The sequence below is a fragment of the Photobacterium sp. J15 genome (assembly GCF_963870815.1).
Classification (GTDB): Bacteria; Pseudomonadota; Gammaproteobacteria; order Enterobacterales; family Vibrionaceae; genus Photobacterium; species Photobacterium marinum.
The window spans coordinates 1,843,606-2,074,291 of sequence record NZ_CAWMUI010000001.1 but is presented as its reverse complement, the minus strand read 5'-3'; the positions used below and the strand labels follow the sequence as shown (position 1 = coordinate 2,074,291).

Below are 230,686 nucleotides of genomic sequence, written 5' to 3'. Positions count from 1 at the left end.
GATGCGTACGAGTCAAGCTGAACCATGCGAAGGGCTTCCATAACGCGTGGTTCAATTTCGCTGTCTGCGACTTTTTGCATCCGTAAACCGAACGCTACGTTGTCGAACACCGTCATATGAGGGAAAAGCGCGTAACTTTGGAATACTGTATTCACGTTACGTTGTTCGGCAGGAATGTCAGTTACGTTGTCACTGGCAATGATTACCTGACCTGAGTCAGCATTTTCAAAACCTGCAATCAAGCGTAGTACTGTGGTTTTTCCGCAACCAGATGGGCCCAGGATGGTAAGGAATTCACCATCATTTACATCCAAGTCCAGACCAGTGATGATTTGTTTGCCGTCAAAGCTTTTGTTCAGCCCTTTAAGCTGAATCACTGGTGTTTTAGTTGTTTCTGTAGCGTTCAATTCTACGTTATCTCCACCTTGGGGGGCATGATTTCATCCCCACTTCTTGGGTAAATTCAGGAGGCGCATAATAGACTCCAAGCCATGTAAATTAAAGCGGTTTTCGTGGTTTTTTTCGTTCTCGTGTTCCCTTTGGTTATTTTGCACCTAGCAAACTGCAATCGTAACCTTTGAACTACTATTTTTTGCGCAGAGTTACAGAGAAAAATTCATTTCTGTTATCTATGTAAAAGTCAGCTCTATGGCAACCCAAAATCATAGGTTTGATGACATTTTAAACACTTTATTCTGACAAGATTTTTATCTGGCCTTCAGCTGACGTACAATCACGCTACTGTGACTATGAATAATTGATGAAATCAGAATGAACAATAAAACATTCCATGTCGGTGGCTCGATAGATAAGGCTATAAAAGGTGCTTGTGAACTACAGGCAGTGGCTGTGCTTCAGGAAGCCTGGAAAATAACAGCGAAGAACTTTCTATCTTTCTTTCCTGCGATTCTCGGTTTATTTCTGGCTCAGGTTGCTTTGTTGCTGGTTGGGTTGCAGGTTCAGCTCGGTGACGCTTCTGTTTTTTTTGATGCCATTATTAACGGTGGGGAAATCTCTGCAGAAATTGTTGAAGCCGGGTATATGGCAAACTTTTGGTCAGATGTATTGAGTGCACCGTTGTATGTTGGTGTAAGTCTCATGGCACTGAACCATGCTGTCGGTCTTCCAACCAGACCAAGCCATCTGGTTAAAGGATTCCCGTTCACTTTGGTATCGATAATTACTATGCTTTTGACATCGTCAATTCAGGGGGTTGGTAACGCGATTTTCCCACTGATTGGCTTGTTCCTTTCTATGGCATTCAGTTTTGCCATTATTCTGGTTTGTGAAAAGCGAACCACACCACTAAAAGCTATTCAGTATTCATTGATCGCCACTGTTAAGAAATTGATGCCGATGACGGCTATTTATCTTGTTGTGATGATCATGTTCTTTTTCTCTTTTGCAACAGCCGGGATCGGTCTGATTTGGACAATTCCATTCTTTTTCAATGTTAAAGGGATTATTTACCGAAACCTGTTCGGTATCACTCTTCAGGTAACAACTATGAAGAAGGGTAGCGACGACCATCAAAATAAGAAAGACGACAAGGTTTTTGACGCGTGATAAAAACAACAAAAAAATTTGCTTTTCTATTATTGCTTAGTGGACTAACGGCGTGTGGTGAAACGCCAGTAGAAGACAAAACACACAATGGTGACGAAGGAGTAACACAACAGGCAGAAAAACGACCGGACTTTAGGGCGATCAAGGATGTGGCTCAGAAGAAAGCGGCTTTTTTTGATTTTCTGCGGCCGGCAGTTGAACATGAAAACCAGCGAGTTGAGCGTGAGCGTCAGTTCCTGCTTGAACTGGAGGATAAGTTCAAATCCGGTGCAAATATCGACAGCGAGTCTTTGGCTTACGCGTCAAAACTGGGAAAAGTGTATCAGGTGGCCCTGAATGGTGACGCTGTCACACCAGGGTGGTTTGATGAAATGTTAAAGCGTGTGGATGTGCTGCCGGAAGAACTGGTTCTAAGTCAGGCCGCTAATGAATCTGGCTGGGGTACGTCACGCTTTGCCGTTGAAGGTAATAACTATTTTGGTCAGTGGTGTTATCGTAAGGGATGCGGTTTGGTTCCTTCTGCCAGAACATCGGGCGCAACACATGAAGTTGCTGTTTTTGATTCTGCTTATTTGTCGGTTCAAGCATATTTTATGAATGTAAACCGAAACCGTGCTTATGCAGATCTTCGTGATATTCGCGCTGCGCAACGAGCGGCCGGTGAGCTGATTGATGGTGCGAAGTTAGCAGAAGGACTGAGTCGTTATTCGGAGCGTGGTCATGCTTATGTTGATGAGATTCAGGCGATGATCATGCATAACAATAAGTATTGGCGCCAAGGATAAAGGATGAAGTTAGCCCATTGGCTGTTAGCAGGCTTTTTCGCAGCGGCTTCTGTTTGTGCTCAGAATGTAAACGCACAAAATATTCAGATGCGATACAGCACTCTTTATGGAAAGCTGAAACAAAATGTGAAACAAGGCCATGACGATGTACGTATTGCTTTCTATCTTTTGAATCAAAAAGATGGCGAAGTATGTACAGTTCACAAAGGATGGATGCAGAAAGAAGAGCATTACGAAGAGCTGGTTATTCCTGCTGATTACGAGTTGGCAGTACCGATCGATAGTAATCTTCGTCAGGCGAATCCGGACGTTACCTTTGTGATTGATGACGGTATTACTTGTGACGTCTCGATGCAGGTGATTGCCAATAAGCAATATGGTCAGTCTGTCAGCCAATCGGATGTCGCTTCTCTCGTTCCGCAAATGGACAACTTACTGTCTGATTTGGGCGGAATGTTTTCAAGTTGGTTTATGCCTGAAGTCGGTGGTGTGGTTGTCCATTTTGCCGATGGGGTGACAAAACCGCTTCAAATTTCAAGCGGTAAGAAAATCAATGTTGAAAACAGAAAAGCAATAATCAAGCTGGCGGAACTTAGTCAGGGGGATGTGGTGACATTTCCTGCTGAGGCTTTGAAAGTTACGCCATGGATTCCGCATTAATTGCGCTAAGGCTTTTCTTGGTCAATGAAGAAAAAATAAAACCCGAGCGCTTGCTCGGGTTTTTTCTTATCGCCAGATACATCAAAGTAACTGGTCTGTGGGGGAACTGAGCTTACTTCATGGTACAGAAGTCAGAAGAACACAGTTGGTGTGTTTTTAAATCGGCGTAAGTAGATATGTCCCACTTGTATATATTCTCAAAATCAGCGCTTTCCAGTGGTGGGATATAGCCGACATCATATTGGCTTAGGTAATACTTTTTAAACATCTCAAGCTTATATTGTTTGTCAAACCAGTAGGAGATCTTGGTGATTGCATTGTTAGGCAATCTGGCTTTGATACTATCTAGCTCATTCATTGCTTTATCCGGATTCGCACCTGTATAAGGTTGATCCTCTCCGAAGTAGATTTGACATTTGGCCTGACTACCTAAGTCGTGTGCAGCCTTCATGATTGCTTCACGTACGGTGAAGTGATCGATGTGCGAGCCGTTTGCCAGAAGAACAAACGCGGCGCAGTTGTCTTGCTTAAGTACTGGAGTAACATCAGCAGCAATGCGCTCATAAACGTCAATCTCAGCTTGTCTGAAGTCAGGGAAGGAGCCTGCTGGGCCTCCACCTACAGTCGCTGACCCTTTATATAGACGTAGCGGAGCATCATAAAAACCAGCGGTTTTATATCGGAAGTTATCCCAACTTCCAAACATTTCAGTATGTGCACTGAAATCTTCGTTGTAGCGCATCTTCGTGACATCAATAACTCGTTTGTTCGTTAAAACATCCAAATGGTTCGTTGTGTAGTTCGACAAGCTAAAGAACACTTCCGTCACGTTGGTTTTTTGTTTGATACTTCCCTCATTAGCTAATTTGCTGATTAAGCCGCCAAATGTCAGCAAAATATCATCGGGATGAGGACTCAAAAAGTACAAGTTTTGCTCAGGAATCGTTGAGTAATTCTGAGCGGTGGCCAAACTTGGCGCCATGGCCAGTGAGAGCACAACTAACGATGTTTGTAATTTATTCATTATTCACACCCATTTATTAATTGGTTGCCACCAGCACTTCATTAATTTCTGTTTTTATGTTGTCTGACTTAGTACCAAAGATTGCCTGTAAGTTATCGCCGATAACCAGAACTTCACGGGCACCTAATTTCTTGATGGTATTAATGTCAGCCTGTTTGATATCGTGAAGGCTCACACGAAGGCGTGTGATACAAGCATCAACATTTTTGATATTTGTTTTACCGCCAAGTGCAGTGATCAGCTTCTCAGCAAGTTCAGAACCAATTTTTGCTACCTGAGTGATGTCGCTTTCGTCGGCTTCGCGTCCCGGAGTCATCAGATTCATCTTGGAGATCATTAGACGGAATACGGTGTAGTACATCAGCGCCCAGATTGGACCGATAACAATAAACAGCCATGCATTGCTGGATAGTGGGTAGTAGATCAGGAAGTCAATGGCACCGTGAGCAAAGGTGACGCTGTGGTGAATATCAAGTGCACTGACAAGAGCAAAGCCAAGACCGGTAAAAATACAGTGGATGACATATAGCACAGGTGCTACGAACAGGAATGAGAACTCCATAGGTTCTGTAATACCGGTTAGCCATGAAGTTAGTGCGGCAGAAGCCATAATACCACCGACAAGCGCACGCTTTTCAGGGCGGGCAGAGCGGTAGATAGCCAGACCAATCGCAGGTAGGGCCCACATAGAATACATATAACCACCAGCAAGGTTACCGGCAGTCGGGTCACCAGCCAGATAACGTTGAATTTCACCTCGGATCACATCACCGGTTTCAGGGTTAATGTATTCACCGACTTCAAAGAAGAAAGGAACGTTCCATATATGGTGAAGACCGAATGGAATGAGCGAACGTTCAACAAAACCATAGATACCAAAAGCAAGTGTTGGACTCTGGTAGGCAGCCCAGTGGGAGAAGCTGTCGATCATTCCACCGATTGGTGGCCATACGTAGCTCATCACAATACCCAGAGCAATGGCGCTCAGGCCGGTAACAATAGGCACAAAGCGTTTACCGGCAAAGAACCCGAGGTATTCAGGAAGCTTGATATTATAGAAACGGCCATAAAGGACTGCGGCTATTGCGCCAATGATGATACCACCAAAAACACCGGTATTGATGGTAGGAATACCAATGACAGTGGCAGTTTCTATGCCGTGCAATTTGGCCATAACCCCCATAGTGGCGGTGAGAATTGCAAAACCGACGGTTGCAGCCAGCCCGGCAACACCATCATTATCACTCAGGCCTAACGCTACACCAATTGCAAAAATAAGCGCCAGGTTACTGAAAACCGCATCACCGGACATTGCCATAATGTTGGAAACCAAATCTGGTAGCCATGAGAAGTTGGCAGAACCAATACCTAGTAACAGACCGGCTATTGGTAATACAGCGACAGGTAGCATCAGCGACCGTCCGATTCTTTGTAGAATACCAAAGGTAGAACTGAACATAGAGATAATCCTTATATTGTTAACGATTGTTCAGTTTCAACATTAAAGGAATAAATACTCGGTAAGGTAAATTATGGTCATTCGTTTGTAATAGAATGCTTACAAAGTAAATAAAAATAGTAACTACATCTAAATACCAATAAAAAATGTTGCGATATACAAGTGAAGACCTTATAAGTTAAATCGCTCATGTTAAGAAAGGATTCGGCATGGAACAGAAAACAATATTGGTTGTGGATGACAGCGAAGAAATCAGGGATGCTTTAAGTGAGTATTTAAGTCGTTCCGGATTTAATGTTATTACTGCATCTGATGGTGATGAGATGTGGCAACATTTCAATCATCAGGAACCACATTTAATTGTGTTGGATATCATGCTTCCTGGTGATGATGGCTTAACGCTTTGCAGCAAAATAAGGTTAAAGTCACACGTACCAATTATTATGTTAACTGCTGTTTGTGATGAGGTTGATCGCGTCGCAGGATTGGAAATTGGTGCAGATGACTATATAACGAAAACATTTAGTCCAAGGGAATTATTGGCGAGAATAAAAGCTTTGTTGCGTCGGAGTCAGTTTAGCAACAACACACCGTTTAATCGCAGGATAGGCTTTCTGAACTGGACTTTTGATACCGTCAAAAGGCAGTTAATTCATGATAGTGGCGACGTTGCTCAGTTATCTGGTGCAGATTTCTCATTGTTAAGCCTGCTATTACAGCATCCGAACAAGGTGTTCAGCCGGGATGAGATTGCTCAGTGTGTATGGGGGCGAGATGTTGAACCGATGGAGCGGGGCATCGATGTTCAGATGAGCCGTTTACGTAAACATCTTCATGATGATTCACGTTCAATAATTATTACAGTCAGAAATAAAGGCTATATGCTGGCAGTTGATTCTATTTATGAAGCATAAGTGATATAGGCGTTATGAGAAAACTTAAACATTTTTATTTTAAGTCAATTTCATTTCGTGTCGGTGTGACATTGTTGATTGTTATTGTTATCGCTGAATTAATTGCCGGAGCAATATGGTTTCAGGCAAATGAAGAATCAAAAAGAGAAAGTATAACCAGTACAATGCTGAATATATCAAGCGCAGCATCAGAAACGTATAATTATTTTCAGTCATTACCCGTTAATTATCGACATCTTATTCTTAATCAGTTGAGAGAGGCCGGTGGTACACGCTTTTTTATTTCAATTAATAATACATACGTGCTTAATGAAAACATTACTGGTTATAATTTCACTCATTGGTTATCTGAACTGACAGAAAAAGAACTAAAGAATAAAATGGATTCAGCAAAAAATATCAGAGTTTCCATCACCAGAAGAGAAGACATCCGTGTATTTAACTCAGGAATTAAACTGGATGAATTGCCTGAAATATGGACAAAATACAGCTTGGTTCTGGGTGAACTGAATTTACCGATATTGGTGATGCAAATTGAAATGTCAGACCAGGAATGGTTTTACATTGCTTCGGTTCTTCCTGTGCCTTTTTCATCTCTGTCGACACAGTTTTTGGATCAACGGCAGCTAATCTTTCTCGGTATTACATCTATTTTGCTTATGCTCGGTACCGCCTGGATCTTACAAAGAGAAATCCGGCCGGTTAAATCATTGGCTAAAGCAGCAACTTTGATGGGGTCTCAGTTGGTTGTGACTGAAATAAAGGAAGAAGGCAGCAAGGAAACTCGGGCCGCAGTGCATGCTTTTAATAAAATGAATCGTCGAGTAAGGGCGTATATCCGTGATCGTGAAATGTTGTTCAGTGCGATATCTCATGATTTGAAAACACCGCTGGCTTGCCTCAAGCTGCGAACGGAGATGCTGGATGATGACAATACAAAGAAGCGGTTTGAGAAACTGCTTAATGAAGTCGATCTTATGCTCAAAGGCGCTTTGCAGTGTATTCGCGAGACGGATATACATGAAGAATCTGAGTGGATAGATATCAGTCAGTTAATCGGAACATGCGTTGAATATTACAACCGGGAATCTCTGCACATCACACTTAATTCTCCGCCTGAAGTTCGTTATGTAGGAAAGCCCGTCGCGATTAAGCGGTGTGTTTATAACTTGGTTGATAACGCAGTTTTATATGGTGGCAAGGTAGATATCTCAGTATCCGACTCTGACGATTGTCTGGAAATTACAATCCGTGACTATGGACCCGGTATCGAGAATAAATTACTTGAAAAGGTATTTGAACCTTATTTTAGAGCCGAACAGCTGGATGTTCACGGTTCCGGACTTGGTTTAACGATATCCCGAAGCATCGCTCGTTCTCATGGAGGCGATCTGAAACTGAATAATCATCCCTGTCAGGGGCTTGAAGCTCATTTAATTTTATCGAGAGAAGTATGAGATATGCTTTAATTGCTTTGCTTGTCGGCTGTTCATTGACAACCTATGCCGATACAACGCAAGCCAGTCAGGATGTTCATTTCCTTCATTGGTGGACATCTCAGGGGGAAGTTAAATCAGCTGAGGTGGTGAATGATGTGCTCAGTGAAGCAGATCTAAATGTTATCAATGTGCCTGTTCAGGGCGGCGGAGGTAAAACAGCCAAATCTATTTTGCAGGCAAGAGCCATTGCGGGAAATCCACCGGATATGGCTCAATTGGAAGGTCCCGCGATCAAATCATGGGCGGCTTTGGGCTTTTTGCATAACCTCGATGATGCAGCTAAACAGCAAAACTGGGATGAAAAACTACTTTCACTGGCTCGTGGAATTCATCAGCATAATGGTAACTATGTCGCAGTGCCGGTGACGCTTCACCGACTTAACTGGATGTGGGTGAATATGGACATCCTGAACCGACATAAGTTAAAAATGCCTGAAAGCTGGGAGCAGTTGATTGATGTTTTCTCTCAGTTAAAGCAAAAGGGCGTTTCGCCGTTGGCGATTGGCAATGAACCCTGGCAGATTGTTCAGTTGTTTGAAAATATCGCTTTCGGGATAGGTGGGCCGCATTATTACAGAAAGGCTTTCATTGAACTGGACCCTGATATTTTGGCCAGCTCAACAACCCATGAAGCATTAAGTAAATTCCGTCAGATCAGTACTATTGTTCTACCTGACTTATCAAAGCAAAGGTGGGAGGAAGCAACAAAGGATTTGTTAGAGGGAAGACGGGCATTTCAGATCACCGGAGACTGGGTTGCCGGTGAGTTAATGGCAATGAACGGGGAGTTTCCTGACAATATTCTGTGTTCTCCGACACCATTCCAACAGTCAGGCTTTATCTACAACATGGATAGTTTTGCCTTATTCAAAAAGCCGTTGCTGACAAATGAACAGGCAAACCGGATAGCAAAGATTGTCTCTGAGCCAGATTTTCTTTATGAATTCAACCGAAGGAAAGGCTCAATTCCTGCCTATGAGAATGTTTCCTTGAAAGGTTTTAATCCTTGTGCGCTAAAAGCAAAGCTAGACTTTAAACAAGCAGAAGAATTGGGAACCCTGGTTCCAAGTATTATTGATTCGATGGCGGTCAGCCCGGTTATAGAGAAAGCGGCATCCAGCGAGCTGTACCGTTTCTTCAACGACCCGACCATGCAGCCAGATGATGTTATCGTTCATATGCAGAATATGGGGTCAAGTAATCTGAATCTTTAAGAAATCTTAGAATTGTTGTGCAAGATCTAACTCAAAAGCAGCAAATGCTGCTACATGGCTAGCAAAATGGGAATTTAAATCGTTCAATTTACGAAAACCTGATTCATCGCAAGTCATTTTAGTTTTGTGTCCCTGATACTTGGTACGCATTATCTGAGGCGCGCCTTGTACGTTATAAAGCCTCTAATTCAAAAGGGTCATCTTGATTCTCCAGACAACTGATTCACCAGATAATTAAGAGTGGGACATGGATAAATTAATTGAGAGATTTTTGCGTTACGTTAGCTTTGAAACTCAATCTAACTCATCAGTTGACCACTGCCCGAGTACTGAAGGGCAGCGCGTGCTTGCAGAACAGATCAAAAAAGAGCTTGTCGAGCTTGGGCTTAGCAGTGTAGAGCTGGATGAAAACGGCTATTTGACTGCTCGTCTGCCATCTAATATTGACTATGAAGTTCCGACAATCGGCTTCATCGCTCACATGGATACAGCGCCGGATGCATCCGGTAAAGATGTAAAACCTCAAATCGTTGAAAACTACCAGGGCGGCGATATTGCTCTTGGTGTTGGCGATGAGGTGCTATCTCCGATTCAGTATCCAGATCTGAACAAACTGCATGGTCATAACCTGATCACAACTGATGGTACAACGCTGCTGGGTGCAGATAACAAAGCTGGTATCGCTGAAATCATCACAGCCATTGCTTACCTGAAAGATCACCCGGAAATTAAACACGGTGAGATTTGCATCGGCTTTACACCGGACGAAGAAATCGGTCGTGGTGCTGATCTGTTTAATGTTGAGAAGTTTGGCGCTAAATGGGCATACACCATTGATGGCGGCCCGGTTGGTGAACTGGAATATGAAAACTTCAACGCATCTTCTGCTGATGTTATCTGCCACGGTGTGAACGTACACCCGGGCACAGCAAAAGATAAGATGATCAACGCCATGAACATCGCAGCACAATTCCAGCTGATGATGCCTGCGGAAGAAACACCTGAATGCACAGAAGGCTATGAAGGCTTCTACCACCTTGTTGCAATGGAAGGCGGTGTTGCTAAGACTGTTCTGAACTACATCTTGCGTGATTTTGATGGCGATAGCCTAGAGCGTCGTAAAGTCTTCATGCAGGAAAAAGTAGATGAGCTGAACAGCCAGCTTGTAAAAGGTCGTGTTGAGCTGAAGATCACTGACAGCTACCGCAATATGCGTGAAATGGTTGAGCCTCATCCGCACATTATTGAACTGGCTAAAGAAGCAATGATTGAGTGTGATGTACAGCCACTCATCAAGCCAATTCGTGGTGGTACTGACGGTGCACGTTTGTCATTCATGAACTTGCCTTGTCCAAACATCTTCACAGGTGGTTACAACTTCCATGGTATCCATGAGTTCATCACTGTCGAAGGTATGCAGCAGGCTGTGAAAGTGATTGTAAAAGTTGCTGAAAACACAGCGAAAAAATATCAGTAATTTCTGATTAACTGCGTAATATTTCTCATAAAGAGCCGCATTTATGCGGCTCTTTTTTTATCTGTGTTGTTTACAGAAGAACAGGTAGAAGAGGTAGCAATGGTATGGAATATAATAAGGATGGTTATTTATAATCATCAATGCTAATCTTGTTCATAAATAGACAGGAAAAATGGTTGAGAGGTGCTTATGAATGCATCCCAGGCTAAACAGAATCAGCCCCAGGCCGACGCAGGTAATGTTGTGCTGCCAGTGGTGTTTAACATTCTCGATAAATGGTCATGTACACAGGCCCAACAAATGGCGGTATTGGGCTTAACCAGTCGATCGACTTTAAACAAATATCGAAGCCATCCGGAATCTGCCAAGGTGTCTAAAGATCTGCTGGAACGAATGAGTTATATCCTGAATATCCACAAGTGCTTGCGGATATTGTTTACTTCCGACGAAAGTGTTTACAACTGGGTTCAGAAGCCGAATTCACATCCGTTTTTTGCCGGACGTTCAGCGATGGATGTGATGATGCAGGGTAAAGTTGTTGATTTATATCAGGTTGCTTCACGCCTTAACGCATGGCGGGGTGGGCAGTCCTGATGTCATATCCGACTCATAAATTTGATGATCAACATTGCTATCGCCTGATCCCGTCAAAGTATCCGCCAATCAGTTTATATGAAGATGTGGCGGATGCTTCCCAGTTAGATGCCGTTTTTGCGATTGAAGCCCTGACCAATCCGCGACTGACTGAAGAGGTCGGTAACTTTGCCAGTGTACCGGTGGAAGAGCGCTTGGTTGGTATTCCTCATTGTAGCTATGTGATGGCCGCTTTTACCCATGTTAATCCAGATGGCGCGAGGTTTAATACTGCCGATTTTGGTGCTTATTATGCGGCGCCGGATGTACATACTGCGATTAAAGAAACGGTACATCATATGGAGCGAGTGATGGGATATACGCAAGAGCCTGCTCAGGACATCCAGATGCGGTGTATTGATGCGTGGTTCAATGCAGAGCTAACTGATATCACTGATCAAACTTATCTTGATTCAGAACTTTACCACCCAACAAATTACAGCCATTCGCAGGTATTTGCCTGTTCGCTCAAATCAGAGAAGCAGGATGGGGTGGTTTATCAATCGGTTCGCCATCAGGGCTACAATTGTTACGCATTATTCAAGCCAAATTTGGTAACCAAGGTTTGCCAGTCAAAACACTATAGTTATAAATGGAACGGCAAGTCTGTGAATGCAGTATTTGAAATGCAGTTGGTATAAGTCGAAGCGAGCAAATAAAAAAACACCCTATGCCAGCTTGGTAGCATAGGGTGACTGCTAAAATAGAGGGGCTATTTTAGTTCTTTTTCAGCTTCTTTAGCTGCTTCTTCAAATTCTGGGGTGTTATCGATACGTTTGACAATGGCATTGTTCAGATGCTTCAAAATCGCTGTCACAGCATGTTCTTTAGTAACATTATCTCCTTTATCTATGGATAACTCATGCTTACCACGTAGGCCGGTTTCATCTTCTGCAATATGAAGCCAGTCTGGGTGCCAGTAAAATGATTTACCTTGTTCTGTCATCCAGTTATGGACACCACAGTTGTTACCTTTGTAGTTCAAGTCTTGAGCTTTGTACTTCATTTAGTTCCCTTTTCAAAGTCATGTATCGAATGAACATGATCAGTATAAAAAATAGAGAAGGTTAAACTGTGACCAGTGATACATAATTGCAGAAATATGCGATATGAAATTCATAATAACGTGAAGCACGTCGGTGAAAGTTGGTTAACCATATGATTATAAATGGTATTTGTTGGTGATTTCCCCCTTGATTAAGGGATTGGTAGTGACTTGCAAAATCTCACAAAACTATCAAGATGACCTAAGTCTATCAAATGCTTCTTTTCTAAACTCTATCCACTTCGCTTATTGTATTCATCCAACCAGGGGGGACCGGATGAAAAAATCAGCAAGGATCCTCGTTTGCCGTACACGGCGACGAGTTACTGAGTCAGGGCTTCCCCCTAAGACTCGGAAGGTAAAGCTTGGCCAGCCCAGCAGGCTAAGGGGCAAAATATGGCTCGTATAAAAACACCTGATTGGTTTTCTGAAGATGCTCGAGACTATTTAGAAGATAAAGCTAATTTTGATTTAGTCTGTGAAAAGCTTAGTGGATTACGCAGTAGAAACCATGGATTATTAGACTCTCGATTGCAGCTTATAATTCAAGATGACATATTACGAAAAGGTGTAATCGAATGGTTAGTAAAAGGGGATGCAAAAATTCTAAGATATGAAGCTCGCCTTTCTCCGTGGCAAAAATACCTATTTAAATAAATAACATCTAATAAGCTGCAAAATGCCATATCAATAATGACTGCAAATGGCTCTGAAAATGTTAACACAGAATCCTTAATAATTAACAAAGAAATAAAAAGTGAACTTCTGAAAGTACGTCTTGAACTTAATGCAATTGGAAGAAACTTAAACCAACTTGTGCGGTGGTGTAACACATATCAGAATACTACTGATAAAAAAGAAATACTTATTCAGATTTCTGAAGTTGAGTTTAGACTGGTATTGATAAGTGTTCTTCTGAATGAAGTGGTGGAGTTATGTTAATCAAAATTATGAAGGATACTGGCTCAACTAAAACTGGCTATGATACGGCATTTCCTGTACTAAGCTATTTGATATCACCATTTCAGGCTTATACACCTGAACAGAACGCTGAGCGTAAAGAGTGGCTTGAGTGTATAAGAAGCTATAAGAACAGTGATAATATTGAAGAACGTGAATTATATCGTTTAGCTCAACATGAGTTGAAAGCTATAACCAGAGAGCTGAGAAACACTGAACCGAAAGAGCTAACACCTAAGGCTTACGATCTCGTTTATGAGCTGATCAATTTAAGCCCTCATGTTCACAAATATACTAGCCTGGTTTTATCCCACCCCGCGGATGATAACGAAAAGCTACTCCAAAACCCGGAGGCTATGTTTGAGGCCAGACAGTTGATGGAAGAATATGCATTTGCAGGCATCGGTGAGCAAGACAAGGCTAGTTACTGGGTTGAACATACCGACAAGTTTCGTTTTGAAGATCATGGTGTATTTCCGAGAATTCACCCAACGACAATGAAATATTTTAATCCTTTCCCTCCTGGATGTGAAAGAGTTCTTAACCTGATCCGTGATTATATAAATCTTAAGTATGATCTTGCAGACCCAATGTATTCTGCAAGGGTCAAATATTTTTCTGCGATAGGAAGGTATGATTCTAATCGAAATTTCAAGCAACAGCTCTACGATGATCTAAATAAGAAACTTGAGCTAGGCGCTTTTCAGACTAGATGGGATGTCGTGAATTACCTCAAAAGCTCCGAGTTCGAAGAAAAGCACGGGTGAGAATATGTGAAAGCCTCCTCAAGATACTTGGTCGTGAAAAAATTAGGTGGAGCTACGCTTCGTTTAAAAGGGCGTTTGTTTGATGATCGGTTTGATTATAACGTGAAGGTACTCAGTCGGGTTGAAAAAGCTCGAGAATCCGAAGAGACGAGATTAGAGCTTTTAGCTGAACTAGAAAAAGAAATGGATGAGGCATTTCAAAAAAGAGCTGCTTACAATCGGATTAAATACAAAACCAATGATGCAGTTGGAAAGCGAGGAAGAACGTCCTTGCGTGAGAAAAATACTAATGAACTTATTGATAGAGTAATTTCAATTCTCGATATAAAAGGCATGATAGAAATTCCTAAACTTTCAGATCACATGGCTCATTGGGAACGAGAGCAGGCCTATAAAGCAATTCAGCATACTATTGCTCTTATCAAATCAAAGGAATTAGCCAATCCACTCACATTACAACAAAACATAGAAGCATTTCAGAAAGTTATGGCGATGATAGAGGAGTTTTTGTATGGAAGCGATTATAAGCCTCTTAGAGATTGCTCTAGAGCCTTTGAAGACAGAACTGAGAAAATCAATGGACGAATCTCAGGAGCAAATCAAGAACTGGCAGGAAAAATCCGAACAACTCGAACAGGTCCAGATGAGGTTAGAACAACTGGAAGAGAATCACATGCAACTACAGAGCAAGTTGTCCGAGTACTTGGACGACTTAGGGCAAGTTTTGGACAAGTATTCGAAATACCAACAGAAGAAGGAGGAGTGGATGGTAGAACAGTTGAAGCAACAGAACGAAAAACTAGAAATTTCGAACTACGAAATCAAGACTTAAAGATGTTATTAGGTTCGTTGCTCGAGCTGTTGGGCGAGAAGTAGCTGAAATGAAGCAAGACAAAACTTATAAAGAAAACATGTCTAAAGGCTCTGGCTGTAAGCCCTAAATTAAGTTCGTTCTGGGGTTCTTAGAGTGAAGCTCTAAGCTTAATCCGCGTCCGATGAAAGGACAAGCGGTAACCTTGGCTAGCCAGCTAATTTGACGGTTTTCAGAATATTGCAAGATAGCCTGTGGATCGCTACGAAAAGAACCGCTGACAGAGGCCAAAGGTGACCAGCAGGCCTACATTCAGGAATTGATGAAGCTCGGTATTGCCTTCATTCCTATAAAGAGAAGAGCAGGAAATGTTTGTAATTGACACTCCGCCTAGTGTTACAACGATCTTTATGGAATCGGTCGCATTAACTCACGTTTTTTCGATAGCATACTTATTATAAGTAGCTGTTTTTAAGCTTGTGAACAGATCGAAGAGGGAGGAATAAGATAGTTTATACAACGTAAAATTTGATAATGAATATGTTTAAAGGGATGGAAATGAAACTAAAAAAATTTGCAGCTAAAACAGCACGACCTCTTCCGGTAGTTGTTCTTGCAGATACCAGTGGTAGCATGAGCGTAGATGGTAAAATCGAAGCCATGAACCAAGCGCTTCGCGATATGGTGGATATTTTTTCTGCTGAAAGCCGTCTTAATGCAGAGATACACCTCAGCGTTATTACTTTTGGTGGAACGGCTAATGAACACACTCCATTAACACCTGCTCATAATCTAAGTACATTTTCAGGTTTAACTGCTACGGGCAGTACGCCAATGGGAGCAGCTCTTGAATTAGCTAGGGATCTTGTCGAAGATAAGGAAAAGATACCATCAAGATCATATCGACCAGTAATTATTTTGGTCTCGGATGGTCATCCTACAGATAATTGGTCTCAGAGCTTTTTAGCATTCTGTAATTCTGAGCGAGCACAGAAAGCGACTCGTATGGCGATGGCTATAGGAAGTGATGCGGATGAATCATTATTGAATGATTTCATTAATGACCTTGAGACTCCATTATTTAAAGCCAATAGTGCACATGACATCATTAAATTTTTCCGTGCTGTGAGTATGAGTGTAACCAGTCGAACTCGAAGTGCTACGCCTAACCAACCCATTGCTATTTCCTTTGATGATATACCGGATGACGACATTTTAGATTTGGATTTTTAAGATGGGTGCGTATTTATGTGCGGCTTCAGTTCGAGGTCTAGGTCATATAGAAAGTGGTACACCCAATCAAGATGCTGTACTTACCCGAAAGTGGAATAGTAGTTGGTTAGCAGTTGTTAGTGATGGCATGGGCTCAAAGCCTCACTCAGAAATAGGATCTCGTTGCGCTTGTAGAGCTGTACTAATGGCAGTGAAATCATTGCCATTTGCTGTCACAGATAATGATTTAATCCACTGTATTTATAAAAACTGGTTAGGTTTGTTAGGTGATATCAAACCGAATGATGCTGTTGCTACGTGTCTGGTGGCGTGGGGACAAGCTAACGGGAAAACTCGTTTGTTACAGTTGGGTGATGGGACAATTCTTTACCATGCTAACGAAAAAGGTTCGCTTTCAGAACGTCCTGAATATGGATTTGGTAACGAAACAACGGGATTGGGGATTTCACGTAAATATAGTGATTGGGCATGTAAGCAAATATTGTTAACAAAGCTTGGACAGGGGGTTGCATTGATGACTGATGGTATCAGTGATGACTTGGAACATATCGATGATTTTTTGCCTTTTATGGTTCAGCAAATGAAAGGAATGGGGATGCGCTACGGTAAGCAGTGGATCACCAATGAATTGAAAGCATGGCCAACCCCATCTAATACCGACGATAAGTCCATAGCACTTATTTACAGGAAGTAATATGACTGAAAATACATTTGAGCGTGCTGAGAAAAAAAATAGCACGAACAAAAAAAAGACTGGTAACCGCAAAGTAATAGATAGGAAAGGGACTGTTTATACTCTTGTAGATAAAGTCGGGCAGGGTGGTCAGGGCATTGTGTGTAAAACTGATTTACCTGGTGTACTGGTCAAAATTAATCAAGAGGCAAAATTAGAAAAGCGTAAAGCTTGGTCTCGACATATCAGTTGGCTGATGAGGCAAGATTTAGATGGACTTCATATCGCGCGCCCTTTAGAAGTGCTTATGAAGCCAGCAAGTGTTAGCGGCTATGTTATGGAGCTAATGGATGGTCTTGAAAGCCTGGAAAATTCTCTAGAGAAATCACAGTTGTCATTGGCTGAAAATGAAGACGATCCGTTGAATGGTTACAACCAAACTGGTGGTTTAAAGAGAAGACTATGTTTGTTACAGGAGTTGGCCAAGACCTTAGCTGGCTTACACGCTAAAGGTTTGGCCTATGGAGATCTATCACCGGCTAATATTTTTATCTCTAACTCGGTTGAATTTCATCAGTTATGGCTAATTGATTGTGACAATATTTGTGTAAGTGAGCGTAGTGGTTATGGTCACTACTATACGCCTGGATATGCTGCTCCTGAAATCATTCGAGGTGAGTCCGGAGTTAACATGTCTACGGATTGCTGGAGTTTTGCAGTTATTGCTTTACAGCTACTTGCTCATTGTCACCCCTTTAAATCTGGTTTGATAATGGAGGAAGCAGAGCAGGATGATGATGATGTGGAAAAAGTATCTGAGATGGCCGATCGGGGAGATCTCCCATGGATATACGATCAAGAGGATGATAGTAACGAGTGGATACCCGGTAATGGTCTGCCATTAGACGTTGTTACTACAGAAAAGCTTAGAATGCTATTTAATCGGTGTTTTAGTTTTGGTCGTAATGAAATATCCGAACGTCCCAGTATGAGTACATGGTCTGATGCGTTGGATGAAGCAATAGCTTTGTTGCAAAACTGCTGTAATAACGAATTATGTGAGGCTTCATTTATCTATAACGCAAAGCTAGAGTGTCAATTTTGCGATGCAGTTCAACCTGAGCATAGTCACTTAGTAATGCAACATTACCTGTATAATGAAGAACCTCATTTATCAGAATCACCATGGATCGCAACCCCGTCACTTCAGTTACTGAATTGTAATCAGAAAGTCGAATTGCATTTAGCTTCCAAAGGTACTGAGTTATATAACGAGTCTCCACAAATTTGTGCTATTGAACTTCGTGATGATGGATTATTAATCGCACCTTATCAGGATAGTTATGTTGAATTACAACGGAAGAGTGATGGTAAAACCCATGTTCTGAACAGGCCGCAGCGGTTGAAAAATGAGAGTCGAAAAGGAGATGTTTATGCTCTTCACCTTCGTCATAAAGGTACTGAAGCCTATTCTTCCCATCCTGTTTGGAAGTTTGTTTGGTAGGGGGTGATATGAAATTAGGCAAATTTTCAGGCTTAGCTCCACAAACCATACAGCTAATAAGTCATGACAATGTGGCTATTGAGTCTAAATTCTGGTCAGTTGGTGATGAAGTTTCTGTTATTGAAGACAGTGGGTATTACTACGTAATTCAAGGTGAGCAAAACTTAAAGGTTAAACCTATTCATGCTAAAGAAGAGCTGCGTTTAAAAGTTACTCGAGGTCAAGTTCTCTGGGCTTTAACATCCATCAAAAAAGGGCGTTTTTATCTTCGCAATGTCGAAGTTGCTGATGCCCCTACGGTTATTGATTTAGATCTTGGCATAAGTAGCAAGATTGTACAGCAGCTATATGAACGAGGTGAAATTCAAACTGATACTGTTGAAGCGGCTTCACAGTGGCTGACGGATGAATTTATCTTAGGCGGTGATGTTCAGCAAAGAGTTTTTGTTTCTGTATATGCAGGAAGTCAAAACGGAACACTTGAGATCCGTGGTTGTGACTGGGTTGCTACCTTGGATGAACTAGATGGCTATTGGAGTATCTCAAAGCTTAGTCGCACCAGACGTAGTGGTGTAGCGTTAAGAGTATTGATGGGTGACATCAGATTTGTCGATGTATCTGTTGCGGGCCAACTGAATAACCCTATTCACCGTCATGCTTTGGAAGATGCCGTTCGTAGCCATGGGGGTTATATGCAGCTCTGGCAGCAGTATAGCGATATGGAGTGGGCGATTAGCCTTGAAGCTGCAAGAGAGCTTGGAGGTTTAACTTTCAAAGATCGTGATAAGGGTGATCACCTAAGAGAGTGGGTTTTTAGTGTTACCAATGAAAATGGTAGGTCATTCCATGAAAAGTGGAAGCAGCTAAAAGATAAGGAAAAGCAAGAGCCAACACTTGAGGTGATGGGGACTTTACCGGATTGGTTGGATAACGAGCAGGACGTAGAAGGAACGGGCTTAACACGTGTTGCTGGGAAGCCGTGGCTTTGTAATCTTGTTAGGGTTGATGATGGCCTGGTGACATTACGGATAACTGATGAAAGAGATAGGAAGCCCCCTAAAGAAGGTGTTATCTGTCTTTCTATGCATGGTCATCGTAAAGTTCGAGAAAGACGCCTTCAGGCTGTGAACTGTATTCAGCAACGTAATAATCAAATGCCACAGTTGCATTACTTGCTGGAAGGTATCGATATCCCTTATGAAAAACCAAAAACACTTAGGCCGCTTAGCCGAGCTGCCCGAGAGCGATTTAAGGGGGAGCCGACCTCAAAACAAAAAGAAGCACTTAAGGTTGCACTAAATACTCCTGATGTAGCGATAATTATTGGCCCTCCTGGAACAGGGAAAACTCAAGTAATTACCGCCTTACAGGTTCGCTTGGCAGAAGAGCAAAAAGATTTGCCCATACAACACCAGATGCTAGTTTCCAGCTTTCAACATGATGCCGTCGATAATGTAATGGAAAGATCGAATGTATTTGGGCTACCTGGTATTAAGACTGGAGGAAAAAAGCAAAAGAATGATGATCAAAATGAAAACCCAATTGTTAGCTGGTGCTTAGAAAAAGCAAGTAAGCTTGATAAAACACTAAGCAGTTTGTGTGCTAAGGAACCGGTTTTTGCTGAAGTGAGGTCGTTACAAAAGTATTTGATAGTCTTAAGACTATCAAAACCAGGATACCAGCAGAAACAAGAGTTGGTAGAGAGTATTAATCGTTCATTGGATACATTGGCCGAAGCTTATCAGATTAGGCTTTCTCCATCGATTCAGCGGCAATGGAATGAATGGTCGACGAACATACTTGATACTTGTTCATCGGTTGGAATATCAGAGAACCGGTTTCTTATTCGGCGGGCAAGAGCACTTCGGACAACACTCAGTTCCTTTAAAGACGATGGCATGAATCAGTGTATTCGTTTTTTGGATGCTTGTGGCAGTGAGAACTATCAGCTTACTGATAAGGATAGGCGCCTATTAGAATTACTAGGTTCAAAAAGTCAGCCAGATGATAATGAACTGTCTCAATTGAAGACACTTAAGGTTCATTTGCTTGATCAGTTGATACCAGACTATCGTCCACGTCATGTTCAGAGGGTGATGAGTGAGAATGAGTGTTTATTGTTAGATAGTATTCACGATGAAGTTGAGCAGCTGATTAAGGAATCTGACTCACTGGCTTATCTTAAAGTTCTGGAAGAGTATCACTCAGCACTAACAAATACACCTGAAACAATTAAAAAGGCCGTATCAGAATACACTGCAGTTTTAGGGGCTACCTGTCAGCAAGCGGCAAGTGATCCAATGATTGACCTGAAGCAAGTACGTTTTCAAGACGCTCTAAGTTTCAATACAGTTATTGTTGATGAAGCGGCGAGAGCCAATCCACTCGATTTGATGGTACCTATGGCTATGGGCAAGCGGCGTATTGTTTTGGTCGGAGATCACCGTCAATTACCACATCTTCTTGAGCCTAAAGTTGAAGATGAATTAGCAGAAAAATTTGAACTTAGTCAAGTACATAAGGAAATGCTAAATACTAGCCTGTTTCAGAGAATGATGCAGGGATTACTGGCGTTAGAAAAAGAGAAAGGACAACCCAAACGGGTAGTTATGCTTGATACTCAATTCCGAATGCATCCGGTTTTAGGTAAGTATATCAGCGAACAGTTCTATGAGAGGTATGGCTTACCTGAAATATATTCAGGGCTTAATGAGGAAGATTTTGAGCATCAGGTGCCTGGTTATGAAGGAAAAGTCTGCGGTTGGATAGATGTGCCAAGGACAGATGGAGCTAGTTATCGTTTTAACGGAAGTTTAAGAAGGGACGAAGAAGCGAGAGTTATTGCAACTAAGGCAAAGGAAATATTGGTAAGTTGTCCGAATTTAAGCGTTGGAGTGATTACTTTCTATAGCGCCCAAGTAAGTTGCATTCTGGAAGCAATGATTGCTGAAGAATTGACCGACAGAAGTGAAAATAGAGAGCCAGTAATAAAACCAGAATGGCAGTTTTTGGTTAACGATAAAGGTGAACAGGAAGAGCGTTTAAGAGTGGGTTCAGTTGATGCTTTTCAGGGAAAAGAATTCGATGTAGTGCTGCTTTCGGTCGTTCGAACATTTTCTGGGAGCATAGATATCAATGATGATGACGCACTAACGAGAGCCTATGGATTTTTGCGATTAGATAACCGGTTAAACGTGGCAATGAGTCGTCAGAAGCGGTTGCTTATTGCTGTGGGTGATAAAGAGCTTTGTAACCATCCGGCAGCAGAAGTTGCTGTGCCAGCGTTACCAGCATATTTTCAATTGTGTGGTGAGTATGGAAAAATTCAGTGATCGATACCTCAATTATTTTGCCGATGGACGCATACCTCGTGGAAAGTCGTTTTTATGGCCTGTGTGGGTTTGGGAGGTATTAGCCCCTGATAGTACCCGCACTAAATTAAATCTCTTTCAACGAACCATCTTAGGTTTGATAAATGCAGGAAGGCCTAATCCAGAGGAAATAGCAGAGTGGCTCGGTATCGAAAAAGAGATGGTTCTTTATATTATTGCGTGCCAATTGCAACCAAATGGTTGGCTAGATAAGAATGGAAAGCTTACTGAAACAGGACTTGGTTTACTTGAAAATGATCTGGATGTCCGACGTAGTTTAACAACTGCTTATGTTTTTCAAGACGCTATCAGCGGCAAGCTTTGGCCTCGGGTCGCTCATTCTTTGTCTGATGTTGAGCCTGAATCAACTACGAGCAAAGGAACGCTCGTATTTATGGCGAATAGAGAAACTGGCTGGCAGGAAGAGCCCTATGTAGTGCAATGTCAGTCAAGCCAACCGGAGAGGCCGCCAATTCGAACTTTGTGTAAGGCTATTCAGCAGGGTAATAATGCTATTCATAATCAGAAAGTTCGAGGGGAGGTGTTTGATACCACAGCACAGGAATTCCGGCCGGATGAAATAGACTATATAGATGAGAAACCATTTAAGGCATATGTATTCGGTTGGGTAATTGATGATAAAACGCAGTATTGGACAGTAACTGATCCCATTGCGATTTCTTCATCCGCTGATTATCTCCGTAAAGATGTTTTTTTACAGGCTCAAAACAATAGAGTCTTTGCTGGTCGGTTAAGCAAATTTATCGGGCAAGCACCGGAAAAAGAAACCTGGGAGGAGATGAATAGGCGATTAGCTGCTGAGGTGGATTTTAAAACATTCGCGAATTTTAAAAATATTGAACGCATACCCAATCTGTCGGATTATCTTGGTGCATTACTCCGTCGTGAACAATTGTTGATTGAAACTGGTGATGATGATTATATCCGCTTTGAGGACTGTGATGACATTATCACCCAAGCTCAGAAGGTATATGAATGCTGTTTTAAGTGGATGCTTGATGAATGGCCTTCACCAAGTAAAAGCTTTATTAAGAATAATTGGAAAAGGGATGATGTTAGAAATGCGCTTGAAGTGCTAGGTGAACATTGGTTAAGTGCTAATGACATTGAAAATTTGGCTAACATAAAACCTGGAAGTATACATTATGCTGCTATGAGTGAAGATCATAGTACTTCATTACGGCCTCTTATAGCGGCTTGTATATTCATTCAACAGTATCATGAAGAACACCCACTTATTAAATTTACTGCAGATGAATTAGCTATATCTAGCATACTAAGGATTGCCAATATTCGTAATGAATCTGCGGCACATGCGTCAGGTAAGAAAACCGATAAAGAAATTGCTCTTGAGTGTGCAAAAATCACCACTCAGTGGGTTGAGATATTGTTAGGGAAAATAGAGTAATAGGTTATGGCTAAGAAAAATAGAAATAAGAATTCAAATCACAACCATACAAATGAAAAAGAAAAAAGTACAACTAAAAGTTTTGGGGCAATTAAAAGCTTTATTAACAAAGCCGTACCAGTAGCTGAGGGGATCTCACCTCTACAATCGGATGTTTCTGTTCTTGAGCAAGATCCTACGATGAAGAAGCAAGCAGAGACAGCGTTGCAAGAAATCCAGTCATTACTGGTTGCTCTGCAAGGGAAGATTAAAGAGCACAGTGAAGCAAAAGGAAACTACGATAAACTATCAGAGCAAGCTGCGAATCTACAGGCAGAATTAAAATGTAATGAGTCTGAGTTGAATCAACTTAAAAACGCCCTAGATAATGATACTCAGAAGCTAAAAGAAAAAGAAAGAGTATTAAACATAAAAGAAACAGAACAGCTTGCATTACAAGAGGAAATTGATGAGCAGCGTTCTGAGGCAGAAGCTGGTTTTGTTCGTTTGCTTAAAGAAGCAATAGAGAAAAAAAGTGCTAAATTGCTTGAATTAGAGAATGAGCACAATAAAAAGTTAGCAGATGATTGGAATAAGCTTAAGCAATTGCAAAGTACTTTGCTTGAAAAGCAGCGTGAACTTGATCAGCGTGAAGCAGATGCGAGAGCTGGATTTATTGTAGAAAGAGAAGATTTACAGAAAAAGTTGCAACAAGAGAGACAGCGCTTGTTGGATGAAATAAATGTTAAACATAAATTACAGCAAGACAATTTAGACACTGAGGTGCTGAATATAGAGAAAAGGAAGTTAGAATTAGAAAGTGACAACAAGGAATTAAAAAGAGAACAGCAAATCCTTGAAATGCGAAAGCGTTCCCAGCAGGAGTGGGAGTTGAGCAAAGAAGATGAGATAAGGCATCATTTCAGCTCAGAGATTAGTAGCTTACAAAGTCAGTTAGAACAAGAGCGTCAATGCAGAACTCAAGATCAAGAGCAAATTGCCAATTTGCAAAAAGAGCTTATCAAGTTTAAAGACCTGGAGCGATCACTCAATAATGCAAATATTGAGGATGTTCAAGCAGAGCTTGCCGGATTGCGTCAGCAAAATAAAGAGTTAAAGGAAAGAGCCTATATATCAGATGCAGAAGACTTGGAAGAAAAGTGCGAAATATTAGAAGAGCGAGTTCATGATCAACAAGATACCATTTCTGATCTACGACGTGAGTATGAAGAAACTCAAGCAGAGTTACATAAAATAAGACTAAGCACCGCAGAAAAACACAATCTTGCGAAGGAAAAACGCGTATTAGAGTTACATAATCGAGCTTTAGATTCTGCAGTCGAAGGACTACAACATCAACTCGATGATCTGATTGAAAAGCATCAAGGAAGTAAGGTCTTCCCAGCTTTGTCTTCAATGGATCAGAAACATAGAAGAGATGCTGTGAACATCCAACCCATTCCTGGGCTAAAAGGCTTTGCCGAACAGTTGCGTTTAGGTATGGCAAGTGTTTATCCAGGTTCGCCGCTTTACTATCAGGAAAAAGATATTCGCTTGTTCCTTGGTGGCCTTGCGATGAGTAACTTGCATATTCTCCAAGGGATGTCGGGGACAGGTAAAACCAGTTTGGCAAAAGCGTTTGCGAAGGTTGTCGGTGGTAATTGTACCGATATTGCGGTACAGGCGGGTTGGCGCGATAAAGATGATTTAATCGGCCACTATAACGCGTTTGAGAAGAAGTTTTATGAACGTGAAGCACTTCAGGCATTGTACCGTGCACAGCTGCCAGAGTATAAGGATCGGGTTAATATTATCCTTCTAGATGAGATGAACCTGTCTCGGCCAGAGCAATATTTTGCTGAGTTCCTTTCTGCAATGGAAAAGCAGCCAGGGGACCGCGAAATTGTTCTTGTCGAGAATGAGCAGAAAAACGCGCCTAATTTACTAAAAGAGGGGAGAATTCTTAAAGTTCCAGAAAATGTCTGGTTCATTGGCACTGCTAACCATGATGAGACAACGAATGAGTTTGCCGATAAAACGTATGATCGTTCACATGTCATGGAGCTTGTTCGTAACGCAGATAAATTCAACGCTGATGCTTATGAACCTAATGTAATTTACAGCTATAAATCAATGCAAAGCGAGTTCGATGAGGCATGTAACAATGGTGAGCGTAAAGTCACTCAGCTGATGAATGGCTTGATTGATAGTGAATTAAGAACGATTCTGGAAAATAGCTTTGATGTTAGCTGGGGAAATCGTTTAGAACGTCATGCATTGCGTTTCATTCCGGTTGTTAAAGCTTCGGGAGGAACGATTGAAGAAGGCTTAGATCATCTCCTTGCAACGAAAATTTTCCGCCAAGGTAAAGTGACAGGTCGATTTGATATTTCTGGTACTGATCTTGATGCTGTAAGTAATGCCTTGAAGGCTACATGGAAGGATAAGTTAAAGCTTGAGGGAGAGCCAATCTACTCTTTATCCGTTATTGAAAAGGATCGTAAGCGCCTGGAGCGTGGAGCATGAGGTTTCAGGATCGGTTAATAAATAAACCCATATCATCCTCGGACATGCCTAAAGCTATACTGCCAGGCAGGTATGTTGTGCTTGAAGACGCGTTGTTTAACGGACATACCTTGCTTGAAAAAGGGCGGGTTTTAGTTGGAGATGGAACCGGAAGAATTAACATTGGAGAAGAATCTTTTTCATGTCAGGACGCAATTAACACAGAAGATCAGGCTAACTATGATTTAGTTTGCCTAGCATTGCTACAGATAGATCAGCATGTAGATTTATTTGAATCAGAGGTAAAACCATCTCCACTCATCCCTAGTCAGCTTTTCAGTGATGAAGGTAAGCTGAATGCACTTGAAGAACGATTAGAAGAGGTACTTGAGAAAGGGCACCTTCACGAAATCAGTCGCCGTCCACGTTATGATATGCGATATGATGAGTTGGTTCAGCCTGTAAGCCGAGCGAAACGCTTGGCTTCTTCTTCCCATAGGCATTTGGCAGCACACTCAGAATGTTGGCAAAGACGAACGCTCACGGGGATTCAACCCAAAAAAATAATGGGTCTGATCAGTGAGGATGAATATCATATTTATGAGAATAGGGTTTTTGCTCGACTACTTGATAAGTTAGATCGCTTTTTAGATAAGCGAATAAGTGAGGTCATTGAGCTTCAGACAAACCTTAATGAAGCGCTTGATCTGGAAAATTCTACTGAGTTGAATTACCGAATCAGCCAAAAACTGTTTGCATTATGGGGTGAAACATTTACATCTGAGAGCGCGTTGTCGGCTCTAGAGTTACTTGAAAGTACCAGGCACAAACTAGAGCAGCAATCGAAGAAGATTAAGCAGTTGATAAATGGTTCACTCTATAAGTGTGTCCCTCGTAATGCTCAGGTACCTGGTCAGCTTAAGCCTACAAATATCCTTAGTCACGATCAGCATTACAGATACTTACTATTATTATGGAATTCCTTACGAAAAGAACGTCACAATGGTAGTCAAACACCTGCTATTTACTTTGAAGGCCAGGAGGCGTTACAACAAGCTTATATCCATTATTGTGGCATGATAATTTATCGTTCGCTCTGCCAGCTTGGATACACTGTTGAGAGTGCTGCGAGCAGTTATAAGTGTTTATCGAAATCAGGGCGGCAACTCACGGTTAAGCTCGAAAATACAAGATGGATAATTGAAGATGCCCATTATGGCAACCAATTGGAATTAGTAGCCATCTCTTCGTGGCGCTCTGATCAATTGAAGGCGTTTCAAGAAAAAAACAGGCTAATAATACCTTGTTGTCTGAACCATGATGAAAGTCCATCCCAGGTTGCGGATTGGTTAACCGGTGACTATACCGGCCCTCTGGTACTGACACCGATGGACTTTTATGTGGAGGAACGCTTGACTTCACTATTGCAAACTTGGTTGATGATAAAGCCTCTGAATGAATACGGTATCGTGATAGATAAAATACCGACATCTATTCTGCCCACCATCAAGAATACCTCCTCGATTGAGGCGCTAAGTAATCACTCTGCTCGCCTGCTCGAACCTATCTCTGATGCAGATATGAACCGCCTAGGGAATGAGCTGAAAAAACATCAGGCAAAAAAGAGTCTTGAAGATTTTATTCAGAATAAATTTTCTTTAGACCAGCTTGCTATTTGCCCGGTTTGCCAACAAAAAGCACAGTTTTATCATCGTGACCAACAAACGTTCAAAGCAGTATGTGTGAATAATGATTGCAAGCTCGAATGGCAAATCATCAATACAGAACAGGGCAGGCTATTTGAGATGTATCCGGCGAACACTGATGGGAATAGCTTCAAAAGACTGGGGAGATGGTATAGTCGAATAAGGCTTTAGTGACGCTGTTGGTTTGAAGTTGTTGTGTAGCTGTTAATTTTCAAGCTTGTTATTGCTGAGTGGCAATCTCTCTTGGCTATTCTGATGTTATATCAATCAAGGAGAGAAGACGATGAATGCAATAGCCCATGATTTCTTAACCAATGAGCAAAACACGGAACGTAAAGCCAATTACGGATTTATTGAAACGCACTTTCCTGAGTTATATCAGGTTTGTGAGCAAATTGACTACTACTATACGAAGGATCATTCTTGCTGCCTGGTTAAAGTTCGGTTGTTCCTGGAGCTGTGGTGCCATGAAGTAGGAGAGAAAATCAAACTACGGCCTCCTGTCCGTGGTGAGTTGATTAACAAGATCAAACAAATTGAAGCGTCAGGTAAAGTGCCCCCGTATGTGATCGATATGCTGGATACGCTACGCGCAGAATCTAACAAGGGGGTACATATTCAGCGTCATATTGATGGACAGTTTCGTGCCGATATCCTTATCTCAAAATACAAGCTGAAAGGGATGATGGAGGATGTTTTTGAATTGACCAAATATTTGGTGTTGAATGTGGCGGGAATCAGCGAACAACCACTTGATACTTGGACAGAGCCAGAGGTTTCTGAACAGGCTGAACTTGTGCACCAAGCCCTGCAAGGCAATGCGGACGCAAGTATCGCAATAGCTATGCATTTTTCTGGCTTATTGAAGAAGCTAGATCAGCAAACCACGGCCAGTAAACCGCACTATTTTCAATATCAACGTGATCTTGAATATTGGCTGGATAAAGCAGAGCGACAGGGCAGCAATGACTGCTGGCTTTTATATGCGACATCCTGTGTTAACAAGCATCTGCTTAACCTTAGTTCAGAGGACGCTGATGATTATTTTAAAAAGGCGATAGAGACCGACGAATCAGGGGAAGCGGAGTGGGAGTTTTATCTATATTTATGTCGAATTGGCCAACATAGTCGAGGTCAGGCATACCTCAACTCAGCTGGTGAAAAAGGCCACCAGGAAGCATTACATTGCTTGCTGGCGCAATATTATAAACAGGATGAGCTGGCCTTTAACAAATGGCTGAATCGTAGCCTGGAAGTTGCAGATAAGAAAGCACTTACCACAGATGCCTTTAACAAGTTGGATCTGTGGGAAGAAGATACAGCTAACGAACTAAATTTAAGAAAATTACGTACCGCCTTGATTAAAGCAGAAGCTTATCAAGCGCCTGGAGTTCAATTTATCCGTGGTTATTGCGAATATCATGGTTTACTAAACTGTGAGCAAAATCAAGACAGTGGTACTCGTAAGATGTTAGAAGGGAGTGCTCAACTACCTGAATACCTTTGGTATGAAAAGCGGTTGTATGATGCACTGAAGCTGGACCAGAGCAATTATCATAAGGCGCTTGATCTCTACCCGGCCGCACTGCAACAAACTGAGAATGTCATTGAGAAAGCACAAATGAAATTTGATGCAGCCATGATAATCGTTGAGTTACTTAAAAACGCCAACAAAGTTAAAACACCCCAGAACTTAAAAGTACTTATTCGTGAATCAGCAAAGGAAGGTTGTGAGCAAGCAAAGCAGTTTTTAGCCTCTCCGTCTGGTAAAGCATTGATGCGCGACAGTAGCTATGTTTGCCAGAAGGTAAAACGTAAAGCTGTTGATCGTACCAAGCAGAAAAAAGCACGCAAGCAAGCTAAGAGTGCAAGAAGAAAGTGAAGTCGTGCGGTATTAAGTAAAGTGGCTCTGAACAACACCCGTTACTCGGATTCAGGGTGACGGGCGTATCCTGAATGTATCGCATTTCTGTCTTGTATGATTCGTTCGGGTAATGAACGATTAAAATTCCTGATAAATCAGGTGTCTAATATGTCTAACAAACTTGCCTGAAAAGATGTAGCTGTCATAATGATATGCATGTTAATGCTTTAATCATGGCTGTTGTGACATCATGAAAAATATTCTCCTTTCTACAACGGGCACAAGTCCGCAGGTGCTAACCGAGACGCTATATGCTATCCACACCAGTGGTAAGCCTTTTCCCGACGAAATCTATGTCATCACCACCCGCAGTACAAGGCAGATGTTAATGAACGGGCTGTTTCGCGATGGCCACCTGAATGCATTGAAAGAAGAATATCAGCTCCCCGATTTCAAGTTCACGGAAGATCATATCTGGTTGATCGAAGATGATAACGGCCAACCGATAGATGATGCGAAATCAATTATTGATCAAACGTATATGGCTGATTTTATCACCCGAAAAGTCTACCAGCTCACTCAAAAAGACGATGTTGCCATTCATGCGTCCCTGGCTGGTGGTCGTAAAACCATGGCGTTCTATTTTGGTTATGCCATGTCTTTGTTGGGGAGGGAGCAAGATACCTTAAGCCATGTTTTCGTTAATGACGATTTTGAGTTCGTTCGTGACTTTTGGTACCCTACGCGCCAGCCCAAATGGATAGCAGGAAAGCACGGGCAGGGTGAGGTAGATACCAGCCAGGCGGTGGTAACTTTAGCTGAAATTCCTTTTGTGCGAATGCGTCAGTCAGTTAATCCACAATTGATTGAATCAATGGGCAATATGTCGTTTAGTCAAACCGTTGCAACACTCAATGCAACACATCGAGACGATATCTCAATTTCCATTCATAAAAAATCAAAAACACTAACACTGCTTGGTCTTGATATCTCCCTGACCGCGAAAGAGTTGGCATTTTACATCTGGCTTTTACAAATGGGAGACAAGGGGCTGGTCGTAGACCGGTACTTTGAAGAAAACAAAGAGTATGCGATTGGCTTTTTAAACACTTACAGTGAGATTGCCAGTGACGTTAGAGTTTATCGCACCTTTGGCATTGAGCCGGAAGACTTGAAAGAAAACACCCTTGACTCACTTAAGGGGATGGATAGAACCTTCGTTCAGCAGCTCCGTTCATCTATTAATAATAAGCTTAAAAAGATCTTGCCGCCTGATGCTTCGAATAAGATTGAGATACAGTCAAAGGCATCAGGATATAGCCAACAATATACAGTTAGTGCCCACCAACACCAGATTGAGTTCATGGTTGTTTGATTTGCCCCTGACAACATGAATGTGGCAATAGCCAGCTTTAGCATGATTAACATAAAAGCAATAAAAATGAGTATTACTTTCAGAAACAAGTTAAAAACACATCAGTTACCAGAATTATTTAAAAAAAAATGGTTCGAAAAAGAATTACATAATTGGAAAAATAATGCTCCCCAGCCATCATTATTTGATGAAGTGACCATTGAAGGTGTCTTAGAAGAAAATCTTGCAGCATTAATTAGGAAAGGTGAACACTTCACTGCGGCAAAACTATTGCAATCATATGACATGTATAACGACGTTGATGAGAAAATCATGCCGTTACACTGGGCTGTGATGAACGACAGTATCGAGCTTGTGATGGCGTTGTTGGCGCTGGGTGAAGACATAAATCAGCAAGACTATGAAGATGAGCTGCATGTATTGCCTCTCGCCATGATGTATTGTGGCGAAGAGATGTTTAATTTCTTGCTATTACATCCAGGTATCAATGTCCATCATGAAGGTAAGTTTATCAAGGAAGATGCTGAGATTATGCAATTTTTTGGTGATTATGATGTGCATAATTATATTTACCCTGCCTTACGACTGTTAAAGCCAGAGTATCATGCCTGCCATCAATACCTTAATATTAACTGGGATGTTGATTACAAACCCAAATATTCACCATTAATGGTGTATGCATTCGAAAACTACGATTTCGAAACTATGAATATGTTAGTAGCTAAAGGGGCTGATATTAATCCATGTATAGATGAAGATTATTATTTTGGCCCTAATCTGATTAACTTTGCGCTTTCTAAGTATCGGGATAAGCCTAACAATAAAAACATGCAGGGTATTCAATGGTTCGCTAAGTTTACCAAGCTATTAGCATCAGAATCTTCTGAATTTACATCACTGGCGGAGGAGGTCGTTGATTGGGATGACGACAAAGTAAAAAATGAACTTGGTGTCAAATATTTTGAAGAATTACGTAAAGAATACGAAGAACTAGAAAAAGAATTTGAAAGATTCGAAAGGCAATTAAAGGCGGAATATTCACTTGTTCAGCTTAATAGTTACTCGTCTGATTATCCTGAAAGAGTTGAAGTATCAATATTGAATGATTTGTTCAGGGAAAAAAGAGTTATTCCTGTTAGCAACATTTGGGATGTTAAATTCAGCAGGGTAAGGGATAAGCTATGGGTTGCTGTCTTTAAGCATACCTTTACCTGAGGAGTTGATTCAGCACTACTCAGGCAAGCTTTCTGGTCTTGATCTGTTTTCAGCGACGGAGTTTCACTCTATCTTCTGGTTTATAAAAGCGGATGCAATTATTTTTTATTGCATTGAGGCTTTGGCGAATAAGTACAATAGAGAGGTGTTCTTAAAGGTAGATGGTAAATCTGTTGTATCGTCTATGTATAATTACTATATAAACTCTTTGATAAAGAGTGGAGATCTTTTTATTGACAGCAAGGTATCACATGATTTTTTGTCAATTTCAGATAAGATCCTCTACGCAGAACATCAATTATTAGAATTTGGTGTTTTGGATGAACATGATGTTTCTGGTGAAATAGCTTTGCCACCAGATTGTTTTTATTCAATATCAGATAAAGCATCAATACAAATTTGTATTTGTGACAACGCATCAGAGGAACAGAATAATGATTGTTGTCTATATATTAAAAAAGATGTGATCTGGGAGCCGCTATTCAGAGGTTCGATTGAAGAAGTAATAGAATTCCTCGTTCATTACCTTCCTGGAAGTCATTTGCTCAATCGTTGCCCTGAATGTGGTGAGTTAGATTTAGTTCGTGAAATGGCTTATGGTGAGGTTCACAACGAGTGTATGTGAATAATTTGGTAATACAGCCATTACTATTTATTTGTAATTGAGGTCATGAATTTTCCTGACTATATTAAATAATGATTGAGAAGTCAAAGTATTTTTAACGTTATCAAATAAGACAAAAAATCTGAGAAGGCAGCCGTAAATTTAGCTGCCTTCTCTTGATTATTATTCTACTATACTATCCCATATGCGCCAGATATGGTAACCAGTCAGGTTTTCTATATTTACTCTTAATGATAGAGGTCCAGATCTATAAAGTCGTTCAATATGTTCAATTTTATCGTGGAAATTAATGTTTTTCGCTAAAATTTCTTTAATTTCATTTGTTATTTCATCAGGCAACGCGTAATTGATCTTAAAAAACAATTCATGTGTATTCCTCATGTTGTCAACAGATTTGCTATGATCTCGATAGTTATCAAAGAAAGTTCTCTTCATTAAGGAGAATTTTTTAAGCATTTTATATAGTTCAGGGCTTGTATGGAAATCATAGTCACGCCCATATATACTGGTCATAATTTCTTTTTTCTCAAAGCCAAAGATTAAATCAGGGTATGAAAAATGGTTGTTTATAGGGTCATAATTACCCGCTGTGCTTCTGATTGTTTGATTAAACTCAATCCAACGAAAAACCTCATGCTTATAATTTTTTATGTTTTTAATTTCATTGAGTGTATTTGTAAACTCTTCTACTTTATAACATAAATCTTCAGATTCGTAACCATATGGGCTGATGGTTTCAAATAGATTTATAATGACTATTTCTTTGTTTCTTTTTGCTCGTTTGTATAAGTTGCTAGTGGTTCTTATTTCTTTGTCGTCAAAATTTTCACATATAACATTTGCATAGCGATAGTCTAAGTTTCTGACTCTTAATTCACCATATTTATCAATAATGATCTGATGTATACCTGGTTTATTAATATTGTCATTGATGATTTTTATCACGTTGGAAATAAAATCGTCGATATTGTACTTACAGAAGCATTGAAAGTCGTTTAATGCTAAATAATCCATAACGATTTCGAAATCATCCCAATCATCTAGCTCTAAATCTTCTAAATCAAATCGTAATTGGAGATCCATGTTTACCTCATAATAAGACAGAAACGTATATATCATAACAGCAGGCTGATTGTAATCCATTGTTTTAAAAGAGTTTGTAGCATATTTCTTTCGTTTTGGTATTTAATTGGTATTCATTTTTAATGTTAACCAGGGTGTTTTAAGGTATTTCAAGATTGAAAAATCCTGATTTCAGGGCTGAGCAGGTTAAGCCAGTATACTCGTTGCTGATAGTTAAAAGGCGTAACGTATTGATTTTGAAGTTTATATCACATAGTTATATGTTATTATGTGATGCATAATTAGTAATATTTCAGTTGATTAGGGGCTGGTATGAAAAAAACCAACTTTGAGTTTCTAAAAGGGGTAAACGACATTCTCTACCGTATTGCTTATGCGGCAGAGAAAAACTACCCGGACGATCCCAATACTACTTTGGTGAAATTGCGGATGTTTGGCGAGGCTTCTGCCAAGCATATTGCCAAATTGCTGGATATGGAGATCCCAGAAAACCAAGTGGATTTGCTTCGCGATTTCTCTCGTTTGCCTTGGGTCGACGATAACATCATAAAGTTTTTCCACCAGCTACGAAAAGTCGGTAATAAAGCGGTACACGAATACCATAACGACTTGAATGATGCCGAGATGATGTTGCGTATCGCGTTTAAAGTCAGTGTCTGGTATTACCGCCTGGTGACTAAGAATCTCGATTTCGCCGTCCCTGCTTTTGAACTGCCACAAGGTGGCAGTGACGAAGCGTATAATCATGAAATTTCATCGCTCAAGCAAGCACTGGCAGAGGCGCTGAATGAGAAAATTCAATCCGCTTCTGAGCTTGAAGCGCAAAAAAATAAGTTAACTGCGCTAAATGGTTATATTTCTATCCTGGAAGGCAAGCAGGAAGAAACCGAAGAACAAACTAAAGCCCGTATTGCAGCGTTAGAAGCTCAGCTAAAAGCTAAAGATAAAGAACTGAGCAAGAAGACAGAACGCGAGCGTAAAGAATACCGCGAGCAAATCAACCAGCGTGCTGCTGCGCGTAAGCTTGACCTCTCAGAGCAAGAAACGCGTTATCTTATCGACCGTCAACTGCGTGAAGCCGGGTGGGATGCAGACAGTGTTAACTTGCGTTATGCGAACGGCACACGTCCGCAAGTGGGGCGTAACCTGGCGATTGCAGAATGGCCAACCGGCATTGATGAAACCGGCCATACTGGCTTTGCTGATTATGTGTTGTTTGTCGGTTTAATACCTGTCGCGGTGATTGAAGCAAAAAGTAAGAATACCGATGTACAAGGCAAACTGCCTGAGGCTTACCGTTACAGCAAAACCTTTGATCATGACTTGCTCAGGGCTGAGCTAACAGAGTGTGTAGCGAATGACGATGCGCAGCTTGATAAGATTGCAGAAGAGCTTCCAAGTTACACGGTAACTTGGCCTGATTCTAATGGCGTCGATGTTTATAAAATCCCGTTTTGCTATTCAGCAAACGGCCGTGAATACAGTGCAACTTTAAAAAGTAAAAGTGGTATCTGGTATCGAGATGTACGTCATACCTCAAACATGCCAAAAGCGCTACCGGCTTGGCATCGTCCCGAAGAGCTTATTGCCAAGCTAGAAAGTGATCTTCACGTTCATAATCGCTGGTTTGCAGATAATGCGGACATGAGCGAATTGGGCCTGCGTTACTACCAGGAAGAAGCGGTCGCGGCAGTTGAACAAGCCGTTATCAAAGGCCAACAGGAAATCTTGCTCGCCATGGCAACGGGTACTGGTAAAACACGAACCGCTATTGCTTTGATGTACCGTTTGATCCAGTCTCAGCGCTTCAAGCGGGTACTGTTCTTGGTCGACCGTCGTTCTCTGGGTGAGCAGGCGTTAAACTCGTTTGAAGATACCCGTATCAGTGGCGATACCTTTAATTCTATTTTCAATATTCAGGGATTAACTGACAAATTCCCTGAAGATAGCACCAAGATCCACGTCGCTACCGTCCAATCATTGGTGAAGCGCACACTGCAAAGCGATGAACCAATGCCTGTAGGTCGCTATGATTGCATCATTGTCGATGAAGCGCACCGTGGTTATATCCTCGATAAAGAACAGACCGAAGGCGAAATGGTTTTCCGTAGCCAGCTCGACTTTATCTCAGCCTATCGCCGCATTATCGATCACTTTGATGCAGTAAAGGTTGGACTCACGGCGACACCAGCCCTGCACACGGTAGAAATCTTCAACACGCCAGTTTATCGCTATAGTTACCGCAAGGCGGTGATTGATGGCTACCTGACCGATCAGGAACCACCGATTAAAATTACCACCAAGCGCAGTAGCGATGGTTTGTACTTTGCTCAAGGTGAACAGGTAGAGCGGATCAGCTATCAGGGTGAGCTGATCACCGATACCTTGGAGGATGAGCAGAACTTTGATGTTGCCGATTTCAACAGCAGTGTTGTTGCTCCAAACTTCAACAAGGCGGTGTGTAAAGAGCTGGTCAACCATCTCGATCCGACAGGTAAGCAAAAAACCTTGGTTTTCTGCGTCAATAACCCCCATGCCGATATGGTGGTTGAACAATTGCAAACCGCTTTTAAGGTGAAATATCCTGACTTAGAGCACGATGCCATTATTAAGATCACCGGTGATTCAGACAAAGATCCGACTAAAGTGCAGTCGATGATCACCCGTTATAACAAAGAGCGGTTGCCCAACATCGTGGTAACGGTGGATCTGCTCACCACCGGTATCGACATTCCGAGCATCTGTAACCTGGTGTTCTTGCGTAAAGTGAAAAGCCGTATTTTGTACGAGCAGATGAAAGGCCGTGCGACTCGCTTGTGCCCAGATGTGGGTAAAGTAGCGTTCCGTATTTTCGATGCGGTGGATCTGTACGATACCTTGGAGTCAGTGGATACGATGAAGCCGGTCGTGGTGCGCCCGCAGGTAGAGCTGAAAACCTTGGTCAATGAAATCACCGACTCGGAAACCTACAAGGTGATAGAAGCCGATGGCCGTAGCTTTGCTGAGCACAGCCACGAGCAGCTGATTGCAAAATTGCAGCGGGTGATAAACCACGCTAACAACAACCGTGGCCGCTCACAGGAAATCGACACTGCCATCAAGCGCTTTGATGATATCTGCCAGGATGCCATGGGCTGCCAGTTCAGTGGCTTTGCCCGTACACTGAAAGAAAAAGGCCCGAAGTGGACGGCAGAAATCTTCAACAAAGTTGATGGGTTAATTGAGCGGATTGAAAAGCTCAAGTCTGATATAAATGACTTGCGCAAGGCGCCGATTTTCACCGATATCGACGACGAGGTCATTGGCGTTGAGCGTCTGTATGGTGAATATGCGAACGCTGAAGACTTCCTAGAAGCGTTTGATAACTTGGTGACAGGTAACCCGAATGCCCATGCCGCGCTGCAAACCGTGATTAACAAGCCACGCGATTTAACCCGTAAGGCCCTGCTAGAGCTTCAGGAGTGGTTTGATCGCCAACACTTCGATGAATCGACCCTGCGTGTAGCTTGGAAGGAAACCAAGAACCAAGACATCGTTGCTCGCCTGATTGGCCATATTCGCCGTGCTGCCATTGGTGACGCATTACTGCCATTTGACCAGCGGGTAGATAATGCGCTGGTGCGCATTAAGGCAGAAAACGGCTGGAGTGACGAGCAACTCACTTGGTTGGATCGTCTGGGCGACAGCCTGAAAGAGAAAGTGGTGATTGATGACGACACCTTTAAATCAGGCAACTTCAAGCGCCGGGGCGGTAAACGTAAGCTTACGAACGTCTTCGATGGTGAATTAGACACCATACTCGCCAAGCTCAATGATTATGTATGGGATCAGCCTGCCTAATCCACTATCATTACCCGCATTATTGTGCCGTGCGTGATGTGTCATCAAGATGAAAATTACACTCGGCACGTATTCACTATGAATGTAAGAATATCGAGAAAAGCATGAACAATAATGATTTGGTCGCCAAACTGTGGAAATTGTGTGACAACTTGCGTGATGGTGGGGTGTCTTACCAAAACTACGTGAATGAGTTGGCGTCGTTGCTGTTCCTCAAAATGTGTGAAGAAACTAGTCAAGAAAAAGACTTTTTACCTGAAGGATTTCGTTGGAATGATTTACGCGAGAAGTTAGGACAGGATCAACATCGTTTTTATCGAAAGATGCTTGTTCAGCTTGGCGAGCATAATCATGCTATTGTTCAAGCAATATTCCATCAAGCTAATACAACTATTCGAGAGCCAAAACAATTATCTGAGTTGGTAACGAGTATGGATAAACTTGAATGGTTTGAAGGGAGCAAAGGCAAATCTCGTGATGACTTTGGTGATATGTACGAAGGCTTGCTACAAAAGAACGCTAACGAAACCAAATCAGGTGCTGGCCAGTATTTCACCCCGCGCTCATTGATCAGCACTATTGTTAAGCTGATGCAGCCACAGCCGCGTGAAGTGATCCAAGATCCGGCAGCGGGTACTGCAGGCTTCTTGATTGAAGCAGATAAATACATTAAAGCCAATACCGGTGACCTTGAATGGCAAATGGTTGGCGGTGACAAAAAACGCATGACGCAAGAAGATCAAGACTTCCAAATGCAGCGTGCGTTTGTTGGCCTTGAATTAGTACCTGAAACCCGCCGCTTGGCACTGATGAACTGCCTGCTGCACGATATCGAAGGCGACCAAGACAAAGGCGGCGCTATTCGTTTGGGTAATACTTTGGGAAGCGACGGTGAAGCGTTGCCAAAAGCCGATGTGGTGCTAACTAACCCGCCGTTTGGCAGTGCTGCTGGTACTAACATTACCCGTACCTTTGTTCACCCAACCTCAAACAAACAGCTGTGTTTCATGCAGCATATTGTCGAAAGCCTAGAGCCAGGCGGCCGTGCGGCAGTCGTTATTCCTGATAACGTTTTGTTTGAAGGTGGTAAGGGCACCGATATCCGTCGAGACCTGATGGACAAATGTAACTTGCACACCATTTTGCGCTTGCCGACCGGTATCTTCTACGCTCAGGGCGTGAAAACCAACGTGCTGTTCTTCCAAAAAGGTACGCCGGAAAACCCGAATCAAGATAAAGGCTGTACCAAGGAAACTTGGGTCTTCGATATGCGTACCAATATGAATACCTTTGGTAAGCGCCGCCCGTTAACCGATAAACACTTCGATGCCTTTGTTGCAGCCTACGGTGAAGACAAGAACGGCCTGTCACCACGTACTCAAGGTGTGTGGGATGTACTAGGTGCGATCTACGCCGAAGGGGAAGACTCTGTTGAGCAATCGCCTGAAAACGCTCGTTTCCGTAAGTTCTCCCGTGACTATATCCGCGACCAGAAAGGCGACAGCCTAGATATCTCTTGGCTGAAAGATCTAGAGGCGACGTCGGTTGAAAACCTACCAGAGCCAGAAATACTAGCTGGTGAGGCCATGGCTGAGCTGACAGAAGCCATGTCAGAGATTTACCAGCTAATGCAGGCGCTGGGTGCTAATGATGAAGCCGAGGCGCAGAAGCAGTTGCTGGAAGAGGCGTTTGGGTTGAAAGAGCAGGACCTAGATCCTAGTGGCGAGTTCCTAGAAGAAGCAGCTCAGGAGGTTGAGGCATGAGTCAATTGCCGAAAGAGTGGGTTCAGGTAAAGCTTAAAGATGTTGTTGACAAGATTGTAGGTGGTGGGACTCCAAGTAAATCTGTACCTTCTTACTATGAGGGGGAGATTCCGTGGATGACAGTCAAAGATATGAATAAAACATATCTGACTGATACCATTGATCATATTACTCAAGAAGCTGTAGAAAATAGTAGCACTAATGTTATTCCCGCCGGTATTCCAATTATTGCTACACGTATGAGCTTGGGAAAGATTGTAAGAGCCAGCTTTGATTCTGCAATTAATCAAGACCTAAAAGCATTATTTGTAAACAAAGAAATTGATCAGTATTTCTTTGAATACTGGTATCGCTCTCAAGGAATTAAAATTGAGTCTCTAGGGACCGGAACAACTGTAAAGGGCGTTCGCTTAGAGGTAATTAATGGCCTTGATTTCCCACTTGCTCCCCTTGCCGAACAACAGCGCATCGTTGAAAAACTCGACGAGGTGTTGGCGCAGGTGGATACCATCAAAGCTCGTCTTGATGGCATTCCCGCGATCATCAAACGCTTCCGTCAATCCGTCCTCGCCGCCGCTGTATCGGGGAAATTGACTGAGGAGTGGCGTAGCTCTTCAGAATACCGTGAAGTGTTTGGTAAGTTATTGCCAAGCTCTTGGAAAGTGAAGGCCGCGAAAGATATTTGTGTCAAAGTGCAAAGTGGTTCTACTCCAAGAAATGATCCATTCAATCAGGGCGGTACGATACCTTTTTTGAAAGTTTATAACATAGTCAATCAACAGATTAATTTTGACTATAAGCCGCAATTTGTGACTACCGATACGCACCATGACAAGCTTAAACGTTCAGTTGCTTATCCTGGTGATGTTTTAATGAATATTGTTGGGCCACCTTTAGGTAAAGTTGCAATTCTTACTAGTCAGTACCCAGAGTGGAACTTGAATCAAGCAATCACTTTATTCCGAGCCGACTCTGAGTTATTGGATAACAAATACCTCTATTATGTATTGTGTGAGGGGGACTTGGTTCGAGCGGTTATGCCTGAGACTAAGGGCTCAGTTGGCCAAGTGAACATTTCCCTAACACAATGCAGAGAGTCGTCAATACCTTTGCCTGCAATTGAAGAACAAAAAGAGATCGTTCGCCTAGTTGACCAATACTTCGCGTTTGCCGACACCATCGAAGCGCAGGTGAAAAAGGTGCAGGCGAGGGTGGATAACCTAACCCAGAGCATTCTAGCCAAAGCCTTCCGTGGTGAGCTGGTGCCGCAAGACCCAGATGATGAGCCTGCGGACAAACTGCTGGAGCGCATCGCCGAAGCCCGTAAAGAGGCGGAAGCCCTAGCCAAAGCCGCCAAGAAGGCCGAGGCAGCCAAGAAAAGAGCCGCGAAGAAAGCTACAGCGTAAATTATAGAGGAGCCAACATGATTTCGGTTATGTTGGTTTTTTTGTTGATGAATTTAAACCGTATATAATGTGGTAACTGTGTGCCGTAATATTCGCATGGTTAGTTGGGTTGATCTCTCGTCATCAGAGCGGGAACGGGTATTACAAGTGTTAGCCAAGTATCTTGAACAACTCGATTAGTGATCAAGAGACCAGCTTCGGTTGCCTTTTTTTATACTACAGAAATTACAAGCTTGTGATTGCTAATAAATCCTCCAGTTTTGTCATGATGAATGCATTGGCAATTACCGCCTTTCATTCGGAGGAGAAACCATGAGCTATCCAATCAATCTAGACGATGCATTGATCCATAACCCAGCTCCACGCTGTCCTTGTATGTTACTGCTGGATACATCTTCCAGTATGACTGGATCACCAATTACTGAGTTAAATCGTGGTGTTCGTCAATTCATTGAAGAAGTGCAAAGTGATGAAGTTGCTGCCAGTTCTGTAGAACTGGGTGTCATTACTTTTGGCGCTAAAGTCGAGCTACAAAGCAAGCTGACAACCGTTGAAGATATTGAAGGAGTTTCCGAGCTCCAAGCTTACGGCATGACCCCAATGGGAGAGGCGGTGAATCTGGCAATTAGCGAGCTCGAGAGTCGTAAAGCGGAATATCAACGAAATGGCGTGAGTTATTATCAACCTTGGGTGGTAATGATGACAGATGGCGGGCCAAATGATGAATGGTCTGGCGCGGCACAACGCTTACGTAATCTAGCTGAACAGAAAAAAATGGTCGTGCTTTGCGTTGGTATTGGCGATGACGCTGAAATGCAGATCCTGCAGCAATTTAGCGTGCTACCACCTAAAAAATTAAATGGCCTGAAATTTAGAGAGTTCTTTGCTTGGCTTTCACAGAGTATGCAGCGGGTTAGCGCATCTACGCCAGGCGACAAAATTAGCCTGCCAAGTACTGGGACTTGGGACAGTATCGATATTTAATTTTTGCAAAGGAAAGCAACCATGCAGGTGAGTCATTATTTGCCACTATCGGCACAGCAATTTTTGTTTAACGCACTAGAAAAGCCTGTAAAAAAGGCTCAACCCATCGAACTTGATAACTGGCGCCATGCGGGTGAGGCGGTCGTAGGTTATCGCCATAGGGTGAATCAACAGGTATGCCAGGATGCCTGTCTATCTCAGAACCTAACCCGCCCTTTACTTGTGCTGTGTGACGGTGCTGGCAGCGCTGCTGTGTCCGATTTGGGCGCGCAAGCACTGAGTCTTGGTTTGAGCCGCTTGCTGGTTAGTATTGAGCCTTTGCTGGCCCAGTGGCTTGATGATCCCGAGTTTGATATTGCTTTGGTTGATGAAATGCTCAGCAAGATGATTTCCCGTCATGCCAAGGGGATTCTTAAAGATCTAGCCATGCAACATAAGCGAGCAATGAATGATTTCCGTGCAACGTTATTACTCTGTGTCGTTGGCCGCTATAACACCTATTGGTGTCAGGTTGGTGATGGCTATTTGCTGAAGCGGGTTGGCGAGGGTTCAGACAGTGCATGGCAACTTATTAGTCCGCCAGAAAAAGGGGAGTATGCCAATCACACATGTTTTGTCGATGACAAGTTAACGTTGTCACTGTTTCAGCATGGTCTGATGCCTTCACATGAGATGACGGCTGTGGCAGCAATGAGTGATGGTGCTGGTGAGCGTTTGGTCTGTCAACGTACAGGTAAAGTTGGGGAGATGGTGGAGTGGGTTTACAACGAGGTAACCATAAATCCCACAGTAGCTAAATCACTGTTAGGTTTCTTGAGCGACCCGAATGTGTGGAACAGCACAACTGGGGACGATAAGAGTTTGGCAATGTTAGCGCAATGATATAGGGGTAAGTAAATGAAAGTTTATGATCTAAAGCACAACCCACAACAAGTAGAGCCTGCACTAAAAAGTGGTGGAGAAGGTACTGTTTACCCGCTATCACACCGTCCCGATTTAGTGGTGAAGGTTTACCATGATCATTTGCGTACCGAGCAGCAACGTCAGGATAAGATTTTCGCACAGATGCAGTTGTTCGCTGACCTTCAACCTTGGTTGAAAGAGCTTCCAATGGCTTGGCCGTTAATTCCGGTGTTTGATGAACAGAAACAATGGATGGGGTACGCAATGAAAAAGGTCAGTGGTAAAACCATGAGCGTATTTCGTAATCCGAAGCTGGTTAGGAAACACTTTCCCGGTTTAACCCGAACTCGCTTGATTGATTACCTGATCAATATGTTAACTACTGCAGAGAAACTCCACCAGCAGGGGATCTATATGGGTGATATCAATTTAGATAATTTCCTTATTGATCCTGACAGTACTACGGTGAGCTTTATTGATTGTGATAGCTATCAAATTGTATCGAAAGGGCAGTGTTATCCGTGCCCTGTTGGGCAAGATGCAATGATCCCCCCAGAGCATCAAGGGAAGAAGTTAAGTTCAGTTGTTCGCAATGAAGACAGTGATATTTTTTCGCTAACCGTTATTTGCTTCATGCTGTTAATGAGTGGTCGCCACCCTTATGAACATATTGGTGGGGCAAGCACCACTCAGAATATAGCCAATGGCCATTTCCCGTATGGGCAATCTATCCGTCCTGGTGTAGATGGTGCCATTCCCCCAGGCTACTGGTACGTATGGTGGAGCCATTTAAGCTATAACCTTAAATCAGCGTTTATGACCACATTTACGGAAGGGGCACATCAACCTTGCAAACGTGTACGGTTAGCTGAGTTGAAAAAACTGCTATCGCAATATAAGTGGTCAATTGAGCAGGGACACCTAGTGGATGAACTCTGGCCTACAGAGGCAAAGCAAAATATGAAAATCGCTTAGTTTTTGTTTCGCATTACTGCTGTTATAAACACATAGATAGTATGGGTTTTGTATTCGTTCGCCAGCGTATTTTATCATTTATTTTCAATGTAATAGCCGTATGATATGGTCCAGGTCACTATATGAGCATGGCATGAGTGGTATTGTTTTTCCTGGTGAGATGATGAATTAACGAGCTTATAAAAACCAAGGAAGCGGTTTGGTTTTGTAGGCTGGAAGCCAGGCATAAAAGATTAGGTATATTTCATGATTAAAGACACGCTTATTAACCGCTTACACGAAGAATTCGGCGAACCAACCCGAACAACCAAAAAGGTAGAGGCTTGGCACATCACCAACCATTTTGGCTTTGTGGTTGAAGTTGATAAACCTGATCATGGTGAGTTTGCCAATGTATGGCTGCCGCACCCGTTTGACAGTATTGAGATGCCGGCAATTACACTGCAAGTGTACCCGCAAGACAAGGGCCGTCACAGCAACACCTATTCCACACCAGGCCTACAACGAGGTGAAGTGGTGTTGAAACTCAAAATCACTTCTCAACATGATATTGAAAATTTGGTCGATTACTTAAAGCCATAAGGCTGAGTCAATAAATGGACATGCATCATGAATTTTCAAGAAGTCTGCCAGCAGAGAAATGCTTTTAAATTGACGATAAAGAATGCAGATGTGAATTTTTGGCTAAGCCTGTAGAGGGACAATATTAATTATGAGTACATTGGATAATACCACGCACCTCTCTTGTACACGTTGGTTGGGTTCATTTTTGGTGTCCAGGCAGGCTCAGTACAAGAATTCGACAGAGCTGTATAAATACCATATGACTAAAAATGAGTATCTGTCACTACGAAAGGCGCTGAGTGATAGTCGTCAGTACTCGAATGGTATGCTGTTAACCAAAGAGTGGTGTGGCGCATTCACTATTTATTGTGCGGAGTGGTTCCGGCGTGAATATACTCATGATTGGAGCTGGCAGCCTATTTTTGACAGTTTGTCATTTGAATTATCACCGGCTGAAATCAGTGATGTCGTAATTAAAGGCTTGCAAGTGTATTGGAAGCGACCTCTTTCCCGCCACCTTTCTGAAAGGAACGATTATTTAGGTTCGGTGTTCCGTGAAGGTGGCTTGCCGTCCAACTTACTCTCCAGCGATAGTAATAACTATCAGAGTGCCTTCTTCTCGATATTTGAGCGCTATCAGCTCCTTAGAGATTTAGGTGCTTCGGCGGTTGAGCAATTTATCCAACACCGTATTAGTCGCTTGCCAAACACTTTGCAAGGCCCAGAGTCTGTTGATCTGATTACGAATATGGTCGAGCAGTTGGATTCACTGGTTTACCGTTTTGGTCTTGATAAGCAAGATAATCCTGCCGAGTACCTGGATTCTCAATACCCGAGGTGGCGGGAAGATTTCCCATTACCATTGGAAGATGAGACGGGATCAGCTTTTCTGGGGCGTTTGTTGACAAGGGCTTCTGATGAAGTTCGTAAAGTGGCAAAGGTAAAAAGGATGCTGGCTTGTAAGCACTATGTCTCTTTCGCCAAGCAAGCCGTATTGTCTAAGGTGACTTTACCCAATACATGTTCTTTTGAGCTCACCAAGTTAGAGTTGAGCAGCAGTCGAATCGAGCTAGCGATTTTCGAGGGTGAAAAGCAACTTGCTTCATTGGGAACTGGATATTCACAGTTTGAGGGTGACAATACATTAGTTCGCATGAGGCATAGCCAAGTTGAGGTTCGTCGAGAGAATCCTGCGAGCGAACTGTATTTGGTTGCAATGCAATCGGGGCGAAAGCTATCTGAAATTCGACTTTATGCAAGCTCGGTTGACGTTGGTGAGACAGCGATAACTCTGATAGAAAAAAGCGACAAATGGCTAGTTGCGGGGCAAGCATCGACTAAGGTCAAGTCTGCAAAAGCGGGGGTATTGCTTCCTGAAAACTCAACACTTAATGTGCTGGAAGGGAAAGTAACCCCGTCAGATCTCAAATTTGGCGATTATCAATTCCAGCTTATTGAGGGTAAATGTGAAGTGATTACCGAGCATGACGAGCGTTATGTCATTAGCTCTGGTGCTGATAGTTTTACCATCGATAGCCTGATTGTTAAAGGGGAGCAGCTGTTCTGGAAGTCTACGCCAGCTCTCGTATTCAAAGGTATGCCAAAAGTTACAGTTGAGTATGGTGCTGATGATCACTTGTTATTTGGCCTATCAACGTTCCTGAATGGGAAGCCTGTCGAAAGTTTGAGTCGCTCTGAGGTTAATGGTAGACAGCTTCTTACTGCTAAGAGAGCTGACGGGAATGTTTTGCTCAGAAAACGTATAGGTATTTTACCGCCGGACTTCGAGATTCAGCCTATTGGTGGTGATACGCCTGATCGAGGGGTAATTCGTGTATTTACGTCTTCACCTTGTGTATGCAACGTTATGTCTGACAATGTTATTGTCGAAGATATGCAAAAAACAGACACCTATACCGACCTTATCCTTTCTGCAAAGGATAAGGGAAAACCGCCGGCGAATGTGTCTGTTCAGGTGCTAGCTTCTTTATTGAGTGCTCCTATCCTTTTTGAGGTTCCATTCCCTGCCAAGGGGGCCTTTGCATATGGTGCCAATGGGAAACCATTACCTGAGAATGTGGCGCTAGAAGATCTGTTGGGTAGTCGGCTTCACCTCTTTGCACCAAAGGGGGCTCCAGCGAAATACGAGATTGAAGCAATAGAGAAGATGTCGCGTAATAACCGTACTAAGAATTCAGCTTATCGTTGGCACTACCGCGTGACTGATAAACCTCTGGAAGTAAGTTTGTATGGCTTGAAAGAAGCTATTCTTGAGTTGTTGTCACTGCGGGAAGACCTAGATAGCCAGGTTGAGTTGTTGGTCAAAGGACCGGGCAGGCCGCTTCGTTTCAATATCAGCCACTATTCCACAGTGATGGATTATGACCGGGTGAATAATGTAGTTGCAATTCGCTCTAAGGTTTTATCTTCCGCTGAAAATGTCAAACCGGTACTTATTTCTCTTTCTGCTCCCGAGCAGAAGCCTATACCGCTGATTAGCCGTGAATCAGAAGGTGTCGCAACTGGTGAATACGAATTACCAGCCTACCTAAGCGCTGGTGGCCCTTGGTTAGTTGTGCCGGATGCAACTTCAAGTGTTGCTTTCCGCGCTAAATTCATTCCTGGTGCAACAACTGATGATACAAAGGATGTGAGAACACTTCAAAAAGCAGCAATGGCGTTTGAACCAAGGGCAGAGCGAAGTGTGATTGCTGATGTGCTTACCCAGATGTCTTCTGATTGGGAGCACAGTGGCTGGCAATATATGCGTGATACCTTCAAGAACTTTGGCTATCTACCCCTTTCAACCTTCGAGGTATGGCGGCATCTGGTGAGGGATAAGCGAGCTCTGGCTGTTGCTCTCTTTAAATTTGAATGTGATGCAAAACTCATTGCCGAGATAGAAAGTCAATTGCCGGTATTTTGGGAGTTGATCAGCGTTGAAGATTGGCACCATGCTGCCACACTAATGAAAGATGCTCTGCAAAGTAGTGGATTGCCGCAATCGTTTGTCGATACAGTTGTGGAAAAAAATATCGATAAGCTAACAACTGCAATTCCTGCGCTGTCGGATACAGTTGCTGAATACCTGAAAAATGGTCAATGGCCAGCAAAAATCCCCCTCCCGCTAGTAGAAAGCATGATCCAGCAACAGTGGTACCAGGATCTACTTCGCCAACATAGTGAAGATAACCATTGGCCTGAAGAGTTTGGGCAAGAACTAGAGCAAATTTGTGAAACGCAAAAATTAGTGCCATTTGGTATTCAAATTAATGCCCCATATCAAGCAGGGGTGGTTTACGCCCCGATTTTTGCGGCGGCTATGGCGAGTGACATGATTCCTGAAATGATAGTGAACCAACTAACTCCATTTACGCTATTTAAGTTACGGAAATTTAAAGATTTCGACCGGGAGTGGTTTGACCCTATGTATCGCTGTTTCCTGTCTCACTATGCTAAAAAAACACAATAATAGGTAATTCAATGACACGTTATTTTTCTGATTTAGTTGAGCAGTCAGTATCAAGGTCACGAGAAGCCACCTTGAGTATCTTGGGTATTAGTGACAGTGCACTGAGAACTCACTTGGGCCAAGTACTTTCAAAGGATTGTGGTGAGAGTGAATCTTTTTTGGCCCCACCCTTGTTCGAGCATACCTTTGGCTGGGAGTTCGCTGAGCCCAAGATTTCAGATCTTAAGGGAAACTTGCTTTCACAGGCTGTAATTTCAGCTCTTGATGATGAATCTAATGGGCGTTATCGCTTTGAAGCTAGGTTTAACCCATTCAAACACCAGCTGACGGCGTGGCAAACATTACTCTCGAAAAAACCGCAGTCGGTAGTTGTGACATCTGGTACGGGCTCAGGTAAGACCGAGTGTTTCATGGTACCCGTTATAGAAGATATACACCGTGAGTACCAAAAGCAGGGTGCTCCGCTAGTTGGTGTGCGAGCCCTGTTTCTCTATCCATTGAATGCACTGATCAACTCCCAGCAAGAGCGATTGGATGCATGGACTAAACATTTTGGTAGTGGTATTCGCTACTGCCTGTATAACGGTAATACCGAAAATAGCGAAAACAAAATGAGGAAGGCTCAGAACGAGCGTCCAAATGAAGTGCTATCACGCGAATTAATGCGTAAAGAGCCGGCACCTATCCTAGTCACCAATGGAACAATGCTTGAGTATATGTTGGTGCGTCAGGTGGACTCTCCGATTATTGAGCGTTCGCGCAAGGAAAAATCATTGCGCTGGATTGTCCTTGATGAAGCCCACACATATGTTGGCTCACAGGCCGCTGAGCTTTCGTTACAGTTGAGAAGGGTGCTTCAGGCTTTTGGGGTTGAAGCGAAAGATGTACGTTTTGTTGCGACGTCAGCAACAATTGCTGGTGAAGATGCCAGTAACCAGCTTAAGCAATATCTGGCCGATTTGGCGGGTATATCTAGCGAGCAAGTCAAAGTGATTGGCGGGCGTCGTGTGATCCCTGAAATCGATTTTGTCGAGGCTCAGCCTAAATCACTAGAGGAGTTAGAAGCAATTGAGCCTAGTGGTGAAGAAGTCAAGAAAGGATCTGCTGACCCAGAAGTGTCACAATTACGTTTCGATGCAATCTCTGCAGTGCCTTTTGCACGTACATTGCGAGATGTAGTTGTAAAAAGTGATAAGCCGTTGACATTGAATGAAATAAACCAAAGGGTTTCAATACAGCTGAATCAGTCGCTTCTTAGTCAAGAGGAACTTTTACGTTGGCTCGATTTGCTTACCGGTACGAAACCATCGAGCTATCAAGAAGCGTTTCTTAAAGTCAGGGCACATTTCTTCCAAAGGATGACAAATGGCTTGTTCAGCTGTATTGATAGTAACTGTCCTGCGAAGAAAGCGACACCACTGGCGAAGTCATGGCCTTTCGGCAACGTATATGCTGTTCATCGACAAAAGTGTGATTGCGGTGCACCAGTCTTGGAGTTGAGCTTCTGTACGGAATGTAATGAACCACACCTAATGGGGCGAGATAAGCAAGGTACCTTGGTTCAATGGAATACAAATGCAGGGGATGAATTTTCACTGCAGCATGAATCTTCCGATAGTGAAGAGGAGACGGAGGTACAAAACCTCGATGATTCATCACATTTACCTGAAATATTCGCGTCAAAAGTCGATAAAGATGAAAATTATGTACCCATCAAGATCGGCCTGGATGGCTGGATCGGTTCGCTTGTGGCTGACGGATACCAATTGACCCACGATATCAGTAAAAAACAAGTGTGTTGCGGCTGTGGGTTTGGTGGTTATCAACAATCATCTCCTTTCAGGAGGGCTATGCTAGGTGCGCCATTTTATATCGCTAATGTTGTGCCAACCTTGCTTGAATTTTGCCCTGACTTTGATGGCTCAGACAGTAAAGAGGGGCCACAGTCGTTGCCTGCTCGCGGTCGTCGTTTGATTACCTTTACCGATAGCCGCCAAGGAACTGCGCGTCTGTCAGTGCGAATGCAGCAGGAAGCAGAGCGTTCAAAATTACGTGGGTCAGTTGTTGAAGTTTTGAGGGAAAAGCAACTTGATCAACCTGAAAGTGAGGACAAGCCAGTAGAAGGAACTTCGCCAGCTGAGCTCATTGCGCAGGCTCAAACCTTACGGGGGATGGGTATGTCGGATATGGCTGACGAGCTGGAAGCGAAAGCCCGCGCATTAGAATCAGGCGTTCCAACCTTGAAGCTTGCTTCTGTAAGTTGGGAGGACATGGTTAGGGAGCTGTCGAAGAAGAGTGATTTCAAGGGCTCGATGTTCCTTTATAACCAGTATTTGTCACCTGAGGTGTTCCAGAAGTTCGATGGCAGTGACAAGCTAGCTGATATGTTGCTATTCAGAGAGTTTGCTCGAAGGCCCAAAAGGCAGAATAACTCTGAAACGCAGGGACTGGTGAAAATCAGTTACTCAGGGCTTGAGAGAATTAAGCATTGTCCCGAGCTTTGGGAGCAATACGGCTTCTCGCTTCAAGACTGGCAAGACTTCGTAAAAGTTTGCCTCGATTTCTTTGTTCGAGAGAATAACTTCTTGCGCCTGGAAAGTGGTGGTTGGTTGAAGTGGATTGGCAGTAAGTTTGCTTCTAAAACGTTGAGAAACCCTAATTCAGAAGAGCAAGATGAAGGACGAATCAAAAAATGGCCACAGATTCGAGGTAGTGGCCGTCATCGCTTGGTTAAGCTTCTGATTGCTGCATCGGGGATCGATGCGGAATCAACCCAAGGCAAGGATGTCATTAACACCTGGTTGGTGGCGGTGTGGCGAGATTTAACTGAAACTGCCAGAGTATTATCCGTCGATGATAACCAGTTTGCGCTTGATCGTAAGAAACTGATGTTTTCATTTGTCGATAAAGTATTCATTTGCCCTGTAACCAATAAACTGTTTGATACGACGTTCAGAGGGATATCTCCATATTTACCACGTAAAGTGGAAAATTTAGAAATGTACAAATGTACCGAGATTGATTTTCCGTGTATTTGGCTAGTGGATGCTAAGCAGCTGGATTACCAAAAAGGCCTAAAACAAATTCGGGAACAAGTGAATTCTGATTCTCAGGTAGGCCAGTTACGTGAAAGAAACCTTTGGACAGATATCAATGATAGGGCCGTTGAGGGCGGACTTTATTATCGAACGGCAGAGCACTCAGCACAACAAAGCTCAGAGCGCTTAAATTATTATGAGGATATGTTCAAAGAGGGCAAAATCAACGTTCTCAACTGTTCGACCACGATGGAAATGGGGGTGGATATCGGAGGTATAACTGCTGTTGTGATGAATAATGTCCCTCCTCACCCCGCAAACTATCTACAGAGGGCGGGGCGTGCTGGTCGTAGTAAAGAGTCGAGAGCGATTTCTTATACTTTGTGTAAAGGTAACCCTCATGATCAGCAGGTATTCGCAGATCCGAAATGGCCTTTTGTGACTCAAATTCCGGCCCCTTATGTTGCGTTTAATTCTGAGCGTTTGGTGCAACGACATGTAAATTCTTTGCTGTTCTCATTGTTCTTGAAGCAGTGTGTTGGTACGACAAATACCGAGAAAACATCCCTGAACCTAGAGTGGTTCTATTTACCTTCAGGAAATGCAATTTGTGATGACTTTTTAGCATGGCTGGAGTCAGATGCGGTTGCTTGGGATGATGAGGTAAAAGAGCTAGTTAGAGGGACGGTACTCGCTCACGTTCAACCTGGAGTGCTAAGAAATCAATCAGCACAGACATTGCAAAAACAGCAAAAGAAATGGTTTAACGAGTATGAATACCTGGAAGAGGAACTAAAAGGTGCTGAAGAAAGCTCACCGTACGCTTACCGATTGAAGCTAGAGAAGACTCGATTAGGTAAAGAGTACTTACTTCGAGAGTTAGCGTCTAAATCCTTCTTACCAGGGTATGGATTCCCAACGGATGTAGTGAATTTCGATAACAACAATATCGAAGACTTTATACGCGAGCAGGAACACAAGAAACGGTCAGAAAAAGAGGAGCGTGATGATAATGTGTCACGCTATCGTGGACTACCAAGCCGAAACCTTGCAGTGGCAATCCGAGAGTATGCTCCAGGTGCAGAAATTGTACTGGATGGTCGGGTTTTTCGTTCGGGCGGTGTAGCTTTGCATTGGCACAATGTTAATAGCAGCAGTGGCAATGAGGCGCAGAAATTTGACCTTGCATGGCGCTGTGACAGTTGTGGCCACACAGGATATGAAACAGAAGTATCAGTAGTGAACAGTGATATTTTGTGCTCAAATCCTTCATGTGGTGCACCGATCAAGAAAAGGCACACCCGTCAAGTTCTGCAACCAACGGGGTTTGTTACAGACTTCTATAGTTCACCGACGAATGATATTTCAATGCAGAAGTTCATACCTACTGAACCTGCTTGGGTATCAGCAGGTGAGGCGGCTCCTATTAGCTTACCTAATAAGAACATGGGTTATATGTTATCGACGGCTGAAGGTACTGTATTTAACCATACCTCAGGCGAGTATGGGCATGGTTATGCGCTCTGTATGACATGTGGTAGAGCTGAGTCGATGGACAAAAATGGTGACTATCCAGTTGCTTTGAACCCAACTAAAGCACATCAGCCCCTAAAAGCGCCGAAGAAAGACAAAAGGGGGGATGTTAGTACCGAGTGTGAAGGCTCCGCAACATTAATGGCTGGTATTCATTTGGGGTGCCATACAAAAACGGATGTTTTTGAGTTAGTACTTAAACACCCACATAGACACGAATATATTCGTGATGACACGGATGGAAAAAGCATTGCGACAACCTTGTCTATAGCCTTGAGGGCAGCCCTTGCTGAAGAGCTTGGGATTTCGATTTCAGAATTAGGCTACAGTGTTCGGCCTGCAATTGTTGAAGAAGGTGTTCCCGCCATGGTAATCCAGATCTTTGATTCAATATCTGGAGGTGCTGGATTTGCTAGTTCTGCAAATTTCTTTATTAACTCATTAATTGAAAAAATGGTTGGTAACCTAAGTTGCAGTAAATGTAGCAATGGTTGTAGTGATTGTTTACTTGAATCAGATACGCGCAAAGACGTTGACCTTGTTGATAGTCAGCTTGCAAGAGAGTGGCTGGGTGAAGACTTCTTGTTGTTTAATACCCTTCCGGCAGAACTGAAGATTTTCAAAGGCGCAAAGTATCAACCGACATCTGTAGCGCAGAAGATTCGTTCATTAATTAATAATGGTGCCACTGAGGTGACTCTATGGCTTGGTGAGAATGTGAGTGAGTGGGATCTTACTCATCCTAATTTTAAGAAAACGTTAGTTACATATCTCAATGTTGATGAGCTTGATGTCACTATTGTTGTACCGCATAGCAATTACGATGTAGACATCAAAGAAGAGCTAAGATTACTCCAACAAATAGGTATTTCGGTTGCGAAGAGTGAAATTAAAGTATCGCAATTAGCGGCTCAGGTACAGCTGCAAGATAAAGTAGTGACGCTAGCTTGTAGTGATCTTAATAACTTATGCCCAGGTGCTCAATGGAACATTGCTGGTGGTATTGTTGTACAGTCAGAGGATGAGCCTAAATATGAATGTTCAACACATGTTATTGAAGAAAATCGAAGTGTTGTTAAAGGGTTAGCTAATACTATTGAACTGAGTAGTGAAATAAACGGCCCTCTCAATCGTTTTGGTGAGCGTTTTTGGATGCATTTGCTGAAGCAAGAGGCTGGCTTGATGGAACTTGTAGCAAAAGATCCTGTTATCGAGATTGAATATAGCGATCGTTATATACAAAGCCCGACAGTGATGTTGTTGATAACACAAGTGCTAGGAGCGATGTGCAACGCTCAGAAGTCGATTCGTGCTGTAACGGTCACAACGCTTTATCATGAAAAAGATAGGCAAGGACATCTCCTTCATCATGACTGGCAGGATAATGGTGAGTTTGTTGAAGCATATAAAACATGGTTGGAATATAGAACCAATTTTGAGCCTAAGCTTGTTTGCCATCATTCTCGTAGTGAAATACCACATAGACGTAAGTTAACGTTGAAGTTAGTATCTGGTGCGATTGTCGCGTTGAAGTTGGATCAAGGGGTTGGTTATTGGCAACTGCGTGATCCTAGCTCTCATTATTCAACGATAAAATTCGACTTTGGGTCTGACCTTCGCCTTCAGTTAACTGAACTAAAGAGGCTGGAGAGTAAGCTGTCAGTTATAAATAGTGAAGAATGGACAACAGATGTTAGTTATTCAGTGCTAAAAGACTAAAATTAGCTTAGATGCTTTAGGGGCGGCTTTGGCCTGTCTCTTATACACAAGTCCCCCGCCTCATGGCGGGGGACTTTTTTTGAACTCTTTTTCTTTATTGCGATCCGATCTTACACAATATGAGTAAAGGTCATCATCATGATAGGGAATTCTACTTTAGAATGGGCTCAACAAACCTTTTCGTATGCCAAGCTTGGCGATTCTAGACGTACACAACGACTAGTCCAATTAGTCAGTGATGTGGCATCTCATGTTGGAGCGTCTATTGTGCAAGCCTGCCCTAATCCTGCTTCTGTTGAAGGGGCTTATCGCCTCATTCGTAACCCTGATGTTGAAGCCAGTGCGATAGCTGAAGCCGGTTTTGCGGCAACAACTAACGAGGCTGAAGCGTATGACTTATTACTTGCCCTTGAAGACTCCACCGCTCTAACCTACACGCATAAAAGCCTCTCTAATGAACTGGGTCACGTGAACTCGGGAAATCGAACTCGGGGGATGCTAGCTCACTCGGTTCTGCTGTTTGCACCACGCGAGCAAAAGGTTGTGGGACTAATCGAACAACAGCGGTGGACGAGGGATATTTCGACGCGAGGCCGGGGGAATAAGTGCGTCAAGCGACCGTATGAAGAGAAAGAGACCTTCAAGTGGCAACAGGCATCAACCGCAATGTCTGAACGTTTAGGTAAGCTCCAAGCCCGGGTCATCTCTGTGTGCGATAGGGAGTCAGACGTCTACGAATATTTGCAGTACAAGCTTACCAGCCAGCAGCGTTTTGTTGTGCGCTCGACCTATAGTCGCTGTATTGAAGAGAGTGGCTATAAGCTCCATGACTATGCCAAGGAGCTATCCTCAGCAGGGCAGCGAACTATCCAAATAGCTCAACGAGGTGGCCGTAAAGCGCGTAAAGCAACATTAGATGTACGCTTTGCCCCAATTACGATTAAGGTTCCGGCTAATAAATGTGGTAAGTCACTTTCTCTGTATTACGTTGGTTGTAAAGAGCAAAGTGATAGCAACGAGAAACTGGAGTGGCACTTACTGACCTCAGAGCCTGTGACAACGACAGCGCAAGCCCAAGAGATAATCAGTTACTACGAACAGCGCAGGTTGGTTGAAGAGTTCCACAAGGCGTGGAAAAGCGATGGAACCGACGTTGAAGCACTACAACTTCAGTCAAAGGATAATCTGGAAAGGGTCGCAGTCATTCAAGCGTTTAAAGCTATCCGCTTATTACAACTTAGAGCTGATAGTCGAAAGCAAGAAAACAGTAGCTGTGAGTCTGTCTTGCCCGGAATATGCTGGAAATTATTGTGGGTCAAACAAGAAAATAAGCCCTTGCCATCGACAGCCCCAGACCTAAAGTGGGCTCGAATAACACTAGCTAAGCTCGGCGGGTGGTATGACAGCAAACGAACAGGACGGCCTGGTTGGGCCGCCCTGTGGCGAGGCTGGTATAAATTAGCAGCCATTCAAGAAGGATACCTTATGGCCCAATCTTTTATCTCTGGTGAGATGTGATCAAGAGACAGGATATGGCGGGTATTGCCGCGGGTAGCTTTTTGACAAAGACTCGTGAACAAATCCATGGAACCGGCTTTGTGGTCGATTCGCTGGAAGCAGCATTATGGTGTTTTGCCAATAGCGAGAACTTTGAGCAAGGTGCTTTGCTTGCGGCAAACCTTGGGGACGACGCCGACACAACCGCAGCCATATACGGTCAGTTAGCCGGCGCATTTTATGGGGTTGAACAGCTACCGCCTCATTGGCTGGAGAAACTGGCTTGGCGCGACAAAATAGAACAGACAGCAGAAATGCTGGCATTAATACCGCCAATCTCGCAGCTAAGCGGCTTTTTTGCAAAAGTGGAACAGCGGGTCAAACACCATTCCTTGGATATTTCGCCAGTATCAAGTTTGGGGCTTTCGTCAGAGCTTTATGAAGACTTTTATCGCGCTAATCTGATCCTCAGGTATGACTATTCTAAAGATAAACATATGTTGTTTGATACCGAACTTTGTGAGTCAAACCTATCAATATCTCAGTTCGATTACACGACGTGCTTGCGTTATATCACCGTCGTAATAAGAAGTGACCGGCTTTGCGAAGGGCTGTTGGATGAGCTTGAGCAAAAGGGGATATCCTTGCATGGTGCCAGCGTGTCTTACAAATCCGCCAACAATACTGTTTAGAGGTAGATGAATATTGAAAGATATTAATAAATTGAATGGCCAGATAGATACATTATTTTTTATTGGTGATGTTCATGGATAGAGTAACAAACTTGAGCAGTTATTAGCTGATGCTGGCTTCGACATTAGCGATATTGAGAACAGTAGCTATCGATCAAGCCGATTGGTGTTTTTGGGAGACTTGATTGATAACAAGGACGCTCAAGGCGCAGATCATATTTCTACGTTAGACCATGTTAAGTCACTCGTTGAACAGGGGGTGGCTTATTGTGTAATGGGTAACCATGAATTCAATGCAATTGGTTGGAGTATACAAAAGCAAGACGGCAGTTACTGCCGTTACCACAATAAACCCGGGAACATAAAACAACACCAACTGTTCTTGGAGCATGTTGGTGAGAACAGCGATGAACATATCAAGTGGGTGCAATGGATTAAGACGCTGCATCGCTATTGGTCCGATTGGTCGGTGTGGATGTCCATGTTGTAATGAGCAGTACTGACACAGTAGGATTAGGTTATACAGGGGCTGTTGTAATTTATTCTCAAACGTCTGGACTTTACCTTACGTTTCCTAATCCGAAGCTCACGCTTTAGAGCATATGATCTAAAGTACTTATGTCCAAAAGTGTGTCAGGGAAGGGTAATGTAAAGCTTCGAGAAATTCAGTGCTAGTCCCGGCCGACATGATAGATAAGTCAGCATGTTAATGCTAAATAAGTGGTTGAAATTATTCAAGACAGGCTGAAAAACGGAGGAGGAAGCAAGGCCGAAACTAATCGGCCTTGCGTTGTGTTTACTTCAGATATCGATTGATAAGGTGCTGTTTGAAGTACTCTGGGTTCAACTTTTCACCAGTCGCATCAATAAGCAGTTGATCTGCTGAAACTGTTGATGCTTTTTTCCAGATGTGTCGGTCTAACCAATTGAAAATCGGTGACAGGTTGCGGGCGTGGATCAGGTTTTCGACATTCATTTCCCGGCGCATTGCTGCCATAAACTGCGCTGCGTACATGGCTCCTAATGTATAAGACGGAAAATACCCGAAACTTCCATCGGTCTAGTATAAAATGTCTACTACAGGTAAAGTATTTAAAAATCTGACTTTTGGAGGTAGACATTGGCAGCGCAAGTTTATTCCTATCGTCGTTTTTCCAGCCATCAACAGAAGCACGGCGGTTCTATTGAGCGGCAAAGTGACTACGCCAAACAGGTCGCAGAAGAGCATGCTCTGAGACTCAATGAAGACCTCGTGATGACCGATGAGGGACTTTCTGCCTTCCATGCTGAGCATGTATCTCGAGGTGCTCTGGGTATATTCATTCGTGCTGTCGATGAAGGGTTGGTTGATGAAGGTTCCATTCTAATCGTAGAGTCCCTCGACAGGCTAAGCAGGGAGATGCCACTCGAAGCACTTAACCAGTTCAACGTACTGATTAACAAGGGTATCACCGTCATAACTGCCAATGATGGCCAAGTCTACAACACGTCAACCATTGCTAAAGATCCAACAAAACTCTTCTTATCTATCGCTGTAATGATTCGGGCGCATGACGAATCTCTGACCAAACAAAAACGATCTGTTGCTTATGTAAAGCAGCAAATTCGTAAGTTTGAGCAGGAAGGGAAAGGTGACGTTGCCGGTACCACACCGTTTTGGATAAGCCGGACGAAAAAGGGCTTTGAGCTAAACGAAAGGGCAGAAATAGCGAAGCGTATTGTAGAACTGTACCTTGACTATAAAGGGCTGAATACCATCTCGCGTGAGCTTGCAGATATGGACATTCCTTCACCGCAAAAAGGCAACAATCGATGGGGCATTTCGACGATTCGGACTGTACTCGACAACAAGGCTTTGTACGGTGTTAAACACTTCAAACTTAGATATCTCAAAGACGGACGCAATCTTGATGAAGAGTACGACCTCGAAAACTACTATCCCGCATTGATATCTAAAGATGACTATATCCTTATCCAGGAAAGGAAGAAAAAGAAAGCTACGAGCCGTGAAAGCTATGGTGAAGTGACATACTTGCTTTCCGCCTATGGAAAAGGGCGCTCTATATGTAGCCGTTGTGGTCATGCCGTGGGTTCTCAGCTACAAAAACAGGTCAACAGAAAAGGGGAGTACACGCAAAGTGTTCTTCGTCTTCATTGCATGAAGCACAAAGAGAGCATGGATTGCTGCAAAAGCTTCAAAGCAGGACATATGGAAGAAGCTTTTATCAAGAGTATCTGTAACCAGCTGGACGGACGGTTTCTTACCTCATCTGCAGACAAACAAAGAGAGGCTGAGATACTGAGAGCAAAAATCAGTGAAGCGGATGAGAGAATTGCCAACATCATCGATACATTAATCACTGTGAAACAAGTGGATACTAAAAAGCGTTTGCAAGGCGCGTTAATGGAAGCTGAAGAAGAAAAGCACAAATTAGAAAAGCAAGCTAGTGCAATCAAAACGAACACGATGTCCATGGAAGAGTTTAACAAGCTTGAGTTGCTAGGAAAAAAAGCGGTTGATATCAGGAATAACGAAGAGCGAAAGCTCCTGAAGCAAATGCTATTGCAAACCGTAGAGCGGTTGATAATCAACTTCGAAACGAATTCCTTGTCAGCTTACTTCTATAGCGGAAGTCACTTATCTCTCAATTATGATCAGAAGTCGGAGAGCTATAAGACGGTTATTTTTCATAAAACAAAGCAAAGAGCTAGGGAACTGTAGCCATTAGCAAAGCTTAAAGAAGAGCTGTAAGTAGAATAGCAGTAGCTTAAGTATGTTAGAAAAACATATTTAAAGTAGTGGATTAGATTAGTGCCGAATAAGCCTTTTAAGTCCACATTATAATTCACTTTTAAAGTCAAATGTGGCCAAGCTATCTAAAAGTCCTTTTTTCTGCACTTATAAACAAAGTACCTCAAATACTATCTCTGTAAACACGCCTTTTACAGGGATGGACCATGGACACTTTCACTCTCAAACGTTGGTCTACTACACCCGCGGGCGGCAGCAGCAATCGCCAATGGGCATAGTGTGGCAGCCACTAAGCCCTGAATACCGTAAAAGCAAACCCGTTAACAGTAATCTGATTCAGGTACTCAACGATCACCTGCGCCAAAGCCTAACCTATAGTCAGGATGAAAATGGCCTCACCTTCGGCACTCCACTCGAATAAGGCGCCATCCACCACTACGGCGGGCAAGACGACATGCCCCCACACCTCGCCACCATCCCCGCAAGTCCATGGCTAGGCGTGTCAGAATACGACACCCTCCAAATCCACAAAATAATAACGGACACCTAAAGGCTGATTAAACAGAGGAATTCACTCTTACTAGCTGAGATTTGTATGATAAATAATGTGAATCTTGATCAATATCACTATCGTGCTGTTGGCTTTCCGCTATCTTTCGGCGTCATTTGGTTCAGCGCATCGCTTTTAGTTCGTTAACTCCTGCAGTGAACCTGTGACAATTTTTATGTTTTAGTCATTTTAATTTAGGGATGGATGATGAGTATTGAAATTTGGCTGGCATATTTCAGTGCGACAGTGATTTACAGTTTTATTCCTGGTTCAGGCACAGTGAATTCAATTAATAACGGGATGGTTTATGGTCTTCGCAAGTCGGTGATCTCAATCCTTGGCCTGCAAATTGGCCTGGCTTTCTATATCGTACTAATCGGGATGGGAGTAGGAGCGATTGTTTCGCAGTCGGCGGTTGCATTCACAACTATAAAATGGCTTGGAGTGGTTTATCTGATTTGGCTGGGAATTCAGAAGTGTAAGGAACAGACATTCTCAGAGACAGAGATTAAACCGATAGAAACATCAGAGTGGAAGTTGTTCAGAAACGCAATCGTGGTGAATTTGACCAACCCTAAAACTGTTATTTTCTTCGCAGCTTTATTACCGCAATTTCTTGACCCGGCAGGATCTCATAAAGTACAGATAACCCTGATGGGGGTAACAACGATTATGGTTGATACCACTGTAATGCTGCTCTACGCGGTATTAGCATCTCGATTGTCAAAGTTCATTCGATCTCCACGGATTGTAAGAAAACTTAATCGTATTTTTGGTTCTATGTTCATTACCTGCGGTGCATTGCTAGCCACAGCAAAAGCATAAATCAGAACCAAATCTATCCCCCTTAAACTCCACAGCCAAAAGGTCGCCAATAGCCAACCAAGGGGGAGCCGGAGGGGGTTGGTTCCTGCTGAACTCAAGCAATAAGCATAAAGCGCCTGAAATCCATTGAAATGCTTAATTCTATCTTTTTCAAGCATTTGCACTACAAATTACTCGGAGTAGAATGCATGATAAATGCACTGCTGCGCATATCTATAACGTGCTATAAGCTTAAAAAAGAATACAGAGATTAAATGGATATTTGTAAGAAATTGAACGTAGTATTTTGGGTCAGCCTTTCATGTATTGGAATGGATCAAGTCACAAAGGTATTAGCCTCTCAACATCTTTCAAAAAATGTAATGATTAGCCATTTTTCAGATTTACTTCGTGTGGGGTATACAGAAAATATCGGTGCTTTCTTGGGGCTGGGTAATTCGCTTTCTGATGAGTATCGGTTTGGCTTTTTTGTTATAGCGGTAGGTGCTTTTCTTATCGGTCTGCTGGTCTACATCTTTACCAGTTCAAAACAGAATCTATCTTCATTAATCGCATTATCAATGGTTTTCTCCGGTGGTTTTAGCAACTTGGTTGATGTGGATACAGATACCGTCATCCATCATGAAATAATCACAGGCACCGAGCTGACATTTGATAACCAGATTATTAAAGGAAGGAATCAGAGCTGTTCGACTTATACTTACTGTCACCCGCTCAGGTAACGATGCAATGCAGAGTTACATCCACGAGTTCTCCATTGAACAGCCAATGTAACCTGTTTAATGGTTGTTGAAGATTCTACGCAGTTAAGTTGTCATCAATCCCGAACCGCATAAAATGATAAAAAATGTTTTTCAGTCTATGCGGTTCCGTTTTTCAAATTTTTCGGCGTGATACATTGATGAGGTTTGTAATTGATACATACTAGGTATTCAAATAGATCTCATTACTCACCAGGCCCTGTAGGCTTGGTGAGTTTAACTCTTTTTGCTAGGAATCGTTCAAATGCACCAACATATCTCCTAAGGGCTGAATGATTTTGTTCAATTGCTCGACTTGCTGCTGATAGCTTTCCAGTTTCAGCTCCGATGTTTTCAACTCGTTCATTACGCTGTTGCAGAAGTTGCTGGATGGCTGATTCATCAGGGACATCTCTAGTGAGTTGTGTTTCTGTTTTAATGTTTCGAGCGAGTTCTCGAGGTTTTTCTGGTGCTGGATAACCTTGTGTAATTGCTTCTCTATCTGTTTCAGTTTTAGATCCATCGTAGCTAAGCGTACTTCCGTGTCGTGTGCTGTCTGTTGTATCTCTTCGTGGATAGTGACCATAGCGATGTGCTCCTTGCAACTGTTCAAGAAAAAATCGGTAAATTTGAAGATACTCATCTAGCGTCAATTTTTCCCTGACTTTTTTTGATTCGATTTCAGATAAAGCCGCGCGTCTAGCGGCAAGTGCCTGCTCAATTTGAAAGTCGGCCATATGATCCGATATTTCAGGCACATCTACTGGAATGTGGATGTTGTATCTCAGATGTAATTCTCTGATTTGCTTTCTAATTGGTGGTACAGCAGGCATATGGGATACGGTTTTGTCACGCGGTGATTTATATTGTTTTAACGCTTTCACCGTCGTTTTTTCACCGTAGGCGGCTTGGCGGTTCGATAGATATCTTTGTCGAAGAATAGAGCGCATTTCAGTTTCAAATTGTTTTAGCATTTGTTGCTTAATAGTGTCGTTAATTCGACCGTCATCGACACGCGTAGTCTGCAGCCGCTCTTTTGTGAAAAGGTCGCTAAAAGCAAATCCACGTAACCTAATGTGATTGTTTTGGTCATCTCGGAGTGTGATGTAGCCAGCTCCTGTTCTTTGCCCTGATGGCAAAAGGCCTGCAGATATTCGGTCACCTTTGATATATCTCAATCCAGTCACTTGATGGAAAGTCGGTGAAAAGATATGTAAGAGTAACTCGCGACGTGAAGTGATTTCGCGATCCTTGATTTTTTTATAGAGATAGTCGTAGGCTTGTTTTTTTGTTCCTACATTCTTGGTGCCGGAGGTAAGTAAGTGGAAAAACTTAGTAATTAACGGAGTGAAAGCTTCAGCTCGATCCTTGTCTTTTGGCTGAGATGGGTCGTCTAAATCGTATTTTAAATTTAGATAATCACGAAACACATTGAATTGTATCTCTGCTCCGGGCGGGAAAGCATTGAATGCTCTCCCGGTGGTTAAGCAGATTCGAGGAATAACAAAGTGATTCTCAATGCGGTCTTTGTCTGTATGTCTTACCCAATAGATCAGCCGATCTTTTTCATCTATTCCGACAAATGCGAATGATTCTGTGAGCTCTCTAAATTCATCTTCAATTGCACGGTTTGCTTCCAATAGAGCAGTTTCTCGAAAACTGTAAGAGAGGACGCCAGAGGTATACTTATGTTTGTGAGGACTCGTGTCGATGGCGTACTTAATTGCTGAACGACATTCTGGGTTTAGAACTAATGGTTTAAACTTTCTTCTTGGCGCTTTTACCTCTTCCTGAAATTCGCGTTCACATTGATTATCGAAGTAGGGGGTGCCTCGGTCATCAAATAATGGAAGTTTCTTGATTTGCTTGTTTGTGTCTTCAATTAGCAACTTATCTCTAGAGATGGCTCTGTCGGATTCCAAATAGTCCAGCAAAGGTTCTGATGCCGTTTCACCCGTATGTGAGTCACCAGAGTGTTTAAATAAACGTAACACTGCCATTAGAAATCCACTTCCACATCATCTTCATATGACTTAAATTTTGTCTGGTAGGCGGGATTTAAAGACTCGAGCAGCATACCGATGTGTAGAAGTTGAGCGTATGTAGCTTGGATATGAGCCGACAAAGCTAACGTATTTGCCGTTTGCTTGATGCTTTGCATCGTGGAGCAGTGTTTTGCTACCTGGTTTAGGTTTCTTCCGATCGCATTCAACTCTGTAAAAATGCGCTTGATCTCTTGTCGGTTAAGCGCTGCTTCACGGTGAAGTCGGACATCAAATTCACCTTTGTTTTCCAGTGTTGCTTGGCGAAATAATTCACTGCAGTTGCCTTCAAATGCTAATGCTAGATAATTAATGGCAAGCTGGTCATATACGGTACAGCGAAACTCTTCACGACCAGTCTTTTTGTTAGAGAAAATCATATCAATCAACTCTGAAGAAGGGCGAGGCAGTCGATGCTCATTTTTTCGTAAGCGTCTTGTTATCTCGTCATCACTTAGTTTGGTAATGTCTTCTATAACGTCCACCATTTGTTTGATTTCACTTTTCAATAACCGATTTTTCATCAGCTTTAATTCCTAGCTTTGGTCAACTTAACTTATACAGTAAGACAATTGGTGAAAGTTACTAAAGTGATAAAGCGCACAGATCCGTAGCTAAAGGATAAAAAGAAAAGAAGTGAGATGTGCGTCAAACATTGGTCTGGGGGGCGAAAATTGTGGCGGAGGAGCGAGGTTCCCTCTTGTCCGTACAGACCGGACAAGAGGATAATCAGGGCGCTGCCCTGAGACCCGGTTTTACTTTAGAGCAGAGCAAAACTGATAACTATTTATGTTTTAGAGGACGACTGTATAAATGGAGATTTGAAATGAGCCCTAACAAAGAACAGGCTCATCTCACGGATAAGATACAACTGATGGCTGGGGTCTTAGAGGTGCAGTGTTAGTTAATAAGCACCGCTCTTAACTTGTCATCGCCAATTCACATCGGAACCAACCAACGCAAGCTCTTGAAGTATCCAGTTGCAGTTACGCAAGCCTCTATCTTTATTGCAGAGCACCAAAATGCGGATGATGGCTTTAGCCAACCAATCGGCATAGTCACGAGAACTATGACACCCCACATCGCTTTGTCTGTTGCGGATTAGCTCATATACCTCTGGGAGGTACTCAACGATGTCCTCTTCAGTGAGGTCGTCAAATTGTGCTGTTGCAGTCATATCCAGGCAAAAGCTGGCACAGTGTATAGTTAATGCATTGTAGTTCATCATGGTCATCTCCCTTTTTGAATTAACCTGGTAAATTGATTATCGCCCTGACAATTTCAAAAGCTCGATTAAACGCTCAATACCAACCAGAGACTGTATTCGCTTTGAGATCTCTATCGTTGTCAGGCAATCAAATCTCATCGTAAAATTCTCTATAAGGCTTTTTGATCTCCAAAAGCACCAAATGCTCTCCTGTAGATTAAACTTAGTCAGGGAAATGTGTTTCTGCAAGAAAAAATAATCTACAGGAGATTAAAACAACGTGAGGGAAGACAAGTGATGAAGTGCCACCTATCCAGAATAATGGGAGAAAAGCGTTTAAAAATTGCGGACGTAGCGCGGGATACCGCCATCAATAGGGGAACGATTACAAGGCTTTACAACGAAACTGCGACTCGTGTTGAGCTGGATGTGATAGAAGCTTTGTGTCTGTATCTGAACGTCGAAATAGGCGAGCTATTTGAGGTCAGTCAGAACAAAAGCCAAGATAATTTATGATTATTTTTTAGGGTATCCATTCTGAATTCAACAAAGAGGCAATACGTATACTCTCTTTCATCCTTGGTAGATATGGCAGCGGTATTACCACGTATTACTGCTCGAGTTGAAAGTGAAACAAATTATGGATCGCGAACGTGTTCTCAACCAGAGCTAACAAGATGTGAATATTCTTATAAATTAGATCGTTAGACCTAATGAAATTAGTTAATCTGGATATACTTCTAAAAAATAGAGATTTGATTCTATATGTAGCAATAGTAGTTATATAGCATTCCTGACTTTGCTACTTTGAATCGAGCCGCCGGGATGGCGGCTTTTTTATAAATGTCATCTTTTTGACAACCCTATTGAATCTCGCCAGCTCGATAGAGATTCCAACGTGTAATAAATGGTCCGAATAACTCGAAGAGTACTGTTGTAGAGACGGCTAGGGTCAATACTGAATCGCTAAATTCGGGTAGCTTTTCGCCAACTAATAGAGCCATACCTATAGCGACACCAGCCTGAGGTAATAGGCATCCACCTAAATACTGACTAACTTGTGATGATGAATTAGCTAATCGTGCAAATACTTTAGCTCCAATAATCTTACCTATGCTTCGGGCTGCAACATACACACAACCGATGACGCTTAAGGAATCTGATGCAGATAGCTCAAGGCTCATCCCTGATAAGATAAAAAAAATAATAAGAAACGGATCGCTTGCTGTTTCAATTTCATGGAACGGTCTTTCTACATGCTTTGCTTTTAGGGCGACAGTTGCCCCAAGCATCATACAGGCCAGTAAATATGAAACATCAAAATAAAGTGCACAACCTCCACAGATAAAAACAAATCCCATGGCTTCGACGATGCTTGGCTCTCCTGATTGGTGTCGTCCAATAACAACCGACATTGGAATTCCAATTAGCCCCCCAAGTAGTAAGGCCCCAAATACATCCCAGAAGCCATGTACGATTTCTGAAATACTTGTATCGTTGCCGGAGAGAGCTGTTGCTGCGACTAATAGCAGGCTGAATATAATTATTCCCCATGCATCATCAACAGCAACCACACCTTTAAGTACCCTTGAGACTGGCCCTTGAGCTTTAAATTCGCGTATTACGTCAACAGTCGCTGCTGGGTCTGTTGCTGTTGCGATGCCTGCTAGAACTAGAGCTAATATGAGGTTTGAAGAAACCAACAACACAACAAAAAAAACGAAAAGAGCTGGAATGAAGGCTGCTCCAAAAGAAATGAAAAGTATCTGCCGTCTTTCCGCCATAATATCACGACCAACAAAGCTTTCACCAAGTAGGAAACCTATCATAGCCAGTGCTAAGTGGGTTACGGTGGAGAAGTGTTGAATGAATTCTTCTGGAACCAAATCAAGCCCAGCAGGCCCGGATATAACACCAATAGTGAGCAAAATTGTTACACGTGGAATATGAGCTCTTGAACTTATGACATGGGCGATCCATCCAGTAAGGAAGACTAATCCTAAAATCAATAGATCAGGCATGGTTTCGACTGACATTTTCGTATTCCCTTATCACGGTGTCAGACTGTTTGTCTCATTAAGGATAGTAATGGTTCGTCAGTGAGGGTGTTTAATGATTACACTGAATTTATACGGTTATGTTCTTTGTTTCTTATAGTTATTATAACTATCCTTTTAACAAGGACTTAGGTTTTCTTGTTTTTTGAGTAATTAGGATTACATTTAATGAGTAAGATTCATTATGTTGTATCGCTTAGGCTAAAGGAGAGATGTAATGTTTCGTTCACTGTTTGATTCTAATGAGAACTTCTTTGATCAATTCCGTCGAATGCAGGAAGATTTTGAAAATAACTTTTTTGACTGGCCATTTACAAGTATACGAGCGTCAGCTGGGCGAGGCTATCCATGGATTAATTTAGGTAGCACAAAAGATAAGGTCGTTGTTTATATTCTTGCCCCGGGTATGGATCCCAAGGATATCGAGTTGACTATTCGACATGGATTGTTATCTGTATCAGGACAACGAGAGCTTCAGGAAGAAGTTGGTAAAAAATATCACACAAAAGAAAGATTTTCAGGGAAATTTCATCGAGCTATAAGTCTTCCTGATTATGCAGACCCTGAAAAAGTTGAAGCAAGATATACTGACGGTATCTTAACTGTGACTATAAATCGTAGCGAAGTTGCTCCTTCAATAAAGAGTATTGAAATTAAGTGATTAAGGTGGTTGGTATGAGCAAAGAAATATCAAAAGATGTCAATCAACACCGTTATGTTAGACCTTTGGTGGACGTGAATGAGGATGATAACGGTATTTACTTACATGCTGATATGCCAGGCGTTAAAAGAGAGAACTTTAAAGTTGAAGCGACAGATAACAAATTGACTATTTCAGGTACTATATCCACTGAAGTGAGTGATGATTTTTCTGATATTAAAAGTGAATTTCGTTATACAGAGTACCGACGTGAATTCACATTAAGTCGAGAACTAGATACAAGTAAAATTACTGCCAATCTTAATAATGGTGTTTTGTATCTGAATATTCCAAAAAGGGAAGAGGTAAAACCGAGGAAAATTGAAATAATTTCAGATTAAAATGCGTTATTTACCACTTCGCTTATTTTTATTAAGGCTGCATTATGTGGCCTTAATAAAAATACGTGCAATGCCACCTGTTGATCATGGTTATCATCGTAATCTGTGACTCTGACAAATATCCTTTCTTATTGATGTTCATTATTAATGATTACTAATCAAAAATGATAGAGCTTAACTTGTTTTGATAAGTGGATTATAGCGAATTCTTGTTTATACCATTAAATTTGCTCTGGTGGCGAACAAACGTATTTATCCTGCTTGCTGTTTGTTTGCTATGAATAAGGAAACATTGTCATAAGAGAAGGAATAAAAAATTTTTATTCCCCCCCTTGAAGCCGGAAAAATTGCCCATACATTCGATTTTGAGAGACATTGATAGTCCTCATTATTGTCTTTTATGTTAATTGGTTATTTTAGTAGGAGGCATTCCGAATGAACATTCGTCCTTTACACGACAAGTTGATTATTGAGCGGCAAGAAGTCGAGAACAAGTCTGAGGGTGGCATCGTGCTAACCAGCAAGTCGGCAAAGCAATCTAATCGCGGAAAGGTAGTTGCGGTTGGTAAGGGCCGATATTCGGCAAACGGTGAGTTAATCCCTCTTGATGTCAAGACCGGAGACATCGTGATTTTTAATGATGGTTATGGTGTGAAAACAGAGAAAATTGATGGCAGGGAGTACCTGATCCTTTCGGAGTCAGATGTATTGGCTATCACTGAGTAACTTGTTTTGATTTTTGTTTAAAGAGGATTAAATCATGGCAGCTAAAGACGTTTTATTTGGAAATGATGCTCGCAGCAAGATGCTGGAGGGGGTCAATGTACTGGCTAATGCAGTGAAGGTAACCCTAGGACCAAAAGGGCGTAACGTGGTCCTGGATAAATCCTTTGGATCGCCATCAATTACAAAAGATGGTGTTTCTGTAGCCAAAGAGATTGAGCTGGATGACAAATTCCAGAATATGGGCGCACAAATGCTTAAGCAAGTAGCCTCGAAAGCGAATGATGCCGCGGGGGATGGAACAACAACTGCGACAGTTATAGCTCAATCTTTGGTAAATGAGGGCTTGAAAGCGGTTGCCTCGGGAATGAATCCGATGGATCTGAAACGAGGTATTGATAAAGCTGTTGCAGCAGCAGTGATGGAGCTAAAAGCCGTCTCTTCAACCTGTGAAGATCCAAAATCGATTGCTCAGGTTGCAGCTATTTCCGCCAATAATGATGTCGCAATAGGTGAGATTATTGCGGAGGCAATGGAAAGAGTCGGTCGAGATGGAGTGATTACTGTTGAGGAAGGGCAAGGCTTAGCCAACGAACTTGCCGTTGTAGAAGGTATGCAATTCGATCGCGGTTATCTTTCTCCATACTTTATTAATAATCAGGAATCCGGCTTAGTTGAGCTAGAAAATCCTTACCTTCTGTTGGTTGATAAGAAACTCAGTAATATTCGTGAATTACTACCAGTTCTCGAGGCGGTAGCAAAAGTTTCTCGCCCATTACTGATTATCGCTGAAGACGTGGACGGAGAAGCATTGGCAACACTGGTAATTAATAATATGCGCGGTATTGTCAAAGCAGCAGCGGTTAAGGCACCAGGCTTTGGCGATACTCGTAAGGCTATGCTAGAAGATATTGCAGTACTGACTGCTGGTACTGTGGTTTCTGAAGAGATTGGCATGGATTTGGAAAAAGTGTCGCTTGAAGATTTGGGTCAGGCGAAGCGTGTAAAAATCAGTAAAGATGCGACGACCATTATTGATGGTAGCAACGATGAAGCTGCAATTGCTGAGCGTGTTTCTTTCCTTAAACAACAAGCGGATGAAGAATCTTCAGATTACACACGTAGCAAAATCCAGGAACGAATTGCCAAGTTGTCTGGTGGTGTTGCGGTAATCAAGGTTGGTGCTGCGACTGAAGTTGAGATGAAAGAGAAGAAAGATCGTGTTGATGATGCCTTCCATGCAACCCGTGCTGCAGTAGAAGAAGGGATTGTTGCCGGTGGTGGTGTTGCTTTGCTGCGCGCAGCCGATCGAATTAGTGATTTGAAAGGTGATAATGATGACCAGAATATGGGTATCCGTGTTGCGTTACGTGCAATGGAAGAACCAATTCGGCAAATTGCTGGTAATGCTGGTGCAGAAGCTTCTGTGGTGGCAAATGCAGTCAAAGATGGTGATGTCAATTTCGGTTATAATGCAGCGACGGGTGAATATGGCGATATGCTAAAAATGGGAATTTTGGATCCGACTAAAGTAACTCGTTCAGCACTTCAGTTTGCGGCATCGGTAGCGGGGTTGATGATCACCACAGAAGCAATGGTGACAGAAGCTCGCCAAGAAAAAAGTGCAGCACCAGATATGCCTCCAATGATGTAATCAATTCTAATATACAAAGATAAAGGTGGCGGTTAATCTGCCACCTTTTTTGTTTCAGTGAGAACAAAATATTTAAACTTTCTTGGTATTGAGTAATGATAGAAAAATGGATCATTGTCACGTCTTTTGTAAAGAACAATGACCATACATTTTGTGTTTTAGGCGGCAATAAACATATACCTAAGCTTTCAATTTAACCTGTTACGCTTCAAAGCACTAACAATGCTGGTCGCTACAGTTTGGCCGAGAACAAATGGATTACCTATTGTTTTATTATTTAATCCTTAGATATATTCATAGCTTCAAGATCGGCTTAACCGCCTCTTTCTTTTTTAAAGTTAAATGGATATTTTCCTGTTCACTTCATGGGCGGTTCCATAATAGGGGATTATTATATGTAAGGTATAATAAGCTCAAAAGGCAGTGAATAAGGCTGCAGTTGTCTGCAGCCCTCTCCAGGTCAGTTATTTTAAACGTTGTTCTCAACCGCATTTTCATCACCGTTGTGTTCCAATACGCGATTGGTTCGATTCATGGTAATGGTTTTTGGTTTCATTACATCAGGGACCTCTTTAACCAAGCTTATGGTTAGTAATCCGTTAACCAATTCAGCGTCAGTCACCTCGATATAATCAGCTAAATTAAACTTACGCTCAAATGCGCGGTCAGCAATACCGTGATAGAGATACTTACGCTCTGTACCGGGGGGGTTACTACCGCGGACTGTCAGTAAGTTTTTCTCCACTTTTATATCCAATTCATTCTGTTTAAAACCTGCTACAGCCAAAGTGATAGCATAACGATTATCATCTAGCACTTCGATATTGTAAGGTGGATAACCGGTTGCAGAAGTATCACTAGACAATGCACTGTCTAGCAAGGATGCAAAACGGTCAAAGCCAATACTGTTTCGATATAGAGGGCTTAGGTCAATTGAGTTCATAATATCCTCCTAATGAGCAATATTAATAGTCAATATAGTCAGGAATAAATCTGGGTAAGACTTTATTCCATGTTATATATATAACAACCAGAGTGGCTTTCAAGGTCTTGTTTAAAAAAAGTGATTTAATATGCTGTCATATATAATAAAAGGAGATAATTGATTTTGATAGTTGATTTTTACCCAGAGTTGTGATTTTAATTAAGTCAATAGGTGTGGGCTACTATCATAATTAAATTCTGTCTTGTGAGAATATCGAATTGATATAATGGCGGTGATTATAAGAAAATATTTAGCGTGTTGAGGTTGTCTGAATTTTAAAAAATATAAAGTAAGCAACTTGGGATTTAAAAGGCAACTTTGCGATATGAAGTCCATAATATTTGGAGGGATTTTTGATGAGTTTGAAAAAATGCAAAAAAGAACATTTAAGTAATGTTCTGGTATTTTGTGAAACGAGTACAAGCCCCGAAGGCTTTACTCGTTTGTTTGATAATAATGATTTTTCTGTAGAGGTTAAGCACGAGTATGTGTAAGACGCTGACTATGGTCAGTATGGCGCGATTGTACATATTACAAATTCAGCTGATTCATTGGGGGGTTACTAGGTAATAGAATGGATAAAATTAAAGATGAAGAGTGGGTTCTCATTGCGGGTGATAATGAACAATTATATTGTACAGCTGAGTTAACTGATCTGGCCTCTGAAGATTTAAAGTTGTTTATCAGAATTTTGTGGGCGAGATTTAACATTCCTTAATAAGCATCTTCATTTTAAAGTTCTATGTTTTTTGTAATTAATTGTTGGAGGATGATGTTGATTTTTATGGCTTTTTATAGATTAGAGGATTTTATGAAATTGTCATCCAAGCTTAAGCGGTATATTAAAACAGCAGTAACTCATGGGAATAACTGGGACTATATGGTTGAAGGGTTGTGTGCTGAAGGTCTTCCTCCGGAAGTATCAACTTATTTCGTGTTTATGGTAAGACGTGCTGGTCTAGGAAAGGAATATGCCAACACTGCTTTGCGTTTGGTCGATTTATTTGAGAGCGCGAATGATTTCTCTAAGCGTGATGATGATTTGACTCTTATATCGGACCATTATCAATGGGAAAATAAGCTATATGGTGAGCCAAGAGGTGTCTTATAAATGTTCATTAGTCTAACCTCTAACTATAAAGAATAGTGAGATTAGTATCTGATGTGAACATCAATTAATAGCTAAGACACTTGTTAGGTGACAATATTGCTACTTCTAACACATCTAAATGGTTAGATAGTAAACGTTGCACTATACTAACTAATGTTTTGAGTTGATTTATATTTAGGTGTTAATGAAGTTTCGTTTCATTTTTTCTCATAATGAATGATAAGTTTAAGGTTCCCATGGAGAGTGTATTTTCAAAACTACTGACGGTAATTCACTTTATTGCAGCGGTAATACTTATTTTGATTGCTCTGATCACAATGGTATGGTCAGTGTACGAAATAATGATTAACCTTTTCGCGGAAAATAAAGAGGAGTTTATCCCTTTGATACTTCAATCTATTGGTGCAACTATCATTGCGGCTGCGATCGTCGATGTTGCTCGATATATGATTGAAGAGGATGTGTTTCATGACAAAGAGCTTCGTGACCCCAAAGAGGCCCGAAGAACAATTACTAAAATTATGGTAATTATTTCAATAGCTGTAAGCATTGAGGGACTGGTATACATATTTAAAGCTGGAACAGAAGATTTGCGACTTTTAATATACCCAGCTGTTCTTATTTTTGTTTCTTCAATTTCAGTTGTTGCATTAGGGTTTTACCAGAAGTTAAGTATCGACATCGAAAAAAAAGAAGAGGTGGGTATAATTATGCGGGGTGATCCTAGTTCTTCTGATATGAAAAATCATACTCCAGAATAAAACTACGTTAGTAGTATTAATAGGTTTGATAAAGTAAATAATTTCATATTTATTTTTCAATGTTCAAAGCTAATCTCAAACACATTGCCGGTATCGGATTCAATCGGAAGTAGTCTAATTTTTCCTTGGTGCATGCTGGCTATATCAGCGGCTATAGACATTCCAAGACCCGCGCCATCTCCTCGTTCCGTGTGGGCGCGAAAGAACTTTTCGAAAATTTTGCTTCGAACTTCATGAGGGATTGGAGGTCCATTATCACTAATAAGAACAATGATCTTGTTAGTTTTAACGCTATAATTTCGCTTAACTGTTACTTCAATCGTGGACCTTTTACCTGAGTAGCGGATGGCGTTATCTATAATATTGCTGAAAAGAATATTAAGCAGTAATGCATTGCCGGAAATGACAGCATTATTAGGGCCGTGAAGTGAGAGTTCTTGTTGTTGCTTTAGGGAAAGTGGGGCAAGAGATGCAATGACCTCTCGGAGACACTGCATTAAGTCCACTGGTACTGGCTGAAAATCTTGTTTCGCTTCGACTTTAGAAATCATTAAAAGTTGTTGAATCAAACGGTCAGTGCGCTCAATGCTAAGTAGGATATTCTGCAGATCAGATTCAAGCTCCTTTTTATTTTGACTCTTTAGTGCATTTTCTGCATTTAATCGTAGTACAGCCAGTGGCGTTTTTAGCTCATGTGCCGCGGTTCGTGTCAGGCGTTTTTCTCGCTGCCAAGCTTTATCGAGTTCGGCCAGCAGGTAGTTGAGTTGTTGTACTAATGGTGCCAGTTCAGTGGTTGGATGCGGTACCAGAATTGTATCCAGTTTATTAATGTTTCTTTGTGCAATAGCTTGTCTAAGTTCACCGATTGGTTGAAGGAATTTATTGACTAGCAGAACGATAGTCAGTGCAAGGCAGGGGATCAGTATTAATTGTGGAAGTCCGGTTGATACCGCAATTTCATTGATCAGTTCTTGCCGTATGGACTGTTTTTCAGCCACGACAAGGTAAGTCTCTTGTCTGATTTCTGGCTGCGGCAGAAGCTTTATTTGGAAACGACGCCAGGATTCATCATTGATAATTGCAACCCCAAAACCAGGTTGTTTGGTATTACTAATTGGGTGATTTGGGGCTTCGGGTGAACTCAGTATGACATTGTCATCAGTGATCAACTGAAACATCAGGTTCTGTTCGTAAGGGTGACCAAAGGGGGTTTCTGAATCGTCATCGCGAGCATAAAGTTGGATGCCTTGATACCAGTTGCTGTATGCTCTGGATCGAATTTCTGGTGGTTCCTGAAGCATGTGCGGCATGCTGAGTGCCAAAATTTTTGCTGATTGGCCTAACCTGGCATCATAAACTTCATCAATTTCATGACGTGTCTCATAGAAGATTAATACCCATGATATCAATACTAAAAGGGTCGAAATCCCGATTGATGTCAGAATTAGGCGCTTTTTAATTGAAAAGGGGAGCGTGGTTTCAGTTTTCAATGATATAGCCCACTCCGCGGATATTTTTAATCAACTTGCCGTCAATCTTTTTTCTCAAGTTATGGATATGCACTTCTATCGCATTGTCACTGGTTAGGTCATCCCAACCATGGAGTGCCTGCTGCAGTTTTTCTTTGCTAAGGACCTTGCCTGCTTGGGTGACTAGGGTCGCTAATAGTTTGAATTCATTCTTTGTCAGTTTTACCGGATGTCCTTGGTATTGAACCTCATTATTTTTAAGTGACAACGATAATTCGCCGATTGCCAGTATGGTCTCGGTTTGACCGGAAAGGCGGCGGATTAACACTCTTAGCCTTGCTAACAGCTCTTCAAGGGCAAAGGGCTTGGTGAGGTAGTCATCTGCACCACAATCAAGCCCCTTAACACGGTCGTCAATTTCGTCACGGGCGGTGAGGATAAGAACGGGGAGTGAATGTCCTGTATGACGGATTTTCCGCAGAACGTCCAGACCATCGGTATCGGGGAGTGTTAAATCAAGAATGACGGCCATAAAATTTTCTGTATTTAAAGAAAGTTCGACCCCGTTACCTTGTTGAAGCCAGTCGACGGTATAACCATGGCGGCTCAAGGATGCCACCATGGATTCGCCCAGCATTACATCGTCTTCAACCAACAAAATTCGCATGGTTACTGTAGTTCCTTAAGTTTTCGCTCGATCTCTTGCTGACGTCCTCGATCAGCCAGCGGTCGTCCAGGACGAGGCGCTGCTTTTTGAGCTTTTTTCAGATAAGTAATAGCTTCAGTTTTTCGGCCGTCCTGAGCCAGAAATTCACCATAGAAAAAGTTGGGGTCAATACCATTTGGATTGATAGTGAGCGCCTTTTTGAGCATGGCTTCTGCCTTATCATCATCCCCAAACCCAATTGGCCAGCCAGGTACCTGATAGTATAGCGATCCCAGGCTGGTATACGCTGATCCGTCAAGCACTTCCGGATCATTTTTGATGACGTCTTCAAGCAAGGCTTTTGATTCCTTGACCAAAGACAGAGCACTAAGTCCACCATCAACCCCGGCAAGCGTGCTTTTGTTAATAGCAAGCCAAATTTTTAAGGCATTGTTATCAGGAGACTTTACCAATGCGATTTGATTTTTTTCAATTAGCTGTTCCAGGCAGCGGACTTTGTTGTCTTTATTGAATACATCATACTTACACTTTGCCCACTTATGTTGAATTGAACTCAGTTCCTGTGATGATGATGCGGCATTAGCTGTTGATACGAATGCCAGAATAACACCCGCAATAACACTATGTAAGCCGGTCGCCATTGAAGTCATCTTTTTGATTGTCATGAGCATTTCCCTCTGAAGGTTATCTTGTCTTTTGTTATGGTAATTTGCTTGCAAATTCGGTGATTTTTTCGTGTTGCTGCCGCAGCGATGAGGATACCAATCGGGGAAAAATCTGGTTTATCCGGACAAACAGTTTTTCCGGCCAGCCCAGCCAACGACAAGTTTTTTCCTGCTTTAATGCTGTAACAATGGCTTTGGCTACGGTTACTGGTTTGTCTGTTTGGTTGCCCAGAACTTTATTCATTTCCAATACCCGCTGATCGTTAAGCTTGGTATCTGTTGCTCTTGGTGCCAGATATAGCACTTGGATACCAGCCCCGCTAAGCTCTCGCTGCATGGCTTCACTGAATCGGTGAAGTCCGGCCTTTCCGGCACAATAAGTGCTGTATCCCGGATAGCCGATAGCGGCAAAGGTCGAGCCAATATTAAGAATGAGGCCTGGTCTTTCTAGCCAGCCCAGTGCTTTTTGGCTAAGAAGAACAGGGGAAATTAGGTTCAGCTGCAGTTCTTTTTCTATTGATTCCGGTGTTCTTTGCGCTAGATAGGCAAAGCGATTTGAACCTGCATTGTTTATGAGAGCATTAACATGAATGCCTTGCTTACGCCAGGTAAGGCAAGTGTTATTGATAAAATCAATACTTTCTGGTTTGGTCAAGTCCGCCTCGATAAGTAGGTGTTGTTCTGGATTGTGCAATGTACTTTTTAATTGCTCCAGTCGCTCTTTATTTCGGCCAACTAATACAAGGTTAGCTCCTTGTTCTGCAAGAAGCTTTGCTGTTTCGGTGCCGATGCCACCTGTGGCGCCGGTCAGTATTATGCGCTTCTGTTTTATATTCATTGTATGCTTTCCGTATAGACTTGATATTCGTATCAGATTCAGCAACTTTGTGGCATGGGCAGATTCTTCAGCATCTGGCCATAGAGGCGATATACCATGTTGGCACTCTCGATAATGGCTTGCTGATCATTGGGATCTGTGACTTTATTCATAAGTGTTTCAAACAGTTGGATGTGCTCTTGATCTAAAGTGCTGTGCGAAGTCAGGTAGCTCATCGCATTATCCGGTAATCTCAGCGATTGTTGGATGAGTTTGGCAACCTGGCCACCGACACTGACACTGGTTCCTTCAAGTACCCAGACCATACCGAAAAAAGCCATTGGGTTGCGGCGGTCAATCTGGTGGTAAAGGTAGGCAACCATCAGCTCGATATCACTGCCAACCTTGCCTGAATCTTGGTTTTCACGAACTTTGCTGATATCACTCCCACACGCTTTTAAGTCATTCAGGATCCATTCGTGATGTCCTTTTTCTTCTTCGATATATTCTCCAATGGCTTGGCGTAGCCATTCATAATGCTCGGGTAAACGAGAGCCACACGCCATCAGTAATGGAACGGTATGTTTAACGTGATGATATGCCTGGGTTAAGAATGCGGTATAGGTATTGAGATTGATTTTCCCTTCATTGCAGGCAACGAAAATTGGTGCATCCAGCATTGATTGCCTGGCATCTGCGGTTTGTTGCTCAAGTTCATTAAAGAAAAGAGGATTGGCTGACATAGTGTTCTCCCGGTGAGTAGTGTTATCGATCATGATGAGGTGGCCTGGTTTTGAGCCTTGCTGTGCTAACTTAACGGCAGCTTCAGAGAGCTGGTAGTGGTAGTGGCTCAAGAATTGTTTGCGACAAGGACGTCCGTTACTTGTCATTAGGTTCGGGACTTGATTGAACGGTGTGGCAGTCAAAATGACACAGTGTATTCGAGCGTAATCAGGCAGCCGGGAATTAAGTTGCTGAATTGATTTCGTGACTTGCTGCTTTTCACTGGAAGCGATGATCGCTGTCAACGCTGGTTGGCCATCGCCGGTGATGAGCATTTGGTGTAGAGCGGGTAAGCATTGTGCTTCTGACTCAATCCACTCAGGGCTGATATTTCGCCCATAACTTGTGATCAGGACATTTTTTTTGCGTCCTGTGATATGGAGGAAACCATCGTTGTCAATATATCCCAAATCACCCGTGTGGATAGGTTGCAGTGGTGCCGGTTGTCCGATGTACCCTAACATGGAAGATCCTGATACTAAAACTTCGCCATCTTCTGCAAAGGTTACCTTGCAATGTGGTAAGACTTTTCCGCAACTGCCATGCTTATATTTCGACGTGTTGTTCAGACTGACAACAGATCCGCATTCCGACAACCCGTAGCCTTCATAAGCCGGAATATCTAGTGAATGGGCGCGGTTAAGCAATGATGGAGAGACTCTGGCACCTCCAACCGCGACAAATTTAAGGCTGGCAACAGCTTCTGGTGAAGATTGGGCAATTTGACATAATCCCATTAACAGAGCTGGAGTCAGAATCAGGCTTTCAGGCTTAAATTCAAGCAGTGCACGGGCAAAAGTATGCGCGTTAAATTGACTCGAACCGGTTAGTCCGGTTTTTTCTCCGCCCGGAATGATTGCGGTGCTGCCCAGCATCAAGGGGACATATAAACCCGCAATGTTCTCAAGTAGGGTCGAAAGTGGTAACAAGACGAGATGTTTTTTTGGGATCCCTGCCTTGACCATCTCACTTGTCAATACGTTGCAGACTTTTTCAATATGAGCCTGGCTCAGGCAAACGCCCTTAGGCTGACCAGATGAGCCGGATGTAAAGGTAATTTTTGCTGTGCTGTCATGATGACGTTGTGCCGATACAGATGGAGGTTGGTGATAGACTGGCATATTAGCCATATATGCAAATGGTATGTTTTTTTGCTCTGGCCATTCCCCCCAGAGTGCGTCAATGGCAGCAGTGGACAACAGGTGGTCGGTTTGTTCTTGTGAGAAAAATAGAGGAACCGGAATGAGTGTCGTCTTGGCTGCAATAGCCGAAAGATCAGCAATTGCCCAATCTATACAGTTACTTGCCCTGAGTGCTATTTGTGTCACACCTGATTCAGACAAGGCTATTCTGTTGGTTTCAATGGCCTGCCAAAGTTCCAAATAGCTAACTTTTTCGATTTCCTGTGAGGATGCCGATATCCCGCAAAGCGCGGTGGCATTAGGCGTAAGTTCGGCATAGTGACGAACGGAAGCTAATACGTTATCCATCGTTATTGCTCCATCATTCTTTTTTGAGCACTCACACGTGCAAATCGTTCTGTGAGCTGTTTGTGCGCAGCCAGTATATTGCCGCAGCAGATACGAGGGCGGTGTTGGTAGTAGCTACCCCATACAGAGTCTGCATTTGGAATGTCATTCGGGTTGGCATCGGCAAGAACGCTTGGATTTAGCTTTAGCTTGCACATCATGGCATAGAGCGTATCGGTAGCGGTAAAAATGCACCATTCAAAACCACGTTCAACAAGATAATTTGTCATCAACATAAAATGGATGGGTGACATTCCCGGAGAAAAGGACGCTAGTTGGCCAAATTCGATTAATTTGTCCCTTGAGATAATTTCCGCGTAACGTTTGCTGATAAGCGTGTTTGCTGGTTGGTTAAGGTATTGCTCCAAAAAAAGCTTTTCTTTACTGGCAACTCGGTAACCACAGGCTGAAAGTAATTTATTTTGCGGATCATAGATCGCAAGAAAGATTGGCATAAATTCATTCAGGTGAGCATGAAATGCATGCTCATAACGATTGGCTACATATTGCTCAACTTCATGGCGCAGAGGGTGTAGCTTGTCGATCACTTTTAGCGTGATGTTATTGTTGTTATGAGCTGGAGTCATCGCAGTTTCCCTTATATTGGCTGATGTTGTAACCATAAAGGGGAAAACTTAAGAAATGCTTAAGACAAGGTATAAGAGACGGAACTACGTAATACTTTTTTAAGCTAGAGAATCAGCTCTTATTAGTGAGAATGTCTGTTGCAGGCGAAATTCTCTGTATCAATTATGATTGATACATGTTCAATCGTTGTCAGAAAAGACACTGTGTGATGTGAATATTAATAGGCAGACATCCTTCGGGCATGGTTCTACCATGTCAATCACATTTGACGACACTACCGATAATGCCGTCCAAGTAGCTATCTCTGGAGACTGGTTACTAAGGGAGGGGATTCCTTCTGTCGAAGCGTTCTCTGAGCGAATATCCGGTGATCCTAAGCCGCACAAAATTCTCTTTGATACTACGGCACTGGGGGAGTGGGACACCTGCTTGATAACGGTGCTAATTGCGATTCTACATCTGGCTAAAGCTAACAATGTTGACGTTGATAAATCGGGTTTACCGTCTGGAGTGCAACGGTTAATTACCCTGGCTTTTGAAGTAACAGAAAGAGAGGGAGCAAGACGTGCATTAAAGAAACGTAACTTCTTGAGTAATGTCGGAGAGGCCTCTTTGGCTATCTGGAGTGAGTTCAGGCGATTACTGAATTTCATTGGTGAGTTGGAACGTTCAATCAGTCGTTTTATCTCGGGTAAGGCGACTTACCAGCGTTCTGATATTGCATTATATAGTCAGGAGGCCGGTGCAGAGGCGTTGCCAATAGTGTCTCTGATTAGCTTTTTGATAGGTATGATTTTCGCCTTTGTCGGTGTAATGCAGCTCAATTTGTTTGGTGCCGGAATTTATACTGCCAATCTGGTCGCTGTCGGCATGGTTAGAGAAATGGCGGCAATCATGACAGCAATAATTATGGCAGGCAGAACAGGGGCTTCATATGCAGCCCAGATTGGCACCATGAAAGTTAATGAGGAAATCGATGCACTGACTACACTTGGTATTAACCCTGTTGATTTCCTTGTCACGCCTCGCATGATTGCGCTGGTGATCATGATGCCGTTGCTGACCATGTATTCAAGCCTGATGGGGATAGTCGGCGGCATGGCTGTGTCACTTGCAATGCTAGATGTCTCACTTGTTCAGTATGTTCAGCAAACCATTAATGCGGTTCATTTGAATTCGTTAATTGGCGGGCTGTTTAAAAGTATTGTTTACGGAAGTCTTGTTGCTCTAGCAGGATGCCTGCAAGGTATCTCCTGTGGGAACAGCGCGATGGCCGTCGGGCAAAGTACGACGAAAGCTGTTGTGATGGGTATCGTTCTTATTGTGGTCAGTGCTGCGATATTGACTGTCATTTATATCAATCTGGGAATTTGATATGGATGATAATGACGCCCATATTGTCGTGAAAAACCTGTCAATCGCTTATGACGACTTTCTTATTCAGAAGGATCTGAACTTTTGTGTTAAACACGGCGATATTTTTATCATTATGGGAGGCTCAGGCTGCGGAAAAAGTACCTTGCTAAAATGTATGATTGGCCTGAAAAGCCCAGCCCAAGGGGATGTGTTATACGATGGCCTGGCATTTTGGGCATCAGATGAAAACGCACAGAAACAGGTCAAGCAGCAGTTTGGCACCTTGTTCCAGTCAGGTGCCTTATGGAGCTCCATGACACTGGTAGAGAATATCGGCTTGGCATTAAAGCAATATACAAATTTGAATGAGTCACAAGTGCGTGATGTGGCTGCATATAAATTGATGTTGGTTGGCCTTGCCGGGTTTGAAGATTATTACCCGGGAGAGTTGTCCGGCGGAATGAAAAAGCGAGCGGGTCTTGCCCGGGCCATGGCTCTGGATCCGCAAATATTATTCTTTGATGAACCCTCTGCCGGGTTAGATCCCATCAGTGCAAGATTACTTGATGAACTAATCCTTGAACTAAGAGATTCACTGGGAACAACGGTGGTTGTGGTGACGCACGAACTGGCAAGCATTTTTGCGATAGGCAATAATTCCGTATTTCTTGACTCGGTTACCAGGACTCAACTTGCTACAGGTCATCCTGTTGAGTTACGTGATCATTGCCCAGATCGGATTGTGCGCAATTTTCTGACGCGTGGAAAGGCTTATGAGTAAGCAAGCCAACTCAACAGTGATTGGTGCATTTGTTGTTATCGGCATGGTATTAACCGTGGTATCCGTTGTGCTTTTTGGTGGTTCAGAATACTTTGCGAAAAGAGAGAAATATTCGGTCTATTTTGATGATGATACCAAAGGGTTACGGGTTGGTTCTAATGTGTTGTTAAATGGAGTGAGGATTGGCTATGTTTCTGAAATATCACTATTAATGGATAAAACCACGTTTACCACGATTAGCCTCGTGACACTGGAAATTTTGCCTGATACTTTTCTCATCACAGACGAAGGACAGGTTGTCGGAACGGGGGCTGGAGAGGTTGGGGAGTATGAAGGCCTGATATATCAGGCAGGATTACGCGCCCAATTAGAAATAGAAAGTTTTCTGACTGGCCAATTGGTGGTAAATCTGAGTCTGCAACCTTATACCCCTTCAATCATGAGAGGGATTGATAGTCCCTATCCTGAAATCCCCACAATTTCCTCCGATGTTCAGCTAATCATGGCTCAGCTTAAAAATTGGATTTTTGAAGTCGCAGAGAATGTTGATGCTGTTGAAGTATCGAGACGGTTTAACCGAATTATAAGAGGTTTGGATGAATTAAGTAATTCGCAAGACTTAAGGGCAGCACTTGCAGGAATTAATCAGCTAATTAACGACAAGCAGACCCAACAACTTGCCGGTACAGCGATAAAAGCGTTCAAACAAGTGGATGCAATGGCTTTGGATGCCAGTCAGTTAATTCAACATGTTGATGGAAGGGTGGTTGGCTTGGGCTCCGATCTCACTCTGGCATTGTCGAAGCTGACTTCATTACTGACAGAAGCGGAGCAAACGTTGGTTATGGCCAAAAAGCAATTGCGTGGAGAAACTGTTCAGATGTATCAGTTAGAAGCGACCTTAAAAGAGATAGAAAGTGCGTCCAGGGCTGTGAGAGCGTTTTTTGATTATCTTGAGCGAAATCCAGAAGCTCTGCTGACGGGCAAAAAAGATTTCCGGGAGGTACGCCGTGAGTAAATCAGCTCGATATATCTTGAGCTTATTACTCATGATATTTCTAGTTTCTTGTGGGTCGGTATCTCCACCTGTGCATTATTATCGTTTGCAACCGTTAGAACAAACGCCACAACCAGATATTGTTAATGTAAGCATTATCGGGCTTGGTCCTTTTCGTGTTGCGGATTATCTCAAACGATCGCAAATCGTCACCCGGGTGTCAGATGCGGAAGTGAAAGTGGATGATTTTTCTCGATGGTCGGAGCCATTGGATTTGGCAATTCACAAAGTGTTGGCGACAAACATCGATCACCAGTTGGCAAATACTATTGTGGTGGCTTTTCCTTTCCTCTCTGGTGTTGATATTGATTATTTTGTTGTTGGTCAAATAGATCGATTTGAGGCAGACCACGAAGGAACTGTCGTGCTGGATATACAGTGGGGGCTAGTAGATGCTGAGCGTCAATTGTTGGTTGAACCAAGACGGGTACGTTATCAAAGAAGGATCGAGAAAGGCGGAGAAATGGAAGCCATCGTTGTTACGATGAACCAAATATTGCAGCAGTTGAGTCTGGATATTGCTAACAGTTTTATAGCTCAAACTCTCTAATACAGCCAGGTTAGGTGTTGCGATTGAGGTCTATCGGGAGGGAACTATCACATTAAGTCGCAGAAAAGGTATAAATTTTTAGTTAAAGACTAAACTTCATATTGTGTTTAACGATGAATATGCAGGCGGCCTTGATAACTAAATAAGTGCGCGTTTTGCTTGTGAAAGGAGGCGAAATGAAAACCCTGTGCTTGTTTGGTTATTTACAAAGTCCTCCAAAGCATTCCACCTTAAGGAATGCGCTTCATTTAGCTGCCGGATACAAGAGTGGACTTCATATCTTGATTGATGGGTATGTGAGGAGTATTGAGCGCAGTTACCTCGATGTTTTTGGCTACAAACGAAAACTGCAGCAGAATATTCAACAAGATTTGTCATCCGTTGTTACTGGGCTGAATGACCATATTAACTCAATCCTTGAAGAAGAAGAACTTGCGGTTAATGTCAGTATCGAAGTTCATCAGGGAACTCGCTGGGACTCAAGATTAACTGAGGTCATTGGCGAATTTGGTTCTGATTTATTGCTGATTGATTATGGTGCCGGGAGTGACATTCACCCTGTATTTAAGCGGTTGGCGTCATTGCCTGTTTCTGTTTTATTAATGAAAAATCGGCGATGGAAACAGAAGCCGATGATTTTGTCTGCACTTGATCCTTTGCATAGCCATGATCGTCCTGCAACGTTAGACAAGCAAATCGTTTCTGAATCACTCTCGATATCAGAGCGACTAAATACAAGTTTCAAAATTGTTCATTGTTGCTATGTTACGTCTTACTTAGTTAAGTATTCTAAGCAAATTTACTCGATTCACTCTGATGATCTAAAAGCATTTTGTATTGAAAATAATATCAATTATATTCAGAAATTCATATTAGAAGGTAACCCTGAGCTGGTGTTACCTGAGTTCTCTATGAAATATGGCTGCGATATCTTGATTATGGGGGGTTACTGCCGAAGTGCTTTCTCTAATTACTGGTTAGGAAGTACAACAGAAGCGGTGGTAAAGGCAAGGCCATCTGATGTTTTGCTAATCCGGCCAAGTTAGTTGTTCATAAGCTTATGCTATTAATAAGCATTTTTAATGAGGAACGATGAAATGAAATATTTTGTACTGCTTACTGCACTTTTCAGCTTTTTTGTGATAGCTGAAGATGATGCCCTAAATAAGGGAACGAACACTGTTAGTGAATCAATTGTTGATAATGATGAGAGTGAGTTAATTACAGAAGAGCAAGCTGAAGAAATGTCTTTACAGAGAACCGACGAATATGACGTTATCACTAAAGAAAGTTATGAAACTTTAGATAAGCTAATTGAAAATAAAGTGAAATCAAAACGGGCACAGTTTTATTCTGTAGAATATGATGAAGATAATTCAATAGGTGAATATCGGGCCACTGTGACGGAATATATGCATTTGGATGAGTGATTTTGTCTGGTAAATGTCAGTGATTAGAGCGAAAAGCATTTCTGTGAAGTGAGATGATATTCATTTTTAAAATCAACTTTATGATTTTTTGTGTATTTGTTTGACTAAGTATTGAAGAGGTTCATCAGTTTTTCATTAAGCTATACTAAACCTATCTTTGTGAGGGTTTAGTCATGAAGTCAAAGGACTCGATAAATAAAAAGAACAATGCATGGGTGATAAACCGTGGTACTGGTCCTATTGTGGCAACAGCGATTCATAGTGGGCATCAGTTAAGACCCGAAATTGCTCAGCTTCAATGCTTGGAAGCAAATACGCGCCTGAGAGAAGAAGACCCTTTTACTGATTTGTGGACAAGAATTGTTAGTCAGCGCGTTGTCGTAAATCAATCCAGATTTGAATTTGACTTGAATCGAACACCAGAGACTTGTGTTTACGAATCTCCCGATGATGCCTGGGGATTAGTCATTTATAACAAAGCATTACCGGATGATGTTCGAAAGAGAAGTCAGGAAAACTATAGTGCTTTCTATGATGAGCTCTATCACTATTATGATGAATTGAAAAGGCAATATCATCACTTTGTGATATTGGATCTGCACAGTTATAACCACAAAAGAAACGGCCCAGAACATCTTGCAGCAGAACCAAATAAAAATCCTGAAATAAACATTGGTACGGGAACATTAACTTGTGCCCATCAGTGGCGCGAGCTTATCAATAATTTTATTAATGATTTACGTCAGTTTGACTATTTAGGTCGGCATTTGGATGTTCGAGAAAATATCAAGTTTGTCGGGCGTAATTTTGGTCAATGGACACATCATAACTTTGCCGGGCATGCATGCTGTTTATCAATTGAAGTGAAAAAAATATTTATGGATGAATGGACAGGGGAACTGGATCCTGACCAACATCAATTGATTCAAAATGCCTTGGCATCGACGATTCCCGGAATTCATGAAAGCTTGAATGAGTTAGAGCAACATCATGAATAAGAACGATAATCCTCTGTTAGATCAGGTTGTTGTTGAAGATATTTGTCGTCGGCTTAGAGGGAATAAACGCATTCAACGTCGGCTGCCCGGAGATGGGTTTATAAAAATTGATCGACAGCTCCCTTTTTTGTGTGTCTATCGGCGCTTTACGGGAAATAATGATTCGTTAACAAGTCGATTAATAAAGAGTGAAGCATCATATCTTATCATGCCAGCAAATCGTTTTAGGGCTAAATATAGGACGCTTATTGAACAAGTAGTAGAGGAAATGAATCGTGCGTTTGGGGCATTTCTTCTTTTTGAAATATGGGCCGGTAATGAAGTTGTGGCTGATGAGTCAGTTGATCCTGAAGCGGTTCGCCCTTTTTTTTCTGTTTTTTCCGATACTCATGGTGAATTGATTTCAACCAGTGAAAGTTTGGAACAAGCACTGCGGAAAATCAGGATTTTGAAAAAGCAGTCAGTCGTTACTCTTGAATATCGAAGGATAACACGCCCGGCAGGAATGCGCCCTTTGTTGTCAAAGACTAGGTTGTTAGAACTGAAGTGTTATTCACTAGGTCTTGAAGTGACACCGATTTATCGAAAAGCTGAAACCGGAGAACAATACCCTCTTGTTTTCAGAAGTATGCATCATGGTGTTTCTAAGGCAATAAAACAGGCCCTATTTGAATTCATCAGAAGTAATACTACGCATACGCCTCCTCATTTTCATGCGTTGGGACCGCGTGCGGTAACGAAAGCTGTAACGGAAATAGACAGTCAGCTTGCAGCAATTAGTGCAAAGTACGACTTCTTACTTTTAGTGACCCCAATTAATACCCGGGCTGGATGGGCTGAATTTCGCAAGCGTGGTTGCGAACGAATGCCAGTCTTGCATTATCGCCCGCTGCCAATTGATCCGGCCTGGCTAAAAAGAGAACTTTATAATATCAATTTGGATCGCGTCATGGATCCAACACTTGCCTTTCTATTTCAACAGAAAAGAAATGAAATGGATCGCGAGCTGACAATGTTGTCAGAGAGGAATACCACTAAATTTCTGTTAGGTAGCATACAACTTTATGGACGTGTTGATGAGCCTCTAATGTTTACAGCGCTTGAGATCCTTGAAGCTCTACCGGGACGAAGCAATGACGATACGTTTAGTGGCCGCCATTCTTCGACGGAGTTTGCTGAGCTGGCACAACGAGAAATAAGCCGTTTTCAACATGAACTGGGATGTGAAGTTCAGTCGCGTGTCTTGATTACAGATGAAGTGTCAGGACTGATGTGTAGCAAGGGGAATGTTCTTGTTGGTAGTACAGTTCGAATCCCTGGAAACCGAGTGCAAGCCTTACTACAGCATGAAGTCGGAACACATATCCTTACTTACTTGAATGGTACCGTTCAGCCACTGAAGTTATTGGCAGCAGGACTGAATGGTTATGATGAACTACAGGAAGGGATTGCCGTTTTGGCTGAGTATTTAGTGGGGCAACTCAGTCGTGCTCGTATTCGAATGTTAGCCGGGCGAGTCGTTGCGGCCCGCTATGTAGAAGAAGGTGCAAATTTTGTTGAAACTTATCGTCGTTTAGAAGAACAGCATAACTTTGAACCTTTGACGGCTTATCGAATAACAGTACGTGTACATCGAGGTGGAGGATTAACAAAAGACGCCATTTACTTAAGGGGGTTAATACGTTTACTCAGCTACCTTGAAAATGGTGGGGATTATAATTTGTTATTTGCCGGGAAATTGGCCTATGAACATATCCCAACGATAACCGAATTACAGCATCGTGGGTTTTTGTCATCAGCTAAGCTATTACCATCTTATTTTGAAAGCGGTAAGGCATTGGTTAGGTTAAAAAACGTTAGTGCAGGTATGCATCCTATCCAGCTTGTCGACCAGAAAAAATACTGAGGTGTAAAATGGTAGATAAAAATGAAAAGTTAAATGGTGAGGATTCGGCTCAGCAAAATATGGCTAATGAAGATGTACAATCTTTACCTTCAGCCGATCAAATTGACACATCAACGACGATAACGCTGACAGAGAAAAAGGAAGGTAAGCAACGAAACTCCATACGTATTGGTTTCTTTGTCAATGACATTAAGACAGAGGAATCCGGGTATACGACGACACGGTTATCAATGTATGCCCATAACCGTGGTCATGAAGTCTTTTATATCACCCCTGAAGACTTTGCTTATGATCCGGACGAACAAATTCGTATACATACAATCACACCGCCAAAGCGAAAATTTAAGTCTCTAGAAGGCTATATACGAGATGTGCAGAGCTATAAATCAGGAAAGGAGCGTATCGCATTAGGAGATTTGGATATTTTGATGCTCCGCAACGATCCTTCAAGTGAACCGGGCTCAAGAGCGTGGGCTCAGCAGGCAGGGGTGTTGTTTTCACGTATGGCCCTGCAATCAGGCGTTGTTGTTGTGAATGATCCCAATGGATTGAGTGCTGCAATGAATAAGATGTATTTTCAGCAGTTTCCAGAAGAGGTTCGGCCTCAAACGCTCATCTCTCGCAACCGTGATGATATTCGTCATTTTGCAAATGAGTTTGGCAATATTGTTATTAAGCCTCTCCAAGGATCTGGTGGTAAAAATGTCTTTATGGTTAGAAAGCAGGATTTACCCAACCTTAACCAAATGATTGATGCCGTTATCAGAGATGGTTACGTCATTGCACAAGAATACCTGAGTGAGGCGGAAAAAGGAGATATACGCTTGTTTTTGATGAACGGGCAACCGCTGCGTTACCGGGGAAAGTATGCGGCCTTCAGGCGAGTTCGCACTGGTGATGATATGAGAAGTAATATTCATGCAGGCGGAAAAAAAGCTCGAGCAGTGATTGGGGAAGCAGAACTGAGGATCGCGGAGATTGTCAGGCCGAAATTAGTTCAGGACGGTATGTTTTTAGTCGGGTTAGATATCGTGGGGAATAAACTGATGGAAATCAATGTATTTAGTCCTGGTGGGCTGGGAAGTGCACAGTCATTTGAAAAAGTGAATTTCTGTACACCAGTGCTCGACGCACTAGAGCGAAAAGTTCGATATATGGAATTTTACCAGCGAAAGTTTAATAATGCAGAAATGGCTGTTCTATGATTCTGTATCATATATAAAATTACGGAAAAAGAAACGTTATGTGGTGCTCTTTTGGTAAATAATACTGTTTATTCAAATTGACCTACTGTCTTTTGGATATTAATGATGATTTTATAGATAAATAAACCACTTAGTATTCGTATTCAAGGTGGTTTGTACTTTATTTTATTAACTGTTATAAATCATATGCTTACACATTATTAAATATGGGGCATTTTCTTTTTTTTAATCGAATGGCGTCTAAACTTTACTTGATTAATAACCATAAGAAGGAAAACGTCATGAAAAATAAAGTAGTGGCCGCAGTTGTAGGTTTGGCGATTTGGGCTCCAGCCTTATATGCTGTTGATCTAAAGGAAGGGACACAAGAGTTTGGACTACAAGGGAGCCTTGACCTGGATTATGTAGATGAGTATCTATTTGTAATTAACACATCATATGGATACTTCATTTATGATGACTGGCAGCTTGGTGGTGTTTTAGATGGAAGTATGAGTGAGCACAATAAAAGTTTTAATATTGGTGCTTTTACAGAGTATAATTTCACTAATGAGTCTGACTGGGTACCATATGTAGGAGCGGCGGCACAGCTTGCAACACTGAGCTTTGACGGTGGAGAGTTTAAAGATATTGATTTAGATTCAGAAGATATAACAGCACTTAATATCAAGTTCTCTGCAGGTGTTAAGTATTTCATTAACCCTAATGTGGCTATCAGTGCTGAGGTTAATTACAATATTGCAACCGATGATATCAGTGTAACAAGCGATGGACTAGAAGATAGCTTCTCGCGATTTGTATTTGGTACGAGATTTTATTACTAAATACATTCTATTATTTACCTCTTATGTCTCAGCGAAAGCTGAGACTTTTTTATTTTTCCTATAGTTCATTTGTTTTGCGCCATGTCTCATCAATATTATTGATTTTATATGGATTGTATTCAAAGCTTTAGTGATATGTTTTTGTTATTTAATTAGGTAATTACCGTGAAAATAGCAATATTATCAAGAGATAAGACGATGTACTCCACAAAACGTCTTGTTGAGGTGGGAATTGAGCGTGGACATGAAATGCATGTGATTGATGTCCTTAAGTGCTATATGAACATTAATTCACGAGCATCCTCAATTCACTTTGATGGTGAGCCGCTTATTGGTTTTGACGCAGTTATTCCCAGAATAGGTGCATCTGTTACCTTTTATGGGACAGCTGTGCTGAGGCAGTTTGAGACGATGGGGGTTTATTCAATTAATGAATCGGTTGCAATATCACGATCTCGAGATAAATTAAGAGCATTACAGCTCCTGGCAAGGAAAAACATTGGGCTTCCTATTACAGGTTTTGCGAATAAGCCCAGTGATATTCCCGATCTCATTGATATGGTCGGTGGAGCCCCCTTAGTGATTAAGTTACTAGAAGGAACGCAGGGGATTGGTGTTGTTCTGGCTGAAACCAGAACGGCCGCGGAAAGTGTTATTGAGGCATTTCTTGGTTTACACGTCAACATCATGGTTCAGGAATACATAAAAGAAGCTGGTGGAGCTGATATACGTTGTTTCGTTATCGGTGACAAAGTCATAGCAGCGATGAAAAGGCAAGGAAAGGAAGGAGAGTTTCGCTCAAACCTTCATCGTGGTGGTACAGCAAGCTTAACACGTATTACCCCTGAGGAGCGCTCGACAGCAATAAGAGCGGCTAAAACGATGGGGTTAAAACTGGCTGGCGTGTATTTACTAAGGTCGATGCACGGTCCGGTTGTGATGGAAGTGAATTCATCACCAGGATTGGAAGGGATAGAAGCTGCATCAAATAAAGATATAGCATCAGCCATTATTGAGTTTATAGAGAAAAATGCAGCCATAAAACCCATACGCACTCAAAGTAATGGTTAGTGACCTCTTATCAAAATGAGAATATAATCATGTATATTGTGAATATCAAGGATGAGATATATACACCATATGTAAATCTTAAAGACATAGATCTTGATGATCTAAAAGGTGTTTTATGGATTCATTTTCAAGGTGATTTTAATGAAACAAAAGATGAAATACAGTCGTTAATCAATGTAGATGATTTTACCCTTCAGGCTCTATGTAATGAGCAAACTCGACCCAGAGCATTCGTTAATGATCATGATGAGCTTGTTGTTACATTAAGAGCGGTCAACTATTTTAGTGAAAATGATGCGAGACTTGTATCATTAAGACTGTGGATGGGAGATAAGATATTAATCTCTATTTCAGAGTTTGAAATCCCAGCGCTTGAGTTTTTTTACAAAAAACTGTGTAAGCGAAGTAATACTTTTAAGACTGCGTATCATTTACTTTGGCAATTAATCGATTGTGTAAATGACGGTGTAAATAATTATACTTCTGATATAGAAGAATCATTAACATTATTAGAGGATAAATGGGATAATAATCAAAAAATAGTACAGAGTGAATTGAGTGAGATACGTTATGCAATATCTAATTCACGTCGTTTTTTATTTCCTCAATTAGAAGGGTTGCAAAAAACATCGAAGGTTTTAGAGGTAGAGTTTATTTCAGAAGATGATTATTCTATAAATCAAATGCGTTGGCGTGAAATTATTAACATAGCAAAACGTGATTTGGAAGTTCTCTCTGAAATGACAGAACGGGTTAATATCCTCCGCGATTCATATCTGCAGTTAACGAATGAAAGCCTTACTAAGACTATGTTTCTTCTCTCTGTTGTTGCCACTTTCTTTCTTCCTCTCACTTTTATTGCCAGCTTGCTTGGTATGAATGTTAATGGGATTCCTGGTAGTTCCAGTTCGTGGGCATTTGGGGTTGTATGTGCTGTGATGGGAATATTTGCTGTAATTCAATGGAACCTGTTTAAGCGATGGAAATGGCTACATTAATAATGTTAAGGACCTAATCAAATAACTCATATAAGGACTGTCATATGCACATGGATCCCCTAATGCCCCATTTAGTAGCTGCAATGCTATTAATGTTAGTTACAGGTTTTTTGATTAAATTGCTTCAACAACCTCATGTGATTGCCTATTTGATTGCAGGTATTGTTATTGGGCCGTGGGGGTTGTCACTTATCTCAGATATACATGTTATAAGTCGCATTGGGGCGATGGGGGTTATTTTACTTTTATTCTTTGTCGGTATGGAAACTGATGCAAGGCAGTTGGTTTCAAATTGGAAGTTATCTCTGTTTGGTACTGTAGTGCAGATCGGATTAAGTGTGTTATCTGTTTGGATATTAGGGGCTTTGTATGATTGGTCTTTTGAACGTATTTTGCTAATTGGTTTTGTAATCAGTTTGAGCAGCACTGCAGTTGTAATAAAGTTGCTACAGGATAGCTCTATATTGAAGACAAAAGTCGGGCAGGCTGTACTTGGTGTATTGTTAGCTCAAGATTTAGCCATAATACCGATGTTAATTGCTCTAGGCATATTGGGAAGTGATGAGGTTAATTCTTCACATTTGATGTTACAAGGTGCCGGTGGTTTGTTAGCTGGGGGCTTTTTTGCTTTTTTAGTGCTGAAAAAGCAAGTGCACTTACCATTATCTCGGTGGCTGATGCAAGATCATGAGTTGCAATTGTTCGCTGCAATGAATATTTGTTTTGGTCTTGCTTTAATTACAGCATGGTTTGACCTTTCTACTGCATTAGGAGCCTTTTTAGCGGGAATGCTGATTAATGCTGCAAAGGAAACTCAATGGGTTCACCATACGTTAGACTCGTTTCGGGTTATGTTTGTATCTGTCTTTTTTGTTTCGGTCGGAATGTTGTTAGATATAGGTTTCCTTATTGATAATTTACTAGAAGTGTTGGCTCTCGTCTTATTGGCTCTGCTCACAAATACATTCATTAATGCATTTATACTGAAAATTTCTGATTACAGTTGGACAGATAGTCTATATGCCGGAGTATTATTGTCGCAGATCGGTGAATTTAGCTTTGTTCTTTCCGCTGTAGGATTACAGATAGGTTTGATAAGTGATTATGGATACCAGCTCGCTATATGTGTTATTGCCGTCTCACTACTTGTGAGTCCGTTCTGGATTAATGCGGGTAAAAAACTGTTAAATTGGAACGACAAAGACGAACATAACCTCTCTGAGGAAAAATAAATGGAGCAGTATTTAACAGATAACAAACTGATTGCATCTCTTGCACTCATTATTATTATTTTTCCAACTCATGAAAATGTAAATATCGAGCAGAGGTTAACAGATGATTTCATGGCTTTTTGGTATGAAGAGTTAAAAAGTAAAAAATAGTCCAAAGGTTCAATAATTAATGACACTGGTATTGTATTAATTTACTGAATTTAATAGTTATTCTTTATCAAAACTATCTACAACGATAGCACCCATTGATGCGGGCATTGTGATAACAATTATTCTTTTTATTGCAATTAGTGTGTCTGTGAGTAATGGGAGCTTACCGATAGAAAGTAAAATAAGTGCGACAACCAGAGCCGCAATACAATAGGCTATGACGATGCGTGTTATAAAGACGGATATTCTGTATTTAATATTACCTTGAAAAACGCTTTGATAAGCAAAAAAGCCAAGAAAGAATACAGAGATGGATAGTAGTAAAAGAAGGTTACTAAGAGGCAGGGTTTCAGCAATTCGCCAGGCTTCTTCTGAAAAAGAGATAGGCACAGCAAGTGCAAAAGCACCGATTATTACCTGGCTGACATCTTCTAAATTGAAATTTTTCACGACATTCATCCTTGGTAACGATAGAGTATTTCTTTCCAGGAAGGCTGCTCTTTTAATGACAATATGCTTCTGTTGAGTTGCTCTCTTAGCGGGCTGTTTGTTTGAATTGCGATACCGTAAGCCTGTGGTTCGAATTCTCCTGGAATTAGCGTGATTTTTTGTTTGAAGTGGCGGTTTATCTCAAACTTTAGTATTGGTGAATCGTAAAGCACAGCATCAATTTCTCCTGTCAGTAACCGGGCAAGTGCTTGTTGCAATGTTGGGTAATGTTTGAAATTTGCATCAATGGAAACAAGATATGCCTCGCTGGACGAGTTTTTCAATGTACCAACTCTAACGCGATTTAAGTCTTGGGGGCCTTGTACCGTAGAAGTGAGCTCTGAAAGTGTTAGGCTTGTTGTAATGGCCGCGGTAATACTTGAGATAAGAATAATGGCTGCGAACATCCATATCAGAGCTATAAACCTTCCAGTTATTGTTTTTGGCGCTTTGTCGCCATAACCGACAGTCGTCATGGTTACTGCTGCCCACCAAAATCCAGAACCAATGCCTTCAAGCGGGGTTCCTCCGAATTGTTCTTGGTTTTTTTTACGTTCGATTAACCATATCACAGTACCAAGAATGGCTAGAAGGCTGCAAAGCAGAAAAACAACTTTAATAAAATCGCGTGAAAAAAAGCCAGCGATCACTTTTCTCCAAGCACTGTTTTGCTCAGCGGGAACAGCGATGGCTAGGCCTGTAGTGAAATAGGCATGACTGAAGTCTACTTGTTGTTCCCTTGTGTGAGTTATAGTAATTGCAGCAATGCTGGCATCTAGCTGATTGTTGCTTACTAGGTTGATTAGCCCTTTTAAATCTGTTTCAACAAACTCATAAGAAAGATTATTCTGCAAAGCTAATTCACGCCATAAGTCAATGCTAATACCAATCCATTGTTCTTTATCATTTTTCATCGCAAAAGGAGGGGAAACCTTTGTTCCGATCTTTAACTTATGAGCCGTTTCTGCATTGCAATGATTAGTGATAACAAGGCAGAACATTGTAAATAACAGAATCCTAATCACTGAGTCTTCCTCGGTATTCATTCCAATGACTTTGTTTGTCTATTCATGTACCTATTTCTATATGGGGTTATCTATTATGCCTATTTATCACATTTTCAATGGTCATTATTCCGAACATAATCTTTCTTACAAATGACTCTGAATTGCCGACAAAATAAAAGTGTGGATGCCTTGACCATACTTTTTGTAGTTTTTTATCTAGCTTTGCCGCTTGTTCAGAAGATTCGTTTCTTGCTGGGTTGTTACTAGTAATATCATGACCCGTAGTAGCCGCAGATTCAAAAAAGATAACTGCGTCATATCTTGCAACCTCATGTTCAAAGTTTGAATCTACTTCTCGGAAAAAATCGCTTTCTGAGCCGGGCCAGTATGCGAGTCCATCAAGTGTTCCACGATCACAGACTAACAGTTTGTCCGGATATTGTTTTTCTTGAATATCCTCTAAATTTTTTTGAAGAGAGAAAATTGCTTTTTGTACGACTTTAACAACATGCTCACTGTGTGACCTAGTTATGCCTCCGGCAAAGAGTACGGTCGCTGCTTCTGGTACAACTGCTATTTGTTGACATAACTCCCTACGGAAAAGATCGAGTGCTGTAGTTTTTCCACCTCCAGGCCCTCCAGTAACAACAACCTTAAGTTGTTTCTTCATTTTCACCTCTACTTTAACCTGCATTCGAAAAGATTATAGATTTAAAAAACTTTAAATTTACGCTTTCTATTATAGTGCAATATGAAAGGAGTTCACTTTGGTTGTTTATTAATTAAAGGTGGTTGAGCTTTTATATAACGTTTTCTGTTATAAAACTAATGGCTATGGATGTTAAAGGTCGATTTGACTTTTATTTGTCGAAAAAAAGCTTGGTTCTTTTAGTTGTTATATGGTTTTCTGAATCGTTTTATTAATTGCAATGACTATTATCAGTAAGTATAAATGATAATATTAAATCATTTGTTATCACCACTATGGTGGCGTTATGGCACATGCTACTTTATAGTTACAAGGATAGAGTTCCTATCGGTTGATTAAGTAGCCAAACTATTTCAGCCACTTTGACATTTTGTTTTTGGCTGCTTCGTGAGATAATCCTTTACCTCCGGCTAATGCATGTTCAGCACGAACAATATCTTCAAGGATTTCCAGCCGATTTTGCATCAGCTCGTAGTCATCAGCATCCACAAGGTACGCCAAGGGCTAAAACAGGCTCTTTTGATTCATGCAGCTTTGCAAGGGTTGCAGTTGCACCGTGCTCGGTGAATGTTACAAGTTCTACTTTCATTTTGATTTGATTACGATGTTAATGGGATGGTTGTAGAATCGGCTCTTTTGCAGGTGCATTATATCAGTCAGGAATAATTAGTGTGGTGGCTCATACTGTAATCACAATATCCCTTCAGGGTGCTTTCACTTTCAATCTCTTGAATTTGCATCCACAGCATAGGGGCGAAGCTTTTTATTGTATCAACTTCGTGCCGGAATTCGGACTTATCACCCATTTTGTCCTCAGCGAGCCAAGCCCGTGGGGACATGCTTATTATACCTATTCGAAAGAACTCATGGATTTCGTCTTCGATTTTTTTATCGTTCCCAGTAACGATAAACACTGTCCGACCTTCTCCAGTTGCGAAGTAGTCGACAACTGCTACTTTATAAAAATCAGTTACCTGCATACCAATCCCTCTCTCTTTTCGGAAAAGCTATGTATTAGTATATGCAACTTAGAGTAAACCAATGTGGAGCCGCTGAGACTACGAGCTAAACGAACGCTTCAGTCCCCCCCTTACTCAACTCTGAGGGTGATGCGGGGCAGAGTAGTAGCCATAATTTAGCTCCTGTTATATCAAAGTGTCACATGATTATTGTGGCCTAGAAGTGTGCAATAAGCCTAACTTGTTTCTGTTCTGCGACGTGTCAGTGCCATTCGTGCTAGCTCACCTTTGCCCCATTATCTGTTAGTGCTAAAGCTTATTCACAGCCTGTTAATGTTGATTAACTATACATTTTCTAATCTCTGTTCGTTGAGTGAGACACAACAAAAGGTATGTGACTGGCAGACCTTTTATCATGGTGCACAGAACGGGTGTTATGTTTAATCAGTTCAAAACTGCCGAGTGTAATAAGTCACCTTGATTGCTTTGTATTGCAACTTTTTCTTCATGTCGAATTGCATATCCGAGAAAGGGTAATTATTAGATTTATCACACAAATTCTTCACCTTTATTATCGAGTGTTTTCTTACCGCAAACCTGACAAACAATATAACGGTCTAAGTCACAAATTGTCTTAAGAGTATAATCCGTACATTCAGGGATGAGAAAACGCTCAATTATGAATTCTTTGATGCCACCCCAAACTGTCTTTTCATACCGAGATTTTTTGTGTTGTACAACTTCTTTATGTTTTGTTGTTTTGCCACATTGAGAACAATATTGTTCCATAACTTCATCCTTATGTTAGTAACTGGCTACATAAAGCCCTAACATCAAAAAGAATTATTCGTCTTCCATAACTCAAATATAATATGCCATCTGTTGCGCTATGGTTTGAGATTTATCAACATTTATGATAAATCTCAGAGAGCTATCTCTTTGATAGAAGTGTTTGATGGAATATCGGAAGTGATACCAATATCCATGGATAAGCAGGATGATTCATAGTAGTCAAAACGACATCAAAATCATCAAGAGCACTGAGCTAAAACAGTAGCAATAACGGCGTTTTGGGTCATCTGAGCAAGGAAATATTACTCCCGATAGCGGTTGAAAATTTGTGACGCTTTTTGAGCTATTTATGAATCACTAAGAGTGGACTTAACTTTTGTTTGAAAATGTGATCAAGCAATGATTTACCGCAGCTTCAGTGACTTTGAAAGTATAGTGGGAAGATGAATTTGGTCAGAAAACTAAAAGATTGCGATACTTGAGCTAATTCATGGGTTGCGAATTTAGCAAAACCACTGCACACTTATGTCCAAATTCGTGCCAGCTTCTTCATCTGCCACGATTTTGCCCCTTTGCGAGGTAGCTTGGCTTTCAATCGATATAATTCGTTACAGCCTTTCGGGGATTTCTGTGGTGGATAAGGCTAGAAGGCCGTGCTCATTTACTTCTAGTTTCTTTCAAAATCGAAATTTAAACTAAAAGCTATTATCTACATTATTGTACAAGCCAGTACTGAATCGTGGTTTGATGCTAGATCTTTGATACGAAAAACAGATTGACATAATGAAAAAAAAAGGTAGCTTTTAACTCATGAATAAAAAGCCTAACTTTCACCGAATTATTATCATCATTTCTTTTGAAGTGGTGGGATAGTTAGCGCAGCTATTTTTTACAAACCCGCCTAAGAGGCGGGTTTTTTTGTTACTTCACCTCTTAGGCTAAAAGTGAGAACAAGAGGTAAGTATGACAATTTTTCAAGATCAACACTCGGTATTGGTAAACATTTCTTTTGCCATACATATCCCCCAATGCAGCCATCTTAATTGCGTTAACAGTTAAAGGGATGTTTTGCCGCTATCAAATTATGCTCGAGAAAAAATAGAGAGTAGATTTCACTCCTACTGCTATTAATAGCGTTGAGTACGCCCCGTAATCTACCTAACACCATAGCCCAAAAAATAAATGTATAAACATGATTTTTATTAGGATATTAAGATGATAAATCTGGCATTACTTAGTGTTTTTGTACCTACTTTCTTTTTTGTCTCGGTTACTCCTGGTATGTGTATGACCTTAGCGCTCAGTTTAGGTATGAGTATCGGTTATAGACGTACATTATGGATGATGTTGGGTGAAGTTATAGGTGTCGCGATAGTAGCTATTGCGGCCGTACTGGGCATCTCGGCGCTGATGTTAAATTCCCCTTGGTTGTTTATCGCTTTAAAAATCCTTGGAGCTGGTTATTTGTTTTATCTTGGGGTGCAGTTGTGGCTATCACGAGGTAAGTTAGCTTTGAGTCAAGATCAGACAGAAACCAAAGTCGGCGGCAACTGGGAACTGACAATGCAGGGATTTGTTACAGCAATAGCGAATCCCAAAGGCTGGGCTTTCATGGTCTCATTGCTACCTCCATTTATAGAAGGTGACAAGCCAGTGTTTTCTCAACTATTTGTTTTGGTTGGGATCATAATGATATCAGAGTTTGTTAGCATGACTATGTATGCTACTGGTGGAAAAGGGGTGAAACGTCTGCTAAAGCAAACCAAAAATGTACGTTTGATCAATAGGGTCTCGGGTACTCTAATGATGGGGGTTAGCGTTTGGCTGCTCTTTAGCTGATCAAGTTTTGAATAGTTTTATAGTGGGGAAAACTACTCACCTCCTATAAGACTATCTGTTAAAACTAGCGGGTGCGTCTCAAACTTTCCAGCAGTCTATTGGCCTAATCAAATAGGCTTTTATGCATGATAACGTGCTTTATACCTGTGTTTGCTTCAATGAGCTTATCGAATAGTTACGAAGCGCTTAGTTAGCTCACCGCTGGCAACGGTGGTCTTAATTTGGGATACGAAAACGTATCAACAGGCCTGTAGTTGTAAATTGGAATTGTCCAAAAGTGTGTCAGGGAAGGGGCGGGTAATGTAAAGCTTCGAGAAATTCAGTGCTAGTCCCGGCGACATGATAGATAAGTCAGCATGTTAATGCTAAATAAGTGGTTGAAATTATTCAAGACAGGCTGAAAAACGGAGGAGGAAGCAAGGCCGAAACTAATCGGCCTTGCTTTGTGTTTACTTCAGATATCGATTGATAAGGTGCTGCTTGAAGTACTCTGGGTTCAACTTTTCACCAGTCGCATCAATAAGTAGTTGATCTGTTGAAACTGTCGAACCTTTTCTCCAGATATGCTTATGTAGCCAATTGAAGATTGGTTGCAAATTGCGCTGGCGGATCAAGTTTTCTACATTCATTTCTTTGCGCATGGCAGCCATAAATTGCGCTGCATACATTGCACCTAAAGTGTAGCTAGGAAAGTATCCAAAATCGCCAGCACACCAATGGATATCTTGCATACAGCCATTTCTGTAATTATGTGTAGTAGACATTTGACGTTTGCCATCGGTCCAGTGGATGTCCTGCATACAACCATCGGTATGGTTGCATCGTGTTGTCAGGCCAAGGTATTCAGTCATTTTTTTGTCCCAGAGTTCCGGGATGTCTTCAACCTCGATATGACCTTCAACTAAATCACGCTCGATTTCGTACCGTAGAATGATATGGGCAGGGTATGTTACCTCGTCGGCATCAACGCGAATATAATCAGGTGTTACGCGGGTATTAAACAATGCCAGGTTTTCACTGGTTAGTGCTGCATCGTCACGACGGCTGAATGCATCACTCGCCAGTGGAGCTAGGATATCGAGAAAAGCTTTGCTGCGGGAAAGCTGCATTTCAAAGAATAGGCTTTGTGATTCATGAATACCCATGGATCGTGCTTCACCTGCTGGCAGGCCACGCCACTTAGCTGGCAGACCTTGTTCATAACGAGCATGGCCGGTTTCGTGGATTACGCCTAATAATGCTGATGTGAAATCTGCTTCGTCATATCTGGTTGTTATCCGAACGTCAGTCGATACGCCACCGCAAAACGGATGCACACTCACATCCAGTCGACCGTGGTTAAAATCAAAGCCGAGTTTACTCATCACTTCAAGGCTTAGTGATTTTTGCTGTTCAATCGGGAACGGGCCAACCGGGGTGATTACGTCTTCAGTAGCTTGCTTTTCCTGAACCTGTCGGATCAGACTTGGTAGCCAGGACTTTACATCATTAAAAATACTGTCGAGTTGCTTGGTGGTCATGCCCGGTTCATAGATGTCCAGTAGGGCATCATATCGACTCAAGCCAGTTGCTTCTGCTCGAATTTGCGCCTCTTGACGAGACAGTTCAACCACTTCTTTTAAATTCTTGCTGAATGAGTGCCAGTCATTTTCATGGCGTTGGCTGCGCCACGCATGTTCACATTTAGAGCCAGCCAGCGATTGTAATTCAACCAGTTCGGCAGGTAGCAGGGTGTTCATCTGCCATTCCCGCTTCATTTCTTTCAGGCTGACGCGCTGTTCGTTATCGAGTTGCTCTGTTTCTGCTCTTTCGAACCATTCTTTGAGGTGGGGAGCTGTTGCCAGTTCATGTTGCATCACTGCCAGTTCAGCTAATGCTTCAGAACGAGCCTCGTTACCGCCTTCTGGCATCATTGATGCTTGGTCCCAACTGCAAATCGCGTTGAGGTGTGAAAGTTTAGAAAGCTTTCTATGATGTTGTGCTAGTTTTTTGTAGAAATTCATTACCTATCCTTATGCTAACGGATCCCTGGTAGTTATATTCACTGTTTAATTCCTTCGGATAGCATAAAAGGTTTCATCCCATTAACAAATACATGTGACGTAAAAAGACAATTTTACTAGAAAATTCCAGTGTTTAAGTTTTTCACAGCCAAATATATTCGAGAGATAACAATACGCAAATAATTACAAGTGTGCTCAATATGCAAAAGCGTGATAACAAACCTTGAGACGAGTAGCAAAACAGCTGAAAAGTCGAGAGATTTCTGGAAAAAGGCTATATCCATGATAGTGTCTTTAAATATGGCGAAGTGGCTGTTAAATGTTTGGATTCAGCAGGTAACTACGGCGATTTTTGTAACGAAATTTGCATTATCGTAAGACTTCATTAAGGCCACAAGCATAAGAAAAACTCTTCGTTATACTGCTGGTTCCATCAAAGAGGGCTGGTTACTTCATTATGCAAAAGAGTTCTGCTTTACGTGCTTTATTGGCAGGAGCTGCCTTGTTTTCTTTCTCAGCTTTTGCCGCTCCAACTATTATTCCAGATCCGCCTGTTCTCGGTGCCAAAGGCTATGTCCTTATGGATTATCATACCGGTCAGATTCTGGTTGAGAAAAATGCCCATCAAAGACTTAATCCCGCAAGCCTGACAAAGTTGATGACCAGTTATGTTGCCGGTCAAGAGATGAAGAGCGGCAATATTAGCGAAGATGATGTTGTGGTGATTAGCCGTAATGCCTGGGCTAGGAATTTTCCTGATTCGTCCAAAATGTTTATTGAGGTTAATACCGAAGTAAACATGATGGACTTGTATCGAGGCTTGATTGTTCAGTCGGGAAATGATGCCAGCGTGGCAATTGCTGAACACGTAGCTGGCTCAGAGTCAGCTTTTGTCAGTCTGATGAACTCGTGGGCGAAAAAACTCGACATGAAAGACAGTTCGTTTGCTAACGCACATGGTTTGGATAATAACTCTCTCTATTCAACACCTTATGATATTGCTCTACTAGGTAAAGCACTGATAAGGGATTTACCGGATATTTATTCTTTATATAAAGAACGCTCCTTTACGTATAACAATATCACCCAACGAAATCGAAACGGTTTGCTGGCAGACAGGAGCTTAAACGTTGACGGCATGAAAACCGGTTATACCAGCGGTGCCGGATATAGCTTAGCCAGTTCAGCAACACAAGGAGACATGCGATTAATTTCGGTTGTAATGGGAGCCTCCAGTACAAAAAGTAGGGAATCTGAAAGTAAACAACTGCTAAATTATGGTTTCCGTTTTTATCAGACAGTGTCTCCACATCAAAAAGGTGAAGAAGTACTGGAAGAGCGTATATGGATGGGTAATACAGACAGTATCGCGCTAGGTACACAAGATGCCTCTTATGTGACATTGTCACGCAACGATATAAAGAAAATGACGGCCAGCGTTGAACTTGAGAGTGAGCTGATGGCGCCTGTAAGTCAGGGGGATGTCGTCGGTAAGATAATTTATCAGGTTGATGGCAATGAGATTGCCAGCGTTCCTTTGGTTGCATTGGAAAACGTGCAGGAAGGGGGAGTCTTCAGCAGATTGATAGATTACATCAAGTTGTTCTTCATCGGTTTATTTAAGTAAATGTCTAGTCCTAAAATAGGTTGACGCTTTTTTATGAAGCCAGTAGGAAATCCCTGCTGGCTTTTTCATGCACTTCACTCGGGGTTTTCATTCCCAAGCTCATATGCGGCCTTAAGTCGTTATATATTGATATCGACTCTTTCACTAACTCCATGAGCTCCTTCATCGTATTGCATTGATAGAGCAGGAACTCATTCTTTAGTATCCCGTTAACCCGTTCTGCAAGGGCGTTTTGATAACAGTCATAACCATCCGTCATTGAAGGGGTCATGCCGTTGGCATTTAACTTTTCCTTGTTCTTTGGCAAGCCAGAGCGTTCGGCTAAGTACTTTTTTTCTAAATCTATGCCATGTTCTTTCTTAAGAATTTCCACCATATCGCCATAAATCATGTTCTTCATTTCGGCGTTGGCGAGGGCTTTTTCAAGTCGCTTAATTTTTTGCGCTGGCGTTTCTTTGGATTTCGACATAGAAGGAAAGTGCTCAATGGGTTTCGACCAATCCAACTTACCATGCTTTCTCAGCCAGACAAGAACTGTACTTCGCCCTTGGATGCCATAGCACGTTTGAGCTTGTTTGTATGTCATCTCGCCTTTTTCAACTTGGGCTACGACAGCCAATTTAAAGCCCATTGTGTAATCTCGCTGGGTGCGCTTTTTTGTTGAGTTACTTGAAGAATTCATAGATAAGTCTCCAAAGTGTCAACTTATCTCAGGACGGGACAAAATCATAACCAAAAAAAGAGCCGCATTATGCGGCTCTTTTTTTGGTACACATCTGCATCTATGGTAAGTCGACCTATATCTTTGAACTACAATTCGTATTGTTTCGAGTGATTTATCATTAATAAAAAATATGGAGCTCAGACGGTATATGACTGATTCAGTAGATGTTTATGATGCTATTGTGGCCGCAGATAATGTATTTATGACAAAGTTCAGTCAGGGTGACGCTCGGGGAGTTGCTGAGCTCTACACGGAAAAAGGCCAATTCCTGCCACCTAACGGGGATTTTGTTGTTGGCAGAGAAGCTATTAAGGAAACGTTTCAAGCATTTATGGATATGGGTATAAAAGTAATTAAGCTTGAGACGCTAGAAGTTGAGGGATATGGTGATACAGCGACAGAAGTTGGTAAGTACATTCTTGAAGATGAAGGCGGTCAAGTGTTAGACGAGGGTAAGTTCATGGTTATTTGGAAACAAGAAGCCGGCCAATGGAAACTTCATCGCGACATGATTAATAGCAGTGTACCAGCTAAAGAGTAATGAGTTTCAAATAATCTAAATGAGCTGAATACAGCTATGAGTGCCACTAAAAGTAGTGGCACAACACATCGCACTATTTAATGGTTACTTTTTCTATCATGATGGCTTCACAAGGTACGTCATCATGACCGAATTTAGACGTTGTTTTCACTTTAGCAATGGCATTCACAACATCCATTCCAGCAATGACTTTACCAAAAACGGCATAGCCCCAGCCCATGTTGGTAGTTGCGGTATGATCAAGGAAGTCATTATCATCTAAGTTGATGAAAAATTGCGCCGTCGCTGAATGAGGGGCATCAGTCCGCGCCATTGCGATTGTGCCGACTACGTTTTTCAGCCCACGATTGGCTTCATTGACAATAGGTGCTCGTGTCGGCTTTTCTTCCATGTCTGCGGTATGACCACCGCCTTGAATCATAAAGCCGTTGATAACGCGGTGGAAAATAGTTCCTTCATAGAAACCATCCTGACAATACGTCAAGAAATTTTTAGAGCTGACAGGTGCTTTATCCTTGTTCAGTTCGATCTCGATATCGCCCAAGTTAGTGGTGAAAATAATCATCTGTTTTGTCACTTTATTGGCATGTGAAGCAGGAAATAAATCAGTTGTATACAACGACCATCATTTACATTCAAATTAAAAAGAGCCGCATTGTGCGGCTCTTTTACGTTTCAAATGAGATGCTTAGTTTACTTGCACAACGTTAAGTTGTTCACCTGGATCAAACTCTGCAACATCTTCAGAAGAAACTGGTGCAGTAGGGATCTCTTGCTTATCAAATGCGATGTCACCGCCATCGATAGCGCCTGAATCTTTGTTGATGCTCTTAAAGTCGAATAGATCGAAGTCAGCAAGGTGAGACGGAACGACGTTTTGCATTGCAGTAAACATTGTTTCGATACGACCCGGGTAACGCTTATCCCATTCACGCAGCATTTCTTTGATAACCTGACGCTGAAGGTTAGGCTGAGAGCCACACAGGTTACATGGGATGATAGGGAAGTTTTTCATCTCGCTGAAGCGTTCAATATCTTTCTCTCGGCAGTAAGCCAGAGGACGGATAACAACGTGCTCGCCGTTATCAGAAACCAGCTTAGGTGGCATGCCTTTCATTTTGCCGCCGTAGAACATATTCAGGAACAGTGTTTCCAGCATGTCGTCACGGTGGTGGCCAAGCGCGATTTTAGTTGCGCCGATTTCTTTCGCAGTACGATACAGAATACCGCGACGAAGGCGAGAACACAGCGAGCAGGTTGTTTTACCTTCAGGGATTTTCTCTTTAACGATAGAGTAAGTATCTTCGTTAACGATTTTGTACTCGATACCCAGAGACTCAAGGTACTCAGGAAGCACGTGCTCAGGGAAACCTGGCTGCTTCTGGTCAAGGTTTACAGCAATCAGCTCAAAGTTAACAGGCGCACTGCGCTGCAAGCTGCACAGAATCTCCAGCATGGTGTAGCTATCTTTACCGCCTGACAAGCAAACCATGATACGGTCGCCATCTTCGATCATGTTGAAATCGGCAATGGCGTTACCTACGTTACGGCGTAGTTTTTTCTGCAGCTTATTAAAGTTGTATTGCTGAGCCTTGGTTAGCTCTTGAGTTTCGCTCATTCTCAGTCTCTCTTTGAAAAATGGGATACGACTACATTGATTGATACGGATTTCTTGAAATACTCCGCTTTTTCTACTTTTGCAGTCCCATTTGTTCAGGAAAAGTTGTTGCTTCCTCTGTCGGCGTGCACCGGCAGAAAGTTCGTGGCGTGTAATGATACGGATTCCGGCGCGGGATGCCAGCATGTTTTACACAATTGTTTATTACTGAGCCATTTAAGGGAAGTAAAATAGTCAATTATGAGCATTAGCCTGGCTATATTAATTTTCAATTAACTGATTAGCTGGGTAGATAGGAGAAAAGTAACATAAACGAAAACCCCATTCGGGGTTTTCGTTGGACATGATTTTTAAGAAATTATTCTGCGTTAAAGTATTTCGCATTGGTTAGCAACTCAATCATTACGTTAACGTTATTGCTGAGTTGCTGTTCAACACGACCAGGGAACATTTCATCCAGTTTGTCCAGGCGGTCAAACTCAGTGTGCCAGATTTTACCCCATTTGGTTTCATTATCACGATCGCATGCGGTATGTGTTTCTTTATCAAAACAGTCCCAAGTATCAGGATGTGTTGATTGTGAATAGCCATCGTAACCGTATTCACCGTTGATTTTATAGTTCGTTGATTCAACGTTGGCTATTGGAATGCCAGCACAAGCAAAACCAGCATGATCTGACCACGAGCCTGTTTCCCCCTTTGGATAATCAACGTTTCCTTCAGAATTAAGCACTTCCGGGTGAATGTTGAACGCATTATCTTTTCCTAATACATCAATAGAGGCCTGTAGGACGGTATTGCGAAATGTCGGATCTGAATTGTAAGTAGCTTCAGTCAAATTTATTCGTTCACAAGTACTTTTAAAATGATGAGCGTAATCTGAGTGCGCAGAATGGACATAAACATAGTCACCGCCGCTTATTGTATCTTCATTCAGTACTGCAAACACCTTAGCAAGTTCGCCATCATCATAAGCTTGTTTTACATAGTGAAGGGAGCCATTGACACCGTTTTCTTCAGCACCGACAAAAACGAAACGAACATTGTATGGAATCTCGATTTCTTTGAGTTTTTCAGCAATCGCTATTAATGCAACAACACCTGATCCGTTGTCGGTTGCACCTAGAGAACCTTTTGTTGAGCCTGTAGAGTCATAGTGAGCTGTCAGCAGAATGGTTTTATCTGTTTTTCCTTTTTTTTCGATAATGTAGTTATTCGAGTATTCTGGTTCAGTTTTTCCTCGCGGAGTGTAGCTAAAAGGTTGAACAAAAACATCATATCCCAAACCAGCTACTTTATCGTAAATCCAGTTACCAGCTTGTATTTCTCGCTGTGTGGTTGTCTGACGATGACCAATTCCTTGAGTGCTATCAGAGATTTCAACCAAATAATCCATGGCTTTTTTACCATAATCAATATTGGATAGTGATTTGGTTTGGCTGTCCGAATCATTGCACCCAGACATTCCCATAACGACAGCAAGAGCAATAGTAGAAATAAAAACTGCTTTTTTCATAAGGATACCTCCAGTAAATATTCTGTATTGGTATTTATTTTTGGCATTATCAGCTATTTATGAATGCTTTTTATGTGATCGGTTTCATTTGGGGTTGATTATTTGGAATATTTTGTTTGATGATGTGAGGTAGGACCACTTATTGATATGATAATTGGTAAATCTTTGGAATATTTTCTGACTAAGCGACTTAAATTTGCTTTGATTATTTAAATGAACACTGTTTATAAGCTATAATTCAAGGGTTTATTATTTCGTATTAGATAAGGGTATAACATGGCGTTCTCTGGTTGGACTAAGGCGTTGGCACTGGGGTTGGTGACGGCGTCACTTGTTGGTTGTTCTGCAAATCAATCGAGAAGCCTTGGAATGCGCAGTAGTACGGTGAAATCTTCTCCGCAGCGTATGTCTAATGTAGAGCTGTGTGAAACATACCTTTATGGTCGCAAGGCAAAACACTCCCGCTTTGCTATTTCCAGTGAGTATCGCCGCCGCGGTCTGAGCAAAAGTTATTGTTCCAAAGCTAATGATGAATACTATTTGGCGACAATGGTAAAGAAACTGGTAAAAGCAGAAGAGAAGAAAAGCAAGAAGTGAAGCTAGCTGGTAATAATTAAGTTTATAAAAAAGCCTCCGTATGGAGGCTTTTTTGCATCAATTTATTATTTGAGCTGAGGGCTGAGTGGGCTGACATAGCCTTCCGGTTTAAGCGCTAGCAAATCACAGTTCAGGCTGTCGATAGTATGTTCGGCTGTGTTACCGATGAAAACAGCTGACAAGCCGGTTCGGCCAGTTGTACCAAGAATCACAAGTTCAGCATCAAGCTCTTCAGCTACTTGCGGAATCACATCTTCAGGTAAGCCTTCAATAACATGGGTTTGTTCTTCAGGTAAGCCATGTTTATGACGAAGTGCTTTCATTGAGGTGAGGTGATGGCCTCGAACGGCATCTGTGTATGACGCCGGATCAAATTCAGGGAGTTCAATCGTAATGTTAACAGGTGTTGCCGGATAGGCATTGACCAGATTTACTTCGGCTTCCAGTGCTTCACCAATCGCAAGTGCTTCCGACACAATAGCATCATTCAGTTGATCATGAGTTTCACTATCTGCGGCTAAATTAACGCAAGCAATGATCTTACCGTTTTCAGGCCATTTATGTTCTTTCACCATTAGAACCGGGCAAGGGCATTTACGTAGCAAATGCCAGTCGGTTGGGGTGAAGATGACAGAGCCGATTTTGTCATGATCATGAGTGGCTTTAACAACCAGGTCATGATCATTGGCAAACACTTCAGCTATTACTGCCTCATAAGGGCGGTTGTGCCATACAACAGTAATCTCAATGTTTAGCCCTTCATCGGTATAGGGGCGAATTATATCTTTTAGCCATTCTTCTCTTTGCATAATGACGCCACGACGCATTGCCTGACGCTCATCGGCAGACAGCATTGATGTCATTTCATAAGAAAAGTCATAGATAGCGAGGAACAGGGTGATTTTCACATCCAGTGAATGTTGGACAAGATGTACAGCGCGAGACAATGCTGGCTGATTATCCTGGGCCGGATCGGCAACAACGAGAATATTATTGTACTTGGTCATAGCAGCCCCCTTACACAAATGTGTTGGCATCAACACCAGTCTCTGAATCCTTCAATTGTAGGTTTATATCTATAGCACCAATACCATTTTTCGCTGATAGATAAATCAGATTGGTATATTAACTGTAACGTATATGGGCAATTATAGGGAGCAGTGAGGGGGGATTAATATAAAAAAAGTGATACGGCTCATAGCTCGTATCACTTTCTTTGTAATAGAGAAATCAATTAGGAGGCGTTGTTTTTGCTTACACCGGCAAGGCGGGCCAGCTCTTCATGATCCAGAATAGTAATGTACTTACCTTTAACGCTCAGCATTTCAGATTTCTGGAAACGGCCAAGTAGGCGGCTGATGGTTTCAACAGTCAAACCAAGGTAGTTACCGATGTCACCACGTGTCATAGTCAGGCGGAATTCACGAGGGGAGAAGCCACGCTGAGAGAAACGCAGAGACAAGTTATATAGGAAAGCAGCCAGGCGCTCTTCTGCATTCTTCTTTGAAAGAAGCAGGATCATTTCCTGATCGCCTTTGATTTCGTTACTCATCAAACGCATGATTTGCTGACGTAGCTTCGGCATTTTACCGGACAGGTCATCAAGAATTTCAAATGGGATTTCACATACCATTGAAGTTTCAAGCGATTGAGCAAAACTTGGGTGCACCATCTCATTAATAGCATCGAAACCTACAAGGTCACCAGCCAGGTGGAAAGCTGTAATTTGCTCGTCACCTTGTTCTGTGATGGTGTAACTTTTGATTGTGCCGGAACGAATCGCGTACAGCGACTTTAGTTCATCACCAGCTTTGAAAAGCTCCTGTCCTTTCTGGATGGGCTTTTTCCGTTCAATAATTTGATCTAGTTGATCGAGCTCAGACTCATTTAACGTAAATGGAATACACAACTGACTAATACTGCAATCCTGACAGTGGATAGCACACCCACCTGACTGGATACGTTTGGTTGTAATTTTGTCTGAAATCATAAGCCTGTCTAACCAATTTGATGTAGGTCAATATTTTAACATATTATGAAGCAATATGACGAGTATTAAAAAAGCCTACAATAGCTGTTTGATTGCGATGTAACCAGTGTGAAGCCCATATGCTAATAACATCAACGCACTGGCGCGTTTAAAGTAGAGGCTCTTGAGCAAATTTTGTAGCTGTTGAGCCATCGAACCGACCAAAATCATTGCCGGAAGTGTTCCTAAACCGAAGGCAAACATAACTCCGGCACCTGAAATTGCACTTCCTGAAGCAGCTGCCCAACTTAGTGTTGAGTACACTAAACCACATGGTAGCCACCCCCAGAGAATCCCGAACGGCAGTGCCGCAAACGGGGATTTCAAAGGTAAAAACGACTTAGCTGTCGGCGAAATATAGCGCCATAAAAACTGACCGGCTTGTTCAATTTTTGTAATGCCCAACCACCACTGGCCGATGTAAAGAGCCAGTAAAATCATCATGATAGCTGCAAATAAGCGCAGAGATATCAATGCTGAAGAGTAGCCGCTTAATGATGCAATACCAGCAAAAGCCCCACCGATAATAGCTCCGGCGACAGAGTAGGATACAAGGCGGCCGGCATTATAGCAGAATAAGTAAGGCCAGCGACCGGAATGTTGCTGACCTGGCATGCCGAGTGTCAATGCTGCCGCAACGCCGCCACACATCCCAAGGCAATGTCCGGCTCCCATTAACCCAATCATGAACGCGGCATATAAATCTATGTTCATTTCGCGTTATCACTTTTAGTTTCATGATTAGACTGAGATTTTTTCTGTTTCTCCGGCTTTTGGTCATCTTCGTCAAACAGGATCTCATACCCCTGTCGCTCGAGATCTTCAAACTGCTCATTCCGGACAGCCCAGAGAAAAATGCCGACAGCGATGCATACAAAAACGATCGCAATTGGTATTAACAAGTAAAGACTAGCCATTTTCTCTTAATAACCTTAAAGAATTTGATACAACTATGATTGAGCTGGCAGACATACCGACAACGGCGATATAAGGAGCAACAAAACCTGCAACAGCCAATGGTAAAATGACCAGGTTATAGCCCAACGCCCATGCCAGGTTCTCTCTAATAATTCTGCGGGTTTTCAATGCCAGTTCACGCGCACGCAGAATCCGAGCAAGTTGATCACCAAGCAGTACCATATCTGCGGAAGATTTCGCAACATCAGTACCGCCACCCATGGCGACAGAAAGGTGAGCACCGGCAAGAACAGGAGCATCATTAACACCGTCACCAATCATCAGGGCGATGTTGTCGTCACCCAGGCTTCGCAGATACTCCAGCTTACCTTCAGGAGTTGCCCCGGCAATAAGGTTATCGACTTTTAACTTATCAGCTACAAGCTGTGCATTAGCTGAATGGTCTCCGGTTAGCATGGTTACTTTAATACCGGATGCTTGGAACTTTTCGATCAGCTCTTTACTGTCATCACGGACAGGGTCTTCCAGTTTAAAGCCGGCAACCAGTTCGCCGTCACGACTTAACCAAACCTGAAACTGATTGTCACACTGTTCGAGAGTGATGTCTTTTTCCGGATTGTTTTCCAGAACAAACGCTGCCTGACCAATTCGCCATTCACTACCATTTAGTTTGCCTTTCAACCCTCGGCCTATGACATTCTCAACGTCATCAAACACCACATCGGAATTTCGGAAAGCAGTAAATGCTTTTGCGATAGGGTGATTAGCAAACCTTTCAAGCTCGGCTGCATAAGCTAATACGTCAGTTTTTGATATGTCACAGTGTAACCTGGTGTCAACCAAGCGGATATTCCCTTCAGTCAGGGTTCCGGTTTTATCGATAATCAGTTGGTTAATTTTGCACAAAGTTTCGAGCACATGGCCGCGACGTAGCAAAATACCTAATCGACCTAGGCTTGATGTTGAACAAGTAATGGCTGTCGGCGTAGCCAGAGAAAGAGCACAAGGGCAGGTCGCAACCAACACCGCCAGAGTGATCCATAGTGCATTTTCCGGTTGTTGTTGATGCCAGTAAAGCCATGTGCCAGCTGCAATCACTAAAATTGCGCCAACAAAGTAACGAGCTACAACATCAGCCAGTTCGGCAACTTTTGGTTTAGAGGATTGAGCTTCATCCTGAAGGCGAACGATATTAGAGATCAGTGAGTTTTGCCTTTCTTTTATTACTCTGAGGGTAATATTGCCTTCGCCGTTAATTGTACCGGCATATGCCAGATCACCTTGTGTCCTCGGTACAGGCATTGGTTCCCCGGTTAGCATGGATTCATCAATAACCGTCTCACCCCGCAGGATTTCTCCGTCAGCGGGCATGCTTTCACCTGGCAGAACCGTAATCACATCACCGACTTTTAATGTTTTCGCGGCGATCTGTGAACCATCTTCGAGCGTTGCCATTGTCGGAACCAGCTTCAGCAGGTTGGCACTGGCAGCAGCTGCTTGTCGACGTGCCCGCATTTCAAGAAAGCGCCCGAGTAATAAGAAGAAGGTAAACATCGAAACAGATTCGAAGAACACTTCACCTTGTTCTGTGACTGTTGCGTAGAAGCTGGCGATATAAGCAAAGAGCAGGGCAATAGAGACCGGCACGTCCATACCCAGGGTTCGGGCCCGCAAATTTCGCCAGGCATTCAAGTAAAAAGGCAGAGCGGAATAGAGCAGTACAGGCGTAGCAAAAATCAGGCTGACCCAACGAAGGTAATTTTTAAACTCAGTATCTAAGTCGCCAAAGATTTCAAAATAAAGAGCCACAGCCAGCATCATTACCTGCATGGTCGCCAGTCCAGCAATGCCGAGGCGATACAGGTAGGTTTTCATGGTGCGATGATATTGCTGCTCCTGTGCATCTGCTTCAAAAGGTGCTGCTTTGTAACCGAGTTGATGAATAACAGAAAGAAGGTGGCTCAGTTTAGCTGTTTCAGGATCCCAGTTCAGTAAAGCACGGTGAGTAGTGGTATTTACCCGGATAGAAACAACGCCCGGCTCGCGCATTAATTGTTTTTCAATCAGCCATGCACAGGCGGCGCAGGAAACTCCGTCTAAAGAAAGAGAGACTTCTTTACTGTTTTCGGTATCACGAACAAATTCCTGCTGGATTTCTTCATGATCATAAAGAAGAAGCGATTGAAGTTGCTGCGGCACAAGATCGGCTTTTTCCGCAGGTGCAGTTCGGTATTCATAATAAGAGGTCAGGCCGCTATCCACGATAGTTTGGGCGACCGCTTCACAACCCGGGCAGCACATCTCGCGCATTTCACCCAGGATTTCAACCTGAAGGTGGCAATCACTGGGAACAGGATCGCCACAGTGGTAACAGTTTTTTGTCATTCCTTAACCTGCCCGTACAACGCAATCGGGTCGGATGTTGGCAAGCTAACGCGTCCTTGCAACATCCAGTCACCATCAAATGGCTCAAGCTCAACAAACCATGGTCCTTCCAGTTCTTCCGGGGATTGGAAACGGTAGGTGCCTTTTAAATCAGCGCTGACCATTTGAGTAAAATCTTTATCGGATAGAGTCCGGTGGGTAAAAGTGACTCGCAGGTTAGGGTAACTATTGAGGTCACCTTTATTGAAATTCACGACGACGACTTTGTCGGCGACGCTGACAGAAGCTTTCAAATTAAGTGCGTCGGCCACACGAAGGCGAGAAAGGTCCAGGTTAATGGCTTTGCCTTTCTTGTAATAGTCCTCTGCAACAAGGTCGACCTGGTTTTGAGAAAAGATATAGACGGCAGTCAGGCTATAGAAAATCGAAATTGCAGGAATGGCAAAAACGAACCAAGGCCAGAACTGCTTATACCATGGTCTACGCATAATGTTTTCCTTTGACGCTTTGCTGGAAAGGGCCCCTGAAAGGTATCAGGGGCTTTTTCTTATGTCTCAGTTTTTATTGATAATTTTACATCCAATGTGTAACTGAGTATGAATGGCGGTGTTATTTATCAGTATCGTTGCTCAAGCCCCAGACATAGGCAGAAATCAGCTGAATTTTGTCTTCACCCAGAATATCTTTCCATGCTGGCATCACGCCTTGACGGCCGTGAACAATGGTTGCCTCAACAGCGCGGCGGGAACCGCCATACAGCCAAGTGTTATCTGTCAGGTCCGGTGCACCAAAGGCAGGGTTACCTTTACCGTCTGTACCGTGACAGGCTGCACACACAACAAAACGTTGCTTACCGGCAACTGCTTCTTTAGCGTTTACCTTACGACCAGAGAGGCTCAGTACATAGCTGGTGACTTCTTTAACACCGTCTTTGCCTAACGTATCTATCCAGGCTGGCATTACACCAATACGGCCTTGCATTACGGTTGTTTTAATGGTTTCTGCTTCACCGCCATACAACCATGCGCCGTCACCCAAGTTAGGGTAGCCTAGCTGACCGCGGGCATCCGAGCCGTGGCACTGCGCACAGTTTTGGATGAACAGACGCTGGCCGACTTTGATTGCTTCAGGATCAGCAGCAATTTTTGTGATAGGGCGGAGAGCGTTGCCTGACTCGTCATAAGCAAGGGTCTTAAAAGTTTCTCCGAATCGCGCCTCGGCATCGTCCAGCTCTTTAGCATACTGGTTCAGTTGCTGACCTTGCTGTGCATCGGCAATAGACATTTTAGATTGTTCTATTGAGCGAACAGTTTGATCAGAGCTTTGCCAGCCTAATAAGCCTTTGAAGTTACCCAGCCCCGGATACAGAGCAAGATACAGAAGGCCAAAGATGATGGTGCCCCAAAACATGTAGGACCACCATTTCGGCAGCGGATTGTTAATTTCACGAATACCGTCGTATTCGTGCCCCATGTCTTCACCTTCCTCAACACCCATTTTATCTTTGGTACACCAGATAAGAATGGCGGCGATACCCGCAAAGGTGCCAAGCGTGATGATGATTATCCATAGACTCCAGAATGTAGTCATGCTTCCTTGCTCCTGTCTTTCTCACGCGTTGCCGAATCTTTTTCTTCATCGGCAAAAATAAGATTGGCAGCTTCTTCGAAACGAGGTTTCTGGCGCTTGCTGTATGCCCAGAGGACGATACCGATAAAGCAAACGAACAAAAGAACGGTCCAAATGCTGTGAATGGTTCCAATATCCATAGCACCTCCTTATTTCATTGCGTGACCAAGCGACTGAAGGTAAGCAATGATTGCATCCATTTCAGTCTTGCCTTTAACTTCTTCTCCGGCATTGGCGATTTGCTCTTCAGTGTATGGAACACCGAAGACTTCGCTGAATACCGACAGCTTTTTAGAAGTCAGTTCGCCATCAAGCACGTTTTCTTCCAGCCAAGGGAAGGCTGGCATATTCGACTCAGGAACAACAGCTCGCGGATCACGCAGGTGAACACGGTGCCAGTCGTCAGAATAACGACCGCCTACACGAGCCAGATCCGGACCGGTACGCTTAGAGCCCCAAAGGAACGGGTGTTCCCAGACACTTTCACCGGCAACAGAGTAGTGGCCATAACGTTCTGTTTCTGAACGGAACGGACGTACCATTTGGCTGTGGCAGACATTACAGCCTTCACGGATGTAAATATCACGACCTTCCATTTCCAGCGCAGTATAAGGACGAAGATTATCAACCGGCTCGGTCGTCTGGTCCTGATAGAGCAGTGGCGTAATTTCTACCAACGCACCGAAGCTGATGGCAATCACGATAAGGATTGCCAGAAGGCCGACATTTTTTTCTACAATTTCATGACGATTATTAGCCATTGTCGGAACTCCTTATGCTGGTTGCTCAGTTGCTTTCAGGCTTTCGTTTGGTGCAGCAATTGTCTTATAGGCGTTGTACGCCATCAGGCACATACCAGCCAGGAAGATTGCACCGCCTACAAAGCGAACAAAGTAGAATGGATAAGAAGCTTGCAGAGATTCCACGAAGCTATAAGTCAACGTACCGTCAGTATTAACCGCACGCCACATCAGACCCTGCATAACACCGGAAATCCACATTGCAACGATGTAAAGAACTGTACCGATAGTTGCCAGCCAGAAGTGAACGTTGATCAACTTGATTGAATACATACGTTCCTGGTTGAACAGTTTCGGAATCAGATGGTAAACCGCACCGATTGAAACCATGGCAACCCAGCCTAATGCACCAGAGTGTACGTGACCGATAGTCCAGTCGGTGTAGTGGGACAGGGCGTTAACAGTCTTAATCGACATCATCGGACCTTCGAAGGTAGACATGCCATAGAACGACAGCGATACCACCAGGAATCGAAGGATTGGGTCATAGCGAAGTTTGTGCCATGCGCCGGACAGCGTCATGATACCGTTGATCATCCCGCCCCATGACGGAGCAAAAAGGACCAGCGACATCACCATACCCAGTGACTGTGTCCAGTCCGGCAGGGCTGTATAGTGCAGGTGGTGAGGGCCGGCCCAGATATAAAGGGAAACCAGAGCCCAAAAGTGAACGATAGAAAGACGGTAAGAGTAAACAGGGCGACCTGCTTGCTTAGGTACGAAGTAGTACATCATACCCAGGAAGCCGGCAGTCAGAAGGAAACCTACCGCGTTGTGTCCGTACCACCACTGAATCATTGCATCCACTGCACCGGAATAAACCGAGTATGATTTAGTCATGGAGACAGGAATTGCCATGCTGTTCACTATGTGGAGGACAGCGACCGTGAGAATGAAGGCGCCAAAAAACCAGTTCGCAACATAGATATGCGATGTGTTTCTTTTGATCATGGTGCCGAAGAAGACAATGGCATAGGAAACCCAGACAACTGCAATCGCGATATCAATCGGCCACTCCAGCTCTGCGTATTCTTTACCAGACGTCCATCCTAAAGGCAGCGAAATCGCCGCAGCCAGGATGATGGCTTGCCAGCCCCAAAAGGTGAACGATGCTAACTTGCCACCGAAGAGAGTGGTTTGACAGGTACGCTGAACTACGTAATAAGACGTAGCAAAAAGCGCACTGGTACCGAAAGCGAAAATCACCGCGTTAGTGTGCAGTGGCCGCAAACGGCTGTATGTCAACCATGGGGTGTCGAAGTTAAGCGCCGGCCAAACCAGTTGAGCGGCAATCAATACACCAACGCCCATCCCGACAATTCCCCATAAAATTGTTGCCAGGGTGAATTGACGAACGACCGTATAGTTGTAGTTTTGTTCAAGCTGCTTTACTTGGCTCATGTTGCATGCTTCCAATTTGAATTGTTGAACTACACTCGTTTTCCTTGTGCGAACAACTAGTTGTCGCAATGCCACCCAAAGCTTATTTAAAGGACCTTGCCGTTTTTTAACAACTCAGTTTTAAATTGCTATTTTGTTGTAAAAGTGGCATTTTCAGTGCACATAATACTTGACTTAATCGGTTAATGACAGCGTTTGATCCACATTGTGTTTACGGTTAAGCAACATTTATGTGAAAACTTTGAACCCAGTAACACATAAAAGTAACGGAAATCATGGCTGCAGAGAAATTAACCAAAGCTAGATTGATTCAAATCTTGTTTTTAATGACAGTGTTGATAACAGCATTTGTTTGGAGAACAGTAACCTACGATGACAATCAGCCAGTAGATGAAACTGCTGTCCGCTGTCAGATTACCGCAGAATCTTGTGTCATCGAAGGGCGGGAAAATGGTATTGATTTGACGCTTCAGCCATTCCCGGCAAAGGCAAATTCAGAGCTTGTTATACAAATTAGTAACGTAAATGTAAAACCAGTTGCGACCGTCGAAGGGGTTAACATGTACATGGGTACTATCCCTGTGATTTTCGAGCAAAAAGAAAACAGCTGGTTAGGAAAGTTCAGTGTACCGGAGTGTGTTCACGACAAAATGGCTTGGGCTATTACCCTGAAGCAGGGAGATAAGACGGTAATTGCGGATTTCACAGTAGAAAAGTAGTTACTAATAGGATAGTTACCGCCCAAGAGTAAAGGTTTGGAGGCTTGGCAGCCCAAGTCTCCAAACTCAGCACTTATTCAGCATAAATCATCTTCTTTGTCATTCCACCGTCAATCACAAAATTCTGACCGGTAACAAAGCCGGATTCCTTGCTCAGCAGAAAAAACACCATTGCTGCGATGTCTTCAACATTTCCGACCCGACCGGCAGGGTGTTGACTGTGATCAATTGCCCGCAACTCTTCATTGGTGGTATCAATCCAGCCCGGTGAGACACAGTTAATCCTCACGTCAGGGCCGACACTTGTCGCCATCGCATGCGTAAGGGATACCAACCCGCCTTTTGATGCGCAGTAAGCTTCAGTATTCGGTTCCGACTGCACGGCGCGTGTTGACGCAATATTGACTACAGCACCGTGATTAGTTCTTAGCATTGGCAAGCAAAGCTTAGTGACAATCATTGGAGCTGTCAGGTTTACTGAAATCACCTTGTTCCAGTCGTAGATATCTAAATCTTCAAGCGGCGTATTATACGGGTTGGCAATGGCAGCATTATTAACCACACCATCAATCCTGCCGAATTGCTCATGTATTTCATGAATGACTGCGGCCATTTCTGATTCAGAGGTAACATCAGCCTGTTTAAATCTTATTTTTGGATTCGCAGCAACCAGTTCAAATCCGGCATCTTCATCTATATCTACAGCAACAACAATCATGTTTTTGTTACTTAGATAGTCGCAAATACCTTTTCCGATCCCCTTGGCGCCACCGGTGACTAGAACGACAGAATTCTTCATGACTCCCTTCACTAAATTAGAAGTTGAATGCTTTCATAGGTTAACGTTATAAATTGAACTAACTTTAGTTATAAATTCATAAAATAAGCTTTACCTAGCTGATTACAAATACAAAAGTGGCTATTATTGAAGCTACGCATAAAAATAAATACGAACTCATGGACATAGCCACTAGTTTTTCTGCATTTCATTCGACAAGTGATGCAGTTTTAGACGCAATTCGCAAACTGAAGGGTAAAATAGCCAATCCAAGGCTGATCCTTGTTTACTTTTCAGAAAACTACGACGACGCATTCATTCAACAATCACTTACCACCGAGTTTCCGGACGCTCAGATCTTAGGTTGTACGTCATGTCAGGGCGTTATGACTGATGAAGGCTATTACCCAGGAGAGGGGATCGCACTTTGGGCTATGTGCGATTATAACGGAGCTTTCGGTAGTGCGATTGTTTCTACTAATCAAGCGCCATATGACATGGCGCGCCAGGCATTGCTCAAAGCAATTGAAAACGGTGGTCGTCCCGGCGAGCTTCCGGCATTGATATTGCTTCATGCCAGTCCAGGGCATGAAGAAGAAGTGATTAAAGGTATCGAAGACGAACTAGGGCTTTCTGTGCCAATCATCGGGGGCAGTGCTGCAGACGACAATGTCCAGGGCAACTGGAAGTTGTTTACTCATGATCAGCGTTGCCAGGAAGGGGTTGGATTATGTGTACTTTACCCATCCTGTAATATCAGTTACTCATTCCACTCCGGTTATGCCAGCACAGGGCTGAGCGCAATTGCCACAAAAACCGAAGGGCGTGAGCTGATTGAGCTGAATAACAAGCCGGCCGCTGATGTATATCAGTCTTGGCTCGGACAACCGCTTTCTTATGAAAACAGTATTGTCTCAAAGAGTAGCCTGAACCCTTTAGGACGTATTGCCGGCAAGGTTCATGATCTTCCTTACTTTAAACTTGCACATCTTCTCAAAATGACACCACGCGGGGGTATCGAGTTGTTTGCAACGGTGGAAGAGGGTGAAGAGCTGTTTTTCATGGAAGGAACCAAAGAACGTTTGATTACTCGGGCTGGCAGGGTAATTGACTCTGCATTTGATATTGGCAGCGCAAGTCGAGAGCTCGATCCTGTAGGCGGTATCACAGTTTACTGTGCCGGTTGCATGCTCCAGGTTCAGGATCGTATGGAAGAGGTCGCTGAACATGTCAATAAAGCGATGCATTATGCGCCTTTTGTTTGTCCGTTTACATTCGGTGAACAAGGGCAATTTATTGGCGGTGAAAATGCACATGGAAATCTGATGATTTCTGCGGTTTTATTCCACAGGGACTAGCTCATGCCAGGTTATGAATCTGAAAAACTACAAGAAACCTTACTGGACCTGATGCGAAGTCAGGAGCGGGAGAAGCAGCTTCGTGAAGAGAACGCTGCTATTCTCGCCGGGATTTCCGCCATGGCAGGGGCAAATAATAAACGTCAGGTTTTCAACAGTTTACTGACTGTTCTTCATAAGTATATCGGTTTTGAACATGCGTTGGTTTTAACTCGTGAAGATGAAACATCTCCATTAAAAGAATTGGTAACCACATGTCAGTGCTTTGAATCAAGCACCTGGCCAATCAACCATACTTTTATAAGAAGTATGAATGGTGAAAGCATCGCTTTGTTTGATCCGGACAAAGTGAATGAGTTCAGAGGCCTGCCAGACAATATGCTGCAATATTGCAAATCTGTGCTGCTTACTGGCGTAAAAGTCAGCTCCGGTGATGCTGTTCTCATTTTCCTTCACTCAGAGCGTGGACAGTTTCCACCTCAGAGTCGTCGTGTACTTGATCGCTTTCGACCACTGTTGGAGCGTGCCATTATCGATATCGATTATCGTGAACGTCTGCAATCATTGGTAACAGCACGGACGGTTGAACTAACACATAGTCAGCAACGTTTTCGGGATTTTGCGAAAACCGTCGGTGACTGGTTCTGGGAAATCGATACCAACTTTCAATTTACTTATATTTCGTCCCCAAATCTTGCGAACCATGTCATTGATAATGAATGTATTTTCGATATTTTCGATGGACATGCAGAGTTAAAGAAAGAGCTTAAAGCCCGGCTGGAAAAGAAAGTACCGTTTGAGGATCTCGAATGGCAGCTACCAGAAAGTGAAGGGGGTACATGGTTCAGTTTCAGTGGAACTCCTTATTTCAGTAAGCAGGGCAAACTTCAGGGCTTTCGTGGCACAGCCAAAGACATAACACACAGGAAAAAGCAGCTGTTTGAGTTGCAGGAAGCTCGCAAACAGGCAGAATCAGCGAATAAAGCAAAATCACAATTCCTGGCGATGATGAGCCATGAGATCCGAACACCACTGAATGCAGTTCTGGGTCTGATGGAAACTCTTGCAGACTCGGGCCTTAATAGTGAGCAAAAAGGCTGGATTGACTACATGGAACAATCAGCCCAGCTCTTGCTTACTATTATCAATGATATTCTTGATTTATCACGAATTGAATCCGGCAACTTTGAACTGTTTAATGCTGAAATGCGACCGGCAGATAGCATCAACCTTGTAGTCAATCAGCTTAAAGAACAAGCCAGGAAAAAAGATATTTCGCTCACATCGTACATTTCACCAGATGTGCCTGAAGTGATGATTGGCGATAAAAACAGAATTTCTCAGGTAATGTTTAACCTAATTGGTAACGCAATTAAATTTACCAATCAGGGCTATGTATCTGTTAACGTTACCAGAGATGCAAACCATATTGTGATAGCAGTTAAAGATACAGGTATTGGTATTGCACCTGAAGCGCAGAAAAACTTATTTAATCCGTTTATTCAGGCGGATGGCAGCATCACCAGGCGCTACGGTGGTACAGGTTTAGGATTGGCTATCAGCCAGCACTTAATCAACAAAATGAATGGACGAATAACGCTGCAAAGTGAACTTGATAAAGGCAGTTGTTTTACTGTTTATATACCGATCCCGATTCAGACATTAGCTGCAATACCAACGCAGATAGTTCAAACACCAAGACTGGAAAAATCCCTCAAGATTTTGTTGGCTGAAGACAGCAATACCAATCAACTGGTTGCTAAACTGATGCTTGAAAAGCGTGGTCATCAGGTCAAAATTGCCAATAATGGCGAAGAAGCTATAGAGCTCCTGAAACTGAAGAGAAATAGTTTCGATATAGTGTTAATGGATATATCGATGCCGGTTCTGGATGGCTTAGAAGCGACAAGGCAGTTGCGCAGGAGTAATTACGATATACCGATTATCGCATTAACAGCAAATGCAATGCAGTCTGATCAAGAAGAATATAAACGAGCTGGCATGGACGGGTTTCTTGCTAAACCAATACAACCGATGGAGCTCAACCTGATGTTAGATAAATATCAGGGGTTGATGATGACAGGCTCTTAATTAATGCTCTGATGAAATCAGATATAAACAAAAACGCCAGACTCAGTGTCTGGCGTTTTTGTTAGCTTGGTTTTAAACCAAGCTTGTAATTAACAAATGATTTTGAAGAACCAGGCAAACTGACCATTTGCAGCAGAGCTTAAAAATAGGTGTTAATTACCTATTTTATGGTAAATTGCGCATACTGTTAAATTGTCCAGTATTCCGAAGAGAGAGCGCGTAGTAGTCACACATCAAAGGGATAAGGGGCGTTTTACCGGACTCATAATTGGGGTGACTCTAATACCTTATTTAACATAATGTACATAATGCGCACTGAATTATGGAGTTCATGCCAGCCAATCCAGCCAAGGAAATGGCCGTAAAACCAACCCCAAATGATTGAAATCCTTGGCCGTTAAGCTTTTTTGCTATTTCTTCCCAAATCGCCTTGATGCTGCTGTCCTGTGTGCGGTCAGCGTGAACGCCAATCAATGCCTCTTTTTCGTCGATATTACATTCTTGCGCCAGAAAAACTGCTTCATTATCAGATAGATAGCGCTTTCCTTTGCGCATTTCGGAAATCCTAGACTTTGGTAGCCCTAAATCAGCCGCAATTTGTTTGTCTTGTATGTAGTTTTTCGCTGATTTGTAGCTGTCTAGCAATTTTGTCTGATACATAAACCCTCCAATTTTTTCTCTATTGTAGCTTGTTAGTTACGCCTGTGCGTACCTTGCAGTTACGGTCAGTAGTAACCTATAGTTACAGCACTTCGTAACTGGCAAGCATTGAGGAACATATGGCAACTACACTTGAACTTCTAGATGGCGTCCGCTTCTTTGAAAATGCAATTGAAATTGTGGCTGTCTCTGCTGCCTACGCTGATACCTACAAGAAAACACATACCTTCATTACCCGCGAAATCGTCGAATACAAAACTCTGTCCGCTGCACTGGCCACTGGCAAAGCCCTGTGTTGTCACCATGATGCAATCAACCTTTCTGGTAAGGATGCCTAATCATGATGCAGCGAATCTTAGTCCACGATTTGGCAACCGATACCTATGAGTATGTGAACTTCTTGCCAGCCCGAACCCTGTGTACGTCGTACACCAAACCGGACATCAACAACGGCGGTCATCTGCCGGGCTTTGTTGACCATACCCGGCCAACGCAAGATTACGTGTCGTCGATGCTTCAACGACAAGCGCTATCACAGCCGATTCATTCAGTTGACGCGTCAGACGATATCAAGCCGTCGTTCGTTTCACCGTGTCAGGATGTGTTGAACCTGACGCGACCACACCGCGCTTTCGGCCCGGTGATGTCCCGGGCCTATATCAACATGGCTAAGAAAGTTGGCCAGCTTGATGCCATGCGAGCATTGGAAGAAGCCAATGAGCGTTTGACCAAAATGGAGTTCCGCTACACCTCAACTGATGAAGAACTGTGTGACTTCGCCAAGGCCAAGTCAGCTTATGTCATGCGTCAGGTCGCGGGCATCAAGGATGTCACCAAGGCATTCAAACGTGCCTGTGACATTCTGGCCGACTACGGCTTGTCATTCCGTCCTGAGCTCATCAAAAAAGCCGAGGAAAACGGTGAGCTGAAAAGCCTGATTAACCGCGCAACCAACGAGCTTTGGTGGCGTCGTTCGCTACGCAAACATGCAGCCATTGAAATAGAACGTGCAGCCCGCGACCTGACCTTGGTCCACAAATACGGTCAGGCATATTGCTCGGATTTCTCACTGGGCCGTCGCCGACAACGCGATGCCGATAATGCCGACGTGCTCAGGAACACCATTGCCTACGACGAGGATGACTCTGATAACTGGTTCTCGCTTTATGAGCTGTCCGGCAAATCCATTTCCAACCCGGAGATACGCCGCGCTGAAATGTTCGTACGTCTGAAAGGTTTCGAGAACATTGCCAAGGCCAGCGGCCACGTCGCCATGTTCTACACACCGACATGCCCTAGCCGCTTTCATTCGGTTTCCAAGGGCAAGGTTAACCAAGCATGGCTTGATGCGGGCCGACCAACCACGCAGGACGCCCACAACTACATGACCGACATGTTCGAGAGCTTCCGCAAGGCTTTGGACAAGGCTGAAATCAAGGTGTACGGCCTGCGCGTGGTTGAACCCCACGCTGACGGTTGTCCGCACTGGCATGTGCTGTTTTTTATGGAGCAGCAACATTGTGACACCGTAACACGTTTATTTAGGCACGCTGCCATGGCCGATTCACCAGACGAACCCGGTGCCAGCAAGTACCGTTTCAAGGCCGAGCCGATTGACTGGTCGAAAGGCTCCGCCGTCGGCTATGTCGCCAAGTACCTGTCAAAGAACATCGACGGCCAGCACATCGGCGATGACATCGCCACCGAGCTGGACGGCATCACCGCAGCCGAGCGCGTGGTCACATGGGCCCGGGTTAATGGCATCCGCCAGTTCCAGTTCATCGGCGGCCCGTCCGTCACAGTCTGGCGTGAACTGCGCCGGATAAGGGAAGAATTCACAGAGGACGATACCGTGTTTAAACATCTGGATAACGGCGAATGGATGACACTTGAAAACATCCGCCGCGCCGCAGATTCATCGGACTGGGAGGCATTCTGCCTTGCCATGGGCGGCGTGTTTGTCCGCCGTGACGACCAGACCATCAAACCCTGCTACCACGTCCCGCACATCATGGAAAAGCTCATCGACGAATACGGCGAAGAGCATCAGAGCACCAAACCACGCACCACCCGCTACGGCGATGTTGCCGGGGCGCGTGTGGTCGGCGTGGTGTTCAAAGCCGCCTATCTGGCCACCCGAACCCGCACATGGAAAACCGAAAACAAAGAAGTCTTCCTGCGCGGTACCAAACGCATCATGACCGGGGTGACGGATGTCTTCGATGCCCTTGAGCGTGAAGGCGAATACCTGCGGATGGCCGACGAGCAATACGAAGAATACCAGCGCTACCTCGACCGCCTTGACGAAATGAACGCCTATGTATTCGACGAGGCTGATTGCGAGACCGTCTGGAGCGGCCGCGCGAAGGCTGAGCGCGAAGCGACTGACGGGAGCGCAAGCTCCCCTTGGACTTGTGTCAATAACTGTCACTAATAAGGAATTTAACGATGATTGTAACCGCCCGCATCAATGACCTTGATGACATCGAGAAGAAAACCACGGCCAACCCGAACACCGGGGAATCCCGCGATTCCGGCATTGTCCGCCTACAACTATTCAACCCGTCCGAGGTGGTCGAATGCCGTGTCTCCCCTGACCTCTGGGATGCCATGGGCGGCGGTGCTGACCTCAAAAAGCTTATCGATAAAAAGACCGACTACAAGATTCAGCACATCGAGCGCTCATTCGCGGGTGACGGTGGTAAGCACGTCAACTTCTCCGGCTGGCACTTGCTCGGCGTCCCAAGCACAACCAACAAGCCCGCCCAAGCGAGCTAACGGGGACACCATGGAACGCAACATCATCGCCCGTTATTACCGACTCCAGTCCGAACACAAGGCACTGCCGATTTGGGTCTGGGACACACACATACTGCCTTACCTGAAAGGCTAACTGGAAACCGAAAACAAAATGCGCTGCTTATCCGAAGGCCACATCACCGACACCCCCGTCCAGCAATGCGCCGGGTACGTCCTGTTGCAGCCCGACGATGTAGCCATGTATCAGAACTTCGATAAAGAACTGTTTATCGAGGTTTCGGGAATGCTCCTGCTGTCGTTCTTCCTCGGCCACAGTGCTGGCCGACTGGTTCGGTGGCTAGGCAAAGCTTAACTCAACGTCAAATAAGGAAATATGTCATGAAAGAGAAATTCCAGAAATATGCACCTCGCGCAGGTGTGGTTGCCACTTCACTGTTTGCCACTGTTGCTGCTCACGCAGGCGACTACACCCAGCAACTGACTGCCGCTGGCGGTGAGGCTACCGCCAACCAGACCGCGGTGGTCGGTACGGTCGTCGGCCTTGCCGTGGTCGGCTTCGGTGTCGGCATGCTGCTCAAGTGGCTCAACAAGTAATGCCCGCCGTTCCTCCGGAACTCTTACTCGGGATTGCCTCCACCATGACCTTTGTCTACGGCTTTGTGTCCGGGGTGCAATCCCACTAACCACAAGGGGCTTCGGCCCCTTTTTTGATGGCTGACTAAGGGATTGGTTATGCGCTATTGGTTATTTTTCTTCCTGCTCGCCTTTTCTGTTGATGTGTTTGCCTGGGCTTCCACTGGCTGGACGAATACGGCAGACGAGTCCCAACAACGGCTAAACAATGCCATTGATAAGCTGGCTAACCGTTATAAAGGGAGGGATACAAACGACTACGTTGTATTGCATTATGCCTATGTTGACGGCCCTGACCCCGGTTATTTCAACCGATACCGGGGCATCTATGATTACGATATTAAAGGCGGGAACAACTGCCCGTCGGGGGGTGTTCCGGATATCAACGGCGAATGCCGCAGCTGCCCTGACGGCTCATACCCTGTCGGCGAAAGCGGTGAATGTTATGACTACACACCCGAGCAGGAGAAAAACTACTGTGAAACCCCCGAGGCACAGCAGGCCATGGATGAGGCTGTCCGCAACTGCCCGAACCAATCCGGCAGCGCCTCCTGTAACCATGACACTGAGCAAATTGAGGTTACCTGTTCGGACGACCCGGGTGGCGACGACCCAGAAAAACCCGGAACGGGTGAAGGTGGCGATGAGGGTGACGACCCGACGGGTGACAAGCCCGGGACTGGTGAAGAAGGCGGCGGTGACACGGGAGGTGAAGGTGGTGAAGGTGGTGGTGATACGGGCGGTATCAACCCGGAAGAACCCGGAGACGATGACGGTTCCACCGACCCCGACGACAAACCGAGCTTTTGCGAAGAGTTCCCGGACCTTTGCCAAGGTTACGAAGACTGCCCGACCCCCGAAGCCCCTTGGCTGTGTGACAAACGCCCCGACTGCGACCCCGCCGCCGGGGATATCTGCATTGATGAGTGTGACCCCGCGGTGGACGGTGACTGCTCCGGCACCGAAGGCCTGATTGCCGCGATTAACGAAGTCCAGTTCGCCGTTCGTGACCACAACAAGACCTCGTTTGATGTGAAGAGCAACACTCAAATCACCGCCAAGAACACCAAGGCCATCGCCGACAACACCAACAAGGCCAACGACCTGCTGACCGAAATCCGCGACCTCAACAAATCCGGCAATGACATCCTCGACAACAAAATGACCGAGATGATGAAACACATGGACGGCATCAACGGCGACCTGATTCAGGCTATCCGCGACAAAGGCAACGCCGTGGCTCCCGGCAATGGTGAGGGAAACGGTGAAGGCAAAGGCGACTGCCCCGAAGGTCAGGACTGCGAACCCGCGGGTGACATCGACTGCAACAAGGAAGAGAACAAAAACAGGCTCATCTGCCTGCGCCTCAACGGCAAAATCCCAAAAACCGACAAAGACCCGTTTGGGGATGTCCTCGGCAAGGAGGCCATTGCCTTGCTCGATAAGGACATCGAAGGGCTGCGCGATGAAATCAGCACCCTGATGGACACCTTTGCCGACAGCCTGGGCGACGTCTCCCTGCCCGAGTCCGGCAACATGCCCGTCTTCTCGGCCAACATCCATGTGGCCAACCGTAGCTTTACCGCCAAGAACGACGCGTGGATAGAAAACAGTGACGCCATCAAATCGGTCGTCCTTGCCCTCGCCTCGCTGGTTGCCTTTTCCATCATTCTCGTCAGGAGGAAATAATGCGCTATCTGCCCCTGCTGTTAATGGCCGTCGCCGTGCCGGCACTGGCCAATACTACCGACAACACCTTCCAGTGGTTCATTGATGTTGCTGACCACATCGACCGCTTCTTCGAATACACCCCGTCGTTTATCGAGCGGATGTATGCCTACGTCCTGAAATATTCCATCAAGATGAAACTGGTGATGATGCTCGAAAGCATGAAGTTTGCCCACGGGGTTGCCAGCGAGCTGCTCAACGACCTGTCCGTTTACCAGTTCATCGACTCGGCCTTTTCCTCGCTCGACCCGGATGTGCGCAACGCCGCTGCGGCCTACGGTGTCGGCTCGGCCTTCATGCGGGTTATCGAAGCGATGACCACCCGCTTCGTCATGGATTTCATGGGGGTATAACAATGGCAACCATCATCCGACACGGTGCGGCTGGTTCGTACAAATCCGCCTGCGCGGTCTGGTTCGATATCCTTCCGGCCCTGCGCGAAGGCCGTGTCGTTGTCACCAACGTCGAAGGTATGCAGGACATCGCCACCATCGAGAAACGACTCGGCGAACGCTTCCCGATCACCGCCCGCATCATTCGTATCTCCTCGATGAACGAGAACGGCATCCGCCTCTGGCAGCACTGGTATAACTGGTGCCCGATTGGGGCAATGATCCTCATTGATGAGGCGCAGGACATCTACAACAAAACCGCCGGGTTCGACATGGCCAAGAACGTCTTCTTGGGCGTCGAGGCCTTCAGCGACAACCTGCCTAAAGGGTTCGTTGATTTCTACAGCAAGGTACTGGCCGACTTCCAACCGGAAGAAGTCGCGTTCGACGATACCGGGGAAAGTATTGTCGATGAGTCCGGCTGCGTTATCCTGCCGAAGAACTTCAATATGGCCTTCATGCGACACCGGAAATACAACTGGGATATCACCCTCTGCACCCCGGACATCCGCCAGATACCCGCCGAAATCAAAGGCGTCGCCGAGCTGGCCATCCATCACAGCTCGAAAGACTCGTTCTTCCTCACCAAACGCCGCCCGCGGCTGTGGGAGCACAACCCGAAATCGACCTCCACCAAACCGACCAAGGATGACACCACCAAGGGCGTGCGCGTTCCCCGGGCTGTCCACCTGATGTATTCCTCCACCGTCACCGGGCAAGTGACCAAGAGCGGTGCGGGTTCGTCCATCCTGCACCAACCCAAGTTCCTGTTGTTCCTTGTCGTCTTCCTGCTCTGCATCTACTTCGTTGGGAATTCTATCTATGAAATCGCTACTCGTGATAATTCTGATGCTCCAGTACCGACTGGAGAAGCTCAGCCAGCACAAAGCCTTCCGACTGCTGGCCAAACCGCTGCATCGACTGGCCCCGCTGGCACGTTGGCTGGGTATCCGGCTGATAGTGTTCCTCGTGGTCTCGATAGCCCTGCGGCTCCTGCTCAGGGGCGCTACCTTGATATGGCTGTAAACGCGTGGCCCTATGACGTCAGCCAGCTGTTTGTCTCCGGTGTCCAAATCAAAGTCTTGAGCGATAAACGCCAGACCCTGACCACCATCATCTTTGAACAACACAGCCCCGACGGCCAGCGCGGCTATGTCTACAGTGACCACCTCCGGCTGATGGGATTTCGCTTTACCGTGCTCGACCCCTGCTTAGTCCAGGTGAACTACGGCGACAGCCAGCAACTACTGATGTGCAATCCGGTCAATGACATACCGGACATCCGCGAAGAACGCCAGCAGACCGAACTGGCCCGGGAACCGGACTTCTCGGCCATGCCGCTGGCGGGACTGGTCACAAATGACAACAACGGTGAAATTTAAGCGATTGCGGTGCATCGGCCACACTACGGTGTCGCCGCTATCATTATGGGGAATTGCCCCTGGGACAAAATACGCAATTTGCTATCAAAAACTTAACCAGGAATGATTCCAAGCTTAAGCGAATGCTATCATTGCAATGATTTTGTTCCAGGATAAAAAGGCAAAAGTGATGGCAATAACGATTAGGGATACAGAAAAGCATCAGGAAATGCTGGCCGCACTCAAACAGCTTACAGGCAAGGGAACGCAGTCTGGCGCATTAATTGAGGGCGGTTACACAGCTATCAGATATCATGGCATGTATGAGGCCGAGGCACTCAAAAACCGCCAGCTTGAGAATGAACTGTACAGGCTCAAGCTCAGGGTGTCGGCCTACTTCGATGCCCTTGATTCATTGCGGGAAACCTGCGAACACTAGCTCGCCAGTTAGTCCGGGATGGATAATTAAAGTTGTTGCATAACCAGACCCGGACATAACGGATAAAGGTGCCGTCACTGGTGACGGTGCATAGAAACGTACTTGCCACTGACTACATCGCGCAGGCTGTTCAGCGTCAGGTGGTCGTTCTCGACCAGCATGTTGATGGCCTGCCGGATATCCGCCTCCCGGTCTTCCGGCATCCACACTGTCACCTTCTTCAACCCTTTGGCCTTCATCCTTGCTTCGTATTCCGCGTTCCTGCTCATTGCTTCGCCCCTCCATCCTTATTGAGGACTGACTGCTTGACGGCCAATGCCTTGGCATGTAACTGCTCCACCTTGAGCAGGTTTTCTTTGTGCTTAGGGTCGGTAAGCGGCAGTTTAAAGTTCTCATCAAGTAGCTTCCCTGCTTCGCGCATGTATTCGTAATACTCATCAGGTAAAACCAGTTTATAAGTGATCATCGTCCTGCCTCCTTACGCCTTGTTCCATTCGTTCAATGACTGAGTTGATGTCGCTGACAACGCCCACATCAACGTCACCCGTTTGTGCACTCCGGTCGTCCGGCGGTTTACCTGCTGCTCCAGAGTGAAATGGCCATGCTGGTCACGGTGAAGCAACCAGAGTTTCGAAGGGTTAAATGAATCCGTGCGGTAAAAAGTGGTCATCAGCGCGTTCTCCATGCTAGTGAATGGTGGCGGGCAACTTGTTTGCCCATGGCCCGCCATTTACTAGATGGAAGGCCCACACTGAGCCGGGGCTGGATTGTCAAGGGTGATGAGTAGGCCGCAGCGGCTTTTGAGCCTGCCCCCTACGGGGCAAACCAAAACAGAGCCGAAACGATCTCTAACCCACAAATTAGATGAACCTGAGAGGCTCAAAAACGAACGGGCGTGAAGCTCATCATTCACTTCACCCTTGATAAGCGAGACTTGGCGGTGTACGCGCTGCTCTTGGGTTAGGGGTACCTCTCCTGTCGGTAGGGCTTGGCTGAGATAGCTATCTGTGGTCACGGCTTGAGATAGCTAAGGTGGCCCGTAAACCCCAGTCTTGATAATTGGTTTTTCTTGCCGTATTTAATGACTATTAATATGTGCAACAATGTGTAGAATACTATACATAGAGCTATTGAAAGGAATGTAAGCTCTAGTTTTAAGTTTTTATTAGGTTTAATTTTATATGTTGAAATTTTTAGGTTATAGAAGAAATACATATTTCTTAATACAATGCGCATCGTTAATTTGTTTGATTCTTTCATATTTTTATGGGGAGGATTTGGCTAAAAATATAAGCACTTTGCTAAAATTTCAAGTTGAGCCATCATTTTTAGCAGTATATTTTTTGATGATACTAATTGGCATTTCCGTTTTATCATACTTGGACTCTGGTAATAAAACATATCATTCAAGTTCATTATCATGTGATAGAAAGTTAGAAAAAAACAATATAAAATTCGATCAAATAAACGGGAAAAAGCATAATGACTTGAACCCCGCCACAAAAAAAATAATAATAAAAAATGTCGTGTCTCAAATCAATAATGATGCAATAGATACTTTGTTTAATGAGAAAGTTAAGTCTTATAAAGAGTCGATTGAAAAGTCATTACTTGGTGAGTTAATTGTAAATGATTATTCCCACTCTCATTCTCGGTTAAGTACAGAGATAAAAAACTTAACATTAAGATCGAATGTGAATTTAGTTATTGGAATGACAATAACTATAATGGGTTTATTTTTTCTCTGGAGTACAGTTAACTTAATCGACACTTCAGAAATTTCAAAGCAAATTTCCGAAAATTCTGAAAATGGACTAATTACGCTTGAAATTGCAGCAATTCCTTTTATTTCAAGATTGTCTCTAGTGTTTTTTATTGAATTGTTTGCTTTCTTCTTTCTTCGACTTTATAAGCAAGGTTTGGATGAAATTAAATATTTTCAAAATGAATTAACCAACATTGAATCGAAAGTCCTAGCTGCAAGGCTTGCAATAAAATCGAATGACAGTGAAGCCATGAAATCAATTATTATTCCTTTGGTAAATACAGAGAGAAATCATATTTTACTTAAAGGTCAGACTACTGTAGAACTGGAGAAGGCCAAATCTGATTCGACGACCATCAATACAATTATAAGTTCTCTACCTAACATTTTTAAAAATAAATAATTTACCAAGAGTTTTTTCACCCCGCCTAGCAATACGGGGTGAAAGTTAATTGTGGTCGCCACGCCCTTCAACGCGGTCGATACTGTCAGGTTTGTAAGAAGCCTACTTTTTTAATGGCTTTTTTTGTATGTGGCACATAGATAACACTTTTGGGTGCTGTTGAACTTCGGTGATTTTCCTGTCGGTGGAACTTGACTGAGATAGCCAAGGGAGCCACAAACCCTACTTCATTACCAATTTGTTCAATTGATAATGATATATATGTCAGTGTGATATTATCTGGTGAGATATGTGATTTAACTTGATAAAAGTGTAAAATATCAGACGTGATGAACTCATTTGGTTAGATATTATGTTTGATTGGATAAACAACCACTGGACAGTATTATTTAGTGGCATTGGTACTACTCTCATTTTTTTCATAATTGGTTTGCTTATAAAAAGTAAGAGTAAGAATGTGTCAATAACTCAAGTATCCGGGAACAACTCTAAAAATTACAATGTTAACGGTTCTTTTTCGGCAGGCTCTAAAGATGATTAATGATAAAAACATCAGTCAGGAAGGCGGTGATAACTGTAAGCTTATAAATGCTGACTCAGTTACTATTAATGGTGTTTCAGCTCAGGAAGCAATGGATATCGCTACGAATGTTTATAATGCTAATTTTTTAAAATTAGCAGAGACTGCGAGCGAAATGGCTTCTTATCGAGCGGAAAGTCTAGCCAGGAAATTTGTTGAAGAGTTAAGTGAGAAAAATGAATCATACCTAGAGCAAATTGCAACACCTGATGTGCAAATTAGCTTATATGATGCTCAAAGACAATTTGCTAAATCTGGCGACAAAAACTCAGAAAAAATATTAGTCGATTTATTAACTCAAAAGGTTGTTGATATTCATGGTAATGTTGACAGGGGTATAAGACAAATTGCTCTAGATGAGTCAATTTCTATCGTATCAAAAATTACCCCGCGGCAATTGGATACTTTGTCGATAATATTTATTACTGCCAAAACATTAAATCATAATGTTAATAACCTTAAGTCGTTCAATGCGTATCTTGAGAGTTATTACTATCCATTTGCTCATGATTTGTTGGTAGATGACTTGACATATTTACATTTGGAGCAGATTGGTTGTGGTTCCAGAATGCAAGCTGGCTATTATTATCCAATACAGCAGTTATTACGAGATAACTATAAAGCAATATTCTCAAAGGGTTTTGAGCTATCAGAACTTAATGCAATATTGCAGCAGGATGAAATCCCCAATGGCTTCGTCATACCTGCACAGCATGCGGTTAATCTCTTTCAACTTAATGCAATGACTCCGACCCAAATACCATCCCTTCTTAATAGATATTCTTTAGATGAGGCGTTTGAAAAACCTCTTTCAGATTTACTTGAAAGTACGACCATGTCGTTAGATGAAACGAAAGATTATCTTTTAAGTAACCATCCTCAATTATCAAATCTTATTGAGTGTTGGGAAGATGATGAGGGGCCTTTAAATAAGTTTGAACTAACTCCTGTGGGTATTGCTCTAGCAATCGCCAATATAAAAAATAAAACTGGTATTTCCATGGGGTTCGAAATATGGGTTAAGTGATTTTTTAATGAATATATGATGGATTTAGCCTTTTACTAAGTCCATCATGATTTTATTAAGGAAGTTTTTTTAATAACCTAGCTACTCTAATAATTTCAGCCTTTAGCTTCCTATCGTCCTCTGCATTGATTTCTAGCAATGCGTTACCTGTAATAATCCGCTCTGGCGTCAACGACCAATTGTTTGGGGTTATTAATCTCCCTTTTTTGAGGCTCCACTCTCTCCATTCATCACCTAGCGGGTCAAGTTCAATTCCTGCATACATTCGCATTAAGCGTTTACATTCCGGCGGAATTGGTTTTCCTTTATCCCACAGCGTGACCGTTCTCACAGTTTTAAAACAAAGTTTAGCCGTATCTTCTATGCTCAGTCCGCATTGATAAAACCGAAAAATGTAATTTTTAGTGAGTTCATGTCGATTTCGCATCAAATCCTTCTTACCGCAAAGAAAGGATTCTAACTAATTGATTTGCAATTAGTTCTTCGTTTTAACATAAACCACCATAATGCGCACCGAAGGGTTAAAACCATTTTAAAATGTCTCTACATCAAAGACGCCAAGTTCTTTCAGCTCGTCGCGATTCTCGTCAGTGATTTCTACCAATTCAAAGTTGTTGCTGTATTCCATTGAGCAAATCTGATTGAGCTGAGCCATCGACTTGGCTGTGTAACCCCCGTCAGGAAAATAAGCCACAATCATTTCCGGTGTGATTTCTTCAAAATAGATTTTGTTATTAACCATACTAACTTCTCACCAGTTTGCTTTTTATGCTTCAATTTCCAGTGGCTCAATCACTTGGCCAAATCTTTTAAGCTCAAGCCCACCAAAGTTATTGACGATAAAACTAGAGCTATGAACGGTATATTCTCCAGCTGCATACGGTGGTTGTCCTTCTTCAAGCTGCAACTTCATCAAAGTTGGAAAACGACCACCAATATGAGCGTAAGCTTCTTGCTCATAGATAGTTCTTGGTGGCTTTCCATCTTTGCCTGGCATTGTGCGAACGTTGGTTTTTACATCATCTTGAAAGACTTCGATTTTAAGCATGGTGCTGTTTCCTTTTAACTTATGCGACGGCTCTAAATGGTAAAACGTTGGATTCTGCAACAACTGGCATCTTGTACCAGTCAGGAACACAAAGAGGTTTAACTTCGATAACTTCGGAACGCTTGAGAGTTGGACACATACGACTGACATCGAACTGCTGACCAATATCGATACCAATCGCCTTTAAACGAGCCTTGTGTTCATAAAACTGAGATTGACTAAGTAGCTGACGTAAGTCTGTGCCGTGCTGCCACATAGTGAAATAGTTCATTGTGGTATTCGCCTTGCGCATCGTATCAACAACGCCAGAAGCGATAAGTTGATGAGCGATGGACTGGTGTTCATCATGGGATACTTGAATTGTCTTCATGGCGTTCTCGATATCTTGGATATGTGGTAAGAAATCTTGTTCTGTGACGATGCCGTAAAATTGAAGGTTGTGTCGTTTCAGTAGTTTTTGTCTCAAGCTGTGTTCTTCACGGACAACGCCAGCAGATTCGCAGTAGTTAATCAGGTTAGTTACATATTCGAGCACATCGGGCGCAACTCCGACTTTCTTGCGCTGGTCTTTTTTCAGGTGACGGCGTAACTCAACAGCCTTATTGTAAAGCTTGCTCATCATCCACTCAGATCCTTCCCCCCAGTTACAGGTATTACCGTCTGGATAAAGCTTTGGTTTACGACCTCGGCCAATTTGCATGGATGACAATCCGCGTATAAAGGATTGCTCTTTGCCCTTGCCTACTTCATGGTTTCTAGTCCAGTCAATAAGCGTGATTTCTGCACCATTTCCTAATAGTGAGGATGATCTGCCATCAGGTGACTGGCGGTGAGCAAAACGAGTGTTTTTTGTAAATGGTGGCAAGCCCAAAGACTCTAAGACATGATTATAAATAGCCACGCACTCATCAATAGACTGTAGACCTACCAAGTTATCAACACGCTGCCAACGAGATGGATTACCTTCAACGCGAACTCGGTTTCCATCACAACGCACTGTTAGCTTGGTGCTAAAAGAACCTTCTAGCACTTTCTGATTGACTGATGGTGGTAATTTCTCTCCCGTTTCTAAATCAACCTTTTCAATCATATGACGTCCCACGAGTGGCAATCCGCCCTCATGGTGATCTTGCTGAATGAAAAGTTGGTCAATAAAGAACAAACCAAAACCCTGTCAATAGTCTTATGGTGTGAATGAAATTGATTCTATAGGGTTAATTTACCCGTCAGGGGTAATATATAGGGTTATAATTGACACCACAAGATCAATTAGAGGAATTTATTGTGTCTATAGGAGAAAATCTAAAGCGTCTGAGGCGTGATAGGAATTGGACGCAGGGTCAGTTAGCTGATCATTGCGGAATAAGATTAGGGCAAATTTCAAAGATAGAAAGAAGCGAAACAGATCCAAAGTTAAGCACTCTATACGCACTGATGAATGCCTTAGAATGCACTCCTAATGCCCTATTATGTGATACTGACAAAACAAGCTTAGATGGCCTGCTAACCATTGCCCTAGAAAGGATGCAAAAGCTTCCTGAGCGTGACAAAAACATTTTGCTAGAAATAATTGATAAGTATTGCATCGCTAAAAGCATGCAAGACATCATCGAAAACGAAGATGGAACAATTTTCGGGTTTAGATCTTTCGCTGGAAAAACCAAAGAAATGGCAAGAAAAGACACAGATTAAGTTGAAGCACTCAAACTTGATTGATGGTGAAATTCCGGAATTCCGGAGTTAGTTCGGGTGTTACAGGAACCCGAACCTCTTTTTGTAACATCGCAATAACAAGTATCAGTCATGGTTGCCTTGCGCTTGAGCACAAGGCAACCACCCCCCAGAGGGCCCCTCCTTGCGCTCAAGCGCAATTCCCTAGTGATATTGAAAGCGAAATTTCGAGGCGTGTGCGGCGCGTTCAGGTGTCACAGACTATTGCCGCCGGCTATTACGGTTACACCGGAGCAAACCAGTTTTTGGCCTAGCAGGATGGATGGTTTCAGAGCGGTTTTTGATACTTGGCGGGCCCGGCCAGTTTAGACCTGGAGCAAAAATCAGTGTTTGGTGGATGGCCTTAGTATGCCTTCGGCATGAATATCATTCTTACTGATATTTCTAATAAAAAACAGTAATTAACCTATGAAGTGCTTGAAAACGACAAGCTATTAGCTTTATAGTTGTCTTCGTTGTTTTTCACAAACAACAAAAGCCACAGTAAAGTGGCCTGAAAAAGTGATTGGTAACATCAGGTCTCGCCAAAGATTGCTGTTACCACCACTATCTTTAAACTTTTAATATGGAGAATTATTATGAATTCTCATTTATTTGAGTACACCACTATTGCTCTTATGATCGTTCAAATCATAGTTACAATCTACTGGTAGTGCTCTCTAAAAGCCTCATCTTATTCTTATTGATGGGGCTTTTTCTTTTTCTGTTGTCACAAGTTGCCACAACAATAACACAGAAGCAGTGTAAGAATGCTTACACTCAGAGTCAAGGAAAAATAACATTCTTTGTTACAGTTGTGCCGTCATCTGTAATGAGTAAATCGCTACGCATTATGGAGTTATATTACGGGCTATCAGCTGGAAAACGATTCTCCTGATGACAGCGCAGGCCGCGTTCGCGACCGCAGGCTGATATCCCTCGCCCACCTTTTCTGGCACTGCTAGGCGGTCAGTGCTGGCGCAATGATACTGACCACAAACCACTCAACATAACTCATAACCATAATGCGCACCGAAGGGTTAAAACCATTTTAAAATGTCTCTACATCAAAGACGCCAAGTTCTTTCAGCTCGTCGCGATTCTCGTCAGTGATTTCTACCAATTCAAAGTTGTTGCTGTATTCCATTGAGCAAATCTGATTGAGCTGAGCCATCGACTTGGCTGTGTAACCCCCGTCAGGAAAATAAGCCACAATCATTTCCGGTGTGATTTCTTCAAAATAGATTTTGTTATTAACCATACTAACTTCTCACCAGTTTGCTTTTTATGCTTCAATTTCCAGTGGCTCAATCACTTGGCCAAATCTTTTAAGCTCAAGCCCACCAAAGTTATTGACGATAAAACTAGAGCTATGAACGGTATATTCTCCAGCTGCATACGGTGGTTGTCCTTCTTCAAGCTGCAACTTCATCAAAGTTGGAAAACGACCACCAATATGAGCGTAAGCTTCTTGCTCATAGATAGTTCTTGGTGGCTTTCCATCTTTGCCTGGCATTGTGCGAACGTTGGTTTTTACATCATCTTGAAAGACTTCGATTTTAAGCATGGTGCTGTTTCCTTTTAACTTATGCGACGGCTCTAAATGGTAAAACGTTGGATTCTGCAACAACTGGCATCTTGTACCAGTCAGGAACACAAAGAGGTTTAACTTCGATAACTTCGGAACGCTTGAGAGTTGGACACATACGACTGACATCGAACTGCTGACCAATATCGATACCAATCGCCTTTAAACGAGCCTTGTGTTCATAAAACTGAGATTGACTAAGTAGCTGACGTAAGTCTGTGCCGTGCTGCCACATAGTGAAATAGTTCATTGTGGTATTCGCCTTGCGCATCGTATCAACAACGCCAGAAGCGATAAGTTGATGAGCGATGGACTGGTGTTCATCATGGGATACTTGAATTGTCTTCATGGCGTTCTCGATATCTTGGATATGTGGTAAGAAATCTTGTTCTGTGACGATGCCGTAAAATTGAAGGTTGTGTCGTTTCAGTAGTTTTTGTCTCAAGCTGTGTTCTTCACGGACAACGCCAGCAGATTCGCAGTAGTTAATCAGGTTAGTTACATATTCGAGCACATCGGGCGCAACTCCGACTTTCTTGCGCTGGTCTTTTTTCAGGTGACGGCGTAACTCAACAGCCTTATTGTAAAGCTTGCTCATCATCCACTCAGATCCTTCCCCCCAGTTACAGGTATTACCGTCTGGATAAAGCTTTGGTTTACGACCTCGGCCAATTTGCATGGATGACAATCCGCGTATAAAGGATTGCTCTTTGCCCTTGCCTACTTCATGGTTTCTAGTCCAGTCAATAAGCGTGATTTCTGCACCATTTCCTAATAGTGAGGATGATCTGCCATCAGGTGACTGGCGGTGAGCAAAACGAGTGTTTTTTGTAAATGGTGGCAAGCCCAAAGACTCTAAGACATGATTATAAATAGCCACGCACTCATCAATAGACTGTAGACCTACCAAGTTATCAACACGCTGCCAACGAGATGGATTACCTTCAACGCGAACTCGGTTTCCATCACAACGCACTGTTAGCTTGGTGCTAAAAGAACCTTCTAGCACTTTCTGATTGACTGATGGTGGTAATTTCTCTCCCGTTTCTAAATCAACCTTTTCAATCATATGACGTCCCACGAGTGGCAATCCGCCCTCATGGTGATCTTGCTGAATGAAAAGTTGGTCAATAAAGAACAAACCAAAACCCTGTCAATAGTCTTATGGTGTGAATGAAATTGATTCTATAGGGTTAATTTACCCGTCAGGGGTAATATATAGGGTTATAATTGACACCACAAGATCAATTAGAGGAATTTATTGTGTCTATAGGAGAAAATCTAAAGCGTCTGAGGCGTGATAGGAATTGGACGCAGGGTCAGTTAGCTGATCATTGCGGAATAAGATTAGGGCAAATTTCAAAGATAGAAAGAAGCGAAACAGATCCAAAGTTAAGCACTCTATACGCACTGATGAATGCCTTAGAATGCACTCCTAATGCCCTATTATGTGATACTGACAAAACAAGCTTAGATGGCCTGCTAACCATTGCCCTAGAAAGGATGCAAAAGCTTCCTGAGCGTGACAAAAACATTTTGCTAGAAATAATTGATAAGTATTGCATCGCTAAAAGCATGCAAGACATCATCGAAAACGAAGATGGAACAATTTTCGGGTTTAGATCTTTCGCTGGAAAAACCAAAGAAATGGCAAGAAAAGACACAGATTAAGTTGAAGCACTCAAACTTGATTGATGGTGAAATTCCGGAATTCCGGAGTTAGTTCGGGTGTTACAGGAACCCGAACCTCTTTTTGTAACATCGCAATAACAAGTATCAGTCATGGTTGCCTTGCGCTTGAGCACAAGGCAACCACCCCCCAGAGGGCCCCTCCTTGCGCTCAAGCGCAATTCCCTAGTGATATTGAAAGCGAAATTTCGAGGCGTGTGCGGCGCGTTCAGGTGTCACAGACTATTGCCGCCGGCTATTACGGTTACACCGGAGCAAACCAGTTTTTGGCCTAGCAGGATGGATGGTTTCAGAGCGGTTTTTGATACTTGGCGGGCCCGGCCAGTTTAGACCTGGAGCAAAAATCAGTGTTTGGTGGATGGCCTTAGTATGCCTTCGGCATGAATATCATTCTTACTGATATTTCTAATAAAAAACAGTAATTAACCTATGAAGTGCTTGAAAACGACAAGCTATTAGCTTTATAGTTGTCTTCGTTGTTTTTCACAAACAACAAAAGCCACAGTAAAGTGGCCTGAAAAAGTGATTGGTAACATCAGGTCTCGCCAAAGATTGCTGTTACCACCACTATCTTTAAACTTTTAATATGGAGAATTATTATGAATTCTCATTTATTTGAGTACACCACTATTGCTCTTATGATCGTTCAAATCATAGTTACAATCTACTGGTAGTGCTCTCTAAAAGCCTCATCTTATTCTTATTGATGGGGCTTTTTCTTTTTCTGTTGTCACAAGTTGCCACAACAATAACACAGAAGCAGTGTAAGAATGCTTACACTCAGAGTCAAGGAAAAATAACATTCTTTGTTACAGTTGTGCCGTCATCTGTAATGAGTAAATCGCTACGCATTATGGAGTTATATTACGGGCTATCAGCTGGAAAACGATTCTCCTGATGACAGCGCAGGCCGCGTTCGCGACCGCAGGCTGATATCCCTCGCCCACCTTTTCTGGCACTGCTAGGCGGTCAGTGCTGGCGCAATGATACTGACCACAAACCACTCAACATAACTCATAACCATAATGCGCACTCAGAAGGGTTAAATCCAGTTAGGAATGTCCTGAGTTATCCCGGCTCGTGTCCTTCAAAAACACCTGCAACAAGCATCTCGTTATACAGTTCTGGCGTCAGCTCGACCAGCTCGTATTCATCGTAATCCATTGAGCAAACAGCTTTAAGATCATCCCACGATTTAAATGTGTAGAACCCATCTTGCTCTGTGAATGTTGAAATCATATCGGGCGTTGTTGCATCGTAAAAAACTTTTATCATCACTCAGCTCTCTCTAATCCAAATTGTTTGACCAAGTCATGCCATTCTGAGTTGGTCAGCTCATCACCGTCTGCATATAATCGATACCAGATAGAAATCATCATCAACTTGGGAAACACTTTCCACGAAGATTCTCATCAACTTATCGCTCGACACGTATGTCGTCTGTGGTACTGGTTTATCCATGCTGCTTTCCTTGTTCATCAAACGCAACCTGCCAAAAATCATGACATTTTGGGCACTGTTCTTCATAGAGGTAAATTTCATTGTTGTGGGAATACTCGCAACAACAAATGTTTACCGGGCCGCAGACCGGACAATTATCAGACCGTGTGTAACGTTTTGTTCGATATATTTTTTCTGTGGAAAGATTTTCAGAAATTGGGAATTGGTGGATTAATAAATGCCGCAAGGCTTTTTACAGCGACCGCCATGCTGTTTCCATGTCAGTAAGCCAATGCCTGGCTCCCCGACTTCATCACCGATTTTAATGAATCATTGAGTGACAACGTAACAAATTTAAAAAGAACCTATACCGCGCAAGCCACAAGGTGAAATCGAAAAGAAATAAGTTCTATTATCGCTTTCCTGATCGTAGGTTGTTTTAGACGTCGACACAAAAAACGCTAATTGCTTATTACCTTTCATGTATTCAAAAGCCCGCTAGGCGGGCTCTTGCGACTTTACTTATTTGCAATTTAGGCTTGTTGTAGTGCCCAGGTTTCCACATCAATAGTGTCATTAACGTATTTAGTGTGAATAAGGCTCAGAAATACAATGCGATCCCTTTCATGAGCAATTGAAAGTTTCTCGGCTACTGACTTGCAAGACACTACCCAACCCTCGTTTTGATCTTTGGTAATACCGAAGTTACCAATAGCACCTTTAGCTGGGCTCTCTACTACCTTGTATAGGTCCAGGATTTCTTTAGGGGCTGCTTCTGATTTGAATACAGTATCCAACCACTGTTCGAAATTAGTCATATAACCTCCGATTTATTTGTATGACAAATGGTGTTTGCGAATAAATATACTCTCTCAAAGTTATAAATAAAGGCGTTGATATGCATTTTGGGGCATGAATTGATTTAGCTCAATTTATGCATGAAGGCTTATATTGCGTGACCGCGTCACTGCATACAGTTACTCTGTGCTCTAGCTTAAATTATTGATTATGCTGCTTGTTAACCTAGACACAGTGTTCTATCTTTATATGCATATAAATCAATATCATGTTCTGGTCGGATGTGTTTCATGGATAGATTTTTGATTGTTGAAGATAATAAGTTGATGGCTGAAATATTGGCTCAGATCTTGAGGAAGTGCTCAAACCCGAGGGAGGTTATAAAAGTTAGCAATGTAGCTATGGCACAACGTGTGCTCATTGATGCCAGCGACCGAATTGATGCAATCTTTCTCGATTTGAATATAGAAAACCCTTTAGATGGCATTGAGTTACTAGGCTACATCAGGAAAAATTTACCTAAGATGCCAGTTGCTATTATCACATCTGAAAGTGAGACAGATGTCGTGAAAAAAGTGCTTTCTCACCAGCCTCAGGATTACCTGATCAAGCCTCTTTCGGTACATAAAGTTCAACGCAGTTTGGCAAAATTTAAGGCATCAGCCGAGAATACTGTCGCTAACAGTTAAGAAAAAGCCGTATTTCCTTGCTTGGTGATACGGCATATTACTTTTACTTACTTCATCGTTTCTTTGACTTTTTTACTTATCTACTAACGCAAGCAATTGTTTTAGGCTCGGTGTGCGATAATTTCTGACCGACTCATACTAATTCTTTCGGAAAGAAAGCTTGGATCCGTCAAAGATCAGTTTGGACAGTAAGCGTTTGACTTGCTGATTTCCAAGTTCGTCAAATATTAACCCATAGCGATTCAAAGTGCCGACTCGTTGCCCTTGCTTACTCTTTACCTTTCCGGACAAATGATACTCTTCTCCAGAATTTGGGTTCTGAACCATGATTAACATCTGAGTGTTATCCTCAAACTGCAGGCCGGTTACATCATGATAGAAGCCACAACCGTGCTTAGAAAGATCGGTAAATTCCACCAGCACTTTCCTATTCGATAGCGAAAGTTCACCTTGCAGGCTGACATCGTATCTTGGTTCACTGCGAAGCTGAATAAGTTCAGCAGTAGAAGGCAGATCCAGCACTAACAAACGGACTGGTTTAAAAAGGATGTTTGAGATCTGCGTTTTAAAATTAACAACGGCACCTTCGCCCCGTTCTGATATCGCTTTTACTTTTAGCCAGAAGCCATCGTAAAAGTACTGATCGAAATCGGCCTGGCTCAGAGCCGGTAACTCAAGAAAGACTTCGTCACGACTATTGGTGCCAATGAATGTTGTTTCAGCCCTGAACCAGCGCCCCAAAGGAGTCTTCACACTGATTGTAACTTCACTGCCATGGTTGATCATTGCGATCCCCTGGCTACCAGAGACAGTTTGTTCTCTATCTTTATTCGACAGAAAACGTTCTCTTAGTTCATTTCCTTTCGATTTCAATATATAACCCGTTGACGTTATTTGTTTTATTTATGTATATGGAGGATTCTAATCAGATAGCTCAAATTTACAACCGTGCTGGTTAGACTCTTATCAACAAGTTGTTTTGTTGCTTATTTTTTTAACAGATTAGAGTTTTTGATTTAATTGTAAATAAAAAGTTATGGTGCATTAGAGGAGCTCACTATGCCATCAAAAATGAATTTCCATCTTTATACTTCCCGCGGAGAAAGCTATCTAATTATTTGAATGATTTCCTCTTTTTATTAAAATGCTTTCAAAATAACAAATGATGACGTCCAATGGCCATAACAATAAGAGACATCGAACAACATTACTTCATGATTGAAGAGCTCAAGCAACTAACTGAAAGCAAAGTGACAACCAAAGCGCTGATCAAAGGCGGTTATCTTGCTGTGGATATAGGAAAGCAACTAGAAGAAGAGAAAGAAAAGCGCCTAAAGGCTGAAGCCGAGCTAGCAGAATTAAAGGCCACCATCAGTCAGTACCTCGACAGTAAACAGGCTCTGATTAATGTGCTGAAATAAATAAACGTCTATTACACCGTAAACAGAAGCCCTGTTTAAATTCGATTTTAATCAGGGCTTTTATTCATCCACTCTTCTGTAACCGCAATCGCTTCCAGTGTTGCCTCGACACAAGTTTTTCCTTCAGATATGAGCTTACAGGCCAGAGATGCTCTTTTCTCATTATAATCGTTCACAGAGGCTTCCAAGGTCACTTGCTCCGCGATATTAACCGGCCTTTTATAATTCAGAGTTAGATTGCTTGTAGCAAACCAGATCGGACTTCCCTCGCCTATTTCTCTTTCCTGAAACTGATAGGCGTATGCGATTGCTGTGCAAATACAATGACAATCAATGATCATGGCAATAATGCCGCCATTGAGAAAGTGTGAAGGTGCAGCGGTATGGTAATAGAGCGGATTAAATTGGCAAACAGACAGGTTCTCTCCTTCCCAATAGCTTTTTATTTGCAGGCCGTGTGGATTATCGGAACCGCATCCAAAACAATGATTCCCGACTAGCTTATCCTGAAAGTATTCATGTGAAGCCACTGTATATGCCCCTTATCTGTATAGACATCTCTGTTTAGTATATACAATACGAAATCAGTGGCTTTACATAGATAGTTTTAAACGTTTGAACGAACTGTGAGCTCATCAAATCCGGTGTTTGAATCAAACTCACGGCTAAATGCCAGGTTGTCATAGCTAACTAAGCACACCTCAGCGGTATAAGAAACCACTGAACCATCCATCAGGTGTCCGCCATATACATTGCCTTTTTGATCAGCAACGGAGATATGAAGATGAAGATGTGTTGGTGTCAGCGTACCAGCCAGAGTCAGGATTTCTAAAGGCTCTTCCAATGTCAGAGATTTCGCCTCGTCTGCCAGACGAATATTTGCTTTAGTGAGGCACCCGACACAACTCATCAGCGAACCAGCTGAAATGCTATTAGCTTTAACGTAATCAAGGATGGATTGTTTTAGATCGACGCCTTTTGTCAGGCGGAAAGCATGAGGTGTAACCATGAATATAGCCAAATTTCATTAATGTTCAGATACAAAAAAGGCTTCCTGAGAAGCCTTCTAATAATACGGTTAAGCGCGTCGACCACGTTTCTTGGTTGAGCCTGAATACGGGAAGACATTATGAATGCGTTGTTTAACTTTTGCTGGTACGGTTTTAGAAAATACCAGCTTCGTCGTGAAACGATTTTTGTAGACTTTGATTTTCCCGGAAAACGGCTGCTTGTGCGCAATGTCTTTACAGCCCATCAGAAAACCATTGGGAATATTTCCCTTTGATTGTGTCAGTTTGCCGTTTTCGAATTTCAGCACCATCACCGGCCGATCAATAAAGACAAGTATAAAGACGGCAACGGCCAATAAGATGACAAATTCCATTCACTTACTCCTTTAAGCGGATATTTCATAATTGAAAACATTCGGCTGTCGGAGTATGCAGAAAACTGGCGGCAGCCAAAGGCTATTAATCTAAATCGTAGTCCAGCAACTCATGCAGATTTTGTTTCAGGTCCGATACGGTTCTGCTGGCTACTTCAGTCTTATTACTTTCACTCAGCAAGTACTCAATGGTGTCAGACAAAGTACAATCGAGCTCTCTGGATTTTTCCGCCAGCCTTTCCCACACGCGATAATCCAGGTCGATTGACTTCTTGCGGGTATGGACCTGTTCAGCATTGAAATGACGTTTACGCTTTGCCCGGATAGCCTGTTTAAGCTTCTTATCAAGCTCCGGTGACATATTCTTGTCAATCCATTTGATAACCTTAGTCGGTTCATGTTCAATGGACAGCAAATCCTGTACAGCAGCTTCTGCCTCACTGGTATCAACATAACTGGTGATGGCTTCACCATCTTTCCATTTCTTAACCAGGTACTTCCATTTCCAACCTGCTTCGAGGTTTTCAAGCTGCTGATATTTCATATTCGTCGAGGATTCTCAGTAATGCTACACTTTACATGGTGACAGTGTAACTGCTGCTGTTTAAAAGCTCAATTATCTTTTCATTTTAACTGGTTGTTTTCAGTACATTTCGAACCATCGTCAAAAAAGAATGAAACATGATGCTCAGCTGAAACCAGTTAAAAGGCGGATTATTGCTATTGTAAACAATGGTTGAGATGAACTTAAGGATAAATCCAATAAATAACGTCTCCTATTGCCTATTATGCGGGCATTGATTCCATTATACTGCTGTCTTTTTCACAGTAACGGAATAAAGCTCAAGCCTATGCATGAACAATCCTGGCGTACGATGACTCCGGACTATTCTAAGTTTCACGCTATTTTAGACAAATATGACGATCTGGCACCGGCTCGTATCGGTACCCTGCAGGATCGTCTTGCAGATGCCGTACGCCGGTTTGCCTCTGTTGAATTACAGCCTCGTGTTCTGCGTATTACAGCGCCGGATAACAAAGTCTACCGCGACTACGTCATTGAGCTGTTAACTCATTATGATACTGAAGCTCAACAACGAAAGAATATCGATACCGGCAGTAATACGCCAATTGTTGTTGGTGAAAATGTAACGGAACAAAGCCTGTTTGGTGCTGTTTATCCGCCAAGTGAAGATGATAAATTAACTAAGCCGCAGATTAAGCACGGATTAGTACACCAGGCGAACAACGGTTACCTGGTGATGTCTGTAACAAGTATCCTCAGCAATCCAAGCCTGTGGCCTCGCCTTAAGAGCGTGCTGATGAACGGCTCTTTGGAATGGCAGCCTTCGACCAAGAAAGTACTCTATCCTCTACCACCAGCAGAGCAGCTTAATGTGAAGCTGATTCTTATTGGTGATCGCTACCTGATGGCCGAGCTGGAAAATGCTGAACCGGATATCGCCTCCGGCTTCTCAATGTACGGTGAGTTTGAGCAGGATTTGGTATTGAGTGATGAAAGCCTACCGCTTTACCTTGCTTATCTGAAAAGTATCACTCAAAAAACAACATTGCCTGAATTGGCTGATCGCGATGCACTGGAAGTGGTGCTGAAAACAGGCGCCCGTTACGCCGAAGATCAAACTCGCGTCCCTCTCTGCCCAATCTGGCATCAAAATCTGTTTTGTGAAGCCGCGATTGAATCTGAAGGTCGTCATATCACAGCTGAAGACCTGAAAAACTCCCTTAAAGCCCGTGAATTCCGTGAATCTTACCTGCCTGAGCGTGCTATCGAAGATATCCACCAAGGCCAGGTAGTGATTGACTGCCAGGGTGAGATGATTGGTCAGGTAAACGGCCTGACTGTGGTTGAAATGCCGGGTCACCCTCGTGCTTACGGCGAACCTGCGCGTATTTCCTGTGTGGTTCACTTTGGTGACGGTGACATCTCGGATGTTGAACGCAAAGCTGAACTGGCCGGTAACATTCACGCCAAAGGTATGATGATCATGCAGGCGTTTGTCAGCTCTGCTCTCGACCTGGATCAGCCACTGCCTTTCTCCTCCTCAATCGTGTTTGAGCAGTCTTACTGCGAAGTTGATGGTGACAGTGCCTCTTTGGCTGAACTATGCTCATTAGTATCTGCACTGGCAATACAGCCAATCAACCAACAGATTGCAGTAACAGGTGCAGTAGACCAATTTGGTCGCGTACAAGCTGTTGGCGGTATCAACGAGAAAATTGAAGGTTTCTATAAGGTGTGTGCCTATCGTGGCCTGACAGGCAAACAGGGCGTGATTCTACCTAAGACAAACCTGAGCAATCTATGTCTCAACGATGAAGTGCTGGAAGCGATTCGTAACGGCAAATTCCATCTATGGGCCGTAGAGAGTGTCGATGATGCCCTGCCATTGTTAACTGGCAAAGCTTTCCGTAGTGAGAGTGACGACCCGGAAACCATACTAGCGAAGATTGCGCAGCGAATTGAACACTTCCACCATGGCGATCATGATAGTGAAGTCAGTTGGTTAGCTTACATCCGAAACTGGTTTGTCCAGAACTGATCCGAGTTGTTAGGCGTACAGGTGTAAGCTAAATTGCCAGCATATCTTTCAAGGAGCTTAATAAGTCTGATGAAACGCCAGCAATCTTACACTTACGAAGAACTAGTAGCATGTGGTAACAACGAACTACACGGTCCGGACTTCCCGTCTCTACCATCTGACAATATGTTGATGATGGATCGTATCGTTAAAATTACCGATGAAGGCGGTGAGCACGGAAAAGGCTACATCCATGCCGAGCTGGATATTAACCCTGACCTGTGGTTCTTCGGTTGCCACTTTAAAGGTGACCCTGTAATGCCGGGCTGCCTTGGTCTTGATGCAATGTGGCAGCTAGTTGGTTTCTTCCTTGGCTGGGCCGGTGGTGAAGGTAAAGGTCGTGCTCTGGGTGTTGGCGAAGTGAAATTCACTGGTCAAATCCTGCCTGAAGCAAAGAAAGTTACCTATGAAATCCAGATGAAGCGCGTAATCAACCGTAAACTAATCATGGGCGTTGCTGACGGTCGTGTTCTGGTTGACGGTAAAGAAATTTACGTAGCGAAAGATCTGAAGGTTGGTCTTTTCAAAGATACCTCTTCTTTCTAACAACAACGAAAGTAAATGTATTCTAAAAGGTCGCTTATGCGGCCTTTCTCTTTATTTGGTTTAAATTCAAATACTTATAGATAGTGACATTGTCATCAAACCACCCTGTACTAGCTTCCCCAAATAAGTGAATTATGACGAGAAAATTCAGTCGTAGTGGCAGACATTAAAAAGCCCCTTCTCCTAAGGGGCTCAATAAGGGTGATATGAAGGGAGTGTTATTTATAGAGGCCAGATTGCAGATCTTCTCTTGCTTCTCGCCACCCACCTAGCCAATTAGTACGGGCATCCGCTGATTGATATGGACAATCTTCACTGGAACGACCATTAATACCTGCTTGATAGCCTCGAGCCTGTGCGCGCTCCAAACGATCCCGCTTTTGTCTCTTCATAGTACGATCCTCATCCTTATTAAGTGTATCTTTCATTACAATTGCATAATGATGGAGGTTTTGTGACCTCACTAATAAGAATTAGCCAAACTGAACCTTTGATCAACCCCTGAAAACAACTCAGGCTCACGATTTGTGAGCCTGAGTTAAATTTAAGCAATTTTGACAAAAAATTACTTTCTGCGTCTGAAACCAAACAAACCAAGTAGTGTCAAACCGAACAATCCGAAAGAGGCACCTTCACGTTTAATGATTGAATTATCTTCCGGACGCTGCTGGATTGTTCCACCAGGAATTGGAACCAGCTTAACCGCTACTACACGCTCTGTCGAAGCACACTGTGCACCTTGTGTTGCACTTGAATAGCCACCATCACACTTGAATGCAGTAGCCGAAATAACACCAGCATCATTGATGTCAGTTGCGTGAGCAATACGGAATGCGTTGTTAGCTGTAGCAACAGAGTCTGAACCGTAAGTCAGGTCGTCAATCAACCATGCTTTATTTGCTTTCAATGGAGAGCTTGCAATGTCTCCAGATGCCATATAAGTGAAAGCACGTTGGCGACGAACACGACCGTCAACTTGGTTAGCTGTCTCAGAATCAATCCAGCCAACTAACTGACCATTGTTGTTAATCGACGCAGCAAAGCCGTTATAACCGTTGAAGAACACTGAACCATCAATCGATGAATCTAGGAATTTCAAGTTATTATTCGCATTATCATAGATAAACACAGTTTCAGCATAAGAGCGATTTTGTGAGCTGAAGCTCTTAGCTACACCAACAACTTGGTTGTTATTATTGATATCTGTCGCGATAGTATAACGATACTTACGATCACCGCCCTGCTTAATGTTCAAGCCCGGGATCAGCTTACGATCCCACTGGTTATCTCCACCAAGAGTAAAACCATCTTTCGGCGTATAAATACTTGCGCTGATAGCATAGAAATCAGCATTGTTATTGTTATTCGAGTTGTTGCCAACTGAGTCTGTCGAATAACCGACAACAACCGGTTTACTATCTACGATCGCAACAGCACGAGCCGCCCCCTGGAATGAGCGATCATTCTCATCAGGATCCAGCGCGGCATAGGAATTACCATTCTTATCAACACGGTTAGCCAGGAATTTAGCTTCCGGGTTCGCAGCTGTTGTACCATCAACTACCCAGAAAGCAGCATCAGTCGCAAAGACGGCATGCTGACACTCACGGTTAGCATAAAGGAAACTGACACCTTCCGTACCACACTTCTTAAATGTGCTCGAGTTAAGTGAAAATCCATCGTTGTCACTGTCCGGCAACTTACGATCATCATCAAAGTTAGCTTTATCAAAAGCTGAACTACCGACAACAAGCAACTTGCCATCAAACTCAACAGCATCAGAAGCTACTGTCTGACCCATTTTTTCGACGATTGTATTGCTGGACGCCGGCGGATTTAGTGCAAACTTATTGGTAGACCCGAAGTTTATAAAACCACGTTTGTTGAACTGTCGTGCAAAACGGTCATTTTTTGAAAAATACGCGCCACTAGATACACCATAGGCGAAATCGGTACCAGCCAGATCACCAAAGCCACTAATTACACCATCAGAAGTTTGATGACTACTGATGATTGTGCCCAATTCGGCAACAGCTGCACTATCATACTTAGTTGAGTCAGACGAAAATGTAGCTACACGAGTCAACGACCCCGCTGTTTCCTCAGCAAAAGGTAAAGCACTTGCGTAGTAATTGTTGCTCCATGCGGCATGTTCACGATGCAAACCACCATAACCGGAACCGTCGTATGGTGCTTTAGTATTATAATCTAGACCGAAATACTGCTGGTTTGCCCAGATATCACAGGTATTAAAACCGATATTCTGGTTACAGTAGGCAAGAAAGCCAGAATAATCATTAACTTCGTGATAGTTATCATAAGTGAATGCAACTTCATCACGATAGTTGATGCCATCAGTACCAACACGGCTTTCACCGACAACCTTGAACTGGTCATCAGTACAACCAGCACCTGAATCAAAACAGTTTAATCCGGTCGATGCTTCGATAGCTTCAGCATAGGTCTCAACACGGCCGCTTAGTGATTTATTTTCATACCCCTGAGCGATAACGTCGCTTTCAGCAAGCTTCTGCTGGTCAACCTCAACAACCTTATATACCGCAGCATTGGCCTGAGTGGCACCGGCGATCAAAATCGCCAGTGTCGATAACTTTAACGTCTTTTGTTGCATTAGGATTCCTTTTGCATTGCTTCTAACTCTTCCCAGCGCTCAAATGCCTGCTCAAACTCTTCTTCCGCCTCAGTTAAACGAGTCAGTGTAGCCTGAGTGTCATTGTTCACATCCTGGAAGAATGCAGGATCGTTAATCAACTCCTGTAGTTGAGCAATTTCGTTTTCCAGATCTTCAATCTTTTGCGGCAAGCCTTCCAATTCCTTCTGAAGCTTATAAGACAGCTTCTTACCGGCTTTTGGACGTGATGCCTGGCGCTGTTTGTTTTCTTCTTTCTTCTTCGCTGCTTCAATTTGTGCAGCTTGTGCCTTCGCAATTTGTGTCAGCGAATTCGCGCGTTGCTCCATGGCATCATGATAGCCGCCAACGTATTCATCAATAACGCCGTTACCCTCAAAAATCCAGCTTGATGTCACTGTATTATCAACGAATTGACGGTCGTGGCTGACTAACAATAATGTTCCTTGGTAATTGGCAAGTATTTCTTCCAAAAGTTCCAATGTTTCGATGTCCAAATCGTTAGTTGGTTCATCGAGCACCAATAAATTATTTGGTTTAAGGAAGAGTTTAGCCAGTAACAGGCGGTTTTTCTCCCCACCGGACAAGGCCTTAACCGGAGTACGGGCACGACGCGGACTGAAAAGGAAATCTTGCAAATAGCCTAACGCATGACGGGTACGGCCGTTTACGGTAACTTCCTGCTTACCGTCAGCCAGGTTGTCGATGACGGTTTTTTCCGGGTCCAGGACTTCGCGGTACTGGTCAAAATAAGCAACTTCCAGTTTGGTACCACAATGAAAGTGACCCTGTGACGCTTTTAAATCACCCAGCATTAGTTTCAGTAAGGTACTCTTACCACAACCGTTCGGACCAATCAGGGCGATACGATCACCACGCATCACATTAAAGCTGAAGTCATTAATGATAGGCTGGTCGTCGTAACTATATGAGATATGTTCAGCTTCAAATACAATCTTACCTGAGCGATTTGCCTCCTGAAGATTCATATCTGCCTTACCCATCACCTCTCGACGTTCACTGCGTTCACGGCGAAGTTGCTTCAGAGCACGTACACGGCCTTCGTTACGGGTACGACGAGCTTTAATCCCCTGACGGATCCAGGCTTCTTCCTGTGCCAGTTTTTTATCAAACTCAGCATTCTGCTCTGCTTCTACGCGAAGCATCTCTTCTTTTGCGTCCAGGTATTTGTCGTAATCACCCGGGAAAGAAGCCAACTGGCCACGGTCAAGATCGACAATACGGGTCGACATAGAACGGATAAAGGCACGATCGTGGGAAATGAAAACAATAGAACCACGGAACTCTTTAAGGAAGCCTTCCAACCATTCAATGGTTGAGACATCCAGGTGGTTAGTTGGCTCATCAAGCAGCAGTACATCGGGGTCACAAACCAGTGCCCGTGCCAGAGCCGCTTTACGTTGCCAGCCACCGGAAAGGTCTTTAAGCAAAGTTGTAGGTTCAAGCTTAAGATGCTCAAGAACGGAAGAAATGCGGTTATCGAAGCGCCATGCATCAGCATGATCAAGCTTTTCCTGAACTTTAGCCAGCTTGTTAAAGTTGGACTCTGATGGCTCATTGGTGATTAAGGCAAGCAACTGGTGGTACTGTTGCAGCATCTGACCTACTTCAGCCAAGCCTTCTGCGACGAAATCGAAAACCGTTCCTTCTGCATCACGAGGCGGATCCTGTTCCAGGCGGGAAACACAAAGCTCAGACTGACGCTGGATGCTGCCATCATCAAGCAGAACGTCACCTGCCAGGACTTTCATCAGAGTCGATTTACCGGCACCGTTTCGTCCAACCAGACAAACCCTTTCATTAGGCTGAAGAATAAACTCAGCTTTATCTAATAAAGCGTGATCACCATACGCAAGTTGCGCGTTACTGATATTAATTAATGCCATTACTATTTAACCATGCTTCAAGCTCAGCAGCATCGAACGGCCAGCCGAGTTCAGAAATTGATGAGTCAGAATGTTGAATAGATAACACGGGAATTGTGACGCCGTAACGAGAAAAGAGCGCGTCATCAAAGGCGATATCGACCACCTGAACGCGCTCTTGGAAACCTGCGTCTTTGAGCAGGCCATGGGCCTGCTCGCAGAGGTGACATCCTTCCGTGCTATATAGCGTGATTAGCACTTAGCCTTCCTTGTGCGTGATAACCCAACAGTTGTGAATTTGCTTATTACGAGCAAAATCCATTGGAAGCGTTTTATCTGAAATGTTCTTAGCCTGAAGACCAAGTGCATCCAGTTTTTCAAAATCCATTTTGAAATGACGCTTGTTATTAGAGAAAACGATCTGCCCTTGTGGACGCAACATACGCTTAAGGTTTTCCATAAGCATGATGTGGTCACGCTGTACATCGAAGCTCTGATGCATACGCTTAGAGTTAGAGAACGTCGGCGGGTCGATAAAGATCAAGTCGAATGTGTCGTCTACTTCCTGTAGCCATTGCAGACAGTCAGCCTGGATAAACTCATGCTGACGACCTACCTGACCGTTCAACTCCATGTTTTCCTGAGCCCAACGCAGATAAGTATTAGACATATCAACCGTTGTTGTCGACTTAGCACCACCGCAAGCTGCATGTACGGTCGCAGAACCGGTGTAAGCGAACAGGTTCAGGAAGTCTTTGCCCTGAGCCATTTCGCCAAGTTTGCGACGTGTAATACGGTGATCCAGGAAAAGACCTGTATCAAGGTAATCGTATAGGTTAACTTTAAGCTGAACACCGTATTCATCAACCACCATGTGACGCTCAGCACTGGATAGCTTTTGATATTGGCTCTTGCCCTTCTGGCGCTCACGTACTTTCAGGATTACTTTGTTACCGTCGACACCCGTTACCTGAATCGTTGCACGCAGGATATCCATGATACGACGACGCGCAGTTTCTTCAGGAACAGACTTAGGTGCCGCGTATTCCTGAATGACTAAATAGTCGCCGTACTGGTCGATCGCTGCATTGTAGTTAGGCAGGTCAGCATCATAAATACGGTAACACTCGATACCTTCTTTCTTCGCCCACTTCTTGAGCTTGCCAATGTTCTTCTTAAGGCGGTTGGCAAAATCAGGAGCCACCTGGGTGTCCTCCAGTTTACCTTCCTTCTCACCTTCAGTGTGTTTAACACCACCACCGGTGATCAGGTAAGTTTTCAGAACACAATCCAACGCACCATTGCGAAGTTTGAACTGCTTATCCGCACGCATACGCATGCAGCTTAGCAATTCGTTTGAACCTGAGTAGATGGCCGCGGTTGAACCGGCAAAGGCCAGCTTCAAACGGTTACCCAGTTCACTGTACAAATTAATCAATTCAGGAGTTGTACCCAGACGCTCACCGTACGGCGGGTTACACAGAATCACGCCCGCTTCAAAACCTTCAGGACAAGTCAGCTGAGTAGCATCGCCATATTCAAAATCGATCAGATCTTTTACACCGGCACGACCTGCGTTATCACGCGCAATGCTAAGTACTCGACGGTCCTTTTCACGACCGAAGAACTTAGTTTCCACCTTGGCAGGACCACGACGGGCTTTCACTTTGGCCTCAGCATGGATTTCCATCCAAGCTTCTTTATCGAAATCTTTAATCGATTCAAAACCCCAGCGCTTGCGCTTAATACCCGGAGCGATTTCTGCAGCAATCATCGCTGCTTCAATCAGCAAGGTACCGGAGCCACACATCGGATCCAACAGAGGTTTTTCCGGAGTCCAGCCACTTTTCATTACGAGTGCTGCAGCATGAGTTTCACGCAGCGGAGCTTTACCTGCATCAGTACGGTAGCCACGCTGATGAAGACCACTACCTGCCATATCCAGACCCAGTACCCCTTTCTCGCCAGACAGACGCATGTGGATTCGCAGTTCAGGGCGTTCACGGTCGATGCTCGGACGACGCAGATCAGCCTTCGTGAAACGGTCTACAATCGCATCTTTCACTTTCATCGCGCCATACTGGCTGTTACGGATCGAGCGGTTTGTACCGTTAAAATCAACAATGATACGTGTATCACTACCAAAATAGTTCGGCCAGTTAATAGCCGTTGCACCCAGGTACAGATCCATATCGTCACGAACATTAAATTCGCTCAGTACCTGAATGATTCGTGAAGCAATGCGTGTCCACAAACAGCAACGGTAAGCCGTTGATTGTTCCGCGCGGAAACGGACACCTGCATGGACAACCTGGATCTGTTGTGCACCAAGTTGTTCTAATTCTTCTGCAAGGAGGTTTTCAAGACCTCGTGAAGTGATAGCTAGATATTGATTCATGGGGTTCTTTTCACACTTATGTTGCCGGGAATTATAACTGAAAACCGGGTAAAAACCTCGCTATAAAAACAACGGTAAAAGCCATTTAGTTAAAAAAGCAGCAAAATAAAACACTAATTTGGTTGTTACGAGTTACTCAAAGAGTTCCACACTATTTTTGACCGTAAAAAACCACGCCAACGCCGCTCAAAACTCTTTCGTCCAAATCAACTCTATCTTCTCTCCAGAGAAACAATGTGCCATGAGTAAACGCAAAAACCGATTATCCCTGCAGAGAAACAATCGTAATTGTGAGTGCTTGCTTTTCTATTGAATTATAACAGCACACCCAATAATTATATTGTTTCCATGGAAAAACAAACCTCTTATACCATTGTTTTTAAAGCACATTAAAGCCATTTATTGACAATATGAGAATCAAGTTATAGTTAATTTGTAAGTACTTACGTCTGTTTTTATAAGGCATAACTAATCGAAGTGTAATCATTCTTTCCTTTTGGGAAACTATTTCCACACAGGAAAGTATTAAGCATGTAACTTCATTTCATCAAAACAGGAAAAGGGGAAGATCAGTGAAGAATTCACTTTATTAACAAGAAAAAACCTGGTGTTTTTTTGCTCAAAAGCGACCAAAAGAGGCAGAAAAAAAGTGCTAATTTTTTTTTATTTTCTGATAAAAATCACTTATTTCGCTCAATATTTATACTGTTAGCGACTGCAAAAGAAATGTGCTTCATCTGTAATAATTTATAAAACTAAGAGTGCATCCTGCTCTCCCCCTGTGTCTCAGTGAATAAATCGGTCAATAAAGGAGATCACAGCTTCTGAGCCAGGCAAGGTGGTTAAGGGCTTCTACCATCATCTCTATGCTTCAAATGACATTTGAGACGCTCCCTGATGTACCTAATGTGGATGTGAGTTCCTAACACCGGGAGACTTGGTAAAAAGCTGACAGGCTGCCATAGAGTGATATTGGTGAATGAGGTGTGCTTAAGAACGAAGCGTTAGATTGGAAATATGAGTACAAGAAAGGCTGAAAAATAGAAAAGAACAGAAATGGTGCAGTGAGAAGAAGCCATTTTCACTGGACGATACTCGTCACAGGCTCGCGGTGATTCAATGCAGTTGCGTATAAATTTGCGTTAAAGTGCTAGCTGCACTTCATGTGGAAGCTAATAGAGTGGGAAAACTGCCCTGCTACCGGCCTGAGTTAGATATTTACTCAGGCGTTAGCCAACCAGGGCAAGATTCATTGGTAGTTCGACCTGAAAAGCCTTCATGCGGTCGTTCATGACCTTAATGGTGTCACAGAATGCCATCTCTTTAGATACATTCAGCGTTAAAGGCTCTACCTCGGCCAGCATACACAAGCTTGCGCAGCCACTGTTTTCTATAATCAGAAACTTAGCAGTTGCAAACTCTGTCTCTAATTCAACAATATCACCGTTTTCAGGCTCTACTCCGCCCTGTTGGTTTGTGAAGAACCAACTTTTCGGCATCATTGGCTTGTGAAAGCGACTAGCAGCTACAGCATTGAGCGCCAGTTCGGCCTTTCGCGGCAGAGTTAAATCTAAATGAGCAATGCTTTCCTGGAAGGTTTGGAAAACACTTGCATCATCGACTGTAAACACAGTCTTTTCAAAAGCAGAAGTGACAAGATGTTTCGTTGGAATAGATACACGGAAAACCATTTCTTCCCCCAGATCCAACATCAGGGAGTCATGCTTTGGGTCGTAATACCACATCCATGAATTGTTAGGCTTCAACACGTAATTGCTCCAAAATCAGTTCTTTATACTGCTTATCCAACAAGTCAGAAAAAACTTTAGGAGAATTTTACTGTGCTGATGGCAAAATAAAAGGGGAAAAATCATCACTAACTTACTGCTAGATCACTGAAATTTTGACAAAAAAAGTAGTTTATCAATATTGTAATAAAGCGCTCAGATAAAAAAGTACCTGCCAGAGTGATCATGGCAGGTACTTGTTATTGTCTGATTTTTCGAAACTAAGAGATTTAAGCGTTGGTAACGATATCTTTAACCAGCTTCGGTCCGTGATATATGAAGCCAGTATAGATTTGAACCAGCTGGGCACCTGCCATCATCTTTTCACGTGCGGCTACGGCAGAGTCGATACCACCTACCCCTATAATAGGGATTGCGCCATTAAGCTCTTCTGCCAAACGACGGATCACTTCAGTACTGCGATTCTGCAGAGGCCGGCCACTCAGACCACCAGCTTCGTTACAGTTCGGCATGTTTTCAACCAGAGAGCGATCCAGTGTTGTGTTAGTTGCAATCACACCGTCGATCTCATTTCGGATCAAGGCCGTAGCAACCTGGCCAATTTCGTGATCTTCAAGATCCGGCGCGATCTTAAGAGCTAGTGGAACATATTTGCCATGTTTTTCGGCTAGCTCTTTTTGTTTTTGCTTTAGCTGAGAAAGCAAATCGTCCAGTGCTTCACCATATTGCAGTGTACGTAGTCCCGGAGTGTTAGGAGATGAAATATTTACCGCAATGTAGCCGGCATACTGATATACCTTATCCATACAGATCAGGTAATCCTCTACCCCTTTCTCAATCGGCGTATCTTTGTTTTTACCAATGTTAATACCGATAACGCCGTCATATTTCGCTTTCTTGACGTTCTCAATCAGATTATCAACACCAAGATTGTTGAAACCAAAGCGATTGATAATGCCTTCCGCAGGGATTACGCGGAAAACACGTGGTTTATCGTTACCTGGTTGAGGTCGTGGTGTCACCGTCCCTACTTCAACAAAGCCAAAACCCATTGCACCGAATGCATCAATACATTCGCCGTTTTTATCAAGGCCTGCAGCCAAACCAACTGGATTTTTGAATTTGATGCCCATTACTTCAACGGGACGATCAGGAACGTGTTGACGGTAGAAAAGATCAAGAGGAGTGCCGGTAAAGCGAGAAAAGTTCTGAATAGCTAGATCATGTGCTTTTTCAGCATCAAACTGGAAAAGTACCGAACGAGCGAGGCGGTAAATCATTGTACCTCCTTAAAAAGCCCCGTATAAACGGGAGTACATTATTCACAGTTTAGCGTTGCAATTCAACGAGTATTTTTTGTCGTTGGCTTTGAAAAATAGCCAGTTCCTTACAATACAAGGGATTAGCGGCAAAAAATTAATTTTCTTAGCCTCCAAAAAATGCAAACGATTACGTTGTACAGGTTAAAAGTTAAGCTAATTCAATGTTTATCACAAGATATCAAGTATCTATAACTTATTATCACAGCCACTCCCTTCTCTCTCCTTTTAGCCACATAAAAAAGCCGCTAAATTTTTGCATTTAGCGGCTTTTAACCTAGCCAATATTTTTGTTTATGAAATGAACATTATGCTGGTTGACAGTTGATATTGAGCAACATCAGTTCACGCAATGCTACAGAGAACTTGGCAAATTCATGAGTTTTACCCACTTTGAATTCAGCAAGAACTGTATTCCAGCGTTGAATTGCCTGCCTGTTGTCATCCATCCAATTCTCAATCAGGGCTTCAGCTTCTTCACCTTCCTGACAGCTTGTGATTACAGCCGTTGTCAGCTGTCGCTGCTGCCAGTCAAGATCTTCACGGAATGAAGCTCGAGCCAATGCCTGCCAGTGATTTTCGACTGGTTGATTGTGAATCTGCTTGAGGAACCAATGAAGGGACATATCCGCGCCAACCACAAAGTAAACCCTCGAAATAAAGTCGATGTCTTTATCCAACTCTTTCCCGATTTGTGCAATATCAAGCGCAGAGTACAAGCTGCTTAAACGCGCAATGTTATGCGCCAGCTGAGCAGGAGCGCCCTCTTTTATCATTTCCTCTGCCTGTTCGTTATGCTCATGAACCTCTTCTGTTACAAGGTAACTTTCAAGATTATCGCGAAGCTTATGAACAATTGGCTGATAGAAGCTGACCTGTTGTTCAATACCTAACTTGCGGTCACGGTTACGAAGGATCCACCGAGTTACCCGACGTAGCATTCTGCGACAACGGTACAGCATTTCATATTGAACACTGGCCGAGATAACGTTATCCAATTCACGGATCTGGAGGAAGAATTTATCAAAGCTGAACACTTCCCTGCCGACAGCATAGGCTGACGAAATTTCAGAAACGGTTGCACCAGTTTCTTCTCGCAATCGAGTGACAAAGTTACAACCCATTTCATTAGACATCTGGTTGGCTAACGATGTCGCAATCAGTTCACGTTTCAGTGGATGGTTTTCCATCTGAGTTCGATATTGCTCTTGCAATGCTTGAGGGAAGTAAGAAGGCAGTAATCGGTTATGATAAGGATCATCTGCGATCTCATCGCTAACCAAATCTTCTTTCAATACCATCTTGCCATAGGCCACCAATACCGCCAGCTCAGGTCGTGTCAGACCAACTCCTGCTTTCTCACGCTCAGCCAGTGTTTCATCGTCTGGCAAGTATTCAAGTACGCGATCCAGCTTACCTTCCTTCTCCAGATGGTGGATGAAGCGAATTTGTTCTTTCAGCAACTGTACCTGCTGCTGCTGAGTGACGGAAATCGATTCACTCTGGCAATAAGCATCATCCAGAACAATATCTGAAACTTCATCTTCCATCTTCTCGAGCAGTTCATTACGCTGTTTGTTGGTTAAATCTCCACTAGCAACCAGGCTGTTAAGTAGGATCTTGATGTTGACTTCATTATCCGAGCAATCAACACCGCCTACGTTATCAATAAAGTCGGTATTGACCAGGCCACCATTCAGGGCGAACTCTACCCGTCCAAGTTGAGTCATACCCAGGTTGCCGCCTTCACCGACAATTTTGGCCCGCAGGTCCTTACCATTGATGCGAAGCACATCATTAGCGCGGTCACCAACATCAGAATCCGTTTCTGATTCAGCCTTAATATAGGTACCAATACCGCCATTCCACAGCAGATCGACATCCATCTTTAATATCAGACGAATAAGTTCGTTCGGTGGCAAAGCCTGTTTGCGGGTACCGAGTAGTTTCTGAATCTGAGGTGTCAGCTTGATCGACTTGCTGCGGCGTGAGAATACACCGCCACCTTCTGAGATCAGTTTAGGATCATAATCTTCCCAACTGGATCTTGTCATGTTGAACAGGCGATCACGTTCTTTCCAGCTGGTGGCTGAATCCGGATTCGGGTCGATAAAGATATGGATATGGTTAAATGCTGCCAGTAAACGGGTATGTTTAGATAAAAGCATACCGTTACCAAACACGTCACCGGCCATATCACCAATACCAACACAAGTGAAATCAGTATTCTGGCAATCAACACCCAATTCACGGAAATGACGCTTAACAGATTCCCAACCACCACGGGCAGTTATACCCATCTTTTTATGGTCGTAGCCGTTAGAACCACCTGAAGCAAAAGCATCACCCAGCCAGAAGTTATAATCTTCCGACACTGAGTTGGCCAAATCTGAGAAGGTTGCTGTGCCCTTGTCTGCCGCAACAACCAGATATGGATCATCTTCGTCATGGCGGATCACATTTGCTGGTGGAATCAACTCACCATCGATGATGTTATCGGTCACATCCAGCAGTGCACGAATAAAGCGTTTGTAACAACGCTGTCCTTCTGCCCATATTTCTTCACGGGTTGTCAGTTGTGGCTGGCGCTTACAGACAAATCCGCCTTTCGCACCAACAGGAACAATAACGGTGTTTTTAACCTGCTGGGCTTTCACCAGTCCAAGGATCTCGGTACGGAAATCTTCCTGACGATCAGACCAGCGCAAACCACCGCGAGCAACCTTGCCGCCACGTAGGTGAACACCTTCAATATCAGGCGCATAAACAAAAATCTCAAAGAACGGCACCGGAGCCGGGATCTCAGGAATGTCTGATGGTCTCAGTTTGAATGATAACCATGGTTTAGATTTACCATTTTCGTCGTTTTGGTAGTAATTAGTGCGCTGGGTTGCCCGAATCATCTCCATGTAACGCCGGATGATCCTGTCATCATCTAGGCTTTCGACATGATCCAGCTGTTTGTTCAGTTTCTCGATAAGATCCAGCTCGGCTTTCTCCGAATGTTTCTTCGTCGGGTCAAAGCGCAATGCAAATAAGGCAACCAACTCCCTTGCCAGTGAGCTGTGGCTGGACATGGTTTCTTCAATATAGTGCTGACTGAACGGGAAACCGACCTGGCGCATGTAGCGGGCATAACCACGTAAAATAGTAATTTCACGACCAGTCAGACCAGCACACAATACAAGACGGTTAAATCCATCACTTTCCAGCTCGTTATGCCAGATAGCAGAGAATGCTTCCTGGAATCTGTCTCGGGCTTCACGCAAATCAATACCGGTACAGGCATTATGGAGCATGGCAAAATCCAGGATCCAATATACAGTACCGCTTGAGGTAACCACTTGATAAGGTGACTCACCGATAACACGTAATCCGAGGTTTTCCAGCATCGGCATGACATCTGACAGATGAATAGGCTCATCTCGATGGAACAACTTCAACTTCACGAAATGCGAGTCAGCATCTTCTTCCTGCGGACGGTAGAACAGCATACCCAGTTTGCGTTCTTCACTCAGGTTTTCCAGGCGTTCAATGTCGGCAACGGCAGAGCCAGGAAGCATCTGCTCTTTATACGACCGAGGGAATGCACGGGCATAGTTTTTAGCCAAAACCGTACCTTTGCTCTCACCGAAATTAGCAATCAATGAGTTGCTCAGGCGGTCATCCCAAGATGATGCCGCTTCTACTAGGTTATGCTCAATCGCTTTAACATCAATGTCAAAGTTATTATTTTCAACACGCACAATGTAATGGGTTCTGGCCAGCGGACTTTCTGAGAAAAACGTAGTGAATTCAACATCCTGATCAGAACCAAACGATTCTTTAAGGACTTCCTGAGTTTTGCTGCGAAGTTCAGTGTTATAACGCTCTTTGGTGACATAAACCATGCAGGAGAAGAAGCGACCGAAAGGATCTCGCCGCACAAACAAACGTAATAAATCACGATCCTGCATTTGAACAACGCCGCAACCAACATCCAGCATTTCTTTTTCGTTGGCCTGGATCAGCTCATCGCGTGGATAGGTTTCCAGCAGGTTGTTCAGTGCTTTCCAGGAATGAGAGCCGGATGGATAACGGCTTTCATCCAGAATTCGTGACATTTTGTTGCTGATGAGAGGAATATTCATAGCTGTCTGATGATAAGCCGTAGATGCGTAGAGCCCGATAAATCGGTGCTCACCGATAACATTACCTTCCTTGTCAAAGCGGCGGATACCGATGTAGTCGGTGTAAGCCGGACGATGAATTTTCGACTTCGTGTTACTCTTGGTCAGAATCAATAGCTCAGGTTTGCGCGCTTCAATGCGAGCTGACTCTGGCAACTCTGACAATTTCATCCGCTTGGCTTTCTCCGGCTTACCGAGCAAACCAAGCCCCTCTTCTTTACATGGAACTAACTCATAATCACCTTCGATTGGATTCAAATCGTATTGGTGGTAGCCCATGAAAGTGAAGTTGTTGCTTTTCACCCAATCCAGGAACGCGATAGCTTCCTGACGATGCTCATCATTAACGGGTAATTCTGTCGTTTTGAGTTCATCGACAATTTGCTGCATTTTGGCGAACATGGATTGCCAGTCGTTCACAACTAAATCGACATCCTGAAGCACTTGCTCCAACTCTTGTTTCAGTGCTTTCATTTCGTCTTTTTGATTCAGACGATCCACTTCGATATGGAACAGAGTCTGTAGATCCCCTTCTTCGCCACATGCTTCAGTGATCGCGCCTTTTTGATTTCGTTTGAAATAATACGGGCCGTTAAGCATTAAGTGGCTTGTGATACCCAAACGGGTCAGGGTCATGCGAACAGAATCGACAAGGAAAGGACGGTCTGGTGTGACTATTTCCACTACGGTATGTGTTGACTGCCAGCCGTAGCGGCTAAGTGTCGGGTTGTACACCCTTACTGAAATTTGATCCGGTTTGTTTTGCACTAAATGATGCCACAAGCTCAATACAGCACCATATAAATCAGATTCATTCCGTTGAAGCAGATCATCATCTGCCAATTGTCCTAATAATCTTTGAGCAAAGACTTCTACTAATGACTGCTGAGGCGTCTCAATCTTATCCTGGATTAAGCCATATACCTTCTCAAGCAGTACCGGCACTATAGGGTCAGGTGCGGTCATAGCAAATGCTCCATCTTTATATCTTTTATCGATCTAGTATAGGTTTTTATGTCGTCCCCATACGCAATATGGGGAGTTTCACGCCTGGATACGGATTTTGATCCGTGGAGCTATTGTAGGGCGTTTTGTTGCAACAGAGTTACAACAATAACACTAAAACGAGAAGAGAATATCGAATATGTGACTAATGTTGAGGTTTTGAGTAGTCGGAATATCTGATTTAAGGCTAAATAAACAGAAATAACCAAAATCTCTATTAGATTAGGCCTAACTATTTATTTCTTTTATTATTTTTTCTAATGACGAATTATATGAAAAGTATCGTGACACCGTCACATTCAAAGATTAAATATCACCTTGGTTCTGTATTTGATAGATACCTTTGTTACAAAAAGATGAATATTTTGTCTAAACATCACAGAATGCGTTCTATTTTATCAAGGCGATTTTGTTCGTTCACTATTACTCTGAACCGCCCTCTTACACCCAGCTGACTCAAAAATGGACGAAAGCGTGATGCAGGTAACTGAAGACGTAATCCATTATCGGTGATAACCAGCACTGTACTGGCTGCGCCGGAGTAATGATTGAGATAGTTTTGGTAGGAAATATTGACGCTGAATGTATAGGATTTCATAGTATCGAAAATAGAAACGAAGAGCGAAAAGTGGCGAGATCTGTGTATCTCGCCACTTTTATCTTGCTGTTACTGAATGATTATTGCTCCAGAGCTTTCTGGATCTTCTCAAACAAATCTTTAGCCAGACTTTCAAGCTGAGACAATTTTTCCAACTCTGCTCGCATCAGTGCCTGACGCTTCTCGTCATACTGGCGGTACTTAAGGAACGGTTCGATCAGGCGAGATGCAACCTGAGGGTTGCTGGCATTCAGCGTAGTCAGGATCTCTGTCAGGAACTCGTAACCTGAACCGTCTTTAGCATGGAAACGTACCGGGTTATTGGCACAGAAGCTTGCTACCAGGCTACGAGTACGGTTAGGGTTCTTAATATCAAATGCCGCATGCGACATAGTATTTCGAACATTTTCCAATGCATTCTCTGCCGGGTTAGAGCCTTGCAGTGCAAACCACTTATCCATTACCAGACCGTCATGAGTCCACTTATCACTGAAATCTGCCATCTGGGCTTCACGGCACTCCAGTTCAGCATTGTTAGCCGCTGCCATTGCTGCCATGGTGTCCGTCATATTGTCAGACTTCTGGTATTGCTCTGATGACAGTTTGTTACCATTAGCCGTTAGCGCGAGGTAAGCCAGGCAACGGTTACGTAATGCACGCTTAGCCATTGCGTCATGCTCAATGGTGTATGAAGCCTGTGTCAGTGAATGGTAGATAGCGCTGAATTCATCTTCCATCTCAGAAGCCAATACTTTTTCAAGTTGGCTAACTACTTCATGGATTGCATCGACATCAACCGTTTTATACCAACCTGCGATTTCATTCTCGCTTGGTAGTGTCAGCATCTCAGCTATAAATGCAGGATCCAGTTTTTCGTCAAGCAATACACCACGGAACGCATCAACAACAGACTCAGGAATTGCAAATGATTCACCCTGCTGAACACGTTTCACGTTCTCGCGAATATATTTAGCCAACAGGATCTGGCCAGCGTCCCAACGAGCAAACTCATTGCGGGCATGTACCATCAGGAAGGCTAGCTCTTCATCGCTGTAATCGTATTCCAGAACGACAGGTGCAGAGAATTCACGCAGCATAGAAATCACAGGTTTCTCAGCAACATTATCAAACTCAAAGACCTGCTCTTCTTCGGTAACATCAAGTACATTATGCACTTTTTCGCCATTACGTTGTAACGCAACAACTTCACCTCGCGCATCATACAGCTCGATATCAAATGGAATGTGCAGCGGCAACTTCTCTTCCTGGCCCGGAGTTGGTGCTGTATTCTGCTTGACAGTGACACGGTAACGCTTCTGTTCTGCATCATACTCAGTTGCAACATTTACAACCGGTGTACCGGCTTGGCTGTACCAACGGCGGAACCGTTCAAGGTCGATGCCTGATGCATCTTCCATTGCCTGAACAAAATCATCACAAGTTGCAGCTGTACCGTCATGACGTTCAAAGTACAGTTTCATACCTGCCTGGAAACTCTCTTCGCCTAACAGAGTATGCATCATTCGAATCACTTCACTACCCTTTTCATATACAGTCAGGGTGTAGAAGTTATTCATTTCGATCACTTTTTCCGGACGGATCGGGTGAGACATCGGGCCACGGTCTTCTGCAAACTGAGGACCACGCACGATGCGTACATTCTTAATTCGGTTAACCGGACGAGAACCCAAATCTGATGAGAACTCCTGATCACGGAATACAGTCAGGCCTTCTTTCAGACTCAACTGGAACCAGTCGCGACAAGTTACTCGGTTACCTGTCCAGTTATGGAAATATTCATGACCGATAACAGCTTCAATACCTTGATAGTCAGTATCTGTTGCTGTTTTTGCGTTTGCCAGAACAAACTTAGAGTTAAATACGTTCAGGCCTTTGTTTTCCATTGCCCCCATGTTGAAGAAATCAACGGCAACGATCATGTAGATATCAAGATCGTATTCCAGACCGAATCGCTCCTCATCCCACTTCATGGAATTTTTCAGCGATGTCATTGCGTAGTCAGCACGGTCAAGGTTGCCTTTGTCGACGTAGATTTCCAGTTCAACATCGCGGCCGCTCTTTGTGTTGTAAGTGTCACGCAACACATCGAAGTCACCAGCAACCAGCGCAAACAGGTAGCTTGGTTTAGGGAACGGATCCTGCCATTGTACCCAGTGGCGACCATTTTCAAGTTCACCAGAGTCAACACGGTTACCATTACTTAACAGGAACGGGCATTCGGCTTTGTCTGCAATCACTTTAGTTGTAAAGCGAGCCAGTACATCAGGACGGTCAAGATAATAAGTGATACGACGGAAACCCTCGGCCTCACACTGTGTACAGAAGCCACCACCTGACTTATACAAACCTTCCAGTAGTGTATTTTCTTCCGGATTAATCTCTGTTTCGATAGTAAGTTCGAAATCAGCAGGAACACCGCTGATTGTCAGGCCAGAATCGTCTTCAACATAATCGGTCCACGCTTCACCGTTCACTTCAACGCGAACCAACTTCAGGCCATCACCGTCTAAAACAAGTGGTACAGGCTGCTCAGATTTACGCACTACCTTACTGACGGCTGTTACGTGAGTTGCCGTATTATGAAGATCAAATTCAAGAGAAAGATCGGTAATCGTGTAATCTGGAGCCTTATAATCAGCTCGGTATTTTGCTGTTGGCTGTGTAGCTGTTGGTTTTTCGGCCATTTTCTTTTCCTTAGTTATCCGCGTTCAGGCATCTGCGCCATACATAAGCGGCTGACACATGTCATTATTCTGCCTTTGAAGCAGTCACACAAGAGTAGTCCCCAAGTTATACCAGATGTTAAATATAAAGCAGTATTAACTGGTTAATATGCAAACACTTCGATGGCATATGATACGTCACTTTAAAATAATCATCTGATAATTCTTGTATTCTGCTATCCATCTTACATATTTTATGAGTGTAAGCTCATATAATGGAGCGCAGAGTTTTATAGAAGTTCGCTTCTTCTTGTATTCACAAATTAACCCTTAGAGTTAATAGGGTGATCTACAGAGGATAAGTCTGTATTAAAAAATATGGAGAGCAGACTTGTTGTTTTCAAGGTTTCAGCGTATGGTACTGCCCTCTTTTTTGCCTGTTTTTAAAGGTTTCAGCCAAATTTGGCAAAAAATAATGTAAAATTCTCGGATTGCGATATACAACTCAATTAGCTATGACTGATACAGGACACACAAGGGTAATCGACTCCCTGCTTGATACGGATGCATATAAACTTCATATGCAGCAAGCGATTTTCCATCAATACCCCAATATTGAGGCCGCTGCAGAATTCCACTGCCGAAGCGATGAAGACCTCCGTCCTTACTGTAACGAAATCCAGGCTCAGGTTAATAAACTGGCCGAACTCTCCTTTACTGAAGAAGAGCTGGAATATCTGGCGACACTTCCTTTCTTCCAGGAAGACTACCTGAACTACCTGAAAGACTTCAAGCTTGATAGTAACAGTGTTGCCATCGACAATTCAGGTGAGCAACTGACGATTAAAATTACCGGTAAATGGCTTGATGTAATCCTGTGGGAAGTGCCATTACTGGCAATTATCAGTGAAGTGCGCTCATCCATTCGCTACCCTGACGCTTCTGCTGATGATGCAATCGCACAGCTCAAACGTAAGCTGGAAGACTTTTACAACAATGCCGAAGGTCAGGACCTGAGCCAGTTTGCTCTGGTTGATTTCGGCAGCCGTCGTCGATTCTCTAAAGAAGTACAGCAAAAGGTTGTTGATTACCTGAGCGAAAATGTGCCGCAATTCAAAGGTACTTCTAACTATCATCTTGCACGAACCCGAGGCCTGACGCCTGTCGGCACCCAAGCACATGAATGGTTCCAGGGACATCAGCAACTGGCTGGCGAACTGGCTGATTCTCAACAGCTGGCCCTCAATCGCTGGCTACAAGAGTACCCGGACTCACTGGGGATTGCCCTGACCGACTGCATCAATATGGATGCATTCCTGCGAGATTTTGACCTTCGTTTAACTGAGCGTTTCAGCGGTCTGCGTCATGACAGTGGTGATCCAATTGAATGGGGTGAGAAGGCAATCAGACACTATGAATCACATGGTATCGACCCGAAGACCAAAACACTGGTGTTCTCTGACAGCCTAACTCTGAACAAAGCGCTGAATATTTACAAGCAATTCGCCCATCGTATCAACCTCAGTTTCGGTATCGGCACCCAGCTGACTTGCGATCTGCCGGATGTAAAAACACTGAATATCGTTATCAAACTGACTGAATGCGAAGGTCGTCCTGTTGCAAAAATCTCGGATGAGCCAGGTAAAAGCATCTGTCATGACGAAGAGTACCTTTCAAGACTTCGCCATGCTTTCAAAATTGCATAAAAACATATTGTTCAAATATTAAACAAAACATTAAAAGGCTTGCTGTTTCAGCAAGCCTTTATTTTTGTATACCCTTTAACTTTTCAAAGCTCATTCCCTCTGTAAAGTCGCTTCCATTCCGAATTGTTTATTTGTCAGGGTTAATGTATCCGAGCCAAGTAAAAACTGGCTATCGTGTTGGCCATCTTCATAGATCAAAACAATTTGATCATCTTCTATAAAGTAAATGCCTTTATGCTCTTTTTTCTTTCCATCAGAACCGGAAACTTTTGCTGAGAATAAAAAGTCCGGACGCAGCGAGAGGGATAATTCAGAAACACTATCGGCCACATCCTGTCCACTGATTCGAGAAGAACGCCATGTTCCTGGTAAATTCTCAGGCGCTAACTTGGTAAATCGGGCACCATCAAGAATAAACTGGTTATAACTTAACATGTAGCTGTGCTGTTGCTCTGGCTGACCTTTGGTATAAAAGGTAACTGTTGATTCATCAATATTATAGGTTCCCCCCCACTCTTCTACCGTACCGTCAACCTGAAGCAACCTGATCACAAAGCGATAAGATGATTTGAATTTAATATTCATAGCACGATAGTTGGCACCTTCACTATTTACTCCCTCATCAGTATTACTAAACCAGTACCAGTCACCCAGTAACAAAGGATAATCAAACTCCGTTAAATCATTGGCATGAGATTGATAACTAAGGGAAGCAAAGAAAAGCAACAATGCAGATGCAAGCGATTTAAGCATAGTAAAACCCCTAATGGAGAACTAAGGTCTACTTAAAACACTAGCCTGCGAAGCTATTGTGCGCTTGGAAAAATGACTTCTCTCACATCATTTGGATCGACAGTCTCAAAAACGAGACAGGTGAAATTAACTGACGTTTAGAAGAAGTTGTTCATGAATGCCTTGTTTATTCAACATTGACGGATAAAAAAACGGCACCCAAATAAGGTGCCGTTTTGATAATGATTTCAGAGAAACATTAACTTTGTGCTTTGACTAAATCAGCTGTAATTGCGATTGCTTCGTCAAGATAAGCATCAGGTGCTTCATAATCTTTAGGTATATCATCTAAAGACGCAAAGCTTTTCTTACCCATGGCTTTCTGACGCTTATTCAAGCGAGCCAAGCGATCTTCCTCATCCTGCTCTTGCTCATCAATGCGCTTCTTCTCATTCAGAGAGATCTTATTAAGATCCTTTTCAGCTTTATACTTGGCGATATCTTCCATAATAAAACTAAATTCCAAATCGTTGCTGATTCGCGCTTCATGCTTAGTCTTAAGCTTCGGCAACACTCCAGAAAAGTTATATAACTTCTGGTATTGAGCCGGCTTGATGCTGTCCCATGGCAGAGCGTTATCTTCTACACTCTCGCCTGTTTCAGACGGGTCAACAGCTGTCGGGAAAGTCAGATCAGGAACCACACCCAAGTTTTGAGTGCTACCACCATTGATACGGTAAAATTTCTGAATCGTGTACTGAACATGGCCCAAAGGCTTATCAAACAGATCATAAATATGGTTCAAAGAACGATGCTGCTGCACTGTGCCTTTACCAAATGACTGCTCACCAAGAACCACTGCCCGACCATAATCCTGCATTGCAGCAGCAAAAATTTCTGAAGCAGATGCACTGTATCGGTTAACCAAAACAGTCAGTGGGCTATCAAAATACACCCTATCGTCAGAATCACCGTTAACTTTCACCCGGCCGTAGCTGTCACGAACCTGAACCACAGGACCGCTGTTAATAAACAGTCCAGTCAAGGCTGTAGCTTCAGTCAGTGCACCACCACCGTTGTTACGCAAGTCAATGACAATACCGTCGACTTGCTGATCATTAAGCTTGGCGATTTCTTTCTTGGTATCTTCCGACAAACCAACATAGAAACTCGGGATTTCTATAACCCCAACCTTTCTGCCTTGAGAGTATTTTACTGAAGATTTAACAGCACGATCTTCCAGACGGATTTTGTCACGGACAATTGTTACATCGTAACTTTTGGCGTTCTTACCTTCAGGAAGGATATGCAGAATAACCTTACTACCCTTCGGACCTTTGATCAGCTGAACCACATCATCAAGACGCCAGCCAATCACATCCACCATCTCTTTCCCTTCCTGCGCAACACCGATAATTCGGTCGCCGGCAGAAAGTTGTTTAGAGTTCGATGCCGGGCCACCAGCAACAAGAGAACGGATAACAGTATAGTCATCAACAACTTGTAATACTGCACCAATACCTTCCAGAGAGAGATTCATCTCAGACTGGAACTGTTCAGCATTACGAGGTGACAGATAGCTGGTGTGAGGATCAACTTCACGAGCGAAAGCATTCATATAAAGCTGGAACACATCTTCACTGTGAGTTTGAGTCAAACGCTTAAGGGCATTGTTATAACGTTTACCCAGCGTTTCCTTGATCTCTTTCCACTCTTTGCCTGCCAGTTTCAGATTTAACGCATCGTATTTAACACGCTTACGCCATAACTCATTGAGCTCATTACGATCTTTTGCCCAAGGAAGCTCGGAGCGATCGAGAGTAAAGTCTTCATCGACATCAAAAGAGATTTCTCTGTCTAAAAGAGTCAGCGCATATTGATAACGGTCATAACGACGTTCCAGCAGCTTATTAAACATGTCAAACGCAGCTGTTGACTCACCTCGCTTGAGCTGGTCATCAAGTTGGTTTTCCCATTTTGTAAATTGCTGAATATCTGAAGCGGTCAGGAAGCTTTTGTTGAAGTCCAACATTTCGACATAGCGGTCAAAAACGCTGGCTGAGAATTGATCATCAAGAGCAAATTGCCTGTAGTGTGAGCGAGTAAAGCGCGAGGCTATTCTTTTACTTGCTGTAGCATGCTGCTTTTCAGGCGCAAGCTGTGGCAAATCACTTAACGTGTATTTGGCCTCAAGGGCCTGAGCTGAAGCTGCCAGCATCATGCCGGCAGCAATCAGTGAGAAACGGAATCGACATTTCATACGTCGAGCATTCTCCCTTTACGAACGAAGGTGCTCCGCTTTAACAACCATTGTCAGGCCGTTATTCAAACGAACACGCACGTCGTCCTTATTAATTTCAACGATAGTCGCCGGCATGTTTCCGCTACCCATATTCACACTAACGTCTTTGCCAACTTTCACTTCATCAGCAGTCAGTGCACGGGTGGTTTCAGCTGGCTTTTTATTTAGCTTAGTCGTTTTTGGCTTGGTGTTCTTTGGTTTAGCTGCTTTAGCACGAACTTTTTTCGCCTTGCCCTCACCATTTTTAGCCGCTTTCGCTTCAGCCTGCTCTTTACGACGAGCACGTACTTTAGCCTTGCTCTCAGCTAGTGCCTGTTTAGCGTGCTCTACGTGTTCTTCAGTCAACACGTCACATTCATTACCATCTAGGTCAACACGACTTGCACCAGCTTTTACACCGTGAAGATAACGCCAGGAAGAAGTGTACTGACGCAGAGCGGTACGCAATTGAGTTTTACTTACTTTTGGATCTTCGTTCAGACGCTCAGCGAGCTCTTGGAAGATACCGATTTTAAGAGGCTTTGCTTCACCTTCAACAGTAAAACATTTAGGGAAACGCTCAGCAATATATGCAATCACTTCTTTACTGTTCGTTAGCTTTTCAGAGTTTTCCATGGACTTTCCTGACAAATGCGAGTTGAACTCGCCGTTAGTACTTTAAATCAAAAAGAAATAGTCTCGCTATTATAGTTACCTAACACCGAAAAACCACCGAAAGCATGCAATTAGAGCTTTTTTTGTAGTTCTTCAATGAAAGAAACTAGTCCATCCTCATCATCTTGGTCAAATCTTGATAAGTTTGGGCTATCTATATCCAGTACACCATATAAATTTCCTTTCACAGAAAAAGGAATAACGATTTCGGAATTACTCGCTGCATCACAGGCAATATGCCCTTCAAACTGGTGTACATCCTCAACACGTTGCACTGTATTTTCGGCAATGGCTGTTCCACAAACTCCTCGCCCAACCGGAATCCGAACACATGCTGGCTTTCCCTGAAACGGACCTAGAATAAGCTGGTCTTCTTTCAGGAAATAGAAGCCTGCCCAGTTAATCTCTTCTAACTCCATGTAGAGTAACGCACTAATATTAGAAATATTAGCGATAAGATCAGTCTCACCATCGACTAACGCAAGCGCCTGCTTAGTGAGCCTGTCATAAAATGCGGCTTTATTTTCCATGGCTTACTCCTTTATAGCCTTTTGAAGGATAGCCTCACCCGGTAACAGGAACCATTATCACCGTGAAAGACATTTCAAATCAGATGATTAACTGGTCATGGCTGGTAAAGCAAGCAAAACATCACCGGCCAAGACTTCTCGCAGCGAATGTTATCGCCATCATTGCTACGCTGGTCAGTGTACCAATCCCCTTGCTGATGCCACTTATGGTTGATGAAATCCTTCTGGAAAAGCCTGGTAGTGGTATTGAATTTCTTAACTTTTTCATTCCTGAATCATTCCGTCAGCCAACAGCTTATATACTTCTGGTGCTTCTGTTTGTTGTACTGATGCGGATTGGTAGTCAGGCGCTTAACATTTTACAGAGCCGTCAGTTCACTCTGGTTGCGAAAGACATCACCTTCAGTATCCGTAAGCACCTTATTGATAAACTCGGCCGAATCAGCATGCGTCAGTATGAAGAGCGCGGCAGTGGCGGGATCACTTCTCATCTTATTACAGACGTTGAAACCATTGATAAATTTGTCGGCGATACGTTAAGCCGGTTCCTGGTTGGCTTACTGACCGTTATTGGTACCGCCATTGTTCTACTGTGGCTTAACTGGCAACTGGGCCTTTTTATACTTCTGGTTAACCCGCTAGTAGTATACGCATCGCGCTCAATGGGGAATCATGTCAAAACACTGAAAAAACAAGAAAATCAGGCATTTGAAAAGTTTCAGCAACGTTTAGTTGAGACTCTGGATGGTATCTACCAGCTCCGTGCTTCTAACCGTGAACGAGAGTTCCTCAGCCAGCTGAAATCCAATGCCAATGACATTCGTTATGATGCTGATAAATATGCCTGGCAATCAGAAGCAGCCGGACGAATCTCATTTCTGCTGTTCCTGCTCGGCTTCGAGCTATTCCGTGCCATGGCGATGCTGATGGTACTGTTCACAGATTTAACCATAGGACAGATGTTTGCTGTATTTGGTTACCTGTGGTTTATGCTGGGTCCTGTTCAGGAACTGCTGGGTATCCAATTCGCCTGGTACAGTGCTTCAGCTGCAATGCAGCGTCTGAATGGACTCATCGTAATAGAAGAGGAAAAACGACCTGTCGCTAAAGTTAACCCATTTAATGATGAAGAAACGCTCAACATCGAAGTAAAGGATATCCATTTTGCTTACGATGAGGATAAAGAAGTGCTGAATGGTCTGAGCCTTTGCATTCCAGCCGGAAAACGAATTGCACTGGTTGGTTCATCTGGTGGTGGGAAATCAACCCTGATTCAGCTGCTACTCGGTATTTATCAAAAAGACAGTGGTGATATTCTGATCAACGGCCATCTCATTGAAGATGTAGGCTATGAAGCACTGCGTAACAAAATGGCAGTGGTCTTACAACATCCTGTGCTCTTTAATGATACACTCCGCCACAATTTGTGTCTCGGGGCTGATTTTTCGGATGAACAGCTATGGCAGGCACTTGAAATCGCACAAATGACAGATGTAACACAGCGCCTGACAGAAGGACTGGATACACAAATTGGTCGTCAGGGTATCCGCCTGTCCGGAGGTCAGCGCCAACGGCTGGCTATTGCGAGAATGATTCTGGCCAATCCTGAGTTTGTCATTCTGGATGAGGCAACATCTGCGCTCGATACAGCGACAGAAGCTGCACTGCATTCAGCTCTTAATGATTTTTTAGTAAACAGAACAACCCTGATAGTTGCACACCGTTTATCTGCGGTTAAGCAAGCTGATTTAATCTACGTGCTCGAAGATGGTCAAGTCAGCCAGGCAGGTACCCATTCGGAGCTTGTCAATACAGAAGGTTTGTACCAAACCCTTTATGGTGCAGTTCAGTCAGCTGAAACCACTGCTTCACCCAATACGGAACAACAACTACCGGTAGCCAGACTGAATGTAAAATAATATAGTGTTCATTTATAATGGTAACACTCAGAAACTGCTTGGTTTTTGTGCTAAATAAGGATTAAACAACATGTCACTGGCAAGACTCTGTCCCGGCTGCGACCTACTTGTTATGCCTGAAGTCGCTAAACGAGGACATAGTGCTTACTGCCCGCGTTGCAATACTCGCTTATATCGTGGCGGCACATCACACTTTAACGGTGAATTTGCTATTGCACTGGCTTGTTTGATCCTTTTCATCCCTGCTCATTTTTTCCCGCTGATCACTATTCGTTTGTTTGGCGTGATGATCCCGGCAACTCTGCCGTCAGGAACGCTAACACTGGCAAGTGACTTTCCGGCAGTCGCATTTCTTATCCTTTTTTGCAGCTCTATAGCACCGCTGCTGGTTAGTCTTTCTGTAATCTGTGCGCAAGTCAGTCTTAAATTCAGATATTTGCAGCTTTTTCGTACCTCAGTATGGATTATCGAGCACCTGAAATACTGGGCTATGTTTGATGTCTTTCTTGTCAGCCTGGCAATCTCATGCTTCAAAGTTCAGGATTATGCAGATATTTATGTCGGGCCCGGCTTATATTCTCTTGTCACCCTGCAAATCCTTATGTCACTACTTATCACTAAGGTAACGATTTCCCGTTACTGGGAAGCATGGCAACCGGAAGTCGAACATAAAGCAGATGAACTAACGACGCACTGTCATACCTGCCATTTAACTCAGGCTGACGGCGAACGTTGCATTCGTTGTTCATCCCCTCTTTACAAGCGTATGCCTCACTCGGTTCAGAAAACCTGGTCATACCTTATCGCCGCCAGCGTTTTTATTCTGCCAGCTAACATTTACCCAATCTCTATCTTCCTGAATAACGGGAAACGGGTCGAAGATACGATTTTTTCAGGTGTTGCCTCGCTGGTAAAAAGTGATATGACCGGTATCGCTATCATTATCTTTGTTGCCAGTATTGTTGTGCCGGTAGCCAAAATTCTCGGGCTGGCATTTCTTCTTCTGACAATTCAGTTCAAACGTAAAATCAATCATCTACAACGCATGAGGATATATCGTGTTATCCAATGGATTGGTAAATGGTCGATGATGGACCTTTTCGTTATTTCGCTCATGGTCAGCCTGATTGATCGTGACCAACTTCTTGATTTTACACCCGGGCCGGGGGCTATTGCTTTCGGTGTTGTGGTGGTTCTTACTATGCTCGCTGCTGAAAGCTTAGATTCTCGTCTTATTTGGGACAACTATGAACAACGGACAAAATAACCAAAAACCAGAACCGGTAAAAGTAAAAAGAGATCGTGGATTATCCCCTTTATGGATCCTTCCCCTGCTTGCCCTTACCCTGGCAGGATGGCTTGTATTCAAGGCCGTCAATGAGGCGGGACAACGCATTAAAATCCACTTCAATGATGCTGCAGGTATTACTGCTGGCAGAACCACTATTCGATATCAGGGCCTAGAAATCGGTATGGTACGTGTAGTTAACCTATCCCGCGATCTGCAAAGTATCTATGCTGAAGCCGATATCTACCCGGAAGCTGTTCAGACATTAAAAGAAGGTACTCGCTTCTGGCTGGTAAAACCTAAAGCCTCTATTACTGGTATTTCCGGCTTGGATGCATTGGTTTCAGGTAACTATATCGCCCTGCAGCCGGGTGAAGGTAAACCAACCTACGAGTTTAAAGCTTTAGATGGCCAGCCATCAGATACACCTGTGGGTCAGGGGCTAAAAATCCGTCTGCGCTCACCAAACCTTGGCTCTGTCAGCATCGGCTCTCAGGTTCTGTACAAGAAGATTCCGGTTGGTGACGTTTATAACTACACCCTGAGCAATGACAAAAAACGTGTTCTGATTGATATCCTTATCCGTCCGCAATACGCCGGACTGGTAACTAATAAAAGTCGTTTCTGGAATGTCAGCGGTATGAGTGCCAATGTCGGTTTTAACGGCGTTGACGTTCAGTTTGAAAGCCTGTCGGCGATGATTGGCGGTGCTATAGCGTTCGACTCTCCGGATGAAGGCACTCCGGTTGAAGCAGATCATCTGTTCCGTCTATATCCGGATTTGAATACCGCTGGTCGTGGTATCGCAATTACAATTGACCTACCGGATAACAATAATATCAGTGCCAGCGGAGCCCCTATCATTTACCGTGGACTCCAAATCGGCCAGATTTCGGATCTGCGTCTTGATGAGCAACACAAAAAAATCATCGCCCACGCAGCTATTGAGCCAAGCATGAGCGATTTGCTGACAACCGGTTCTCATATGGTACTGGAAGAAGCCGAGTTATCCTTGAGCGGCGTAAAGAACATCGGCAACCTGATCCGTGGCAATTTCCTAACCTTAATTCCTGGCGAAGGCACGACTACACGTCGATTCAGGGCTATCACTCAAGATGAGTTGCAGGAGCAACAACCAGGCGTGGCAACTTTCTCACTGTATGCCGATAACAGTTATGGCGTTAAGCGGGGGACGAGATTGAAGCACCGCGGTATGGAAGTTGGCCGCGTAACTAAAGTTACACTTAAAGATAAGAAAATCCGCTTTGATGTGGTTGTTAAGCCTGAGTACACATCATTGGTTCGCTCTGCCAGCCGTTTCTTCCTTGATGGCGGCATCCAGGCCAACATCAGTGCCAAAGGTGTTGATGTTAATGTTCCGCCGGCAGATCAAATCATCAGCCAGGCCATCACCTTCACCAGTGAAGGTGGCAAGGACATAAGAAAAACCTATCCACTGTATAAGAGCCGTCAACTGGCAAAACTGGCTGCTGAAAACCTCAAAGGTTATACCAGCATCAAGCTGTATGCAGATGAGTTACCGCCCGTTTCAGAAGGGAGCCCTGTCCTTTATCGCAACATGTCTGTTGGTGAAGTAAAAAGCTACGCTCTGGCAAGTGACAGCGTCACAATATCAATTGCGATCGACAATAAGTATCGTCATTTAATCAAGGCTGATACCGTATTCTGGAACCGATCTGGTGTAGAAGTTGAGGCTGGTCTGGATGGTGTCAGTATTAAGGCAGACCCTATCACTACCCTAATCAAAGGCGGCATTGCTTTTGATGAGCTGAAAGGCGTCGCCAATAAAACAGGTTCACGCTACAAGCTGTATTCCAGCCTGAAAGAAGCGAAAGATTTCGGTCAGTTGATCACTCTGACAGCGGCTGACGCTAAAGCCATTTCCGTCAGTTCTGATATTCGCTACCAGGGTGTTAATGTAGGTAAGGTGATTGAAACCATTCCAGACTTCAACGCTGGAAATGTAAAAGTCAAAGCTCGCCTGTTCCCTCAATATGCAGAAAAGCTGGCAAAGTCGAACAGCTACTTCTGGGTGGTAACACCAAAACTGAGCCTGACCGGAGCCAAAAACCTGGATACTCTGTTAAGCAGCTATATTGCGGTTGCGCCTGGTGATGGTCATTTCAATCAGATTTTCAAGCTCGGTACCGCTGAGCTGGTAAATTCCGGACTGACAATCATCCTGGAAAGTGAAGACAGAGGCTCTATCAGCGAAGGAACGCCAATTCTTTATCGTGACATCCAGGTTGGCCAGGTTGTGAAAGTGTCTCTGGGAGAGATGGCAGATCGCGTTATCCTGGAAGCTCAGATTGAACATAAATACAGTCACTTGGTACGCACTGATTCCGTTTTCTGGAACAAGTCAGGAGTTGATGTCACCATCGGACTGACCGGCGCATCCGTTCAGTCAGGCACTGTAGACAGTCTGATCCGCGGAGGCATTGCGTTTGCCACTCCGGAAGAACAACCATTGGCACCAAAGGCTAAACAGGATAGTCACTACCTGTTGTACAAAGATGCCAAACCACAGTGGAAAACCTGGCGTACGGCAATTCCCCGCCACTAAGCGCTGATACTTCCAACCCGTTGTAAACAAAGGAGCACCCAGTGCTCCTTTTCTTTGTCTGATTCTTTGCCATTCATGCAGACTGCCGTCGATTATTATCCCAGTTTGTTATAGACTCTCGCTTCATCGCCAGATAAAGATATATACGAGACAAATCCTTGCATCCGAACATTTACATCCCAGAAGCTTTTATTGAGCAAATTCGTCAAATCATGCCTGAACACTTAAGCATGGATGAGTTCATTGCCTGCTGTAAAACCCCTCTTCGCCGTAGTATCCGCGTTAACACGCTAAAGATCAGTGTGGAAGATTTTCTTACCCGGGTTGCAGACAAAGGCTGGACTCTCACTCCTGTACCCTGGTGCGAAACAGGTTTCTGGATTGAACGTGAAGATGAAGACAGCGTCTCTTTAGGCAATACCGCCGAGCACATGGCAGGCCTTTTCTACATTCAGGAAGCCAGCTCCATGATGCCGGTAACGGCGTTATTGAAAGACAACGATGCATTGGATTGTGTTTTAGATATGGCGTCTGCGCCTGGCTCTAAAACCACGCAGATTGCCTGTGCAATGGAAAACCGCGGCGCACTGGTTGCTAACGAACTGGCCGCCAGCCGCATCAAAGTTCTGCATTCAAACCTTCAGCGTTGTGGTGTCTATAATGCCGCCCTAACCCATTTTGACGGTTGTGTATTCGGTGGCTGGGCTCCTGAATCTTTTGATTCCATTCTGCTTGATGCACCATGCTCAGGCGAAGGCGCAATCCGCAAAGATGACGACGCGATGGAAAACTGGAGCCTGGAATCTGTTGAAGAGATTGCAGCCGTTCAGCGTGATCTGATCGTCAGTGCATTTCAGGCACTAAAACCCGGCGGCGTGATGGTGTACTCAACTTGTACCCTGAACTTGAGTGAAAACCAGCATGCTTGTCACTTCCTGAAAGAAACCTTCGGTGATGCTGTGGCTTTTGAACCGCTGGACGATTTGTTCGACGGCGCGAAGCAAGCTCTAACGGAAGAAGGCTTCCTGCATGTTTATCCGCAAATCTTCGACAGTGAAGGCTTCTTCGTTGCCCGTATCCGTAAGCTTGAATCAGTAGAATCACCAAAGGTGAAAAAACGCCTGGGCAAATTCCCATTCTCACTGGCTAAAGATAAAGAACAACAAGACATTACCAAAAGCATTAAAGCTGATTTGGACATTAACCTGCCTGAAGACAGCGAAATCTGGCTACGAGATAAAGAAGTTTGGCTGTTCCCTGCAAAACTTCGCCCATTACTAAGCGAGATCCGTTTCCAGCGAATCGGTATCAAACTGGCTGAGCAACACAAGAAAGGTTATCGCTGGCAGCATGAAGCCATTATGTCCTTGGCTAAAGGTGATGAAAGTGTGGCAATTGCCCTGACACCCGAGCAGGCGAAAGAATGGTTTATGGGACGTGATATCCGTCCTGAAGATATGTCCGGTAAAGGTGAACTTATTGTTACCTACCGTGATTACCCGATCGGCATCGGCAAATGGGTTGGCAACCGCATTAAAAACGGCCTGCCTCGTGAACTTGTTCGCGATACTAACTTGTTTGATATTTGACAGTATCCCGATAGGTATCACAAATAAGAGAGCTAATGCGCTGACAGGTTTCTATATTCATAAAGTATTTATTTTCAGCAGAAAATATAAAATAAGCGTGATAATGGAAGCCGTATCAGAGTTGAATGACATTCTCAGTGCTAAAACTGGCAAATTGTACTGCTTGAACTACCATTGATAGTGTAATTGATCTCCATTTACTAACCAGTTAGCGCAAGGCTCTCACGAGCCATTCCCCTAAGCCCGAGACAGGAGTCGTTTCGGGCTATTTTTTTGTGCTGCGTTCTCAATTTTAATACTGATTCAATAAGTTAACCGAACACATAAAACTCACTGCATTTCATTACTCTTTCCCCCTCAATCTCAGTCAAAAATTTCAAACGGATTATTACCAAGAGTTAGTAAAACTGCCTTTACAACAAAAAATCCCATCTTAGATTTAAAATCAAGTAATTGATTTTTATCTTTTTATATTCAAAGCAAACTAACGTTCGATATTTTTGAATAAGTTGTGCAACTTTTTCCGCTATTAACCATGGTGAGGATTCAATATAGTTACTTCCAAGCCAACACACAGCGCAAAGGAAATTACTATGTCAAATGTACTCGTTCTGAAGTCAAGCATCCTGGGTGATTACTCTCAGTCAAACGGCCTTATCGATCACCTGATCGCTTCATGGCAGGGAAAAGTCAGCTCTATTATCGAGCGTGATCTGGCAGCGAATCCTCTACCTGTTCTTGACGGTGAAATTGCAGGCGGCCTTCGTGGCGGTGATAACCTGACTCCGCGTCAGCAAGAAGCATTAGCACTATCAGATCAACTGATCGAAGAAGTCAAAGCCAGTGACACTTTGGTAATTGCAGCGCCTATGTACAACTTCTCTATCCCAACACAGCTGAAAAACTGGTTTGACTTAATCGCCCGAGCTGGCGTGACTTTTTCTTACACGGAAAATGGCCCTGTAGGTTTGCTAACAGGTAAAAAAGTGATTGTTGTAACCACTCGCGGTGGTATGCATAAAGACGGCGCAACTGACACCATGGTGCCATACCTAAAAACAATTCTTGGCTTTGTCGGCCTGACGGATGTTGAGTTTGTTTACAGCGAAGCACTGAATATGGGTGAAGATTTTGCAGCCAAAGGTATTGCTGACGCTAAATCCGAACTCGATAATATTACAGCTTAAAATCTCAATTCAGACACTTTCAGATTCCTGCCGCATTGGGTTTACAGCCTTACCTGTACGTCTTTCCAGGTAAGGCCTTTTTGTTTCTTTCATCTAGCTTATCTATTCATCAGAAATCAAATTGCAGATAAACCGTGTTGTAATTGCTTCCACCTTTAATTCGGCCAAACTGGGAAGCACTTTCAAAAATAGCGGAACGATGATGAAGACTATAGCCAAACCACACATTATCCAGTGGCTTATGATTGAATAAATCGCCAAGATTTACATCAAAAGAGAAGTCCAGAAAATTAAGCAGATTACTTGGCTCATACCCTTTTCTGTCCATTTCACTTTGCTCAATGTAAGTAATATTACTGATATAAGATAATCCCTCTGCAGCACCGAAGCGCCACTTCACTGGCCATTCTACGGTATAATAAGCTTTCACCGCCATGACATATTCTTGAGTTGAACCCTGAACATCTGAGCTCCAGTGCCAGACAAACCCAGGCGTCAGATAAATATCTAATGGTAATCCAAACAACTCATCCGTTAACGGATGGCCATAAAAAAGAGAAGTGAGCTGATTATTGAATTCATCCTTCACTCGGTTACCAGAGAATATTTCACCAATATTTGAAGGTGTCGCCCAACCATGAGCAACTCGCAAATAAGGTTTATTGCTCAAGGTTGTTTTTCTTGGTTTCTTACTGTCATTAAAGAAACCGAACCCAGCATATACTTCCCCCTGCCAGTCTTCATCAACAATAAATGAGTCTTGTATGTTCTTATCAAACCTCGTGGCTCTTGCTCCTGCCAACAAATAGAGGTTTGATGCAACGTGATAAGAGACTGAAGCTCCCAATTTAATATCGACACCAGCATTTATCGGCTCAATATTAAGACCATAGTAATAACTGTTGTATGCACTTTCCTTCCAGTTTAATGATGCCTGTGGCCTGAATCGCCAGTTCCCGGTCTGATATATTGCTCCCAACGTTGCCATCGAACTGAACCGTCCATCTGGATCGGACAAAACGTCGAACTGACTATATAAATTATCCTCGAATTGATACTTAAGTTGGAAACCAATATCACCGGTATCACCACCAATTTGATTCTGAAATGATGAAGGGATATCGATAAAATGCATTCTTACCAGAGCATTTAATTCCCAGTCTTCATAGCGATACAGATTCAATCCAGCTTCTGTACCATTGAGAAACAGCCGATCCCCCTGGTAAAACATCATTGGAACAAAAGTACTTACACTTGTATCTTCAACGACAGACTGGGTCGCATACGGTATGGATGCCATCCTTACAACTGCGGCAAGCCCCCAGGGTTGCTCACCATCTCGCTTGACCCTCAAATCTTCAACAGATATCAACCCATCAGTCCGCTTTACATTCTCGCCCCATGTGACGTTGTCACTTGAATTCGCTGTTAAGGGCAATGTAATAGCCAAGTATTTCCAGAAATTACTCAAAAAAACGTCTCTATCTTTTGTTCATGTATGAATACTCTAGTGCAAAATTAATTCGAGAACATGTTTTTCGATGAAAATCACAATAATTCTTCATATTTCAACAACAGGAAATATTAGGTGTTTCTTAATCAAAGGAAGATTGTGCATAAATAAAACCAAATCAGCATAAAATTACACATAATGCGCACTTCCCATGGAATAAACACAATGCTCAATAAGAATAAAAGTGCGAGGAATATCTAATTTGTTATACAAAATTTAATTCTTACTTTAAATATCTGCGGCAGACTCCTATATTCGTGATATACATAATATGCACTTAAAACATAGCAACACCTTATTGAACCGCTCATAAAGCGAGCAAGCTTAATTAATGATCCATGTCAATTCAAAAACACAGGGAAGTAACGGATAGATTAATTTATTATCATTAGCAGACTGTCGATTTGCATGCGCAAGAGATAGATAAATAAAAGTTTGATATTAGTTCACCGCAGTATTGATATATATGTGCGATGGTTTTTTGCGCTTACTTTTAATCACCCTATCGCTTGTTATTTGCATTTCAATCAACAGAGAAACAGGAGTTAATAAGCACAGTAATTTTGAATGAGAGTCACATATTCTCAGCACTAATAAAGCCTAATCAATTTTATAACAACTGCAATAAATGCAGAGCTTCAATTTCAACAACACATAACAGTTACAGGAGAGAATAATGAAATTGAATAAAACGAGGCTTCTTTTAACCCTCGCTCTATTTTCACACCCCACTTTTGCTGACAACCATACAGATCGAATGGTATTTGACAAACAAGTCATTCAGTTTGATCAAATGTACGATGCTGTTTCAGCTGCCGACTCAACGCAAAAAAGTCAGTACTTTTCACTGATCAATCAGCAAGGCAACAGTGCTCAATTTGAAGCGAAACTAACATCGCTTACTATGGGCAAAGTTAAATTGGCTGATGGCAATATTTATAACCGAATCATGCTACCAGATGGTGGCAGCCCGGCAGAGCCTGGACTACCAAACCTTACCGGTTACCAGCAAATGGTTCGCATTCCTGACGGTGCACAGCTTAACGTTGTTATCGATGAAGTGAAATGGTCTGACACATACTCAGATATGATTGTCGACCCTGTTCAACTTCCATTCCCTGACGTGGTTGAGATGGATGGTTCCCGTCCTGAAGAAAACATGCCATTTGTCAAAAACGAAGCTGCCTATAACATGCTTACTGATGCCGTAATGCCGCCGGTAAGCGTTGTTGATACAGTACGTGTTCGAGGCAAAAGCTATGCGGTGATTTCTTACCGACCAATTGAATTCAATCCGGTTAAGAAAACCGTCCGTTTTGCCGAAAAAGTTCGCTTCCACGTCAACTATGTTTTACCTGAAAGCAAACAACCAAAACGTCAGGATAAGCTAGACTTCACAAATCCTGAAGAGTCAGTTATTGATCTTCGAACAGAAGCAGAGAAAAAGTCCGACGCCGCTTTTACCCCTGCCCGTCAGGAAAATAATGAAGAGCTGACACCTGCACAACAGGCCGACTATCTGATTATCACTGCCGACCGCTTCGCAAACGCAATCGAACCTTTAGCTGCCTGGAAACGGAAAAAAGGCTACAACGTTCACGTAGCAACAATCACTGAAACCGGTAATACTCAGGATCAAATTAAGGCATACATTAAAAATGCCTATGAAAAAGGCCCAATGACTTCATATGTGCTGTTCGTTGGTGACCATGAAGATGTTCCTGGGTACGAAATCGTCGGTCACGGTTATCATGGTCCTAACCACAGATGGCATACTGACTTTGAATACACTCTGGTAGACGGCGCTGATAAATACCCAGACCTTGTGATCGGCCGATTCTCCGGTGATACCGAAGCTCAGATTACAGGTATGGTTAACCGTACTCTGAACTACGAGAAAAACCCTGCAGATTCTGACCGTTACAACCATATTCTGTTAGCTGGCCAATTCCAGGACAGTAATGATCATAACCTTGTTGCTGACCGTATGTTTATGGAAGATTTACACCGTGTTGCTGACTTCCTCGGCCCTGATTACGATTTCTTCAATGGTCCAGGCGATCTTTTCAACAAAGGGTATCAAATTCACACTGCCCTGCAATGGGATGCTGATACAAGCAAGGAACTGCAATATGAAGGCTGGGATTACGGTACTGCCCGTGTCGTTCCACCAAAAGTCGTTCCTCAGGTTTGGAAGGATCAGGGAAGTGGCGATAAAGACGATATCGCTGATGCAATCAACCAGGGCGTCGGCTTAGTAATGCACCGTGACCACGGTTACGGTAATGGCTCTGGCTGGGCAGATCCTCACTTTACTGCTACAGAAGTGAATGCGCTGACCAACGGTAACATGACGCCGATTGTTTTCAGCCTTAACTGTGCAACTGGCTGGTTCGACGGTAAAGATTCATTCGCTGAATCCTGGATGCGTAACCCTAATGGTGGTGCTGTAGGCTTTACCGGTGCAGCTCGTGTCAGCTACTCCGGTTACAACGACCTGATGCACGCGGCAATTATGGATGGCTTCTGGGACGATTATGATGGTGCGTGGTCTAGTGCTATCTACCCTGTATCATGGCGTCCGGCGATGGCAGTTAACCGAGCTAAAGAGCGTTTGTTCTCTCATTACGGCATGCGTGATAGCGGAGCCGTTGATACAGCTCGCTTCTTCAGCTGGTTCGGTGATCCAGAACTGGAACTTCGTACTGAACGTCCGAGCGAGCTGACCGTTACTCACCCAGCTCAATTCACAAACGGAGCTTCTGCTGCATTTGATGTCGTTGTTCGTAATGGTGAAGAACGCGTTGAAAATGCACGTGTTGCCTTAGTTTCTGCATCTGGTGAATCTCACGTTGCAACAACGGATGAAAACGGTGTTGCTCACTTCGAGGTTGATACAGACGAACCAATGTCTGTAACTGTAACAGAGCACAATGCAAAAGCTTACGAAGGCCAGATTACCGTTGACGGCGATGGCCCGGTAGCTAAAGTTGCCGCAGATATGACTGTACCCGGTTATCAGTGGGTTGTACTGGACGGAAGAAAATCTGTAATACCAGAAGGTGCAAAAGTTCACTACCAGTGGGAACAGGTTGAAGGACCAAAAGTTCGTATTGATTACGCAAGCAATGAGTACGCTTACGCGCTGACGTCTTATGAAAGTGCAACGCTGAAATTCAAGTTAACTGTAACTGACGAAGCTGGTCGCAGCAGTTCTGCGATTCAAACTGTATTTGTTACCGGTCAGGAAGACAATAACAAAGCTCCTGTTGCTGATGCTGGTACCGACAAGGTGGCTTCAACATCTCAGTGGGTTGCCCTTGACGGTACAAAATCAGCAGATCCAGATGGCAAACTTGTAAACTATAAGTGGACTCAAGTTGCCGGTCCGACTGTACGAATTGCCTACCCTGATAACGATTACGCTTATGCTCTGACACCACGTTATGACGCGACACTTAAGTTCAAGCTAACCGTAACAGATGACAAAGGCAAAACGTCCTCTGCAACAAATACCGTTGTTGTAAAGGGTCGTCGTTAATTTAGGCTATCGTCTAAATACAGCACAGTACACAAAGGGGAATACCATTCGGTATTCCCCTTTTTTATCGTCCGCAATTAAAATCCGCACAAAACTCTTTCACCAATTATTTCTCGGTGAAGATCACAATATTGCGGCTGGATATGATGGCTTAATATATTGAGTTATCTATCAACTAAACAATATCGCTCGATATTTAAAGCACTTTTAGGAATTAAACCATACTTCATACGTGTCATCATTAGGACAAAACCAAAAGTTTGCACGAAAAAAAACTGCGAGGAGTGTCTAACTTGTTATACAAAACATAATTATTAATCCAAACACCTGCGGCGCACTTCTCTATTCGTGTTATATATAATAACCAATAAACACATAACAGAGACCAATAAGTAGGCTTTTAAATATCTCACAACCAATTTAACCTTATTAGTTATAACGTTATATAAAAACAAATCATCAAGAGCATTTAGTTAAGTGCACACTTAAATAAAAGTTTGCACCTCACTAAAAACTTGATATCAGCCACGTAGTGTTTTTATACATGCGATGCTTCGTTATGTTTATATGAAGAAAGTTAAGTCGGTCTTTATAACCGTTTTAAATCAACTTCAAAAACAAGCCAGGAAATTAATTTGAATGAGTATCACAGACTCTTCAGTTTATTAAATCCAAATCAAGTTTATAACAACTGCATTTAATGCAGGCATTTCAATTTCAACAACACACAACAGTTACAGGAGATAATAATGAAATTGAATAAAACGAGGCTCCTTTTGACCCTCGCTCTATTTTCACAACCAGCTCTAGCCGTCGATCATACTGATGTCATGGTTTATGATAAACAAATCATAACCTTTGACCAAATGTATGATACTGCGCCTCTTGTACGAACAGCACAGACAAGCAAAAACGTCTCGCTTATTAACCAAAAAGGTAATAGTGCGTTATTTGAAGCCAAATTAACTTCACTTACCATGGGTAAAGTGAAAATGGCCGATGGTAATATCTATGATCGTATCATGCTTCCAGATGCGGGTAGTCCAGCCGCTCCTGGTTTACCTAATTTGACAGGTTACCAACAGATGGTTCGCGTACCTGATGGTGCAGAGCTAGACATTATTATTGATGATGTTGAATGGTCTGAAACATTTAATGATATTACCGTTGATCCGGTCCAGCTACCATTTCCAGATTCAGTGAAAGCTGACGGAACTCGTCCTGACCAAAATATGCCATTCGTCAAAAACGAAGCTGCATATCAAAGACTAACTGAATCTGTCACTTCACCAATCACTGTTATTGATACCATTCGTGTTCGTGGTAAAAGCTATGCGGTTATTTCTTATCGGCCAATTGATTACAATCCGATTGATGAAACAGTTCGCTTTGCCAAGAAAGTACGTTTCCACGTTAACTATGTACTGTCAGATGGCAAAACACCAAAACGTGAGTATAAACTAAGTTTTGACGCACCATCTGACTCAATCATAGACCTACGCCTAAAGTCTGATCAAAAAAACGATTCTATAGTTTCTCCTGTCCGTCAGGAAAATAATGAAGAACTCACACCTGCTCAGCAAGCTGACTATTTGATCATCACGGCAGATGAATTCAGAAATGCCATAGAACCACTAGCAGCCTGGAAACGTAAGAAAGGTTACAAAGTTCACGTAGCCACAATTACTGAAACTGGAAATACTCAGAAAAAAATCAAAGCATACATCAAGGATGCTTATGAAAATGGTCCAATGACATCATATGTATTACTTGTCGGCGACCATGAGAATGTTCCTGCTTACAAAATTCAAGGTCATGATGCTCATGGCGGCTATCGTCATAAATGGCATACCGACTATGAATATACGCTGGTTGAAGGTACCGATAAATACGCAGACTTAGTGATTGGGCGTTTCCCAGGCGATACTGAAGCTCAGATTACAACAATGGTTAACCGCACTCTCGCCTACGAAAAAAACCCTGTAGACTCTGATCGTTACAACCATGTTCTTCTGGCTGGCCAATACCAAGATTCCAACAAGAACCGGCAAGCAGACCGCATGTTTATGGAAGACCTCCATCGTGTGGCTGATTTCTTAGGCCCAGACTATGATTTCTTCAATGGCCCTGGTGATTTGTTCAATAAAGGTTTCCAAATCCACACAGCACTTCAGTGGGACGCAGATCTGAAAAAGACTCTGAAATACGGCGGCTGGAGCTACGGTAGTGCTCGTATTACTCCACCAAAGACTGTACCACAGGCATGGAAAAATCAGGGTAATGGTAATCGCTTTGACATTGCCAATGCTATTAATGAAGGTGTTGGTTTTGTAATGCACCGTGACCATGGTTACGATGATGGTTCTGGTTGGGCTGACCCTCGCTTTGTTGCACAGCATGTTAGCTCACTAACAAACGGTAACTTAGCTCCTGTTGTATTCAGCCTGAACTGTGCAACCGGTTGGTTTGATGGTAAAGACTCATTTGCTGAAGCCTGGATGCGAAACCCGAACGGTGGTGCAGTCGGTTTCACCGGTGCAGTTCGAGTCAGCTTATCTGGTTACAACGACCTGATGCATGCCGGTATTATGGACAGCTTCTGGGATGATTATGACGGAACCTGGTCAAGCAATATCTACCCCGTCTCATGGCGTCCGGCTATGGCGCTAAACCGAGCGAAAGCACGACTGTTTTCACACTACAGTACGTGGGACGATGATGCTGTTGATACGGCTCGTTTCTTTAACTGGTTTGGTGACCCAGAACTGGAACTTCGTACTGAACGTCCTAAAGAACTGACTGTTACTCATCCGGCTGAATTTGCAAGCAATGGCGAATCTGCAACGTTTGACGTAGTTGTTCGTAACGGTGATGACCGGATCCAAAATGCCCGCGTTGCCCTAGTATCTGAATCTGGCGATTCATTCATCGCGACGACAGATGAGAACGGTGTCGCTCACTTTGAGCTTGAAAGCACTGAGGCAATGACTGTTACAGTAACAGAACACAATGCCAAAGCGTATGAGGGTGAAATCAAAGTTGAAGGCGAACAAAACGCGCCTGTTGCACGCGTTGCCTCAGAAGTTACGGCTCCTGGCTACAAGTGGATTATCCTGGATGGTACTCAGTCAGAAATCCCGGAAGGTGCTAACGTTGAATATAAGTGGGAACAAATCGCTGGCCCTAAAGTACGTCTTGCCTACCCTGGTAATAACTACTCTTATGCATTTATGCCGTATTACAGCACAACGCTGAAATTTAAACTGACAATCACGGATGAAAACGGACAAACTGGATCTGCGATTCAGACCGTGTATGTTAACGGTCTTTATGATGACGGCAATAAAACACCTGTTGCGCACGCGGGTAGTGACAAAACAGCCTCATACTCTGAGTGGGTTGCACTGGATGCAACAAAATCATCCGATACAGATGGCAAGATTGTCAGCTATCAGTGGACTCAAATTGCAGGTCCTGCTACCGAAATTGCGTACTCAGACGAAAGCTATGCTTACGCGCTGACACCACGTCATGACGCTACGCTGAAGTTCCAGGTTACGGTAACAGATGACAAAGGCAAAACATCTTCTTCAACAAATACCATTGTTGTAAAAGGTCGTCATTAATGCAGGAAACTTAAAATAAAAAGGGGGCAAGATAATTTGCCCCCTTTATTTATGTCTGACTATTCGATTTAGTAGTAGTAATACATGGTCAACTTACCAAAAGCATCATATCCATTCCACTCTTGGTAACCAAGTTCATTACGAATCCCCCATTCTCGCACAGGAGACCACTGCCAGCCAATTGTTACCTTACTATGATAGTCAACATCATCATCGAACAGCTTATAAGCCTGAGCGTTAATATGCATCTTATTATCGCTATTAAACTGCACAACAACACCAGCATCTATGCCAATAGCAGCATTGAGGTGATCATTCGTGATTTTGCCTGTATTGGCTTCTCCAGAGAACAGCATATAACTATGAAGTTGATTGGAGTCTCCCCAAGCTTTTCCGATACCACCTCGTAAAAACCACCTTTCACTCCATTCATTATCATCAGGCTGGCGATCAAAACCTGTTCGTAGATTCCATGCGATACTGTTAAATATATTGTTATCTGGTGCCAGAGCGCTAACATCAACAAAGTATAACTTATTGAGCTTTGTATCCCCCTCTGAATCCACACTCAATTCAGTATTTAAAAAACTTATACTTGCGCCGGGAACAAAGCCACCAGAGCGGTCTAATAAATCATGATACGTGGCACGCCAGCTTATATTTAAATGATCATTAGCTACTTTATTTGAAGTAAGCCCAATACCTAAACGACGAGAACCATGCGATTCAATAGGTGATAAATCTGGTTCAGAAAGTGGAGAAAATGGTGATTTGACCTTTAATCTGCTTCTTTCTATCAATAACTTATTCAAGGTTTCAATTGCTGTATTTCGATCAAGGTTTGGGTCGTCATAAAACCTGAAATTCAGCCATTCATAAGCCATCTCAAGAATTGCGGCACGCCTAATATCATCGTATTGCTCTAGGCTTTGTGTGTCTCCCCCCATCACTTCAGAGGCCACATTTAGTTCGTCTTCATTTAACTGACTAGCAAAATGTAACAAACGTGTACCGTATGAAGCTCGATAGCTCACATCACTAATTAGTCCGTGCTTATTTAATGCAATAATAGTGTCAGACGGTACCGCTGAATATTCAAAATTACTTACAAGATCAAGATCTTCTCTTGCTAACTGTAATAAAGACAATAATTGATAAGAGCAATTTTCATCCATGTAAAAGTAATCAAAAACTGCCGGTTGTAGCTCCCACAAATGCAATATCACTTTTTCAACTTCGTCTTCAGATAATGCTAACGGAAACTCCCAAATATCCCTTGATTCCAGATCGTTATATTCCTTAACTTTCCGGTAATATGGCATAACACTGAAGTAACCAGGATAACTGCCGGCAAATCCTTTGATTACAAATAGCGCAGCATTATCTGAACTGTCCGGATCTGCAGCAAAATTAACAGCATAAGCCACAAGTTCACTATTCTTGGTCTGATTGTGGGCATCAATTCTCAGTAAGGTATGCCCAAACATAGATTCAGGGTTATTTATAAATGCTGTCGGAAACACCATCGTCAAACCTTTTGGGTTAAGTGTTGACTTCCAGGTTTCCAAATCAGGACAAGTTGGCATTGTTTGATTGAAATGTAGCTTTTCGCGTAACCAGTTAAATCTAGCCGGATACATACATGCATACAGCTCAAACTCATCACTGTTAAATTTATCCAACGTTGCTTTTAATTCTGATAAGGGATCTTTTTTACCTTCAGGCGAGATGAAAAAGTCTGAACTATCGATTTGACTCTGCCAGCCAGAGAAAATATTGGGGTGGTAATGCCCTAATTTCAACCAATAAGGATGTTGAGCAAGTTCATCATAACCTACAGCATAATTCGAGCTTTCTGCTATTACATCTGTGGATAAAAATGATGCAGAAATAATGACCAATGGTGAGATTAAATTCTTAAAGGTAGAAGGTATATGCATGGGTAACCATATATAGAAAAAGCGCCCCCACAATGAAGTGAGGACGCTTTATACAAAGAAACAGCTATATTAAGACAGTACGTAACCTGCTAGGCTAGCGTCATTTGCAATAACACCGTTGATGTTATTTAGGACTTCGTCAGAAGTAACGCTTGTAGAAGTGAACACATTAGCAAACTCAGACTGAACTACAGCTGCAAAGTGTGCTTTATCAGCTTCCTGAATACCCCATACTTCAGATAGAGTTGCTAGGCTGTCGCCTTCACCACGAGCCATATCACGTGCAAGTGTATCCATGTTAGCATCGATGTACATTGCTAGTTTTTCAGTTGAAGTAATTTCACTACTACCATCACAGCCAAGAGTACCAAATGTAATACCGAAAGTTTGGTTACCAGAAGTACCATTCAGAGTAGCGCCAAGAATCTTCATTGGCTTACCTTTCTGGCCTTCAAGTAGCATAGAACCCAGACCACAGCCAATGTCCTGATCAGCCATTGCATTACCAAACGGCAGAAGAGAAATAGCAGCCACTGCAAATAGTTTTTTCATTTTATTTCCTTAAACAACAATAATATAGCTAAGATATTTTTACTTATAGCGCAGAGTTCAATGTTACATTGAAACTGTTTTTATATTAGGCCAGTTAGTGAATCAGATTTCAATATACAAAGTAATTATTATATTCAAATGAGTAATTTTGAGTCATAATTTGCGTACGAAATCAACCTGTGATTATTTATTGAACTCACAAGGTGCTTTTTTGACCATTTTTAATTGTAAATTTGCCTCTAGTTATGTTTTTTTAAAAACAAACTATAATTCTCAAGTGACTGCGGAGGATTATAGTCATCATATTTTCTCATTTTCCTCTTTACTTTGATGACATATTGTTGAGTTTCCCTGTAAGGAGGTATTCCCCGATACTTTCTCACATTCCCCTCTCCAGCATTATATGCAGCTAATGCAAGATCGATATTTCCCTGATATTTACCCAATAAACGAGAAATCATCGCAGTGCCGACTTTAATATTCTGCTCAGGAATGAATGGATCTATTTTCCAGTGGCGTGAATTCATATCCATCAGCTGCATTAACCCTTTAGCACCTTTATGACTGACAGCATTAGGGTTAAAGTTTGACTCAGTTTCAATTATACCCAGAACCAATGAAAGTGGAACGTCATACTTACGTGTATACCGCAACGCCAAATCGTAAAATTTCGGCTTTTTAGGCGTTTTTGTATCTGTAAACAATCCTCCGCGCCATTCCGTTGTTCCATCACTAAACAGTGACTGAGAACTCGGTTTCTGCCCACTCGCAATAAGATTCAACAACATACCATCTTCTGGTGTAGCTTTAACAAAAGCAGGAAAGAACATCAGAGAGATAAAAAAATGCTTCCTCATTGAATGGGGTTACCTTTGGTCGAAGACTGTAAAACGCATCTGTAACACATGAATAGCACCAAGTGTAAAACAATCTTCCGACATGGTATATAGGTCAAAAAAGCACCGACAAAAGAAAGTTGATCCCTCCTCTAAGTAGGCTAGTGATAGATAATTATCTTATCTACAATCTCAATAAGTACGAAAAAGTGGAGGAATATTTCAATTCATTACTCCTCACCTTTGTCAGCCTAATCTAAGCAATTGAAGAGTAACGGATCTTTATCTTCGCCAATTTCTTCTTAAACAACGCAAGTACATCATCAAAACCAGGTTCCGTAGTGTAAGTACCGCTGTTTACAGAATAACGGCTGGCGATGCGGTTTTCTGGCCGAAAAACAAGAACATAATCATTATGTTCCTGCATTACACAGAATTCATCATCTCTATATTCTTTTAACGGTCCTGCAAAGCATTGATTAAAGAAGTGAAGTAATTCATGGGCTTGAGGTGATTGAAACATTTGATCACCAATGGTGGCACCATTCGTGTCGGAGGCAATCACCCGATACGGATGGACACTGTACTTCATTATATCGAACAGCTTACGCCTTTGAGTTTGGGTTGGCTCAGCAGCAACATGTACCCTCCCCCTGGATTCGTAACGAATCACACCTGTCGCAGCCATCAAGTTGATAATAGTAATTTCATCACAAGCCCCGTGCATCTCTTGCGGCAACAAAGCAGCAATAGCTCTGTGGTACTGACGTTTGTCCATATCTGAACGCTGCAAATCCAACAAACGTCCATCCGGTAAAATATACCCTCCATCCTTCGTAAAACGAGTGATACCAAAGTGTTCTACAAGCTTATCCAACAACGCTTGATTATTGTTCTGTACTGCTCTATCCATACTGCATTTCTACTTATACAACTCCTAAGTATGGTTTTCATCATTAAATAGCTAGTTGCAAAAAACAGCGACGAGGATCTCATTTGAGTATATGAATGGTCGTTTTTTGTAGTGCTTTTTTACCTGCTTGAATGCATTAGAGAGACTAAGAAAGTAGAGGACTATTTAATAACAATCACTATAGTGACCAAATCAAAGTTTTGTAGCTGAACAACGTCATCAACTTTGTTTGAAACAACACACAAATGACTATCCGTTAAGAGGTCCACCTATAGTTTGATTCCAAACTTCAATTAACCATTCATACAATTCTTCGGTGGAATCAAACTCTTCTTTAGTTACCTCATCGTATTCAACTATTGAAATAGAATGATTTTCAATTGCTGACCGGAGCTGCTCCTTGACCACTTCAAAGCGCCCCTCTTATAAGTAAAAACAGAAAGAACAATCAACTGACAGTTTAGGCGGCACCTTCTCCGAAAGGTGTACATGATCACTTTATACATTCAACTCAACTACTTCACATCCAAGTTGACGACACTACAAGTAAAGTCCAGAAAATGATAACCACCTACTGAAGTAGGTGGTTTACGGCTGAAAATAAAAAGTGTTTACTTAATCTTGAATGTAACACTAGAGCTAAGCATATGGTGACTGTGTTAACCTCGAGATAAAACCCATAAAAGAATCAGCCACAATGTGTAAATTTTGGAACATCATTTCTTCTATATCATCGCCATCTTCTAAATCATCAGGATCCAGCTCATTCATGGGATCCCAATAATATATCTTACCGAAATGATCACCCGATATACCTAAACAAATCACTCCTCCTCCAAATCCCCACCAATAGGTATCAAAGAATGAGGCATTCGCCCATGGTATGCATCTAAGGCCCACGTTAAGGCATAAGTATCGTCATCATTAACAGAACCAAAGAAATAATCAAAGTTACCATTATCCCGATAAAGCTAGGAGCGACTACAATGCTGATGTTAGTACTGTAATTCAACACATTTTTTAAAAGCCCTGCTAAAAAACAGAGCTTTTATTATTTTGTTATGAATGCAACAACTTTAGGAAACTATCGAAATCCTGAGCGACTTCGATTAATACTGGTGAGTCATCCTGTGAGTTCTCATGATCCCACAGAACAACTCGTGGCTCCTCTCGATTTTCGCAATCAAAGCAGAGAAAGTCACCAGCAAATAATACAGCGAAAGGACATAAAAAATCATTTAAACGTCCTTCGATCTGACTCCAAACAACTTCGATATCATAACAACCGATTTCATTTTCTTTATAATTAGGTATAAATGATAAAAATCTTTCAATAACCTTTTCATTTCCGCTCAAATCAAAATATTGCTCAAATGGTATTCCTCCATTATAAACCTTCATAAGTTCAAGATATGATTCTGGAAACGAAACACCTATTTCCTCTTCTACCTCTCGAACATAATCAAGGTCAACGACATCCCCTGATGTTCCTGATTTAAAACTAATCACTGCAAATCACCTCCACTTATTGTTATCGATTTCCAGTAGCCCATATAGTCCGTCCACCACTATGATTAGTAATATTGTGAATTCCGAAGGGAACTAATTCCATACGTCCTGATTCTTGATGGTGGTGCCAAGTTGTACCTTGTGGTCTTCCGCCAATTAAATCATCTAAATAATTAAATTGAACTCTATCAGTAGCATTCCACAAATTTTGGGGCAATGATTCCGAACGAATTACTACACTACTGAAATCAGCAAAACGGGTCTCTGGGTCAACAGGGATTCTAGGAATTAATCCTGCCTCTTCTGCATATTGCTTTATCGCACTTCGTTCAGAACGCTTAACTCCACTATCAATTTCTCTCCATTTCCATGGTACGTTAGAATTAACAACGTCCGCATAACGCTTAACTCTAATTCGGGTTAGCTCATCTAGTGTTTCAAGGACACTACTACCAACCCCATCCAAAACCTCTTCGACTTCTAGCCTATCAGGTTTACCCTGGCTGAGCCATTCCTCAAAAGAACCATCGCCTCCATTTGCGAGCCAAGTACGGTACTTAATATCATCTTGAATATTATCGGCAAACCATGTTTCCCCCCCAGGTGCTATAGCCTTAAATAGCAACTCACTACTATATTTACTATATATCGTTCCATCTGCTGCTTGGTATTGTTCTAACTCGCCTCCAACTGATGGACGATAAAACAGCGCAGAAAGTGCAGTTGTTAATCGACCTAGAGCTGGTGCTAACTCGGCTAATAATGACCTTTCAGTTATGTAAAGCGCATCATTTGCTGCAGCTTGCGTAGCTAATTTGGTTACATTGTTGCTTAGTACATTTAATGTTGACCTGTAAGGGACAGCTCTGGCAGCCGTAGCTAAGGCTGCCCCCCCTTCCTTACAACTCAACCCCAGCGGATCAATCCATTGCACAGGATTAGGCGCATACTGGTAGTGGTTGAGACCACCGAGCAGGCCTATCGGATCCTGATGGATGAAGCGGCCGGAATCCGGGTCGTAATAACGGAATCGGTTGTAATGCAGCCCGGTTTCTTCATCCTGGTACTGGCCCTGAAACCGCAGTGGATTCTTAATGGTGGCAACGCGCAGGTTTGCCTTTCCATAAGCTGAATAATCTGCCTGCCAAACGACGTTCCCTTGTGAATCAGTTAGCTGAAGTGGTGTTCCGAGATGATCGAGATGGTAATAATAGACCAGCCCCTGTTTGATTAAGGCAACGGGCCTGAAGCTATCAGGCTCGTAGATATACCAGGTAAACTCACCGTTGCAGTGTTCACCAATGAGCTGATCACCATCCCACAAGGAATCCGTACGCTGCTGTCCGGTGATTTTCGTACATCGACGACCTAAAGCATCATACTGATACTGGGTATACTTGCCGCCAACTTTAACGCCGGTAAGCTGGTTTAAACCGTTAAACTGGCGCTGCTCATGGCCGCTTGAGCTGTAAACACGGGATTGGTTACCATACGCGTCATAGCTGAACTGGCTTTCCTGCCACTTCAACAACCTGTCGGCTTCAACCTGAATATCTTCACCGCACGGGTTACCGAAGCTGTCCGGGGTAAACGGCACATCATTATTTGGTTGTGCGCACTGAATTAGCTGTTTCAGCTCATCAAACTGATAGCGAGTATCACCCAACTCGCTGTCTTTAATGCCAACCAGTTGATCTGCCTGGTCATACTGATAAACACGCTGCTGCAATCCGTCAGTTTGTTGCCAGCTTTGTTCAACCAATAACCCCTTGCTATTGAAGGCCTGCACTTGAGAAACACCATTGCCATAATGTCGTTGGTTTTCTCTGTTGCTGTTATCAAAATGACGACTTAGTAACTGTTGCTGTTGCCAATAAATCCCAGACAGTAATCCAGTTTCACTGTATCGGTAATCTATCTGACTGCCATCGGGCAGTTGAGTAAGAACCCGCCTACCTACTGAATCATACTCATGTTTTATCGGCCAGTTATCCTGCCAGATTTCTGCTGGCTTTCCACTCGTATGGTAAAGGAAACTGACTTTACGCTCAGCATTATTGGCATGAACAAGGCGGCCAGCTTTGTCGTATTGGTAGTGATTAGAAAAAGGAATGCCTGATGCAGTTGCACTTAACTGCTCAATAACCCGGCCACTATGATCCCGTATCAGCTTAACGAAACGTTCGCCTTGTTCGGCAAGACAAGCCAGACGGCCCTGTCCGTCATACTGATATTCCTGTACACGACCATCAAAACCGACTGTTTTGGTTATCCGTTCTTCACCATCATACTCAAGCCTATAAGTGACGCCGTCACTGCGTTCAATTCCAGTCAGATTCCGCTCTTTGTCATAACAAAATGCCAGCCAGCTTCCGTCAGGCCGGGTTTGTTTTACCGGCTGAGCTAAGCCCTGATAAGTTAAGGAGGTAGTGCGACCCAGCGGGTCAGTTGAGGCAATCAGCCTTGCGGCTTGATCATATTCAAGATGCCATGAACGGCTATTGGAGGGCGTGTCATGCTGATATTCAACAACTTCTATGACTAAACCCACTGTATTACGACGATACTGAATAACCCAACCATCAGGATTGATCATGCCGTTCAGCTCACCAAGCTCATCATAGCTGTATCGGGTAACGGCATCTCTGTCTTTAGCCGCAACCAGTCGCCCCTGTTTATCCCACCAGTAATGAACCACCTGACCGTCAGACGATGTTATAGAGGTAATTCTGCCATGATGATCATACTGATACGTTTTCACTATTCCGTCGGGGCTTTGCTGACTAAGCAAACGACCAAAACTGTTGTAGTCATTGACCCATTCCCGGTTTTCGCCGTCTATGATTCGGGCAACTTGCCCTAAACGGTTATAGAGGTATTGGGTTCTGCTCTTATCCGGTGCTTGAACTTCACACAGCTGACCGAAGTCATTATATCGATAATACGTCGCGGAGCCGTCTGGTGAAATTTCAGCGATTTTCCGGCCATGGTGGTCATATTCATAGCGCCATACATTGCCCAATGGCGAGACTTTTTCCAGCAGCTTTCCCTGCGCACTGTGTTTATAGCACCAGCGGTTACCCAGGCTGTCTGTACTGATTGCGGTATAACTATCTGTATCGTATTCAAACTGATATTGATAGCAGTCATCATCACCCCACTGAGCAATACAACGGGCTTCATCCCCCTTGCCCTGCCACTCGAAATAATGACTAAAACCAGAAGGTCGTGTTCGCTGAATCAAGAGGTGTCCGTTGTAACGGTATAATTCTTCCTGCTGTTGTCGGTTACTGGCCTTTATTAAGTCGCCATGCGCATCATATTGATACGAAGCCAACACCACGGGCTGATCTGGTTCATTTGTCTGAGCTTGAACTTCAATCAGATATCCACCGGCATCATAACGAAAGGCAAGTTCCCGACCTGTGCTGGATTTCAATCTGATAAGCCTGGCGGCACTGGAATATTCAAACCTGAAATTAAGAGTCTCGCTTATTCTTAACTTATCAAGAACCCAGCGTTTACCGTGGTTAATAAAACGAAGCTGACGACCGTCACTCAATGTCAGCAAATAATAACCATGACGGTCATGAGCCAAGGATGCTCCCGCATTAACCTGATAACTTACCGCTCCCGTAGCAATATCATCAAATAACAGCTCCCAACCATCCTGATCAATAAAGCGCCAGCGGTGACTCTCCCTGTCGGGTATAAGCTCTTTATTTAGCTCAAAATGAAAATTACTGCGCCAACCATGCCCCAAGCCGACATTCTGAGTGCTGAGTCCTGAACGATACAGACGCTGCCATTGTATTTCGGTATCTCCTGAAACACCCATATCAGAAAAGCTAATATCAATAAGTTTGAGGATCTCTTCCCCTGTTACCATGGATACCGGGTCACCGTCACAGGTCATTTCATCAGTTGAAACAACAACAGCCTCGTTATTTACGCTATCTTCACCTTCTGGGGTAACCTCAGATTCACCGCCATGGGTTCGCGTTTCATTTTGTGATGATGAACTACCAGAAGTCGTTCCCGTTTCGCGATAGATCACAGGGTCTATTACCGGTAGTTCATAAACCCGTAACCGACCATCATGTAAAGCTTTTGCTAGTTCTTCATGTGTAGTACCCGATATCAAAGAGCCTACGGTACGAGCCCTTATCTCTGCTGACGAATCCAGCATACCCAGCACAGCAGGTAAATCAGCCCCCGGGCGTTGCATGACCTGTGTGAATTTACTGATAAAAAGACGGGCCAATTGGATCGTTGTGAATACAGACGACTGTGCACTGGCATCATTTTTTTTGATGGTGGTGAATTGATAGGCTTTGCCATCATTGGCTTTAAGCTGCAGTTGATTGATTCCTTTCATACGACCTACAGTAGCTTTTATTCATCTTGCCAGGAGTAGAGAGCAGCCGCACGGTACAATCTCGGAGAGATCTCCAGTTGCATCGTGTTATACAAATACTTTCCTTGTTGATAGCGATCATTCAGGTGCAATAAATTATAAAGGCCAGAGCAGGCACCTAAATCACCGGTAAATGGCGTGGTCATAACAACCTGAGTTTGTTTACCCGCACACGGAGACAAACGGTGATACGCATTTGTCCATTCATCAACCAAGGTTCCTGAACCGTCAAAAGGTGCATAAAATTGATATATCGGCAGCCCTTTTGTCTGGACATATTTATTAAAAACGAATGCTAAAGCGGCACTCTCAGATTGATCGCTGGTACGTAATTCGTATGAAAACCAATCACGTTTTAAACCAGATTCAGCGCGCTTAATACTGGCAAGAATCACACATTCAGATGCAATATTTTCAACATCACAGAGCAAGCCATTCGTTAATTGACTAAACAATCTGAAGTCCGTATCTATCGCAAGCAAAAGAACTTCTTGATAATTTTGTTTAAAAATTAGTTTTTCAACCTTGTCCCAGGCAAATAAAAGAGCACTTCTACCATAAGGAAAAAAATAACAACCTTCATTTCGTTCTAATACATGTATCAATCTATCAAAATGATAAGATAAAGACTGTTTCAAAAAATCATCCACTTCATCCATTTGAGGTAATAACACACAAATTGGAGAGTTGTTGTTTTCTAATTCAAACTTTTTAATCGTTTCTTCTAATATATCAACTAATCGCTGTTTGAGTGTCTGCTCCTTTATCGGAATAATTGACATTGAGCGCAAGACATTCCCATCATCAAAACAATATAAATCTGGCTCAACACGAGCTTCTGAATTTAGTTCCAGTAATAAATCAGGATCACTGAATTTACCAATTTGCAGATGATGGAGATCTATAGCTAAAGGCATCCTCTTTACCCAATAGTGACAGTTGGATTACCTACTATTATCTTACCGCCATGACTGGTAGCATCTCCCATTCTGGCTGCGGGCTTTCCATTAACAGTCACCGTTGATGAACCATTTTTTATCGTATCTGGTGGGCCAACACATACAGCTTTATCACCTTTACGGGCAGCAGGTAACCCTCCAATAAATACATTTCCCGAACCAGCAACAACAGGACCACCTACATGAGGTGTTTTACCTGAATATTTAGGGCATATATGAAAGCAAGTTACTGTTGCAGCAGGTTTCCCCATAATTATCTCTCGTTAGGAAATTTTCTTTAGTTCAATGCAATTGATCCAGCTTTCAAAGCAATATTACTTCCATTCACTTTGATACTTGATCCTTTAATATCAATAGCACCACTACTAGAAAGCGTAATTGAAGCTCCTCCAGTTTTAATTACTATCCTACTACCAGCATCTATTACTAATTCTTTACCTATTTTTTCATTTAGGTTGTTATCCACTTGGAGGGTATAGTCATTTTTTACCGTTCTCTGGTAATTATTTTCAACTAAAGCTTTCTCATCATTTTTTACAGTTTTACAACTGTTATTCTCGATTAAGGATTGAAAGTCATTTTCAACCATTAATTGATGGTCTTTCTCAGCATGGATATATAAAAGTTCGCTGCCTTTTTCATCTTCAAAGTGAATCTCATTGAAATTAGCTTCACCACCTTCTTTAGTAGAACGTGTTTTAATCCCACTTTGAGTCTTACAGCCAGGTAGGTCATATGGTGGCATCAAATCGCCGTTGTATAATGCCCCACTAATAATTGGCTGATCGGGGTCTCCATCCAAAAACTCCACCAGCACTTCCTGGCCAACACGAGGGAAGAAAAAAGCCCCCCAGCGGTTGCCAGCCCAATTCTGTGCAACGCGAATCCAACATGAACTTGTACTATCAGCGGTACCTTCACGATCCCAATGAAACAGTACCTTTACACGCCCATACTTATCGATATGAATCTCGTCTCCCTCATCGCCAGTAACAACCGCTGTCTGCGCACCATAAATACGGGGTTTGGGTGTATGTTGAGTCGAACGATAAAGTGTTTCTTTTGGTACGCAACTAAACTGGTTCTGGATAACATTGAAAGCACTCTTTTGAGAGCCAACCTGGTTTGTAATCGCAATTTGTAAACTAACATTAGTCAGTAAGTAACTTTTATTTGTAAAACGCGAATCTTCATGATCTTTAAACGTAAAATATTGACCCGCAGTAAAACTACAACAGTTACTTCCACCTGCTGAAAGCTCAACATCTCGCTGAAGCGATTCTAACGCAACATTGGCAACATTTTGTGCCCTTAGATTGAATTCAGATGCAGCCTGATATTCATAAACTTCCATACCTGATTGCTGTGGTATCAAACCTGAGTTTTGGTGCTCTCCTGATGGTTTTTCGGCTGGCTTAATAAAATCATAGCCTCGTTTAACACTGCTACCAGGAGCAACGCTTACTGCACCAAACCAGCTATGAATATGAGCTTCAGAAAAACTACCTGTGGTAAAACTTACCTGTGATTCTTGACACTCTTTATATGCCGTCACATCATCTGCAAGAACAACATAATGGTTACTTTCATCATGCCTGAAAAAATAAAAAACACCTTCATCTTCCAAAAGACGGCTAACAAAATTCAAATCAGTTTCATGATACTGAACTTTATAATCATATAACGGATAATTTTTCTTTAGCTCACTCTGTATTTTTACCCCATGTTCTGAAAAAACTTTTTTCACAACATCTTCAAAATTAACTTTCTGAAAGATACGACAATTTGTACGCTGAGATAAAAAAGATAGTGATGGTTCTATTTTTAATACATAATCTTGAAAGTTTTCACCTTCGGCAACAACAGGAATCCTGCTACCTGATGAGTGAACTGAAGAAACATAACCGTTAAAAAAACGTTTAGACAACTCCCCACTCAAATTATACACAAGAGTGATAGTTACTGGCTTTCCTATAATTGATTTGGTATCTACCAACTCATTATTTGCATAAACATAGGCTTGTATTGAAAAAAGCGAAGATAGTCCTTCCTGAACTTCAACTTTATTGACATATAAAACATCCTTGCCTAAAGGAGTATCAATGCGAAGAATGCTTTTATCTTGCGTTGCTTTTTCCATTTTAATCCTAAAAACCAATCATTAATCTGCTGATTGCGGAGTAGAGAACTACTCCGCATTAACAAAATATTACATTTTCTGACCAGCAGAGCCGTCATAACCGTAAATGAGCTGCCCTTCACGATGGTTATCATCATTCGTAGGCGTAACAGCCATAACCATTTTCGTGTATGAGATAGTGATAGTTTCAACAGGACGATCACCTTGAACGGACATGCTGTAGTTTGAAATCATGGTGTTTTTTAGCTCAATTTTAATGATTTCTTCAACTTTATCTTTGCCCTGCTTTGTTACATATATTTCTGCTTTGCCACCTTGACCTATTGTTGCTTCTTCAAATAACAAAGTTGAAGTTTTATCTTGTAGCTTTGTAATCGTCATATCATATAGACGGGCAGAACTCGCTTCACGGTCTTGTTGAGTACCAGTAAAGGAAGTAATTTCACGTCCAACACTCCAATCAACTGACAAAACCGTAATCATGTCTTTATAGTCAGTTGCTGTAGTTTCACCATTTAGTGGTTTCCCATCTGTATTATAATATTTCAGATAAGTATTAGATTGCATGCCAGTCTCCTGTAGCACTATTGATAAGTTTAATTAAACAATTAAAAACCTAAACACCAATATAACTCGATGTATAAAGCCTAAATTTAAAGTGGGTTTTAACAGTATACAAAATAAGCACACAGCTTAATTAAAGCGAAATATCACACAGGCTTAATTATATATAAAGGACAGAAAAAACAAACTACGACACACCTCCCATTTAATTATTCAACATGAGTAAACTCAACTAAAAATTACGTTGTAATTATCATTACAAACATCAACACAAATTAAATCAAACTCACTATTCGTTGATAACCTCTTCAATATCAAGCCTGACAACAATGGCAATAAAAACTGCTGAAGGTTATTATGGATCGACCTTGCACCTGAATTATCATTGTTACTTTGGCCTCTTAAATAATCGACCACATTATCAGTGTATTTAAACTCTGCATTATAGTTATTCTTAATTCTGTCAGAAATTCTATTAAGCTGCAGTTTTATAATTTCTTTAAGCACATCGTTAGATAAGGGTACATAAGGAATAACATCTAGCCGCCCAAGAAATGCAGGCTTAAATACCTGAAGCAAATCATCTTTCAGAGCCTCTTTTAGTCCTGGTATCGATGGCGACGTTTCTTCGTCCTCATAGAGTTCCATGGTTGTTTCTGTGCCGGCATTTGACGTCATGATGATAATCGTGTTTTTGAAATCGATATCTCGCCCTTCTCCATCTTTAAGGGTTCCTTTATCAAAAACCTGATAAAAAATGTCCTGAACCCCCGGGTGAGCTTTCTCCATTTCATCCAATAACACAACACTATAAGGTTTGCGTCTCACGGCTTCAGTCAGAATTCCCCCTTCACCAAAACCGACATATCCCGGCGGCGAACCAACCAAAAGAGAAACCTTATGCTCTTCTTTAAACTCGGACATATTAATAACGGTAATGTTATCTTCACTACCATAGACTTGCTCTGCTAATGCTAATGCCGATTCTGTCTTACCAACACCACTTGGCCCGGTTAACAAGAAAATTCCATCAGGCCGGCGCTCATCACTTAGTTGCGCCCTGGCGGTTTTAACCACTTGGGCGATCTGATCCAACGCATGATCCTGGCCAATCACTCTTTGTTTCATTCGCTCTGAAAGCGACAATATATTGTCTATTTCATCACTTCGCATTCTACCAAGTGGAATACCTGTCCAATCTGCAATCACTTCTGCAACTAACGTTTCACCCACCTCAAGGTGAACCATAGGCTCAACCTTTGCTGTAAGCTGATTTTTCATCTCCTTGAATTGTGCTTTATCCTCTTCAGAGACTACATCACCTTCCATTAATTTTTGGGAAAAATCTTTTGCCTGCTTAACCAGCCCAACTTCATCACGCCACTGGTTTTCTAAATGATGAAGCTCAGCATCAGCTTGTTGCAGTTTGCTCTCAAGTTGAGCTAACTTGGTGCCGTGATCACTACCTGTAATTACCTCTTTTTCTAATACTGCTATCTCTGTTTTTAGCTGCTGACATAAGCTTGTTAACTCTTCAACTTGCCCCGGCATTGACACCTGACTCATTGCCACGCGTGCGCAAGCGGTATCAAGCAATCCCACTGCTTTATCCGGTAATTGACGTCCATTGATATAACGATTTGATAATTTGACCGCAAACTGTAGTGCTTTATCGGTAATCGTCACATGATGGTGAGCCTCCATAACGGGTAACAGACCACGCAACATCACGACCGCCGTTTCTTCATCAGGTTCTTCAATTTTTACTACCTGAAAACGCCTGGCCAAAGCGGCATCTTTTTCAAAATATTTTTTATATTCAGCCCAGGTCGTCGCAGCAATCGTCCTTAGCTCTCCACGAGCAAGCGCCGGCTTGAGCAAGTTCGCCGCATCATTTTGCCCCGCCTGGCCACCACTACCAATTAACGTATGTGCCTCATCAATAAACAAAATGATCGGCACAGGTGAAGACTTCACTTCCTTAATCACTGTTTTAAGCCGATTTTCAAATTCCCCTTTCATGCCAGCCCCAGCCTGAAGCAAAGCTAAGTCCAGCACGCGAATAGAAATATTCTGCAATACCTCAGGAACGTCACCATCTGCTATTCGTTGCGCCAATCCCTCAACCACTGCGGTTTTACCAACCCCAGCCTCACCGGTAAGGATTGGGTTGTTTTGTCTACGGCGCGTCAAAATATCGATCATCTGACGTATTTCGTTATCACGCCCCAAAATTGGATCGATTTCTCCAGCCTTAGCTTGAGCCGTTAGATCTATCGTATATTGAGCCAAAGCTTGTGATGAGTGGTTAAGACTGTGTGATGAGCCCTGCTCCGATGCCCCCCTAGAACCTCCCTCTGTCGAATCTTTCTCAATCGCAGGCCAAGAAGACAATATGCGAGAGGCATCGACTTTCAGCAGTTCCCGGGCATCTCTATGAAGCAGTGATACCAGACTTTCGTCACTTAATAAGGCATAAATGATGTGAACACTACGAATGGCGCTTTCATTAAATTCAATGGTTGCAGCCATCCAAGCCGCTCTCAACAAAGCAACGACCTGTGGAGATAAACCCGGAGGATTGCAATTTCCGGTTTTTAGTTGCTCCAGGCCAAGCAACAATTGGTTTCGCAATTCAGCCAAATCCAAGTCAAAGGCTGACGAGATAACCGCCAAATCACCCGACTCCCCCTCTGCCATTACAGCTAACCAATGCTGTATTTCCACACTAAAATGGCTCCGGCTATTACATAATCCAGCCGCAGCTTCTAATTTCTTTTTACAATGTGGGGTCAGCTTGTCCACTAACGACTTTAAAGTCATGGTTGACATGTTACTATTCCTTTCATTAATCAAACGACAGCTTCTGAGTTCAGCACACAGGAATACTCAGCTCTTTATCCATCAAACAACGACGTATCATCAACGACGCCCCACGCCCTAAGCCCGGACCATGTTTACTAAGGTCTGCTGAAGGCAAGCAGCGATATATGGTGATTAAAAACCATTTCACTTCAACAGAAGCCGGCACATAATGGCTTACGATCCGCTTCATACTCTGAAATAACGGCCCATCTCCCATTAGTTCTATACACTGGCTGGGATCTGCACCTTTAATTTCAATATTAATTTCAGAAGATACGTCCCATACGCGCGAACCTAAGACTGTACTAATACCCAACCTGGCATGCTGCCCCTCTGGCTGACATAGCGATCCGAGACATGTCTGCTCACTCTGTTTCAACGTGATCCACCGACCAACAAACTCCGTGATTTTTATCTCACAACCACTTAGTACCTCTAAAAATTGTTTTAGCCCTTGTGTATTTCTTATTTGTTGGCTAAAGAGACCACCGAAATAAACATCTAAATCCTGATTTGCTCCCGTCAATGAACGAAGTATTTTATCGAACGAAGAATCATGACCTAAAAGCTGACGTTCATACTGAGCGGGATAATAAAACTTCTCCCACGCGCGATAGTAAAACGAAATCAGTCGGTGATTAAATAAATCAAAAAAATCACGAAGTGCCGTATCTTTTAATTTGACGCGCTCCATCAAAAGTTCGGTGTAATACCTGGGTAAAGCACCACTAGGTCCTGTCAAGCCGGTGAAGTTGATATAACAACAAAGCCGTGATAAGCCGCTGTCAACTTCTTCCTTACGAATCGTCTCAATTGCTGTTCCAGGGAACCCCAAATGCTGAGAAACTTTAAATCGAATCCTTTCATTAGACGGAAGTGCATCTGAACCAACTGCCATACCATCAAGATCTTCCACAAGCCAACGTTGCAAAGCATTCACGGTATGGTAAAAATCATTTTTATCGACTTTAGCGATCACTTGATTGATACTCATATCAATTTCTTGCTCCCAGCCATCGCAGGCCAGCGATGTAAACATTCAGCTTGCCCCTGTATTCGAACACTCAATCGTGTAAAACTATTGATTGCAGTAAATTGAGAAAAGAACTGAGAAAGAACACAACCAAAGAAAAATATATTGGTGCCAGTTAACTCATTTTTTGCAAATTCAATTTCTATATCTGTGCCATGACAGAAGCCTACACGTCCTCTTTGTACAACTCTTGACGTTGCAGGCGTGATACTTAATCCTATTACTGAATCAATGATGGCTTTGCTCTGTGGACTTTGCTCAAAGTCATAGAGTTTTAATAACTCAACCAACGTTAATAACCCATCGTCTCCAGTAAAGTGATTTAAGGTTAAGTGCCTGGCAAATTGCCAGCGAGTGCTTTCATTTAACTTAGGGCGAATAGGGGTCGTTGGCGCTGTCAGACACCTGACTTCTTTTAATGTATCTGTACGCTGTGTTACTGACATTGCAGGCTGGCCGCCACCAAATGGTAGGCGTATCGGTAAATTCCGGTTGCTGCATAATGCGTTAACTGTCACTATCCAATGTTCATATTCATTAATATCCAGCGGCCTAGAAACAGAATTAATAACTGACAAATAGCTTTCGCAACCTGGCTCATTATGCCCCGCCGCAAGATCCGCATGCTCCCGACGCTGAGTCCAAAACATTTCATTTTCAGTTAAGTAACCAGCCTGGCTACAACCGTAGAATGGTGCGACTAAAGTGCTGTTTCCATGCTGGTCATATGCAGTGACATCCTTAATTTGAATAACTTCACATATATCGGCGTCCTGGTAACGAGGAACCAATCGATGTTCACGATGTGCTAACGACAGGGAAAATGGCTCCAATTCCTGCTTAAATAAATTGATAATGGGAGTACAACCTAACAAAATATTTTCAGCGGTTAACTGCTTTGCTAACCAATCATCTGTTTCATCAAAATAAATATAAAGTTCGACTTCATTTCCCCGCCCCAGCCATTGAGACTTTAAATCCCTAAGTTCAAAAAAGAGAAATTTTTCAGGAAACAAGAAGTGTTCAACAAGCAACCTATACCCGCAAAATGTCCTTTTTTGATACGGTATAACGTCCTGATTATCATCATATCCGACCTGATAAATATGACGTGATTGTAAATACCTGCATGATTCCTGCTCATCCCTTGATACAAGAGATAAACCAATCGCAGACTTAAAAAGTAATTGATACAGGGTATGACTAAGATGAGGCTGGCCGTGAATATAAAACCTAAGTTTATCTAACCCTAAGTCTTGTAACTTATTTTCCTCAAATTCACTGCTCAATGTTAATTTCAGAACAGCTTTTGCTGTTTTTTGAAAATTAGCTTGTGGAGCCTTAAACGGGGCATTTTCAAACGTTGCTGAAGTAACTTCTACCGGCCAAAGTTGAGTATCATAACAAGTTGTGAACTGACATGGTTTATAACCCTCTACCCGACTTTCGACCGATGTTCCTTTCGGCAAGGTAAAGCCATTATCAGTAATATTCTGAGTGGTCATTTTAATCACAGCCATTGATGGAATAGTGGCGTGATAATCAGGAAAAAGCTGCCCTAATAATGCTTCGGTTAATTGCGGAAAACGATCATCAAGGCTGCATCGAATTTGTGATGTCAGAAATGCAAAACTTTCAATTAGCCTGGATACATGTGGATCCTCCACATGTTCATCTGATAACTTGAGTCGTCCTGCTACCTTTGGGTATCGCTTGGCAAATTCAGCCCCCATATGGCGGATGAAGGCAAGCTCACGATTATAGTATTTCAGCATTTCATCACTCATATTACGACTCACTTACTCTTATTCCCAAATAAACAGGTTCAACTTCAGAATCAAAATACACCTCCTCCGGCTCTGGTTCAGCACGAAGCAATGCATGAATTCTTAAACGTAATATACGATCCAAAGGCTGTTCTTCGCTTACCACTGTAACTGCTACATCACTGAATCGAGGCTCAAACTTTCTGATAGTTTCTTCAATAATCCGACATAAACTTTCTCTGCCACCTAAACTACTTAATGGCATAGCGGAAAAATCGGGTAAACCATAGGCCAGCAAAGAATACTCAAGCTCTTTACAGCTTTCTGGCCTCTGCAGCCAACTGATCCTTGCATTTAGCAAATTTTCTAAATCGCGTCTGACACTCTGGCGCATATCCCGCCAATTAAATGAGCAGGGGGCTTCATGACCAATTTCAGGTGAATCATCTATGAGGCGATCCAGTATTGACGGAAGCAGCTGTTGCGAAGAACTCATGACATTAGATCGCCTTACGCCATTTCGTCTTCAGTAATCTGAAGATGTGTTATTTGTGACAAAGCTTTAGCTTCATCACCACATAAGAACATTTTTTGGCCTGCACCTATATAGACATCCGTTTTCCTTACAGACAGCCAATCAGTTTCCCTACCAAGCTTAAGCTCGTCTGAATTACTGGCAAGATAAGTCATGGGAATAAAGGCCTCACCACTTAAACCACCTTTAATTTCAACCTTAGCTTTGCGCCAAACCAACTCGACTAACGATGTCACAGGTTTTAACTGCATATTTTCCAGGGCATTAAAAGGAACCAGGTAATACTTACCGTTAGTGCCAAAGACCTCCAAATAACCAGCTAGGCTATCATCTAAGTCTCGGACTAATTCACATTGTTGACCATTAATCCTTATTGCAATATCTTGCCGGATATTTTCTAACAATAGTGCATTCGATTTGAGCTCTTCATCATCATTTTCTCGCATTGCGAGGCGTATTCTGACTAATGTCTCAAACGACTCATCAACCTCATGAACCAAGGTTGCCGTTGCAGCACCCTCTGAAAAATCAAACCTGGCTTGAGCGGCCCTTATTAACAAACGCAAATTAGAGCCACCAATGAGACATTCAGGGTGTTGTTTAATCAATAAGCTTAATTGTTTGTCAGCCCGCTCTAGCTGGCCATCAATACATAGCAGCTCTACAAAACGGCTTCTAAGATCCTGTGCTTTAGGCTCCATTTGTAATTGCTTTTTTGTATATTCAATCGCTTCAGTTAACTTGCCCTTTTGTATCAAGTCATTTGTTTTATTCATAATTTATCACTCGCTAAAATTAACTCCAGGTGATAGCTCTGTTACTAATCGAATTGATGAAACCACCTGATCAAGCTGGAAGTGAGGACGTAGCCTGACAATAGAATAGTAATGGCCTGGCTTACCATGTATTTCTTTCACTTTTATACTTGCTTCATTTAATGGATATTTGGCATTCATTTCTTCTGATATATCAGAAGTTACAGTTGTATAATTAAGTAACCACCGCTGAAAATCACTCTCTATATTTCCTGCCGTTTCATAAAGACCAACTTTATCGCGTGCCATAACTTTAATGTAATGCGCAAATCTTGATGCACACATAACATATTGCAGCATAGATGATATTCGTGCATTTACATTAGCCGTGGCTGAGTCATAATGTTGAGGCTGATGTACTGAAGCATTACTAAAAAAAATAAGGTGTTCAGTATTGGGTGCTATCGATAATGGCATAAAACCACAATCAGATAACTGTCTCTCTAATCTATCACCGACCTGTAAATCTGCAGGTGCTTCACACTGTTTTACTTTTGATGAAATATCAAAATTCACTGTTGGTAAATCAAACACTAGCCCTCGGTTAAATCGTCCTGGCTGCATCCCGCGAATTTGGCTAAACCATCCGGATTCAGAGAAGGCTTTCATTGCAACCACAGCAAAACCATAAGCAGCATTACCCCACAGATAATCATCATGTGGATGATTGATTTGCTCACAAAAATAAAAACCTTCTTTACGTGAACCGTCCTGTTTATATGGCTGACGCATCAATATATAAGGAATGGCTAATCCTAAAAAACGCGCATCTTCCATTTGCCTTAGGCCTTGCCAGTTTTGGTAACCTGGCAGAGTAAACTGAGACTGTATATCTCTAACGCCTGCTAACTCTGAAAAATAATCAACTCCAAATAATGAAGGGCAAGCCGATGTAATGAAAGGCGCAAAAGCAGCAGCAGAAACCTGGCAAACACCTTTCAACGTATCTATATCATTAAATAACAAACCAGATGAATGTTTATGTGATACCTGATAATCGCCAATTAATAAACCAAACGGTTCCCCTCCAGGCATACTAAATTCATTGCTGTAAACAAGTCGAAATAATTCACTTTGGTCGAATTCTATTGCTTTATTAATATCTCTACTTAATTCAACCCAACTTAAGTTAAGGATTTTTATCTTACATAACCGCTCATTATCAAAGCTATCACATTGATTGATGAGATATTTCAAACCACGCCAACTAGCTTCAATTTTTTTAAAACTCTGATGGTGTATAATTTTATTTACCTGATTGTTAATTTTTTCATCAATACTTTTGATAGCTTTTAGCAAAACATAACTAACTTTATCTTTATTACTAAACAAACAAGCAGAGTCATTATCTTTTTCTAACCATATTCTTAATGCCCAATAAGGATCATCTTGATTCAAAAAATGATCGACAACATCACTATCGGCATACCAAACTGAATCTTCTTTCTGCCTATTTGGATTAACGGTTGAGACCAGCTCATCGGTATCAATAAAACGAATTGTTGACTCCACCAGAGCCTCCCGTACGCCATTGTGAGCCAGCTGGAAAGCTGGCTCAATCTGGCTTAGCCAATTTCAGGAATTTTAGCGACTAAGCGCATTGATGTTGTTAGCTCTTCCATCTGTAACCATGGACGTAACCAGGCAATGGCATTATAAGCACCAGGGCTTCCAGGTATTTCTTTGACTTGTACTTTTGCTTCAGCCAGCGGATACTTGGCTCTGATCTCCTGCCCGCCACCTTCAGCAGCATTCACATAAGATAGAATCCAACGATTGAGCCAAGCTTCAACATCCCCCGCTTCCATATAACTACCAATTTTATCTCTGGCCATCACTTTCAAGTAATGAGCAAAACGTGATGTAGCCATAAGGTATGGTAATCGTGCAGAAATCGCCGCATTAGCTGTTGCTTCAGGGCTGTTGTATTTCACTGGCTTCTGACATGTTTGCGCGCCAAAGAACACTGCATAATTGGTATTTTTATAGTGACATAATGGCAAGAAGCCCATTCGCCCCAACTCAGCTTCGCGTCGATCCGTTATACCTATTTCAGTCGGACACTTTAGATCAGGATCACCATCATCACTGATAAACATATGCGATGGCAGGTTGTCGACCCGGCCACCGCCTTCAGCACCACGAATCGTAGTACAGAAGCCAGATCTAGCAAAGGAATCCGTTAAACGCGCACCCAACACATAGGAAGCATTCATCCAGCAGTAATCTTCATGGTCAACGTCGTATGCCATGCCTGTATTCGTGTCAACCTTGAACTCCTCATAACAGAAGGCTTCCGTAGGTTGTGTTGATTCACCGTAAGGCAGTCGTGCCAATACACGTGGCATTGTAAGCGTAACAAAACGGGAATCTTCACTTTCCCGGAAAGAGCGCCACTTCACATATTCCTGTGACTCAAACATTTTTGATAAATCACGGGGGTTACTAAGTTCTGCCCACTCTTCAAACCCGAATAATGCAGGTGATGCCGCCGACAAAAATGGTGAGAAACCAGCAGCCGCAACATTAGACATCATACTGAGAGTTTCAATATCCTGCGGATGATTGGTAAACTCGTAATCCCCAATAAGTGCACCATACGGTTCACCACCAGGTGTACCAAATTCTGACTCATAAACTTTCTTGAAGATCTGGCTCTGATCGAATTCAACCGCTTTGCTCAAATCTTTGCGCAACTCATTCTTACTGATATTCAGCATACGGATTTTCAATGTTTGGCTAGTTTCTGAATTCATTACCAAATAATTCAAACCACGCCAACTACCTTCAAGCTTTTGAAACTGTTGCTGGTGCATGATTTCTGCAAGCTGAACCGAAATTGCATTATCTAAAGAGGCAATAGCTTCCCGGAATGTTACTGTTAAATTTTTATTCCAGGTTACAGTACCTTTAAGTGCTTCTTCAGTTAAGGTACGAATCAACTCTTCAGCTCGTGAACTTTCTGTCTGCTTAGTTGCAACAATTGCCTGCTCTAAAAACGAAGTGCTACTTTCTTCTGCGGCCGCATCCAATACTGCTGATGTTTCTGTATTCATTTTGCCGGCTCCTCCGTTTCCAGATTAAGCTCATCCGATAGCCTCTGTAAGTGGCTGGTATTATTTAATACTGTTTCCAGAAGATTCTCTAAATCCTCTGAACGATCAACTTTTGTCATCAGGTCACGTAGTTTATTACGCGTTTCCATGAGCTTTCTTAATGGCTCAACCTGATTAACAATGGCTTCTGGCTCAAAATCTTTCATTGATTTAAATTGCAATGAAACTTCCAGCTCAGTTCCATCATTAGCCAGCTTGTTATCAACTTTATACTTAAGTCTCGGGCTCATCCGGCTTAGTACGTCATCAAAATTATCTCTGTCGATCTGAACAAAACGACGTTCCTTAATTGGTTTAAGTTCATCGGTATTTTGCCCTGCAAAATCCCCCATCACCCCAACAACAAAAGCTAACTCTTTCTGAATACTTGAACCTTCAGTCTCAACATCATAGGTAATATGTACCCTTGGTTTACGTATCCGAGACAACTTTCCGTGGATACTTCCCATGTTCTTCTCCCTTTTAACTACGCACTTTTAATTCACATACAGAGAATAATAAAAGATCACTCATTGTTATCCTTTGCGATTCCAACGAGACGGAAATAGCCATTTCTCGCTTCATTATCTGAAATCAACTCTGCTAACAAATCTGGCAAAGCCATATCACTCCACCTGACAACTTGCTCTATCGCATAAGCCATTGGTGAGTGCGGCTCTGTTTGTTTAAAAAAATCAGCTATTTGTTTTAAACTTTTAATAGCCTCTTGCCTTGAATTTAGCTGTACACTCAATGTTGCAACAGTCGTATCGCTCTGCTTTTCATTCTCTGTTTCTAAATTATCTAATTCTCCAGAGGATTCATCATCATTAAGCTTCGCTCCGGCAAGGTATACCACTGCATCCAAACAACTTTGAAGCCGCTTACTAATATGTGACGTTGGCAATGACACTTCACATTTATCATCCATCACTTTAACAAGCTCGGTGTATGAATCTATTGCACTTTCAATATCTCGGTACAACTGCTGATAAAATGCGGCACTTGAAGCTTCAGCAGCCGCTAAAACATCCTTTAATTCTATTCCACCAGCACCTATGCGCTGTTTTTTCCTATCCGAATCAAGACGCTCTATTTCCAGCGCCTGTTCATACTCCCATAGCGAAAATGCCTGTTCAGTATGAACTTCTGTAATTGGCACACAGGAGATTGGTATTATTAAAGTACCTTCCCCTTCAACACCGTTTAACCCAATTAAAGGAGCAATTCGGGTTTCAATTCCATCTTCATCTGGTAAGGGATATAAATACTCCCAAAACTCTTCTATTAATATTTTTGCAACTGTGAAACCACAATTCAGCCCGGCAAAACCATAATTTCTCGCAAGTGCTTCTATATACCAGGCTGCAAACTCTAGATCTTTACACTGTGTGGTTAATATATTCGGCACACTAGTTAGAATATCTTTCCATTTAGCGGAGTATGACAACAGAGGCTCATTTTCAACCAGTGCATTTCTCTCTGCTGCTCTTGCATTATTCCTGACATCCTTAAGGCTAAAATAAGGTGATGTTGGCGTGACATCATTACGGAGATCTTCTCCTGCCGGAAACTCATCAGATACAGGTTGTTTTAAAAGTTCAAGATTAATTAAATCATCCATAATAAGGCACTTACACTCCATTATTCTCTATCACTCAACATTAATTATTTTTGATTAAATACCGGCACAGTATCATCATTATTAAATCTGATATTTTCGTTATTGATTATTAATTCCTCTTGTTCCTGAACTAACATAACCGTTACGTTATCTGAGGCACCTTTTACTAGAGCGGAATGTATTAACGCTAAACCTGCATCTTTTAATTCATTTGCTTGCAAACAATGAGAAATATCTCTGACTGGTAATTCTTTAGTTAAACCATCTGAACAAAGCAGAAAACGATCCCCGGGGTTTAACCGACCACTTATATGATCAATTTCAACTTGCTCACTAACCCCAACCGCCCTGGTGATAATATTTGCCATTGGGTGCTTTTCAGCTTCATCGGCAATAATATATCCCTTATCAACCATATCCATAACCTGACTGTGATCCCTTGTCAGTTGTATTAGTTTCTGATGCCGGTAAAGATAAATTCGGCTGTCACCTGCCCATAAGCAATGATATGTATTACCCTGCAAAAACAGCAGAACAACAGTGGTTCCTATGGTTTCCCCCTTCAGGTGACAACACGAATACTGATGTATTTTCCTATTCGCTTTTTGCAGGCTGTGATGTAAGTGGCTTAAATCCAGAACATCAGATGACGTTTCCGAGATAGCTTGTTTAACAATATCGACCAGCATTTTGCTGGCAACATCACCAGCTTTATGACCGCCCATTCCATCTGCAACTAACAATACGCCTGATTCAGGCATATCTAGACAAGCATCTTCATTATGCTGCCGAACTGTTCCCGGATGCGTCTGCGAGAAGATCTGATATTTACTATGATTGCTTTCTTTCAGCACTACCATCCCCACTGCTCCCATTCACCATCTAGCATTGCTGCAAATTGACTGACCAAGGGCAGACCCTTTGTAACGAGAGTGCATGGCGTGATCCTTTCCGAACCGGACGTCCACCAAAAACAATAACGTTCAAAACAGTCTCTGTACGCTTTATGCAGTAATTGATCTGACGATACCTTTTGCTCAGTTGTAACTATCAGGTGTCCGCTATGAGTAGCATTGATCTTTAACGGTGATGATGTTTCCGTATCCGGCGAAAACCACTCAGCTGAATTAATTGCCTCAACCCAATTAATTAAGTCTGTTCCGTCATCTAACAATTCCAGTACTTTCTGTTCAGACTCACTACTCCACTCTCTGTGACTCCAGAAACCAACTGGTGGCCCTTCAACCTCAGTGGCCAAAGTGAAATAAAAGTGCCGTCCGACCTGATCAATACTTGGCATTAAAGTCCCAATCACTGTTTTGTCACCACAAACTCCCGGAGACAAAGCAAAATGCCACACAGGGCTTGTCAGATAACAGCCTAGCCATTCCTTTCCCAACTGTTCCTTACTGACTGCCATTACGGCCTGAAGCCACTCTCTCCAGCCATCAACAAAATCAGAGGACAAGTTATCCTGAATGAAGTCACCTCGCGCCGGAACTTTGCCAAAATAGCCAATAACAGGCTTTACAGTATTTCCGGACATGAAAACCTCTCTATATCCCTGAGCCAGAAAGGATGGACAACACTGTTTGGTATCAATTTCAACTCAGTCCGATTTCCTTTCACTTCCAGTTTCAGCAAATGATCTTTGCGAGTTTTGGAACGAATCCGTGCTGCCTGATCCAACATTCGGAACAAGCCCCAATCTCCAGCAAACGTTTTTGTGATTGAATGTCCTGACTGCGGTGGTGTGAAAACCAACCTGACGTCAGACGAAGTGGTTTTATCTGGCCATGTAAAGTCAATAACTCTGGATGGACCGTGACGATACATCATTGACTGTCCACCAAGTTCAAACAAAATATTATTGATATGTTGATCGAGGTAATCAGCCCTGACACCAAACTCGACATATGGCACCTGACTTCCCTGAGCAAAAAACGCATCTCTGATTCGCCGGGCAGACTCAAACGTACGTAAGGCTCCTTCACTGACACCAACATTTTTAGTAAATCGCCATCTGCGCTTTGAGGTATCAACAAAAGGTTCCAGATATGACGCAAAGAATTTATCCATAATGCCGTCATGACCAAAAAATCGCCCGAAGTCTTTCAATTGCACATCATTTCTTGCCCACTGACTGAACGGGTATTTACCCTTTATTGAGCGCTGATACTCACTAACTACCTGCTCCTGCCAAAGTGTATTGATATGAACTTTGGATCCCTTTTTCGCCAGTTTAGACGTTTGCTTTTCTAACTGACCGATCCACTGATTAAACGGAGCCGGAATCGTGCTTCGAACATGATCTAATGTGTTATTCAAATTCCCCTGAGACTCTCCACCTAACAGGCTTTTATAAGCCACTCGGTCTTTTTCACCACTGTTTCTCATCCTGGCCAGATAGTTATAGAGGAGAACCATAGATTCATTCAGTGCTTTAAAATCAGCCTCATTGAGCTTAAGCAGTGAAGTGAACTGTTTTTCAACTACCTTACCTGGCAATTCGAAATCCACCTTCGGCATCTCATTAGGGAGATAACGGGTTAACCTTGTCTTTTTATGCTGCAAAGCTACGTTAGCCGCATTGGCAGCCACCTCACCAGCAGCTTTGGCATTCTTGCTCACTGGTAAGTTGGTAAGCCGCAGCTGTTTTTGAAATGCCTTAATCAGAGTTTCAAGCGGCTGTTCTGTGCCGGCGAGCACCTGTGCCTGGTACAATCCCTCTCTGGCACTACCGTAAGGCCTGAGTTTTAAATCAGCCAATAATTGTTGCCATTCATAAACATAGTCCCGGTAATATTTCTCCCGAACCGCTTTAGCGACCTGTTCACGATTAGTCTCTTCAATATCCAGATCATCTCCGTACACCCAGCTATCTTCCATCAGACGTTTAACAATTCGTTGATTCTCCAACTGAAATACGCTGTGAAAACCGTTATAGGTATACAGTCCTGGAATGCCGTCAGAGAGTGGTTTTCCACTGGTTCTCACGAAGACTTCTCTGCCCTCCGTCCCGAGAATGTCAGTTACTTTGAACTCCGGAATATGGCTATCTGCAAACTCAAGCTTCAGGCGCTGATAAGCGCGTTCTGCTAATGGCATCTCTGTTAGAACATCTCGGGCTGCAGTTACGGCATCTTGGTTTTCCCCAATACCTGTTACACCGCTACGCAATAAATTCTCGGTATGAGCCAGCAAAGATTGACGTAATTCTTCATTAACTTCCCCGGGAAATGAGCGCTCAAAATAGACAGAAAGCCAACTCATTACCTGCTCATATTCATAATGCTCCCTGTCAAAAAGCATCAGGTAAGTTTTCAGTGTCTCGTAAAGATATTCCAGATACCCCTGATTGAGTTGCATTTCATTTATCAACGCATCAGCCAGATAAGGTGCAAGAAACCCTTGCAGCCCCCTGTCGTACGCCGCATGTGCAGGCTGTCCAATCTTATCGCCTTGATATAATCCAACCCGCTTTATCCCTTTAGAATCCAGCATTTGCCCGCTAAAACCGGCAGGCATATCTTTCAAGGCATCCAGCGCACGTACAAGCGTCACGACATCAGTTTCTGCTGTCAGCCCTGTACCCACTATCTCGTTGTAATCCTTGATTGAAGACGCCGTTTCACTCACTAGATATCGATTCCAGAAATAGCTCTGGGTCCAAAGTGTCGCCATTGACAATGTTGCAATAGTGCAAGCCACTAAAACACTTCGCCTTAGCCAAACTTTCTGCTTTTTATGATGAAGGTTAACGGTTCCCAGATACTGTTCCTGGAAAATGACATCCTCAAACAAACGTTTGATGAAAAAACCCTTACTTTCAACGCTGTACTGCTTCAGCGGTACAGCGCCCAAGCCCATATCACTGGATGCCTCAGTAATGACTCGATCTATGGGTAATCCTTGCTGGGTTGCGCTAACGATATAAACACCACGCAGCATCGGAGCCTCTTCAAAAGAGTTTGGTGTGAATATTTCTTTCAAAAAGTCATCTGTGGCAGCCTGAAGCGCACGTAATTGTCGTGGAAATTCATAGATCAGCGTTCGGTTATCAAGATCCCGAGTATTTTGCAGTCGTGTATTAACCCGCTTTAAAATTCTCTGCAGTAACTCATAAAATTCTTTATTGAACATCCCGACAACACCGCGCTCAGCATCTTCCGGTTGTTCAGGGAAGGTAATCCCCCAAACCTGTTCACGCTGCTCAGGCGTTAGGTCGGCAAAATACTCACCAAATCCGGGAACGAGATCGGCTTTCGTCAATACAACATATACTGGAAAATGCATCCCTAACTGGTTTTTCAGTTCTTGGATACGCTGCTTGATTGCCCGGGCGTGGAGGTTTCTTTCTGTCTTCGTCTGAGTTAATAACGCAGACAGACTCACTGTTACAATGGCACCATTAATCGGACGCCTGACACGGTATTTTTTCAGCAATCCAAGGAAACCCAGCCAAGCTCGTGCATCTTGCTCACTATGGCTGTCCTGAGTTGTATAACGGCCTGCGGTATCAATCAGTACCGCTTTATTGGTAAACCACCAGTCACAATTGCGGGTTCCGCCAAGCCCTTCCAGTGGATCATTTCCTAACTTGTCCTTAAGAGGAAACTCCATTCCAGAATTAAGTAAGGCCGTTGTTTTACCGGTACCAGGAGGACCAATTAATATATACCAGGGCAGCTGATATACACTCTTACCCTTAATCAGCGTTGATTTACTCAGTACATCGAGCGCCTGAACGATTCGAGTGCGCAGCGTATCAATTTCACGCTGAGACGCCGCATCAATATTTTCTCCATCATTATTATCCAGCAAAGACTTTACGGCTTTCTCATCCTCTCGCTTACTTTTGGCCATACGAAAAATATTAATCAGCGCCCATACAAGAACCAAAGCTAATAAAACAGACAAGCGCGCAACTGTGCTGGAGAGAGGCTCACTACCAGCAATCGCTATCAACGGTCCGCCAAACCAAATCAATAATGAAATTGCCAATAATCCGAGCAGGGATATTGCCCAACGGGAACACACGGCTTGTCCTATACGACGTAATCCTTTTTTGAACATTCTTCTGCCATCCCCTTATTTCGAATAAAGCAAATCAATTTCAACACGACGATTTTTCGCCCTGTCTTTCGCTGATTTATTAGGACTTCTTGGTTCTGAATCCCCCATACCTTCTGGCCACAATCGCCCATGCAACTGAGTCCCCAAAGCAATGGTATTAGCAACAGCGGTCGCTCTTGCCAGTGATAAATGCCAGTTAGACGGATATTTACTGGTGAAGATAGGTTGATCATCCGTGTGACCCGTTATCAAAATCCGTCCCTGTGTTGATTCAAGAGCTCGTGCTATTTTTGACAGAAGAGGAATCAGAGAACCTTTAACTTCGGCACTACCAGAAACAAAAAGCTCATTGCTGTTAATAACGATCCTAATTCGATCCGGAAGCTCTACAAACTCAATAGCTCCTGTTTCCACTTCACTTTGTAATAGTTGCTGTAAATACTTGGCCCCCGGATTTTCTGCCTCGGTACTATCTGTTTTCACCGCCTCCCAACGAGCAACATCATTTATCTGATTAAAAACCTCATTTGAATAGGCATTAAGGTGATAGCTAAAGCCCATATAAACCCCAAGCGTTAATGCGGAGAACACAGAAATAATTACCCAAACAGGGAAATCACTTTTTGGTTTAGCTCCGATAAGCACTCTGGCTTTCGTGTCAGGTGACAGTTCCGTTTGTGATTCGCCCCGCCTGGCTGTCAGTTGCTGGAAAATTTGCTCACGGTAAAACTCAAGACGGTCCATCCCTCTCTCTTCAACCCGCATTTTGCCGATAAAGCCGAGGGACAGGCAGAGGTATTGCAACTCCAGAAGTTGCCAATTCGTATTAGGATGAGATAGTGCGTTATCCAATAAAGTATAAAAATATTCTCCACCTAGTGTTTCTGCGTGAAATGTTGATAACAAGCTTTCTGTTACCCAACTGGATTGACCGCCCCACATGGTATTCAGTACGGTTTCATCAATAAATGAACAGAGACAATATCTAGCCGACTCGATCGATTCATCATCAACGGATTTTGCCCGCAAACGAATTTCATATTCGCGAACTTTTTCAATGCAACTTTGCTTAAGGGCAGGAACATCGTGATGATCCGGTGTACTTCTGATTTGAGCGATAATCGATAATAAAACTCCGGCATCCTCCAATAACGGGTTGTCCCCCAACGAAGGTAAACCAGCTAACCTCTCACCCGTTTTTATCTTATTTAAAACCACAGTATGATCGAACTCAGATGGCTGCTCCTTCTGCGGCTTCAATTCTGAATTGATACCACGAATTCCTGGCCTCGGTTTTAATAATGTTGCCTCTGTCATTACATCCAGCCCCTGAACAATGAACCCTTACTAATTGATTGCCCACAATTGCATGTCTAAATCCGGATATTGGCCGGAAAGATGCATTGCAATACCGCCACTGGCGCTTAAGCGCTGCCAGTAATCATTACTTTTATCGAGCTGGAAGTAGTGATACCCCGAGTGATAAGGAATCTGTCGAGGTGCTACCGGCAATCCTGCGACAGCAATTCCAGGCAACTGGTTATTAACTAAATCTCGAATATGCTCTACCGGGCCAATCTTGATCTGAGCAGGGAAACGACGTCGCAACTCTTCTGTTGGTAAATCAGCTTTAACGGCAATAACAAAAACAGCCCTTTCCAACAGAGCTTTATCAGCTACTGGCGCTACTCGAATACCAAATTTAGTTGCTTCGACAGGAAGCTGGACTGCAGTTTGCTCCAAAACTGAACTCATATACTGATTCAGAACAGTCATAATGCAGCCAAGCACTGTTGCCAAATTATCGTGCAGATATACCGGCATTTCAGGCGGACGTTTCTTTTCAGCAATGAACGTGGACAGTTCTCCGGTAAAAGAAAACAGATAACGACACAGTACTTCTGGATGTAAACCATCACCCATTTCAAGATGAAAAAATAAAGGTTCGTAGCGATTTAACAACTGCAACATCAGGAAATCAGCAATAGAGCTGGCTGTACCCTGTCCCTGACTTAAACGATTAGCAATGGTATCTGCACGAAGTTTAATCATCCCCCTAAGTTCTGTAATGGACTGCTTGATCACAGGGCTGCGCTGAACATTAAGGCAGGGTGGAATAAATTTGTCATCAAGAATGACCTTGCCTTCATCTGTTAGCTCAATAACCCGCGCTATCGGCACCGTGACATACCCCGATAGGCTATCACTCGATAGCTTCAACTCCGGTGATAATTGTGCCAACTGAAGAATTTCAGTTGACTCGCTTCCTACAACCGAGTCTGAAACCTGATGATCGCAAAAATTATAACGAGTCACCTGTGAACTGCCCTGCTCACTTATATTTATTACGCCTTGCTTCTCTGCTGGAATCGCCAAATAAACCAACTGCTCACGAACACTTTTATCTAACAGCAATGGCTCAGGTAAAACTTCCCTAAACGGGCACACCACCACACTTCCATCAGGCATTAAAGCATTCATTTTTGCTATACCTACCCGGCCGTGATTCAGCAACGCTTCATCCAGCTTTAATTCACGGATTCCCCATGAATAAGCCGTCTGGTTAGCCATCTGATTCATTTCATATAAAAAGAAACGCTCTTGCTGCTGAAAATGTTGAGGACGTAAGAACATCCCTTCACTCCAAGCAACCCTGGAAAAATCACTCATATTATTTATCCCAATAATAAAAAATAAATGTCTAGTGACTTCGGCTGAAAACAGTTAATTCGCCAATGACCACATCAACTGTTTCATAGGCAGTTGGATCAATTTCAACGACTTCCCGCCACCGAGCATTCTCAATATCACGATAAGCAACCAGAATTCCGGCATAACGGGCACCGGGCGAAAGGCTCAATTCATGTTCAAACTCAGAGCCGGGAGAAAACTCAAATTCATTTTGAACAATTAAATCTGGCCCTAAATATTTATTAGGCTCATCATACAAAGAGAAAAAATCCTGACTATCAAATAATGTTCTCGATGAAAGCTCAAAAACTTTAACCACAACCGGTGAAGCTCTGCCACTTAAATCAGGATTAACATCTTCAGACACTTCAAATTTCAAACTTGTATATGCAGGCACTACATAATTAGCAACCGTGCATCCTGTCAAAAAAACTGAGAATGTAAAAACAAGTAATAATGTCATTTGTTTCATCAGACTTCCTCCTGATTTAAATCTCTTAAGCTCGCTTCATAAGCTTTTACAAAATCCTCCCAATAAAAAGCCTTCCCGCCCCCACAAAGCTCTTCATTTAACCGTTGATATAAAGCCTCATAGGTCGCCCAGTTAGATTTAGATGTACTGATCCGATGCCAAAATTGTTTTTCCGGCGTTCTGTTTTTTATCGAACAAGGTGAAAGTAACTTCATTATTCCACTAACGGAACCTTCAACACCGGCCAACAGCGCTTTCTCATGCTTCTCAATATCAATAAAAGCCTCTTTGATTGCCTGCTCTGCCGATAAAAAACTGGTAGTATTCCGGTTAAATAAGTTGTGTACTGCGTCTTCAACATTAGCTGAAAACTTCAGAGGGTTATTTTCCTGACGCTTAAATAAAGTGTGGTTTAACCTATAATTCTGCTTGAATTCTGAGCGTTGATGAAGCGTATCCATTACACCTGACATAAGATAATTCATTGCACAGCCAAGCTCATACCACCACTGATGATCTGTTTTCAGCGGTACCATCCCAGAGCTGATCCCAAGCCCCTTTATGAAAGCCTCTAAGTCATCAGAGCTTGTCCTTTCAATAGCTTCAGATTCTTCATTTAAAGACATATTACAAATATGCTGCTTTATTGGCTGTTCTTGTTCTATTGATGGTGTAGTAATTGGTAATTCAGGAGAGTCCTTATCCTCATTTTGATGGTCGTCAATATTCAGATAACTGCTCCAATCCTCAGGTACAGAATCAGTGTCAGAATGATTTGATTTAACATTCAAATTCTCTGGTGCTATAAAGCTGTCTTCAATGCTGCCGGAAAAAACAGGCAATGCGGATTTAAAATCATGACTATTAGTAACAATTGGTGTGTTACCTTCACTCGTTCTATTAAAAGAAGATATGGGAATCCCAAAACTGATATCATCACTATCTTCTTTTAATATCTCATCAACACTCTTGCAATCTGATATTTTAGCTTTTGGCTTTTTATCCTCCAAGAAGATATCACTCACTTCTACTTCATAGTCTCCCATCGAAACAATATCGCCAACATTTATCTTATAGTTATTTTCTTTTCCTAATGGCTTCAAAGAATGATTAATAAAAACCCCATTAGTTGACTGATCTATAATATAAATATCATCATCAACATATTCCAATTCGGAATGACAAGATGAAATAACTCTTTCTGGATCGGGTAAATACCAATCACACAAATCTGAACGACCAATAGTGTATGTATTTTTATTTCCGTCAAATACAAAGGTTTTCTTTGCTTCAAAATCAGACGTAAACCTGTGATAACTTACGACAGATAGTTTCAACTCCATATAAACCCCAGCCACAAAAAAGATTATTCAAGAAGTCCCTGAATTGACAGAATAAAACCAATAGAATAAGGCACTCAGAATTATTTTGGTTCCGCTGATATTAAAAACCCACAACACAAATAGCAATCATGCCAAACCCCGGTTTTTGCATTATTCCACTCACTTCAAATAATGTGGTAAACAGCCTTACAAGGTTTGATGATGTTTTCGTAGTTTGCCGCATTATCAGGCAATACTCATGGGTTCGACAGAAGGTTACTGTTATTAAAGAAGCACTAAAGTAATAACTAACTGGTGGGAGAAGTTACTGACATGGCACACAATGAAGAACATAATGCCAAACAAGCTGAAAATGTAGTGTCAAAAACCATAAAGAACCCTGATGATAACTTGCCTCCATCACATCGCATTCAAGCTCATGCCAGTTCAGCATTAATTAATGAAAACCCACAAGAGTCTCAGTATAAGAGCAGTTCCCTCATGCAAGCCGGTCAAATCATCAAAGGACGTTATCAGATAGAAAAACTGATTGGTCACGGCGGTATGTGCGATGTCTATCAAGCTACAGACTTACTACTCAAGGCTGCGGGTGTTAACAATCCCTTTGTTGCGTTAAAAATCTTGCAAAATGAACATCTTAATCAGCCGGGAGCAGCCAAGATTCTCATCAGAGAGGCACAAAAAACACAGCAACTCAGTCACCCAAACATCATTCGTGTCTATGATTTCGGAGCAGATAAGACAGCTCATTATTTAGTGATGGAATGGCTTGACGGTGAAACACTTGAAGAGGTGATTAAGCGCTCTCGACCAAACGGACTCAACTACCCCAGCGCGATGAAACTACTAAAGCAAATAGTTTCCGCACTTCAATATGCTCATAGCCAGGGCATGGTGCATGCTGATCTTAAACCAAGCAATATAATGCTCAACCGAGACGGCACCATCAAAATCTTTGACTTTGGTGTATCAAAAGCACTGAACCTGAGTGCTGATATCTATTCGGCTGAAATCAGAGATGAAACAAACATACTTTGTGGCTATACCCCGACTTATGCATCACCAGAAATGCTTAAAGGTGAAGAACCATCGGTTAAAGACGATATCTTTGCATTTAGCTGTATTGCTTACGAAATGTTGACGAGTAAGCACCCTTTCAACCGTAAACCCGCAGATCTCGCTGAGCGTTCGCAAGAAAATGTGTCTAAACCAACCAATCTCAAAAACAGTAAATGGCGAGTTCTCAAGCAAGGACTTGAATTTGATCCATCAAGACGCATTAGTAATTTTGACGACTTCACGAAGCAAATTAACACTCGTTACTGGCCACAATTAACAGCAGCGATCGCTTTTTGTGCCGTCGCAACTGCGACCGCATACGGCTTTCACCTTAAAAATGCAGAAATTAAAAACCTGACTGCACAAATACAAAGCAGCGACAGCAACACGGCAAATGACTCTCAATTTGCTAACTTAACACCAGAGGAACTGCTAAATACAGTCAATACCTTCCCTGAAAGCAAAGCCTTATTTAAGGATGGATTGCTTAGAAAACACAGGGAACAGATCATTGAAATATACGAACAGAAAATAAACACGATCCTCAATCAAAAAGACAGGCGTTATCCCGATTACTATGAAATAAAGAAAGAGTTAAACACGATTCAGCAGTTTTACCCGGACTCATTATTGATTACCACGCTAACAACAGAAATCAGCAACAGCTGGCAAGCCACCGCTGATATGTTGTCGGAAAGAATTAATACTCTTTTAGAACAGGGAAACTATGCATCAGACAGTAAAGGTAATGACATTTATCAGCTTATAGCTGATCTCGGTACGGTTAAAAAAGACTATGCCTTCACTCCTTCAGCAGTGGCTGAGTCTACATTTACTAAACGATATAACAAAGCTTCTGATAACAGAGATCTCAGCGGATTGTCTGAAATAATACGCGCCGGCAATCTGATGTTTCCTCAACAATCAGACCTTCTGGCTTCAGCCGTTGAGCTAAAAGACGCGGTACAACAAATAGACACCTACTATGAGCATCAAAAGCAGGGGCAAAATCCTGAGTTCCCCTATCAAGCGGCTGACTTATTCTATCAGAATCAGTTTGACAACCTGAATGCGCGACTTCGTAAAGTTAGAACAGTTAACCAGCTAGACAAACTCAATGGCGACGTTAACAAACAAACAGAAACTTTACCGGAAGACTTTTCCCCTCTGATACAAATTCGTCTCGCTATGGCAACACGCTACCTGGAATTTTCAGATCAATTCCTTCAGGCAAAACGAGAAAGAACCGCCAGTGCAGTAATGAAAAAAGCAAATGGACTGTTTGCCAAAGTCGAACAAGCCAGAAGCCGCTCATCAAGCTAAGGCTGAGCTTAAGTAAGAATATGCACTCGTATTTGTTAGACATAAAAAAACCCGGCAAATGCCGGGTTTTGAGATTCTTATTTAAGCTTACTGCTGTGGCTTAGAGCTGATTTCCTGCTTCTTCAGATCTTTAACGCTCTTGCTTACTTCGCGGCGCTCTTTAGAAAGCTCTGCACTGATGATGATGTGATCGTCTACACGATCCTCGTAGTCAGTCTTCATGTTTTCGATGATTTCTACGATCTGATCGTGGCTCATATCTGCTTTGATGTAATCAAGCAGGTTTTCCAGTAGCTCAACACGCTTACGGTTATCACGAACTTTACGATCATTGTCCAGGATTTCACGCTTTAGCTTGTTTTTACGTCGTGTCTGGCGTACCAGCTCTAGGATAGTGTTCATTTTTTGTCCTTCTATGAATCAACAAAACCTAACTGGGTTCGTTATATCAGAAAGTTATGTTGTTACTCAAGTCACATTACGAGCAAGAAACAATTATCAACGATTCTTTGATTTGATACAGCAAAAAGTAATGTAACGAGCCTTTAAACCTTATTAGTACAATTAAAAGTTAACTTTGTCTTATATGTAATAAAAATTGCTTTTAATTCATCCGTATAGAGTTCACGAAAATAATGACCAAAAAGTGAAATCCGTGTGAAATCATCCACAAATTTCTTAGCTTTGTATTTGCAAAAAGACTCATAGTGCCTACTCTTTAGTCAGTCCAGTAGTGTTTGGCAATGATGCAACAATGTGAACAATGTACTTCTTCACCGGCCCTTGCTCAAAGGATGTTGTTTTGAAGGAACCTGTTACATTTGTCACCAAAGTTAAATAGTTATTGGCGTTAATGTTGATGTGGATATTCAGGAGACAGTATGTCTAAAGCAACAGGTACCGTTAAGTGGTTCAATGAAGAAAAGGGTTTCGGTTTTATCACTCAAGATAACGGCGGTGCCGACGTATTCGTACATTTCCGAGCTATTGCTGGCGACGGTTTTAAAACGCTATCAGAAGGTCAGAAAGTACAGTTTGATACCGAGCAAGGTCCGAAAGGGCTACAAGCGGCTAATGTAGAAAAGGTGTAAGCCACTTCTAGCTAGCTATACACATAAAGGGCCAAAATGGCCCTTTTTCTTTCCATACAAAATCTTTATAAAATTTTATTTTTTAGGCAAAAACCTTTGATTTCATCACTAACTCGTTGTTAATAACAAAGATTGTTCTTCATCCAACTGCCACAAAACTCACATTTTTCGACATAAATAGCTAAAAAGTCTCATATTTGCTTGCTCTACTGTCCCCCTTGTGGCCTAATACTCCTCGGCCTGTAATGCAGTCCTATTTATGCTACAAATTGTAAGAGAAAACTTCGTTACACCACTTTGCAAAGTGTCGATGTCCTGAAGAGCTTCAATTCTTTTGTCCATAAGTAATTCATTATCATGGCTTAAGTACGCTTTTGCGTTAGATTCAATATATTTCAGGAGACATCACATGTCTAAAGCAACTGGTATCGTTAAGTGGTTTAACGACGAGAAAGGTTTTGGTTTCATCACTCAGGACAACGGCGGCGCTGACGTATTCGTTCACTTCCGTGCTATCGCTGGTGACGGCTTCAAATCTCTAGCTGAAGGCCAGAAAGTATCTTTCGACATCGAAGAAGGTCAGAAAGGTCCTCAAGCTGCTAACGTTGAAAAGATCTAATTTAGATTTTTAACGTAAGAATTTTTAAGAGCGTCTCCGGACGCTCTTTTTGATCCAGTCCTTTCTTAGCTCTTATCTATCTCATCTTTACCAGAAACCAATCGTCCGAGATCTAAATTACCTTAACTGCGATCCTCTGCCACCAACCTTATTAACCTTGCCAGGATATTAGCTCTCCCTATTATCGGTAACTCACAAGCAGTGCCCAGGCACAAACACATCACCTGCTTATCTGCGGGAAATTTTGTTGAAAATAACTCGGATTCGGCAGAGCCTTTCCCTTCCTGATCTCTGTCTTTGTCGCCATCTCTACCAGCAGCAGTTAACCAGACCGTATCAGGCAAATACTGCCCCTTTAGTGGATTGAGGATATCTGCTGTTATACCCCTTCCCGACAACAACAAGTGCTGACCGGGGCTTTTCATTAACTCTACGGCTGTCAGCAACACAGTGTATCCCGCTGGATAGCGATTAGCCTGAGGAGCAAAGGCAGCTATCAATTGATTAAATCTCGTCTGCCAACAGGTTTCACCGGTAAGCCGATATAAAAAAGCAAGATTACGAGCCATCATTGCATTTCCTGATGGTTCCGCGCCGTCATAAATCTCTTTTGCCCGAACAGCCAACTCTGTATTGGCCTCGGTAAAGTAAAAACCGTGACTTTCATCGTCCCAGAATTTATCAATGGCTATTTCAGTCCACTCCAATGCTTGCTTCAGATAGTCGTTATTCAGCGTGGCCTGATGAAGCTCTAATGCGGCCCAGATAAGGCTTGCATAATCATCAAGATGAGCAGGCAATCCAGCATGACCGTTACGGTATCGCTTGATAAGAAAACCATTCTCATCCACTAAATTCTGCCTTATAAAATCAAACGCATTGTGCGCCATCTCTAAACCATCACGACAGTCAAGTAACAGCGAACACCGTGCTAAAGCGGCAATAGCCAAGCCATTCCAATCGGATAACACCTTATCATCCAGCAGTGGATGCTCTCGTTTTTCTCGATGCTGATAAAGCTTGTTGCGAATCACCTGCCACTCTGTCCGCCAGGTTTTAGATATTACCTTTTCTCTATCGTCATTATCCGTAGTTGCTACAAAATACTCAGAAAGGTGCAGAATGTTCGCGCCAGTCATTCTGCCACTGGCTTCATCGATATAATTCCCCTTAGGAAATACACAGAAGTCACGTTCAAGCCACGTCAGTTCGTCCTGCGTCAAGACTTCTTTAAGCTCTTCATAACGCCAGATATAAAATTTCCCTTCTTCGCCCTCGCTGTCAGCATCTTCAGCACTGTAGAATCCACCATCAGGATGTAGCATCCTTAATTTCAGATATTCGACAACCTCTTCTGCTGTCTGTTTGTAAAAATCATCCTCTGTAGCAGCGTAAACTTCGCTATAGGCCATCAACATCAAGGCCTGATCGTAAAGCATCTTTTCAAAATGAGGCACTAACCAGCGATTGTCAGTGCTGTAGCGATGAAAGCCGTAACCGATATGATCAAACAGCCCACCCAATCGCATTGCTAAAAGTGATTTTTTCACCATCATCAAAGCATGATCATTACCGGTTTGGTACCAATAACGAAGCAGGAAGAGGTACTGATGTGGAAGCGGGAACTTTGGTGCATCACCAAAACCACCATGCTCTGCATCGAAGGTTTGCTCAAACCATCTATACGCCTGATGCTCAATTTTTTCATCAAGGACGCCAGCTGCCGGAAGGCCACTTAACGCCTGAAGCTGATTATTGAGCTGATCAGCGCCATTAAGAAGAACCTCACGCTGTTGCTGCCATGCACGAGCTACACTCGGAACCAGTTCCATCATACCTGGTCGTCCGTACTGACCTCGTTTAGGCAAATAAGTAGTCGCATAAAAAACCTGCCCTTGAGGTGTAAGGACACAATTCAGCGGCCAGCCTCCCCCTCCGGTCATAGATTGACAAGCTGCCATATGGAGTTGATCGATATCCGGCCTCTCTTCTCTGTCGACCTTGATGGCAACAAAATCCCGATTGAGCAAAGCCGCAACTTCCGCATCCTCAAACGACTCTCGCTCCATCACATGGCACCAATGACAAGTCGCATAGCCTATCGAAAGAAAGATCGGCTTATCTTCGGTCTTCGCTTTCTCAAAAGCTTCATCACTCCAGGGATACCAATCGACAGGATTAGCCGCATGTTGCAGTAGATATGGACTTTGTTCAAACACCAACCGATTCCAGTATCCCCCACCATCAGGCGGTAATTTTTTTAACTCATCTTCACTAGGGATTTTGGGGTGATGCTCAGCCATAAGAAGTTACCTGCTGGAAGGAAAAAGGAGAGCAAG

Annotated in this window: 196 protein-coding genes and 4 pseudogenes (1 of these 200 cut by a window edge); 97 read left to right on the top strand and 103 right to left on the bottom strand. The window is 42.9% G+C overall.

The window, feature by feature from the left end; all coding sequences use genetic code 11:
- Positions 1–407, bottom strand: the 5' end (the start) of a protein-coding gene (potA, locus tag AACQ93_RS09545; RefSeq protein ID WP_007470512.1) for a spermidine/putrescine ABC transporter ATP-binding protein PotA. 712 nt of this gene lie to the left of the window's left edge; the window shows 407 of its 1,119 coding nt (coding positions 1–407); the start codon lies at positions 405–407; its stop codon lies beyond the left edge, outside the window.
- A 364-nt stretch (positions 408–771) separates the two neighbouring features.
- On the opposite strand from potA, the gene AACQ93_RS09540 reads away from it, so the two are divergent.
- From AACQ93_RS09540 to AACQ93_RS09530, 3 genes are read left to right on the top strand one after another with little or no spacing between them, the layout of a single operon-like run.
- Positions 772–1,566 carry a hypothetical protein gene (locus AACQ93_RS09540; RefSeq protein ID WP_064604522.1) on the top strand — a complete coding sequence of 265 codons (795 nt, stop codon included), beginning with the start codon at positions 772–774 and terminating at the stop codon, positions 1,564–1,566.
- Entirely contained in the window at positions 1,563–2,351 is a 789-nt protein-coding gene (locus tag AACQ93_RS09535; RefSeq protein ID WP_064604519.1) for a glucosaminidase domain-containing protein, read from the top strand. The genes AACQ93_RS09540 and AACQ93_RS09535 overlap by 4 nt, the downstream gene beginning before the upstream one ends.
- A gap of 3 nt (positions 2,352–2,354) precedes the next feature.
- Complete coding sequence (locus AACQ93_RS09530; protein WP_064604516.1) at positions 2,355–3,011, top strand: DUF2987 domain-containing protein; 657 nt, start codon at positions 2,355–2,357, stop codon at positions 3,009–3,011.
- A 112-nt stretch (positions 3,012–3,123) separates the two neighbouring features.
- Here the strand turns inward: AACQ93_RS09530 and AACQ93_RS09525 are convergent, their stop codons facing one another.
- Both AACQ93_RS09525 and ptsG read right to left on the bottom strand, forming a co-directional pair.
- Positions 3,124–4,035, bottom strand: coding sequence for a PIG-L family deacetylase (locus tag AACQ93_RS09525; RefSeq protein WP_064604513.1), 912 nt, complete (start codon positions 4,033–4,035; stop codon positions 3,124–3,126).
- Positions 4,036–4,051: 16 nt separating this feature from the next.
- A complete protein-coding gene (ptsG, locus tag AACQ93_RS09520) occupies positions 4,052–5,494 on the bottom strand; it encodes a glucose-specific PTS transporter subunit IIBC (protein WP_064604510.1) in 1,443 nt (480 codons plus the stop codon).
- Positions 5,495–5,703: 209 nt separating this feature from the next.
- Here ptsG and AACQ93_RS09515 point away from each other — a divergent pair, with 209 nt between their 5' ends.
- The 6 genes from AACQ93_RS09515 (at position 5,704) to AACQ93_RS09490 (ending at position 11,872) form a co-directional block, all read left to right on the top strand.
- Entirely contained in the window at positions 5,704–6,408 is a 705-nt protein-coding gene (locus tag AACQ93_RS09515) for a response regulator transcription factor (RefSeq protein WP_064604507.1), read from the top strand.
- 14 nt (positions 6,409–6,422) lie between these two features.
- Complete coding sequence (locus AACQ93_RS09510) at positions 6,423–7,865, top strand: ATP-binding protein (RefSeq protein WP_064604504.1); 1,443 nt, start codon at positions 6,423–6,425, stop codon at positions 7,863–7,865.
- Entirely contained in the window at positions 7,862–9,121 is a 1,260-nt protein-coding gene (locus tag AACQ93_RS09505) for an ABC transporter substrate-binding protein (RefSeq protein WP_084419081.1), read from the top strand. Before AACQ93_RS09510 ends, AACQ93_RS09505 begins: the two co-directional genes overlap by 4 nt.
- Positions 9,122–9,368: 247 nt before the next feature.
- Positions 9,369–10,598, top strand: coding sequence for a peptidase T (gene pepT / locus AACQ93_RS09500; RefSeq protein WP_064604501.1), 1,230 nt, complete (start codon positions 9,369–9,371; stop codon positions 10,596–10,598).
- A 189-nt stretch (positions 10,599–10,787) separates the two neighbouring features.
- The gene (locus AACQ93_RS09495) at positions 10,788–11,192 is read left to right on the top strand and encodes an MbcA/ParS/Xre antitoxin family protein (RefSeq protein ID WP_064604498.1); all 405 of its coding nucleotides are present in this window, start codon (positions 10,788–10,790) and stop codon (positions 11,190–11,192) included.
- Positions 11,192–11,872, top strand: coding sequence for an RES family NAD+ phosphorylase (locus AACQ93_RS09490; RefSeq protein WP_064604496.1), 681 nt, complete (start codon positions 11,192–11,194; stop codon positions 11,870–11,872). Before AACQ93_RS09495 ends, AACQ93_RS09490 begins: the two co-directional genes overlap by 1 nt.
- A gap of 71 nt (positions 11,873–11,943) precedes the next feature.
- Here the strand turns inward: AACQ93_RS09490 and AACQ93_RS09485 are convergent, their stop codons facing one another.
- A complete protein-coding gene (locus AACQ93_RS09485; RefSeq protein WP_007470531.1) occupies positions 11,944–12,237 on the bottom strand; it encodes a hypothetical protein in 294 nt (97 codons plus the stop codon).
- A gap of 435 nt (positions 12,238–12,672) precedes the next feature.
- Between AACQ93_RS09485 and AACQ93_RS09480 the strand changes: the two genes are divergently transcribed.
- From AACQ93_RS09480 to AACQ93_RS09415, 15 genes are all read left to right on the top strand, one after another.
- A complete protein-coding gene (locus tag AACQ93_RS09480) occupies positions 12,673–12,933 on the top strand; it encodes a hypothetical protein (RefSeq protein ID WP_064604493.1) in 261 nt (86 codons plus the stop codon).
- 36 nt (positions 12,934–12,969) lie between these two features.
- Positions 12,970–13,218, top strand: a complete 249-nt coding sequence (gene mobC / locus AACQ93_RS25460; RefSeq protein WP_064604490.1) for a plasmid mobilization relaxosome protein MobC — start codon at positions 12,970–12,972, stop codon at positions 13,216–13,218.
- Positions 13,212–14,003 carry a hypothetical protein gene (locus AACQ93_RS09475; RefSeq protein WP_064604487.1) on the top strand — a complete coding sequence of 264 codons (792 nt, stop codon included), beginning with the start codon at positions 13,212–13,214 and terminating at the stop codon, positions 14,001–14,003. The genes mobC and AACQ93_RS09475 overlap by 7 nt, the downstream gene beginning before the upstream one ends.
- A gap of 33 nt (positions 14,004–14,036) precedes the next feature.
- Positions 14,037–14,879, top strand: a complete 843-nt coding sequence (locus tag AACQ93_RS09470) for a hypothetical protein (protein WP_064604484.1) — start codon at positions 14,037–14,039, stop codon at positions 14,877–14,879.
- Between the two features lie 493 nt (positions 14,880–15,372).
- Entirely contained in the window at positions 15,373–16,047 is a 675-nt protein-coding gene (locus AACQ93_RS09465; RefSeq protein ID WP_064606617.1) for a vWA domain-containing protein, read from the top strand.
- A gap of 1 nt (position 16,048) precedes the next feature.
- On the top strand, positions 16,049–16,741 hold the full coding sequence (locus tag AACQ93_RS09460) for a PP2C family serine/threonine-protein phosphatase (protein WP_064604481.1): 693 nt from the start codon (positions 16,049–16,051) through the stop codon (positions 16,739–16,741).
- Between the two features lies 1 nt (position 16,742).
- The gene (locus AACQ93_RS09455) at positions 16,743–18,224 is read left to right on the top strand and encodes a protein kinase domain-containing protein (protein WP_064604478.1); all 1,482 of its coding nucleotides are present in this window, start codon (positions 16,743–16,745) and stop codon (positions 18,222–18,224) included.
- An 8-nt stretch (positions 18,225–18,232) separates the two neighbouring features.
- Positions 18,233–21,556 (top strand): DEAD/DEAH box helicase, encoded by a 3,324-nt coding sequence (locus AACQ93_RS09450; RefSeq protein WP_064604475.1) that lies wholly within the window; start codon positions 18,233–18,235, stop codon positions 21,554–21,556.
- Entirely contained in the window at positions 21,540–23,024 is a 1,485-nt protein-coding gene (locus AACQ93_RS09445) for a hypothetical protein (protein ID WP_064604473.1), read from the top strand. The genes AACQ93_RS09450 and AACQ93_RS09445 overlap by 17 nt, the downstream gene beginning before the upstream one ends.
- A 6-nt stretch (positions 23,025–23,030) precedes the next feature.
- A complete protein-coding gene (locus AACQ93_RS09440; RefSeq protein ID WP_064604470.1) occupies positions 23,031–25,529 on the top strand; it encodes an AAA family ATPase in 2,499 nt (832 codons plus the stop codon).
- Between the two features lie 77 nt (positions 25,530–25,606).
- Entirely contained in the window at positions 25,607–27,385 is a 1,779-nt protein-coding gene (locus tag AACQ93_RS09435) for a hypothetical protein (protein ID WP_157097546.1), read from the top strand.
- Positions 27,386–27,497: 112 nt separating this feature from the next.
- Positions 27,498–29,096, top strand: coding sequence for a DUF4145 domain-containing protein (locus AACQ93_RS09430; protein ID WP_064604468.1), 1,599 nt, complete (start codon positions 27,498–27,500; stop codon positions 29,094–29,096).
- A 232-nt stretch (positions 29,097–29,328) separates the two neighbouring features.
- Positions 29,329–30,453 carry a CRISPR-associated ring nuclease Csm6 gene (gene csm6 / locus AACQ93_RS09425; RefSeq protein ID WP_064604467.1) on the top strand — a complete coding sequence of 375 codons (1,125 nt, stop codon included), beginning with the start codon at positions 29,329–29,331 and terminating at the stop codon, positions 30,451–30,453.
- Positions 30,454–30,519: 66 nt separating this feature from the next.
- Positions 30,520–31,668: a hypothetical protein gene (locus tag AACQ93_RS09420; protein ID WP_157097545.1), complete on the top strand. Its 1,149-nt coding sequence runs from the start codon at positions 30,520–30,522 to the stop codon at positions 31,666–31,668.
- Positions 31,640–32,293 (top strand): hypothetical protein, encoded by a 654-nt coding sequence (locus AACQ93_RS09415; RefSeq protein WP_064604461.1) that lies wholly within the window; start codon positions 31,640–31,642, stop codon positions 32,291–32,293. The genes AACQ93_RS09420 and AACQ93_RS09415 overlap by 29 nt, the downstream gene beginning before the upstream one ends.
- A 162-nt stretch (positions 32,294–32,455) precedes the next feature.
- Here the strand turns inward: AACQ93_RS09415 and AACQ93_RS09410 are convergent, their stop codons facing one another.
- Entirely contained in the window at positions 32,456–33,376 is a 921-nt protein-coding gene (locus AACQ93_RS09410; protein ID WP_157097544.1) for a hypothetical protein, read from the bottom strand.
- Between the two features lie 312 nt (positions 33,377–33,688).
- Between AACQ93_RS09410 and hsdR the strand changes: the two genes are divergently transcribed.
- The 12 genes from hsdR to AACQ93_RS09350 all read left to right on the top strand — a co-directional run bounded on the left by hsdR (position 33,689) and on the right by AACQ93_RS09350 (position 56,252).
- Positions 33,689–37,216, top strand: coding sequence for a type I restriction-modification system endonuclease (gene hsdR / locus AACQ93_RS09405; protein ID WP_064604443.1), 3,528 nt, complete (start codon positions 33,689–33,691; stop codon positions 37,214–37,216).
- A 104-nt stretch (positions 37,217–37,320) separates the two neighbouring features.
- Entirely contained in the window at positions 37,321–38,979 is a 1,659-nt protein-coding gene (locus AACQ93_RS09400; RefSeq protein WP_064604440.1) for an N-6 DNA methylase, read from the top strand.
- Positions 38,976–40,385, top strand: coding sequence for a restriction endonuclease subunit S (locus AACQ93_RS09395; RefSeq protein ID WP_064604437.1), 1,410 nt, complete (start codon positions 38,976–38,978; stop codon positions 40,383–40,385). The genes AACQ93_RS09400 and AACQ93_RS09395 overlap by 4 nt, the downstream gene beginning before the upstream one ends.
- Positions 40,386–40,697: 312 nt before the next feature.
- Positions 40,698–41,369, top strand: coding sequence for a vWA domain-containing protein (locus AACQ93_RS09390; protein WP_064604434.1), 672 nt, complete (start codon positions 40,698–40,700; stop codon positions 41,367–41,369).
- A gap of 21 nt (positions 41,370–41,390) precedes the next feature.
- Positions 41,391–42,251: a PP2C family serine/threonine-protein phosphatase gene (locus AACQ93_RS09385; RefSeq protein ID WP_064604431.1), complete on the top strand. Its 861-nt coding sequence runs from the start codon at positions 41,391–41,393 to the stop codon at positions 42,249–42,251.
- Positions 42,252–42,266: 15 nt separating this feature from the next.
- The gene (locus tag AACQ93_RS09380) at positions 42,267–43,247 is read left to right on the top strand and encodes a protein kinase domain-containing protein (protein WP_064604428.1); all 981 of its coding nucleotides are present in this window, start codon (positions 42,267–42,269) and stop codon (positions 43,245–43,247) included.
- Positions 43,248–43,493: 246 nt separating this feature from the next.
- Positions 43,494–43,829 (top strand): hypothetical protein, encoded by a 336-nt coding sequence (locus tag AACQ93_RS09375; protein WP_064604425.1) that lies wholly within the window; start codon positions 43,494–43,496, stop codon positions 43,827–43,829.
- A 130-nt stretch (positions 43,830–43,959) separates the two neighbouring features.
- Positions 43,960–47,283: an STY4851/ECs_5259 family protein gene (locus tag AACQ93_RS09370; RefSeq protein WP_232323303.1), complete on the top strand. Its 3,324-nt coding sequence runs from the start codon at positions 43,960–43,962 to the stop codon at positions 47,281–47,283.
- An 11-nt stretch (positions 47,284–47,294) separates the two neighbouring features.
- The gene (locus tag AACQ93_RS09365; RefSeq protein ID WP_064604419.1) at positions 47,295–53,573 is read left to right on the top strand and encodes a DEAD/DEAH box helicase; all 6,279 of its coding nucleotides are present in this window, start codon (positions 47,295–47,297) and stop codon (positions 53,571–53,573) included.
- A gap of 138 nt (positions 53,574–53,711) precedes the next feature.
- Complete coding sequence (locus AACQ93_RS09360; protein ID WP_064604416.1) at positions 53,712–55,091, top strand: IS4 family transposase; 1,380 nt, start codon at positions 53,712–53,714, stop codon at positions 55,089–55,091.
- A complete protein-coding gene (locus AACQ93_RS09355; protein ID WP_232323302.1) occupies positions 55,088–55,762 on the top strand; it encodes an ADP-ribosylglycohydrolase family protein in 675 nt (224 codons plus the stop codon). The genes AACQ93_RS09360 and AACQ93_RS09355 overlap by 4 nt, the downstream gene beginning before the upstream one ends.
- Before the next feature lie 166 nt (positions 55,763–55,928).
- Entirely contained in the window at positions 55,929–56,252 is a 324-nt protein-coding gene (locus tag AACQ93_RS09350; protein ID WP_064604411.1) for a hypothetical protein, read from the top strand.
- Positions 56,253–56,558: 306 nt separating this feature from the next.
- Here AACQ93_RS09350 and AACQ93_RS09345 read toward each other — a convergent pair.
- Positions 56,559–56,822, bottom strand: a pseudogene (locus AACQ93_RS09345) (carboxypeptidase M32); the annotation flags it as partial.
- A 60-nt stretch (positions 56,823–56,882) separates the two neighbouring features.
- Here AACQ93_RS09345 and AACQ93_RS09340 point away from each other — a divergent pair.
- The 4 genes from AACQ93_RS09340 (at position 56,883) to AACQ93_RS09325 (ending at position 60,611) form a co-directional block, all read left to right on the top strand.
- The gene (locus AACQ93_RS09340; protein WP_064604405.1) at positions 56,883–58,484 is read left to right on the top strand and encodes a recombinase family protein; all 1,602 of its coding nucleotides are present in this window, start codon (positions 56,883–56,885) and stop codon (positions 58,482–58,484) included.
- Between the two features lie 298 nt (positions 58,485–58,782).
- A complete protein-coding gene (locus AACQ93_RS09335; protein ID WP_157097542.1) occupies positions 58,783–58,935 on the top strand; it encodes a hypothetical protein in 153 nt (50 codons plus the stop codon).
- A 336-nt stretch (positions 58,936–59,271) separates the two neighbouring features.
- Positions 59,272–59,889 carry a homoserine/homoserine lactone efflux protein gene (gene rhtB / locus AACQ93_RS09330; RefSeq protein WP_064604402.1) on the top strand — a complete coding sequence of 206 codons (618 nt, stop codon included), beginning with the start codon at positions 59,272–59,274 and terminating at the stop codon, positions 59,887–59,889.
- A gap of 254 nt (positions 59,890–60,143) precedes the next feature.
- Complete coding sequence (locus AACQ93_RS09325) at positions 60,144–60,611, top strand: signal peptidase II (RefSeq protein ID WP_232323301.1); 468 nt, start codon at positions 60,144–60,146, stop codon at positions 60,609–60,611.
- A gap of 224 nt (positions 60,612–60,835) precedes the next feature.
- On the opposite strand, the gene AACQ93_RS09320 is transcribed toward AACQ93_RS09325, so the two are convergent.
- The 3 genes from AACQ93_RS09320 to AACQ93_RS09310 form a co-directional block, all read right to left on the bottom strand.
- The gene (locus AACQ93_RS09320) at positions 60,836–62,629 is read right to left on the bottom strand and encodes a relaxase/mobilization nuclease domain-containing protein (protein WP_064604401.1); all 1,794 of its coding nucleotides are present in this window, start codon (positions 62,627–62,629) and stop codon (positions 60,836–60,838) included.
- Positions 62,629–63,195: a hypothetical protein gene (locus tag AACQ93_RS09315; protein ID WP_064604398.1), complete on the bottom strand. Its 567-nt coding sequence runs from the start codon at positions 63,193–63,195 to the stop codon at positions 62,629–62,631. Before AACQ93_RS09315 ends, AACQ93_RS09320 begins: the two co-directional genes overlap by 1 nt.
- Positions 63,196–63,599: 404 nt before the next feature.
- Positions 63,600–63,899 carry a hypothetical protein gene (locus AACQ93_RS09310; RefSeq protein ID WP_064604384.1) on the bottom strand — a complete coding sequence of 100 codons (300 nt, stop codon included), beginning with the start codon at positions 63,897–63,899 and terminating at the stop codon, positions 63,600–63,602.
- Between the two features lie 276 nt (positions 63,900–64,175).
- Between AACQ93_RS09310 and AACQ93_RS09305 the strand changes: the two genes are divergently transcribed.
- Complete coding sequence (locus AACQ93_RS09305; RefSeq protein WP_339367452.1) at positions 64,176–64,394, top strand: helix-turn-helix domain-containing protein; 219 nt, start codon at positions 64,176–64,178, stop codon at positions 64,392–64,394.
- Between the two features lie 347 nt (positions 64,395–64,741).
- On the opposite strand, the gene AACQ93_RS09300 is transcribed toward AACQ93_RS09305, so the two are convergent.
- On the bottom strand, positions 64,742–65,914 hold the full coding sequence (locus AACQ93_RS09300; RefSeq protein WP_064604381.1) for a cation:proton antiporter: 1,173 nt from the start codon (positions 65,912–65,914) through the stop codon (positions 64,742–64,744).
- 238 nt (positions 65,915–66,152) lie between these two features.
- On the opposite strand from AACQ93_RS09300, the gene AACQ93_RS09295 reads away from it, so the two are divergent.
- The 4 genes from AACQ93_RS09295 to groL all read left to right on the top strand — a co-directional run bounded on the left by AACQ93_RS09295 (position 66,153) and on the right by groL (position 69,353).
- Positions 66,153–66,596: an Hsp20/alpha crystallin family protein gene (locus AACQ93_RS09295; RefSeq protein WP_064604373.1), complete on the top strand. Its 444-nt coding sequence runs from the start codon at positions 66,153–66,155 to the stop codon at positions 66,594–66,596.
- A 14-nt stretch (positions 66,597–66,610) separates the two neighbouring features.
- A complete protein-coding gene (locus tag AACQ93_RS09290) occupies positions 66,611–66,976 on the top strand; it encodes an Hsp20/alpha crystallin family protein (RefSeq protein ID WP_064604370.1) in 366 nt (121 codons plus the stop codon).
- Positions 66,977–67,411: 435 nt separating this feature from the next.
- Complete coding sequence (locus AACQ93_RS09285) at positions 67,412–67,702, top strand: co-chaperone GroES (RefSeq protein WP_064604367.1); 291 nt, start codon at positions 67,412–67,414, stop codon at positions 67,700–67,702.
- A gap of 34 nt (positions 67,703–67,736) precedes the next feature.
- Positions 67,737–69,353: a chaperonin GroEL gene (gene groL, locus AACQ93_RS09280; RefSeq protein WP_064604364.1), complete on the top strand. Its 1,617-nt coding sequence runs from the start codon at positions 67,737–67,739 to the stop codon at positions 69,351–69,353.
- Between the two features lie 469 nt (positions 69,354–69,822).
- Here the strand turns inward: groL and AACQ93_RS09275 are convergent, their stop codons facing one another.
- Positions 69,823–70,296: an Hsp20 family protein gene (locus tag AACQ93_RS09275; protein ID WP_064604361.1), complete on the bottom strand. Its 474-nt coding sequence runs from the start codon at positions 70,294–70,296 to the stop codon at positions 69,823–69,825.
- A gap of 616 nt (positions 70,297–70,912) precedes the next feature.
- Between AACQ93_RS09275 and AACQ93_RS09270 the strand changes: the two genes are divergently transcribed.
- From AACQ93_RS09270 to AACQ93_RS09260, 3 genes are all read left to right on the top strand, one after another.
- Positions 70,913–71,056, top strand: coding sequence for a hypothetical protein (locus AACQ93_RS09270; protein ID WP_157097541.1), 144 nt, complete (start codon positions 70,913–70,915; stop codon positions 71,054–71,056).
- A gap of 51 nt (positions 71,057–71,107) precedes the next feature.
- Positions 71,108–71,449 carry a hypothetical protein gene (locus AACQ93_RS09265; protein WP_198160116.1) on the top strand — a complete coding sequence of 114 codons (342 nt, stop codon included), beginning with the start codon at positions 71,108–71,110 and terminating at the stop codon, positions 71,447–71,449.
- Positions 71,450–71,685: 236 nt separating this feature from the next.
- Positions 71,686–72,210 (top strand): hypothetical protein, encoded by a 525-nt coding sequence (locus tag AACQ93_RS09260; RefSeq protein WP_157097540.1) that lies wholly within the window; start codon positions 71,686–71,688, stop codon positions 72,208–72,210.
- Positions 72,211–72,266: 56 nt separating this feature from the next.
- Here AACQ93_RS09260 and AACQ93_RS09255 read toward each other — a convergent pair whose 3' ends face one another.
- The 7 genes and pseudogenes from AACQ93_RS09255 to AACQ93_RS09225 all read right to left on the bottom strand — a co-directional run bounded on the left by AACQ93_RS09255 (position 72,267) and on the right by AACQ93_RS09225 (position 78,727).
- Positions 72,267–73,700, bottom strand: a complete 1,434-nt coding sequence (locus AACQ93_RS09255) for an ATP-binding protein (RefSeq protein WP_064604352.1) — start codon at positions 73,698–73,700, stop codon at positions 72,267–72,269.
- Complete coding sequence (locus AACQ93_RS09250) at positions 73,690–74,346, bottom strand: response regulator (protein ID WP_064604342.1); 657 nt, start codon at positions 74,344–74,346, stop codon at positions 73,690–73,692. The genes AACQ93_RS09255 and AACQ93_RS09250 overlap by 11 nt, the downstream gene beginning before the upstream one ends.
- A gap of 2 nt (positions 74,347–74,348) precedes the next feature.
- Positions 74,349–75,011, bottom strand: coding sequence for a tetratricopeptide repeat protein (locus tag AACQ93_RS09245; RefSeq protein ID WP_369808737.1), 663 nt, complete (start codon positions 75,009–75,011; stop codon positions 74,349–74,351).
- Positions 75,012–75,045: 34 nt separating this feature from the next.
- A complete protein-coding gene (locus tag AACQ93_RS09240; RefSeq protein ID WP_064604339.1) occupies positions 75,046–75,849 on the bottom strand; it encodes an SDR family oxidoreductase in 804 nt (267 codons plus the stop codon).
- Between the two features lie 38 nt (positions 75,850–75,887).
- A complete protein-coding gene (locus tag AACQ93_RS09235; protein WP_232323338.1) occupies positions 75,888–76,571 on the bottom strand; it encodes a TenA family transcriptional regulator in 684 nt (227 codons plus the stop codon).
- 93 nt (positions 76,572–76,664) lie between these two features.
- Positions 76,665–78,101 (bottom strand): annotated as a pseudogene (locus AACQ93_RS09230) (AMP-binding protein); the annotation flags it as partial.
- Positions 78,102–78,103: 2 nt separating this feature from the next.
- Positions 78,104–78,727 carry a thermostable hemolysin gene (locus AACQ93_RS09225; protein ID WP_064604333.1) on the bottom strand — a complete coding sequence of 208 codons (624 nt, stop codon included), beginning with the start codon at positions 78,725–78,727 and terminating at the stop codon, positions 78,104–78,106.
- A 253-nt stretch (positions 78,728–78,980) separates the two neighbouring features.
- Here AACQ93_RS09225 and AACQ93_RS09220 point away from each other — a divergent pair, with 253 nt between their 5' ends.
- The 14 genes from AACQ93_RS09220 (at position 78,981) to AACQ93_RS09155 (ending at position 92,286) form a co-directional block, all read left to right on the top strand.
- Positions 78,981–80,102, top strand: a complete 1,122-nt coding sequence (locus AACQ93_RS09220; protein WP_064604329.1) for an ABC transporter permease — start codon at positions 78,981–78,983, stop codon at positions 80,100–80,102.
- A gap of 1 nt (position 80,103) precedes the next feature.
- Positions 80,104–80,865: an ABC transporter ATP-binding protein gene (locus AACQ93_RS09215; RefSeq protein WP_064604326.1), complete on the top strand. Its 762-nt coding sequence runs from the start codon at positions 80,104–80,106 to the stop codon at positions 80,863–80,865.
- Positions 80,858–81,883 (top strand): MlaD family protein, encoded by a 1,026-nt coding sequence (locus tag AACQ93_RS09210; protein ID WP_064604320.1) that lies wholly within the window; start codon positions 80,858–80,860, stop codon positions 81,881–81,883. Before AACQ93_RS09215 ends, AACQ93_RS09210 begins: the two co-directional genes overlap by 8 nt.
- Positions 81,876–82,472, top strand: a complete 597-nt coding sequence (locus tag AACQ93_RS09205) for a PqiC family protein (RefSeq protein WP_064604317.1) — start codon at positions 81,876–81,878, stop codon at positions 82,470–82,472. Before AACQ93_RS09210 ends, AACQ93_RS09205 begins: the two co-directional genes overlap by 8 nt.
- Before the next feature lie 176 nt (positions 82,473–82,648).
- Complete coding sequence (locus AACQ93_RS09200) at positions 82,649–83,518, top strand: universal stress protein (protein ID WP_064604314.1); 870 nt, start codon at positions 82,649–82,651, stop codon at positions 83,516–83,518.
- A 51-nt stretch (positions 83,519–83,569) separates the two neighbouring features.
- Positions 83,570–83,902 carry a hypothetical protein gene (locus AACQ93_RS09195; protein ID WP_064604311.1) on the top strand — a complete coding sequence of 111 codons (333 nt, stop codon included), beginning with the start codon at positions 83,570–83,572 and terminating at the stop codon, positions 83,900–83,902.
- Between the two features lie 173 nt (positions 83,903–84,075).
- Entirely contained in the window at positions 84,076–84,900 is an 825-nt protein-coding gene (locus AACQ93_RS09190) for an N-formylglutamate amidohydrolase (RefSeq protein ID WP_064604309.1), read from the top strand.
- A complete protein-coding gene (locus AACQ93_RS09185) occupies positions 84,893–86,806 on the top strand; it encodes a flavohemoglobin expression-modulating QEGLA motif protein (RefSeq protein ID WP_064604300.1) in 1,914 nt (637 codons plus the stop codon). The genes AACQ93_RS09190 and AACQ93_RS09185 overlap by 8 nt, the downstream gene beginning before the upstream one ends.
- An 8-nt stretch (positions 86,807–86,814) precedes the next feature.
- A complete protein-coding gene (locus AACQ93_RS09180) occupies positions 86,815–88,011 on the top strand; it encodes a glutathione synthetase (protein ID WP_198160115.1) in 1,197 nt (398 codons plus the stop codon).
- Positions 88,012–88,292: 281 nt separating this feature from the next.
- Entirely contained in the window at positions 88,293–88,835 is a 543-nt protein-coding gene (locus AACQ93_RS09175) for an outer membrane beta-barrel protein (protein ID WP_064604297.1), read from the top strand.
- Positions 88,836–89,000: 165 nt separating this feature from the next.
- On the top strand, positions 89,001–89,906 hold the full coding sequence (gene rimK, locus AACQ93_RS09170) for a 30S ribosomal protein S6--L-glutamate ligase (RefSeq protein ID WP_064604294.1): 906 nt from the start codon (positions 89,001–89,003) through the stop codon (positions 89,904–89,906).
- A 29-nt stretch (positions 89,907–89,935) separates the two neighbouring features.
- Entirely contained in the window at positions 89,936–90,904 is a 969-nt protein-coding gene (locus AACQ93_RS09165; protein ID WP_064604289.1) for a CorA family divalent cation transporter, read from the top strand.
- A gap of 62 nt (positions 90,905–90,966) precedes the next feature.
- Positions 90,967–92,136 (top strand): cation:proton antiporter, encoded by a 1,170-nt coding sequence (locus AACQ93_RS09160; RefSeq protein WP_198160114.1) that lies wholly within the window; start codon positions 90,967–90,969, stop codon positions 92,134–92,136.
- Positions 92,137–92,286, top strand: a complete 150-nt coding sequence (locus AACQ93_RS09155) for a hypothetical protein (protein WP_157097539.1) — start codon at positions 92,137–92,139, stop codon at positions 92,284–92,286. It begins immediately after the preceding gene.
- A 57-nt stretch (positions 92,287–92,343) separates the two neighbouring features.
- Here the strand turns inward: AACQ93_RS09155 and AACQ93_RS09150 are convergent, their stop codons facing one another.
- The 6 genes and pseudogenes from AACQ93_RS09150 to AACQ93_RS09125 form a co-directional block, all read right to left on the bottom strand.
- Positions 92,344–92,736, bottom strand: a complete 393-nt coding sequence (locus AACQ93_RS09150; protein WP_445323156.1) for a DUF2391 family protein — start codon at positions 92,734–92,736, stop codon at positions 92,344–92,346.
- Between the two features lie 5 nt (positions 92,737–92,741).
- Entirely contained in the window at positions 92,742–93,800 is a 1,059-nt protein-coding gene (locus AACQ93_RS09145; protein WP_198160113.1) for a transporter substrate-binding domain-containing protein, read from the bottom strand.
- 67 nt (positions 93,801–93,867) lie between these two features.
- Complete coding sequence (locus tag AACQ93_RS09140) at positions 93,868–94,452, bottom strand: AAA family ATPase (protein ID WP_064606607.1); 585 nt, start codon at positions 94,450–94,452, stop codon at positions 93,868–93,870.
- 387 nt (positions 94,453–94,839) lie between these two features.
- Positions 94,840–95,080 (bottom strand): annotated as a pseudogene (locus AACQ93_RS09135) (type II toxin-antitoxin system Phd/YefM family antitoxin).
- Positions 95,081–95,147: 67 nt separating this feature from the next.
- Positions 95,148–95,471 (bottom strand): hypothetical protein, encoded by a 324-nt coding sequence (locus AACQ93_RS09130; protein WP_064604279.1) that lies wholly within the window; start codon positions 95,469–95,471, stop codon positions 95,148–95,150.
- 528 nt (positions 95,472–95,999) lie between these two features.
- Positions 96,000–96,239 carry a hypothetical protein gene (locus AACQ93_RS09125; RefSeq protein ID WP_064604277.1) on the bottom strand — a complete coding sequence of 80 codons (240 nt, stop codon included), beginning with the start codon at positions 96,237–96,239 and terminating at the stop codon, positions 96,000–96,002.
- A gap of 1,218 nt (positions 96,240–97,457) precedes the next feature.
- Here AACQ93_RS09125 and AACQ93_RS09120 point away from each other — a divergent pair.
- Positions 97,458–98,081 carry a LysE family translocator gene (locus AACQ93_RS09120; RefSeq protein ID WP_084419079.1) on the top strand — a complete coding sequence of 208 codons (624 nt, stop codon included), beginning with the start codon at positions 97,458–97,460 and terminating at the stop codon, positions 98,079–98,081.
- Positions 98,082–98,530: 449 nt separating this feature from the next.
- Here the strand turns inward: AACQ93_RS09120 and AACQ93_RS09115 are convergent, their stop codons facing one another.
- Positions 98,531–100,084: a carboxypeptidase M32 gene (locus AACQ93_RS09115; protein WP_064604274.1), complete on the bottom strand. Its 1,554-nt coding sequence runs from the start codon at positions 100,082–100,084 to the stop codon at positions 98,531–98,533.
- Between the two features lie 457 nt (positions 100,085–100,541).
- On the opposite strand from AACQ93_RS09115, the gene AACQ93_RS09110 reads away from it, so the two are divergent.
- Complete coding sequence (locus AACQ93_RS09110) at positions 100,542–101,711, top strand: D-alanyl-D-alanine carboxypeptidase family protein (RefSeq protein WP_064604271.1); 1,170 nt, start codon at positions 100,542–100,544, stop codon at positions 101,709–101,711.
- A 31-nt stretch (positions 101,712–101,742) separates the two neighbouring features.
- Here the strand turns inward: AACQ93_RS09110 and AACQ93_RS25455 are convergent, their stop codons facing one another.
- Complete coding sequence (locus AACQ93_RS25455; protein ID WP_445323157.1) at positions 101,743–101,982, bottom strand: integrase core domain-containing protein; 240 nt, start codon at positions 101,980–101,982, stop codon at positions 101,743–101,745.
- A gap of 123 nt (positions 101,983–102,105) precedes the next feature.
- Positions 102,106–102,393, bottom strand: a pseudogene (locus AACQ93_RS25450) (IS3 family transposase); the annotation flags it as partial.
- 190 nt (positions 102,394–102,583) lie between these two features.
- Between AACQ93_RS25450 and AACQ93_RS09100 the strand changes: the two are divergent.
- Positions 102,584–102,976 carry a YybH family protein gene (locus AACQ93_RS09100; RefSeq protein ID WP_064604268.1) on the top strand — a complete coding sequence of 131 codons (393 nt, stop codon included), beginning with the start codon at positions 102,584–102,586 and terminating at the stop codon, positions 102,974–102,976.
- A gap of 73 nt (positions 102,977–103,049) precedes the next feature.
- Here the strand turns inward: AACQ93_RS09100 and AACQ93_RS09095 are convergent, their stop codons facing one another.
- The 3 genes from AACQ93_RS09095 to AACQ93_RS09085 form a co-directional block, all read right to left on the bottom strand.
- The gene (locus AACQ93_RS09095; RefSeq protein ID WP_064606603.1) at positions 103,050–103,541 is read right to left on the bottom strand and encodes a peptidylprolyl isomerase; all 492 of its coding nucleotides are present in this window, start codon (positions 103,539–103,541) and stop codon (positions 103,050–103,052) included.
- A 123-nt stretch (positions 103,542–103,664) separates the two neighbouring features.
- The gene (gene ttcA, locus AACQ93_RS09090) at positions 103,665–104,594 is read right to left on the bottom strand and encodes a tRNA 2-thiocytidine(32) synthetase TtcA (protein WP_007470543.1); all 930 of its coding nucleotides are present in this window, start codon (positions 104,592–104,594) and stop codon (positions 103,665–103,667) included.
- A 358-nt stretch (positions 104,595–104,952) separates the two neighbouring features.
- Positions 104,953–106,110, bottom strand: a complete 1,158-nt coding sequence (locus AACQ93_RS09085; RefSeq protein ID WP_064604265.1) for a M28 family metallopeptidase — start codon at positions 106,108–106,110, stop codon at positions 104,953–104,955.
- Between the two features lie 276 nt (positions 106,111–106,386).
- Here AACQ93_RS09085 and AACQ93_RS09080 point away from each other — a divergent pair, with 276 nt between their 5' ends.
- Positions 106,387–106,707, top strand: a complete 321-nt coding sequence (locus AACQ93_RS09080) for a hypothetical protein (protein WP_064604262.1) — start codon at positions 106,387–106,389, stop codon at positions 106,705–106,707.
- Positions 106,708–106,772: 65 nt separating this feature from the next.
- Here AACQ93_RS09080 and uspE read toward each other — a convergent pair whose 3' ends face one another.
- The 10 genes from uspE to ccoN form a co-directional block, all read right to left on the bottom strand.
- The gene (uspE, locus tag AACQ93_RS09075; protein ID WP_064604259.1) at positions 106,773–107,714 is read right to left on the bottom strand and encodes a universal stress protein UspE; all 942 of its coding nucleotides are present in this window, start codon (positions 107,712–107,714) and stop codon (positions 106,773–106,775) included.
- Positions 107,715–107,941: 227 nt separating this feature from the next.
- Positions 107,942–108,697: an FNR family transcription factor gene (locus AACQ93_RS09070; RefSeq protein ID WP_007467769.1), complete on the bottom strand. Its 756-nt coding sequence runs from the start codon at positions 108,695–108,697 to the stop codon at positions 107,942–107,944.
- A gap of 75 nt (positions 108,698–108,772) precedes the next feature.
- Positions 108,773–109,450, bottom strand: a complete 678-nt coding sequence (locus AACQ93_RS09065; protein WP_007467771.1) for a sulfite exporter TauE/SafE family protein — start codon at positions 109,448–109,450, stop codon at positions 108,773–108,775.
- Positions 109,447–109,653, bottom strand: coding sequence for a cbb3-type cytochrome oxidase assembly protein CcoS (gene ccoS, locus AACQ93_RS09060; RefSeq protein WP_064604256.1), 207 nt, complete (start codon positions 109,651–109,653; stop codon positions 109,447–109,449). Before ccoS ends, AACQ93_RS09065 begins: the two co-directional genes overlap by 4 nt.
- Positions 109,646–112,039 carry a heavy metal translocating P-type ATPase gene (locus AACQ93_RS09055; RefSeq protein WP_064604253.1) on the bottom strand — a complete coding sequence of 798 codons (2,394 nt, stop codon included), beginning with the start codon at positions 112,037–112,039 and terminating at the stop codon, positions 109,646–109,648. Before AACQ93_RS09055 ends, ccoS begins: the two co-directional genes overlap by 8 nt.
- On the bottom strand, positions 112,036–112,527 hold the full coding sequence (locus tag AACQ93_RS09050; RefSeq protein ID WP_064604249.1) for a FixH family protein: 492 nt from the start codon (positions 112,525–112,527) through the stop codon (positions 112,036–112,038). The genes AACQ93_RS09055 and AACQ93_RS09050 overlap by 4 nt, the downstream gene beginning before the upstream one ends.
- Positions 112,528–112,648: 121 nt before the next feature.
- Positions 112,649–113,629, bottom strand: a complete 981-nt coding sequence (gene ccoP, locus AACQ93_RS09045; protein ID WP_064604246.1) for a cytochrome-c oxidase, cbb3-type subunit III — start codon at positions 113,627–113,629, stop codon at positions 112,649–112,651.
- Entirely contained in the window at positions 113,626–113,808 is a 183-nt protein-coding gene (locus AACQ93_RS09040; RefSeq protein WP_007467781.1) for a cbb3-type cytochrome oxidase subunit 3, read from the bottom strand. Before AACQ93_RS09040 ends, ccoP begins: the two co-directional genes overlap by 4 nt.
- A gap of 9 nt (positions 113,809–113,817) precedes the next feature.
- On the bottom strand, positions 113,818–114,429 hold the full coding sequence (ccoO, locus tag AACQ93_RS09035; RefSeq protein WP_064604244.1) for a cytochrome-c oxidase, cbb3-type subunit II: 612 nt from the start codon (positions 114,427–114,429) through the stop codon (positions 113,818–113,820).
- Positions 114,430–114,441: 12 nt separating this feature from the next.
- Entirely contained in the window at positions 114,442–115,869 is a 1,428-nt protein-coding gene (gene ccoN, locus AACQ93_RS09030; RefSeq protein ID WP_007467785.1) for a cytochrome-c oxidase, cbb3-type subunit I, read from the bottom strand.
- Positions 115,870–116,144: 275 nt separating this feature from the next.
- Between ccoN and AACQ93_RS09025 the strand changes: the two genes are divergently transcribed.
- A complete protein-coding gene (locus AACQ93_RS09025; RefSeq protein WP_064604241.1) occupies positions 116,145–116,588 on the top strand; it encodes a hypothetical protein in 444 nt (147 codons plus the stop codon).
- Between the two features lie 73 nt (positions 116,589–116,661).
- On the opposite strand, the gene AACQ93_RS09020 is transcribed toward AACQ93_RS09025, so the two are convergent.
- A complete protein-coding gene (locus AACQ93_RS09020; protein WP_007467789.1) occupies positions 116,662–117,387 on the bottom strand; it encodes an SDR family oxidoreductase in 726 nt (241 codons plus the stop codon).
- Between the two features lie 158 nt (positions 117,388–117,545).
- On the opposite strand from AACQ93_RS09020, the gene AACQ93_RS09015 reads away from it, so the two are divergent.
- Together AACQ93_RS09015 and AACQ93_RS09010 are read left to right on the top strand one after the other, a co-directional pair.
- The gene (locus tag AACQ93_RS09015) at positions 117,546–118,724 is read left to right on the top strand and encodes an FIST signal transduction protein (RefSeq protein ID WP_064604237.1); all 1,179 of its coding nucleotides are present in this window, start codon (positions 117,546–117,548) and stop codon (positions 118,722–118,724) included.
- Between the two features lie 3 nt (positions 118,725–118,727).
- Positions 118,728–120,815 (top strand): ATP-binding protein, encoded by a 2,088-nt coding sequence (locus tag AACQ93_RS09010; RefSeq protein WP_064604234.1) that lies wholly within the window; start codon positions 118,728–118,730, stop codon positions 120,813–120,815.
- Between the two features lie 291 nt (positions 120,816–121,106).
- On the opposite strand, the gene AACQ93_RS09005 is transcribed toward AACQ93_RS09010, so the two are convergent.
- Positions 121,107–121,475 (bottom strand): DUF3693 domain-containing protein, encoded by a 369-nt coding sequence (locus AACQ93_RS09005; protein WP_064604231.1) that lies wholly within the window; start codon positions 121,473–121,475, stop codon positions 121,107–121,109.
- Positions 121,476–121,594: 119 nt separating this feature from the next.
- Here AACQ93_RS09005 and AACQ93_RS09000 point away from each other — a divergent pair, with 119 nt between their 5' ends.
- The 9 genes from AACQ93_RS09000 (at position 121,595) to AACQ93_RS08960 (ending at position 128,788) form a co-directional block, all read left to right on the top strand.
- Positions 121,595–121,813, top strand: a complete 219-nt coding sequence (locus tag AACQ93_RS09000; protein ID WP_064604228.1) for a hypothetical protein — start codon at positions 121,595–121,597, stop codon at positions 121,811–121,813.
- A gap of 2 nt (positions 121,814–121,815) precedes the next feature.
- Positions 121,816–123,909, top strand: a complete 2,094-nt coding sequence (locus AACQ93_RS08995; RefSeq protein ID WP_084419075.1) for a replication endonuclease — start codon at positions 121,816–121,818, stop codon at positions 123,907–123,909.
- A gap of 14 nt (positions 123,910–123,923) precedes the next feature.
- Complete coding sequence (locus AACQ93_RS08990; RefSeq protein WP_064604225.1) at positions 123,924–124,253, top strand: hypothetical protein; 330 nt, start codon at positions 123,924–123,926, stop codon at positions 124,251–124,253.
- A 199-nt stretch (positions 124,254–124,452) separates the two neighbouring features.
- Positions 124,453–124,587: a hypothetical protein gene (locus AACQ93_RS08985; RefSeq protein ID WP_255377073.1), complete on the top strand. Its 135-nt coding sequence runs from the start codon at positions 124,453–124,455 to the stop codon at positions 124,585–124,587.
- A complete protein-coding gene (locus tag AACQ93_RS08980; RefSeq protein ID WP_157097537.1) occupies positions 124,569–124,829 on the top strand; it encodes a hypothetical protein in 261 nt (86 codons plus the stop codon). The genes AACQ93_RS08985 and AACQ93_RS08980 overlap by 19 nt, the downstream gene beginning before the upstream one ends.
- Positions 124,830–124,967: 138 nt before the next feature.
- Positions 124,968–126,557: a hypothetical protein gene (locus AACQ93_RS08975; protein WP_064604215.1), complete on the top strand. Its 1,590-nt coding sequence runs from the start codon at positions 124,968–124,970 to the stop codon at positions 126,555–126,557.
- Complete coding sequence (locus tag AACQ93_RS08970; RefSeq protein WP_064604213.1) at positions 126,557–126,949, top strand: DUF2523 family protein; 393 nt, start codon at positions 126,557–126,559, stop codon at positions 126,947–126,949. The genes AACQ93_RS08975 and AACQ93_RS08970 overlap by 1 nt, the downstream gene beginning before the upstream one ends.
- A gap of 2 nt (positions 126,950–126,951) precedes the next feature.
- Positions 126,952–128,370 (top strand): zonular occludens toxin domain-containing protein, encoded by a 1,419-nt coding sequence (locus AACQ93_RS08965; RefSeq protein WP_064604210.1) that lies wholly within the window; start codon positions 126,952–126,954, stop codon positions 128,368–128,370.
- Positions 128,371–128,539: 169 nt separating this feature from the next.
- Positions 128,540–128,788: a hypothetical protein gene (locus AACQ93_RS08960; protein WP_064606601.1), complete on the top strand. Its 249-nt coding sequence runs from the start codon at positions 128,540–128,542 to the stop codon at positions 128,786–128,788.
- 74 nt (positions 128,789–128,862) lie between these two features.
- On the opposite strand, the gene AACQ93_RS08955 is transcribed toward AACQ93_RS08960, so the two are convergent.
- From AACQ93_RS08955 to AACQ93_RS08945, 3 genes are read right to left on the bottom strand one after another with little or no spacing between them, the layout of a single operon-like run.
- A complete protein-coding gene (locus AACQ93_RS08955; protein WP_064604208.1) occupies positions 128,863–129,057 on the bottom strand; it encodes an antitoxin MazE-like protein in 195 nt (64 codons plus the stop codon).
- Positions 129,054–129,254 (bottom strand): hypothetical protein, encoded by a 201-nt coding sequence (locus AACQ93_RS08950; protein ID WP_064604204.1) that lies wholly within the window; start codon positions 129,252–129,254, stop codon positions 129,054–129,056. The genes AACQ93_RS08955 and AACQ93_RS08950 overlap by 4 nt, the downstream gene beginning before the upstream one ends.
- A 12-nt stretch (positions 129,255–129,266) precedes the next feature.
- A complete protein-coding gene (locus AACQ93_RS08945; RefSeq protein WP_064604200.1) occupies positions 129,267–129,458 on the bottom strand; it encodes a hypothetical protein in 192 nt (63 codons plus the stop codon).
- A gap of 607 nt (positions 129,459–130,065) precedes the next feature.
- Between AACQ93_RS08945 and AACQ93_RS08940 the strand changes: the two genes are divergently transcribed.
- Positions 130,066–130,956, top strand: a complete 891-nt coding sequence (locus AACQ93_RS08940; RefSeq protein ID WP_157097536.1) for a hypothetical protein — start codon at positions 130,066–130,068, stop codon at positions 130,954–130,956.
- Positions 130,957–131,489: 533 nt separating this feature from the next.
- A complete protein-coding gene (locus AACQ93_RS08935; RefSeq protein WP_157097535.1) occupies positions 131,490–132,563 on the top strand; it encodes an LPO_1073/Vpar_1526 family protein in 1,074 nt (357 codons plus the stop codon).
- A 55-nt stretch (positions 132,564–132,618) separates the two neighbouring features.
- Here the strand turns inward: AACQ93_RS08935 and AACQ93_RS08930 are convergent, their stop codons facing one another.
- From AACQ93_RS08930 to AACQ93_RS08915, 4 genes are all read right to left on the bottom strand, one after another.
- On the bottom strand, positions 132,619–132,990 hold the full coding sequence (locus tag AACQ93_RS08930; protein ID WP_064604191.1) for a regulator: 372 nt from the start codon (positions 132,988–132,990) through the stop codon (positions 132,619–132,621).
- 105 nt (positions 132,991–133,095) lie between these two features.
- Positions 133,096–133,305, bottom strand: a complete 210-nt coding sequence (locus tag AACQ93_RS08925) for a hypothetical protein (RefSeq protein WP_064604188.1) — start codon at positions 133,303–133,305, stop codon at positions 133,096–133,098.
- A gap of 24 nt (positions 133,306–133,329) precedes the next feature.
- Positions 133,330–133,611: a single-stranded DNA-binding protein gene (locus tag AACQ93_RS08920; RefSeq protein WP_064604185.1), complete on the bottom strand. Its 282-nt coding sequence runs from the start codon at positions 133,609–133,611 to the stop codon at positions 133,330–133,332.
- 19 nt (positions 133,612–133,630) lie between these two features.
- Positions 133,631–134,773 (bottom strand): phage/plasmid replication protein, II/X family, encoded by a 1,143-nt coding sequence (locus tag AACQ93_RS08915; protein WP_064604182.1) that lies wholly within the window; start codon positions 134,771–134,773, stop codon positions 133,631–133,633.
- Positions 134,774–134,862: 89 nt separating this feature from the next.
- Here AACQ93_RS08915 and AACQ93_RS08910 point away from each other — a divergent pair, with 89 nt between their 5' ends.
- Entirely contained in the window at positions 134,863–135,303 is a 441-nt protein-coding gene (locus AACQ93_RS08910) for a helix-turn-helix domain-containing protein (RefSeq protein ID WP_084419073.1), read from the top strand.
- 1,069 nt (positions 135,304–136,372) lie between these two features.
- Here AACQ93_RS08910 and AACQ93_RS08905 read toward each other — a convergent pair.
- The 3 genes from AACQ93_RS08905 to AACQ93_RS08895 are packed head-to-tail and all read right to left on the bottom strand — an operon-like array spanning position 136,373 to position 138,050.
- Positions 136,373–136,582, bottom strand: a complete 210-nt coding sequence (locus AACQ93_RS08905; RefSeq protein ID WP_064604188.1) for a hypothetical protein — start codon at positions 136,580–136,582, stop codon at positions 136,373–136,375.
- Between the two features lie 24 nt (positions 136,583–136,606).
- Positions 136,607–136,888 (bottom strand): single-stranded DNA-binding protein, encoded by a 282-nt coding sequence (locus AACQ93_RS08900; protein WP_064604185.1) that lies wholly within the window; start codon positions 136,886–136,888, stop codon positions 136,607–136,609.
- Positions 136,889–136,907: 19 nt separating this feature from the next.
- On the bottom strand, positions 136,908–138,050 hold the full coding sequence (locus tag AACQ93_RS08895) for a phage/plasmid replication protein, II/X family (protein WP_064604182.1): 1,143 nt from the start codon (positions 138,048–138,050) through the stop codon (positions 136,908–136,910).
- A gap of 89 nt (positions 138,051–138,139) precedes the next feature.
- Between AACQ93_RS08895 and AACQ93_RS08890 the strand changes: the two genes are divergently transcribed.
- A complete protein-coding gene (locus tag AACQ93_RS08890) occupies positions 138,140–138,580 on the top strand; it encodes a helix-turn-helix domain-containing protein (RefSeq protein WP_084419073.1) in 441 nt (146 codons plus the stop codon).
- A gap of 1,086 nt (positions 138,581–139,666) precedes the next feature.
- Here AACQ93_RS08890 and AACQ93_RS08885 read toward each other — a convergent pair.
- Complete coding sequence (locus AACQ93_RS08885; RefSeq protein ID WP_064604176.1) at positions 139,667–139,873, bottom strand: hypothetical protein; 207 nt, start codon at positions 139,871–139,873, stop codon at positions 139,667–139,669.
- A 698-nt stretch (positions 139,874–140,571) separates the two neighbouring features.
- Positions 140,572–140,856 carry a hypothetical protein gene (locus AACQ93_RS08880; protein ID WP_007467836.1) on the bottom strand — a complete coding sequence of 95 codons (285 nt, stop codon included), beginning with the start codon at positions 140,854–140,856 and terminating at the stop codon, positions 140,572–140,574.
- 270 nt (positions 140,857–141,126) lie between these two features.
- Between AACQ93_RS08880 and AACQ93_RS08875 the strand changes: the two genes are divergently transcribed.
- Complete coding sequence (locus tag AACQ93_RS08875; RefSeq protein ID WP_064604171.1) at positions 141,127–141,525, top strand: response regulator; 399 nt, start codon at positions 141,127–141,129, stop codon at positions 141,523–141,525.
- Between the two features lie 138 nt (positions 141,526–141,663).
- On the opposite strand, the gene AACQ93_RS08870 is transcribed toward AACQ93_RS08875, so the two are convergent.
- The gene (locus tag AACQ93_RS08870; protein ID WP_064604167.1) at positions 141,664–142,398 is read right to left on the bottom strand and encodes a PilZ domain-containing protein; all 735 of its coding nucleotides are present in this window, start codon (positions 142,396–142,398) and stop codon (positions 141,664–141,666) included.
- A 302-nt stretch (positions 142,399–142,700) separates the two neighbouring features.
- On the opposite strand from AACQ93_RS08870, the gene AACQ93_RS08865 reads away from it, so the two are divergent.
- Positions 142,701–142,946 (top strand): hypothetical protein, encoded by a 246-nt coding sequence (locus AACQ93_RS08865; RefSeq protein ID WP_064604164.1) that lies wholly within the window; start codon positions 142,701–142,703, stop codon positions 142,944–142,946.
- 47 nt (positions 142,947–142,993) lie between these two features.
- Here the strand turns inward: AACQ93_RS08865 and AACQ93_RS08860 are convergent, their stop codons facing one another.
- The 4 genes from AACQ93_RS08860 to matP all read right to left on the bottom strand — a co-directional run bounded on the left by AACQ93_RS08860 (position 142,994) and on the right by matP (position 144,874).
- Positions 142,994–143,476 carry a hotdog domain-containing protein gene (locus AACQ93_RS08860; RefSeq protein ID WP_064604161.1) on the bottom strand — a complete coding sequence of 161 codons (483 nt, stop codon included), beginning with the start codon at positions 143,474–143,476 and terminating at the stop codon, positions 142,994–142,996.
- 77 nt (positions 143,477–143,553) lie between these two features.
- Positions 143,554–143,955 (bottom strand): PPC domain-containing DNA-binding protein, encoded by a 402-nt coding sequence (locus AACQ93_RS08855; RefSeq protein WP_064604158.1) that lies wholly within the window; start codon positions 143,953–143,955, stop codon positions 143,554–143,556.
- A 69-nt stretch (positions 143,956–144,024) separates the two neighbouring features.
- The gene (locus AACQ93_RS08850; RefSeq protein ID WP_007467848.1) at positions 144,025–144,330 is read right to left on the bottom strand and encodes a DUF3634 family protein; all 306 of its coding nucleotides are present in this window, start codon (positions 144,328–144,330) and stop codon (positions 144,025–144,027) included.
- Between the two features lie 85 nt (positions 144,331–144,415).
- On the bottom strand, positions 144,416–144,874 hold the full coding sequence (gene matP / locus AACQ93_RS08845) for a macrodomain Ter protein MatP (protein WP_007467850.1): 459 nt from the start codon (positions 144,872–144,874) through the stop codon (positions 144,416–144,418).
- Positions 144,875–145,181: 307 nt separating this feature from the next.
- Here matP and AACQ93_RS08840 point away from each other — a divergent pair, with 307 nt between their 5' ends.
- Both AACQ93_RS08840 and fabA read left to right on the top strand, forming a co-directional pair.
- The gene (locus AACQ93_RS08840; protein WP_064604155.1) at positions 145,182–146,894 is read left to right on the top strand and encodes an AAA family ATPase; all 1,713 of its coding nucleotides are present in this window, start codon (positions 145,182–145,184) and stop codon (positions 146,892–146,894) included.
- A gap of 69 nt (positions 146,895–146,963) precedes the next feature.
- Positions 146,964–147,479 carry a bifunctional 3-hydroxydecanoyl-ACP dehydratase/trans-2-decenoyl-ACP isomerase gene (gene fabA / locus AACQ93_RS08835; RefSeq protein ID WP_007467854.1) on the top strand — a complete coding sequence of 172 codons (516 nt, stop codon included), beginning with the start codon at positions 146,964–146,966 and terminating at the stop codon, positions 147,477–147,479.
- A 218-nt stretch (positions 147,480–147,697) separates the two neighbouring features.
- Here fabA and rmf read toward each other — a convergent pair whose 3' ends face one another.
- The 10 genes from rmf to pepN form a co-directional block, all read right to left on the bottom strand.
- Positions 147,698–147,871: a ribosome modulation factor gene (gene rmf, locus AACQ93_RS08830; protein WP_007467856.1), complete on the bottom strand. Its 174-nt coding sequence runs from the start codon at positions 147,869–147,871 to the stop codon at positions 147,698–147,700.
- A 173-nt stretch (positions 147,872–148,044) separates the two neighbouring features.
- Positions 148,045–150,111 carry a DUF3466 family protein gene (locus AACQ93_RS08825; protein WP_064604144.1) on the bottom strand — a complete coding sequence of 689 codons (2,067 nt, stop codon included), beginning with the start codon at positions 150,109–150,111 and terminating at the stop codon, positions 148,045–148,047.
- Positions 150,111–152,036 (bottom strand): ATP-binding cassette ATPase Uup, encoded by a 1,926-nt coding sequence (uup, locus tag AACQ93_RS08820; RefSeq protein WP_064604141.1) that lies wholly within the window; start codon positions 152,034–152,036, stop codon positions 150,111–150,113. Before uup ends, AACQ93_RS08825 begins: the two co-directional genes overlap by 1 nt.
- Positions 152,023–152,274 carry a glutaredoxin family protein gene (locus tag AACQ93_RS08815; RefSeq protein WP_064604137.1) on the bottom strand — a complete coding sequence of 84 codons (252 nt, stop codon included), beginning with the start codon at positions 152,272–152,274 and terminating at the stop codon, positions 152,023–152,025. The genes uup and AACQ93_RS08815 overlap by 14 nt, the downstream gene beginning before the upstream one ends.
- A complete protein-coding gene (gene rlmKL / locus AACQ93_RS08810) occupies positions 152,275–154,413 on the bottom strand; it encodes a bifunctional 23S rRNA (guanine(2069)-N(7))-methyltransferase RlmK/23S rRNA (guanine(2445)-N(2))-methyltransferase RlmL (protein WP_064604134.1) in 2,139 nt (712 codons plus the stop codon). It abuts the gene before it with no gap.
- Between the two features lie 1,229 nt (positions 154,414–155,642).
- On the bottom strand, positions 155,643–156,182 hold the full coding sequence (locus tag AACQ93_RS08805) for a cell division protein ZapC (protein WP_064604132.1): 540 nt from the start codon (positions 156,180–156,182) through the stop codon (positions 155,643–155,645).
- Positions 156,183–156,430: 248 nt separating this feature from the next.
- Positions 156,431–157,441, bottom strand: a complete 1,011-nt coding sequence (gene pyrD / locus AACQ93_RS08800; RefSeq protein WP_064604129.1) for a quinone-dependent dihydroorotate dehydrogenase — start codon at positions 157,439–157,441, stop codon at positions 156,431–156,433.
- Between the two features lie 347 nt (positions 157,442–157,788).
- Positions 157,789–162,615 carry an NAD-glutamate dehydrogenase gene (locus AACQ93_RS08795; protein WP_064604126.1) on the bottom strand — a complete coding sequence of 1,609 codons (4,827 nt, stop codon included), beginning with the start codon at positions 162,613–162,615 and terminating at the stop codon, positions 157,789–157,791.
- A 415-nt stretch (positions 162,616–163,030) separates the two neighbouring features.
- Positions 163,031–163,252: a DUF2835 domain-containing protein gene (locus AACQ93_RS08790; RefSeq protein WP_007467873.1), complete on the bottom strand. Its 222-nt coding sequence runs from the start codon at positions 163,250–163,252 to the stop codon at positions 163,031–163,033.
- An 80-nt stretch (positions 163,253–163,332) separates the two neighbouring features.
- Complete coding sequence (gene pepN / locus AACQ93_RS08785) at positions 163,333–165,957, bottom strand: aminopeptidase N (protein WP_064604123.1); 2,625 nt, start codon at positions 165,955–165,957, stop codon at positions 163,333–163,335.
- A gap of 494 nt (positions 165,958–166,451) precedes the next feature.
- On the opposite strand from pepN, the gene pncB reads away from it, so the two are divergent.
- A complete protein-coding gene (gene pncB / locus AACQ93_RS08780; RefSeq protein ID WP_064604120.1) occupies positions 166,452–167,642 on the top strand; it encodes a nicotinate phosphoribosyltransferase in 1,191 nt (396 codons plus the stop codon).
- Positions 167,643–167,732: 90 nt separating this feature from the next.
- Here pncB and AACQ93_RS08775 read toward each other — a convergent pair whose 3' ends face one another.
- The 4 genes from AACQ93_RS08775 to AACQ93_RS08760 form a co-directional block, all read right to left on the bottom strand.
- A complete protein-coding gene (locus AACQ93_RS08775) occupies positions 167,733–168,395 on the bottom strand; it encodes a lipocalin-like domain-containing protein (protein ID WP_007467881.1) in 663 nt (220 codons plus the stop codon).
- A 238-nt stretch (positions 168,396–168,633) separates the two neighbouring features.
- A complete protein-coding gene (gene prc, locus AACQ93_RS08770; RefSeq protein ID WP_064604117.1) occupies positions 168,634–170,634 on the bottom strand; it encodes a carboxy terminal-processing peptidase in 2,001 nt (666 codons plus the stop codon).
- Between the two features lie 18 nt (positions 170,635–170,652).
- Positions 170,653–171,291: an RNA chaperone ProQ gene (gene proQ / locus AACQ93_RS08765; RefSeq protein ID WP_064604114.1), complete on the bottom strand. Its 639-nt coding sequence runs from the start codon at positions 171,289–171,291 to the stop codon at positions 170,653–170,655.
- A 110-nt stretch (positions 171,292–171,401) separates the two neighbouring features.
- Positions 171,402–171,860, bottom strand: coding sequence for a GAF domain-containing protein (locus AACQ93_RS08760; RefSeq protein ID WP_064604111.1), 459 nt, complete (start codon positions 171,858–171,860; stop codon positions 171,402–171,404).
- Positions 171,861–171,943: 83 nt separating this feature from the next.
- Between AACQ93_RS08760 and AACQ93_RS08755 the strand changes: the two genes are divergently transcribed.
- The 5 genes from AACQ93_RS08755 to AACQ93_RS08735 all read left to right on the top strand — a co-directional run bounded on the left by AACQ93_RS08755 (position 171,944) and on the right by AACQ93_RS08735 (position 180,430).
- Positions 171,944–173,779, top strand: a complete 1,836-nt coding sequence (locus tag AACQ93_RS08755; protein ID WP_064606599.1) for an ABC transporter ATP-binding protein — start codon at positions 171,944–171,946, stop codon at positions 173,777–173,779.
- A 70-nt stretch (positions 173,780–173,849) separates the two neighbouring features.
- Positions 173,850–175,046: a paraquat-inducible protein A gene (locus AACQ93_RS08750; RefSeq protein WP_064604108.1), complete on the top strand. Its 1,197-nt coding sequence runs from the start codon at positions 173,850–173,852 to the stop codon at positions 175,044–175,046.
- Positions 175,027–177,654 (top strand): MlaD family protein, encoded by a 2,628-nt coding sequence (locus tag AACQ93_RS08745; protein ID WP_064604105.1) that lies wholly within the window; start codon positions 175,027–175,029, stop codon positions 177,652–177,654. Before AACQ93_RS08750 ends, AACQ93_RS08745 begins: the two co-directional genes overlap by 20 nt.
- Positions 177,655–177,812: 158 nt before the next feature.
- On the top strand, positions 177,813–179,243 hold the full coding sequence (gene rsmF, locus AACQ93_RS08740) for a 16S rRNA (cytosine(1407)-C(5))-methyltransferase RsmF (protein ID WP_064604102.1): 1,431 nt from the start codon (positions 177,813–177,815) through the stop codon (positions 179,241–179,243).
- 593 nt (positions 179,244–179,836) lie between these two features.
- Positions 179,837–180,430, top strand: a complete 594-nt coding sequence (locus AACQ93_RS08735; RefSeq protein WP_064604099.1) for an FMN-dependent NADH-azoreductase — start codon at positions 179,837–179,839, stop codon at positions 180,428–180,430.
- A gap of 109 nt (positions 180,431–180,539) precedes the next feature.
- Here AACQ93_RS08735 and AACQ93_RS08730 read toward each other — a convergent pair whose 3' ends face one another.
- Positions 180,540–181,802, bottom strand: a complete 1,263-nt coding sequence (locus AACQ93_RS08730) for a MipA/OmpV family protein (RefSeq protein WP_232323337.1) — start codon at positions 181,800–181,802, stop codon at positions 180,540–180,542.
- Between the two features lie 817 nt (positions 181,803–182,619).
- Between AACQ93_RS08730 and AACQ93_RS08725 the strand changes: the two genes are divergently transcribed.
- Both AACQ93_RS08725 and AACQ93_RS08720 read left to right on the top strand, forming a co-directional pair.
- Positions 182,620–185,484 (top strand): C25 family cysteine peptidase, encoded by a 2,865-nt coding sequence (locus AACQ93_RS08725; protein WP_064604093.1) that lies wholly within the window; start codon positions 182,620–182,622, stop codon positions 185,482–185,484.
- A gap of 749 nt (positions 185,485–186,233) precedes the next feature.
- Positions 186,234–189,110, top strand: a complete 2,877-nt coding sequence (locus AACQ93_RS08720) for a C25 family cysteine peptidase (RefSeq protein ID WP_064604082.1) — start codon at positions 186,234–186,236, stop codon at positions 189,108–189,110.
- Positions 189,111–189,178: 68 nt separating this feature from the next.
- Here the strand turns inward: AACQ93_RS08720 and AACQ93_RS08715 are convergent, their stop codons facing one another.
- The 27 genes from AACQ93_RS08715 to tagH form a co-directional block, all read right to left on the bottom strand.
- Positions 189,179–191,050, bottom strand: a complete 1,872-nt coding sequence (locus AACQ93_RS08715) for an Lnb N-terminal periplasmic domain-containing protein (protein WP_064604079.1) — start codon at positions 191,048–191,050, stop codon at positions 189,179–189,181.
- Between the two features lie 69 nt (positions 191,051–191,119).
- Positions 191,120–191,602 (bottom strand): DUF3015 family protein, encoded by a 483-nt coding sequence (locus AACQ93_RS08710; RefSeq protein WP_064604076.1) that lies wholly within the window; start codon positions 191,600–191,602, stop codon positions 191,120–191,122.
- 239 nt (positions 191,603–191,841) lie between these two features.
- A complete protein-coding gene (locus tag AACQ93_RS08705) occupies positions 191,842–192,459 on the bottom strand; it encodes a lytic transglycosylase domain-containing protein (RefSeq protein ID WP_064604073.1) in 618 nt (205 codons plus the stop codon).
- Positions 192,460–192,694: 235 nt separating this feature from the next.
- On the bottom strand, positions 192,695–193,351 hold the full coding sequence (locus AACQ93_RS08700) for a hypothetical protein (RefSeq protein ID WP_064604070.1): 657 nt from the start codon (positions 193,349–193,351) through the stop codon (positions 192,695–192,697).
- A 639-nt stretch (positions 193,352–193,990) separates the two neighbouring features.
- Positions 193,991–194,179 (bottom strand): hypothetical protein, encoded by a 189-nt coding sequence (locus tag AACQ93_RS08695; RefSeq protein ID WP_064604067.1) that lies wholly within the window; start codon positions 194,177–194,179, stop codon positions 193,991–193,993.
- 231 nt (positions 194,180–194,410) lie between these two features.
- Positions 194,411–194,860 carry an SMI1/KNR4 family protein gene (locus tag AACQ93_RS08690; protein ID WP_157097534.1) on the bottom strand — a complete coding sequence of 150 codons (450 nt, stop codon included), beginning with the start codon at positions 194,858–194,860 and terminating at the stop codon, positions 194,411–194,413.
- A 22-nt stretch (positions 194,861–194,882) separates the two neighbouring features.
- Entirely contained in the window at positions 194,883–199,238 is a 4,356-nt protein-coding gene (locus AACQ93_RS08685; protein WP_064604064.1) for an RHS repeat-associated core domain-containing protein, read from the bottom strand.
- A gap of 17 nt (positions 199,239–199,255) precedes the next feature.
- Positions 199,256–200,194, bottom strand: coding sequence for a hypothetical protein (locus AACQ93_RS08680; RefSeq protein ID WP_064604061.1), 939 nt, complete (start codon positions 200,192–200,194; stop codon positions 199,256–199,258).
- Positions 200,195–200,199: 5 nt separating this feature from the next.
- Positions 200,200–200,487: a PAAR domain-containing protein gene (locus AACQ93_RS08675; protein ID WP_064604059.1), complete on the bottom strand. Its 288-nt coding sequence runs from the start codon at positions 200,485–200,487 to the stop codon at positions 200,200–200,202.
- 26 nt (positions 200,488–200,513) lie between these two features.
- Positions 200,514–202,376: a type VI secretion system tip protein TssI/VgrG gene (gene tssI, locus AACQ93_RS08670; RefSeq protein ID WP_064604048.1), complete on the bottom strand. Its 1,863-nt coding sequence runs from the start codon at positions 202,374–202,376 to the stop codon at positions 200,514–200,516.
- A 69-nt stretch (positions 202,377–202,445) separates the two neighbouring features.
- A complete protein-coding gene (locus tag AACQ93_RS08665) occupies positions 202,446–202,943 on the bottom strand; it encodes an Hcp family type VI secretion system effector (protein WP_064604045.1) in 498 nt (165 codons plus the stop codon).
- Positions 202,944–203,168: 225 nt separating this feature from the next.
- Entirely contained in the window at positions 203,169–205,772 is a 2,604-nt protein-coding gene (gene tssH / locus AACQ93_RS08660) for a type VI secretion system ATPase TssH (RefSeq protein WP_064604042.1), read from the bottom strand.
- A 40-nt stretch (positions 205,773–205,812) separates the two neighbouring features.
- Positions 205,813–206,844 (bottom strand): type VI secretion system baseplate subunit TssG, encoded by a 1,032-nt coding sequence (gene tssG / locus AACQ93_RS08655; RefSeq protein ID WP_084419069.1) that lies wholly within the window; start codon positions 206,842–206,844, stop codon positions 205,813–205,815.
- Entirely contained in the window at positions 206,796–208,625 is a 1,830-nt protein-coding gene (tssF, locus tag AACQ93_RS08650; RefSeq protein WP_064604034.1) for a type VI secretion system baseplate subunit TssF, read from the bottom strand. The genes tssG and tssF overlap by 49 nt, the downstream gene beginning before the upstream one ends.
- 1 nt (position 208,626) lies before the next feature.
- Positions 208,627–209,100, bottom strand: a complete 474-nt coding sequence (gene tssE / locus AACQ93_RS08645) for a type VI secretion system baseplate subunit TssE (protein WP_064604031.1) — start codon at positions 209,098–209,100, stop codon at positions 208,627–208,629.
- A 14-nt stretch (positions 209,101–209,114) separates the two neighbouring features.
- Positions 209,115–209,915 carry a type VI secretion system accessory protein TagJ gene (locus tag AACQ93_RS08640; RefSeq protein ID WP_064604028.1) on the bottom strand — a complete coding sequence of 267 codons (801 nt, stop codon included), beginning with the start codon at positions 209,913–209,915 and terminating at the stop codon, positions 209,115–209,117.
- A gap of 6 nt (positions 209,916–209,921) precedes the next feature.
- A complete protein-coding gene (gene tssC, locus AACQ93_RS08635; RefSeq protein ID WP_064604025.1) occupies positions 209,922–211,466 on the bottom strand; it encodes a type VI secretion system contractile sheath large subunit in 1,545 nt (514 codons plus the stop codon).
- A gap of 53 nt (positions 211,467–211,519) precedes the next feature.
- Positions 211,520–213,010, bottom strand: a complete 1,491-nt coding sequence (gene tssC, locus AACQ93_RS08630) for a type VI secretion system contractile sheath large subunit (protein ID WP_064604022.1) — start codon at positions 213,008–213,010, stop codon at positions 211,520–211,522.
- Positions 213,007–213,519, bottom strand: coding sequence for a type VI secretion system contractile sheath small subunit (tssB, locus tag AACQ93_RS08625; protein WP_064604019.1), 513 nt, complete (start codon positions 213,517–213,519; stop codon positions 213,007–213,009). Before tssB ends, tssC (AACQ93_RS08630) begins: the two co-directional genes overlap by 4 nt.
- Before the next feature lie 56 nt (positions 213,520–213,575).
- Complete coding sequence (gene tssA / locus AACQ93_RS08620; protein WP_064604016.1) at positions 213,576–214,673, bottom strand: type VI secretion system protein TssA; 1,098 nt, start codon at positions 214,671–214,673, stop codon at positions 213,576–213,578.
- Between the two features lie 44 nt (positions 214,674–214,717).
- Positions 214,718–215,533 carry a PP2C family protein-serine/threonine phosphatase gene (locus tag AACQ93_RS08615; protein WP_064604013.1) on the bottom strand — a complete coding sequence of 272 codons (816 nt, stop codon included), beginning with the start codon at positions 215,531–215,533 and terminating at the stop codon, positions 214,718–214,720.
- Complete coding sequence (tagF, locus tag AACQ93_RS08610) at positions 215,527–216,219, bottom strand: type VI secretion system-associated protein TagF (protein ID WP_064604011.1); 693 nt, start codon at positions 216,217–216,219, stop codon at positions 215,527–215,529. The genes AACQ93_RS08615 and tagF overlap by 7 nt, the downstream gene beginning before the upstream one ends.
- The gene (gene tssM, locus AACQ93_RS08605) at positions 216,201–219,749 is read right to left on the bottom strand and encodes a type VI secretion system membrane subunit TssM (RefSeq protein ID WP_064604008.1); all 3,549 of its coding nucleotides are present in this window, start codon (positions 219,747–219,749) and stop codon (positions 216,201–216,203) included. Before tssM ends, tagF begins: the two co-directional genes overlap by 19 nt.
- Positions 219,750–219,764: 15 nt before the next feature.
- Positions 219,765–221,066: a type VI secretion system protein TssL, long form gene (gene tssL, locus AACQ93_RS08600; RefSeq protein WP_064604005.1), complete on the bottom strand. Its 1,302-nt coding sequence runs from the start codon at positions 221,064–221,066 to the stop codon at positions 219,765–219,767.
- 30 nt (positions 221,067–221,096) lie between these two features.
- Entirely contained in the window at positions 221,097–222,419 is a 1,323-nt protein-coding gene (tssK, locus tag AACQ93_RS08595; RefSeq protein ID WP_064604002.1) for a type VI secretion system baseplate subunit TssK, read from the bottom strand.
- A 31-nt stretch (positions 222,420–222,450) separates the two neighbouring features.
- Positions 222,451–222,912: a type VI secretion system lipoprotein TssJ gene (tssJ, locus tag AACQ93_RS08590; protein WP_064603999.1), complete on the bottom strand. Its 462-nt coding sequence runs from the start codon at positions 222,910–222,912 to the stop codon at positions 222,451–222,453.
- Positions 222,912–224,255: a type VI secretion system-associated FHA domain protein TagH gene (tagH, locus tag AACQ93_RS08585; RefSeq protein ID WP_064603996.1), complete on the bottom strand. Its 1,344-nt coding sequence runs from the start codon at positions 224,253–224,255 to the stop codon at positions 222,912–222,914. The genes tssJ and tagH overlap by 1 nt, the downstream gene beginning before the upstream one ends.
- A gap of 312 nt (positions 224,256–224,567) precedes the next feature.
- Here tagH and AACQ93_RS08580 point away from each other — a divergent pair, with 312 nt between their 5' ends.
- Positions 224,568–226,637, top strand: coding sequence for a serine/threonine-protein kinase (locus AACQ93_RS08580; protein WP_064603993.1), 2,070 nt, complete (start codon positions 224,568–224,570; stop codon positions 226,635–226,637).
- 87 nt (positions 226,638–226,724) lie between these two features.
- Here the strand turns inward: AACQ93_RS08580 and AACQ93_RS08575 are convergent, their stop codons facing one another.
- Positions 226,725–227,039 (bottom strand): DUF496 family protein, encoded by a 315-nt coding sequence (locus AACQ93_RS08575; RefSeq protein ID WP_007467976.1) that lies wholly within the window; start codon positions 227,037–227,039, stop codon positions 226,725–226,727.
- A gap of 479 nt (positions 227,040–227,518) precedes the next feature.
- On the opposite strand from AACQ93_RS08575, the gene cspE (AACQ93_RS08570) reads away from it, so the two are divergent.
- Both cspE (AACQ93_RS08570) and cspE (AACQ93_RS08565) read left to right on the top strand, forming a co-directional pair.
- The gene (cspE, locus tag AACQ93_RS08570) at positions 227,519–227,728 is read left to right on the top strand and encodes a transcription antiterminator/RNA stability regulator CspE (RefSeq protein ID WP_007467980.1); all 210 of its coding nucleotides are present in this window, start codon (positions 227,519–227,521) and stop codon (positions 227,726–227,728) included.
- Positions 227,729–228,137: 409 nt separating this feature from the next.
- On the top strand, positions 228,138–228,347 hold the full coding sequence (gene cspE, locus AACQ93_RS08565) for a transcription antiterminator/RNA stability regulator CspE (RefSeq protein WP_064603988.1): 210 nt from the start codon (positions 228,138–228,140) through the stop codon (positions 228,345–228,347).
- 122 nt (positions 228,348–228,469) lie between these two features.
- Here the strand turns inward: cspE (AACQ93_RS08565) and AACQ93_RS08560 are convergent, their stop codons facing one another.
- The gene (locus AACQ93_RS08560) at positions 228,470–230,650 is read right to left on the bottom strand and encodes a thioredoxin domain-containing protein (protein ID WP_064603987.1); all 2,181 of its coding nucleotides are present in this window, start codon (positions 230,648–230,650) and stop codon (positions 228,470–228,472) included.
- Between the last annotated feature and the right edge of the window lie 36 nt (positions 230,651–230,686).

Coding starts and splice junctions, on each gene's coding strand:
- AACQ93_RS08900 (WP_064604185.1), bottom strand. CDS start 136,888: ATGCTTAAAATCGAAGTCTTTCAAGATGATGTAAAAACCAACGTTCGC.
- AACQ93_RS09480 (WP_064604493.1), top strand. CDS start 12,673: ATGGCTCGTATAAAAACACCTGATTGGTTTTCTGAAGATGCTCGAGAC.
- AACQ93_RS09215 (WP_064604326.1), top strand. CDS start 80,104: ATGGATGATAATGACGCCCATATTGTCGTGAAAAACCTGTCAATCGCT.
- AACQ93_RS08615 (WP_064604013.1), bottom strand. CDS start 215,533: ATGGTAGTGCTGAAAGAAAGCAATCATAGTAAATATCAGATCTTCTCG.
- AACQ93_RS08825 (WP_064604144.1), bottom strand. CDS start 150,111: ATGCAACAAAAGACGTTAAAGTTATCGACACTGGCGATTTTGATCGCC.
- tssL (WP_064604005.1), bottom strand. CDS start 221,066: ATGACAGAGGCAACATTATTAAAACCGAGGCCAGGAATTCGTGGTATC.
- tagF (WP_064604011.1), bottom strand. CDS start 216,219: ATGTCCGGAAATACTGTAAAGCCTGTTATTGGCTATTTTGGCAAAGTT.
- AACQ93_RS09460 (WP_064604481.1), top strand. CDS start 16,049: ATGGGTGCGTATTTATGTGCGGCTTCAGTTCGAGGTCTAGGTCATATA.
- uup (WP_064604141.1), bottom strand. CDS start 152,036: ATGGCATTAATTAATATCAGTAACGCGCAACTTGCGTATGGTGATCAC.
- AACQ93_RS09325 (WP_232323301.1), top strand. CDS start 60,144: ATGGATATTTGTAAGAAATTGAACGTAGTATTTTGGGTCAGCCTTTCA.
- AACQ93_RS08720 (WP_064604082.1), top strand. CDS start 186,234: ATGAAATTGAATAAAACGAGGCTCCTTTTGACCCTCGCTCTATTTTCA.
- matP (WP_007467850.1), bottom strand. CDS start 144,874: ATGAAATATCAGCAGCTTGAAAACCTCGAAGCAGGTTGGAAATGGAAG.
- pyrD (WP_064604129.1), bottom strand. CDS start 157,441: ATGATTTACCGCCTCGCTCGTTCGGTACTTTTCCAGTTTGATGCTGAA.
- AACQ93_RS08665 (WP_064604045.1), bottom strand. CDS start 202,943: ATGCAATCTAATACTTATCTGAAATATTATAATACAGATGGGAAACCA.
- AACQ93_RS09155 (WP_157097539.1), top strand. CDS start 92,137: ATGGAGCAGTATTTAACAGATAACAAACTGATTGCATCTCTTGCACTC.
- AACQ93_RS08760 (WP_064604111.1), bottom strand. CDS start 171,860: ATGGAAAATAAAGCCGCATTTTATGACAGGCTCACTAAGCAGGCGCTT.
- rhtB (WP_064604402.1), top strand. CDS start 59,272: ATGAGTATTGAAATTTGGCTGGCATATTTCAGTGCGACAGTGATTTAC.
- AACQ93_RS09005 (WP_064604231.1), bottom strand. CDS start 121,475: ATGTATCAGACAAAATTGCTAGACAGCTACAAATCAGCGAAAAACTAC.
- AACQ93_RS08710 (WP_064604076.1), bottom strand. CDS start 191,602: ATGAAAAAACTATTTGCAGTGGCTGCTATTTCTCTTCTGCCGTTTGGT.
- cspE (WP_064603988.1), top strand. CDS start 228,138: ATGTCTAAAGCAACTGGTATCGTTAAGTGGTTTAACGACGAGAAAGGT.
- prc (WP_064604117.1), bottom strand. CDS start 170,634: ATGAAATGTCGATTCCGTTTCTCACTGATTGCTGCCGGCATGATGCTG.
- AACQ93_RS08575 (WP_007467976.1), bottom strand. CDS start 227,039: ATGAACACTATCCTAGAGCTGGTACGCCAGACACGACGTAAAAACAAG.
- AACQ93_RS09175 (WP_064604297.1), top strand. CDS start 88,293: ATGAAAAATAAAGTAGTGGCCGCAGTTGTAGGTTTGGCGATTTGGGCT.
- AACQ93_RS09160 (WP_198160114.1), top strand. CDS start 90,967: ATGCCCCATTTAGTAGCTGCAATGCTATTAATGTTAGTTACAGGTTTT.
- AACQ93_RS09010 (WP_064604234.1), top strand. CDS start 118,728: ATGCCAGGTTATGAATCTGAAAAACTACAAGAAACCTTACTGGACCTG.
- AACQ93_RS08680 (WP_064604061.1), bottom strand. CDS start 200,194: ATGCCTTTAGCTATAGATCTCCATCATCTGCAAATTGGTAAATTCAGT.
- AACQ93_RS09290 (WP_064604370.1), top strand. CDS start 66,611: ATGAGCAAAGAAATATCAAAAGATGTCAATCAACACCGTTATGTTAGA.
- AACQ93_RS08925 (WP_064604188.1), bottom strand. CDS start 133,305: ATGGTTAATAACAAAATCTATTTTGAAGAAATCACACCGGAAATGATT.
- tssJ (WP_064603999.1), bottom strand. CDS start 222,912: ATGAAACAAATGACATTATTACTTGTTTTTACATTCTCAGTTTTTTTG.
- mobC (WP_064604490.1), top strand. CDS start 12,970: ATGACTGCAAATGGCTCTGAAAATGTTAACACAGAATCCTTAATAATT.
- AACQ93_RS08840 (WP_064604155.1), top strand. CDS start 145,182: ATGCATGAACAATCCTGGCGTACGATGACTCCGGACTATTCTAAGTTT.
- AACQ93_RS08750 (WP_064604108.1), top strand. CDS start 173,850: ATGTCACTGGCAAGACTCTGTCCCGGCTGCGACCTACTTGTTATGCCT.
- AACQ93_RS09120 (WP_084419079.1), top strand. CDS start 97,458: ATGATAAATCTGGCATTACTTAGTGTTTTTGTACCTACTTTCTTTTTT.
- AACQ93_RS09055 (WP_064604253.1), bottom strand. CDS start 112,039: ATGACAAAAAACTGTTACCACTGTGGCGATCCTGTTCCCAGTGATTGC.
- AACQ93_RS09265 (WP_198160116.1), top strand. CDS start 71,108: ATGATGTTGATTTTTATGGCTTTTTATAGATTAGAGGATTTTATGAAA.
- rlmKL (WP_064604134.1), bottom strand. CDS start 154,413: ATGAATCAATATCTAGCTATCACTTCACGAGGTCTTGAAAACCTCCTT.
- tssH (WP_064604042.1), bottom strand. CDS start 205,772: ATGTCAACCATGACTTTAAAGTCGTTAGTGGACAAGCTGACCCCACAT.
- csm6 (WP_064604467.1), top strand. CDS start 29,329: ATGAAAAATATTCTCCTTTCTACAACGGGCACAAGTCCGCAGGTGCTA.
- AACQ93_RS09465 (WP_064606617.1), top strand. CDS start 15,373: ATGAAACTAAAAAAATTTGCAGCTAAAACAGCACGACCTCTTCCGGTA.
- groL (WP_064604364.1), top strand. CDS start 67,737: ATGGCAGCTAAAGACGTTTTATTTGGAAATGATGCTCGCAGCAAGATG.
- AACQ93_RS09040 (WP_007467781.1), bottom strand. CDS start 113,808: ATGGATATTGGAACCATTCACAGCATTTGGACCGTTCTTTTGTTCGTT.
- tssB (WP_064604019.1), bottom strand. CDS start 213,519: ATGGGAAGTATCCACGGAAAGTTGTCTCGGATACGTAAACCAAGGGTA.
- AACQ93_RS09165 (WP_064604289.1), top strand. CDS start 89,936: ATGTATATTGTGAATATCAAGGATGAGATATATACACCATATGTAAAT.
- AACQ93_RS09495 (WP_064604498.1), top strand. CDS start 10,788: ATGAATGCATCCCAGGCTAAACAGAATCAGCCCCAGGCCGACGCAGGT.
- AACQ93_RS09115 (WP_064604274.1), bottom strand. CDS start 100,084: ATGAATTTCTACAAAAAACTAGCACAACATCATAGAAAGCTTTCTAAA.
- AACQ93_RS08850 (WP_007467848.1), bottom strand. CDS start 144,330: ATGGAATTTGTCATCTTATTGGCCGTTGCCGTCTTTATACTTGTCTTT.
- AACQ93_RS09210 (WP_064604320.1), top strand. CDS start 80,858: ATGAGTAAGCAAGCCAACTCAACAGTGATTGGTGCATTTGTTGTTATC.
- AACQ93_RS08865 (WP_064604164.1), top strand. CDS start 142,701: ATGGCCATAACAATAAGAGACATCGAACAACATTACTTCATGATTGAA.
- AACQ93_RS25455 (WP_445323157.1), bottom strand. CDS start 101,982: ATGACCCCTTCAATGACGGATGGTTATGACTGTTATCAAAACGCCCTT.
- AACQ93_RS08935 (WP_157097535.1), top strand. CDS start 131,490: ATGATTAATGATAAAAACATCAGTCAGGAAGGCGGTGATAACTGTAAG.
- AACQ93_RS09285 (WP_064604367.1), top strand. CDS start 67,412: ATGAACATTCGTCCTTTACACGACAAGTTGATTATTGAGCGGCAAGAA.
- AACQ93_RS09000 (WP_064604228.1), top strand. CDS start 121,595: ATGGCAACTACACTTGAACTTCTAGATGGCGTCCGCTTCTTTGAAAAT.
- AACQ93_RS09515 (WP_064604507.1), top strand. CDS start 5,704: ATGGAACAGAAAACAATATTGGTTGTGGATGACAGCGAAGAAATCAGG.
- AACQ93_RS08880 (WP_007467836.1), bottom strand. CDS start 140,856: ATGACTAATTTCGAACAGTGGTTGGATACTGTATTCAAATCAGAAGCA.
- AACQ93_RS09445 (WP_064604473.1), top strand. CDS start 21,540: ATGGAAAAATTCAGTGATCGATACCTCAATTATTTTGCCGATGGACGC.
- AACQ93_RS08920 (WP_064604185.1), bottom strand. CDS start 133,611: ATGCTTAAAATCGAAGTCTTTCAAGATGATGTAAAAACCAACGTTCGC.
- ccoS (WP_064604256.1), bottom strand. CDS start 109,653: ATGGCTAGTCTTTACTTGTTAATACCAATTGCGATCGTTTTTGTATGC.
- AACQ93_RS09125 (WP_064604277.1), bottom strand. CDS start 96,239: ATGGAACAATATTGTTCTCAATGTGGCAAAACAACAAAACATAAAGAA.
- AACQ93_RS09540 (WP_064604522.1), top strand. CDS start 772: ATGAACAATAAAACATTCCATGTCGGTGGCTCGATAGATAAGGCTATA.
- AACQ93_RS09070 (WP_007467769.1), bottom strand. CDS start 108,697: ATGATTTCAGACAAAATTACAACCAAACGTATCCAGTCAGGTGGGTGT.
- proQ (WP_064604114.1), bottom strand. CDS start 171,291: ATGGAAAACTCTGAAAAGCTAACGAACAGTAAAGAAGTGATTGCATAT.
- AACQ93_RS09110 (WP_064604271.1), top strand. CDS start 100,542: ATGCAAAAGAGTTCTGCTTTACGTGCTTTATTGGCAGGAGCTGCCTTG.
- AACQ93_RS09080 (WP_064604262.1), top strand. CDS start 106,387: ATGGCGTTCTCTGGTTGGACTAAGGCGTTGGCACTGGGGTTGGTGACG.
- tssI (WP_064604048.1), bottom strand. CDS start 202,376: ATGGAAAAAGCAACGCAAGATAAAAGCATTCTTCGCATTGATACTCCT.
- pncB (WP_064604120.1), top strand. CDS start 166,452: ATGACTGATACAGGACACACAAGGGTAATCGACTCCCTGCTTGATACG.
- AACQ93_RS08705 (WP_064604073.1), bottom strand. CDS start 192,459: ATGAGGAAGCATTTTTTTATCTCTCTGATGTTCTTTCCTGCTTTTGTT.
- AACQ93_RS08950 (WP_064604204.1), bottom strand. CDS start 129,254: ATGATCACTTATAAACTGGTTTTACCTGATGAGTATTACGAATACATG.
- AACQ93_RS08755 (WP_064606599.1), top strand. CDS start 171,944: ATGATTAACTGGTCATGGCTGGTAAAGCAAGCAAAACATCACCGGCCA.
- AACQ93_RS09365 (WP_064604419.1), top strand. CDS start 47,295: ATGACACGTTATTTTTCTGATTTAGTTGAGCAGTCAGTATCAAGGTCA.
- AACQ93_RS09260 (WP_157097540.1), top strand. CDS start 71,686: ATGGAGAGTGTATTTTCAAAACTACTGACGGTAATTCACTTTATTGCA.
- AACQ93_RS09380 (WP_064604428.1), top strand. CDS start 42,267: ATGAAAGTTTATGATCTAAAGCACAACCCACAACAAGTAGAGCCTGCA.
- AACQ93_RS09475 (WP_064604487.1), top strand. CDS start 13,212: ATGTTAATCAAAATTATGAAGGATACTGGCTCAACTAAAACTGGCTAT.
- tssK (WP_064604002.1), bottom strand. CDS start 222,419: ATGAGTGATTTTTCCAGGGTTGCTTGGAGTGAAGGGATGTTCTTACGT.
- AACQ93_RS08725 (WP_064604093.1), top strand. CDS start 182,620: ATGAAATTGAATAAAACGAGGCTTCTTTTAACCCTCGCTCTATTTTCA.
- AACQ93_RS09245 (WP_369808737.1), bottom strand. CDS start 75,011: ATGACAATCAAAAAGATGACTTCAATGGCGACCGGCTTACATAGTGTT.
- AACQ93_RS09410 (WP_157097544.1), bottom strand. CDS start 33,376: ATGGATCTCCAATTACGATTTGATTTAGAAGATTTAGAGCTAGATGAT.
- AACQ93_RS08675 (WP_064604059.1), bottom strand. CDS start 200,487: ATGGGGAAACCTGCTGCAACAGTAACTTGCTTTCATATATGCCCTAAA.
- tssA (WP_064604016.1), bottom strand. CDS start 214,673: ATGGATGATTTAATTAATCTTGAACTTTTAAAACAACCTGTATCTGAT.
- AACQ93_RS09400 (WP_064604440.1), top strand. CDS start 37,321: ATGAACAATAATGATTTGGTCGCCAAACTGTGGAAATTGTGTGACAAC.
- AACQ93_RS09200 (WP_064604314.1), top strand. CDS start 82,649: ATGAAAACCCTGTGCTTGTTTGGTTATTTACAAAGTCCTCCAAAGCAT.
- AACQ93_RS09395 (WP_064604437.1), top strand. CDS start 38,976: ATGAGTCAATTGCCGAAAGAGTGGGTTCAGGTAAAGCTTAAAGATGTT.
- AACQ93_RS09505 (WP_084419081.1), top strand. CDS start 7,862: ATGAGATATGCTTTAATTGCTTTGCTTGTCGGCTGTTCATTGACAACC.
- AACQ93_RS09320 (WP_064604401.1), bottom strand. CDS start 62,629: ATGGCAGTGTTACGTTTATTTAAACACTCTGGTGACTCACATACGGGT.
- ptsG (WP_064604510.1), bottom strand. CDS start 5,494: ATGTTCAGTTCTACCTTTGGTATTCTACAAAGAATCGGACGGTCGCTG.
- AACQ93_RS09130 (WP_064604279.1), bottom strand. CDS start 95,471: ATGCAGGTAACTGATTTTTATAAAGTAGCAGTTGTCGACTACTTCGCA.
- AACQ93_RS09335 (WP_157097542.1), top strand. CDS start 58,783: ATGGGCATAGTGTGGCAGCCACTAAGCCCTGAATACCGTAAAAGCAAA.
- AACQ93_RS08640 (WP_064604028.1), bottom strand. CDS start 209,915: ATGAATAAAACAAATGACTTGATACAAAAGGGCAAGTTAACTGAAGCG.
- AACQ93_RS09025 (WP_064604241.1), top strand. CDS start 116,145: ATGGCTGCAGAGAAATTAACCAAAGCTAGATTGATTCAAATCTTGTTT.
- AACQ93_RS08905 (WP_064604188.1), bottom strand. CDS start 136,582: ATGGTTAATAACAAAATCTATTTTGAAGAAATCACACCGGAAATGATT.
- AACQ93_RS09385 (WP_064604431.1), top strand. CDS start 41,391: ATGCAGGTGAGTCATTATTTGCCACTATCGGCACAGCAATTTTTGTTT.
- AACQ93_RS09375 (WP_064604425.1), top strand. CDS start 43,494: ATGATTAAAGACACGCTTATTAACCGCTTACACGAAGAATTCGGCGAA.
- AACQ93_RS09305 (WP_339367452.1), top strand. CDS start 64,176: ATGAAGTGCCACCTATCCAGAATAATGGGAGAAAAGCGTTTAAAAATT.
- AACQ93_RS08735 (WP_064604099.1), top strand. CDS start 179,837: ATGTCAAATGTACTCGTTCTGAAGTCAAGCATCCTGGGTGATTACTCT.
- AACQ93_RS08990 (WP_064604225.1), top strand. CDS start 123,924: ATGATTGTAACCGCCCGCATCAATGACCTTGATGACATCGAGAAGAAA.
- AACQ93_RS09015 (WP_064604237.1), top strand. CDS start 117,546: ATGGACATAGCCACTAGTTTTTCTGCATTTCATTCGACAAGTGATGCA.
- AACQ93_RS09050 (WP_064604249.1), bottom strand. CDS start 112,527: ATGCGTAGACCATGGTATAAGCAGTTCTGGCCTTGGTTCGTTTTTGCC.
- AACQ93_RS09190 (WP_064604309.1), top strand. CDS start 84,076: ATGAAGTCAAAGGACTCGATAAATAAAAAGAACAATGCATGGGTGATA.
- hsdR (WP_064604443.1), top strand. CDS start 33,689: ATGAAAAAAACCAACTTTGAGTTTCTAAAAGGGGTAAACGACATTCTC.
- AACQ93_RS09195 (WP_064604311.1), top strand. CDS start 83,570: ATGAAATATTTTGTACTGCTTACTGCACTTTTCAGCTTTTTTGTGATA.
- AACQ93_RS09440 (WP_064604470.1), top strand. CDS start 23,031: ATGGCTAAGAAAAATAGAAATAAGAATTCAAATCACAACCATACAAAT.
- AACQ93_RS09430 (WP_064604468.1), top strand. CDS start 27,498: ATGAATGCAATAGCCCATGATTTCTTAACCAATGAGCAAAACACGGAA.
- ttcA (WP_007470543.1), bottom strand. CDS start 104,594: ATGAGCGAAACTCAAGAGCTAACCAAGGCTCAGCAATACAACTTTAAT.
- AACQ93_RS08885 (WP_064604176.1), bottom strand. CDS start 139,873: ATGATAAAAGTTTTTTACGATGCAACAACGCCCGATATGATTTCAACA.
- tagH (WP_064603996.1), bottom strand. CDS start 224,255: ATGGAGTTGAAACTATCTGTCGTAAGTTATCACAGGTTTACGTCTGAT.
- ccoP (WP_064604246.1), bottom strand. CDS start 113,629: ATGACTACATTCTGGAGTCTATGGATAATCATCATCACGCTTGGCACC.
- AACQ93_RS08965 (WP_064604210.1), top strand. CDS start 126,952: ATGGCAACCATCATCCGACACGGTGCGGCTGGTTCGTACAAATCCGCC.
- AACQ93_RS09065 (WP_007467771.1), bottom strand. CDS start 109,450: ATGAACATAGATTTATATGCCGCGTTCATGATTGGGTTAATGGGAGCC.
- AACQ93_RS08995 (WP_084419075.1), top strand. CDS start 121,816: ATGATGCAGCGAATCTTAGTCCACGATTTGGCAACCGATACCTATGAG.
- tssF (WP_064604034.1), bottom strand. CDS start 208,625: ATGAGTGATGAAATGCTGAAATACTATAATCGTGAGCTTGCCTTCATC.
- AACQ93_RS08855 (WP_064604158.1), bottom strand. CDS start 143,955: ATGGTTACACCTCATGCTTTCCGCCTGACAAAAGGCGTCGATCTAAAA.
- AACQ93_RS08955 (WP_064604208.1), bottom strand. CDS start 129,057: ATGAGCAGGAACGCGGAATACGAAGCAAGGATGAAGGCCAAAGGGTTG.
- AACQ93_RS08560 (WP_064603987.1), bottom strand. CDS start 230,650: ATGGCTGAGCATCACCCCAAAATCCCTAGTGAAGATGAGTTAAAAAAA.
- AACQ93_RS08970 (WP_064604213.1), top strand. CDS start 126,557: ATGCGCTATCTGCCCCTGCTGTTAATGGCCGTCGCCGTGCCGGCACTG.
- AACQ93_RS08975 (WP_064604215.1), top strand. CDS start 124,968: ATGCGCTATTGGTTATTTTTCTTCCTGCTCGCCTTTTCTGTTGATGTG.
- AACQ93_RS09310 (WP_064604384.1), bottom strand. CDS start 63,899: ATGATGAACTACAATGCATTAACTATACACTGTGCCAGCTTTTGCCTG.
- AACQ93_RS08580 (WP_064603993.1), top strand. CDS start 224,568: ATGGCACACAATGAAGAACATAATGCCAAACAAGCTGAAAATGTAGTG.
- AACQ93_RS08875 (WP_064604171.1), top strand. CDS start 141,127: ATGGATAGATTTTTGATTGTTGAAGATAATAAGTTGATGGCTGAAATA.
- pepN (WP_064604123.1), bottom strand. CDS start 165,957: ATGGCCGAAAAACCAACAGCTACACAGCCAACAGCAAAATACCGAGCT.
- AACQ93_RS09450 (WP_064604475.1), top strand. CDS start 18,233: ATGAAATTAGGCAAATTTTCAGGCTTAGCTCCACAAACCATACAGCTA.
- AACQ93_RS08775 (WP_007467881.1), bottom strand. CDS start 168,395: ATGCTTAAATCGCTTGCATCTGCATTGTTGCTTTTCTTTGCTTCCCTT.
- ccoN (WP_007467785.1), bottom strand. CDS start 115,869: ATGAGCCAAGTAAAGCAGCTTGAACAAAACTACAACTATACGGTCGTT.
- AACQ93_RS09270 (WP_157097541.1), top strand. CDS start 70,913: ATGGATAAAATTAAAGATGAAGAGTGGGTTCTCATTGCGGGTGATAAT.
- AACQ93_RS08945 (WP_064604200.1), bottom strand. CDS start 129,458: ATGACCACTTTTTACCGCACGGATTCATTTAACCCTTCGAAACTCTGG.
- AACQ93_RS09095 (WP_064606603.1), bottom strand. CDS start 103,541: ATGATTATTTTCACCACTAACTTGGGCGATATCGAGATCGAACTGAAC.
- AACQ93_RS08795 (WP_064604126.1), bottom strand. CDS start 162,615: ATGACCGCACCTGACCCTATAGTGCCGGTACTGCTTGAGAAGGTATAT.
- AACQ93_RS09100 (WP_064604268.1), top strand. CDS start 102,584: ATGACTGATTCAGTAGATGTTTATGATGCTATTGTGGCCGCAGATAAT.
- rmf (WP_007467856.1), bottom strand. CDS start 147,871: ATGAAGAGACAAAAGCGGGATCGTTTGGAGCGCGCACAGGCTCGAGGC.
- AACQ93_RS09235 (WP_232323338.1), bottom strand. CDS start 76,571: ATGTCAGCCAATCCTCTTTTCTTTAATGAACTTGAGCAACAAACCGCA.
- AACQ93_RS09225 (WP_064604333.1), bottom strand. CDS start 78,727: ATGACTCCAGCTCATAACAACAATAACATCACGCTAAAAGTGATCGAC.
- AACQ93_RS09420 (WP_157097545.1), top strand. CDS start 30,520: ATGAGTATTACTTTCAGAAACAAGTTAAAAACACATCAGTTACCAGAA.
- AACQ93_RS08700 (WP_064604070.1), bottom strand. CDS start 193,351: ATGGATAGAGCAGTACAGAACAATAATCAAGCGTTGTTGGATAAGCTT.
- AACQ93_RS09485 (WP_007470531.1), bottom strand. CDS start 12,237: ATGAAGTACAAAGCTCAAGACTTGAACTACAAAGGTAACAACTGTGGT.
- AACQ93_RS08685 (WP_064604064.1), bottom strand. CDS start 199,238: ATGAAAGGAATCAATCAACTGCAGCTTAAAGCCAATGATGGCAAAGCC.
- tssE (WP_064604031.1), bottom strand. CDS start 209,100: ATGAGTTCTTCGCAACAGCTGCTTCCGTCAATACTGGATCGCCTCATA.
- pepT (WP_064604501.1), top strand. CDS start 9,369: ATGGATAAATTAATTGAGAGATTTTTGCGTTACGTTAGCTTTGAAACT.
- AACQ93_RS09240 (WP_064604339.1), bottom strand. CDS start 75,849: ATGAATATAAAACAGAAGCGCATAATACTGACCGGCGCCACAGGTGGC.
- AACQ93_RS09185 (WP_064604300.1), top strand. CDS start 84,893: ATGAATAAGAACGATAATCCTCTGTTAGATCAGGTTGTTGTTGAAGAT.
- AACQ93_RS09525 (WP_064604513.1), bottom strand. CDS start 4,035: ATGAATAAATTACAAACATCGTTAGTTGTGCTCTCACTGGCCATGGCG.
- AACQ93_RS08930 (WP_064604191.1), bottom strand. CDS start 132,990: ATGCGAAATCGACATGAACTCACTAAAAATTACATTTTTCGGTTTTAT.
- fabA (WP_007467854.1), top strand. CDS start 146,964: ATGAAACGCCAGCAATCTTACACTTACGAAGAACTAGTAGCATGTGGT.
- AACQ93_RS09250 (WP_064604342.1), bottom strand. CDS start 74,346: ATGCGAATTTTGTTGGTTGAAGACGATGTAATGCTGGGCGAATCCATG.
- AACQ93_RS09390 (WP_064604434.1), top strand. CDS start 40,698: ATGAGCTATCCAATCAATCTAGACGATGCATTGATCCATAACCCAGCT.
- AACQ93_RS08790 (WP_007467873.1), bottom strand. CDS start 163,252: ATGAAATCCTATACATTCAGCGTCAATATTTCCTACCAAAACTATCTC.
- AACQ93_RS09220 (WP_064604329.1), top strand. CDS start 78,981: ATGTCAATCACATTTGACGACACTACCGATAATGCCGTCCAAGTAGCT.
- cspE (WP_007467980.1), top strand. CDS start 227,519: ATGTCTAAAGCAACAGGTACCGTTAAGTGGTTCAATGAAGAAAAGGGT.
- AACQ93_RS08960 (WP_064606601.1), top strand. CDS start 128,540: ATGGCAATAACGATTAGGGATACAGAAAAGCATCAGGAAATGCTGGCC.
- AACQ93_RS09085 (WP_064604265.1), bottom strand. CDS start 106,110: ATGAAAAAAGCAGTTTTTATTTCTACTATTGCTCTTGCTGTCGTTATG.
- AACQ93_RS08745 (WP_064604105.1), top strand. CDS start 175,027: ATGAACAACGGACAAAATAACCAAAAACCAGAACCGGTAAAAGTAAAA.
- ccoO (WP_064604244.1), bottom strand. CDS start 114,429: ATGGCTAATAATCGTCATGAAATTGTAGAAAAAAATGTCGGCCTTCTG.
- tssC (WP_064604022.1), bottom strand. CDS start 213,010: ATGAATACAGAAACATCAGCAGTATTGGATGCGGCCGCAGAAGAAAGT.
- AACQ93_RS09490 (WP_064604496.1), top strand. CDS start 11,192: ATGTCATATCCGACTCATAAATTTGATGATCAACATTGCTATCGCCTG.
- AACQ93_RS09300 (WP_064604381.1), bottom strand. CDS start 65,914: ATGTCAGTCGAAACCATGCCTGATCTATTGATTTTAGGATTAGTCTTC.
- AACQ93_RS09360 (WP_064604416.1), top strand. CDS start 53,712: ATGATAGGGAATTCTACTTTAGAATGGGCTCAACAAACCTTTTCGTAT.
- AACQ93_RS09530 (WP_064604516.1), top strand. CDS start 2,355: ATGAAGTTAGCCCATTGGCTGTTAGCAGGCTTTTTCGCAGCGGCTTCT.
- AACQ93_RS08715 (WP_064604079.1), bottom strand. CDS start 191,050: ATGCATATACCTTCTACCTTTAAGAATTTAATCTCACCATTGGTCATT.
- AACQ93_RS09180 (WP_198160115.1), top strand. CDS start 86,815: ATGGTAGATAAAAATGAAAAGTTAAATGGTGAGGATTCGGCTCAGCAA.
- AACQ93_RS09020 (WP_007467789.1), bottom strand. CDS start 117,387: ATGAAGAATTCTGTCGTTCTAGTCACCGGTGGCGCCAAGGGGATCGGA.
- tssM (WP_064604008.1), bottom strand. CDS start 219,749: ATGTTCAAAAAAGGATTACGTCGTATAGGACAAGCCGTGTGTTCCCGT.
- AACQ93_RS09455 (WP_064604478.1), top strand. CDS start 16,743: ATGACTGAAAATACATTTGAGCGTGCTGAGAAAAAAAATAGCACGAAC.
- AACQ93_RS09140 (WP_064606607.1), bottom strand. CDS start 94,452: ATGAAGAAACAACTTAAGGTTGTTGTTACTGGAGGGCCTGGAGGTGGA.
- AACQ93_RS09295 (WP_064604373.1), top strand. CDS start 66,153: ATGTTTCGTTCACTGTTTGATTCTAATGAGAACTTCTTTGATCAATTC.
- AACQ93_RS09275 (WP_064604361.1), bottom strand. CDS start 70,296: ATGAACTCAATTGACCTAAGCCCTCTATATCGAAACAGTATTGGCTTT.
- AACQ93_RS09315 (WP_064604398.1), bottom strand. CDS start 63,195: ATGAAAAATCGGTTATTGAAAAGTGAAATCAAACAAATGGTGGACGTT.
- AACQ93_RS09370 (WP_232323303.1), top strand. CDS start 43,960: ATGAGTACATTGGATAATACCACGCACCTCTCTTGTACACGTTGGTTG.
- tssG (WP_084419069.1), bottom strand. CDS start 206,844: ATGTTTACATCGCTGGCCTGCGATGGCTGGGAGCAAGAAATTGATATG.
- AACQ93_RS09510 (WP_064604504.1), top strand. CDS start 6,423: ATGAGAAAACTTAAACATTTTTATTTTAAGTCAATTTCATTTCGTGTC.
- uspE (WP_064604259.1), bottom strand. CDS start 107,714: ATGACCAAGTACAATAATATTCTCGTTGTTGCCGATCCGGCCCAGGAT.